The organism is Legionella sp. PATHC039 (assembly GCF_026191275.1).
Classification (GTDB): Bacteria; Pseudomonadota; Gammaproteobacteria; order Legionellales; family Legionellaceae; genus Legionella; species Legionella pneumophila.
In genome coordinates, this window is the sequence record NZ_JAPHOP010000001.1 from 2,435,515 (window position 1) to 2,666,200 (window position 230,686).

Here is a 230,686-nt window from a genome sequence, read left to right on the forward strand (position 1 = left end):
ATTGCAGGTACCAGTACCAAGGAGCTTGAACAAATTTGTCGTCAGTATATTGTCGAGGATTTGAAAGCGATTCCCTCGACGTTAAACCACTATGGGTTTCCCGCATGCATTTGCACTTCGATAAATCACGTGGTATGCCATGGCATCCCCTCCGAGAAAAAACTTAAAAATGGCGACATCATTAATATTGATGTGACTGTACAAAAGGACGGTTATATTGGGGATACCAGCAAAATGTTTCTTGTTGGCAACATAAAGCCATTTGCTAAAAAGTTAGTAGAAGTTACCCAAGAATGCCTATACAAAGCTATTTCAATAGTTCGCCCAGGGGCTCATCTCGGAGACATCGGAAACATAATCCAGACACACGCAGAGCAACATGGATATTCGGTAGTACGAGAGTTTGGTGGGCATGGAATTGGTAAATCCATGTGGGAAGATCCCCACATTATGCACTTCGGCAAACCAAATACCGGATTACGATTACAAGCAGGAATGACTTTCACTATTGAGCCAATGCTCAATTTGGGCCGCAAAGAGGTCAAGACTTTAGGGGATGGTTGGACTGTTGTCACAAAAGACCATAAATTATCTGCACAATGGGAGCATACTGTTTTAGTGACCGATAATGGACATGAAATACTGACCTTAAGAACGGATGAGCATCTATAGAAATCTCTCCTCTTGCTTAGTAACTAATGTTCCCCCAAGCCTCGCGACGGAAAACATATACTATAATCAAACTAAAGGAAACCCAGTCAATCAAGGGAAATAGTATGCCTTGCGAAAAGTGCGATTCAGCGGCAACCTACCATTTATCGGGAACCTACCAGTTACTTATCTTACCCCCACGAGGTCATTGCTATTCAAAATTATTAAAGCATTTAACCGAAAATAATTTTGATATCAATAAAAGAGACAGCGGCATTATCGAATTATTATTTACTGCTGAGAGGGCACAAGACATAGGTCATGCACTGGAGCAATGTTATTCACAAGCGGAGCTTGAGGACAGCAAAGCAGTTTTGTTGCCAATTGATATCGCGGACAGAAACGTAGAGAGAGTACTCAATCATACGCACTCATTAAAAAAAATTGTGGGGCTGTGTTTGTCTCAATGGCTGGTTGGACTCATTGAAAATCAGGGGCTCTCAACCTTCTGCCAGCCTATTTTGCATAATACCACGCTCAAACCCTATGGGTTTGAGTGCCTGCTTAGGGGAAAGCAGGATAATAATATACTGCCTTCCTCTGATTTATTTGGAGCAGCAAAATCGAGCGACATGCTTTTTTTGTTAGATAAGAAAGCTCGTATATGCCACATTGAGAATATGAGCAAAATTGACATCGCTGACAAAAAAATCTTCATTAATTTTAACCCAACTGCCATTTACGATCCCCTTTTTTGCTTGAGAACAACGAACCAATCCTTAAAAAAAACGTCCATCAAACCTGCACAAATTGTATTTGAAGTCACTGAAAGTGATGAAGTAAAAGATAAAAAACACTTGTTAAAAATAATAGATTATTACAGAAATCAAGGTTACTGTGTCGCCCTTGATGATTTGGGCTCTGGTTACAGCTCTTTGAATTTGCTTACCGAGTTACAACCTGATTACGTTAAACTTGATCAAGAATTGATTAGCCAGATTCATGCAAATGAATTCAAACAAATCATATTGGAAAAAATATGTGAGATGGCTACCAAGCTAAAGATAAAAATAATCTGCGAAGGCATAGAAACAGAAGATGAGTTACAGATTATAAAAAATTATGCCATCGATTTTTATCAAGGTTTTTTGTTTGAGAAACCTATGCCTTACGAAAAAATACCCGACTATATCAAAGCAAGCACATAAAAATGGATTGGCTATTGGATGTATAAAAAATGCTTACAAACATTGAAAGAGCAAAACTTCAATTAATTGATGAAACCAGCGATATGGTCATTATAACCAAAGCAGAACCACTTGATGCGCCTAATGGTCCGGAAGTGGTTTGGGTGAATAAAGCCTTTGAAAAAATTTCAAAATATAAAGCCAATGAAATTATTGGCCAAACACCACGCATCCTTCAAGGTAAAGAAACCAATCAAAACACGTTAAAAATGATAAAAGAAGCAATTAAAGCTCAAACGAATATCAATGTGGAGTTATTAAACTATACTAAGGATGGAACAACTTATTGGATTAATTTTTCAATAGTATATTTGAGAGACGGTCAGGGTAATTTATGCTATTTAGGCGCAATAGAAAAAGACATCACCGCAATCAAGAATTTAAATATTCAATTATCTGAAAAAGCAAAGACCGATCCGCTTACCAATGTTTACAATCAGGAAAATTTCTTCATCGCAGGGAATGAAGCCGTTAAAAACTTTCATCAAAACCAGGAAGCCGTTGGATTATTATTTTTCGATGTAGATGATTTTAAAGGAATAAACGATACCCAAGGGCATATCTATGGCGATAAGATACTAAAAAAAGTTGCCCAGGAATCTTTAAAGCTTGTCCGTAAAACGGATAAAGTATTTCGATATGGCGGCGATGAGTTTGCTATTATTTTTTCAAGCATTGATGTGAAAATCCTGGAAAGAAAAGCACAACAGCTACAAAAAAAGTTAGCAGAATCTCACATCTCCGTGAGCATTGGAGGGACTATTTCAAAGCAAAGTGACAAATCGATAAACACCCTCTTGGCGAGAGCGGATGAAGCACTCTATTACGTCAAAGCCAACAAAAAAGGGTTATTTTTTATCAGAGAGTAATCACATTTTGACGCTGCCAAATTGCAAGGAAATTTAACCCAGAGACATTCAATTCAATGATATCGACCTTTAAACAATTCTTTTATGCCATGAAAAAATAATTATTTTCAGTTTTAACCAGGCTTCTCTCAAAAGTCATTTTGCATAATCATATGTTACATCATATTGTTCCTTAAAATTATTGAGGGTGAGTCTGACTAAAAATCTATTGATCAGGACTTACGAAAAACTCTAAGGTCAAGGCAAAAAATGTTGTTAATAAGGGAATTTAGATAAACTAAATGACTGAATTAAAAAAATTTTTAACAAAGAGAGTGGGGGTCGTAAGTCATGTTGATGTTGAATTAGCCTGGTTGGAAATAAAGCTTTTTCAAGACCATTTCAAGAGCCTTGGCACTGGGTGAATCCTGGTCTTCATGGGCGAAATTTGACGCCTTTTCCAATGTTATTGTGGTTTTGTTAAACAAACAATGGCGTCCGGATCGTCCTCCAAAAAAGCCTGGTTGATAATGGGCAAAGAAATGCTTATGAAAAGTTGGGGGAGACAGGAGGCTAAACAAATCCTCCGTAGTATAGCTATCATGAGTGAGGCTCCCGACCAGGAATCCCCCCAGATAGAACATCCAAGGGCTGTTATCCAGTTTTAATACGGCGCGACCTAATGAGTCAGTCGGAAAATTCCACTGCGTTTCCATAGGTTTTCGCCCTACACTATTTAGGTTCGCTTCAATCAACGTGTATTTAAAAAAAGGAGATCGTGACAGTTGCTGGGCAAGGCCACCAGTGATTCCTGCTCGACAAGATTCAAGACTCAATATCTTTGGCGCTTCTTTTAACCCATTAGTAGTTAATCGTCTGATTAGATCATCTGCTGTATCCCCCTGTATATACAGTCCGATATCCTCTGCTGGTGTTGGCGCAAGTGTGGAATGTCCCATGATTGCCAGATGATCTTCGCATGAGACTTTTCCTAATTCCCGATCGTTTAATAAGATATAACCATGATCCTTGGCATTGGTTTGCTGGCCAAGCAAAGTTGCCTTAGCAGAATCTAAAACATAGGATGGATGAAACCAGATGTATCGCTTCATAAAGAAATCTCTTTTATTAAACAAAATGAACTCAAAAAATACAAATTTATTTGTTTTTTGTAAATGCAAAATTTGATATTTGTTGTCTTTTCAAATTTAAAATAATGTCCCCAGCTCAGGAAAATAACTTGTGAAGTCAAGCTTACAAGAAAGGCTTGTCCCTGTTTTTATAGTGGTGGCGTGCAAAAGCTGGGGCTGGCAGCCCCCATTGTTCCGGCTCTTTACAGATACTTCCAAGTTCCTGGATGTCAAAGCGAAACGCCATTATTTTGATGGCTTTTAGTATTCACTTTTTGAGTCGACTGGTCGAAGAGTTTGGCTTGTTGTCCAAGGTTAGGGTGACGATGGTCTCTTGGGTCAGTATGGCACTTCATAAAGAAACCTAGTCGCTCAAGACGATGATTCATGTTCTTTAATTCCATTTTAGAGTAGATCCCTTGTCTATTTTCAACTTGATTTAACGCCGTACTGACAGAACGCAAATGGCCGTAGTTGGCTCTTAGTGTTTTTAGTAAATCGTTGTAGTGCACCCGATTCAAAGACGCTTCCAGCGATGCGAACAAGTCAGCAAAAAATGATTTTGCACTGGGATATGTACGCTGTGGCAACCTGGCCACAGATGGCTTGTCAACTACTGACGACCCTTGCATTAGTTTATTGAATAAACGCACATGACCATTGGAGCTAGCAACACACATTAACATATTGTATCGTTCGCTATAGGGAAGATACCTGTAGTTTGCAACCAAATTCGGGAGCTTTTTATATAAAACCATACATGAACTTAGCGGATATTTCGCAAGCTCGCTATCCAATAAACCACATTGTTTCATTTCGCATAACAAAAAAGCTAATTCTTTGTTGCGAAATAATTCACATCCTATCTCAGTCTTATATTCCAAAAAAATTTCTGTTAATAATTTTTTTTGTGGGGAGCTGTCAAATACGGCAAAATGACATTTCCTTTTCCTCAGGTCGGTGAGCAGACAGGTGGTTTGTTTCTGATTATTCCAGGGATTGATTAAAGTAACCTCATACTCTCCATCGTCTAAAGGCTTAATATTTCCAACACGTAGTGCATGACGCCTGTGCCTGCCCAATCTATCCAACTTCCCAAAGTTCATCCCTACATAAACAGGAATCATGGGGTCTATTGTTTTAAGCTTAACCAGCTTGTGCGAGTCATAGAAAGAAGTGACATGAACTCCCAAAAGCTTTGCTAGAAATGCAGTATCGCTTTGCTTGGCAATAGGATTATTGCGAAATTTTGGGTGTAGCTTATGAGCCAAAAGACTTTCGCCATCCCAGGCAATTTGGTAGTAGTAAGCACTGATATGCTCTAAAATTTTTACTGCGAGCGAATTGGAATTGGATCCTTTTTTACTGTTATCAATTTCTTTTAATTTTTCATTATCGATAAAAATAACATCTTCATCAGTTCTGGGATCATAAGAATAAGTATACTTCCCAGCCATTTTTTTCCACTGCACCTTCATGGTGTTGTCAGTGCGTTTAATTCTAAGAGTAACGCCGGACGTTGTTTGTTTGAATTTTTTCCGTACAACATCGGCCCCTTCTGCTTCACCGTTGAGCAAACAATCCAAGCAAGCCAGGAGAAAGCAAGACCCACTCCTGCCTTGTTTTATGGCTACATGCTGGCCTTTTTGTGGAAATAATAGCTTCATTGATCACAAATATACGAGTTACTTCAGATGCTGGATATGATAACCGAAGACTCAAATTTATCAAAATAATGAGCACTTAGGACATTTGCAATCCATTCTTACCTTAACTTATGTGGACATGTATCCCTTCCATTAAATAACCTCATTTCCGATAAGGTTGTCCGAGAAAATCTTTATTCGAGTAAAGATAAGGGATGTGGGAACTCGCAAAGGCAAAGCGAATAGTGCCCATGTAGTCCTTCAGAATAAATCGCGGGAAGATCCCAGCCCATGTTTAAGGGCATTTTGATAGGCAAAGCTTGCGATACTAATATTTTGAAAAGTAATTTAATTGGCATGTTACACCTGGTAAAAATTAATTAATTCGTCTAGTTTTTCCAGGCCTTTACGCAATAGGCCTTGAGGGCGACCAAATGAAATTCGCAAGGCATGTTTGTCTTCAAAAACTTCAGCTGGCATGATTAAAACGTGATGCTGTGCGAGCAGTTGCTGACAAAATTGGGCGGAATTCCATGTCTTAGGCAAGGTGATATAGGCAAAAGGCGTACCTTGAGGCGAAATCATATCGCATTCGGGCCATCGTGCGACAAACTCCCTTAAAAGGTTCTCGCCTTGTGCGCTCATTGTTTGATAATCAGACACATACTGTTTTCTGTTTTTAAGCACTTCTATCGCCAAAAATTCGCAAAGAGATGAATTTGTCACTGTAGTATAACGCTTGTAATTAACCATATCCTGGATTAAAGAAGGGGTTCCGATAAACCAGCCGACCCTCAATCCGGGATAACCATAAATTTTGGATAAACTACTAACAGCGCCTGTTAACCGTCCGAATTGGACAATGCTTTGCGTGTAGTCGGTTAAATATTCTTCGTCATTCAATAAAAAAATACCCTTTTCGCAACACAGCTCGTATAACTTTTCTAAATCGGCAGGATCACAGTTAATACCTAATGGATTATTAGGGGAGGTTAAAACAATGAGCTTGGTATTTGGTCTTAACGAATCAATAATTTGTGCAATATTGATCTTATAGCCCGTTTCCCGAGTCAATGGGATTTTTGTAACCGTACAGCCAATGTAGTTTGGTACTTCCCAGGATTGTTGCCACCCAGGAGTAAACGTGATGACATGGTCAGCGGATGATAAAAATGATCGGTAAAATAAATACAAAGCCTCCTGGCTGCCATTGGCAACCATTACCCTTGCCAAGTCAACTTCATACATATCCGCAATGCACTGACGCAATTGTTCCTGGCCAATATCCACACTGTAGTTTAGGTCGTAATTTTCAGTAAATGAAAGGTCTTGAATGCGATGTGGATGAATCCCACTCTCTGCCAAATCAATGTCAAACCGACCATTCGCGATGGAAAAAAGCCAATCTTGTATAGTGTAAGTCGCTATTTTTTTCATATTAAATCTCCGGGATATAAATATTACCTTCTAAATACAAATGGCAAGTGCCCATCAAAAGAACGCGATTGCTATTTAATTCGCATAATAATTCGCCCTGGCGTTTTAGCCCTTGCCACGCTCTGATAAGGAGCTGATTCAAACGCGCACACCAAAAAGGCGCTATGACGCTCAGATGCAATGAATTGCATTTGTTCCTTGCTTAACCATTGGTCCAGGACACATACAGCTGCGGGATTACCGCTAAAAATGGAAGAAGCAAACGCATCCATCTGATATATTTTGATTTTTTTTATACTCAACTCATTTGTTCATAAAACATATTTTATGTTAACATAGCTTGCTAATATATAGCAAGCTATGTAATTAGCCAGTCAACTGCCATGCTGTATTGTGAAATTGAAAGTCGGATCAATATCCGGGGACTCAACCCTGGTAATGGGAAGGTTTAAGTGAAAAAATTCACCTTGAATTTATAATCCACAGCTCAGCCAGGGATTTGCCTCGTATTGAGTACTTATTTATCCCCATCTCAGGAGTTCAAATCAGATACACCAAGCCATAATAGTCTATCCTATATGGTATAGGAGTATGTGGGAGATGCCCTTAGGCAATCTCATTATCATATTAAGGGATACGAATTTATGAAACTCACCCTATTTTTAGTATTAGTGTGGATCTGCAATGAGTCTTTTGGGACAACTATTATGGTAAAAGGACTGCCATCTCCTTTAGAGTACAGAAATGATCTTTATTATTGGCCTCCAAATGTTGCTATCAGCCCTGACACCACCAATTTATTCATTACAATGGATGGTATAGACAAGGTGTGTTTCTTGAATACAGGACTCCAAGGGGGGATAGAGCAAATTTCCGAGATTAGTATCATCATCAATGGGGCAAAAAAGGATTGGAACTGTTTTCCATATACCACGACTATTCTTGAGGCACGCCCTTAGAAACACCAAACCACCAATCGAATAGGTGGCTTGCCCGTATCTACTCTTGTTTGGATGAGCTCACATTGTCCCTTTATAACCGTAAATTGTCCTTTTAAACCATGGCTCAATTGATTTTTTAAAGTACAATTATTACATTATTTTTTCATTAAGAATTTTTAGATGACTTTTTGATTTTAATTTGCACCAAAATAACTTTTAACCTGAGGATAGATAATGAAACCTATAAAATACACTCAAGAACAAGAACATATTGCTCCCGAAGCTCAAGACCCCAGATTGAGCTACACTGAGGACGATCGTCGCCCACTAACGAGCACAACATCAGCAAAACATCCTAGTAGTTTGTTCGGCAAATCGGAAGAGCGCTCAGCAAGGGAGAGTTACGATCAATATGGTAACAATGTTAGTACCTATTGGACACAAGGTCCCTGGAATTAATGCACTAACCAATGGCTTGGGTCGTTTCCACTCAGGCCATGCATGCCCCAAACTGTCCTTCCTGTTTAATCCATTAAGATTAAAAATAACTGGTACCTGGGATGGTAATCCCCCTCCGATTTTAATTAGCATCAAAAGTAGAGATTTAAATAGATATACAATTAAATAAGTTGCAAGGGTATATTGAATGTCAATTTTTAAAAAATTCAAAAAATTTTACAGATCCTCATCAGAGAACAGGACACAGATACACCTGTTTCTTGGCTTTGTTATAATTCCAATAATAGGCATGTCTGTTTTATATATTTGCGTAAGAATATTCTGGATGTAGCAAAAAACCTTGATTTTTGAAAAGAGTTTTACAACCAGTTAAGATCCAAATAGAAAAGCTATATTCTTTTCCTTACACAGTCCACAAACCCATCATTTTAAGAATATGATATGTTGAGGTTATAATTTCTTTTTATACAGTACCTCCTTTAATAACGCTCCACCGTCGTAAAACTCCGTAAGTTTTGATTTATCATTTAATTCAAAGCCCATGCCTTCATAAAAGCTACGCGCTTGATGATTATCTGATAAAACCCAAAGCAAAGCTTCCGTATAGCCTAGTTCTTTCAGAGTTTTTAACGCAGCGAGAGACAATTTCTTACCAAATCCTTGATGCCAAAAATTGGGGTGTATATAAATAGCACTAATTTCCCCTTTAGAATTATCCTCAATATCATCACGAAATGTACAAATACTCGCAAACCCTATTATTTGATTGTCAATTTCCAATACAAGTGCTATTACGCCATTATTTAGTAGTTCATTCCATAGCTGGGTGCGCTCAGGAATTGATAAACTACTGAGCACTATTTCTGGAATAAATTGTTGGTAGGCTTTTTTCCAAGAATGAACATGTACTGATGCAATCGCCTCCGCATCCAAAGAAGTAGCCTTTCTAATAGAAACATTAAACATGAACTGATGCCCCTTTATTTAGCTTTGGGTCTCGAATAATTTAATTTGTTTTACCATTTTTATGATAAAAGGGACAGTATACCAACCAATTAATCCCTCTGTAACATGACTCAATCTTAAAACAATACAGAAAAAACTACCGATTAGGAGTTGGAGTGTTATGTGCTTGATAAAATACCTCCTTATTTGGGAAAGACACACGTTAATTTCAAGCTTGCCGCCTTTTATAGATAAAGGCAAAGAGCAAGATCTGACCCTGAACTACTACTAGATGTTATGCTATAGTCTTGTAGTGAAGACCATGGAGCCCAAGCATCAAACTGTTCTTTAGTATAATCTTTAGCATTCACAGTATGTATGGTGTTGTAATAAATTTGGTTTAAAAATTTTGCATCACCCTCTTAATAACGCCGCATTTGAATTTTATTGTTCATAACACTTTACCTACAGGGACATCATTTGGATCAGATTCATGGCCTTCAGGATCACCAAATGGCATGTCTACGTAACTATTTTTGAGATAAAATTTTAAACTGCTTTGCCTAGATTCAGCATGAATACTTTTAACACCTAAATTTTTTAGCCATTTTTCAATTAAGACCAAAAACGTACTTCCAGCATTTTTGCGACGTGTACCTTCATCAATAGCGATAATTCGTATCGCCGCTCGTCTATCAGTCCAAAATTGAATATGGGCGTAACCAATAATTTCTGTACCTTGATATAAAATAAGATGAGTATGCTCGCAGTGATCAAACGTCCATGTGTATGGATCATCTATGCCATGCGGGCCAAAGAAATAGGTATCGCGAAAATGCTTGGCGGAAGCCCATTCTCTTGGTGTGAGTGCTTTTACAACACGCAAGCCATTAAATCCTGTTTTAGAATGGATATTCTTTACAAATGCATCTTTACCGAAAACATACTGGTAAATGTCATTTGGATAACGCAAGGCTAGATCTTGCTTTAGCTTTGCATAATGTTCCCTGTCATCCCTATGCTCTCGCATCCAATTGCGAAATAGCAAGTGTCCATCGATCTCAGCGCTAGTTTGTTCAAATATGTGGACATTGAATCCCTTTTTTTGAAAGTATCTGCGAAAAAGCATTCCATATTCCCCTTTTGCCTCATAGCCAAGAGCTTCCATCACTCTTGTGTTTTGGTCTAAAGCTAAAATATCCCGAACCACCGGTACTATATCTATAATCGGTTTTGCGGCCAATCCTGGCACCGATGTCGAACCAACATGGTGAATAGCAATGCAGTTATTACCCAGTGCTTGTTTAATTTTGGCTGCCTCAGTTTCAAAAATATTTGGCCAATTAGGATCATAGGGCACGACTTCAATAGGATCTGTTTTTTTCATGAAATTTAACTCTGATAAAATATGTTGAATTAATTCAAAGATATCAGCACATTGATTGGGGTTATTTTGAAAATCTGCTCTCTTAAGGCAATCAAGTAAAGACGATAAGTTCAATAAATGTATAGCCGTACGCCAGGTGTGCTCTAATTTAATGCCGTTTTTTTCCAGCGCCTCTATGAATGAACTCTCAAACTCAGGTGGCATTTTATGCGCGTATCTGAGCATGTTAGCGACGTCCCATAAGACAGATCCAGAAAAAGAAAATTCCCAGTCTAAAATACCGCTCACAACCCAAAGACCATTCACTTTTTCCACTAAAATATTGGCAGGATCAAAATCGCCATGGACGAGGTGCTTTCCATTTTCATCGGGAAACAAGTGTCCATATTGCTCGAAAACCTTGAGGATTTCTGAAATCACCTCAGGTGTTAATGCTGCTAATACAGTCTTATAACCCAAGCAATCTTGTGCAAACTTTATGACATCAGAGGATTCATAAGGGATCACATTAAGTTGCTTATCAAAAAAACCTGTCCTTGAAAATTCATGCGCTGCAATTTTTGAAAGAATCGCGCCTAGCTCATGCATAATAGTGCTGAGATAATGTGGAGCATCTCCCAGTAACAGATCTCGAAGCGGCATGCCCGGCATAAACTCTGTAATGGCAAAATGATAATCCTCCAGTTCGCCGATATAATACGTCAACGGTACCGGAATAGTTTGCTTTAATAATGCTGCCAGTTTTTGTTCGCGGTAAGAAGCATCTTTGTCGCGCAAATAAACACGCAAAATCAAAGGATGTTTTTCATCTTCCACCACGATTTTAATGTTGAGGTTAGCGCACCCACCAGTAATCAATTCATGAGAAATGAGTTTTTTATCGGGATAGGCAAGCCGCACCATTTTCTCAACCATGCCCTCTGGTAGTTGGCTGGTGACGCTTGTTTTTTCCCAATCGGCTTTAAACATTACAAGCTCTGCTTTAAAAAGATACATCTGGAATTTTGCGTATAGCCTGCTCTCTCAAAATCCACAACACATCCCAATTTTTCATAGAATGCTTTAGCTCTCTGAAAGCTCATTGTGGCAACTGTTGCCATGGCACACTCATTCTCGCGGCCATAATCATGAACTTGTGCCATCAATTTATGTCCTAGACCTTTACCGCGATGCTCAGGATGTACCCATAATTGATCGGTATAAATACTGCCAAAGATAACACTACCATTGCAGCCTGTTATGATTTGACCTTTCTCATCTCGTACAAAAAAAGCAAAAGAATGTGCCGATCCAAAATCTGGTGTTTCTTGATTGATTCTCTCACTTAGAAAATCGATGTCTGCAGTTGCGGGTGTGCATGAGTGCTCAATGTTCATTTTCTAATGCCAATATAAATATCGAGTATCGCATTGTTATGATCGCTGCTGCGTTCATCATAAACTTCAAAGTCCGCAATATAAGCTCTTTCACCTCCTAAATCAGATGCATTCATTTTCCATATATTTTGCCACATATCGATGCACACTGTGGGCATTGGCCCTGGCTGATTCGTGAATTTTGCGTAATTTTGGACAGGTATTGTAAGTGTCTCAAATTCTTTATCTATGCTATCAAAAGAAATTACTTCTTCACCGATAAAATACGTGTAATCTCCATTTACATCACTTGCATAATTGGAATAAACGCAGAAGGTTGTTCCAGGATTTTTTCTGTCATTGATCTTTTCGGCCAATCCACTATGAAAATATTTCTTAACTGTAGCTGCTATTTTATTAGTCGAAGGATCTGTTTCAAATATTTGGGTATTATTGGTTCTGGTGGTTATTCCTACTAGTTTTAGTTCTGTTAGTATTGCCATTGTTTTTTGCATCATTTATTTATTCCTTAGTACTGAAGCTGTGGGATAGTTTCTGTCTATTTCTTGTCCAAAATTTTGGGGCACAAATTGGGTACTTTCCAACGATTTTTGGGTACATTTTAGGATCATCCGAGGACAGTAAAAGACTACAAAAGACAGTGTGTAAATACAAAAACCCCTTGATTTATAAGGGCTTTTTATGGCTTCAAGTGGTCTTTAATGGTGTTTTAAATTGGTGGAGGCGGCGGGAATCGAACCCGCGTCCGCAAGTCCTCTGCCTTTAGCTCTACATGCATAGCCTAGTCTTTTGAATTTAACTGTGGCTCCTCCGACGGGCAGGATGATACACAGCGATTCCCTGAGTTTCGCGCCATAATCCGGGATAGATTAGGACGTTAGCTTATCTCTTATGACCGTTGATTCGATACCGATAAGCGGGCTCGGTCGAACGGGATACTGGGTTTATTGGCCAGTACACAGTGATGGTTTAACTAAAGTGCTTATTAGGCAGCGATAGCTTCCCCACCAGCAAAGTTTTCATCGTTTGCATTTATATTTAATTGAGTCTTATTTACGAGAGATCTCCTTCTCGGCATGCACTTCCGGTTTTGCAACCCACGTCGAAGCCAGGTCGCCCCCCATTCTGTACACTTTAATTATAACATAAAATGCCGGCATGTAAGCAAAATCCCGCCAGCATAACGAATATATTTTCAGAACTTACGGAAAAACCCAAGTTCAAGGCAAAAAATGTTTTACCTAGAGAGTTGGGAGTGCAAGTCCTGTTTTTATAAAATCCCGTTATGGCGCAGCAAAGCATCAATCGTCGCGGGTCTTCCTCGGAATTCAATAAAAGCATCGGCTGCTTTTCTTGAGCCGCCTACCTCCAAAATGGATTTCAAAAAATCATGTCCGGTTTTGGGGTTGAAAATACCTTCCTCCTCAAAACGTGCAAAAGCATCACTGGATAGTATTTCTGCCCACATGTAACTGTAATAACCCGCGGCGTAGCCACCCCCAAAAATATGCGAGAAACTATGTTGAAAGCGATTATAAGGAACAATGGGTACAACACTGGTTTTAGAACGTACATCCGCCAGAATATTTGCGACATAGGACGCCTTATGTGCCTGATATTCCTGGTGAATACGAAAATCAAACAAGGCGAATTCCATTTGTCTTAACATGGCCATGGCGGATTGAAAATTTTTAGCGGCAATCAAGCGCTCGTACAATGCGGAAGGCAAGGTTTCCCCTGTATCCACGTGCGAAGTCAGTAAAGACAATGCATGCTCATCCCAGCACCAGTTTTCGAAAAATTGGCTGGGTAATTCCACCGCATCCCATTCCACGCCATTAATCCCTGAGCCGCCAAGGTAATCGACTTGAGCCAAAACGTGATGCAGGCAATGACCAAACTCGTGAAACAAAGTCACCACTTCATCGTGCGATAACATAGCCGGTCTTTTTGCAGAAGGCTTGGCAAAATTGCAAGTCAAGGTCGCAATGGGTAATTGAGCTGTGCCATCCTCCAGTTTTCTGCGGCTTTGCATGGAGTCCATCCAGGCACCATTGCGCTTGTGCGGTCTGGCAAACAGATCCGTGTAAATGTACCCGCGCGTTTGATTGGATTCATCGACTATGCAATAGCATTGAACATCCTTGTGCCAAACATCCACGCCCTCAATCTCCTCGATACTCATACCAAAGAGTTTTTTAACAATCGCGAACAAGCCTTGCATCACTTTAGGTTGCGGGAAATAAGGCCGTAATTCCTCTTGAGATAAGGAATACAAATCCTGTCTTCTTTTTTCAGAAAGATAAGCAACGTCCCATGGGTTTACCGGGCTCAAATTCCATTTATCCTGTGCAAACACTTCAAGCTGCCTAAATTCAGCTTTACCCTTGTCAAGAGTTCTGCTGATCAAATCATAGATAAATTCAGTGACTTGGTTGGTCGAGGCAGCCATCTTGGTAGCCAGGGATAACTCGGCAAAATTATTAAACCCCAAAAACTCGGCTTTTTCATGGCGCAGAGACAGAATTTCATCAATCAGCGGAGTATTATCAAAGGTTCCTGCATTAGGACCTTGATCTGACGCTCTGGTGATGTAAGCTCGATACATTTCTTCACGTAAAGCCCTGTCTTCGGCATGAGTAATAACGGCCTGAAAACAAGGGTACTCAAGGGTTAAAACAAAGCCATCCAGTCCTTTCTCACGCGCCAACTCTTTTGCCGTATTTAATGCATGCTCAGGTAATCCCGCCACACGCTCTGCTTCGGTAATATGGATAGTGTAGGCATGGGTTGCATCCAGCACATTGTTTTCGAATTTGCTGGATAATTTGGCCAGTCTCGATTGAATGGCTTCAAAGCGCTTTTTATTCGCCTTGGATAAAGCAACTCCCGATAGCTCAAAATCCTGTATGCTGTCCGCAATGATTTTTTTCTGGGCTGGGTTGAGGGAATGCTGATCTATCGATTTAATCGCCTCATACAAGTCTTGATTATGCCCAATCGCAGCATCATAGGCAGACAGCAATGGCAGACAAGCCTCATAAGATTCACGTATTGCCTCAGAATCCATCACCGCATGCATATGGGCAAAAGGAGACCAAAAACGCTCCAGTTCATCGGCGAGGCTATCTAAAGGATAAATTAAATTATCCCAGGTATAGTGGTGATTTTCCTTAAGCAGCCTGTCAATTTCCTCAAGATGGTTTTTTAATAAAGCATCAAGATGGGATTTGAAATGTTCAATTTCAATATGGCTAAATTGTGGTAATCCAACGGTGGTCGACATGTTATACCTTTCCATCATGTAATTTTTTTGAAAGCATAACATTCAATTGAATTAGTCTCTATACTTTACTGGCGCTGAAATGGCAAAGTACGGCAATGAATTAAAAGACAGGCGTCAGGATTAATTCATCCACTTCATTGTCTTTTTCTGCCTTGGAGGAAGGATGGGGAGTCTCTCTTTTTTCATTTTTGGAGGCAAAAAAGCTTAATTTATTGATAACGTAAGGAGCTGGTTTTTCAATGTTATCGACAGGTCTGTATTCATCTAACTTGTTGTTTAAATAAAATGAAATACCCCACAACGCTAATAAAAGCAGCGCTCCAACCAAGGGAATAACAGGATTTATAATAGCTAAAGCAGGTATCGATAAGGCCATTGCAATCACAACAGCAGCTGCCCCGCCAACCGATAAATAGGAGCGCAAAATCTCAAATTTAATGCGATAACTGATCGAGTCTTGATACTCTTTAATTATCTTTTTCTGGTCTTCATTTTCTTCCTGGTCGAAGAGCTCGCCATATTCCTTTTGCAACTGCTGTAATCGACCAATCTCTATGTAAGCACGAAGACTTGTATTGGCGACATCAAAGACAAACGCAAACAAAGACAAATAAACAGAGAGAGGTGCCAAAGCGCCCGCCATCACGAAGCAATTGAGAATCCCGATTGTAAACCAAACGCTATCATTGGCCAGCTCAAACCACCGTCGTTGCAGGTGGGCATAAAATCGATCAGACCAATCCAGTGATTTTTCTTTTTCGCCCATCCATTCCCCTGGAATGGTGTGCTTTAAAATTAAAAAGAGATTGGTAAATAATCTGGGGGCAAAAAAACACCAACCCAAATAAGCCAAAAATGGATTAGTGTATTTATCAAGCAGCACGACAAAATCACGAAATGCCTTTGAACCAGTGTCTAAATTATCCAAAAGATTAATGACTCGTTTACTTCTGCTGATAAAAATTCTATACCAATTGGATTGAGCAGTTTTCTCACGAATGGCCTGCGTCAACGATAAGCTTGTCTTGAGAGATTGCGGCTCCGGATTATCCGAGGCAAAAGAATACCCGGACAATTCCGTCAATAATTCCCTGTATATGGCTTTATGGCGACGTAAACGCACTACTTCGCGTGGAACAACCAGGTAGTGTTGATAGGTATATTCCAAAAGTTCAGCCAGTTTGAGTGCATCAATCAGCTGTTCCTTGATTTGCTCGGGAGAACTGTAATCAGGCGCGGACAGGTTGTACCTTAAGCGCTGACACAATACGCTGTATTCCATATTGAGAATGGGATGAAGACGCGCTACTTTCGAATAAAAATCAGGGCCCAATTGCTTCAGCTGCGTGTTAAAAGTCCAATTCAAAGAATCAGTTTTAACTTGCGTATTCAGCTCTGGAAATATTTTTAATAAATGACTAATAATCGGTGTCATGATTGTTTGAAATAAATAATCCGCATATCATTGTGTTTTTAATCCAGCTTTGCAAAAATTTTTGCTCCTGTCACCTTATCTGGGCTGCAAAAATTAATCAAACTCCATCATTATGTCAAAAATTAGGAAAAATTTAAACTTAAATCTACATTTTGCTCTAATATTGTCATTATTTTCAACTAAAAATGAATGGTCTTCTTGCCGATTTATGCCTTCTGAGCGACAATAGTGCCTCAGTTAAATGCAAAAGAGTAGGCATGAACAGTTTTACAGAATTAGCTAATGCAGTACGCATCTTAAGCATCGATGCAGTAAACCAGGCTCAATCAGGCCACCCTGGCATGCCCTTGGGTATGGCTGATATTGCCACCGTTTTATGGAAAAAATTTCTAAAATTCAACCCCAAAAACCCGCATTGGTTTAACAGAGACCGTTTTGTATTATCTAATGGCCATGGTTCCATGCTTCTCTATTCGTTACTGCATTTGACCGGATACAATCTGGATATTAACGAGCTTAAAAACTTCCGCCAATTGCACTCAAAAACACCAGGGCATCCGGAACATGGGCACACTCCCGGTGTCGAAACCACAACAGGACCATTAGGTCAAGGTTTGGCCAATTCAGTCGGGATGGCATTGGCAGAGCGTGTACTCGCCAGTCACTTCAACCACGATCACTATAACCTCGTTGATCATTATACTTATACTTTTGCCGGCGATGGATGCCTGATGGAAGGCATTTCTCATGAAGCATGTTCTCTGGCTGGCACTCTTGGTTTGGGAAAACTCATTGTATTTTATGACGACAATGGAATATCTATTGATGGTAAGGTAGAATCCTGGTTTACGGACGATACCACGTCTCGCTTTAAAGCTTACAACTGGCAAGTCATAGGCCCCATCGATGGCCACGACGCAGATCAAATTGAGCAAGCCATATCAGCAGCTCGTGAGAACACGACTCAACCTTCATTAATTATCTGTAAAACCGTCATAGGACTGGGTTCCTCTGTAGCCGGTAGCGAAAAAGCGCACGGCTCTCCATTGAGTGCCCAAGACATAAATAATGTCCGTGAATTTTTTAATTGGAAACATACTCCCTTCGAAATTCCAGATTCAATATACAAGCAATGGGATCATAGAGAACAAGGAGACAAAGAAGAACAGCAATGGCTGCAGCTCCTGCATGAATACCGGCTACAATATCCATCGGAACACGATGAGTTTTTGCGTCGTGCCAATGGCGACCTGCCCGATGATTGGCAAGAAATATCGGCTGGATTCCTAAAACAATGCCTGAACAATGAGAAAGCCATAGCAACGCGTAAAGCATCGCAGCAATGCATAGAGTTTTTCGCGCCAATATTACCGGAAATGTTTGGTGGCTCAGCGGATTTGACTGGTTCCAATAATACCGACTGGTCAGGCAGCAAAGCCATCACGGCCCATAATTTTTCCGGAAATTACCTTTATTATGGAGTGAGGGAATTTGCCATGGCAGCCATCATGAATGGACTTGCTGTGCATGGAGGATTCATTCCCTACGGCGGAACATTCCTTGTTTTCGCAGATTATGCAAGAAATGCCATCCGTTTAAGCGCTTTAATGAAACAAAGAGTGATATACGTATTAACTCATGATTCTATCGGTTTAGGGGAAGATGGCCCGACACACCAACCTATAGAACATATCGCTATGTTAAGAATGACCCCTGGCATGATGGTCTGGCGCCCTGCTGATTTGATGGAAACCGCTGTTGCATGGCAACAATCGTTAGAACATCATAATGGTCCGTCTGCCTTGTTACTCTCACGACAAAATCTGCCCGCTTTAGCCCATGGCACCAATGCGGCTGACTTGATTAAGAAAGGTGGATATATTATCGCAGATTGTGAAGGGAAGCCTGATGCTATCCTGATAGCCACTGGTTCAGAAGTTCAACTGGCTATAACCGCAGCAGAAAAGGCAAAAGCAAGAGGTCTCCAGGTCAGGGTGGTATCCATGCCCTGTGCTGAGCGATTCCTTGCCCAGAGTGATGCTTACAAAAACCAGGTATTACCTGGTCAGGTTCGCACACGTATTGCGATAGAAGCAGCTAGCAGTGTCTATTGGCACCAATTTGTTGGCTTTGACGGCGCTGTCATTGGGCTGGATTGTTTTGGGGTATCAGCTCCTGCTACAGATGCGTTTAATTACCTTGGAATTACAGTAGAAAAAATTATCAATACTCTAGATACATTAACCAAACAAACAATGGTGTAACCCATACCCCTTCTGAAGTTTCAAGAAGGCCTGTATTCAGTATAACTGAGTATGGAGGTTACCCTAACTCGGAGAAGTAGTATGACAATACGAGTCGCGATTAATGGCTATGGCCGCATTGGCCGTTGCATTTTAAGATCGATTTTTGAATACAACAGGCAAAATGAGTTTGAAGTCGTTGCCATTAACGATTTATCTGGCATTGATGTGACCGCTCACCTGACTCGCTACGATTCAACTCATGGTCATTTTCGCTCGGATGTTAGCATAGAAGGAAACATGCTGATTGTTGATGGGCATGGCATTCAAGTGATTGCTGAGCGTGATCCAGCCAAACTGCCATGGAAACAATTGGATATTGATATCGTCTTTGAATGTACCGGTTTCTTTACCAGCGGAGATGCGGCAATGGGTCATATTAATGCCGGCGCCAAAAAAGTATTAATCTCAGCTCCGGCCAAAGGCGTTGATACGACAGTGGTCTATGGAGTTAATCACTCGGCCATCAAAGCGTCTGATGTCGTTGTATCCAACGCTTCCTGTACAACAAACTGCCTGGCACCAGTGGTTAAAGTGTTAAATGATGCCATAGGAATTGAATCAGGATTAGTTAACACTGTCCATGCTTACACAAAAGATCAAATGCTTTTGGATGGAAGCCATAAAGATTTACGACGCGCCCGCTCTGCAACGCAGTCCATCATTCCAACCAAAACCGGCGCTGCCGCAGCAGTTGGATTGGTTTTACCTGAACTGGCAGGAAAATTGGACGGATTTGCGATGCGAGTACCGGTATTAAACGTATCCGTTGTTGATTTAACTTTCCAGGCGAAACGCGCAACTTCTGTGGAAGAAGTCAATGACATCATGCGCAAGGCTAAAAGCCGAATTTTACAAATTAACGAAGATCCTTTAGTTTCTTGTGACTTCAATCACAACCCCGCTTCTGCTATTTTCGACACAACAGAAACCAAAGTGATAGGCAGTTTGGTCAAAGTGGTAGCCTGGTATGACAATGAATGGGGTTTCTCTAACCGCATGATTGATACCGCACACCAAATGATGAATTGCTAAAGGATAACCAATGAACCTGATTAAAATGAGCGACATTGATCTGTCTGGCAAAAGAGTTCTGATTCGTGAGGATTTGAATGTCCCGATCAAAGACGGCATGATTACCAGTGATCAAAGATTGCAAGCGGCTCTACCTACAATCAAATCCGCTTTGGACAATGGCGCAGCAGTAATCGTATTATCCCATCTTGGGCGTCCAGAAGAAGGCAAATACGAAAAAAAATTCTCTTTGGAACCTGTTGCTGATTATTTAAAGAAAAACCTGGAGTATCCTGTTCGCTTCATCAAGGATTACCTGAATGGCCTGGATGTGAAACCCGGGGAGTTAGTTATTTGCGAAAATGTCCGATTTAATCCCGGTGAAAAAGCCAATGACAAAGCTTTGGCAAAAAAACTGGCAAACCTTTGTGATGTCTTTGTCATGGATGCTTTTGGCACGGCACACAGGGCACAAGCTTCTACCTATGGTGTCGCTCAATATGCTCCAATTGCCGTTGCTGGTCCTCTGCTAATCAGAGAACTTGAAGCGTTAAACCAGGTGCTCAAAGCCCCCAAAAAACCAATCGTCGCCATTGTTGGAGGAGCCAAAGTCTCATCCAAACTCAGTTTATTGAAACAATTAGTGGGTATGGTCGATGTTCTCATCCCTGGCGGAGGTATCGCCAATACTTTTCTGAAAGCCCAGGGATTTGAAATTGGTATTTCCCTTTACGAACCTGATTTATTGGATGAGGCTCGACATATCCTTATTCTGGCCAAAGAAAAGGGTTGCCAAATTCCTCTACCCACCGACGTTGTAGTAGGCAAAACATTTAGTGAAACCTGCCCTGCTTTCAACAAGTCTCTGTCTAATGTGGCTGAGGACGATATGATTCTTGATATTGGTCCAGAAACCATAAGAGATTATGTAGATCTCATCCATGAAGCCAATACCATCATCTGGAATGGTCCGGTTGGCGTCTTTGAATTCCCGCAGTTTGCTTATGGAACAAGAGCCATCGCCATAGCGATTGCTGAGAGTGATGCCTTTTCTATTGCTGGTGGTGGTGATACCTTGGCCGCTGTTGACCTTTATGATTTGAATCAACAAATTTCTTATATTTCCACAGGAGGTGGGGCATTTCTGGAATGTCTGGAAGGAAAAACCTTGCCTGCTGTTGCTATTTTGCAGGAGCGCGCAAAACATGTTAAGACGAACTAAGATTGTTGCCACTTTAGGCCCAGCCAGTAAGGAACCTGAAATTCTGCGATCCATGCTGGCTGCTGGAGTCAACGTAGTACGAATTAACTTTTCTCATGCCGATTCCTCCGCGCTGCAATTAATTGCACTGGTCCGTAAAATCGCAGATGAATTAAACCATCCGGTTGCAGTCATGGCTGACTTACAAGGACCTAAAATAAGAGTCGGCCGCTTTCAAAACAAATCCATCACTTTAATTGATGGGCAAAATTTTACATTGGATTGTATGGCTCCAGATACCCTGGGTGATATAAATGGCGTATCAGTCGCTTATCCTAATTTGGCCAATGAACTCAGTATTGGTGATCATCTTCTGATTAATGATGGGTTAATTGAATTGGAGGTCATCGAGATTTCCGGGTCAAAAATTCATTGCAAGGTAGTGGAAGGCGGAATACTCACTGATTTGAAAGGTTTGAATCGAAAAGGTGGCGGGTTAGCAGCCAGGACTTTAACTGAAAAAGATAGAAATGATTTACGTACAGCAATTGAAGCAGAAGTGGATTACATCAGTTTATCTTTTGTAAAAGATGCAGAGGATATCCGGCAAGCAAGAGCGCTAATGAAAGACTATGGGGCCCAAATAACCCCTATTATCGCTAAAATTGAGCGCATGGAAGCCTTGGATCACTTAACTGATATTATTCGCGAAGCAGATGCCATCATGGTGGCCAGAGGAGATTTAGGAGTTGAAGTGGGTGCTGCTGAAGTTCCCGCTATTCAAAAACACATCATAGAACAAACGCGGCTTTTAGATAAAGTGGTGATTACCGCAACACAAATGATGGAATCCATGGTAAGCAATCCTCAACCTACTCGTGCCGAGGTTTCTGATGTAGCCAACGCGATTCTGGACGGAACTGATGCTGTGATGCTTTCGGCAGAAACAGCAAGCGGCATTTTTCCAGTCAAAGTCATTACTATGGTCAATAAAATATGTTTAAGCGCTGAGAAGCATGCCAGCTTTTTTTATCATAGTGATCCGGAAACCTGTCATTACCACCGGGCTGACCAGGCAATTGCTATGGCTACCATGCATACCGCCAATCATTTTCCCATTCAGGCCATTATCACTCTGACCGAATCCGGAGACACGGCTTTATGGGTATCCCGACACCACAGCACCGTTCCTATTTTTGCTATATCAGCCAATAAGAGAACCATTGGTCGTTTAAGCCTTGTAAACAATGTCTTTCCTATCTACATTGATTTTCATCAATTCAACTCTGAAGGATTGAATCAACAAATTTTGCATGAATTAATCAAATCAGGACACCTTGAAAAGAGAGGATATGTTTTATTAACACGTGGAACCCAAATTGGAATGCCTGGCGGGACCAACTGCATGGAAATTATACCTGTTGTCTGAGTTCAAGATATCCTGTTAATTAAAGCAAGATTCTTTCATAAAAGACAAAAATGATTATTTTAATGACATTTAAATCAAATTATCACCTTTATGCTACTATTAAGCATAGAGGTGATCAAAATGCCGGATAAAAAAACATCAGAAACTCTGTTATCGCAGCAAATAAATGAAGTAAGAGGTTTGCTGCTGCAAGCCCTTAAAACTCAGTTAGATGATCTGGTAGCTGAAAAACTCATTCCACAACCAAGTGGCGTTCCTTTTATTGATTTTGAGAAAGATCCACCGCAAATTGCAACTCTAAAAAAAGTCATTAATTGTCTTTATCATGCAGAGGAAGCGTTTAAAAGCTGGGAAAACATTGATGCTAGTACGCTATTGGGTAAAGCCAAAGCAGCGCCAAAATTAATTCGTGCGCTAACCCAGATATACAAATCTTTGGGTTTACTTGATGAGGCAAGCCCTGAAATAAGAGGTGTCATAGCAGACAATTACCATTTACTTGAACCTCTATTTACTCAAGCGTATGCCATCGTGCAAGAGTCTGGCTGGTTATCAGAATTCATGGAAATGGATGTGACCGATAAAGCATCCAAAGTGATCTTCCAAGGGATGGATTTATTAGGTCCCGATATCGATAAATGGCATGATACGCATCCTCTTGTCGACGCATTTTCAAAAATATCAAAACTGGTAGAAACCATAACCATACTACAAGAAAAGGACATGCCAGGAAAAGAAAAAGAACAAGCGGTAGAATTGGTTCGCGCCTTACTTGATAACCTGGACAATAACCCTTTTATCAGCAAATTAAGTATCAGTGATTTTGAAGACTCCAAAGCCATAAAGGATTTATTAGAATGGTTCAAGAACATACAAGACGATGGTTTTGATTTTAGCAAGAAATCCATTAAGCAATATGTTTCCTGGGCAAATCACTATTTACCGACATTAATAGCCTTCGCTGATCAACTGGAACGGCAAAACTATTTAAAACCAGGCAGCTTATCCGCCAATTTATGTTCTCAAATAGAACATTTGGGCAAACAAGTGAATGACATACTGTCTGAGCCTGGTTTTGGTATTACTGAGCGAGTTGTAACAATAGACTCATTGCAAAGGCAAAGAGAGCAAAAAATTCATAATGCTCAGGTCAAAAGTGTGCAAATTATCATGACTACTGAAAAACAACAGGTGGCTACTGCTGATTTTTATCGGATCCTGGAAGCCTATAAGGGCATGAATCTTTCACAAATAACAGAACCAGATCGGAGAGTACTAAGACAATTATATCCCCAAATACAAACAGCGCTGGCGCATGCCAATTTGGATCTTGAAAATCAGTTAACCTCTGTTTTAAATACTACCGGCCCTGAAAAAACCCCAGCCAAGCCCAAATCATGGTGGGAATTAGCCAAAGATGGTTTAGGTTATGTAGCCAGTTATGTGGTCAATTACAACGTAGATAAAACCCTGGGAACCAGGGAATCTGTTGATCGTTTTCTGTCAAGCCAAATTGCGTCCGAGCAATTTAAGATCCTGGTTGCTGAAAAGGCCCGTGAAAAATTAAGAACCGGATCAGATAAAATAAAAGAAACTGCACTGCAATATCAAGCTGAAGCTCGTGTCAATGCAATAAAATCAACACTGAGAAAGCAACCCACTCAGATGGAAGCTCCTCCATCCCAATTTGTTGCAGTAAAACCCTCGAAACTGCTCAATCTTCGTGGAACACTTACAGCCATTCAAGAAATGCAATTATCGACTACAGTAAATGGCTCAAGAACAAGTGTCGATACTCTGATTCATCGCCATTTACCAGAAAAATATCAAGTCTGTTTTTCAACTCTTCCGTATCAAGTCAATGAAAATGATCCTGAATTGGTAAAACAAATTAAAACCGTTGAAAATAATTTGTTTCAATTAGAAAAAGCTCTTAAAGATTTTGAAAAAATCGATTTGAGCTATGGGATTATGATTCGATTGCGTTATTTTATCGCAATCGCTTCTGCAGCCTCCAAACTCAAATCAAGTGTTAAAGAACTTTCCCCTGAGGGTCAAAAAGCGCTAGCCCCACTATTACAACAAATTATGACATTAGGCTTATCCTTCTCAGACACCAATTATACAGCTAATGATTTGTCCGCCTTGCAACAATTAAAAATGGAAGGCCAGCTAAGACCTAAAAGCCCATCCGTAGCATCTCCGGATACAATAGGAACATTACCTGAAGAAACTGTAAAGAGAACTGCAAAAAAACCAAAAGAAAAAACGACTGAATTATTGGATTATGCTGACAAAATCAGTACTGCTCGGACATTGTTATTAAGCAAGTTTAAATCCACCTTATCTCCCACCATAACCGACAGTCTAAACCCACAGGAACATGGCGTTCCATTTGTTCATCTTGATCAAGACCCGCCTCAAACAGCGGCAATAAAAAAAATCATCAACAGTATGTATCATGCAGAGTGTGCTCTTAGGACCTGGCATGGCATAGACACCAGCACTCCATTGGGTAAGATTGCTGCAGCACATCAAGGCGTAGCGGCATTATCGCAAGTATACAAATCATTTACGTTGTTTACTGAGGATTTCTCAGACTTTCACAATTTAATTCGTGAGAATCACGATTTAATAGCGCCGGTGATCATCGAAGCAAACAAGCTGGTTAAAGAGTATGGATGGGCAAGTCAATTCAGTGAACTTAATGTAGCGCAAAAACTAGGAAGCATTTTAGGTCAGGGAATTAATACAGTTCAACCTAAAACGGATGAAATAACACAAACCGCTTCACTAGTTAAATTATTTTCAGAAATTCCAAGGCTACTGAACAATATGTCAAGCTCATTGGATCAAAACACTGAGAAATCAGTTGATGAGTTAAGAATCAACAGCAAAAAAATTGAAGCCATAGGCGCAGTATTTGAATTGTTCTTTGAAGAAAATGCTTACTTGTTGAGTATTTTTAAAGGATTCAGCGCCATCTCCGGTCTTCTTGAATTAAATAAAAAAATTCAACGCGAAGGAAACAACCTGCAAGAAGTCACCATTCGACAATACCAGAAATGGTTAAAAGAAGGTTATCCCAATTTGATGATGATGCTTGATGAAATTGAGACACGTCACTACTTAACCCCAGGCCTTTTGTCAGCACCTATAGCCCTGGAATTAGACCAAATTAACGACAAACTCAATGAAATTATTGAAACCAAGCCTGATTTTAAATTGCAAAAAATTCCTCTTTCATTCTATATGGGCGACAAGCGTATGGAGCGCTTAATGGCTAAAAAAACGGAACACTACTTTGCATTGATCCAAATAGAAGAGCAAAAAAAAGCGGTTAACACTTTTTTCGGGATACTTAAAAACTATGCAGGTCAACCACTCTCCAACATAAAGCCAAATGAGCTCGTTCAATTGCGCCTTGCTTTTGTAAAAATTCAATCCGTAATGGCAAATAGTAATTTGGAATTAAGCAATGATTTTGTTGCTGTTTTAAATCAACTTGAAACGTCCCCACCAGAAGAGATCAATAAAATCAAGGTTACAGTCTCTCAATTGATAAAATTGCAGCCTGCTGTTGAAAACAATTTAAACGAACACAAAAAATCCTGTGAATTAAAAATTGCGGTCATTGATAAAGCCATAGATCACGTTATAGGCAAATCTTTCGAGCTAAAATCTGATGTATCAAAAGAAATCAATATGCTCCAACTGCGCAGAACATTTTTAGAAATCGAAGGCAAGAAACCTGCTGTAGGCCCTGGAGAATTAAAACCAACATCGGTCTCATCTCTTAACACCGTTCGTGGTAATTTAGCTTACATTCAAGAATTAAAATTGTCATCCACTGTGGGTATGATACGAGAGCAATTTTCGGCTCTTACCGGAGATAATTTCTCCACTCGAGTGCAAAAATATTTAATCAAACCTCAAGACAAGCCGTTGCATGTGATAAATGACAACGATCCACTCATGGTAAGGCAAATTAAAGAAGTCGAAAACGGATTATATCACCTGGAAACCGCTTTAAAACAATTCGAGCAAATGAAAAAGAGCGACAGCCTTGTATCGCAAACAAAAGCGTTGGTAGAAATTGCAAACCATGCTCATGAATTAAAAATGGCAGTGGAACGATTTTCACCCGAGTTAAAACAGCATTATGGCCCAGTAGTTCGTGCCGCATTGAGTTTCAGTAATAAAGTTCAATCCATCAATTACAACAAAGAGGATTGGGCTGATCTTCAGTTTATTCTTAATAGAGCTCATAAAGAATTGTTAAAAAGAAAGACACCAAGAGACCATCGTATTGAAAAAGCATTTTTTGAAGCTGGAATTCGTGAAGTACAAATCGATCGGACTGAATCAGTAGGAAAAAAAGCGGCAAAACTGGGTGTAAAATACGCGCACCTTGCTTCTCCCCAGTTAGAGAAAGCAAGAAGCTATTTAAGTTCCAGATACAAAAATGTGTTTGGCCAACAACCTAAGGTTATTCGTTCATTGACTCGAGAACAATTGGCGAATGAAGAATTTATGAGCGCTGAAATTGGCAGATTGAAAGAAGCATTAGAGGAGAAGTATGGTTTTAATCTTACCACGATCAAGGTTATTCTTGATTTGTTAGAACAAATTCAACGGGCAGGGGCTCAGGCCGCTGAGGTAGCTGGTATGGTCAATACTTTGGTTACTTATGACTTCCCCAAGATAAAAGAAAATGCATATAGGGATTTACTTATGAAATTATCTCAAGAAGAAGACTACCTGAATTTAAAACCAGGCACATTAATTAATCCAGCCATGGCTGCAGTCAACCAATTATTCTTATCTGCTGCCTTGGAATTAGACATGCCTTTTAGTAAAAAGTTATCTATTCTGGACGATACCACTTATGTCAATATTCTAATAAGACAAACCGAAAGCGATCTGCAAACATTAAAGAAAAAGCTATCCGAAGATCCCTCGAATCATGAAATAGCATTTGAAATTGAGATTAAGAACGATAAATTAGCTTTTCTTATGCAACAGATGGTGTTGCTTGAAGATAAAAACCCCAATCAAACCAGAAATGTCTTATTGGACATGCAGTTCGAAGTGTCATTACGTAATCACCTTGTCTATACAACGCTTAAAGCACCCATTGCCCAGGAATATGAACAAATTGCCAGAGAATATTACAAAAAAAATAAAAATCGCTTTCTGTATGCCGATGACTGTCCAAAAGAATTGCTGCAAGGATTGAAAGAATTTGAAAAAAAACATTTGCCTGATCATTTGATAGTTTTTGAAGCCTACGACAGGCTTCGCCTATTCAGTGCAAAACTTCCCCCCAAAAATCAGGATGTCAAAGAGTATATTGAGAACATCAATAGAGAATTACAAAATAGAGATATTCCTATAGAGCAACGTGCTATAAAAGTTAAATCATTACCTAATGACTCTGTCTTTATTGAAAAATTAAGTTCAGCTGATAAAGGCACTCATTTCCTAAGAAAATTCATGCAGTTCATTACAATCATTACAGCAAGCATCACCGAAGCAATAAAAACCGGCGGCAGTTTGATTTATATTTATCGCCAAAAACAAATGGAACAATCAATAAAGAATATAGAAAAATCGATAAGCTTTAAAGAGGAACTCCATACCATAAGAGATCCTGATGGCCATTCGCCACGCAAGGGAGAAGGAAAAGAAGGTGAAATCGAATTTACGAAATTGTAAGACTCAATAGGCTATATTGGTAAAAAATGATTCTACACTCTGGACTTACCCCGTGAATAGTGTGTAAACAGGAATGGCAAAAATATTCATGCTAAATGCCTAAGGTTGTTTTAAAATCATAAAGTAAGCATCGACATAATCGGGTAAATCTCGAGTGGCCCTGTACAAAGCGTCCTTTCCTGCAAAGCTTCCTGCCAAATAATCAATTTGATATAAATTATTATTAAAAGCTCCCCCAGTATCAGCCAGGATGCCCATTTTAGTCATTGTACGTCCTGATTTGTCTTGATACTGAATCATTAGTAATTTCCCTAAACCAAACTCAGCCAAATCAGCTGCAAAGGTCACCTTGGGGTTAACCGTAATTTTGTATTCAGCGTCCTTACCATAACCTTTAATTCCATCGACTTCCTTGAAATACCAAAATCGCTCCTGCTGATAGGGAGTTTTAGTTCGATCATAAGCAATATTATTACTACGGTGGACATTAAATATTTTCTTGCCAGCAGTCGGTCCAAAATCCGCGACAACGGTACCTTGCAGTAAAGCCGCCTCCAAATCATCTCGACTTAAATAAGCCAACTCGCTAACCGGTTGATTTTTAAGAGCACCGGATAATATCGCTTGCTTACCATATCTGAAACGGATTAGTCCTGGTTTGGCATTTGCTTCATCCAGAGTCAAATTCTGCTCGTCTTCGGGCAAGGCATACAGAGGATAGGGTTTCGCGGAGATTGGTTTGGTACTGGCGCCAGCCAAATGCACAAAATATTTAGTCATCAATATCTTATCTTTGGGTATATTTTGTAATAATGGTTTATTAGCAGATAATTGTTTGGCTTGACTTAAGTCAGGATACCATCGAATAAATTCGAAATGTTGTTTTACAAAATCCGGGTTATTTAATTTTTTTTGGTTTTGACAAATAAATTCCAAGGTTTTTTTCACTCTGTCTAAAGAAATCTTAATGACTTTTCCATCGTGAATCACTTGGGGATCATAATTTTTGCCTTTATTTAAGTAGGCTAGAGTATGCTTTGCTGTACTGCATAATTCAGTGCCCTTAATGTCATATACTCCATTCAAGGCCGGTTGGGATGGAAAGAGTTTTGGCGCAGCCCATAGTGGAGATATAAACAGTAGTGCTGAAAATAATGTCGCTATTCGCATTTACTCTGTTGTTTCCTTTTTATCTTCTGCTTTTCGGGACAATCCTAATTTTTCTTTTAAACGGGCCACAGCATCCGGATCATATTGCTTTGGTACTTTATGTTTGACTACTACGGATGGTGACTTGGCGGATTGCATTGCCACATTTTGCGAGGCATAGGTAGAGCTTCTGAGAGGATATATTGGCAAAAGAGGCTCGGGATGAGAGTCAAACGAATTCATTGGCTTAACGCTGGAAACTGTACTTGGCTGATTATTTACATGCGAATGATTAGCCGCTTTTGCATTCACTTGTTTGCGAGCATTTTTAACACTCTTTTCCACGCGTTTTTTAATTTTCATGGAAGCATGCTCCGCTTCTTCCTCAGTAACCTCCGCTACTGGATTTCCGTGCAAATCGATACGGACTTCACGAGCTTTCAGGCAAGCCAGATAATCAAGACGACGGGTAAAAAGAACAACAGCTTCCCTTAATTTACTTTTAGAAATTCCAACTTGCTCTGCTTTTTCTGCATGCTGCAATATATCAGACATAATACCAATCTTTAATGGCCGAATACGCAAAGAATTATCGAATGCCTCAGGGAAATTAGCTGCAAGCCATAATAATGCGCCAGATCGCGCGCGCTTGGATTGATTTTTTTGTGCTTTATTGATGACAGCGGTTCGTGGGTGCAGCGCCTGCTTTCTCATTCTGGTACCCTTATTGTGTTTAGTCTATTGGCATGAAAATTATCAAAATCATTTGATTTGCAAAAGTCTGTTGACCTTGAATGTATGATAGTCATATCTTGAAGTCAGATGCTGTAAATTATGCTATTAGTTACTCGAGGAATGAGCGCACAATGTACAATGTTTATTGGTTGTTTGCAAGCCTTCTTTATTATTTCCATTAAGCCGAATGCCTTTTGATTTGTATCCAATTAGCAAAATACATTATGATATGTCTATAATTAACTTAAGTCAGATAGAATAGCGCAGAGGATGCTTGATAGATTGCTAAATAAAGGAACCTTATCGCTCAATAATGTATTAATGGTGATTACAAAATGAGGATATTACTTTCAATTCTTGCTATATTCATACCGTGGTTGGTTTTATTGATTAAAGACAATCCAGGCGGAGCTGTCGTTGCATTGATTATGCAAGCGACACTAATTGGATGGCCTTTTGCTTCAATCTGGGCATGGCGAGCAGTTAACCCACTTACCCCGGCGTCTCAATCCAAACAATAAGTATCCCAATCCTGTTTTTATTCAACATATAATAAATCAGGACTTATGAAAAATGCCAAATCGAGGCAAAAAATTTTTTTATAAAGAGATTGGGATTTTTCGTAAATCATGTAAATAATTCGGAGTGATAAATGCGAACACGTGTCATTGTTAATGGTGCCAATGGAAAAATGGGGATACTAGCCTGTGAAACATTGGAAAACCATGAACAGTTTGAAGTAGTAGCCAAACTAAGCAGACAGGATAATCTTGGGCGAAGTATACTGGACACCAAAGCACAAATAGTTGTTGATTTAACAAGAGCAGACTGTGTCTATGAAAACTCTTTAACCATTATTAATCACGGCGCTCGACCGATTATTGGAACATCGGGGTTGGTTGAAACACAAATCGATGAGCTCACCAAGCTGTGTGAAATAAAACAAATAGGTGGAATTATTGCACCTAATTTTTCTCTCGGCGCCATTTTAATGATGATGCTCGCCACGAAAGCTTCTGAATATTTTTCAGAGGTTGAAATCATTGAAGGCCATCATCAACAAAAATTGGATGCACCATCAGGGACTGCTTTAAAAACTGCAGAAATGATAGCTGCGGCGCGCAAAAAACCCAAAAACAAACTTCCATTAAAAGAATTAACCGCTGGGGCCCGAGGCGGCTCTCATCATGATATTAATATTCATTCCCTTAGACTGCCTGGATTACTTGCTCGGCAAGAAGTCCTCTTTGGCAATATAGGCGAGACACTCTCCATTGCACATAACAGTATAGATCGCCGCTGTTTTATGCCGGGAATTGTGCTGGCCTGTCAAAAAGTATTGAATTTAACTAATCTGGTTTATGGTTTGGAACATTTGCTTTAAATTTCAAAAACCAAGTCGACCCGTATTACTGTCAGGCATACGGGTCTCCTTTTCGCATTTCACCCCTTGATATGGAACGTTTCCCAACTCATTTTTTTAAACATTACATATAAACCAATCCACTGTTTTCTCTTTTGGAACTCTCAAACAAAGAAGACCACTCTAAAATCGCTTCTTCTGCCAGTGTTTGTAAAGTGGTTTCTGATGACAGGGGCTGTAATAATTTCCTAATACGATCATAAACTGAATTGGTTGCTGTAGTTCTTGATGAGTCGCTTTCTGGCCGATTTAAAACGGCTGCAAATATTTTTCCAATACGAAGAACATTATCATTGCCCGAGTTTTCATCATGCATAACTTCACGAATATTGAGTATTCCAGTAGGTGTTAAGCTCACATCTTTATCAGAGAACCAACGTAATTTCCAGGAATCTTTGCTCGATTTTTGAAATCTGCGCTCCTCATTGATTAGAGCGCTTAGCACATCATAAAGCATTGTACACATTTTTTCGCCCAGCTGTTTGGCAATTAACAAGCAATGCAATTCGTTTTCTGGTAGAAAAAAGGAACGCAAATCCTTGCTAATATTCTTCACTTCATTATCAGTAGCTAATCGGTCATCATAGGCTAATGCTTTCTCAGTGCCCAAGCGCTCGTTAATGGCCTCAGCGATATCGTTTGGCCAGTACCAATCAGGCGTTTTGATTCCCTCTGAACCTGGCGCATTTTGCCCTGCAAGCTCATGTTGATGTCTGGAGATATAAAGATCTACGACAATATTAATGAAATTGACTCGTTCTTGTTTTTCTTTGGGAATTCCAAATTTAGGCCAATTTCCATATTTTGCTTTATACACAATCATCGCATCAGTATGCAATAACTCTACTGCTTTTCTGTCTTTACCACTGACACAGGAGCCATAGCTATAGCCGCCCATGTTTAGAATAATCAATTCTTCCAAAGAGCTAAGAAATAATTCCCTGCCATCGTAATCCCAAAATGTTGCAGAGCCTAAAGGCGACTCTAAAACGGCCTTATAATCATCGATTAGCGCTTGCAATCCAGGCTTGGAAGACACATATTTCTGCGCAGCTTTTAATAAAAACTCGCTGTCTGTATCCGTTGCCTGAGTATAATAATAACGCTTGGCAATATTAAAAGGATGATTATGCTGGAATATTTCATGCCTGCGTTTGCTCCGGGTGACCGCTTCTCGGGCAATTTTATACAACTCCAGATCCGGAGGTAATTCCGGTAAAAAGTCTGTAACCACTGTTGGAATATAATCTACTGCATGAATAGGGCTAATTAATGTTTGCAATAACAAAGGTTGTTGAGGTTTGGCAAATTCCATCACCTTAACCAGGTTGGAGTCGACATGACGCTGCTGGACATCCTCAGGAAATTTTAACGAATCACGACTGGCAACATGGCTTGAGCGATACCTCTTGTCATAAAATAAAGTTTCTTTACCCTCATCATCGATTAAATATAAACTGTGCGCACCATAATTGGCTGGAGCAGGCAAAGTTCGGTGCCGGCTTGATAAATAAGATACGACATCCTCAACCTTTTCTGCATTTTTGAGAGCATATTCCAAAAAGTATTGTTGTTTCTCGGATAAAACCCAATACCACTGTGGAAGCTTAGGCACTAGGCTCAAAGTCGATGCGTATTGATCATTCCTGGCCTGCTCAACCATAAATTTTTTAAACTCTTTTAAGCTGGATTTAATCTCATGCGGAGTAGCAGACAAGACGCGAATCATGGCTTGCTGAGCAAGGCTTAATTCATTGAACCAGGAAGGATAAGGCGGTGAGTTGGTATGTATTTGATTTAATTCCGTGGTCAAATTCAGTGACCTTTTTGCAATATCTCCCCAATTGCCAAAAAATGTATTAAAGTGCTGCAGCGCTTTTTTAGGATCAACAGAACTTAAATTCAGATTACAATAATAAGCTTGTTGATAGGGCGGCAGATTTTTAAACCAGGCAGGTGTTTTAGGAAAATTATATTCTTTTAATTGTTTTAATTCAGTTAACCATTGTTCATAAACGGGAGAAAGGGATTCATCATATTGCAAAACATACTTTGTCTCACTGCCCATTTCAATCGGCATTATGGTAGCGATATCGCTACGACCCCGACTCATTAAGACATACTGCTCTGCTTCATTAAGGCTGGCTATCGCCTCTTTGACTGCCTTACCTTTAGGCCATTTCCACGCGATTGCAATAGCCTCAACCAATTTGGCCGTAAATCGTTCGAGCTCAAGATGCAACTCTTCTAATGTCAGTTTTTCCAGGTCACATGAAGCCTTGCATTCTGCGGCATAAGTACTTAAGGTTGCAACCGTCAGCGAAGTATGTTTTGGATCGAGGGGGTAAGCTTTTAAGATAAATGAAAAGGCACCATGAATGCTATCTATCCGGCGAGCGATGCTTTTACGATAATCTGGCTGCTCTTTGAAATACTCTAATTTGTAACCAGGTAGAAGTCGCTCTAGTGTATCAAATACCTGAGGAGATAATATTGTATTTTCCAAAACACGTAAAATTATACCTTTTCCCATAGCTTAATTCCCTTACTGCCTTAATTTCCTCATTATTGTATAAATAATTCAAAGTGACAATCTTTTGAATTAACAATTGAATTATATATTCACCCTAAGATATCAGGAAGTTAATTGCCTTAATAGCATTACTTCATGCTAAACTAGTTTTTTTGGAGGAATAGTAAAAGGATAGCTATGAAAAGTATAGAGGATTTTACAGGTTTTTCAGAATCCGGGATTGATGATGCCATTCAAAATGCTTTAAAAAAAGCAGGTAATCCAACTCATTTTGAAGTCGTTGAAACACTAGGTTCACAAGATAGCCTATCAGATCGACGATATCAGGTAACGCTTAAAACACTGAGTGATTAATCATTAAGTAACGGCAATCATTGGCTAGAAATAAATGACAAAAATTTAATGTCAGTACTCTTTCTATAACTATTATCTAGCTACCGCCTTTCAATACAAGGAGTTTAAAAATGGGATACAATGTGCCTCACTATATTGGTGGACAACTTATTAATGAAACGGATACTGAAGCTCAAGCCATTTATAATCCTGCTCTGGGTGAAATTATTGGCCAAGTCCATTTTGCGTCAAAGGCAACCTGTGACAGAGCTGTGGCTATTGCGAAAGCGGCAGGAAATGAATGGTCGCAAACCCCTGCTATAAAAAGAGCGCGAGTTTTATTCCGATTTAGAGAGTTGCTGGAAAAATACCAAATGGATCTGGCACGAATAGTCACTCGTGAGCACGGCAAAACGCTGGATGATGCGAAAGGATCGGTAGCCAGAGGCATTGAGGTAGTGGAGCTGCACTGCGGGCTCGTCAACGAACTAAAGGGAGATTTTTCTGCTGAAGTGGCCAGCCATATTGATTGCCATACTTTTCGACAACCCTTGGGGGTATGTGCCGGAGTATCTCCATTTAACTTTCCTGTCATGGTACCCATTTGGATGATGATTCCTGCTATTGCTTGTGGAAATACCTTTATTCTTAAACCCTCCGAGCAAGATCCCTCTGCGCCTGTCCGTTTATTGGAACTGTTAAGTGATGCTGGGTTACCTCCGGGCGTTGCCAATTGTATCCAGGGTAATAAAACGACTGTCGAGCATTTATTGGCTCATCCGGATGTAGCTGCCTTTACTGCGGTCGCCTCCACTCCTGTTGCCGAATACATCTATACCACTGCAGCAGCCTATGGAAAGCGGGCACATACTTTTGGCGGAGCTAAAAATCACTGCGTGGTTATGCCTGATGCCGATTTAGACCAGGCAGCTAATGCTATCGTCGGAGCAGCCTATGGTTCGGCAGGAGAACGGTGCATGGCTTTATCTGTCGTTGTAACGGTTGGTCAACATACCGCTGATGCCTTGATCAATAAAATTTCCCCCCTCATTCGAGCCATTCGCGTAGACGCCGGAGATGTTGAAGGCACTAATATGGGTCCTCTTGTCAGCCAGGCTCATCGACAAAGAGTTTTGGCCGCTATTGAAAAAGGGGTTAATGAAGGTGCCCGCTTGATTATCGATGGCAGAACCTTTCAACATCCTCAATACCCACAAGGTTTTTACCTGGGACCCTGCTTGTTTGATGAAGTAACCGAAGAAATGTCTGTCTATCAAAATGAAATTTTTGGACCTGTGCTGGTTATCGTGCGGGTCAACCATTTTGAAGAGGCTCTTGCTTTAGTCAATAAACATCAATACGGAAATGGCACTGCTATTTTCACTCGGGATGGCTTTACAGCACGTGAGTATAGCCAGCGAGTTCAAGCAGGCCTGGTCGGCATTAATATTCCAATACCCGTTCCCATTGCCAACCATCCTTTCGGAGGCTGGAAGCGCTCTGTGTTTGGAGATACCAACATGCACGGAGAAGAAAGTATACATTTCTATACTCGACGCAAAACAGTCACTAGCAAATGGCCAATAACCGAATTAAAGGATAACAGCTTTGCCATGCCCACTCATGATTAATCATGCTTATTACGGAGAAATATATGGCTAATATTGGATTTGTGGGATTAGGTCATATGGGTTTTCCAATGGCCATTAATCTTTTGAAAGCCGGTCATAGTGTCATGGGCTATGATTTGCAACAATCAGCACTTGAACATTTTGCTGAACAAGGAGGAGCTATTGCTCATAACTTGCAGGAATTGGCAAAAGGCAAAGATGTCATTGTTACTATGTTACAAACCGGACAGCAAGTTTTACATGTATGCCTTGGTGTAGATGGTATATTCAGTCAGTTAAATGCTGGCTCATTGTACATCGATTGCTCTACAATTGATGTAAAAAGCTCTCGAGAAACCCATCAAATAGCGAAAGAAAATCATCTTCTAGTCGTCGATGCTCCCGTCTCTGGCGGCGTAGCGGGGGCCGCTGCAGCCACGTTAACATTCATGGTCGGTGGTGAGGCGGAGGCTTATAATGCAGCGCATCCCATTCTCTCTGCCATGGGGAAAAAAATCATCCATACAGGCGGTGCAGGCAGTGGGCAAGCGGCCAAAATTTGCAATAACATGATATTGGGTACCACGATGATCGCCATATCAGAAGCGTTCATTCTGGCGAAAGAACTAGGGCTGTCTGATGGAAAACTATTTGAGGTGGTAAACAATTCATCGGGTCAATGTTGGGCTATGAGCAAATACGTCCCTGTACCAGGAATATTGGAAAATGTTCCTGCAAATAATGATTATAAGCCAGGGTTTGCAGCAAACATGATGTTGAAGGATTTGTTATTGAGTCAAAATACTGCGAAATCAGTACACATTGAAACACCCCTTGGCGCCAAAACAACTGAAATTTATCAACAATTTGTCGATCAGGGACTTGGTGATATCGATTTTTCAGCCATTATTAAACACATTGGCAAAACACAAGAGGTGTAGCATGCTTCCCATTCATCTAAGGCACCCTCATTTAACACCTACAGAAGAATCTTTATCTGAATTTTGGTCTGAAATTGCCGCGCAAACCATTGACTGGATACAACCTTGGAGTATTACCCTGCAGGGAGGATTACACAAAGGCGATGTGAAATGGTTTCAAGGCGGCTTGCTCAATGTTAGCGCTAATTGTCTGGATAGGCATTTACCCCATAAAGCGAATCAAACGGCCATCATTTGGGAAGGTGATGATGAAAACCAAAATAAAACCCTGACTTTTGCGCAGCTTTATTCCGAAGTATGCAAAATGAGTAATATGTTAAAAAGCCTAAATGTTCGCAAAGGGGATAAGGTAGGCATTTATTTGCCCATGATTCCTGAAGCGGCCATTGCCATGCTGGCTTGTGCTCGTATAGGAGCTATCCATACCGTTGTGTTTGCCGGGTTTTCGGCCCATGCATTGCAGCAACGATTAATAGCCTCTTCCTGTAAATGTTTAATCACTGCGGATGCGTTTCAACGCGGTGGAAAAACTATCCCTTTAAAGAAACAGGCTGATGAAGCCAGCGTGGACTTAAATATCACTAAGCTGGTTGTTAAAAATTCAAATGACCCAACAGCACTAAATAAGAACAAAGAACATTGGTGGCATGAGCTAAAACAAACCGTATCGGATCAATGCATGCCGGAACCAATGAACGCCGAAGATCCACTGTTTATTCTCTATACTTCAGGAAGCACGGGGCAGCCGAAAGGGGTGGTACATACCACAGGTGGCTATTTAGTACAGGCTGCTTATACACATCAACTGATATTTGCTTGTCAGGATAATGAAGTATTTTGGTGTACTGCTGATGTCGGTTGGATTACAGGGCATAGTTATGTCGTCTATGGACCCCTCTGCAATGGCACTACCACATTGATGTTTGAAGGAATACCTACGTGGCCTGACTCAGCAAGAAATTGGCGCATCATTGATAAGCACCAAGTGAATGTGTTCTACACAGCTCCCACGGCCATCCGCTCCCTGATGAGAGCTGGCGATCAATGGCTAAACTCAAGCTCAAGAAGTTCTCTTCGTTTACTGGGTTCAGTGGGTGAGCCAATTAACCCGGAAGCATGGAATTGGTATCACCAAAAAGTTGGACAAGGGAAATGCCCGATAGTGGATACATGGTGGCAAACGGAAACTGGAGCCATTATGATTAGTCCCAGAGCCAGTGATGAAGTGATCAAACCAGGCTCTGCTCGTAAACCTATTCCGGGGATCGTACCACTCCTGTTAAATGAGCAAGGACATGAAATTAATGGCGCTGGAGAAGGCTTTTTGGCTATCAAATACCCATGGCCTTCTATGGCAAGAACCATTGCAGGAGATCACCAAAGATACTGTAACACTTATTTATCCAACGGCTATTACATCACTGGTGATGGGGCCAAACGAGATGAGGATGGAGATTATTGGATTACAGGCCGAATTGATGACGTACTTAATGTTTCCGGGCATCGATTGGGTACTGCTGAAATTGAATCAGCATTAGTCAGCCATCCTAAGGTTGCTGAAGCTGGCGTTGTAGGTATTCCTCATGACTTAAAGGGTCAAGGAATATTTGCCTATGTCATTCTGAAGCAGGGAAATAAGCCGGATGCCAAGCTCCAAAATGAATTGATGGAGCGAGTCAAAGATGAAATCAGTGCTATCGCCAAACCAGATGTCATTCAATTTGTAAATGATTTGCCGAAAACCCGTTCAGGTAAAATTATGCGCCGAATACTAAGAAAAATTGCTTGTAAAGAAGTGTCGCACATTGATGAGCTGGGTGATTTAACAACTCTTGCTAACCCTCAGATCGTTGAGGAAATCATGAAAAATATTTTGAAGCGGTAAAAAGAACTGTCGAGCTTCACAAAGTTTATTCTGATAGCAAACAAATAAACTATGTGAAGCCTGACAACCAGTTCAAATAATATCAAATCAATTTCATCAGGCTCTGACAGCGAGCGGTTGCATTGACAATGAAAAATCTTTGACAATTGTTTCAGACTCGGTGGGTACAGGAAATAATCGCCATCTTCCCGCGTATAAATTGGCTCCGCCCAAAGTGCATAAAGTGACTAAAGCACTCGCTAAATCAGCAAACACTTGTTTCCAACCACGATGTACTTCTAAAACAGGTATGACTGCATTAATGGCACGGACGCAATCTTGATGAAAATCCTTGCATTTCACATTCTTGGGCAGCTGAGAGTTTTTGAAGCGCTCTTCGGCCCTTAATAAATTATTGTAAAATGTTCTCGCTATGGGTGCCGCACGTTTATAATTTTCATCGCCAACCGCTTTGGTTTCCAGCGTTTTAACCATACTTTCAATAGTTTTCAAGTGGTCGGAAAATTTAATTTCGGCAAGAATATTCAAGGTTTCTTTTGTTGCAGCGATTTGATCAGTAATACGCTTACTCACTGCATCAGCTTGCCTGTTAACTTCGCAAACTTTATCTCTCAGAGCCATTTTGATATCACTATGATACTCACCAGATAAAAGTTGAAGCTGTTCCTGAGCCTTAAGCAAATCTGGTTTGTTGCCCACCAAATTTCGAACCGATTGAATTAAATCCTGTTTTCTGGCAATCACTTCTTCAACTGTTTGGCATCTGTTAAAACTTATCGGAAATTCCCTGATTTGTTTTTCATAGCTTTTTACTACTTCTTCAGCATTTATTTTAATGATCAATTGATCAGCTGTTTCATTTATTTCTTGTTTTTTCGCTTGCAGTGCTCTTACTATGGATGGTTGCAAGTCATTACAATCCAGAACTTTTTCAGCACCTAACAAAGCTTGATTAGGTTTAACCAGATTATCAAGTTGCTGCAATAAATTATTGCGCTGCCATTCTATTGCGGAAGTAGAACTTATATCATTAAAACGAATTGTAAAATTATTAATTCTTTTCTCAACAGAATCGATAACCTTTTGTGACTCATCAAGAAGCTGTTTTTGCAATAATTCAGCCCGCAAATTAATCTTTTCAACCTGCTCATAATAGACCATTTTTATTTTTGGATTCGCGATTAATTGTTCACCCAAAAGGTCTTCAGCCTTAACCCGTGTGTGAAGTTTTTTATTCAACAAAATGCGTTGGGATTCAATAGCTACTATGGTATCCGCATCATTAAAGTCGATGGGGAAATTTTTTATTTGCCTGACATGCTCATCTATATCCGTTTCATACTTCCTGAGAAAATCTGAACGTCGATTAGCTGCGGCGTCTATCATTCGGAGCTTACGTTCTAAAGCCTTCTGGACTTCCGGATGTCCATCAGCTAAATCCAGTATTTGCAACGCATTTTGCAATTCGTCAGAATAAACTATTTTCTTAATAAGTTGGCCTCTGAACTCTTCTGCATTGAGATTAACGTGTGCTACGGTTTTAAATCCCTCAAAACTAAATGGAAAAGAATTGATTCGTTGAACAATATCTAAAATCACTCTTTTAGCATCGTCGACTCGTTGTTGCCTTAATACATTATCAATTTCTGGAATTTTTATCACAGGTTGTGGCTTGGATAAGGGCTCAAACCATGATTTGAATTCGCCTGAATCTTTTAAAGCGATTTTTTTTGCGTATTCTTCTGAAGATATGCCAAATAGAACACTAATTTTTTGAGATGCGAAAACAAATAAAGTTTTTGCCACTTCTGGATTAATTCGGCTTAATCTGAACAAATTTTCAAAGAATTCATCCGGATCTTTAAACGTTGCGCTGGCAAGAATAACATCAAAAAACTCCTCATCAATTGGGGATGTGTCTTTGCTTTTTAAGTACTCAATCAATAAATCCGGTAAAGTCTTTAGTGTGAGATAGTTAGCAATTGCTTTTGCAAAAAGAGCTTTTGGCGGAAATAATGTCTCTATTGATTTTTTGGAGAAAACATTGGCTATAAACAATGCTCTTAACCCTGATGCTCTTGTTAAATTAGAGGATGCTCCGCCAAAGTAAAAGTTAATTAACCCGGATTCAATTTCTTGTTTCGCTTTTTCAGGCATGTAATCTAGCTGATTGATTTTTTGCTGTATTGCAGACTTCACTATTAAATAGAGAAAAGCCTCGCTATTAAAATTTATGCCTGCTTTGGGACTTAATTTGTTTTCTTCGACTGGGCTTGACAAGGCTAACTCTGTCAAAACCTCGCCTAATAATTCTTGAGATGTTTCTTCACGAAGAACCAGTTCAAGCAAATCCATTGCAGGGATATGGGTTAAAAATAATTTTAGGAATTCTTTTTTAGAACCATCCGCATTGGCTATGCAAGTAGTTAATGTTTTCTTTTCATCCACTGACAGTTTAAGGAAAAGTTTTTCAAGATAAGGGATTTGTTTATGCAAACTAATGCAAGAAGAAATAATTTTGTTGCTGGTTAGAAGATTCATTTCCTCCAAAGATATCAACCTTTTCTGCAGCCCAGAATTAGAAAAAACATACCTCCCCTCATCATTGGAAAGTTTCAATAATTTTTTTGTCAAACTGGCTCTATGGATACTGGTATTAAAAAGGCAAAATCGGCAGTTTCGTTTCTCGAGCTCATTTAGGCTATAAGTTTCTGTTTTAGAATTATTGTGCGGATTGATTAAAACAAAATCATAACTTTCAGAACCTTTAGGAATAATTTTGCCTATTCTTAAAGCATGGCGGGCATGAAATTTCCCATAACTATCGACTTTTCCGTAAGACATACTAATATAAACAGGCTCATCAGGATTCATTAATTTCAATTTGATGATATCGTCAAGCCTGGAGTATGGAATGTCTTCCGCTTGAATACCAAAGAGTTTGCCCAAAAAAGCAGTGGAAGTAAAACCGGCAATTCTATCCGGTATATCATGAGCAATAATGCTTGCCTGAGGATCAGTATTACTCCAATCTCCCACATAATAATAGGAAACTAAGCGTTCCAAAATCTTTATTGCCAGAGAATTACTTTCCACTCCACCATACTGGGTATCAATTTCCTTTAATCTTTCAGGGCTAATCTCAAACACATCTTCATTGTTGAGCTCATCCACATAATGGGTGTATTTCCCAGTCATTTTACTCTTTTGTAAATTATCTTTTAATGCCTCATGACGTTTGATTCTTACAATAACTCGGCCGTCATCTCTTTGAGTAAACAGTGATTTAATTAATTGCTCACCTTCCTGTCCAAGATTTAAAATACAATCCAGGGATGACAAAAGATAGCAACTACCTCCAATACCTTGTCGGATAGTAATAGGGCCTTGAGTTGGGAATAAAAGTGTCATTGTGATCCTCTTGAAATCATATAAGATATAAGTTGCGCATTATATCAAAAAATGAACAGAAAGAGAATATTAGATACTAATTCAGTAAAAAAAATAAACCATATTCCACCGAGCGTCCACACTAAAAAAATTAATTCCATTCATACCAATGGTCTAGCAAAGAAATCAACTCCTCAACACCATCCTTTTTCACAGAAGAAAACGCTTGCACAGAAACCAAATGCTCTGCCAGCTCATAATACTGCCGAACTTTAAGTACGGCATTTTTGACTTCACTACGACTTAACTTATCTGCTTTTGTCAATAAGATATGCACTGGGAGCTCTCTGTGCAAAGCCCAATTCACTAATATTTGATCCAAATCTTTCAATGGGTGCCGTACATCCATCAACAAAATTAATCCTCTCAAACATTGCCTTGCTTCTAGATAGTGGGCTAAATTCTTTTGCCATTCCAATTTTACTTCCATTGCTACCTTGGCATAACCATAACCTGGTAAATCAACAAGGCGCCTATGCTCATCAAGAGAAAAGAGATTGATCAGTTGAGTGCGGCCTGGTGTTTTGCTGGTTCTTGCCAAATTTTTATTATTAGTCAGACAATTTAAGGCACTGGATTTTCCAGCGTTGGAACGGCCAGCAAACGCTACCTCATATCCGGAATCTTCAGGTAATTGATTGACACGGGCTGCACTTTTTAAAAATACTGCTTTAGAATATAAATTGATTGGCATAAGATATCATTTTAGTTTTGGGATTTTGACCCAGGCAGTGTAACATTAATTGACTAAATTATTATGAGAAATCCATGAAAAAATTAGCACTCGTATTAATCCTGTGCTCTTCATCAGTAATTTTTGCCCAGGAAAACCCGCAAGAGGCTGGACAAAATAAGTCAACAGTCTGTACCGCCTGCCATGGTCCGCAAGGTATTAGTACGAATCCCGAATGGCCAAATCTTGCCGGCCAGCATGAGAAATATTTTGTAAAACAATTGAAAGATATAAAAGAAGGTAAGTCGCGCTCTGCACCCACTATGACTGCAATAGTTGCTAATCTGAATGAGCAGGATATGGATGACTTGGCAGCCTATTATGCTAAAATGCCCGTTGCTGAAGGTTCAACCCCTGAAAAATATTTAAAAAGAGGCGAACAACTTTACAGAGGTGGTGATTTAAACAAACACATCGCGGCCTGTATAGCCTGCCATGGTCCTAAAGGAAGTGGAAACGCTCAAGCAGGCTTTCCCCTGCTTTCTGGTCAGCATGCAGCTTATACTATAATGCAACTGCAAGCATTTAAAGACGGGAAGCGAAGGAATGACTTAAATCAAATTATGCAGGATATCAGTAGTAAAATGAGTCCAGAAGATATGGAAGCCGTTGCTTATTATATTCAAGGCTTATATTGAGGAATTGACTATGTTTAAAAAATTAATTGCCCTATTATTTCTTATACCAATGACTGCTTTGGCAACTCAATTTATTGAAGGTAAAGATTATCAAACCGTTGCCAGTGCGCAATTGTCTACTAATAAAGATAAAACACCCCTGATTACCGAATTTTTTAGCTATGGCTGTCCATGGTGTTATAAAATTGACGCCCCACTAAATGATTGGGCAACCAGAATGGGTAAAGGTGCTCATCTTGAGCGCATTCCAGTTGTTTTTAAACCAAACTGGGATTTGTATGCCAAAGCCTATTACACAGCAAAAACCCTGGCTATGTCCGATAAAATGAATGTCATATTGTTTAAAGCAATTCAGGAAGATAAAAATCCACTGGCAACGAAACAATCGATGGTTGATTTTTTTGTTGCTCATGGCGTAGACAGAGAAATTGCCAAGAGCGCTTTTGAAAATTCGCCAACAATCGATATGCGCGTTAACAGCGGTATGTCTTTGATGGCGCATTATCAAATTAACGCCGTACCAGCCTTTGTCGTCAATAACAAATACAAAACTGACTTACAAATGGCAGGAAGCGAAGAGCGTTTATTTGAAATTTTGAATTACCTGTTAAGAAAATCAGCTTAATTAACTCAAGCTATAAAGGATATTCCTAATCAGGTCAGTACCCTCATGTTTCAATATTCTCTAACGGCCGGATTTGGTTGAGATGGGGGCTGATCTCTTACGCATATTCCTCGCCAAGGTAATTGACCACAGGCCAGGTCATTTTGACCTGGCTTTCTTGCTAAGCCCCCTTGCCCGGGTTTTCCAGACTCAAAATACCGGTATTGAAATCATAAGCAAAAATCTCGGCATATCGTCCCCAGTCAATCATTGTTTTCAAAACACGATCTGCTTCTTTCTCGCTTAAATAATCCTCCAGCTTACTCAAAAAGCGCTCTTCCGAGACGCGATGCCCCGCTTTCTCATCCAGTACACGTCTTATATAACGAGCCAGAGGGACTTTTTCCAATAATCTTTGCGCAAACAATTGCTTACGCTCTTGCAAATCAGCTTCTGAAAATTGCTTTCCTAATTCACTTAACTGAATATCTCCCGCAGACACCTTGGCAAAACCAAGTATCTCCAGAGTTTCAAGAATTGGGAACAGATCATCAATATTCATCATGAGCTCGTCTGCCAGCTCAGGTAAATCAATACGTTCTTCAAAGGATTTCATAGTTTCTATCAGACCGGATAATTCCGAGGGCTCGACATCGGGTAAGCGATAGCCTAAACCTATTTGACGCTCCCTTTGCGCTCGCTTGGCTTTTTCTTTGGGTCCAGTAGTCATTAAAGTATAAATCTTATCAACTAAGGCAAGATATTCCGGGCTTTCCGGGTCACGGGGTTGCGGAAGAGTCACTGGTAATTCAGCACGAATATAGCCGGGATCATTACCAAAAATCACTATCCTGTCAGCCAAAGTCGCCGCTTCTTCTATATTGTGTGTTACTAATAAAATACCATTGGTATTCGTTTTCTTTTCTTTCCATAACTCCAATAAATCTGATTTGAGGTTTTCTGCAGTAAGTACATCAAGTGCGGAAAAGGGTTCATCCATTAACAACACATCCGGATTAATAACCAAAGCGCGAGCAAAACCAACCCGTTGTCGCATCCCACCAGATAATTCCTTGGGAAAAGCCGATTCGAAACCATCCAAACCTATAATATCTATCGCTTCAATAGCCCTGTGCCTTCTTTCCTCGCGGCTGATTCCTTGTGCTTCCAAACCAAGCTCCACATTTTCCAAGACTGTAAGCCAGGGCATTAAAGCAAACGACTGAAATACCATAGCAATGCCTTCTACCGGCCTGGTTACAGGTTTACCGCGGTAAGTCACTGTTCCACTGGAAGGAGCGATAAGACCAGCAATAATCCTGAGTAAAGTGGATTTCCCTGAACCAGATTTACCTAACAAAGCAACTATTTCGCCTTCCTGTAATTTGAAATTAACATCTTCAAGTACAAGAAGGTGCTGGGAAGGTGCTTTTTTAAAAGATTTGCTTAAATTTTCTATGTTAATAATTGTTTCCGGCATAGGAGTCTCAATTAAAATTAAATCGTTCTTCGGCTAATCGATAAAGCGGGCGCCAAATAAGATGGTTAAAAGCTAATACATAGACGCACATCATTGCTGTTCCTAATGCAATTTGCGGGAAGTCTCCGGCTGTCGTACTAGCCTGGATATACTCCCCCAGGCCTGTGGCCTTAAGAGTAATATTTCCCCAGCTCACGTATTCAGCAACGATACTGGCATTCCATGCACCGCCTGCTGCTGTAATAGCTCCGGTAATGTAAAAAGGAAAAATACCTGGCAAAGCCAATCTTTTCCACCATATCCAACCCTTTAACCCAAAATTATCAGCTGCCAGATAAAGATCGCGGGGTATACTCGAGGCTCCTGCGATCACATTAAATAAAATATACCACTGTGTGCCCAGGATCATGAGCGGAGTTACCCAGATTTCCACGCTCAAATTAAATTTGACAATGGCAATTACAAATAAAGGATAAAATAGGTTCGCTGGAAACGCTGCCACAAATTGAATAATGGGTTGTATTTTTTGAGCCAGCCTTGGCCTTAATCCTATCCACACGCCAACGGGAATCCATAACATAGAGCTTAGCAAAATTAATATAATGACCCGAGCTCCTGTTGCTGCGCCCAATAAAAAGACATGAAATATATCACTCACCTTCAATTCAGCGAGAATAAATTTCAACAAAAACCACCCGCCAGTAATAACAGCTATCACAACCAACGCTGTCCACAATCGGTCCAAACGCTTTCGCCTTTTAAAATCAATTTCCTTAACAGCCTTCACCTCACCAATCCTCAGCCAACGAGCATTTACAAAACTATTGGTAAAGACCGCGAGCCACTCGGTCACTCTCTTCATCAAACGACTACTACGTATCAAGTCAATTAACCAGGATTGATATTCTGACTCATCGGGAGACTGTTCCATTTTAAATTTTTCAGACCAGGCAATAAGTGGCCTGAAAAGTATTTGATCATACAAAAAAATAACGATAACCATGGTTAGAATGGCATATCCCACAGCATGCAAATCCCTCTGGGCTATCGCCAATGCGATATAAGAGCCTACACCGGGTAATCTGATATTTTGGTGCGCCACCGAGATAGCTTCTGACAAAACCACAAAAAACCAGCTTGCCGACATTGAAACCATCATATTCCATAACAGTCCAGACATGGAAAAAGGAACTTCTACCTTCCAAAAGCGCTGCCAGGCTGACAACCTGAACATGGCAGAGACTTCAATCAAATCATGAGGAACTGTTTTTAAAGATTGATAAAATCCAAAAGTCATATTCCACACTTGGGCGCTAAAAATAGCAAAAATTGAGGCGCATTCTGGACCTAACAAGCTATTGGGAAATAAATGAATAAACCCGGTGACAGTAATAGATAAAAAACTCAGAACAGGAATCGATTGTAAAATATCAATCGCCGGTATAACAATTTGCTCAGCCCTGCGATTTTTGGCAGCTAAAGCACCTACAATAAAAGTAAACAGAATTGAAAAAATCAATGCGATAAACATGCGTAAAACTGTTCGCAACGCATAAAAGGGAAGGTTAGAAGGTTCTAAAGAAATGGGAATTTGATCCCCTAATTGATACGGGGTAGCCATCTGTGAACCGGCCCAACCCAGGAAAAATAACACAGAAAAAGTCAATATAAGCAATAGCAAATCCCATCGATTAATAAATCGACTGAATTTATCAGGATTAGCAAAATAAAACCGACTATTGCCCACTATACCCTCTCTTAAAATTGACGTTACAAGTTTCCCTTAATCTAATCCTTAAATCTAAAAAATATTTATCCGTTCCTGAATCTGGATTTACGAAAAACCCCAAGGTCAAGGCAAAAAAATTTTTAATGAGGGAGTTTAGATAAACTAAACGACTGAATTAAAAACTTTTTTAACAAAGAAATTGGGGTTTTTCGGAAGTCCTGTGAATATAAAATACCATAAATACAACATCATCGATACCAGACAATCCAACACATTCAACCGTATTTACAAATAATTTTGATTAAATTTTGAACTTTTTTGCAATTCATGTGTCTAATATAGTGAGCATTCTCCCCCGAGTGCTCTACCCCGCTTTCCCCCTCTTTATGCGGGGTAGTATCCGGATTGCACCAAATCCGGATATATAATTCTCCCCGGGATCTTAGCCGGGGATTTTTTTGTAATGAAAAAATGACTAAACTGGCAGTATTGATATAATCGATGAGAATTTATTATGAACAAAACAATCACTATTGCCCTGAGTTTACTTCTAAGTATTGCCTCAAAACTAACTTATGCAGCGCCAGATAGAGCACAATTGGCAGTTTGGGCTAATGAAGCGATTATTGCCACTTACACTTTTGATTATAAAAATTACATGCAACAACAAAAGGAAATAGCCAAATATTTTTCAGCTGATGGCTGGATAGCCTATAGCAAAGCGCTTAATCAATCAAAACTGCCTGAAGTAGTACAAAAAAATGCCTATTTCGTCAATGCTGTTGCCACAGAACCACCCAAGCTGATCACCCTGGATCCGACACACTGGCAAGCTATCATGCCCATACTGGTTGTATATAAAAACCCCCAATACGAGCAAAAACAAAATTTAAAAGTTATATTAGGGTTTACCGTTGCATCTCCCGGACAAGGTGTAAGAGGTTTCAGCGTAACCAGCCTGCAATCCACCCCCATCAACCCGCCATGCCAATGTAAAATTGAAGAGACACCTGGGAATACTAAACAAGGAGACGCCAAACAATAATACCAATATGCAGCAAAATTAATGAGCTGATTAGAATTAAAATAAAAGTTAGTTTTTTAGGTATGGTAACATCTAAAGCAGATTGTTCAGGACGATTGGGATTATAGTAGACGTCAATTTCTGAGTTATCTCTGTAAGCTATTGCCACTTTATATGCAATACTTCGGGAATATTTACTGTTGGGTGTATTAAATGTTGTATCCAAAAACAAATATTCCCCTGTCAAATCCTTCTCATAAACTTCATAGATATATTCTATTCTAGGCCAAACACTATGCTCTACTCTTGTCCACTCACAGCGCGTGACATGCCCCTTCGCTTTTAACCAGGATTTTGCTTCAACCAAATCTCTTCTTTTTTTCCAAAAATACCAAAAAAGAATTAAAAGAAAACAAAGCCATCCTAAATCTAGGATCCATCTCCAAATTATCGGCCACACCATATTCTTTCCCATAAATTTATATTATATGCTATTTCCAGGGAGAGGATCATGCAAAAAAATCAAATTGGAAACCTCGCAAAATTAATCCCAACAGGTATAATCACATCCAATAAGTGATAAAAAAAGGAAATGCAATGACTGCTAAAACTCCTCTTCACACTATGCACTTAGCATCTGGTGCCAAAATGGTGGATTTCCATGGTTGGGATATGCCTCTTCATTATGGATCTCAGTTAAACGAGCATCATGCTGTCAGAAACGATGCTGGCATGTTTGATGTCTCACATATGACCATCGTTGATATTTTAGGCGCCGGTGGTCGTCAATTTCTGCGCAAACTGCTAACCAACGATGTCGACCAAATTACTCATAATGGAAAAGCCTTATACAGCTGTATGTGTAATGAACACGGCGGAATTATAGATGACCTTATTGTATATCAACGCGCTTCCGATAATTACCGAGTGGTACTTAATTCGGCAACCAGGCAAAATGATGTGGCCTGGATTCGCACAAAAAGTGAAGGATTTGCTGTTGGCTTACAAGAAAGGCGTGAATTATCAATGCTCGCTGTACAAGGTCCAAATGCCATAGCGAAAACATTGAGTATTCTTGCACCCGCCCATGTAGATGCCGTTTCAACTCTTACCTCTTTCGAATGCGTTGATGTGGATCACTGGTTTTTTGCTCGCACCGGCTATACGGGGGAAGATGGCCTTGAAATCATTGTCCCTAATGAATTTATTACTCAACTCTGGAATGATCTCCTGAATGCTGGAGTAACGCCATGTGGATTAGGGGCCAGAGATACCCTGAGATTAGAGGCAGGAATGCTTCTTTACGGCCAGGATATGGATGAAACAACAACCCCACTGGAATCTGGTTTGGCTTGGACAGTAAAATGGGAGCCGGAAGATAGAGGATTTATCGGAATGGGCGCTTTGGTTTCTCAAAAGCAACAAGGAATTAAACGTAAGATGGTCGGTTTAACCTTGTTGGACAAAGGCATTATGCGTCATGGCCAAAAGGTTATTATTAAAGACTGCCCTGATGGAATTATCACAAGCGGCAGTTATTCTCCTACCCTGGAACAATCTATAGCTTTGGCACGAGTTCCCGTGGAAACAGGTGAACAAGTACTGGTTGACATACGCGGAAAGTTAATCCCGGCAAAAGTAGGGAAGCCTCGCTTTATCAAACAAGGAAAACCTGTTTAAATTTTAGTAATATTAATATTAAGGATATACAAAATGAATGATTTGAAATTCACAACAACCCATGAATGGCTGAGAGAAGATGAGGAAGAGGTCACAGTAGGAATTACAGATCATGCGCAAGAATTATTGGGGGATATGGTATTTGTAGAACTACCCGAAATAGGTGATGAAGTGAGTGCAGGCCAAGAATTAGGTGTGGTGGAGTCAGTGAAAGCAGCTTCTGATTTTTATGCTCCCATTAGTGGTGTTGTAACAGCGGTTAACGAAGCCGTTGGTAAAAACCCTGCCCTGGTAAACCACGATCCCTACCATGAAGGTTGGCTCGTGAAGCTAAAGCCCAGCCATCCTGATGAAATAAAAAGCCTGTTGAGTGATGAGCAATATCAAAATGAGATAGCTGAGGAAAATTAATTATGCCTTATATTCCACACACGCCCAATGATACCAAAGAGATGCTAGCGACAATTGGTGCTCAAGACATTCAGGATTTATTTGATGAAATACCTGCTTCATTGCAATATGTAGGATTTCAAAATATCCCTGCTGGCATTAACGAAATGGAAATGTTGAAAGAAGCCCAGAATCAAGCCCAAAAGAATCGCAACGGTATATGTTTTATTGGTGCTGGATGTTATGAGCATCATATTCCAGCAGCCGTGTGGGATATTGCATCTCGTGGTGAATTTTTAACTGCCTACACACCCTATCAAGCTGAGGCCAGCCAGGGAACTTTGCAATTATTGTATGAATATCAAACCATGATCTGTGAGTTGACCGGCATGGAAGTATCTAATGCGTCAATGTATGACGGAGCAACTGCGTTAGCTGAAGCAGTACTAATGGCAGTCCGCCTTAATAAACACAGTAAGGCCAACAGGGTACTGATTGCAGGCACAGTTCATCCTTTTTATCGCGAAACCATTGAAACGATAGTACGTAATCAGCATATTGAAGTCATCACCCTCCCTTTTGATGAACAGCAAGGAATCACTAATCTTGGCTCTCTCAATCAATACAACGGAGAAGATATTACAGCTTTGGTCATAGCCCAACCGAATTTCTTTGGTTGCCTCGAACAAGTCGATGAAATGACTTCCTGGGCACATCATAACAAAACAATCAGTGTAGCTTGTGTTAACCCGACTTCATTAGCTTTATTAAAACCACCCGGCTTATGGGGAGAACATGGGGTAGACATCGTATGCGGTGAAGGACAACCTTTAGGCTCACCTATGGCATCAGGAGGCCCTTATTTTGGTTTTCTGAGCACCCGTATGGCCCATGTCAGACAAATGCCCGGAAGAATAATTGGCCGCACGGTAGACAAGGATGGAAAAACCGGTTTTAGTTTAACTCTCCAGGCAAGAGAACAGCATATTCGGCGTGCTAAAGCCACTTCAAACATATGCACCAACCAAGGTTTACTTGTAACAGCAGCAACTATCTATATGAGTCTTTTAGGGCCGGAAGGTCTAAGCCAAGTGGCAACTCAATGCCATCAAAACACTCATGAATTGATTACTGCCTTAACACAAATCGAGGGGGTAGAACTAGCATTCAAAGCTCCTTTTTTCCATGAAGCCTTGATTAAACTAAACCAACCAGTCCACTCCGTATTGCAACAACTGGCCGATGCTGGAATTGCTGGAGGTTACGCACCGGAACAACACTACCCTCAGCTAGCCAATACGCTGTTAGTTTGTGCGACAGAGGTGCGCACTGCAGAGGATATCGCGAAATATGCAAAAACATTAAAAACTATAATGTCCAAGCGAGGTGCCTGATGTTTATTGTGCAATTAACCTATTTAGTTCCCATCAATGAAGTAAACAAATATCTGCAGGCACACAGGGAGTTTCTAGATTACCACTACAAACAAGGGCTATTGGTTGCTTCTGGCCCCATGAAACCTCCAACCGGTGGGATTATTATAGCAGCGACAAATGATAGGGCCCATTTAGAGTCAGTTTTTAAACAAGACCCTTATTATTTAGCAGAAATTGCTGAGTATCAATTTATCGAGTTTACTCCAGTAAAACACAGGAATGAACTCAAGGAACTTATTCAAAAAACGGAAGGCAAATTATGTTGATTTTTGAATTATCTAAAGCTGGCCGCCAGGCAAAAGCCCAAATACCCAGAGCAGTAAGCAAAAACTATTCAATACCCGAAGAATTTCAAAGAAAGTCGCCCCCAAGATTACCGGCCTGCTCCGAATTGCAAGTGGTAAGACACTTTACCTGCCTTTCCCAAAAGAATTTTTCCATAGATACTAATTTTTATCCTTTGGGCTCATGTACCATGAAATACAATCCCCGGGGTGTTCATAAAGCCGCTTCGCTTCCCGGCTTTATAAATCGCCATCCGTTAGCCATGGACAATGAAAGCCAGGGATTTCTGGAAACTCTTTATAAATTACAAAATTATATTTCTGAAATTACGGGGATGTCCGGTGTTTCACTAACTCCAATGGCAGGTTCACAGGGAGAATTTGCCGGAGTCGCCATGATTAAAGCCTATCACCAGTCTCGTGGCGACACCGCCCGAGATGAAATTCTCATTCCAGATGCGGCGCATGGAACAAACCCTGCCTCTGCGGTAATGTGTGGCTTCAAAGTAGTAGAAATAGCTACCGCTCCAGACGGTGACATCGATCTTGATGAATTAAAAAGAAAAGTAGGCCCCAGGACTGCTGGAATTATGCTAACTAATCCATCCACTTTGGGATTATTTATGCGTCAGATAAAAGAAATAGCCAGTCTTGTACACCAGGCTGGAGGATTATTATACTACGATGGGGCTAATCTCAATGCTATTTTAGGTAAAGTAAGACCTGGTGATATGGGTTTTGATGTCATGCATCTTAATTTACATAAAACATTTGCTACACCTCACGGGGGTGGCGGTCCTGGCGCTGGCCCTGTTGCTGTTGGCAAACGCCTTATTCCTTACATGCCCTTACCTGTTGTGAAAAAAACCGACTCCGGGTATCACTGGGCAACTCGCCAGGATTATCCACAAAGCATAGGAAGATTATCGTGCTTTATGGGTAATGCCGGCATTTTATTGCGAGCTTATTTTTATATGCTTGTCCTTGGTAAAGAAGGCCTATTGCGCGTATCAGAGTTCGCAACACTTAATGCCAATTATTTACTTAAAGAATTGACTAAAGTGGGCTATACAGCAGCCTATCCTGACAGACGTGCATCGCATGAATTTATTCTTACTTTAAATTCCGAAAAGAAAAATTATGACGTGACTGCCATGGATTTTGCAAAAAGGTTATTGGACTATGGGGTTCATGCCCCCACTACTTATTTCCCTTTACTGGTACCGGAATGCTTGTTAATTGAGCCGCCTGAAACAGAAAGTAAAGAGGAATTGGATGCTTTTGTGTCCGTGATGAAGACCATTCGCGAAGAAGCTATTAAACAACCTGATATACTGAAAGCCGCGCCCCACACTTTACCTGTCAAAAGACTGGATGATGTGAAAGCGGCTCGCGAACTGAATTTAAATTATTTTGCAACGCACGAGTAACTTATACAACAGATTTTTTCGAATTTTAGCGCAGCAGCTTTCTTTTGATGACAGTTGCTGCGTTTTATGACGGCCAATCTTCTATCGCCAAAAATCTGATGCCCTTTTATAACAATTCACAAACTTCTGCATTCCAAGACTCTCAAGCATCGCATTATTAACTTTATAAAATAGTGTTATAATATAATTCTAGTGGATTAAATAAATGGTTGTAGAATTGGATGAACCACCAGTCAAAACGCTGCTAGCACGTCAGGGGATTTATGATAAGAACAGCGCAATCTTTGCCTATGAACTCTTGTATCGTAATAGTGATGCAGAAAGCTCAAAAGTAGATAACCTAAATCCTTCCTCAGGTGAAGCAGCTACCTCATCTGTCCTATTGCAGTTATTTGCAAATCTTGATGTAAATACCATAATAGGCCATAAACAAGCTTTCATTAATTTCACTCACAATCATCTTGTACAAAAAATCCCAATGCTGCTTCCCAAAAATAGAATCGTCATTGAGGTTCTTGAAACGGTCGCGATAGACCAACCATTGCTGCTCAATTTAATAGAATTAAAGAAGCAGGGGTATCAAATTGCCCTCGATGACTTTGTCTTCAGGAATGAATTAGCTCCTCTGGTTGACCTAGCTGACATCATTAAAATCGATGTCCTTCATCTTGATGAGCAGCAAATCGCAGAACAATTATTACCGCTGAAATCTTTTAAAGGTAAGTTACTGGCAGAAAAAATTGAGGATAAACAACAATTCAATAATTGTATCAATCTTGGATTTGATTTTTTTCAAGGTTTTTTTCTAAACAAACCGGATTCCTTAACAGGACAAATCATTACTGAAAATAAAATACAGCTTTTAAGATTATTAACAGAAATAAACAATGAAGAGGTGCCAATCCAACGCATTGAAGAAATTATCCTGCAAATTCCCAAACTAAGCTATCGTATCTTGCGTTTGGCAAATTCTGCTTCTTTGTACATGAGCAAAAAAATAGAATCGTTAATGGATGCCATTTCTCAATTGGGATTAATGCAAATACGCAATTGGTTAAACCTGTTACTCTTGGCAAGTCTCGATGATGTCGCACCTGATTTGTTGGAGCGAACATTAATTCGCGCCAAAATGTGTGAGTCCTTAGCAAAATCAATGGATTATCCTAACTCTCATCAAGCTTATACCGTAGGCATACTTTCTACTTTGGATGGTATTTTAAATGAGCCTATGCCTTCGCTATTAGCAAAAATTCGGTTAAGTGAAGCACTCAATGAAGCGCTACTGAACTATAAAGGGGATTTAGGCAAAATCCTGAAATTTGCTATAGATTATGAACAAGCAAATTTTAATCAATTAGAACGCATTCCTGTAAAAAGCGAAACGCTCTCTCAATCTTATCTTAAGGGAATAGAATACGCCAATCATGTGATAGACATTATTAATAAATAATTGTCGTCACCATTATTATTCATTCTGTATTCAACCTGTTTTACAAAAGACAATGCTAAGGAAATTGTCCATCTCAGATAGTACAAAAGGGATTTTCATACCACGCATAACTCAATAAATTTTATTTAAAATCAAAGAGATATTAAATTGTCCTTATCGATCAAATAATAGCTTGATGTTTCTTCTTGTTTATTTATAATTCATGGAATGTTAAATTTATTCTCATGTTTTAAATTATGATCATACGTGAACTGTTTAATTGGATACACAATGATAGCGCAACCCTTCATCTCAGTGATCAAACGATCGAACGTGATCTTATTGAACAAGAGGAATCACAAGCCAAACAAACTCATCGTGTGCTTCTGGGTAATGTCCGTCTTTTAAAATATAGTGGTTCATCCAATACAGAGGCGATTAAAGAATTAGAGCAGCATTGTCTTTTTATGGATTATCTCCAGTTATATAAACAAGAGTTTGTTAAGGATGGAAAAAACACTGTTTTTTTAATTGCATTAAGAAACCTGTTATCCCACTCTCATGAAGAGCAACTTCGTCTCATGCCTAAAATTAATGAGTTATTCCAAATATTATTACGAGACAACAAAGAAAGTGCTCTCTCTTTTTATGATAAAAATAAGGAATTATTCAGGCACTGTGCAGAAATTCAAGAAAGGGTAACGTTTGAGCTCCTCCAGCAAAAAATGGAGGCTGACAGTAAATTAGTAATGACTCAGCTAGACTATTTCAATGAGCATTTAGCCTACCAGGAAAATCCCTTAGGAATCATTGCGCTATGCAGAAATTGGATTGGTGAAACAGAAAAATTCACTGCTTTAATACTCTGGTTGCTAGAACGCAAAGTAAGCGTTGAAAAAATTCTTCTTACTAATCTGCTGCAGGATTTTCTTAAATATCATTTATTCACTTTGCATTCCAAGGATAATGAAGTTTCTCGCTTATACTCCCTGCTCGGCCATTTCCCTGAAGCTCAGGAACTCGTTATAGCAGCCCAAAAGATAAACTGTGGAGAATTAATGTTCCAGCAATACTCTCTTGACGGCATTTTTCGGGGTAAAAATCTTCCTGTTGTTTCACCAGAAATACCCCCTTTGCAATTTTCCTTAAGCAAAGACAATTTTATCGCATTACACCGAACTTTTGGCCCGGCTTTTTTAACTGCAGGAATTGCTACTGCAACAAACCATGGCGAAGTGGCTTGGCTGGATCTGTTAAGGCATACTCTGAATCAGCCAGAGACACTCAAATTACTGCCCGATATTATCAATATTATTGCCAGAGAATATTCACCGAATGTCTTAAAAACCCTTGCAGAACTCATTGCGGAGTCTACTGCCCATCAACTTCTTACTCTTAACCAAAGCAGTGTTTTTCATTTACTACAACATAAACCAAGATTGCTTCACGATATTACAGAAGAAAATGTTATTGGGTATATCAATCATCTGGTTCGACTGGATACTCATGATCAGGAAATCATTTATCAGCTAATGGCTTTGTTTAGGGTGTTATTGAAGAAAAACCATCCGGCAACCAAAGCAGTATTCGAAGCAATTCTCGATAATCTTGTAAATCATCCGCAACTGCTGGAGGATGAAGAATTTTTAACACAGTTAAAAAAATACCCGGATTGTGAGCTCCTTTTAGAAGAACGTTGTGAAAATATCCTAAAACAGCTTAATTTTTGCATTGCTGAACAAACATCAGGACTACTCTTTGGCAAACATAACTACTACATCATAGAAGATGTTTGGCTTGGAGCCTTAAGAAAATTTGCAGTACTCCAGCAAATCAACCCACAAATGAAGTTTAGCTTTGGGCATAAGTATGCCCTTCAAGCAAGAATTGCCGAAGTTGTCTTTATCCATCAGGGAGACTTGTTTGATTTAGATACCTTTATCGACGCCTTGGATTTGCCCCCCATCACCTCATCAGGAGAAATCAGTCCTTACGAACGGGCTCTTATCGAAATTCTTGCCGCGATTGATAATGATCTCATCAGAAAACAAATTATTCAAAATCTGGAAACAACCCCTTTCAATAGACTTGACTGGCATGAAAGGGAATATGGAAATCAAACTGTTTTCATTAAAGCAGCAAAAAAGGGTAATTTAGGCTTAATCAATTTGCTTGAAGACAAGATGAAACCTTCTGTGCTTAACAAAGCCCTAAGAGCAGCAGCCAAAAACTATCAATGGGAAATATTGGATCATCTTTGTAGTCTTCCTGGCGTTGAGTTAAGACAAGATGAAATGGATGAGCTTGTGGTCTATCTCGCAGAACATGGGCGAATAGAAAGTGTAAAAAAACTCTTGAAATTATATGATTACAAACCATCCACAGAATTAATTGGCACGATTCTTAAAAAAGCAATAGACAATGATAATTTACAGGTCGTCATGTATTTCTGTAAGCTGCCAGTGGAATCACCCAAACAAGCAATGCTCGATCGTCTATTTAAATTGGCAATCCAATTACAGCATTGGGACATTGTTGAGTATCTTGCCAACTCAAAGCATTATTCTCCATCCCAAACGACGCTTGAAAAAGCTTTTCAACAAACTGCACTGGCTATGCAACATGAAGCTGTAGAAATTCTTGGTAATTTGGAAAAGACTCCCGTACGTGCAATAGTTATTGAGCAGGCTTTACTGAAAGCCAGTAAACTGGGGCATACAAAGGTTGTTCAATCGATTTGTGCCTTACCTTCCGAGTCATTAACCAAACAAGCTATTGAAGATGCTCTAGAACAAGCAACGGCCGAGGGACATTTGGAGATTGTCTCCTGCCTCTGTGAGCCAGGAACCCCAACGCTAAGGCAACCAGCGATCAATTCAGGAATGAAAATTGCGGTTCAGGCAGGCAAATTATCTGTGGTTAATTATTTCTGCTCGATGACAGGGAGCAATCAACCAACTCCCCGCTTAATTGATCAGACATTAGTGATGGCGGCTAAAAAGGGACAAACAGCCATTTTTATCGCCATTCATTCAAACCACCAAACTCCTCCTGGAAAACATGCTATTGAGCAATCCTTTCAACTTGCTATCACTGCAGGAAAATTACCAATCCTAGACTATTTGTGCCGTCATGAAGGGCATGGTCTCAATCAGAGCAAGGTAGATCAAGCATTGATTTCAGCAGTCAAATCTAAACAACTCGAAATTGTTAGCTACCTATGTGAATCACTGGAAATTACACCCAGTCGAAAAGCACTAAGAATTGCTGTAAGTAAAGCAATTTCCAGTGATCAAACTGGCTTGGCCGAATACTTGCGAAGCCGATCGACTGACAAATCAAAACTCACAGATACCCTCGTTGATGAGATTGATTCCACATCCAAGGTTGGCAAACAATTAAATGCTAACGGGCTATTTAAGAAGAAGAAAAGGCAAAACGACAGAGAGCCTCAGATACTTTTTAATCCTACTATTTAAAACTATTGGTCAGTAGAGGAGAATATTCTTTCTTTAATTTCGTTTGACCTTTTGTACCTCGTGATTATTTTTGCGCGAAATATTTTTATCATTAGTTGGTATATACAAATAATAACCATATGAGCAGGGAGTCACTAAGCCGTGTGCACTGCGGTTAAATTTGTCTGACTCAATAACTGGTTATAAAGAGAAAATCGCGTGATCGGGAAACCAGATCAGGCAATTGCTCAGCCAATTGCAGGTATAATTTTGTTTAAAACCGTCCGTAAATTTGCGACAGTTTGCACTAAATCTCCCTCATCATACTTCGATATCCAGATCAAACAATGTCAGAGAATCCATCTCACCATCGTAAATTTTCTTAAACCAAGTTGGTATTTTTTTCGTTGATTCAGAAGCATAACGTGAACCTTCATCATACTGTCCTGGAAGATAGCTGTTAAATAATTTTTCTAAAGCGCGATTATCATCAATTAACAGATTTATTTGGTTAACTAGATAATACGTTTCTCGGGGTTTAATTTTTTGTCGGCGACCATATTTATCAAGCCATTTCAATGAAGCCAAACCAATAAATAAAGACCAGGCGCAAAATAAGCGATACGGGCGTCCTTCAATAATTGGGATACTCTTTACATAAGCCAGTGAATGGTGTGCATGAATAACCAAACTCTCGCGCAAGTTATTCTCTGAAGAAATAAAATAACGCCCACTTGTTTCATCATCCACTTTATCTTTCAATAGATTGATTTTTTGTAAAAAGAAACCAAAGTGAAAGGCTTGATTTAACAGACTGGCTGTCCACTTAAAATTAGATAGTAAACCAGTAAATATGTGCGACAATAATTTGCCAACCAATCCTGCAACAAAAAAACAGTATTGATTAGTGGTAACTGATGAAGGAAATACGATTTTGCCATCCATATGATAATGATTAAGGAAATAATGCATTCCATCCACTACTTGCAAAATTGTTTTTATCACAGATTGCTTGATGGATTCAGGTAAATTATCTTTTTCTTCCAACAAAAGAGGGACGGCACATAGAAGTTGTTTCTCCCCTAATGGAAGCTGCGAAGGAAAGCTGGAAAGCCATTTTGTGAATTCGTCGTTTGCTGGTGTTTGAACTAAAAATGATTTAAAAGCAGCAAATGAATCACTTTGTGTTTGAAGATCTTGCCATTTGGCATCTTCAATACTGTCTGCAACACGCAAAAGTAAATAACTCAACGCAACCCATTCTTTTGCTGGAGAAGTTAACTGGCTTATACAAAAACTAAAACTTCTGCTTACATTTTCTAGATGTTGGTAATAAAAAGAAAACGATCGCATAACCATCAGCCAAGTTGATGTTCGCTTTTCGATAATGCCTGTTTGATTCTCTCGTAATTTTCTTCCACTGTTTTTGATAACTCATCATATGAAATATAATTTTTCCATACATGCATTAAAGAAAATAAATACAGAAACCCAAACTCTAGGTCGTTTTCCAATAATGTATTACTGTACTTGATAAAGTTATCTAAATTTGAAAAGGGTTTTGACAGTGGCTTTTTCCTGGATTGCTCCATGTCTTGAAACATTTGATCAAAAGCCTCCTGCATATAACGCGGGAACGGGATATTGCCATCAAAAACTCGGTGATCAACACTCATGCCTACAGGCAAAATATCTTGCACCTCAAATGTGTTATTTGTTTTATTCCAGACTTGTTTTCTTTCGATTTCTGTCAGAGTTATTTTAAACGTTTCATTTGGAAATAAGGGTGAAACCGCTGCTTGATATCCCCAATGACCAATATTGCTCAAAGAAATAGCAGGTCTGGCAAATAAGAAATCACGGTACACTCGCTCATGCCGTGGAGTTAGCAAGCGATCGACTACCTCCATTAAATAGGGATGCTCTTTTTGTAATGATTGTGTTTTTTCATAACAGTACTTCATGATGCGCATGTCATGCTGAATGTGAAGCGCTAATTCAGTCATAGTCATCTCATGGCAATTTTTAAACTCAATCGCTCCTAATTGATCACTACCTGGAATTTTTACCGCAAGCGCTACGTAACTATTGTGCGAGTGGTACAGTTTATGATTGAAAATATAATTTCTCGTCTGCGGATTATCAAAGCAAGCCTTACTCAAGGCTTGTAGCATGAGGCAAGTTACTGTTTCCGGTTTAAATTTCTTTTCAAAAAAACAAACAGCACTAACATTTATATTAAAAATAGCAGACTCAGTTGGTAATTCGGGGTCATTCCAAATCGCTGAAAGTAATTTACGAATATTGGTCGGTTCAACGGCTTTGTCTTTTTCAAAATCATGCGATAAATTCTTCATCAATAAAGGCATGGTATCCATAAACAATTGCCAATGGACTGAAGGCGTTAAGCCAATTTTTTTAAGCATCCAATGGTGTTTATTATTGATATTATTGAGCAGTTTCAGTGCCCCCTCCTTGCCTAATAGAATACCAAGGGTGGTTAAATATTGCTCATGCGCAAATACGGTATTTATCAGCTCATCTTCAAAAATTGCTAATTTTTTCCTTAAATAGTCCTTATTTGGCAACCCTATCTGACGATATAAATCGTACTCGTCCATATGCCGGCTTTCATCTTCAAGAACTGTTTCAAAAATAGTTACTGCGATGTTTTTCTCTTTCATTGCAATGCATAATTCTTCTACCCATCCTTCTCCAACCAAATTGACCAAGGTGATAGAAGTGGCCAGATCCTCTTCACCTTCAAGAGAAGAAATAAAATGATTGATGCTCTTTTGGTGACCAAGTGGTAATGCGTAAGGAGCGGACAACTGAAACGCAATTTTTGCAAAAACAGTGGCATGGAAAATCTCGTCGGTAATTTGTTGACGCATTTGTTGATACAAATCCGTTCCACGGAGTTTTTCCAGTGATTTTATAAGCCCTCTTAGTCCAATTGTTTCTAATTGAGCAAACAAGGTAAATAAATGAATATAGATAAGCTTGTCATGCTCAAGTTGAAAAGGAATTTCGTTGTAAAATATCTTGTCCATTCGGCGTTTGATGGTTTCCTTTTCCTCGTCATTCAATACAGACCAAGCATTATTTAAAGACTGCTCCGCAGCCCAAGTTGGTTTTAACAAATCGCCTAACTGAATCATAAATTAACCCCAATCCATTTGTTATATTGCAAACGCCTACACTCTTCCGGAGCACATACTAATATTTAAGGGGAAGTGTACTATTGAAAGCGTTTTTTGTGGATATTGTCATATACTGATTGTAATTGCTACTGGATTCCAGCCTGAAAATAACCATAGATAAAAAATGCAATGCCCATCAGATAAAAAAAGACTTCTTAAAATTATCTTATCGATAGCGATAAAACCCCTTTGCTCAATGAGTTATTCGCAAATCTCGAGAGCCTGAGATGACTGGTTTTCTGCTCACTCCGAATTCTCAACAGGATCGATAAAGTACAAACTGATATCTCATGCAAAGCAAAGTACGTTAACTGATTGAGGAGTCATTTAAAAATCAAATCTCTATAATAAAATAAGCATCCCAGAACTGTTTGCAATGCAGCAATATAACAAAAGGGATAGATTAGAGAGAGGAGCTATTATATCAATGGAAAATAATTGATTTTAATAGCAAAAATATCTTTGCTATTAAAAAAAAATAAGTTATAACACTCTTAACTACATCAAGGATTGATTAGTGCAAATGTTGGGTCAACATCTCAGTAAATTCATGTTGGGTTGACTGTATAATTTTCATGGAGTGAAAAATGAATAGTAAAGTATTTTCGCAACGTTTTAATCGTGAATTGGCAACTCTGGGATTCCCCGAGGATTTAACAGAAAAAACGAAAGCCGTATCAAAAGTATTTGGCGTCACACGCCATTTGGCTAATGCAATGATATTTGGCCACGTTCTTCCTGATAAAGAACAACTGGATAAAATCGCAGAAATTCTGGAAGTTTGTCCTCAATGGCTAAGTGGAGCAACGGATAGGAAAAAAGCCTACTCAGGCCGTGAGACTGCTGATAGTGTGTAATAAACCTGGAATTTCATGTATACTGCAAGCTAATAGACAGCGTTTGCTAAAATTATTTGCTCTGCAAACGCTTTTTTCATTGTTAGGTTATTAAAATCATGGAATGCTTAAGTTTCTGTGTGGCCAAAACCATAGACTTGACTCGTCTTGATCTTCATCTAAAAAACGTCTCTAAGGAATTTAGTGCTGTAAAAACACGAGATGTAATAAGATTAAATTCTCATAAAAACAAAGATCATACCGTGTTCATTTTTAAAAATGGAACTGTCGTATCTTGGGGTGTAAAAAGATATCAAATCCACGAATACCTGGATATTATTAAACTGCTTGTAGACAAACCTGTAGCACTTTTGGTGCATGATGAATTTCATTATCAAATTGGTGATAAAACAGCCATAGAACCGCATGGTTTTTATGATGTAGATTGCCTGACCATTGAAGAAGACAGTGATGAACTAAAACTCAGTTTGTCTTACGGCTTTTCTCAATCGGTAAAATTACAGTATTTCGAAACCATTATTGACGCATTGATTGAAAAATATAATCCGCTGATTCAGGCCTTATCTCATAAAGGAGAAATGCCTATAAGCAGAAAACAAATTCAACAAGTTATTGGTGAAATTTTAGGTGCCAAGAGTGAGCTGAATTTGATCAGTAATTTCTTATACCACCCTAAATATTTTTGGCAACACCCCACTTTAGAAGAGCATTTTTCCATGCTTGAACGTTATTTACATATACAAAGACGTGTTAATGCTATTAACCATCGTCTGGATACACTTAATGAAATTTTCGACATGTTCAATGGTTATTTGGAAAATCGCCATAGCCATCACTTGGAAATAATTATTATTGTATTAATTACAGTAGAAATTATAATTGCGGTTATGAATTTCCATTTTTAGGGTTTTTCCCTTAATTTATGCCCACTCTAAAATCCTATTTTCTCAAAGACACCTCTTTGCGCACAGAAATACTTGCCGGAGCAACGACCTTCCTTACCATGGTTTATATCGTTTTTGTCAATCCAAAAGTCCTACACGATGCAGGAATGGATCAAGGCGCAGTATTTACCGCCACTTGTTTGATAACCGCTTTCGCCTGCGCATTAACAGGCTTCATAGCCAACACACCGATAGGTGTAGCTCCAAGTGTGGCCTTAAATATTTATTTCTCTTACAGCGTAGTACAAGGGATAGGAGTTGACTGGCAACACGCCTTGGCCATGGTGTTCATTTCCGGCCTGCTTTTCCTGTTTCTTATCCTAACCAAATTAAGACGCCTCCTGATTGAAGCAATCCCTCATAATTTACAGATAGCCATTGTTATAGGTATCAGTTTGCTAATCGCCTTAATTGCTTTAGAAAATAATCAAATCATTATTGGTGACCAGCACAATTTAATGCGCTTAGGGCCTATCATCAGACCAGAAACAGGACTCTTTTTCCTGGGATTTATTCTTATTCTTGCTCTGGATTATCATAAGATTCCAGGTGCCATCATCATTGAGATACTGAGCATCAGTTTCTTAAGCTTGATGTTGGGCTTGACCAGTTGGCAAGGTTTGATTGCTATGCCACCGTCGCTCGAACCTACGTTTTTGCAGCTTGATTTTTCTGGTCTTTCCAGTATCGTGGCTTTAAAAACCATTTTTACCTTTTTTCTGATCACCGTGTTTGATGCGACAGGATCATTAATTGGCTTACTAAGTCCAACCATTTTTAAAAACGAAAAAAATTATTATAAACGTCTAACTCGAAGTTTAACTGCCGATGCAGCCGCATCTTCCCTCGCAGGCCTAATGGGCTCTGCCAGCACCTCACCTTATATTGAGTCAGCAACCGGAATTGAAGCCGGTGGGAGAACCGGGCTAACTGCGTTAGTCATTGCAACTGGATTTATTCTGATGCTGTTTCTTTTTCCACTTGCCAAAATGATTCCAAGCTTTGCGGTTGGACCGGCTTTACTCTACGTAGCGTGTTGCATGATGAAACATATTACTAATATGAAATTACAGGATATCACCGAAACAGCACCATGCATGATCATCATCATGATGGTGCCATTCACCGCTTCGATTGCCGATGGTATAGGTTTGGGAATTATACTTTATACCCTTCTTAAATTATTTACTCGTCAAAAACCCAATCCTTTGATTATTGTTTTAAGCCTTGTTTTTATCGTTTTCTTTTTGATTAACTAAGTGAATGTGATCTTTAAATCCTGGATAAACCAAAAAGCTTCCATAAAAAACTTGTCTACTCTCAAAAACTGCAAACAAAAGTTTCTTTAATTTATTGAATTTAGTAGTATTTAAATAAGTGAATTATGCACAAGATAGGTCGTTATCTTAAATCGTTCGGGCTGAGGATATCAAATGCTTCTTATATAATACTTGTCCATAACTCACATTAGATAGCCAAATAACTGCCATAAGCTCATTGTTGGCCTAAGCGCGATGAATTATTATGCTTGAACAATCATTACGACATTATTATCAGCTTGTCTTGGTAGATCCCATACTACCTGCTTTACGTGGCAGGATAACGCCATTGTCCATTACCTGGTTATCGGGAATATTTGGCATGTTGTTTATTCCTTTTGTCTTATTAGACAAACCTTATATTGCAATTAGCTTTCTCTTGCTTTCTGGATACCTGGATACTCTTGACGGTTCGCTGGCCCGCTTTCAAAACAGAGTCTCTGATTTTGGTTCAGCAATGGATATCGTCATGGATAGAATTGTAGAATTTTCTGCTGTTCTTGCTTTGTATCTTTTTGATCCACAACACCGTGCCACTTTAGCCATTTTAATGTTAGGCAGTATTTTGCTCTGTATTACAAGCTTTCTGGTTGTGGGAATTTTTTCCAACAATAACACTCAAAAAAGTTTTTATTACAGCCCAGGGATAATGGAGCGTGCCGAAGCATTTCTATTCTTTATTTTTATGGCATTATTTTCCAGCTGCTTTAATTTTCTTGCCACTCTCTTTTGTTTTTTAGTCTGTTTAACCGCGTTGATAAGGCTTTTTGAATTTAAAAAAAGCGTACAGGCTCTAGGTTAGCGAAACAATAAGTTTTCCGAAGCCTGATTTAAAATTTTATCTGATTTTATGCTGACTCCAATACAAAATCTTGTATAATTTATAGGAATTCATAAAAGAAGCTTACAATGTTGCGTATCCTTTTGTATTTTCTCTTACTCATTAACACAACATTTTGTCTGGCAAAGACTGAAAAAGCCATTTTTGCAGGTGGATGTTTTTGGTGCATGGAAGCAGACTTTGACCATCTTCCTGGAGTCCTGTCAACCACATCAGGATTTGATGGGGACACTCTTAAAAATCCAACTTATGAACAAGTTTCTGCCGGTAATACCCATTACGCCGAATCGGTAATGGTAGAGTTTCATCCCAATAAATTAAGTTACAAAAAACTGGTTGAGTATTTCTTTATGCATATTGATCCTACCGTCAAAAATGCGCAATTTTGTGATCAGGGCCGCCAATATCGCAGTGCAATTTTTTACCTGAATGATCAACAAAAGAAAATTGCCATGGAATACAAAAAAGAGTTAGAGCAAAAATTCCCCACAATTTACACAGAAATTGTCCCATCAACTTCTTTTTATCCGGCAGAAGAATATCATCAAAATTATTACAAAAAAAATCCTATACGTTATAAGTATTATCGATATCGTTGTGGCCGGGATGCCCGAGTTCAAGAGGTTTGGGGTAATAAAAAACAAGAGAATAATTCTTAATCATGATCCATAGTTTTATCACTTATCAAAAAAGAATAAGCAAATCATGAGAAAACGCGCTAATCTAATAAATAATAATTTTTCAATTTTTTACTAATACAATTATGATTACTCAAGTTAACCAATTAGATGAACTTCAATTAAAAGACTTAAAAGCATTAAGAGCAGAGTGTAAAAAAAGCGATGGCAGCATCCCCAATCTATATATCCATATATTGAAACAACACCGCTCTCTTCCTACAAGCTTCCTTTATTATCATAACGGGACCTTGATTGGGTTCTTGAGTGTTTATTTCTTTTATGATGATGCCGTTGAAGTTGCTGTTCTGGTTAGTCCCCAATATCGCAGGCAAGGGATTGCTAAACAATTAATAAAGGAAGCATTAATTTTAATTAAGTCTCAAAACTACTTTAACTTGATTTTTTCATGCCCCTCACGCCTCAATGATAACTGGTTAACCCAAAAAGGATTTACCTACCTGCATAGCGAATATTTCATGGAACGTGATGATTTAAATCCTATACTCGATTACATGCGCCCATTGTCCTTTCGCATGGCGACTTTAGAGGATATTCCTATATTATGTGGCCTCGATGAAGTGTGTTTTCCTGATAAAAACCAAGACTTGGTTAACCGATTCCAACAAATTCTTAACGAAAGAGAATATGAAATTGTAATAGCCATGCTCAATAATCATCCCATAGGAAAAGCCCATATTCGCTGGCAAACCAAAAGGGCTACCTTGTCTGATATTGCCATATTGCCTAAAGAACAAGGAAAAGGATTTGGTTCTGCCTTGATTGCTCATTGCATCAATATGATTTTGAGCGAAGGCAAATCCCGGGTGGATCTTGACGTTGAAACCCATAATAAAAAAGCATTAAATCTGTATATTCAGCTTGGATTTCATATTCAAAATGCTTGTGATTACTGGTCAATTAATGTGAATCAACTTGCAAAATAAAACTGTTTATTCTTTCGTTACAAATCGCATATTATAAATATGGCTTGACATAATTAAAATCTCACCATTAGTATTGCGAATGGCGATAGAGGAAGGCTTGTTTTATCAAAAATAAGGATAATTAATGAAAAAAAGGGTTGTTATTACTGGTATGGAAATAACGTCATCCATAGGATCGGGAATTGATAAATTTTGGCTTGCTGCATCTCAAGGTCAATGCGGAATTAAACGCATACAATCTTATGATCCATCCCCCTATTCAACCCAAATAGCAGGCGAGATTACAGATTTATCTCTTGACCATCTCCCCGAATTCAACAAAAGCAAACGTTATCCTCGTGCTGCTCAGTACGCATTATTTTGCGCACATCATGCCATTGAGAAAGCAGGGCTTGAGCAAGCTGAGCTCAATGCAGCAGGTACCTTTATAGGCACAAGCATTGGCGGCCAACCTGAACTGGAAGCAGGTTACAAGTTATTCTTTACAGACAGCTGGAAGAAAATCCCCCCTCTTAGCGTAATTAGGGGAATGCCCAATTCAATAGCCAATCATATCGCAATTGCTTTTGGCATAGGTGGACCAAACTCAACCATTTCCAATGCCTGTGTTTCATCCGGGGAAGCGATAGGCATGGCTTACCAACAAATTGCCCATGGCAATTTGACCACAGCTCTTTGCGGAGGAACAGAGTCTTTAGTCTGGGAATCGGTTATGGCTGCCTGGTGTAAGCTTAGAGTAATGTCAACTAACAATGAAAATCCCTCACAAGCGAGCAGACCGTTTGATCTCAATCGGGATGGAATGGTTATGGCAGATGGGGCTGGGATATTAATTCTTGAAGAGCTACAACAAGCAAAAGCAAGGGGAGCACAAATTCTCGGAGAGATCATTGGCTATGGCGCAAGTTGTGATGCATTCCATGTCACAGCACCAAACTCACAAGGACAAGCAAGAGCTATTGTTGCTGCTTTAAATGATGCCAAGTTATCAATTAACGATGTCCATTACATCAACGCACATGGGACAGGAACCCAGCTCAATGACAGCACAGAAACAGAAACGATTAAAATGGTTTTCGGCAAAAGAGCCTATGACATCCCGATTACTGCTCAAAAAGCCATGACAGGACATGCGATTGGGGCAGCAGGGGCAATGGAAATCATTGCAACAGCACTAAGCTTACAAAAAAATACGCTGTTACCAACGATTAACCTGCATACTCCAGACCCAGCCTGTGATCTGGATTATGTGCCTAATGAGGCGCGAGAAAAAACCATTGATATTGGTTTATCCAACCATTTCGCTTTCGGTGGAGCAAATGCCGCTTTAGTTCTACGTAAATACATTAGTTAAGAATATAAATAGCTTACGCTAAACAGCAATTGATTATTATATAAATGGCTCAATCGTGGCCCTTTGGTAATATTAACTCCATCACCACCCAAATAACTTTTCCCTAAGTCTGCAAACTCATATCCTACACCAACCTGCCAGTTACGATTTAACATTTTTTGGACACCGGCCCCCACACTGTAAGCAAAAGCATAAGTGGTGTTTGACGCAAACCATGGTGCAGGAAACAGGAATTGATTGATAGAAAGAGTCCTGTAATCATGGGCATTATTAAATGCTATTCCAAAACTACCGCTCAGATAAGGTTGCACGGGTGTAAATGCACTTCCTATCAGTTTGCCCTTTAGCTCTACTCGCGCGTGATTCACTTTATAGTCATACGTATAGACATTAAGGAGGCCATTCAGGTTGACATCACCAGTAATCTTGGCATCGCTTACTCCCGCTACCCCTAAACCTAATTGACCAATCAATTGGGGATTGATCGCACGCTGCAGCCCAAAGAATATCTCGCCATTGGCTAAAATAGTCGTCGGAGAATCATGGGTAAAATAAAGATAATAATTTGGCGGTAAATTGGGATTGAAATTATTAATATAGATCGGAGACATTGGATAAATATACTGATTTTGTCCAGGTGTTGCCCACGAAGGTCCTCCACTCACTGTAATAATAGAGGACCAAAGTAAGGGAATTTCTTCGTCATAAATCGGTTCAGAAGCGGAAAGATTCATACTAAACAAAGCACATAATCCGGTGAGCAATATTTTTTTCAGCATATCTCATCCTTTTGATTACAAATCAGCGCTCCTGATTCAGGCTCTTTAATGAACTGATTTTAATAGAAGTTATTTGATTTTATACCTTAATTAATCTCATTTTTCTAGGGGGCGTTGACAAATCATCTGGATCACCAGAATAGCAGGATCATGATAAGAAAAATTATTAATCTGAAAGCCATCCGAATCGAGGATAATTAACTCGAAAATGGATAATAAGAGGTATATAATCGCTCTATTTTGCGGAATTGAAAGGTAAACCAATGAATTCTTCTCTTCGTGATATAGCAAACCTTGTTCAAGGTATGGTTATTGGCAATGATGCCATCACTGTTTCCACACTATCACCCATAGATAATATACTTCCCGGATCTTTAGTTTTCGCCGAAGGTGAAGACAATATCAAACTTGCTGAAAACTCTGAAGCAGCAGCTATTCTTATTGGTCAAGGTACTACAGATTCCCCAAAGCCATTAATTCAGGTAAAAAACCCTTTTAAAGCATTTATTGCCTTACTCAACCATTTTTATCCCCCAAGGAGAATATCTCCGGGGGTACACCCCACTGCTGTAATAGGTGCAGAAGTACAATTAGGTGATGAAGTTTATGTTGGGCCATTCGTAGTCATTGAATCAGGAAGTATTATAGGCAACCACTCGGTGCTCAAAAGCCATATTCATATCGGCCATAATGTGGTCATTGGAGATCATACAACCATTCACCCCCAAGTCACTATTTATGATAATTGCCGCATCGGTTCGAATGTCACTATCCATGCCTCTACAGTAATAGGTTCCGATGGCTTTGGGTATACTTTTGTTGATGGCCAACATCTCAAAGTACCTCATTCGGGATATGTGGTCATTGAAAATAATGTCGAAATTGGAGCCAGCACAGCGATAGACAAGGCCACATTAGGCGCTACAGTGATCGGTGAAGGTACAAAAATTGATAATTTGGTACAAATCGCTCACTCAGTCAAATTAGGCAAGCATAATATTATTTGTGCTTTTACTGGCATTGCCGGCAGTACCACTACCGGAAACAATGTCATCTTTGCCGCCAACGTGGGAGTGAGTGACCATGTTCACATCGAGGATGAGGTCATATTAGGCGCACGTACAGGAGTTCCCCCGCACAAACACTTAAAAAAAGGAACAGTATATCTTGGTAATCCGGCAAAACCTAAAGATGTTGCGATTAAGCATGAACTGTCAGTGAATCGTATCCCTTTAATACGAAAAAACATTAAATCACTTACCGAGCAAGTGGCTGTAATTAATAAAAAACTCGATATTAAAGCAAAAGAGGTAGAGTAACTATGCAACCGCCTCTGATTCTAATAGACGGATCTTCCTATTTCTTTAGAGCGTTTCATGCCCTTCCACCATTGACGAACTCCAAAGGCCAGCCTACAGGCGCAATTTATGGAGTTGCCAATATGATTAAAAAAATAATCAAAGATTATCAACCAGAAGAAATAGCCGTTGTCTTTGATGCCAAGGGGAAAACATTCCGAGATGAATGGTATCCAGAATACAAGGCACACAGACCACCAATGCCTCAAGAATTGAGCTCTCAGTTTCAACCACTAATCCAATTACTGCAAGCAATGGGATTGCCCCTGCTTATCATCGATGGCGTCGAAGCAGATGATGTGATTGGCACTTTGGCAAAACAAGCCACAGAGCAAGGCATACCAGTTGTTATATCAACCGGTGATAAAGACATGGCACAATTGGTCAACGAACATGTCTCCCTCATCAATACCATGAGTAATTACAGTATGGGTATTGATGGTGTCAAAGCAAAATTTGGTGTAACACCTGAGCAAATCATTGATTACCTCACCCTCATTGGAGACAGCGTAGATAATATTCCGGGAGTAGAGAAATGCGGCCCCAAAACAGCTGTAAAATGGCTGACAGAGTATCAAACGCTTGATAATTTGCTTGCACACGCCAACGAAATTGGCGGCAAAATTGGTGAATATTTGCGTGCCAGCATCCCTCATTTGCCACTCTCAAAAAAATTGGTCACTATCAAAACTGATTTGGATTTGCCCTTAAATTTAAACCAATTGATGCCCAAGCCGGCTGATAGCGAGCAATTAATTAAATTAACTCGTGAATTAGAATTTAAATCATGGCTTAAAGAGTTACTACAGGAAGAAGAGAATCAAAAATCACCCAAAGAAATGGATGCCAGCAATAATAAATCCTATGAAATAATAAGGACTCATCAACAGTTAAATCATTGGCTTAATAAGCTAGAGCAAAGTCAACAATTTTGCGTCGACACGGAAACAACCAACCTTGATGTCATGCAAGCTGAATTGGTAGGCATCTCTTTAGCAGTTGAGGAAGAAAATGCATCTTATATTCCCCTTGCTCATAATGATGGCAGTACGCAGTTAGTAAAAGAAGAAGTTTTAACTGCTTTAAAGCCTATTTTAGAAAATCCAGCTATAGGAAAAATAGGGCAAAACATTAAATATGATTACAGTGTCCTTAAAAATTATGGCATTACCTTAAAAGGCATTAGGTACGACACCATGCTGGAATCCTATGTGCTCAATAGTGGTGGAGGCAGACATGATATGGATTCTTTAGCTTTAAAATATCTGGGTTATAAAACAATTAGTTATGAGGATGTTACGGGAAAGGGAGCCAAACAACTCCGCTTTGACCAAATTCCAGTAGAGAAAGCCGGAATCTATGCAGCCGAAGACGCTGACATTACTTTGCGATTACATCATAAACTTTACCCCATGCTGGATAAGCCATTGCGTAACGTGTTGCATGATATCGAAATGCCTTTACTCACTGTTCTCGCAGACATGGAAATGCGCGGCGTTCTCATCGATCCAGTCATTCTGGAAAAGCACGGAAGTCGTTTGAAAGAACAAATGAAATCTCTCGAACAGGAAGCAGTTCAACTCGCTGGAAAAGCATTCAATCTCAATTCGCCAAAACAATTACAAGAAATACTATTTGATGAACAAAAACTGCCTGTTGTAGCGAAAACCCCAACGGGACAGCCTTCGACTGCAGAATCTGTTTTACAGGAATTGGCTTTTGATTATCGCCTTCCAGCTGTAATTCTGGAATACCGAAGCTTATCAAAATTGGTCAGTACCTATATTGATGCCTTACCCAAAAGAATCAACCCCAAAACACATAGGGTGCACACATCCTATAATCAAGCGGTAGCAGCAACAGGCCGATTATCATCCAGTGATCCTAACTTACAAAATATCCCTATACGGAGTGAAGAAGGAAGGTTGATTCGAACTGCCTTCATAGCACCAGAAGGAAGTCTTATCATGGCGGCTGATTACTCGCAAATCGAGTTAAGGATAATGGCGCATTTATCTCAAGATGAAAATCTTTTACGAGCTTTTGCTAATGGTTGGGACATCCATGCTGCAACCGCGAGTGAAATTTTTCAAACGAATTTGGAAGCTGTGTCCAAAGAACAACGAAGGCGTGCCAAGGCAGTGAACTTTGGTTTGATATATGGTATGTCTGCCTTTGGACTGGCAAAACAAATTGGTGTGGATCGTCAGGATGCTCAGCAATATATTGATACTTATTTCCGCCGTTATCCTAAAGTACTTGAATACATGGAGCGTACTCGCAAACAAGCGCATCAACTTGGTTATGTTGAAACCTTGTTTGGCCGTCGTCTCTACTTACCTGAAATTAATTCACGCAACCTAATGAGACAAAAAGCAGCTGAGCGCACTGCCATCAACGGACCAATGCAAGGAACCGCAGCTGATATTATAAAAAAAACCATGCTGGCTATTTCCAGTTGGGAGCATTCGCAAAAGACCCCCTCTGCAAAGATGATCATGCAGGTACATGATGAATTGGTTTTTGAAGTCCGAAAGGAAGCGGTTGAAGAATGTCACGCCATTATCCACAAGCTCATGGAACAAACTGTAAAATTATCTGTACCTCTTGTTGTGTCTATTGGCACAGGGCCTAACTGGGATGATGCGCATTGAAGAGCATAAAAGCGTTTAATTTATTGGATTTAATAATAATTAATAGAAGTTTGACTCGCAAAGGAAGGATTTTGACCACCTACAAACTCACCAAAATAATAAGACCACGTTTTATGAATACGTTCCAAACCAATGACTTTGGGCCAAGTATTATACTCATTCAAAAACAGGCCATGACTCTTAAACACTTTAATAAAGTCTTCTCGCATAGCATCGGAATCAGACCAGGCTACAATAGGAAGTTGCGGGTATTTTTGCAATAAAATTCCTGCAAGCTCGGGACCATTGCAGTTCATTTCATCAGGGCTGGCACCCAGATCACCATCAACAATGACGATATCGGGGTAATAGTTATTGACAAAGGATAATGCGGTTTGACTATTATTGACAATAGTCACTGAAATTGATGCAACAACCGACTCCAACAATCGGCGCAAACAAAAGGCATTAAAAGCACTGTCCTCAACAATTAATACACGCATCACTGCTCCCTCTTAACTACGAGAGAAGTATAATGTGCGAACCTTAAGAAAATCTTAAGAAATAGAATTAATCCAGTTAAAAATTACAAATTGAAAAATCAACGAAGTTCCCTATTAAATTTTTTTTACAAATTCTGATTTTAATTTCATGGCGCCTATCCCGTCGATCCTGCAGTCAATAAGCGGATAAATAATGATTTTTTTAATCATTATTTATCCAACGAAATAGAAATGCTATGAATTATTGAGTGGATTAGTCAATGCGTATGCATCTTGGCATTTCTCTTCTTTACCTTTCGTGGGAGTTCTTCTTGATAGAACGCTTGGGAAATGAACAACCGGATGAATATTGTTTGTGCTCAGTAATTGAGAACCGCCCAAACCCCGCATAGCCTCATGGCTGCTTTGCTTAACAGCAGGAACAGGCTCTTCGCTTACGGGCTCTGGTGTAATTTCTGTTCCTTTAGCAACTGCAAATCCAATAGCACTTGATAGTGCAGCAGCACCAGTACCACTTATAGCACCTAAGGTCAAAGCTCCTAAAAGACCAACACCTGAAGGAGCAAAAACTCCGGTAGCAACTAATATAACACCTAAAGCAAAGCCGAAACCAAAACCAATGCCTGCAAAAGCACCCATAATCTTTAGGGTACGAAAATCAGAAGACGGAACCGGGTGATTAGATAAGACATTAGCCGTTTGTTCATGCAGGGATAAATTATCCTCTTGCTCATATGGTAATCGAACCTCTTCAGGAGAGTTCTCTTTAGGCGGGAAAATTTCCCTAACATCTTCCAAATATTGGGACCATTCAAATTCCCCGGGATTCTTACAATACCCACGAATTTCTTCCTCATTGTATCCTTTACCTTTTACTGCACGCAGCATCTCAGCATGGTCTGTAGGGCTATCATCAAGGATATAAACCTGATTAGCTTTCTCTGTTTGGTGATTAAGCCGGGAATTGACATCATTAAATTTATACCCTGACTCTAGCGTTGTTAACTTGCTGATTTCTTCATCAGAAAAACCTTGATATTTGAAAACTGCTTTAATGTATTCAACTCGGTTTTTGGTGACAATATTGACAGTCACATCATCATTTTTTAATACTTCATGGAAAAATGCCACCGCTTCTGGTCTCATCAGGAAATCAACATCCTGCTGGTCATGATCAAAATTTTCGTTGTATTTTCCATATTTTGCTTCGAATAAAGCCTGAGCTTCAATTGGATCTTTCATTGGAGTGTTTTTGTAATCTTGCTCTACATCCTTTTTATAGCCTTGCAACAGTGACTGATAAAACTCGGTAAATACAGTTTCATTACCGCTTCTTCCAGTTACTGTACCATCAAAATCGGTAAAAATAATAACTTTAGGCATTGTATTTCCTTACTATTTCTCTTAGTTTTAAATGACTCGATATTGTACAAAGTTTAAATTAAGAGAATATTAAGTATAGAAAATTACAAAATTATCAGGCCACCTTCCCTGTACAAATTGCAATAGACTTTGCTTATGAGTTTTATCAAATTGTTTTCTGCATAGAATACTTATAATTTATAGTTGCAATTGATTATTTAGACAGCATGAAGGCCTGTGAAAAAGCACCAACCAGTCTGGTTGGCACACTGCCTTATAGCGTATCCAGTATTTTGCGTGGTAAAGATCGTGTTCCCTTGCACATACCACGTCATAGAATAACTTTGCTGGGGATGAATAGCACTCCCCCTCGTCCAATCCCGGTACCTAATTAATAGAAAAATCAAATATCTATATCGTGAGCTAACAATCGCCTGTTGGCACGAAAATAGGTCATTGGAGAATGCTCCAGTAAATCGGATAATTTTTCCATGTAGATACAGGCGAATCTATCGACTTGGTAGGCGAAGTAGCTCTCTTCCGCCCCAGCGCGAAAAACTCTTTCCCACTTGGGATTATAGAAACTGTTTTGTTCTTGTAACAATCTTGAAATTTGTATGTCAACAGTGGATATTTGCAATTGCAAATCATGAATTTCCTGATCATACTGTTGAGAGCTTTCGTCAATACTTCTTGTACAAAGATCAACGTATTTCTGCTCCAACTCTTTTTTAATGGACATGGCTTCAACAATTTTCTTTTCAATTGGCAAAGCCCTTATTTGGGATGAAATTTCTTCACCTAATTCTTCAACAACCAAAGCAGTACGCCAATTACAATCTTTTTTCAATCGTAATATATCACCGTAAATATGATCCCCTATATAGAGAATTTCATCTCCGCCGACCCCGAGATCTTCAGTAAATTTTTTGGCATTACCTCCTTGGTATACGCCAGGAACTATTGGGCCATGGACATTAGTCATCGTCCCGTTTTCAGGATTAACTGATAAAAATCGTAAGTTATCATAAAAGAAACGGGGTTTATTTGCCAAGGTGATAACAAACTCAAATAAACCTTGCCAGTGCTCTCCTTTATCCAGGAATGGGGACAAGGCATAATCCAACAACAATTTAGAATAAGAATATTCTGAATTGGTCAGAATAAATATCTTTTTCCCATAACGAATAAAATGCTTCAACCCTTCAACAACTTCCTTTTCTCTTATCACATATTTTTTCAAATTTTTAATAATTATGTTTTTCAGAGTACCATCCGAGTGAACTTTATCCACACAATATTGCACGTCTTGTGCTATGGCTTGATAGCTTGGCATTTTATCGGGATTAGTATCTTTTAAATCAACCAGCTGACCATACAGAATGCAAAATGCTATAGAAAAAGAAGTATCAATTGCCATGTAATTCGGATCACCCAGGTCAACATAAATACTTCTGTAAATTTTTTTCTGATCGCTAAAACTGATCTGTTTCGTACCATGGTAACTCAATCTAATGGCGCCATACCGGCTTAGTTTTAAAATGTTGCCATTCTTACTGTCAATCACCAAACCACGAATAGCATCATCAAAATTAAATTTGAATTTTTTAATTTCCTCAGGATAGTGAAAGCTTTCTGCCAGCCTTTCCTTGACTAGGTCGTAAACTAAAGATTCAAAATTTTTCGAATTATATCGGATGAGGGTATGATCCATGTCCAAACCAATCAGTTTAATTTTTCTCATATTTATAATTCGATTTACAAAAACCTTGTGAGTATCCATTTTTGAGGAACCTATAAAATTATTGGCAATTAATGTTTTGAGATATGAACGTATGCAAGTCGACTATTTTAAATTATTCACACCACTTGCTGAAGCCACTAACACTTTATCTGCCAAACGTTTGGCAAACACTCCATTTTCAACGACACCCGGGATTACATTAAGACTGTCTTCCAAGGTCATGGGTGTTGAGAAATTCAGATTAAACACATCCAGAATAATATTACCATTATCAGTAACGAAACCTTCTCTGTATTCAGGGTCTCCTCCTAATTTAACAATTTGTCGTGCAACAAAACTACGGGCCATTGGAATGACTTCCACAGCAACGGGAAATTCCTCTAAACGTTTCACAACCTTGGATTCATCGACAATACAAATAAATTGTGTGGCTACATTCGCTACAATTTTCTCCCGAGTCAGAGCTCCTCCGCCCCCCTTTATCATTTCACCGCGTTCATTGACTTCATCAGCGCCATCAACATAGATAGGTAAATCCTGTACTGAATTCAAATCAATTACTGGGATACCTTCTGCCCGAAGCAATGCCTCGGTTGCTTTTGAACTGGCTACACAAGCCTCTATATTATGTTTGATTGCTGCCAGTTCTTTTATAAAAAAATTAACTGTAGAGCCTGTTCCAACACCTATAACCATATCATCTTCAATATAAGCTATAGCTGCTTTGGCTGCTTTGATTTTTAATTCATTCACGAAATTGCCCTCTTTGCCTAATTACTTCATACAATGAAACACCAGTCGCCACTGACACATTTAAACTCTCTACACTTCCCATCATAGGCAAAGAAAACAATCCATCGCAATGCTCGCGAGTCAATCTTCTTAACCCGGTTCCTTCTGCTCCCATTACAAGAGCGATGTTTCCAGAACAATCTATTGCATAAAGTAAATGCTCTGCTTCACCAGCTGCTCCAAAGATCCAGACACCCTCTTGTTTTAAGATGTCCATAGCTCTTGCTAAATTAGTTACTCTCACCAAAGGAATTGATTCAGCAGCGCCGCAAGCCACTTTACTGACCACGGGAGTAATATTCGCACTTTTATCTTTAGGAATCACAACAAAATCAACACCGGTTGCATCAGCCGACCGCAAGCAAGCGCCTAAATTATGGGGATCTGTAATTCCATCCAGAATAAGAATCAGCACAGGCTTTTTACTTCTATCTAATAAAGTAACCAAATCACTTTCACCGTATTCGGGTAATGCCGAAGCGAGTGCAACAACACCCTGATGCGTAAACTCTGAAAACTGCTGATTCATTTTTTGCGAGCTTAGCTTTTCGATGGGGACATGGGCGTTCTCTGCCTTGGCCAAAAACTCATGCAGTCTTTTGTCTATTCTATCTTGATTAACAAAGAGTTTTTTGATCATTCGGTGCGGGTTTGCTAATAATGCAGAAACTGCATGCAACCCGTAAACATACTGCTCATTCATTACAAGCTTCATCCTCGACAGGCTCAAAATCTATTTTACGTTCGTTTAAATCAACACGAGCTACCAACACAGTCATGTTATCTCCCAAACGATAAACTTGACCGCCGCGAGCCCCTATTAAACGATGTTTTGCAGAGTCAAACGTATAATAATCGTTTTTCAAAGAAGTGACATGAACCAAGCCTTCCACATAAATTTCATCAAGCTCCACAAAAATACCAAAGCTGGTCACAGCGGATATTCGACCCTTAAATACCTGTCCCAATTTGTCTTGCATATACTCACACTTTAGCCAGGTAATCACTTCCCGGGTCGCTTCATCAGCGCGGCGCTCTGTCATCGAGGAATGTTTACCCAAACGATTCATATCTTCATGGCTATACTCAAATTCATAAACAGGATGATTATCCAGTAAATGCCCTATTGCTCTGTGAATTAATAGATCAGGAAATCTTCTGATTGGTGATGTAAAATGCGTGTAAGCGGAATAGGCTAAACCAAAATGACCTTCATTCGATTCAACGTACTGAGCCTGTTTTAAAGAACGCAGCATTACCGTTTCAATAAGATGTTTCTCTGGTCGGTCACCAATCATGTTCATGGTACGCTGAAAATCCTTGGGTCCAGGTTTTCTCCCCCCTCCCAATGACAATCCCAGCTCCCCTAAAAACTGCCTCAGTGCAGTAATTTTATCCTCTTCAGGAGCCGCATGAACTCGGTATAAAGTAGGAATTTCAGCCTTTTCTAAAAATCTTGCTGTTGCAACATTCGCTGCCAGCATGCATTCCTCAATTAATTTATGAGCGTCATTACGTATTACAGGCACGATACATTTTATTTTCTTATTTTCATCAAATTCGATACGAGTTTCCGTAGTCTCAAAATCCATAGCACCTCTAAGTCTACGGGTATCGAGCAGAACATGATATAAATCATAAAGAGACTCAAGCATAGGCCACAAGGCTTGATGTTTTTCATCTGCCTTGCCTTGTTCCAACCATGTCCCAACTGACGTGTAGGTCAAACGGGCATGAGAATGAATCACTGCCCGATAAAAGCGGGATCGGGATATTTTTCCTTCTTGGGTAATCGATAACTCAGCCACCATACATAAGCGATCAACATGGGGATTTAATGAGCAAACGCCATTGGATAAGGCTTCTGGTAGCATTGGCACCACTTTACCAGGAAAATAAACTGAATTTCCTCGCCTTGCTGCTTCTTGATCCAAAGCAGAATCCTTCGCCACATAATGACTGACGTCTGCGATAGCGACATACAATTGGAAGCCGCCTTTGGGCTTTTTGTAACAATACACAGCATCATCAAAATCTTTTGCATCTTCCCCGTCAATGGTTACAAAAGGAAGATTACGCAAATCGGTTCGACCCTTTAATTGTTCCTCGGAAATCTGTTGCGGAATTTTACCCACTTCCGCAAGAACATCATCTGGCCATTCGAAAGGAATGCCATGGGCATGGATTGCTACCTGAATTTCCATGCCAGGAGCCATATGCTCACCCAAAATATGGATTACTCTACCTATAGCTTGCGAACGCTTGTTAGGATATGCGATTAACTCAACCAGTACTATTTGGCCATTTTTGGCCTCGCCAATGAATTCTTGGGGAATTGAAATATCCTGAGTCAGACGTTTGCTATCAGGAATGACAAAATTCACGCCATGATCAGTAAAAAATCGACCTACAACCGTGGTATTCGCATGTTCCAGGACTTCGTGGATTTTAGCTTCTGGCCTTCCTCTTCTATCCAATCCAGATTGATAGGCAAGCACCATATCTCCATGCATGACAGCCCTCATTTCTTTAGCAGAGAGCACCATATCCTCAGAACCATCATCCGGGATGAAAAATCCAAAACCATCAGGATGGCCTTGAACCGTTCCACGCAATAAATTAATTTTTTGTAATAAACAAAAGCGTCCACGCCTGTCCTGCATGATTTGGCCATCACGCAGCATAGCCTTCAAGCGAAAACCCAAGGACTCCTGCTGGCTCTCAGAGCTCAAATCCAATTTATCAAACAGTTTACTGCGAGACATTGGCCTACCGTATTCATCCAGGATTTCCATGATGTATTCCCGGCTTGGAATTGGCTCGGCGTATTTTTCGCGTTCCCTCTTATAAAAGGGATCTTTGGATTTTTTACTCACTTTTCACCATTTTCTCTTCAAACCTAATGCTAACTAAAACCTCTTAAGTCCTGTTCTACCATTTATCATTATAACTAGCAAGAATATGCTGCCAACTATCAGAGAATTCTGTAGAAAACGCCTTTTATTCATCTTTTTTCCAATCTTACAAGGCAAGAAGCCCTCATAATAATATGTGGCTTTTTTATATTGCATAATCTCAATCCATTTAGCCCATTATTAAAGTTTTAAGTTATCATAAGTACTCAAGAGTGGGTAGCATGGCAGCTAGCTAAACAATTTGCCAAAGGCTCAAGATAGCCTCATCAGCGGCTATCTTGAATTGTAATGAGAGTTGATATGACTCTTTGCAGCATAGAGTCCATACCCATGCCCCAAGATATTCATTGATAAATTATTTCTCCGGCAATATAAAGCCTCTTCCACCGACTGCGGCATTTAATGCTGCTAATGACAGGTCTTCCGCTACCCAGAAAGTACCTTGATTGCTTGCCGGTATTTTTACTCCTTTCCATTGACATACGGCAATAGCATTTTCACAAGGTATCTGTTGCTCATGCCCTGGCCTTGATTCTATGCAATTTAAAATAAAGGCAGGTTTGTCCACTACCAAAGCTGACCATTTACCCGCTTGCAATCGGCTTGTCCAACCCGCACTGGCCCCAGGATCTGTAACTGGATGAGTAATCCATAGATCTAAGTTGGTAATATTGTGAATAAACACCAACTTATTTTTCTTGGCTTTTAAAGTCACTGATTGACCTTGTACAGGAACAGCCCGACAACCATCAGGAAAAGTAGATTCTGCAAAAAGCCCTGTTGAAAGCAATAAAAGATAGAAAGAGAGCAAAATTCTCATGATTCACCCCATAGTGTTTATGTAACTAAAAATTATTAAATCTTCACTAATAAACCCATCATCAATATCGGCATCGATTTAAGAAAACACTCATATAATATCCCTACTCATATAAGACTTCCATTGATAAGTCATACATCGGGTTGATTAATGCATTCAGAACGCCTTGCTAATAAAACAAAAATATGAGCAAAGGTATAAATGCCCTATAAGGACAATCCTACATTATACTTTCAAAGTTACTTGGTATTGCAGGAGTATTATAGTTAATGGACTTTTGGGGTTGTTCCCCAAAGAATGTTTGAGTATTGTCTGAATAATTGACAACTCGTGTGAAATGCGCCGGACTACTTTTAATAGTAGCTAAAAGACTAATTAACTGCTTGCGTCTTTCAGAAAAGCCTAAATACAAAGAATTGGTTCTGCTTGCTGCAACCGGTGCATTGATAAGATCCGCTGCTTTTTTACGAGTAGGGCCGGGAGTGGGATCATCACAAAACTTTATAATTTTTGATGAACTGTTTTCCGCATTAAAGCCATAATGCCATAATCTTTTAAAAAATTTAATTAGCCCAAAATAAAATGTTTGCACACTGGAGCTCAAATCCTGTTCCACTTCCGCTTCTTTGGCAGCACTAACCAATCTTTTTTTTACTCCTTTATCCTCACAATCCCTGACTAATAGTTCACATCCTCTTTTTACTAAACAATAATGTTTATTCTGCCCCCAATACGTTAATAAATTAATATCCGCCTGGGGGAAACTTGTGTCCTTCCTGGCCAACTGTTTTCCATAATAAAAGGCCATGTCACTTAAAATTTGCCTGTCTAATAACTGAGGTTTTTTTATCATTTCAGCTTCCAGCGCATCATATATGACTGCGGACACATCGCGTTGAGGGAAAAATCTCAATAATTGACTGACTGGCCTGATGTAGTCTGGCATTCCTTGAAAAGAATTAAAATAATCCTGTAATAAATGCGACAATACGCTTTTCTTACCTGTATAACTCAGCAAATAAGAACATATTATGGGTGACTTCTTCTGTTTATCCCTTTTACTCCAGGTTTGCTTAATAAAATGACTCCAGTCCAGCAGAGGATGATGGTCTTTTAATTCCTTTTGCAAGAAGACTTGATCATCAAACCAGGAACCCTTAAAAAACAAAGACTTTCCATAAAGTTCCCTGATTCCTTTAGGCATCCATAATTTATCCACCATCCTGACTAAAAAGGGTTCTGTGATTGACAATCGGGTTATTGCGCGATTCAACGTTTTTTGCTTGTAAAATAAAGACGTTATCCCCGAATTGGCGCACCTGAAAAGAAGCTCGCCTAAAACACGATATCCAATATCATGTTTATTATCGAAAGGACGTTTTTTGGATAAAAGCCTGCTTGTAAAACAGGCCAGTTCTTTTAATTCTTTACCTTGCCAGGCCTGAGGAGAATCGGGGTTCAAATCAGTTTCAGAAAAAAGGCGTCCATGTTGATTAGCCAAAATATGTAAAGCCAATTTATACTGTGCATTTTGCTCCCAATAAGAAGTCTTATTTAACTGTGCAATAAGGGGCACTATATGCCGCCTATCAAAAAATTGGCTTACTTTGCCAATTTCCGGATTATTTACCTTCTGAATGGAGTTATGAGTTCTATCACCAAGAAACTCCTTTAACACTAATGCGGCACATGCTTCAGAATTTATTAAACGATCCAGTACAGCATCACAGATTGTCTCTTGCTTCTTATCTTGAGAAATTTCCTTGGTAATGAAAGTCAAGGCGCTACTTAGAAGATCTGGCTTTTTATATTTTTTACCATGGTAAGCAAATCGTACTAAGACTTCTGAAAACCAGGGTTTATCATAATAATTAACTAAATAATCAGCTAAACAAACATCAGCGCCTTGATGTTCCAAAAATCTTTGAAAATCAGATTCATACAAGCCATTCAGTAAAATAGAACGCCTTGGAACTCGGTTTAAAATATAATGAAAAAGCTCAAGCGCATTATTTTTATTCCTGATGACGCCTAATAATTCAAATACTGCTTCATCCTCAAAATGATCGAGCAATGGATATAAAACAGATGCAGGGATTTCTCCTGGAGCCTCTTGGATTTCTTTTAAAAATTTATTATTCAGCCATATACGCTTATTGGCATCAAGGCAAATGGATTCACATTGGTATAAAACCCTTATCGCGTTCTCGAATAACACATTGTGTAACAGAGACTCCAATCCAAACGAGGAACTTTCCAAATCACTTTTAGACAAACCAGCTAAAACCCAGGCGGCAGCATTTTTATGAATGGCGCTTTCGCTTCTTAAACAACTCCCTTCCGTTAAATACCCAAGAACCAAACCCTCTTGATCATATAAAGGCTCATTGATATCCATAGAGCCCGTTCGAGCTAATAATACAATTTCCTCATTAACAAAAGTCATTGCAACATTAGACTCACCAAGAAATCCAATCTTCTTCCCGGCAGAGTTATATAAAAAAACTTCTTTTTTTCTGCCTAATTCTTTGGGCAACTTATCAATTAGAGGAAAATTTTGTTTTAACCAGTAAAGTAACCCGTTCCGAGCTTCGGTTTCATTATTCCCCTTAGTAAAAAACCGTGAATAAATATGATTTACCACTTTAAGGAATAAATCCGAACGTAAATTAGGATAATTCAAGGCGTAATAATGATATAACACCTCTAATCCCTTATTATTTAGCTCATCTCCTCCTTTGTTCGCCTCCAGTAAACACTCCATTTGATAAAGCAAAGCGCTTTTACTGATCCCAACTCTAAACTGCAATAAGCTGTATTTTTTATCCAGCCAAAATGATTGAGCTTCCAGATGAATAAGCAGATTACGCTCAATCTGAGCCATATGCTCATTGATTTCATCAAAGTATGGAGCATATTCTTTAAAACGCAGGTCTTGCTTGTAGTCCATCTGATTCAAAGTTAAGGTATACAAGCCATATCTTTCAATTAATTGTTTTAAAATCTTAGGCGTACAAACCCCAACAAATTGCGGTATGGATAATAATAAAGCGATTGGAGAACTGGATAAGGGCTCCTTTCCTGAGTTAGATGATTTAGTCATTAAATTGGATGCCAGTTGATATAGCTGAGGGGTATCAAAGAGATAAGGATCCAGCTGGTTAATTTTCGCTCTTATTTTCCCCAAAAAATCCTGGCTTGAAGCAGAAAAAGCAGAACATAGCTTGGTAAGTAAGTTTTTACAGTTCTTTTTCTCTTCCCCGGTCGTTTTGTTATATTCCGCTAAACAATATTCAATGAGTAAAAGAACTGTTTCCTGACTTAACTCCTGAAAAAATTCCTTTTGTTTGTCTAATTCCGAATTTTTTAATAAATCGTGCAGGAACTGCATGACTAAATGGCTTTCAGGAGAAAATAAATCTTTTTTTAATTCATACTGATAAAAATCAAACACAGCCCGCATGGCGTGCAAATCTATTGAAAAAGGATACTGAGCAAGGCAGGCTCTAGCCTCCTTCAGTTTCTCAATCGCTTTCTCAGAAGAAATCAAAGACAACAACAATCGAATCGAGAGAGCATTGATAGATTCATCGATTAATGAATCAAGGAAACGGCTTAACCATCCTGCCAAATCAGGTTGACGTAAAAATTGTACCAAATGGTTTCTATTGACTAAATCCAAATCCTTATTGTTTTTAACTAAAAAGGTTTCAATTAAAACATTTAAATCGGTATCTTTAGCCAGATGAGAAAAAGCTAACAAACTGCGCTCATCTGCTTGCTCCAAGATCTGAATTAAATCCTTGGCTCCTCTTTCTTTCAACGCGATAAGGACAGGTTTTGCATCACTATAATAATTCAATCGCTCCGTGCATCTCTCTGCTAATTGATTATCAACACTGATTTCAGTCTCTTTTATTGAATCTAAGATTGTTAGCAACTGCTCTGATAACTCTCGGGGAAGCAGATTGGGGGCATAAGTCAAAACGATTGCGAGTACAGATAGCGAAGCCGGTAAACCAAATGGGACTGAGTGATTAAGCGAGAATTGATTTTTCTGAGCGGGGATTTGTTGGCAAAAGAGTTCTGTTAAATCGTGAGCATCTTCTTTAAGGTGACTTAACAACAAATGTTTCAGGTCGGGAATAGGGAGCTGTTGAATTTGTCCTTTTATTATACTTATTAACTGCTTCATTACGACACTTCCCTAACATCTTAAAATAATCCTTTCCCCAATAGGGGTTTAAAAGGATAATGCTTTTACTATACCCTTAAGCTATTGATTTGAAAACTTTAGGATACCAAATGACGATCTGGGTTGATGCCGATGCTTGCCCGAAAATGATAAAAGATATCCTCTTTCGCGCGGCCATACGAACCAATACCAACCTTATCCTGGTAGCTAATTCCTACCTTACTTATCCAAATTCACTGTTTATTCGCTCAGTGCTTGTAGAAAAAGGCTATGACCGAGCAGATCATTATATTACGAGTCATATGAAAGCTAAAGATTTGGTGATCACAGCAGATATTCCTTTGGCAGCAGAAGTAATAGTTAAGCAAGGGTTAGCAATGAGCCCAAGAGGAGAACTATTTACTGCAAATAATATCAAACAGCGTCTGACTCTTAGAGATATCAATGAACAGCTGCGTTCAGCCGGGGAGCGTACAGGTGGCCCCTCTGCATTAAGCGCGAGAGAAAAAAACAATTTTGCCAATGCCCTGGATCGTTGGCTTGCAAAAAGCAAATAAAAACATCAATTAAAAAACACATTGGCTTTAATTTGACAAAATCGATCACGCCTCCTAAATTTTAAGTACATCCTAAAAGGACTTAAAACATGAAACGATTCATGTTCATTCTATTGATGTTTTTAAATTTTTACGCCTATGGAAAGCCACTCCTTATTGGTGTTCCAGAGTTTGCACCACCATTTGTATCAAGATCAGGCAGTGGGGAGATCTATTTCGGGTTCAACATCGATTTGATGAATTCCATTTGTAAAATCATTGAGATAGAATGCCAATATGAAGGAATGAGTATTCAAGAGCTATATACTAATCTTAACGAGGGGAAGATTGATATTATGGTGGCACCCACTCCAATCGTATCAACCGCTGACACTAATTATATTTTCAGTCTCCCCTATTTACCGAGCAACGCACAGATTGTAACCCTTAAAGCAAACGACGATATCAATACCATAATGGATCTGAAAGGTAAAAAAGTAGGTACTTTAAAATACACTTTGTATGGCAGCCTCCTTGCAGAACATTTTCAGTTATATTTTGACTTGGTACAATTTGCCAATCTTTCCGATATGGCTCTCGCATTGTCAAACCAAAAAATCGAAGCCATTGTTCTGAATGTAAGTGCAGCAAAATATGCACTGAGCAACTCTTCGATTGAGTTAAAATTAGTGGGCGATAAAATTGCTATAGGTAATGGTTATGGAATATTAGCCCTCAAAAACAATGCTCCACTAATTATGAAAATCAACCAGGCTTTATTACAAATAGAAAAAGACGGAACCTATTTAGAAATATATAATACCTATTTCAGTGATTAGGATATTATCCTGAGCAATTCACTGGGCATTTCAAAAACCCGAAACTAGATCCAACTCCGGAATTCAGGTTAAACTAATACCAATTGAACCTGTAGCTCATAATGTATTGAGCCTCAATGCATGAGATATAGTTCAAAACAGTGGAGTTCAGGATATGGAAATAGGTATATTTTCATAGACTAAACTCATCTTAAAGTACAATCCAAATTAATCTGCAGGATATGACATGCAAGAAAGTTTTGATCCATCAACTATCACTACCCTTCATAAAACGAGCATCATACGCTGGAAAGCCAATGGCATAGAGTATCAACATAAACAATTCCTTCAACTTGTAGAAGAAAATCATGCTTTTAATTTCCAATTATGGCATGCAGAAGACAAGGCGCGCCGGGATGATATGGGCTTTGAATTTGTTTACCAAGCCAAAAGAGAAATAGACGCTTTCAATCAGCAAAGAAACAACCGCATGGAAGCAATGGATGAGTGGCTTTATAAAGCATTACAACCTGAAAACCATAATCATTGCCCAGTCAATTCCGAATCACCTGGGATGATTATTGACAGATTATCTATTTTATCACTGAAATCATATCATATGGATATACAAACCAAACGCCAGGATGTAGGCGTAGAACATAGAATGGCCTGCACACAAAAACTGGAAATCATACAGCAACAATTAAATCAATTGGCTTTGTGTCTTGATGAATTACTTAATGAGGTACGAGCTAAAACACGTACGTTCAGAGTTTACCATCAATTTAAAATGTATAACGATCCTAAGCTAAACCCAGAATTGTACTGTTCTGACTAGGTGTTAATTGATTTAATGCTGATTCGCTTTTCGAATGAGGAATTGATGGAGAGTCGGGTTGATTTCTTTTGGTTTTGGTTTTAGTTTCAAATATACCGAATAAAGACAGAGAATCCGTATGCCCTGGGGAATCAGTCCAAGTTTTTTCAGATTGGATTGATTCCCTTTGTTCTTCGGTTTTCTGCATAACTTCCTTCTTTATCTCAGGGTTAACCGACGCTTCTTTGCTGTCCTCCGTCAGCTTGGCCTGCTGCGCCAAGGGAGTTCGCCCCAATCCTTTGGCTAGAGCTCTTAAGGCCAGAGTAACCCCAAACAATAAGGCACTAAAGGCAGATAAGACATACATAACAGGCGTATCACGATAATGGCCATCCTCGCCCAGTTCCTGTAACGAATTCCCAACAAAGTCAATAAATTTTTGCCCCTTACCAAACCCGGAAAACAAGGAACGTAAAACTTCAAACCATTCTTGAAAGAAAAATTGCGGTGAAGGGTCTAAAGACAATCCATCATTTAGTAATTTATGAAATTCTTTAGGATCCAACAGCTCAGTCTTATTAAATTCGTCATTAAGACAATTATTCCAGTCGATCAATTGCTCATATGGGCGTTGTTTTTGAGTTTCCTGCTTCTTCTGATGCCAATAATTACTCACCAAAGAATGAATAGTGAAACTGAGCACTAATACCAGACCTAAAATAATACAAGCTGTAAGCAAGGCAGGAGGAAAAGAAACACCTGCCATTACTAAAATAGAACCCACTAAAAACAAAACACTTGCAAGGGCACTATAAGCATATAATCCATTTTTCATACCCAACAAAGCAGATGATAAATAAGTGCGGTTCGATTGTTGGGATAATAACTTACGACTATCGTCAAACTGGGTTATCAAATTATGGACTAACCTTTTTAGTCGTTTGAGCTCCTCCTGATCAACTTTCTCAAGATCCATTTTGTCTTGCAATAAGAGTAATTTGGCGTAATTAGTTTCCAGTTCTTTGGTAATTAAAGCCAATTGACATTTGGTTTGCGTCACTAATAATCTCAACTGGAAATCATATTCCTCATAAATACGGGTAATAACACAAGCCACTGTATAAAAGGCACAAATAAGAGCCATTGCCATAAGCAACTGCGGTGACAATACAGCCAGACCCAATACACCAACGTAGAGATATAAACCATCAAGAAGTCCGCCTGCAGCAACAGCCCAGAATGCCAAATTACGAGTTTGCATGGTCTGGTATCTGATTCGCTTGAAATAAGAAAAGCTTTCCTCATGAGATAAAGAAATTAATTTTTTTATTTCCATGAGAAGCGCTATATTCTCACTCATCATTGTTTTACGATCTTCCAGCATGCTACGTATCCAAAACCTGTTGGCTGCAGCAAATACCCCCAAAATCACTCCCATTGGAAGAATAAGAAACTTTGCATCCACTCCTCCAATTAAACTGAATGCAACAACAGCGCTTCTCCAGCCTTTGTAAGCATTTTTCAAGCCCTTCATGACATCACGAAAATATGGCCAGGCATTAGCTATAAATTTTTTATAGGAATCTTCTTTTTCATTCTCAAATTGACAGGCCAAAACAGAAAAGGTAACTAAAAATACTGACTCAACTGCAATAGTAATAAGACCGGTTGGAGAATTTAAGAATTCATGCATTGCATCGTTATCATTAGGAGATGCAAACAGATCAAAAAAATATTTGAACATGCTGTACGAGGAGCTTAGAGAATCCATAACAGCGTAGGCATAATAGATACTGCGACTTTTATCGAGTTTTTGAGCGAGGATTCTACTTTGCGCGTCGATACGACCAGCAATTGCTAAAATGAAGACTAAATCAGTAGGCTTGGAAGCCTGATTTTCATCACTCGCATTAGGCATGTATAGGTATGGGGCTATCAGCTAAGATTGGGCGCTATTGTATGTATAATTAGACTTGATGTCAATTAAACTTTCATCCTGGGTTAAAAAAATACAATAATAACCTCAAACCCTACATAATAACACATCCTATTAGCAAAATTATTAAAAAAAATGAAAAAAATTGCATTAAATTCTCTCTCAGACTGTGACTTATGCCTTAAACCTGCTACGATATTGCACCAAAATGAAACCCAATATGAGGATTAAATGAGATCAAAATTTGTTCTCTTTATGTTAATGTCACTACTGACAGGATCTCTTATGGCAAACAGTGAAGCTCAAATCTATGGCTACGTAGAGAAAGCCACATTAATCGATCAAAACCTCACTTTATCTGCAAAGCTTGATACTGGTGCTAAATCAGCATCATTACATGCCGTGAATATCACAGAAATTGAAAAAAAAGGCATTCCTTATTTACGTTTTACCGTTCCAACCAAAACCGGTGATTACTCATTTGAAGGAGAGTATGTCGGCAAAGTGAAGATTAAAGTAAGGTCAAGTGAGACCAATCCAGGATTATTAAGAACAACTCCCATTAAGCGACCGGTAGTCTTACTTAATATCAAGCTTGGTGATAAAGTCAGAACGATTAAAGTGAATTTAACCAACAGGAAACGATTCCTTTACCCTTTATTGTTGGGAAGAGATGCCATTATTGATTTTAATGGGGCCATTGACCCTGCCCTTACTTTCACAACTAAATCCAAGAGCCCAGTGAACAATGAAAAATAACAAACGTCATGTTTATGGTTTGATCCTCACTCTATTGCTTTTAGGATCAGGTATTTTTTTATATAGACATATCATTCTCGATGTCCCTTTGACCGATACGGAAACGATCAACAGTTGGATGGTTGAATCCAATCTACGCTTTACCGCTGATAGAAATACGCCGATAAAGGCAAGCTTTAATATCCCTTATCTGCCCCCCAATTTTGCCATTCTCGATGAATATTTTGTATCCAGAAATTATGGTGTCACCACCAATTTAAACGGTTCCAATAGAGAAACCGTATGGTCTATAAGGCGTGGTCATGGTCCTCAATCACTTTATTATAGAGCAATCTTCCGCCAAACGGACAGTGATGAGTCTTCTTTGCCTAAACCTTCCATAATTAAATCACAACCTCTGAATGACAGTCAAAAATCGGCCATTGAAACGATTACCAATCAAGTGAGATCAACATCAGCAGACATTCAAACATTTGCCCAAAGCACTATTAAAGAGTTAAACAAAAGAGATGGTAATGCGAAGCTTTTAGTTGGGAACGAATTCAATGATGACAATATTATCAATGCCACCATTTTGATTCTCAATCAATCAAAGATTCCGGCCATTACAGTCCAGGGGATTTATCTAAACCAACAAAAAAAGGCCGATTTAAAATCCCTGCTCGCTGTTTTTAATGGAAAAAACTGGATTTACATTAACCCCAAAACTGGCAGTGCCGGCTTGCCAAAAGAATTTCTGATTTGGCAATATGGGAATGGCCCTCTATTTAACGTTGTTGGGGGTAATAGAGCTCAATTTTCATTAACTGTATCGCCAACACCCATTAATGCCTTAAGTGTGGCCAAATCAAGAGGGCTAGAAGACTCGCAACTCTTGCGCTTCTCCTTACTCCAGCTACCCGTCAATGTACAAGGGATCTATAAAATTTTGTTAACTGTTCCTATTGGAGCATTCATCATTTTAATACTGCGTAATTTTATAGGCATTAAAACTTTTGGTACGTTTATGCCCGTCTTGATTGCCCTGGCCTTTAGAGAGACTCATGTAGCATGGGGCATTACTTTATTTGTCATTATTATTTCTTTCGGATTATTAGCCCGATTTTATCTGGATCAATTAAGGCTACTGTTAGTCCCAAGACTTGCAGCCATTCTCACTGTAGTAATTCTATTAATGATCTTTATCAGTGTTCTATGCCAAAATCTTAGCCTTGACACCGGTATGTCTGTCGCATTATTCCCTATGGTCATCTTAACCATGACTATCGAGCGTATGTGCATCACATGGGATGAAAGAGGAGCTTCCGAAGCAATAAAAGCAGGAATTGGCAGTCTTGCTGCAGCAGTTATTTCATACGGAGCAATGAGTTATGAACCACTACAATATTTGATCTTTGCCTTTCCTGAATTACTTTTGGTGCTTTTGTCCTTGATTTTATGGTTCGGTCAATATCGTGGCTATCGTTTAGTCGAATTAAAACGCTTTAAATCACTTGCGAGTGCGATGAAATGATTAACCTGTTTAGGCGCCTGAAAAATCATGGGGTTTTAAGCATTAACCAGCGGAATACGGATTTTGTATTACGATACAATCCAAGAAAGTTATTTCCTTTGGTTGATGACAAGCTCAAAACCAAAAAACTGGCCTTAAAAGCTGGAATTGCAGTTCCTGCGTTATACGACATCATTGAAACTGAGCAACAAATCAAATCCATAGAAACCCGATTTGCCAGCTATAATGATTTCGTGGTAAAACCGGCCAGAGGTTCTGGTGGTGATGGAATACTCGTATTTAAAGATAAAGTTTACGGTCGATATCGACAAATTAATGGTAAGCTGACTACCGTGCAGGAACTGAGTTACCATTTATCTTGCCTGTTATCCGGGGCCTATAGCCTTGGCGGATCCTCGGATTATGCCATCATTGAAAAACGAGTGGTCGTCGACCCGGTATTTGCTGAAGTCAGTTACGAAGGCATACCCGATATACGTATTATTACCTTATTAGGCTATCCGGCAATGGCCATGGTAAGACTTCCCACCCGTTTATCCGGCGGAAAAGCCAACTTACATCAAGGAGCAATAGGCGTTGGCGTTGATCTTGCAACAGGAAAAACTCTTGGTGGCGTATTTCAAAATGATACCATAGACTACCATCCCGACACGCTAAATCCCATCGTAGGTATCGAAGTGCCCTATTGGAATCAGATTCTTGAAATAGCCTCCAGTTGCTATGAGTTAACTGGTTTGGGTTATCTTGGAGTTGATATTGTACTTGATAAAGAGCATGGTCCATTAATGCTGGAATTAAATGCCAGACCAGGATTAAATATACAAATAGCCAACCGAGAGGGCGGGCTTAAGCGCTATAGAACAATTGAAGCCCGATTTAAGGAAAATGGCAAAGAATCTACTCTGGACAAAGTTAATTTTTGCCGCAAAGAGTTTGCACGCTAAGGCCAAATAAAGTTATGGAAAACGCAGGTTCTTTCTTTATGCATTAATCAAATCCAAGTCTGGCACCTATAGTTTCTCCACTCAGTTCCTGCCTGAAAATTGTAATTTTAATAAGGATAATGAGTTTTTCTGATTTGTTTATATGAAGCCAGTTTGTTTTAAATAACAAATAAGGGCAACCTAAAAAACTTCAGAAATAAAAGTAAGTGATTTAAAACCTCGGAGAGTTTTTTAGGTTAGCAAAAAAATTATACATAACAATTATTAACTAAAAATTAAGCATTATATCTTTTTTGAAAAAAAGCCTTATTTTGGCGAAAAATTACTTATAAACCACTAGCCTGGCGCATAAATAATCGTTTAATTGGGATAAATTCATTGCATGCCCGCAATCCGAGACTGCGTAATGAGGTAACAGGAGATGCGGAGGTTCCAAATAATCTTTTAAATCCCTCCATAAGCAAAATAATTTGCCAAACAGAATGCTTGCGTTCCCTTTGGTATGCCCCTAATACTTTTTTGGATATCAATTCACCTTTACCCATTTCAAGACAGGTTAACCAGCTTTTCACATCAGCCAGGCCAACATTTAACCCAAGACCGGCTAATGGATGTATAGTGTGGGCTGCATCACCAAGCAATAACCAGCGATGCCCTGCATATTGCTTGACATGTCTCATTTGTAAAGGAAATTGATGGCGATTGCTTGCTACCTTTATTTGACCTAGCTGACCTCCAAATGCCTTAGTCAATTCCCGGCTAAATTCATTATCATCAAGTAACTTCAATCTCATCGCATTATCGGCATGAGTTGACCAAACGATAGAACATTGGTTGAGATTAGGTAATGGCAAAAAAGCCAAAGGGCCATCAGGATGAAACACTTGAAAAGCAGTATTCTGATGTGATTTCTCACTATTTACCGTTGCGACCAATGCTTGCTGCTCATAAGACCAGCTGGTTACATCCACCTTAAGCTTATGACGCATAGGAGAGTTAGCTCCGTCAGCTATCATTAATAACTGCCCTTCCCAGGCAGTATTTTGGCTGGAGATCTTGATGCTCCGCTCTAAATGGCACACCTCATCTATTACACTTTGAGGAAATAAATTTATTTTGGACTCTGATGAGATTCGACGCAACAGGGCTTGCTTTAAGATTGATTCTTCAATAATTGCCCCTAAATTTGGCTCAGAAATACTGCGAGAATCAAAGTCAATGTATGCACCACTCACACCATCCCATACATGCATTTTATTATAAGGAGCGACTCGAGCATCATCGAGGTGCTGCCACACTCCTAATTCACTTAATAACATTTTTGATGCCTTATTGATGGCATAAACACGCAAATCACTCTTGTCTGTATTGACCATCAATGTCCCTGCATCAATAACAGCAACAGTATAATGGCGTTGGGCCATGGCTAAAGCTGCAGTCAAGCCAACAATCCCGCCTCCAATGACAAGTACATCAAAATGTTGGCTCATTGAAATTCTCCTGTGCTTAATGCAATTTCACAAACCAAATCAGGAGTAATTCCGCCAAAACCCCGCGCATATCGCGCTAATAAATTTTTTAATGCCGGTATATTATCAAGTGCTAGCAATCCAAGGTTACGCGCTACTCCCATACCGGGTAAACGACTCGTAAATAGATGGATCAAACCGTCTGTTAGCCAGGTAATCATTTGCTGATCATGTGCTCGCAATTTCAAATAATGCTCCAACATCTGTGGATTTAATCCCTTTTGGCTGATGCATTGTGCCAAAGCTGCAATATCCCTTAAACCCAAGTTAAACCCCTGACCCGCAACTGGATGCAAAGTGTGAGCGGCATTACCAACAAAAACAACAGGCCATTTGGTTTGCTGGGGCATTAACACTTGTTTCAGGGTATAAGAGTATCGCTTTCCTACTTTACCAAATCGTCCTAACCTATACCCAAAAGCAGTTTGCAGCTCGCGCAAAAAATCACCATCATTCAACATCACTAACCGTTTTGCTTCTTCAGGCTTTGATGCCCATACCAATGACATTTTGTCATTCATCATAGGCAACAATGCAAGAGGACCATTAGGCGTAAATCTCTCAAAAGCACGATTACCATGAGGTTTTATCAGGCCCACATTGGCGACAATAGCGTCTTGAGCATAATCTTTGATTTTGACTGGCAGATTACAGAGGTGGCGAGTCATTGATTGCGTCCCATCGGCCGCGACAATTAATTGAGCCTGGATAGAAATCATATCGTCGCCATGAGCAACAGTGGCAGTAGAATTGTTAAAATCGATGGATTTTAAAGCCGCTGGAGCTAACAAATGTTCTTTATTGAGTAGAATACTCAAAGCCCTGTTGATGTATTGCATTTCTACCACATAGCCCAAAGGACTATTTTTTTCGCCATGCAAACGAGAAACCCCAAAGCGATGCTGATCAGAAACATGAATCATATGAATTGGTGTTATATATTCTTTGAGAATCTCCCAAACTCCCAGCATTGCCAATATACGTTGACTTGCAGGTGACAACGCCAATGAGCGAGCATCAAAGTCAGGATTTACCTTATCACTGTATGGCCTGGATTCTACTAACGTGACAGAGAAACCTAATCCCTGCAGAGCCAGGGATAAGCTTGCGCCAGTTAAACCACCGCCAATAATCAGTATATCAGTCTCTTTATTCGCCACGCATCAAAGCCTCAATATCATCTACATTAACAGGCAAGTCACCGGTCAATACCTCATATCCCACCCTGGTTACCAGAATATCATCTTCTATACGCACACCGATATCCCACCATCGTTTATCAACGCCTTCCATCCCCGCACTGATATACAGCCCTGGTTCTACTGTTAATACCATTCCAGCCTCTAAAGGACGCCATTCATTATTGATTTTATATCGGCCGACATCATGCACATCCAATCCTAACCAATGTCCTGAATTATGCATATAAAATGGTTTATAGGCTTCATTTTTAATGAGCTCCTCCAAATCGCCCTTTAAAATTCCTATATCACAGAGACCCTCAGTAAGAATTCTGATAATAGTCTGCTGAATATGATTCCAGGGAAGGCCCGGTTCAATCGCTGCTATGCCAGCCTTTTGTGCTCTCAATACCAATTCATAAATGATTTTCTGCTCAGGGCTAAAAGTACCACTGACCGGGAAAGTTCTGGTAATGTCTGCGGCATAACTACCATATTCGCCCCCTGCATCAATGAGCACCAAATCGCCACGGCGCAAAGGTTTGTTATTTTCTGTATAATGAAGAATGCAGGCATTGGCGCCACCACCCACGATAGGGTCATAAGCTACACTACGACAGCCATGACGGCTAAACTCATAGATTAATTCTGCCTCCAGTTGGTACTCATATTCCATTTTCTGACAAACTTGCATCGCTCGTTTATGAGCAGCCACTGAAATACGGGCTGCCTGTCTCATTAACTCTAATTCCGCATCGCTTTTAAGCAAACGCATTTCGCTTAGAATAGGTTCGAGATCGCATAACGACTCAGGTGCCTTAATGCCTCTTCTCACCTGAGCTTTTAGTGAAGATAAAACATGCCTGATTTTTTTTTCCAATGATAAATTACGGCCGAGGTCATAGTATATGGCAGATTTCCCGCTGAATAGTTTAGGAAGCTCTTCTGCAATACTGCTTAATGGGTATGCCGCCTGCATTCCAAGCTCTTGCAAAGCGCCATCCTGACCTAATCGTTTACCTGTCCATTGTTCTTCTGCAGGATTTCTTGGGCGATTAAACAAAATACTTTGGCTATCCTTTCCAGCAATAATGACCAGCAAAGCATCGGGCTCATTAAACCCTGTTAAATAATAAAAATCACTGTCCTGTCGAAATCGATAATGAGTATCTCCACTGCGCAGCACTTCATGTGCTGCAGGTATTACAGCAACACTGTCATCAGGCAATTGCGCAGCTAATTTTTTTCTTCTCGCCTTATATTCTTGTTGGCTTATCATATCAATTTCCCTTTTCACTTTAATAAATAGAACAAATGAGCAATCCTTAAAAAATCAAAGAAACCAATAAATACAAACAACTTTGATACCTTATCAACTTGCTATCAATGGGTTGTTCCAGAATCTCCAAGTTCTCTTTCGTGCAAAACCAAATCACTGTGCAATCGAAGTACTGCCATACGAGTGTATTCACTGACCTCCATCAACGCTCTCTCATCTTCCTCGCCTACCTCCAACGACTCACAATCCAGCTCTGCAAATTCTATAAGGTGCTGAAGAGCATCCTGAGATTCCTCCTCATAAAACTGCTCCATCCCAACTCCTGCAATAGTTAACCCTTGCGTAAATCCTTCACACCACTCACTAAAAGCCTGAGCACGAGTGACTAAAGATTCATCGTCATCGGGCAATAACATTTCAAATTCAAAATCAAAATTATTAATTTGTTGCTGGCTAATTGAAAAGACAGAAAACATGGATAATAACGCATTACGACTTTGCTCATCTTTTTTATTATTTAGCAAAGCGCGTATGTAAGCCTCGCCTTGACTATCAGCCCCTGCACACAGATAACCGCACATGATTCCATGTAATTCGCTTCCGGACATAGTTAATGCTAAAACAGAAATGGATTGCACAAAATCGTCGTACTTAGGTAAGTGCAGCGAATCATTATCTAAAGACATATTTAACCCTATTTAAAAAGATAGCTAATGATACTCCATTTAGAATCAGTGTTCACCTGCTGCACTTTCTCACCACCTATGATTTTCATAATTTGCTGCATTAAGGCAAAATTGCTACTATTTGCTTAGTACCGTGCAAATACAAAGGCGTAATAATGACCAATATTAAACCCTGTAAAATAAAATTATTAAATAAAATCTATGAAATCAAATGCCCTGATGGCGAAGAAGTGAGTTTAATACTCGCAGCAGAAAAACTTAATGAAAAAATGCAAAATAACAAAAATAAATTTAAGCACCTGGATAATTTTCACATCCTTTTACTTGCTGCTCTGGACATTGGCCATGAATTAATTGTATGTAAAAATGAACAGGAGCAACAGCGATTGCAGGTGACCCAATTTATATCTTCTTTGGAAAATAAAATTAATAAAGCAGTAGTTGGCTATGAAATGGATAGCAATCAATAAGCAGATAAATTAAGTGTTCCTTGGCAAACCATCCTATACTATTGATATTAATAGCAAACAATTAAAAGGAATTAGCTATGCGACGTCAATGGTATATCGGATTTGGAGTTATCCTTTTATGTCTATTTGCCCTGTTTGCCATGCTGCAGGATATTGTCTGGTTTTTTGCCTTTTTGATACCTATTGTAATCCTGTGGATTTATGATGTATTGCAAACAAAACACACCATTTTGCGCAATTTTCCAGTACTAGGTCACGTTAGATATTTTTTGGAATTTCTTCGCCCTGAGATTCAACAATATTTCATCGCTACGGATGAAAGCGAGCTTCCTTTTAACAGAGAAACCCGCTCCATGATTTATCAACGCGCAAAAAATGTCAGAGACACCATTCCTTTTGGAACGGAGCGAGACATTCTAAGCGTTGGTTATACTTGGGCACTCCATTCTTTATCACCGAAACACTCTAGCGAAGTGGAACCAAGAATTGATGTGGGTGGGCCTGATTGTAAAAAACCTTATAATGCATCCCGATTGAACGTATCGGCTATGAGCTTTGGTTCTTTATCGGCTAATGCCATAATGGCATTAAACAAAGGAGCAAAACTTGGAGGATTTTACCACAATACAGGGGAAGGAGGGTTAAGCCCATACCATTTGCAAGGTGGTGACATTGTTTTTCAAATTGGCACAGCTTATTTTGGATGCCGTGATGACAAAGGAGACTTTGACGAAAATGAATTTATCAAAGAAGCATCCCGTGATGAAGTAAAAATGATAGAAATTAAATTATCACAAGGCGCGAAGCCATCTCATGGTGGAATTTTGCCTGCTGCCAAATTAACTGAAGAAATCGCAAAAGTAAGAAAAGTACCCATGGGCAAAGATGTTTTATCGCCAATTGCCCATAGCGCTTTTGATAATCCTGTTGGCTTACTTCATTTTGTAAAACGATTACGCGATCTTTCCGGTGGAAAACCCATAGGATTTAAACTCTGCCTTGGGCGCCGACATGAATTTATGGCTATTTGCAAAGCCATGCTGAAAACAAATATTTTACCTGATTTTATTACAATAGATGGTGCCGAAGGAGGGACAGGAGCAGCACCGGTTGAATACACCAACTTTATAGGAACTCCCTTGGAAGCCGGTTTGGTCTTTGTTCATAATGCCCTTGTTGGCACTGGTGTTCGCGATAAAATTCGGGTGATTTGTAGTGGAAAAGTAACCAACGGGTTTGATTTGCTCACTAATATTGCCCTTGGGGCTGATATCTGTAATTCAGCAAGAGCCATGATGATGTCAATAGGATGTATACAATCGAAACAATGCAATGCCAATACCTGCCCGACAGGAGTTGCCACTCAAAAGAAACGTCTTCAGTATGGTCTTGTTGTTGATGAAAAAAAATTTCTTGTTGCTAATTTCCATAATAATACGATAAAAAGCTTTTTGGAAATGGTTGGCGCATTGGGATTAAACAATCCCAGTGATTTAAAACCATCCCATATTATGAGACGAATCGGGGTGGATGAAGTCAAATCGTTTGATCAAATCTATACTTACGTTAAGCCAGGCCAATTTTTACAAGGCGATATTCCTGATGATTATAGAATCCACTGGGAGCATGCCGATCCAGACAAGTTTTAATATCAGTGTGGCCATAGCGTGTCAGCGTTGTGATTCGTATTCCATGTGAATCAAAGCGGGAAAATGAATGGTAAGTGATTTAAAGCCAGATTCATTTCTTTAGCAATGATGTAAATTCAGCGACATTGACCGCTCGAGAAAAATATAATCCCTGACCATACAAGCAGCCTAAGTCTCTTAATTTTTCCAATGCATTTTGATCAGCGATGCCATCTGCCAGGGGTTCCCACCCTAATGTTTGGGCTAGTTTTACTATAGCCTCTACAATTTTGGCCTTCTTTGCGTCTTTTGCAATTTTTAGTACGAATGATTTCTCAATTTTAATGTTTTCGATAGGGAAATTAGTCAAATGAATGAAGGAAGAGCTCTCACTGCAAAAATCATCAATGCATAATTTGATGCCCATGGTTGATAATCGGTCAAACACTTCCTTGGTAACCATCTGCTCAGTTAAACAAGCCCTTTCGGTAAATTCAAGTTTCAAGAATTGCGGGGCAATCTCATAATCATTTAATAATTTCTCTATTAATTCAGGCAACTCATGGTGCACTGACAGATTTACAGAAACAAAAATTTTATGTCCAGCATCATGCCAAGCAGCTAATTGCTTTATGACTTCCTTAAGCATAAGAATTGTCAAATTATGAATTAAATTGGTTCCCTCGATTAAAGGCATGAATTTTTCTGCACTTAATAAACCCAATTCAGGATGTTCAAAACGAGCTGATGACTCGGCACCTACAATTTGACCATTAGCCAGCTCAACTATTGGCTGGTAATGAATTTTCAAATCTTTGTTCTCAATGGAGCGTTGCAGTTCACTCATCACCATCCGATTCTGTATAAGGTCCTCTTCCATTTCAGGGGTGTAAATTGCATAGGATTTGTTTTCCTTTCGTGCCTGGTAAACTGCAATAATGGCATGATTTACTAAAACATCGTCTTCCTCTCCATGTACAGGATAGATAGCAGCACCAACTGTAGATGTCACATTGATACTAATTCCATCCACCATCAGGTTATTATTCAGCAAGCTAAGAAGATGAATTAATAGCTCATTAATATCCAAATCTTTTTTAAGTCTCGGCATCAATATGGCAAATTCATCACTTTGCAATCTTGCAACCATATTAATTCCAAGAGAAGCTTTTAGCATGTAGGGATCAATCAAAATCGATTTTAATTTTTCAGCAAATTGCTTTACGATATTATTGGCATTAAATGAACTGAAATTATAATTAAGATCATTAATTTTTATCACAATAACAGCTAATTCACCCTGTGAACCCAATTGTTCGATGGCGAGCCGTATTTTTTCATTTAACAAGCGGTTGTTAGGCAAATTGGTCAAGCTATCGTGATTACTTTCATATTTAAGCTTTAATTCCAGATTTCCACTGATATTTAAAAGCTCTTTGGTTTTATCAACCAGTAAACTCTCTGCTTTGTTTACCAATCCATAACAAAACGCTTGCCCCCAATACACAAACATAAAAGGTGTTAAATCGAGGATCCAAATTGCCGGGTTAGATCTTTGAGCCTGAATAAACCCACCTAAACTCACAGATCCAGTCAATTGATAGGAAACTATACAACTTGCAATCAAGATACTGCCAACAGAGATCAGCAATCCTAAAAAAGCATATCGATTAACATGACCTTTCAGGATAAAAGAGCTATGTGCCAAATTAGATTTAATATTCATGGATTAACAGTAATTCCCTTATGCCTGTCAACAGGCTAATTTTTAATTCCCCATCCCTTCTACAGCGACTTCAATGCTCTACAAAAAATTGAATAAATGGACTACTTAATGATTAGTATAGCCTAAAGAAAAAACAACAAATGCTCTATCGTATGGAGTTTTTCTGGATGTAAAAACCTGGTTAATGTTATAATCTAATTAACCCGATGGCGAGTGATTTTAGAACCAACACTCACAGCCAGGGAAGCATCCTGTTATCGGCGTTGAGCAAGCCCACCAATAGAGTGGGAAGCCTGAACCGATGCATTCGCTGCCCACTTGAACCTAAGGGTTCAAAATCCGGTACCCATCGGGTTATATCTTCATGAGCTGCTCTTTTAATAGCAGGTATTCATCCCGAATTTTAGCTGCCAATTCAAATTCCATATTTTGAGCATGAGCATACATTTGTTTTTCCAGTGCATTAATCTGTTTTGCCAATTCCTGAGGAGACCAATGGGTATATCGGGGAGCTTGTTCAGCAACCATTGTCTTTCGTTTACCGATATAGGCACCCTCCAAAATATCCTCAACTGATTTATTAATACCCTTGGGAGTAATGCCATGTTTCAAATTGAATGCCTTTTGTTTTTCACGTCGTCTCTCTGTTTCCGTCAATGCTCTTTGCATCGAACCGGTCATGGTATCGGCATACAAAATAGCTCGCCCCTTCACATTACGCGCTGCACGGCCAATCGTTTGAATTAAAGAACGCTCCGATCGTAAAAAACCCTCCTTGTCAGCGTCCAAAATCGCAACAAGAGCAACCTCGGGCATATCAAGACCTTCACGCAATAAATTAATTCCTACCAGAACATCAAACTCACCCAAACGCAAATCCCGAATAATTTCCATGCGCTCAACCGTATCAACGTCGGAATGCAAATAGCGCACCTTGATCCCGTGCTCACTCAGATACTCTGTCAAATCCTCTGCCATGCGTTTGGTTAATGTCGTGACAAGAATACGGCTGCCCTGAGCGATCACCTGTCTGATTTCAGACATAAGATCATCCACCTGAGTTTTCACCGGTCTGATTTCCACCTCAGGATCAATCAATCCGGTCGGTCTTACCACTTGTTCGGCCACATTATCCGAATGTTCCTGTTCATAAGGCCCTGGAGTTGCTGAAATATAAATAGTCTGCGGCGAACGCTCTTCAAATTCTTCAAAACGCAAAGGCCTATTATCCAAGGCAGAAGGCAGGCGAAATCCATAATTAACCAAGGTTTCCTTGCGCGCCCTGTCTCCGCGATACATTCCACCTATTTGAGGAACAGTAACATGCGATTCGTCGATAATTAGCAAGGCATCCGTCGGGAGATAATCAAAAAGAGTGGGCGGTACTTCCCCAGCTTCGCGGTTGGATAAATAACGCGAGTAATTTTCAATACCAGAGCAATAACCCAACTCCAACATCATTTCAATATCAAAACAAGTCCTTTGTTCCAAACGTTGAGCTTCTACTAACTTATTTTGAGCATTCAACTCAGCCAGTCTTTCTTGTAGTTCTACTTTTACTTTTTCTACTGTTTCTAAAATACGCTCTCTGGGAGTGACATAATGAGTTTTAGGAAAAATAGTGACACGGGGCAACCGCTGTAAAATTTCCCCTGTTAAAGGATCAAAGCGGGCAATATTATCAACCTCATCGTCAAAAAGCTCAATTCTTATTGCTTCTTTCTCCGAATCAGCCGGGAAAATATCAATGACATCACCATGTACTCGGAATTGACCGCGCTCAAGGCTGAGATTGGTTCGTGTGTACTGCATTTCTGCAAGACGCTTTAAAATTTTACGCTGATCGGATTGTTCTCCACGGGAGAGATGTAATAACATACGCAGATAGGAATCCGGGTCGCCCAATCCATAAATGGCAGAAACCGTCGCTACAATGATGGCGTCTTTGCGTTCAATCAACGCTTTGGTTGCCGACAAGCGCATCTGCTCTATATGTTCATTAATGGAGGCATCCTTTTCTATAAAAGTATCTGAAGCAGGCACATACGCTTCGGGCTGATAGTAATCGTAGTAGGAAACGAAATATTCTACGGCATTATCAGGAAAGAAGGCTTTAAACTCTCCATAAAGTTGAGCCGCAAGCGTTTTGTTCGGCGCCATGATCAAAGCGGGTCTTTTCATGGCTTGAATAACATGAGCTATAGTAAATGTTTTACCAGAACCAGTAACGCCTAATAATGTTTGTTTGGCTAAACCTGATTCAAGACCATCAATCAAAGAGGCTATGGCTGTAGGTTGATCGCCGGCAGGTTGGTAATTTGAGTAAATTTTAAATAAGTCTTTCATATTTTATATTATATGCTAGTACCCCTATAATTCACAGGAGCAACAGATGGATATTGCATTGGCAAAGCGTGTACAAAAAGTAAAACCTTCACCTACCCTTGCCGTAGCTGCAAAAGCAGCGCAGATGAAAGCCCAGGGGCTTGATATCATTGGCCTTGGAACTGGTGAACCTGATTTTGACACGCCGCAGCATATAAAGCTAGCCGCCATCTCTGCTATTGAAGCAGGTGATACCAAATACACCGCCGTTGATGGGATAGTCGAACTAAAGGAAGCGGTTAAAAACAAATTCAAAAGAGACAATGAACTGGATTATCAACTCAATCAGATATTGGTCTCCGTAGGGGGTAAACAAAGCTGCTATAACCTCTGCCAAGCTTACCTTAACCCTGGCGATGAAGTCATCATCCCAGCTCCTTATTGGGTATCCTATCCTGACATGGTTTTGCTGGCTGATGGCGTTCCTGTCATCATTGAAACTACTCCCGCGCAGCGTTATAAAATCAATGCACAACAACTGGAGCAAGCCATCACTCCAAAAACGCGAATGATTTTCCTAAACAGCCCGTCCAACCCCTCTGGAATAGCCTACACCCAGAACGAGTTAAAGGAATTAGGTGACGTTTTGAAAAAATACCCACAGATACTTATTGCTACTGATGACATGTATGAACATATTATCTGGAGCCAACCCTTCACGAACATCCTCAATGCCTGCCCTGAATTATATGACAGAACCATCGTATTAAATGGCGTGTCCAAAGCTTATGCCATGACAGGCTGGCGGATAGGCTATGCGGCAGGCCCTGCGCCATTAATCAATGCGATGAAAACCATTCAATCCCAATCCACATCCAATCCATGCTCTATAGCACAAAGAGCTGCCGTAGCGGCTTTGAATGGCAGTAATGAAAGCATTGAAGAAATGGTCAACGCCTTCCATCAAAGGCACGACTACGTGGCCGATAGACTGCAAAGCATCGATGGCATAGAAGTCATCCCCGCCGACGGAACTTTCTACATTTTTCCCAGTGTGCAGGCCATTATCGAAAAACGAGGTTACGCCAATGACATCGAATTTTCCGAAAAATTGCTGAATGAAGTAGGTGTGGCACTGGTTCCAGGCTCCGCTTTCGGCACAGAAGGCTGCATCAGAATATCCTTCGCCACCGGTATTGACACCCTCAAAGATGCTTTGAACAGATTACAACGTTTCTGCAGTTAAAAAATATATTAAAAACCTCTTGATTCTCTCGCGGAATCGTTTTAAGATTCCGCCTCAATTCCCCGGTAGCTCAGTCGGTAGAGCGGATGACTGTTAATCATTAGGTCACAAGTTCGAGTCTTGTCCGGGGAGCCAACTCCAGTCTAGGTTTTGGCGAATTCCAAGTTTTCCCTTCCTAAAGCTTGGTACCAGTTTTGGTACCGATTTAAAATTTAGATTACCACATTCTATAATGTATAATGAAGGACTGATAGATAAAGCCGGAAAGCTAATTAAAGCAGGAGTTGATTCCTTCGTTCCAGGAGGAGCTATAGCCACAGAGTTACTTTTCAGTTTAATCAAAATGCCATGCCAAAAACGCTCTGAAGCATGGCAGCAAGAAATAACTGATGCTATTAATAAAATTCAAGATAAGGGAGTTAATATTGAACAATTACAAAATAATGAAGAATTTATTGATATCTTACTTCAATCTATCCCTATCGGGCTCAAACATCATCAAGAAGAGAAAAAACGAGCACTTAAAAATGCAATCATTCATTCTGCTCAAAAAAATGCCCCTGATTTCTCATTACAACAAATTTTTCTCAATTGCATAGATACTTTTACTATTTGGCATATAAAAATCCTGACTTTATTCAATAACCCACAAAAATGGTTTGAAAATAATGAAAATAGCCTTCCAGGCATCGGGGGAATTGGAAGTGTTCGAGGAACATTGGAAAAGGCGTTTCCTGAATTAAGGGATTCAAAGGACTTAGTAGATAATATTTGGACTGATTTATATAATAGAGGATTTGTGAGTGGTGATAAAAATTTATTGCAAACCACCATGACTAGTCAGGGAAGTTTAGAGAAGAGAACGACTAAGCTTGGTGATCAGTTTATTGCATATATTGAAGATGAATAGACATTATAATTTCATTTAACCTTGTTCTTTATTTGATCGATTCGGTTTATCAACGCGTTTAATTTCATCTGTAATAGTTCTAAATTTTTCATGTACTCTTCCAGAGATTTAGGATTTGATAACTTATCTCTTATTGAGTTTTCGCGCTCAATTTCCTCTTCTGTTCGGATAGCCTCTTTGATATCTTCCATAATTTCTTTTAAAAGCAACAGTAAATGATTGTTTCTCATGACTCTTCCTTGGCTGTGCCTTTTACTAATTGTAGACCAATGAATATCCTTAATCTAGAAATGAAATATTAGTAGAAAAACATTGAAGCAGTATAGATAAATATAAATGTCCTAACTGGAATTTTGTTACAAAGTATTTGCCCTGTTCTGAGTTTAGTGTTGGTCGAGCGGCTCACTCAAAGTTGAAACCCAGCAATGCTGCATAGCTCGAAGTTGGGAGCAAATCAACCGTTATATGGCAAACGGTTTCGCCTACAGCTATTTTTTAATTAGTTACCTCCTATATTTTTAAATTGAGCAAACAATTATTAAAAATTGTTACCTTTACTTACCCTACTAAACGTCCAGCCACAAGTTAAGGGTTAAGTGGCTTTGCATAAGACGTCAATGACGTTTCGCCTGTGCGGCTCATCAGTTATGCTTCATTTCAAAATAGCAAATAGATAAGTGCTAAACAATCATTTTGAGATAAGAATTTTGTCCTGACGCCAGACGGGCGCCAGGACAAATTCGCTGGATGCCTTGATTTTACTGAGCAAAAGGTAGGGTATTTTCCTGCGTCACTGCACAGAATTTGCAGTGACGCATATGATTAACAATCTATACTTAAAACAATGAATAAACAATTTCATGGAAGATTTATTAATATGAGAAAATATTTACTGGATAACATTTATCTACATTCTGATTCGAGAGATCCTCTCACGATAAATATAAACAAATATTACATTCATACTCATCCTGTAGTTTCTATGAATAGAAGCAATTATAAAAGGCATAATAAAACAGCATCTATTGAATTTGAAGGATCACAGGAAGACTCAATACTTTATTCTGGGGGACGTTATGGCACTAAATATAAAACAAGAAAAACAAAGTTAATAGAGGATATTCTCATAATTGGATCTATTTTTACAGGCTGGAATTGGGGACTAACTTCAAGAAGAAAATATAATTATTATCCATTGCAACCGATCTCAAATTTATCCCAGCTTCATATTTCTGAAACATGTGAAGTAGAATCTCATTTTAAAAGCGCACTCAATAGGCTTCTCGATAAAAATTGGCAAATTCAATATGAAAATGGCTTTCATCTTCGAATGTTATTTAACCAAGCAAATATAAACCATATGGAATCAAGATTTCTTTCTAATATGATTATTTGGGAATGGTTATATCCACATGAAAAAAATCCTAATGGGGCGACTCCCAAGGATGAATCTCTGGATTTAAAAAAAATAATTAGTTATATTTTAACAAAACATTGGCCTGCACAATATAAAAGGCAAGATAAGAATAACATTTTCCATGCATTACGTAACCAGTTAGCCCACTCAGGTACACTACCAATAAATCGGCCGCATAAATACGTTGATAACTGGATGAAACAAATACCATGGGATGATCCCAATGGAACAGATTTACAAAGCTACTTAAAATTTTTCAATATACTCACTCAAGTGGTTGTGCTTAAAACTATCGATATTAATGCTGATTATTTAATTCAGTCTCAACTCAATAACTACTTATCAAAAGGCTCTATTGATTAAAATGAAAATCCTCTAAGCCAAAAATCACCTACACAATCATCAGACTATTCTTTAAAAATACTGATCCTGGTCGATAGCATTTTCAAACCCGAGAATATCTTCCCAATACTCACCAGCCAACCAATTAGCAGGAAATATACAGCTTGGCTATCATTCTTATCAATTATATCAACAACGAGAACATCCTTGATATAACATAATGGGAAACGATTACCTAACTAAAGCGTTAATTAAAAAATCATTTACCCTGTTTTGATTTTAAGGTTGGGTTCATAGGGATTTATCATGTAAATGATGTCCAATCCCGAGCAGCGTGATCGGACAAAAGGGCTACTGGTCTTGATTTTACTGGCTAAGATTGAATTATTAATTCTGCGTCACTGCTGGAAAATTGCAGTGACGCAGAAAAGCATTCTAATGAATTGAGGACTTGTTGTTAAATAAATTTATGTGTTAGGTTGAGGTACGCAATGGAAAGCGAAGCAACCTATGTCCAACACTCCCCATACCCAAAATGGGCTATTGGCGCGCACCTCCATGGAATATGCACGCCATCGACCCGAGCAAACCTTACTTTATCAAGTGATTGAGGAGTATTATCCTGCATTTTTGTCCCATCTTGCTGAATTAGAAAAGTCAGTACCCCAGTATGTTCAAGATGAATTTGAGTCCTACCTGAAATGTGAGCGACTTGAGCATGGATTTTTACGTGTACAATGCGAATCTTGCCATGTTGAGCAACTGGTTGCATTTAGTTGCAAGCGCCGAGGTTTTTGTCCGAGCTGCGGGGTAAAACGGATGGTGGAGAGCGCTGCTTTGCTAGTGGATGAAGTATTACCAGAAAAGCCAATACGTCAGTGGGTATTGAGTGTGCCTTATCCTCTACGTTGGTTTTTTGCAAGCGAGCCTGAGATGATGAGTAAGGCACTATTAATGGTGACAAGAGCTATCAGTAGCTATTTGATTAAGAAAACCGGATTCACTCACAAGACAGCCAAGACAGGTGCTGTGACTTTGATTCAACGTTTTGGCAGTGCTTTGAATCTGAATATTCACTTTCACATGTTATTTCTGGATGGGGTGTATGGAGTTGATTCAGGAGGCGCCATTGGAGCGTTTCACGGGATTAAACCACCTAGCAGCAAAGAGATGAGTTTATTGCTAGGCAATATTAGTGAGCGTATAGCAAGACTAGTTGAGCAAGCAGGCTATTTAGAGAGGGATGAGGGTGATGGTCTGAAACTGGAAGGTTTTGAAGATGAAATAATGAACCACTTTCAAGGCAGTTCAATTACCTACAAAATTGCGGTGGGTTCCCAGAAAGGACGGAAGGTATTGACGATAAAGACCTTGCCATGCAAGGGTTCAAAAATGAGTTGGGCGATGCGGTTAAAGCGAGTGTTTAACATTGACATAACGGTTTGCGGGCATTGTCAGGGTAGGGTAAGAATCATTGCTTGTATTGAAGAGCAAGTGGTGATTGACCAGATTCTGGCGCATATGAATCAACAGCAACAATCGCGGATATTAGTCCAAGTTTCATCTTGTATCCGGACACCGCCAATTGAGCAGTCAAGTCAAATGACAATGAATTATTAGTGACTTTAGTCAAATCAAAAGAACATGGAATCAGCATGAGGCTTGCTGTCATCTTGGATTTACAAATGAGCATAAATCAAACATCAAAATGAGGTGTTTTCTGGATCTAGTGGGAGCTTGTTCATGAATGCAGCCTGTTTATTAATAAAAATGGGTGGTTTCTTGCTAAGAATTTAAATAGGATACTTTTGAAAAATGGGAAATAGGTGGTTTAAAATTCCTATACCCTAATGCTGCTTTGAGTTAAATGTAGGTTGGTGCTGAGCTTGCGAAGCCCAACAAGGGAGCGTAGCGACCTCCTTTACGTTGGGCTGCACTTCGTTTAGCACCAACCTATTTTTTTGATTTACCTTAGGTTAAAATTAGTCAAGTCCTCTTGAATATCGCGAACAACCGCTTGTGATTTTGTTAAGGGCAAATCATCAAATTCAGTGTCCATCAACAAATTCGCTAAACTAATAATACTGTGCAAAGTACCACCATTCCTATTTCGATTAGCCAATTGCGATCTGCTTGAAGTTTGCGACAATTCTTGGAAAAAAATGCTTACATCCTTGACAGAAGCGAAGGGTTTATTCGCCTTTGTCTTTTTCAACGTTTCATAAACAAGATCACCAAAATGATTACCCCAGTGCCCAGTAAAAAATCGCGCAAACATTGCACTGTAATTAGAATCGCAATCTGAACGGCTGTATTGAGCAAGTAAATTATAAATATAGCGATGGGGTGCAATATTTTGATTGTTAATTCTATCAAAATGTTTCAAAAGCGGAGCCATATCTGGACTTTGAATGTAGTGTTTACCAATCATCTCAGAGAATTGATGTTGCTTATTGCTAAGTAAAACATTTTCATTCGATTTAAATATCCTTTTAATCATAGTAAAATCGGACCCCTGACAAGCTAGGGCGAATAAAGACTGACCTTTGAAAAAAGGATTTTTGCAAACAACATTAAGATCCGCATTATGGTCAAGAAGAATAGATACAAGATCTTCTTTTTTATCGAAAAAAATAGAAATAATAGAAGAGTAAGCGCGCAGTAATGGAGTCTCGCCGTAACAAGACGGTTCATTAATGTTAAATCCTTTCTTGATGAGTGCTTGTAATATAGAGCCTCGGTCTTTTCTACGATCTTCGAGCTTTAAAAATACACCATTACCATTCTTGTCTTTGATATTGGGATTAGCCCCGAGTTCTAATAAAAGCTCTATTGTCTCTAAATTACTATTACTGCAGGCGTAATGTAATGGGCTTAGTCCTGTTTCTTCATGCAGCTTATTTAGGTCAGCTCCCTTATTAAATAGTGCTCTGATCAGTTTCAAATTATTATTAATAATGGCCGCTATAAGAGGACTCCTGCCATAGGAGGCCTCGTTTTCGTTTGGATTGGCTCCTTTTTGGATTAAATAGTCGATGACATTTTCATTGATGATGTAACCAGGCCAGGCCATTGAGTGAAGAATCTCTTGTGCATCTGATGGAGTAATCGGTGCTTTTTGCGAAATTATGTCTATAATTTCGATGTTGCCCCATTGAAATGCACGCCGTAACGGAATTATATGTTCATTATCTTGATTGGATAAATCTAAGTCCAAATTTAACAAAAATTTGATCATTTCGTTTGAGGCTACTCCATAGCGTGGTTTTAAAACCACATTAAGAACATGTTCCATAGATCGGTTCTTTGCATTAGGCTTTGCACCCTTTGTAATTAAAAGTTTTGCAACAGCTAGATGATCTCTTTGGCAAGCTAAAATAAAGGGGGTATTCCCCTCATTATCCTTAGCTTCAATACTTGCTCCTAGGTCTAATAAATGCCTAACTACTTCTAAATGACCATTTTTACAGGCTGCTAAAAGAGATTCATTTAAATCATCAACTTGGAAGTTCTTCAATCTATTCCTCATTTCACATAGATATCGAACCACATCCAAATGTCCACTCGTACTAGCTTCTTTGAGTGCGTTGATAGGAAATGTTATCCATTCAAATTTGTTGATGATGCTTTGGACTGCATCAAGTTGTCCATATCGACAAGCTAACCTTAGTGGTGAGATGTTATTATGGACTATCATATCATCTGATGTACTACACTCTAAAACATCGACAAGATTCAAAATGGCGGCATAATCAAATTTAGAGAAACCATGTTTATCTACTAAGGTGTCAGTAGAGTCGTTTAAACCCCTCGTTAGCAAATCAAAAATGAGTTGCCTAATAGGAAGGGGTTGGCATGCTGCCATGGCAAATAAGGAGAAGTCTAGATAGTAATTTCTATCATTTTGAGATCTTTCATTGGTGGAAAAATAATGAAATGGAATCAAGTCAAAAAGCCTGCGAATCTTTTGTTCATCACCACTTGCTATAGCTAGATGTAAATCCCAAACTAAAACCTTCTTTGTGTCAATAACGCCCAGTGTATCAATATCTTCAAAGCATTCTAATGTATCCAAATCTTGAAAGCTTTCTATAAGCTCTTTAATTAGTTGTTTAGCATCGAGTTGTTCTAAAGGAACATGGAATTTGATAGGTGTAAAATAACGATGGATCAATTTTATAAACAGTTGATTGTTAAACAGTTGATTGATGTTTTTGCTTAGCAGGCGAAGCGCAAAAAATTCATTCACCGGTAATTGTGCAAATAAGTCAACTAAGAAATCCTGGTTAAAAATTGTTGGCAATAAATCGGTATTATCAGTTTTGTTAAGCATTTTCTAATCTCAATAAGTTATTAAATCATGTCCAAAGGACACAAACGAATAATTGGGATTTTTGCTCGACAACTGTGCAAAAAGTGTTTGAATGATAGGAGTTCAAACCTTATTGATAGCTAGTTGTTTTAGAGACAAAAATTAAGAAAAGAAAAAATCTGGAATAATCTTATGACTTGGATATCGAGTAGGCTTGATTTCGCCTAGATTGAGGTTGTGGTAAATGTAATTACTCATTTTAAGTCAATTAATTATGGCAACAGAAACATTATAACAGATTTTATACAAAAGAAAATCACTGTGTTTATTATTTTTACTATTGGTGGGGGAAGGATAATCCTGGTGACGACTTTGGCTACACCAAGGCTACAGGTTATTAACCGGTGTAGCCTTGATGCAGTGAAACGGAATCAAGGTTTTCATTGTACGGCTTTATGCCATATTTAATTGACTGGTATTCAGCGGATCTTGGTATGTGCTGGAATGAGCAGACGAACGGTTCAAAAAGCCATTTGGATTTGTTCCTTGCTGAACGACAGGAGGAGTAAAACTTTTTTTGCTGTCAACAAGTGTTTGGTCGCCCTGGGCTATGGTAATACTGAGGGTTGAGTTTGGATTTATCTCTACTGGGTCTAATGCCACAATTTGACCAGATAGATCGGCTATGAGATGGGTGTTGGTCTCTGTTTTTGGCCCTGTTTCAAGATGGACTGAGTACTTCACTGTAAATAGACCACGCTCAGCCGCATAACTCTTTAACTTTTCAGGATCTTTAATGGCACTCATGAAATCTGCTGATTGAGTATGAATGATTGGTGAGTCAAAAGTTTTAGCAATATCTTTGGTTAGTGCATCTCCATCGGTACCACAAAAGATAACGAAAAATTTGTTTCTTGCTTTCGCTTCTAATAATAAGCCGCTAACCAATTCTGAAAGCTGTCTCATCTCTTGACTATCACGGGCGCTGTCTTCTCCATCAGTAAAGAGCAGCACATTGTTGGCATGGGCTGACATAGCTAAAGATTTTAGTGTATCAAAACTTGTTCCATATAACCGAGTTGACCCCTCGGCCGTAAGCGTTTGAACTTTTGCTTGCAGCGATGAGAAATTTTTGGCTCTACCCCAATTAAGCTGTCTCTTGATCACATCTCCATCAACTCGTTAGCTATCCTAAGCCCTTCTACTCGTTCCTGTAATCGGAACTATCCTTTCCAGATAGTAGACCAAGCTGCTTTCCCAGTTCTTTTGGAATCAGTCCAACCGCCCAACTTGGCTATTGCTTTATAAGCCCAAGCAGCAGTAGGTATTTTTTCAGGTAATGATTTTCTTTCAACACTATTCCATAAGACTTTCCATTCAGCATCAGTGAGCAATTCATCGCAAGAAGTACTGCTATCATTGATAACTAGAGTAGTCGGGTATTCAAAATACTCTTTTAATTGGAGTAATCGAATTGCTACAAATGAGAGAATGACAATCATTTTCTCTAAATTTTCAATTGATTGCATACGCTGCTCTTCAGCACCAACCCCCGATTTCCATGCTTTATGAAAATCCTCAATGCGCCATCTCATTTCATAATATCGCGTTATTTTTCGGGTACACTCTAATGTTGTTGTGGCTTCTGTTGTTAATAGAATCCATTCAAGGCAATCGCTTTCAGATGGATTTTTCTCTTTAGCGATTACTACGTTTAAAGTGATTGGTTTTAATTCACGTGCTTTAGCTCTTCGTTCAGAAGGTGAGAAAGTAACAGATGTTGTTTTTAACTCAAGAGTCACTTGGCGTTTCTTTCTATTTGCTTTTTGAGCCACTTTAATTGTATAAGTACCCAAGTTTACTGCTGAAGGTAACATTTGAAATAAATAACAGTTACTTCCTTCTAGTTTTCGATTATGGCTCGCTCGAACAATAAAACGTTGAGCATGGTCTAACTTGTACTGAATGTATTCAAAAATATCAGCTTCTCTATCGCAAACAGAAATCACATCAGACATTTTAGAACCCAATCGGTTCTCTAATGCCCGAGTATTCTTTTCCCATTTATAGCTTTCTTTCTCTGTATATAACCTTACTCGTCGATGATTTTTTTTGCCCCTTTCTTTGATATCTCGACACCAACGTTCTTGCGCAATTAATCCTATTGTTTTCTCTTGCTCTGCATCCATGAGCATAGTTGTATGAACATGAAAACCTCGATTGCTTTTTTCTTTAGGACCGCCTAAATCACCTAATGATTCTTTTACTTGATGGGTATAGGAGAGCGTGGTTGTATCTTCAATGGCTAAAAGCGTGGGGATTGACTGAGATAACCAGCTTGTTACTTGATAACCACCCTCTGCAATTTGATTCGCTGTGACTCGTTTGTTTCGTAAAAAACGATAACTACCTTCTATAAGCGCATCCTGCCCTCCACAACTTCCTGAAAGAGAACCACCAGGCGTCGATGATAATTGTTTGCCTATTTGAATTAACCGACGAGTAAGTCGTTTATCCCCTAAAGCAACTGAACCAAAAATAGCTTCCGACCATGCTGTAGTATCTTCAACTGCTAAGTCCATACATACCTCAAAAAGAGGTGATTTGATCATGTTTGTTTGGAATAAACAAGATGTGTAGAAGATTCAGGTAATTGGGAAAGAGCCCGTAATTGGGAAAGAGCCGATTTTTGTTGGGCAATTAGACTATTTAATAGAACAAGTTGATTGCTGCTCATACATAAAGCCTTTACGAAAACATGTCTACATTGCGTCTACATGGAAAATTTGAATTTTTTTGATTTTTACGTAACTCATTGATTCTAATGGTGGCCAGAGGCAGAATCGAACTGCCGACACGAGGATTTTCAGTTTTAACGCCTGCAATCGGTCCAACATAGAGTGTTTCACGCAATGATTGATAACTGATTCTGCGCTTAATACCTACGATGCAACTTTGTCTGTCCATATATGGACGAATACCCATCAGGTAAACTAATCTTTGTATATAAGGCAATTCAAGTAACGCCGCTAATTCATGTGCATTGGCAAATAAAAAACTCATGCATCTTATCATCCATTTTAAGCGAATTAATAGTCTTTATGGTTTCATTGTAGGAAGAAAATTGCATCGGTCAATAGCTTTTCAAATGCTGATATTGATTGATATCAAATGATGTTGAATTATTTTGCGTACATTATTTTTATATAAAACGTACGTAATTGGGTTGTGTATGGTAGGGCGTACACAACCAAGCTTGTGTACAGTAAAATCAGAAAAATCGTACGCAAAGTATTTTGTGTATGAGATAGTAAAGATATTTCGGTTTGCCGCCTTAATGCTGCAAATTAACCATATTATCTGCTAAAATTACATCGCCTCATCTACCTCAGTGTAGAAGGAGTACTCAAGGTCGCTACGGCGGCCTTAGCTTTTTAAAATTCTAATTGATAAACCAATATCAGAAGTCATGGCCATGGTTTTTTAATAACCGCGCCACTTCATTCCATGGTAACCGGCTACCGGAGTGTTTCATTTTTAGAAAAGCTATTTTGGCTACGTCAGCAGTTATCAATTGATTATTGATCATTTGTTCCACTAGCCAAATTGTACCGTGCACTTCAACTTGATGAACTTTTGCAACTGCTCTTAACGCTCTATCTCCTGTCAGTAATATGGCTGTTTCATCAACCGCTAAAATTAAAGCCAAGAGATCATTTAAGCTAGGGCGACTATACTGCTGTCTTAAATTATAAGCTTTTGCGATTAACTCACTGCGCATGGACTTTGATATTAAGCCCAAATTTTGAAGGTCTGCATGCCGTTCAGATAACTCTTCCTCAAATAAGGTATCAGGCACCGCAAATTGATAAGGCAAACTGAACATAGAGCTGGTTAACTCGCCTTGTTCAATATCAATTAATACACAGGAGTCACTGATTAACAACAGCATCATGGCACTCCATTGACCGTATAGCTCTTAATTGTTCGACATTCAAGTTTAAAAGCTCCGCGGCTTTGGATTCGCCAAGGTATTCTTCTGCAAGTGCTCGAAAAATCATTTGTTCAAATAAATAGGTTTTTTGTTTTGGATACTGCTCTCCAGGTTCCTTTTTATTCCAACCATTCTCATTAAAGGTACTTCGAATTTTACGATAAACACTATTGGTGATAATGCCAACATCTTTTGCTCTATGAAGAATAGCTAACATGCTAATTCCAAACTCTTGTTTTAAAATACTCAGTTCACGAGGCTCAATAAAAGTTCTTTTTTCACCCATAATTAAAACGAGAGACTCTTTAGGTAATAAAAATGCTCCCGCAAAATGATTACAACATCGTTCTTCATCTAAATCTGGATGCATAAAACCATATAAAACAAGATGCCCTAACTCATGGGCAAGGGTAAATCGCTGTCTATCACCCGGCCAATTACTTCCAATTACAATAATCGGATGATCATTAATGTGTGCGGAAAAACCATCAAATTTAGGGTATAGCTGATTATCAATTTCAAATACTCTTATGCCGTTTTCCTCAAAAGTATCGATTAAATTAGCTATCGGTTCTAAGCCTAAATTCCACTGCCTCCTGACTTCATTGGCGATTTTTTCTATATCGTCATAACTGCGTAACTTTTTTTCACCTAGCCTGAAATTTTGAATAGGAGAAACAGGAAACAGACTTTCAAGCTCAATTCTCCGCTCAATTTGATCCAGAATTTTTGCTTTTATTTCCTCTAATTCATGCTCCGGCATATCAGCATGTTTTCTATATTGAATATTTTGGAGGGTAAATCGCTCTGGTCGAAAAAAATACTCAACCTTGACATCAAGCGCTTTTGCTAATTTGATAAGCATGTCAGACGCAGGAGTCATTTCATTGTTTTCATATTTTTGGATAGCAGTATGACTTAGAGATACCTTTTCAGCCAACTCTCTCAAAGTTAACCGTGCCGCTTTGCGTGCCCGATATATCCGATTACCCAACATTTTAATATCCTCTCAATAGGTTTACAAATTAATTATAGTTTTTAATTTTGTAAACATCAAGTTAGCCGACTTGTTTTCGCAAAAATATCAATTTTTCAGTTATAACATTTTCAATACATACCGCCCAACGCTCCAGAGCCTCTTGTCTCTGAGGTAACATTTCGTTGCGGTTATACGTTACCATAATCCGGGGCATCTTATGACCAAGGCATTTCTCAATTACAACCGGATCTACTTGGAGCGTCTCTCCTAGTTGGGTGTCAAAAGTACGCCGCAGATCATGGGCTGTCCATTCTGGAATACCCAAACGCTCTTGTATGCGTTTAATAGCCCTTGGTATGGCATTTTCTGTCAATGGTTGGCGATAATCCGCACCTGTTAAAACATACTCTGACCGACTAATGGGGTATGACCTCGAATTAATGTACTGTTTGCTTCTTATAAATAACTAGCAAATTTCTGCCAGACCAATTAATCCAGCTTGATTAATACGATCCCAAAATTGTTCCCAACGACCTTTGGTTGAAATCAATGCTCTTAAATGCAGAACCATTGAAATACCCTGATTTTTCCACTTCATTCCAGACTGGCAAAGACGCTGTTTAATAAGAGTCTTGCAAGCTGCTTCGGTAATGCCAGAGCCAATGGGCAAATTGCTCATTTGATAAAAGTTATAATCCATTCGTTGCCTTTGATTTTTAAAATAGGTAATTGCACTTTTTAGTTTGTCAACAAGCCCCTGTTTTTGTCTATTGGGTAGCATGTTGCTCATTTCATTAAGCAACTCAGAGGCTGCATTAAGCTCATGTTTTAATCGGTGACAGGCTAACTCGAGCCAAATTTTCCGAAGTGAAGTATCGATTGGGTGCATGGCATGAGAAGCCTCTGCAAGATATTCAGTTGCATGAAAAAAATCAAGCACTTGATATTGGGTATGGCGCTCTAAAAAATCCCAATTCACTCGTGCACCATCAGCAATACCCACATAGATTGCATTAGGGTATTGTAATTTAATGCGGTACACTTCTCGCTCAAGACGCTCCAAAAAGTTCGCCTTGCCATATTCTGGGGCTGCCCCTAAATAAATAGTATGCAACCGTTCTCCAGTGTTATTGTACAAAGTAATTGTTCCTGTCATGGCTTCTCGCCAACCTTCATTGACCATGAGCACACAAGTGCCATCAAGACTCACAGATACCGTAGTAACGACGTCATCAAGTTTGGGCGTTTCATACATCCAGTCTGCTTCCACAGCTTGAGCAATTGAGCCCACCACATCCACAATATTTTGTAGAAAAGAACGGGCTACTGGACGGCCATGATTGGTTTTAAAATCATCCATGACCTCTTGTGCGCTGAGTTGTGCGTATTTACTAGAAACTTGCTTGGCAAATCGTGGCGTTGAACTGATAATAGTTCGTGCTCGTTCATCTAAAGGACAGTAGGTTTTTCCTCCAGATGAGGTTTGATAAACGTAACGCTCCAAGTGAACAGCACCATAAGGTGTTTCATAACATTTTCGGACTTTTCCTTTACTCGTCATCCGGACATTGCCTATTTGAATAGGTGCCCCAGTTGTATCAAACCGCTTTAACGCCTCTGCTGTTGCAAGACTACCCACTTCATTGACTGCGGATTGAATGGTCTCCTCCATATTCAGCATGGAACCATCAAGTTTAACTCGTACTTGCAACACTAACTCATCACCATTTACAGTAATCACATCAGCCATATCAATTACTACAAATCCGTTTTAAAATGGCGATAATATAAAATCTGGTTTGGCAGTCAAGTTAGAGTGCTCATTATGGGGTATTCGATGCAATACAAACAGATAAATGGATTCCCAGATGAAGCAAGGATACAAATAAATTATGAAACGCTGGGATCTGACTTCAATGCTGGATATAGGCCGGAAACTGTTTGCTAAGATCCATAAACAAAAACACCATGCCCACCACAACCATGACATTCATTTTTTAGCACGAGAATTGGATGATTGGTTAGTTGAAGGAGTTCATGCGCTTATCGATGGCAGTTATACACCACGATTTCTTAAGCGTTGTTATTTTCCAGACGAAATGATTGACCAACTCCATCTTTCGGACCGTATTCTGCAACATGTTTTGCTGCACCAATTAAAACCCACATTTCCTTTTGTCATGAACCCTAATTGTTATCACCTTCATGGTCCAAGCGGGGTAAAGTATGCAACGGAGCAAGTGAAAAAAGTCCTGGAAGAGAAGAGGCCAAAGTACCTTGTTCGCGCGGATATTAAATCGTATTATAAATCTATTTCACATCATCAATTAGTCAAGGATATTCAGGCACATTACCATGATCCTAAACTGAATTTGATGTTGGAACGCATTATAGTCAATCCAATTGAAACACCAAGAGGTTATAAGAATCCAGATACAGGCATTGCGTTACGCGGCCCTTTATCCCAATTTTTTAGTGCACTTTATCTCAAGCCCTTAGATGATGCATTCAATGAAATGGATGTGGCTTACTTTCGGTATCAGGATGATATCCTTATGCTATGCCAAACCAAGCGCAGTCTCAATCGCTGTAAGCAGCGTCTAATGGAGGTATTACAGGAAAGGCGTCTACGCTTGTCAGGAAAAAAGACACGTATCGGGTCAATTGATAAAGGCTTTCATTTTTTAGGCATCCAATATCCACAGACACGACCTTTGGATAACACCACAATGACACAGGCTGCTTTGAATGTTATTAACGCACAAATAGATCGAAATCTACCCAAATCGGGGGGGGTTAGAGACAATTTGGCAACCAGAAGAGCAGCCTCTTTTGCAAACACATTTTGCTCCTCATGCAAGAACGTTACGCAAAGCGCGCGAGCAAGTTAAGTGGATGGTCAAAGATGGGGTTTCTCCCCGACGAATCATCAGTTAATTGCATCGATGGTGTACGTGGTGGGTGAGAACAGCAGCGCACTGGTTATACCAGGATTTGCTTTTATGGTTTTTAGGCTCATGCCGGGATGAGCACGTGGCGGTTTACGCCACCGGGCTTCTTCACCGACATGGTGCTAAATCGGTCACATTTGATAAACTTGGGGTTGATTATCAACCGTCATTTGCTCCTCAAGTAGCGATTTGAGATCGATAAAATCCTTTGTTCTTATTTTACATAATGCCGACATGGCATCCAAATCGCCGCCCAAGGCCACTCCTACGGCGCAAATCGCCGCCGTGCTGTGGCGGGGAGCCTTATATATTGCAAAATCAACCGACAACTTAGAATCAACACTAAACCAACTTTCAAGCTTTTCAGTTATCCAATTATAAAATTGCCTTGATGATTTAGGCTGCAAGGTAAATTTTGGCACAGGATAAAAGGGCTCATTAGAACAGTACTCATCAACACCATGCATAGGCAACAGCATTTGTGCACCACCAACACCTTCTCTCCATTGTTTATCAATGGCATCCCAATTTTTATTTCCTGGTGCGTTTATCGAATTAACTTGCGTTTGTAGCTCTTTAATAATGGTGTTTTCAAAATCAAAATGTTTTTCGGTGATGGGGGCTCCATTCAGCTTATAAGTTACTCCTTTTGTCTCAACATGGTCATATTGAGAGCACAGTTTTGCCCAAACCTTTTTGCTATCTTCATTTTTGGGTATACAATCGAGCATCATGATCCACATATGTTTATCAAGGGCCCAAAGCGCATATTCAAAACCACTAATAAAATGAAAAGTGCGACCAGAGCAATCGGTTACTTGATCCTTTTTAAAAATTAAATTGATGTCTTTCTTTAAGATCTCTTTAACCGCATCATGCTCTCCACGCACTACATGGTGTAAGAATTTTTGTAGCACTTTACGTTCCTCTAATATGGGGGTAAAGAAAGCCCTATGTCCCTTCGATGTCATAGAAAGTCTTATTAAATCAGTGGTGGGTAAATGGGATGCTGTTTCAGTCCCCATGTCTTGGGGTGATTGACCAAGAAATTCAAATTTATTTTCCATACCTTTCACCTTGTTATTACTGTAAGCTTAACTTGGAAAGGAATTATACTTGAATTAATTGAAGAATAAAAGATCAATAAGATATTAAAATGGTCTAATCAGAAGGGAGCATTTCTCTTAGGTATACATTAATGCGAGGTCACACCCGACTAATGGATTTGAGTTGTTGCAATAACTGTTTGGTCAAATCACTAAGATGAACTTTATGAACAATACTAGCCTTGGAATAAATGGCAGGAATAGTCCAAAGTGACTCGTCAAAATTGATTTCACTCCATTGTGCCAAACGCAACTCAGCAGTACGCACACCTGTCAGTAAAATAATCTTAATGGCAATGCGAGTTTGTGGTGCCATGTGAGAGTCATTACTGTCCAGAAATAGCCAGAGAGATTTGATTTCTTCCAGACTTAAAACACGCTCTCTTGGTTTCTCATGACCCCCAATATCTCTTGCGCGAATGTTAGAGGCTGGATTGGTACTCATAGTGCCCCGGCCTTACCGCATAACCAAACATTTGCTTGAGCGAGCTTAAAACGCGGTTTGCGTGCACGCTTGCCCCCCGTTTGACGATTTTATCCAGCACATGAGTGATATGCTTGGTTTCCAGTTCATCCAAAACCCAATCACCCAACAGCATAGTGATATCACCGTCTATTTGCTTTTTAACTGTTAAAGGACATTTTAAATGTTTTTCGACATAATGGGTATAGCTAATTTCATATAAATTGAATATAATCAATTATTTATGACTTATTCCTTAGATTTTAGGCGCCATATATTAAAGATAAAAGCAGAAGAACAGTTAAGTTATGATGAAACCTCATTACGATTTAAAATAAGCAAATCCAGTTTAGTTCGCTGGAATAAGGGACTAGAGCCAAAAAGGACACGTAATAAGCCTGCAACAAAGATCGATATGGATGCCTTAAAAGCGGATGTAAGCATCTACCCTGATAGTTATTATCATGAACGAGCCAAGCGACTTGGAGCCAGTAAGACAGGAATATATTGGGCATTGAAACGTCTAGGTGTCACCTATAAAAAAAACATTGTCCCATCCAAAAGCAGACGCCGAAAAGCGATTATTGTTCCAGAATAAGATTCAAAGATACCAGTTAACTTCCCGTCCACTGGTTTATCTGGATGAAAGTGGATTTGCGCATGATATGCCCAGAACACATGGATACTCTTTCAAAGGAGAGCGTTGTCATGGTACTCAAGATTGGGGAGCTCGTGGACGCACTAATGCTATAGGTGCATTACTTGATAATTCGCTACTCAGTGTGAGTCTTTTTGATGGGACAATAAATAGTGATGTATTTGAAGGATGGGTTGAGCAAGATTTATTACCTAAGCTTCCTCCGCACAGTGTTATCATTATGGATAATGCAGCTTTTCATAAAAAAGCATCAACAAAGCAACTAATCGACAATGCAGGACATACTCTGGAGTTTCTTCCTCCCTATTCTCCAGATCTCAATCCCATAGAGCATAAGTGGGCCCAGGCTAAAGCAATTAGAAGACAGCACCAGTGTTCTATAAATGAACTTTTTCAGAAATATTGTACATGAGCATTTTATATGGAATTAGCTATATACCAACTTAAGGCCAACTTTTTTACAGTGTTGTCAGATTTGGCTTGTTGCTGTTTAGCATATTCTATCGGATTAATGCCTTGTTCTTTTAAATGTTCCGCATCCTGCATTAGCTCACGTGCTTCTTTTAAACCAATCCCCGGGTACTTACCCAAGGTCATCTTGTATCGCTTAAAAAATTCCTTCATAATGAGTAGCGAATTAAATACAGTATAGCAATCGTGTTAATAAAAAATATGTCCAATCCCGATAGGCGGGATCGGACAAAATAGCGGAATACCTTGATTTTACTGGGGAATATTAAAGTGATTTTTCTGCGTCACTGCTGGAAAATTGCAGTGACGCAGAAAATAATAGATCATAGTGACGTTATTCTTCTTTCTCAAAGTGCAGTGCATTAGCAGTTATTGAGCTTCCTCCATCTATGAAGTTAAGTATTATCCAGTCTGCAGTCTTCTTGAATGCCTACCTGTTGATTTTCCAAGTCATGTACAACTGGTAATGATTGCTCAAACACATACGGATCTGTTTGCCAACATTTTTTGGCTAGCCAGTTAGATGGATATTTCCACTTCGGCACCCATTCACTTAACATCACCAGAAGATTGTAACTTTCAATTTGCCCATGTAATCCCGCCATAATCTTTTCAAATAACTTATCATCAGGATTAAGTTCTCTGAATTGATAAAAAGCCGCTTCCCTATCAACGAGATGTGGATAATTTTTCCAAAATTTTTCAAATTTGCTACACATATAAATATAATTATAATCTTCTGACTTCTGAGGTGGGTCGGGATAAAGGTTCGGCTTCGGTACGGCCTTCTTTTGAGCAGGGTTATCCAATTCGGCCTAAATACACTTTACTATCAAGTGCCTTTCAGTGGACTGAATCTCAATAAGTCCAGCACGTTCAAGAGATTTAACAGCTCGTTTCATTTGCTGAAGACTTGGACTGCCAGTTTTAACACCTGCAATCGGGCCAACATAAAGAGTTTCACGCAGTGATTGATAACTGATCCTGCGCTTGATGCCTACGATACAACTTTCTCTGTCCATGTATGGGCGAATACCCATCAAATAAACGACTCTTTGTATGTAGGGTAGCTCCAGTAATGCCGCTAATTCATGGGCATTGGCGAATAAAAAACTCACACTAATCATCCTTAAAACCATGCGGTATGCTCATTTTAGGTGTGTCATCCGGATAGTCAATATGATTAGAAATGGTGTTACTAAATGATATTGTTTGAACCAAAAAATAATTTGAGTTTATAAATATTCCAAATAATCTAGCCATACTAGAATATTTGGAATTTATTTAATCTTGAGAAATGTTATGAATATGAATCAAAAAATTATGAAGCGACTCTCTTTACTGCCATTGAAATATCAAATCCACAAGCATGTGCATATTTCTCTAAAGTATTCCAGCTTGGATTAGTATTTCCTTTTTCCAGTCGAGAAATATTCCCTTTTTTTGTCCCCATTCGCTCAGCCAACTCTTCTTGAGTTAATCCAGCTTTTTGACGCATCGTCAGTAACGCATCGATCAAGGCAAATTCAGATTCCAAAGCATCGTATGCTTCTTTTACTTCAGGATTTTTTAACGCTTTAGCCTTTAATGTTTTAAGTTTCATCATTTTTCTACCTCCCGCTTTCTTTTGAGAGCTAATTGCAAATCTGGCTTTGGAGTTTTTGCACTTTTCTTTACAAATGCATGCAAAACCACAATATGCTTTCCCTTCATATAGCAATAAAGCGAACGCCCGATTCCTTCTTGGGCTTTTGCGCGAATCTCAAATAACCCATCACCCATCGCTTCAGTATGAGGAGGCCCAAGATTAGCGCCATGTGTTTCAATCAATTCCAAAAGTTTAATCATTCGAGCCTGAATTTTTGGCGGCATTGTAAGTATGGCCTCCTCAACAGACTCATTATAAAATTCAACAATCCAAGACATTTATTATTAAATCCTTTGTTATCTTATATGATAACTTATTGTTTTTATTTTTTCCAGTCACTGTCACAAATAAAAATGACAAATTTGTTTTACCAAGATCTTTCATTTTGGAGCAGTTTGTTATTGAATAATATTAACTGTTACTGAAAGTCTTTAAAAAATGGATGTGCCCCATGCGTCCCAAAGTTGAAAAATAAGGTGGGGCGCGTTTAGTTCATTAATTGTACGGGATCCCACGTGTCCCATTTGTCCCGCGCCTCTTTTAACCATTGGCATTAGGGCTACAATGTGTTCCCATGGTAATTGTGACACAGCTTGTGTCGTAATTGATGCATGGCCAGTTGCTTTATCAGTGTAAACTCTGCATATTCAATCATTTTTTACCCTCAAATGCGGGTACAATTGATTTTACCCGCACTTGAGGGTATAGTTAATATTATTGGCGATTAGGGGTAAAAAGAGGAAATCGATGATCATTAGCTCAGCAAAAGATTTAGCATTATATTTAAATGACAAGCGCAAACAACTCAAAATGAGTCAATCTGAAGTTGCCGATTTAGTCGGCTTAAAACAGGATACCATATCAAAATTTGAAAATAGCCCCGACAATAGTCGAATTGATACCCTGTTTAGGATATTGTCCGCCCTAAATTTAAACATTAGTCTTGTTGAAAAAGGGCAGAAAACTCATGAAGAGATAGAATGGTAATGCGTAAATTATACATATTGATGAACAATGAGCTCGTGGGGGAGCTTACCCAGGATAATGCAGGTGGTTTGAATTTTTCCTACGTTGCTGACTGGATTTCTAAGCCGCATTCACGCCCAGTTTCTTTATCGTTACCGTTAATAAATCAAAGGTTTTCAGGAGAAGTTGTTTATAACTTTTTTGATAATTTACTTCCCGATAATCCACAGATAAGAGCGAGAATTCAAGCTCGTTTTCAGGCAAAATCATCGCGACCGTTTGATTTATTGGCGTTAATTGGCAGTGATTGTGTTGGTGCAATACAAATTGTTGAACGTATTCCTCAGACACAGCGTCTAAGCATTGAAAGTCACGTTGTCAGTGAGGCCGAGATAGCTCGTACTTTACGTTCTTACCAAACCTCACCACTGGGAATGGATAAAGAGGATGATGAGTTTAGAATCTCAATAGCCGGTGCTCAGGAAAAAACGGCTTTTCTATATTATCAAAATGAATGGCATAAACCATTTGGACCTACACCAACAACTCACATATTCAAATTACCTATTGGATATTTACCACATCAAGGAATTGATTTAAGTGAGAGTTGTGAAAATGAGCATCTCTGTTTACTACTAGCCAGCAAATTTGGTTTAGAGGTTGCAAAATCAAAAATCTTACAATTCGAAGATGAAAAGGTGCTGGTTGTCGAAAGATTTGATAGAAAATGGAGTCGAGATAACCGTTATATACTCAGGTTACCGCAAGAAGACCTATGCCAAGCGTTGGGTTATTCACCAAATTTAAAATATCAGTCAGATGGTGGCCCCGGTATTAAAGAAATTATGCCGCTACTTAATGGCTCACAGCAGCCTCAAAAAGACAGAGATGAATTTTTCAGAGCACAAGTTGTTTACTGGTGCCTTGGTGCTATTGATGCGCATGCCAAAAACTTCAGTATAAGTATACAACCACAAGGCGGTTACCAACTCACCCCCTTATACGACATCATTTCAGCCTATCCTATCGTGGAACAAAAACAGCTATCCTTTAAGAAATTGAAAATGGCAATGGCTTTATATGGTAAAAATAGTCATTACAAGATTGACGGTATTCAAAAAAGACACTTTATTGAAACAGCAAAATACGTTCAATATTCTAAAATTAAAGCAGCTCAAATTTTTGAACAAGTGATTGACCGTATTGATTCTGCTATCGATGAGGTCTCAACACAATTACCAAACCACTTCCCAGAAAAGATTGCAGATCCAATCTTCAAAGGGATGAGAGCTTTTAAGGAGCGAATGATATCCACATAGTAACTAAATATTACTTAATCAAATAAATCGTTATGAATTTTGATTCCATTTTTCACATTTTACTCCCTGTTGCGGTTGGATTTCTAAAAGGGTTGCCGAAGGTTGAATACCCATACACCTTCATAAAATAATCAGTAATTTGTTGCATGGGTCTTCTTAAACGCTTTAAAGCATAAGCCGAGATATCCAGCCCCTCGGCAATAGTGATAAGAGTTCGTCTTAAATCATGAACCGTAAAACGAATGTCTGAGAGCTTGGTTACATTAGCCATTTGCTTACGTGGTTCAATGATATGACCTGCTGCTCTTGTGCCTGCAAAAACATACTCATTAATCCTCTTTTGATTGCGGAGTCAAAGAGTTAGATTACTACAACCGGGTTATAGTGCCACTACCTTTGGAGTAGAACCGGCTTGCAGCTTAGCTCGTCCGTCTTTTCATCGTTTGGCCTGAGAGCGGTTTTATTCACAGGCTGGAAGAGTTTGGTATAATGTTCTTTATGTTCTTGGTCTTTCGAGAGCGCAGACTCTTGTGAAATCTCATGCGTACAAACCTTCTCTTTTGTTTTTTCCACAGTGCCCATCTCTTCGATGTCATAATGGTTGTCCAGATTCGCATCAACAAGTGATATGTAACTATCATTTGAGAGAACTTCTTTTAAAAGTGCATTGTTTTTATTAACTTTTCTATAAAACTGTATCGCCGACTTTGATAGGCTTACACAGAATACAGCCAAAGATATACCGAGCAATATGGGGCCAATTGGCCAGGCAGCGATTCCCCAAAACAGGCCTAACACCCCAACAATAAGGCTTGTAAGAGAAGTGCCAAGTTCAATAAAGCTCTCCAGACTGTGGGTGTGCTTGCGATGGCATGCGATGTCGTAAAGTTTAGCTAGCCCCTCTTGTTTAGCAAAGGCTAATTTCTTGTCAAGCTGGTAAAGCTTAAAAACTAGCAGCACTCGTGTTTGCTTGTCGTCGAGCCGCGTGTTGAGAAGTTTTTCGTACTGGGCTTGTCGCTTTTCTTTAATACTTTCCACATATTGCTCAGGGTTATCTTTATACTGATTTATGAGTGCATTTTCCTTACGCACGTCCGAATAAAGGTAGTATGACGAATTAAGTACGCCCAGTCCCATCATGCCTATACCAAGATATACCCACATCGCAGGGAATAACGTTCCCAGATAGATTAGTGGTATCGCCCCTGCAGCAGATGCAACGAGAATACCAGCCGACATGACGCGACTTAATTTAGAGGCTGTTGGATCAAGTATTCTTGCAATGTTACTGCTTACAAAACCAATGACTGAAAAGAGCGCTCCCAGAATGCCCAGGGCAATGCCCGCGCTTTCCGTAAGTACAATGATGCGCGTCATGTACTGCAGAATGCTCGATAGAGAGTTTGTGGCGAGCCCCGTACTGCGCAAGTAGACAAAGGCTGAATTATTGTTCTGTAGGTTCTTCTTGATTTCTTTACTCATCTGGCAGAACTGGAATAAATATAAAAAAAGTTCATTATACAAGGTTTATCTTAAGAGAACTTTAACAACCCTGGATATCGATAGCTCGATGATCAACTTTCTATATTTTGACAGTGTATAGCTAGTGTAGCCCTGAAGCAAGCGCAGTCATACTCCCAGATTTCGTTCCACTTCATCAGGGCTACGCTTGCTAGTTGAATGACATAATCAACATGAATAAAGCCATTCCTATCATCATTAAATTTTCAGTGAGAGAAATAAATCCTAAAGGTACGTTGCTATCACCACCCACACAGGCACATTTAAGCTCGCGCTTGTCGATATAAACCGCTTTAAAAACAGAAAGAGCACCTACAGTTCCAATAAATAAGGCAATTGGTATAGAAAGCCAATTTAACACTCCTGCAATCATTAATATCCCTGCTAAAGCTTCAGCAAATGGGTAAATATAGCTGTAAGGAACCCAACGTTTGGCCAGGAGGTCATAGTTTAAAAACATGGTTGAAAAGCTTTCGATATTCTGAAGCTTTAATAAAGCAAGAACTGCCATGCTAAATGCAATAAACCAGCTTAAAACATGTGGTGTAAAAGGGTTAGCAAAGCGAGCATAACTCACTGCCATCGCCATTAAAGCAGTAATCGCAAACAGCACTAGGACGGGGCGATAACTTTTTTCTTTTGCATCTCTTACTTTCTTTCCAAGGTAACGCCGTAAATCATCATAACCCCCTATACGCTCATCGTTGATAAAAATTTGAGGTGTGGTTTTTACATTGTGTTTATCCTTAAACGCATCGACCTGTTCACGGGTTGTTAGCCAATTATCTTCTACCTCATAGCCTTGACGTTTTAACAAATCTCTGGCTTTGAGACCATAAGGGCAAAGATGGTGCTCTATCACCATGCGATACAAAACTGCTTTTTTAGTTGAGGTATGGTTCATTTCTATCCCCTATGATTAATGGCCTATAAATAGTAATATAGACTCCGTACTATAGTACGGGGTCAAGTAATGAATAATAAAAAAATTGGTGAATTTGCTAAATTATGTGGAGTTGGCATTGAAACCGTGCGTTATTATCAACGCCAAGGACTGCTTCATGTTCCTGTGCTTGACAAAGAACTTGGGGCTGAAAAAATAAGGCGTTATGGTGACGATGATATAAGTCGCTTAAGGTTTATCCTTTTAGCCAAAAAAGCTGGCTTTACTTTAAAAGAAATAAAAGAACTATTGGAGTTTGATGCTACAAATGATCGAGAGCGAGTAAGAGATATGGCTGAAAGGCGTATTGAAAAACTTAATTTAAAAATTAATGAATTAACCGAGGCTCGGAATAGACTTTCACTCTTAGTAACAAAATGTATAGAAACCAGCTCTTCGCCTTGCCCCATTCTTATGACCTTTGAGAAAAGTTAAACCCATAAAAATAGAAAGCAATCAAATTGTTGATAACTAGTTATTAAGCTCATCAATGCTTGCAATTCCCTTTTCTGGCAAGCCAAGCGCCCAAACTCGATCAACATCTAAAACACGTAAATGCCTATACCAAAGAAGCTGTATCCATCCTAATTCATCGGGCTGAAACCGAACTGGAAGAGAAAATACTGTTCCCAAATTGTGGAATGTTTGGGTGATATTATTCTTTAACTGGATTTTATCAATGAGCTTACCTTATCGACATAACAATAGCAGAGCATGGGAAAAGGGTTACTTGCTTTAACTTGATTTCGGGGTATAGCCCATAGGATTAGAAGAAAGAAAACTAATTTTATCAGGATCATAATCCTTTTGAGGGTGTGCTTTTATGTATTTATCTGACATGACTAAATAGTTATTAACAAATCCTTCATAGACCGATTGCCCTCCCAGCATTTCCAATTCACAAAGATCGGCAAAATGGGCATTAACCTCACCGCAGCGGTCCACACCAAATTTAGCAGCTAACCGTTCTTTTGCAGAATCTCTAACTCTGACAAAACAATTCTCATCAAGAAGGTCACGATATGGCTTGTATTCCTCAGGGCATTTATCAATAACAGGATCTCTTGAGCGGGATGTGGTTCTCCCCGTTCTTATTTCTTCCTTGTATTTAGCGACCTTGGAGGATAAAGTCGCGGTAGTTAAGGTTTGATCCCCCTCATGCTGAATATAACACTGGTAGGGATCTGAATGGATATACTTTTGCCCAGGGGCAACGTTCCATCCGGTAAATTCCAGCAAATTTTTAACAATGGATTTTGATACCGAAGGAATTAAAGGAGATCTGCCAATTAAGTCAGAAACAGCTGCTTTAAACGATTTAAATGCATTATTCATTATCAATCGTACCTTTATATCCGCTTGCTTCTCAATCTCATTTTTTACCTCCAGTGCAACGGATGCTCCAAAACAATCGCCTTGCAAAACAATATCATCTGGCTTGACACCCTGATTTAATAAAGACAGGACCACTGCAATACCGGCGTTGGTTAAATCATTAGCCTCCACAACTTCTCCAGTACTCATCCCGATGCCTGGGTAATTGAGCGCGTGTACCGTTGCTCCGGTTTCTTTTGCCGCAGCGCTGATATCTCGAAAGCAAGCTTGATAGTAGGTATTTGCGCCAGGAAAATACACAATGTGTTTACCAGTGCCCGTTTTTTGAGGATAATCTGCTTCTGGTTCGCATGTCAGAACTTCCAATTCACACGAATCCCCTGAAACCAATTGAGAGGGTACTCGGTTTAATGTTAATTTAAGATTCTGGAATGCGTTATAATAAGTGGCTTCAGGGTTGGTTTTTTGTTGCTTAAGAAAATCAGCAAATGGTGCCAAGAAATCCTTATCCGTGTCTTGAGCTCCATAACCCTTTTTTTTATACCAATCTCCCACTCCCTCTGAGAACAATAATTTGGCAACAGAGAGCTTCAAATGATTCTGAAAGAATGAACTATTTTCTGTCTTTGACTCTTTACTTCTGTTCATTGTAATGCCAAATTGATAATATAAAGAACATATCAATTTAAGTATAGTTCGTCGATTTTGAACAAATCAAATTCAGACACAATTGAAGATCTTAGTCACTACGCATTGGTCAAATCCTTTGCATAGCCCATTCTTATAAACTTCAGTCAACGCCATATATATTCGAATCCCTTGTACCGGGTAAGTCATAATCATTTATTTGGTTTTAGCTGCATAGCAATAGCCATTCGTAAATGGTAACTGAAAAGAGGAAGTGTATGAAACTCATGGTTTTCACTACCAAGCATGGGTTTGTAGTACACGTTTAAAAATAAAAACTCATCTACGCGTATTTCGGCTCAATAATTAATAAATTACCATCGCGCGTCACTACTCCCAACATAATTGCGTTAATTAATCTATGGATGGATACGGTGTAATAATTATCACCTGAAACCGGATTCTTTTTGTAAGGATCAGCGACCACCACTAAACGATGCTTTTGATTGTATCCGCATAGAACAACAAAATGTCCACAAGGAAGGCCGCGAATAGGATCACTCCTCGATTTGCCCTCATTGTTGAATAATTCGCGACTGCAGTTATATAGATAGGTTGAACTAAGCCCTGTCAATATGGGAATCTGCCTGGCAAAATATTCCTTTAAAATTTCTGCAGTCAGGCATCGAAAATAGATAGCACCCCCCAAAGTCAGAAAATCAAGTGCTGCATGTGTTCCGCGGGCAAAGTACTGGTTACGCTTATACCTCATTTGTTGCATGAGCATTTCTCTCAGAACGTTGGTATTTGATGAACCATCGCTATTAAACCAGGTCGGGTCATACAATTGTAAATTATTGACATAAAGGGTCACTTTAAATCCCAATTGCAAGGCATGTTTACCAAGCATGGGCGCTATTGTTCCACCAGATAAAAAACTCTCTACCTGACTTGCCACCTCTTCATAACTGATATCCAAGCCATAATGTTGATATATGGCATGTAAACAGGTTGGCCCGCAAGATTCATCATCAGGTTGGGAATTTATTTTAAAATCAATCATTATAATATCCAATTTGAGATCAATTTTATGTCTTTTTGATTTAAATTTAGGCTTATCTTGGTTTTATGTCAATGAATCACCTCCTGTTTTTCAAATATTCGGTCCACCAAACTGCTTGAATTAGCAAGCAAACACAAAAATTGGTTATTTCAAATCGGGAGATACTGTGTCATCAGCATAACTTTTTAGTGATTGCGAAGCATAATTGGAGACCATGCCATGCTCTTGATTATTTAACTGCACAGCATAAATATCCATAGTAACGGCCACATAATCCCTAGTATTTAACTGAACCTTGGAATATATATTGAGCCAAATGTTTGGGTTATTCATGATTTGTAGTTGATTTTTGCCATCTCTCGTTATGATACCAGGCAAACAAGCTTGTCTTTGGTACATGATCTATAAGCTTTTCAAGCTTTGGATGTCGTTTGCTGTGCATTTCCAGAAATTTGAAAAAATATCCAAAAGAACGTAAAAATCAAATAAACCAGACTTACGAAAAACCCCAAGATCAAAGCAAAAAATGTTTTTAATGAGGGAGTTTAGATAAACTAAATGACCGAATTAAAAACTTTTTTTAACAAAGAGATTGGGATTTTTCGTAAGTCCTGATAAATTCTCATCTTAGGCAAAACAAGGAAACCAAATGTCAAATTTTCGATACAGCCAGGGAAAAAAACTACAGGAAGCTTTAATGAAAGAAAAACCATTGCAAGTTGTAGGAACAATTAATGCCTATACCGCTTTGCAAGCCAAAAGAGCAGGATTTCATGCAATTTATCTTTCAGGAGCAGGAGTAGCTAATGCCTCTTACGGCTTACCAGACCTGGGTATTACCACATTAAATGATGTACTCGAAGATGTACGGCGCATTATGAGTGCCGTTGATTTGCCCCTCCTGGTCGATATTGATACAGGATGGGGTGGAGCCTTTAGCATCGCACGGACTATCAAAGAAATGATTAAAGCTGGGGCAGCAGCGGTACATATTGAAGATCAAGTTCAAGCGAAACGATGTGGTCATCGCCCGGGTAAGGCATTGGTTGAAAAGGAAGAAATGATAGATCGTATTAAGGCCGCCGTGGATGCGAAAACTGATCCTGATTTTGTTATTATGGCAAGAACTGATGCCCTGGCGAATGAAGGTTTAAATAAGGCACTGGAGCGAATTAGTGCTTATATTGAAGCCGGAGCAGATATGATTTTCTTCGAAGGAGTACGTAAACTTGAGGAATATCAGGCACTAACTGAGCAATCTAATGTTCCGGTATTGGCGAACATCACTGAATTTGGAGTCACTCCATTATTTACGCTGGAAGAATTAAAAGAAGCAGGAGTTAGCCTGGCTCTTTATCCTTTAAGTGCATTTCGGGCAATGAGTGCCGCTGCAGAAAAGGTTTACGACACAATCCGCAAAAACGGCAGCCAAAAAGATATTCTCGCAGAGATGCAAACTCGCGAAGAGTTGTATCAGGTATTAAATTATCATTTTTACGAAGATAAGCTTAATGAACTCTTTATGAAAGAAAAAACGACGTGAATATCAATTAATTATCAGAACTAATTTGAGAAAATAAGGTTTTATGTGCCTGGATAGAGAATTATCTGCCGAAATTGATGTATATATTAACTCTCTATCCAGACAAGCATTCAAAAGCAATCAATTTAAAATTTGATAAAGTTATTGCAAAAGAAAAGCAATTCTATTTATAGTTTTAGGATAAGAGATTTGTTGAAACAGATATGTGGCTTGACTACCTCCATAAGATTAATTCCGATCCAAACCTTTTATATCTTTTTATAAGAACTTTTATTATCTATGTTTTCGCAATTTTTATCATCCGTGTTGGCAATACCCGATACAATTTTGAAACAACATTTGATTATATTTTTCTATTTGTCATTGGAGCCGTGTTAAGTCGTGCAATTAATGGCAACTCTACTTTAATATCTGCAATGGCTGGGAGTAGTTTACTTATTTTTTTACATTGGGTCTTTGCTATTTGCTCCTTTTATTCCCACGGATTTGGAAAACTGGTTAAAGGGAAATCGGTACTATTAATACAAGATGGACAGCTCATTTGGAGTGCTTTGAAAAGACATCAAGTGACTGAAGAAGATTTGAGGCAAGTTTTCAGAGAAAAATTAAATGCAAGCGATTTGACAACAGTGAAAGAAGCTCGTTTGGAGCGAACGGGGCGTATCAGTTTTATTACCTACAAATAATTTTGTAATAAGAGCAAATTCTTGCGATTACTTTTTTCGTAAATTCTGGCTTTTTCATTGGATAGAAATTGTATCTTGAAAATTAAGAATACTCTTCTATTCTTTATGTAAAGAATTCTTTTTATGAAAATTAAATAAAAATACAAACGTAATTATTTGATTTTTATATGACTCGTTTAAAGACCTGCGTGCTTCCGCTTATCCAAGACATGCAACGGCAAGTAAAAAACGGGCATTTAAAATTCAAGTGAATCATAAGCATAAAGGAGGAGTTATGTTTAACTTAAAAAGGAATTTAATCAAGTTAGGGACTCTCAGTATCAGCATTGCTCTATTAGCAGCATGCCACACTGTCAAGGGGACTGTAACAGGAGCTAAACAAGATATTAAAGCAACTGGAAAAGCAATATCAAGAACCATGCAATAAGACGAAAACAATGTTGGATTATTTTAGTCCAACATTGTTCGATGTTGAACACACCCTGGTTATCTTTTCAATAGAACCAAAGGCCGCCATTAAAACAATTATCAATAAATGCCAGATACAGCACCAGTAAAATACTCCTAATCCTAACAATCATTGCTGTTCCTTTTCTCTGACATTCTTGTTTATTTTGGATGAATATGTCTATATTTTCTCCCTTTATAAAAAACGATTGGCAATAACTTTCCAAAGAAGTCCCAGGACAAGTAAACTGATTCCCGTTATCCATACTCCAGTTGGAACCCAAAACGCCAGGAAAAGGCAGGACAGTAAGCCTCCGATAGCAAACAGAGGTGGATACAATTGCTCCTCTTTAGGCAAATGCAAGGCAGCGAGGTTAGTAATTGCATAATAGATTAAAACTGTAAACGCACTGAATGTCCATGTTGTTTCAACACTACCAGTCAATACCAGAGCAATAATTACAACTCCAACTCCAATGACAGCGGAAACAGGAACATGTCTTATTTCTGATACATAGCAAAAAATCTTCGGTAAATCTCCTTTTCTACCCATAGCTAAAGCCACACGAGATAACCCAAGTATTAAATTGAGTAATACCCCTAACATGGCCGTGCAAGCCCCAATGGAGACCAGAACACTCAACCCGGGGATACCAATGGCTTGTGCCGCACTCTCTAGAGGAGTTGCGTTTGTTTCAGTCACTTGAGCCAGTTTTTCAACCCCTACAGCTCCAATAGCAACAAGACCCACCAGAATATAAAGTACGGCGCTCACCATCAGAGTGATAATAATCGCTGCAGGAATAAATTTTCCTGGGTTTTTAACCTCTTCCGCTAATGTTGCAATTCTCCCATAACCGGTATATGCCACAAACATTAAAGCAGTGGCATAAAAAAAATGACTTAATCCTCCTTGTTTTGGAACAGGAAATAAGGGCCTCAGATTAGCAGTTCCCCTTTGCATGACATCAGGTAATCCGCTTATTATAAAAACGGTTAAGGTTATCAATGTAATCATTACAATAATAATATTCACTGTATTTGTTCTTCTGAGCCCACTTAAGACTAAAAGTATTAGCGTGATAGACACTGCTAAAGCGATAGGTATGACAGGCACCGTCTCTAAACCTGACAAGTGAATAAAATAACCGGCAAAGCCAAGCGCTGCCGTTGCAGCGGAGGCGCTCTTCGCACATAAAAACATCCAACCGGCAGTAAAGCCAAAAGCAGGATGTAAATAACGATATCCATATTCATAAGTACCTCCACTAACAGCATGATTTGCAGCAAGTTGAGCGCTGGAGAATGCATTACAGGTAGCAACAAGTGCTGCCAAAGCAATAGCAAGAATGACGGATGGTCCTGTGACACCCGCCGCCACTCCGATGCTGACAAAAACACCCGTCCCGACAATAGAGCCAAGCCCCATCATCGTGGCGCCAAATAGACTGAGTTCACGCTTTAAAGGCTTATGTTTAATATCCATATCCATCTTTTTATTTCCTATCAATAAATACTTTTACTGTTTTAACAGGTATTCACAATTAACGTGTTAAGAGTATTGGTTTTTTTAATATGGCCAATCGATAATTGCCTACTTTATTAAAACCTATTGCCTGGTATGCTCGTACGGCAGCTTGATTATTAGTAAATAATACCGCTCGGCTCACTCCAATTTTTTGGGCTGCACTAAGACTAAGCGCAACAACTGTTCAAGCATATCCTCGCCCCCGCAACGTAACTGGTGTCCATACCGGTCCAATTTGGACAATATCCGGTAGTCTTGCGTTAAAACCGCATAGCGAGACAGGGATGCCGTTCTCTTCTAAAACCCAACGGTCATTGCCTGCGAGAGTATTTTTCACTTCACTCTCTACTTGCTCTCTTAAAATTGAGCTGCCCTCTTCAGCACCTAAGGCTTCGATTTGATAAGCTCTAAGCCATTCATATAATAAACATTTATCACAGTCTTTGGCGAATTTCAGTTGATATTTGTCTTGATTATCAGGCATTACCAGATTCTGTAAATTAAGTGCATATAACCCATCCGGGTAATTCACAGCATAATCTACATGCTCCAGCTGGAGTTCTTTCATGACAACATCGCCTTGCTGATCTTCGCCGAGAATACCTGCAATTTCTCGGGTAGCCGTTTTTTGAAAAGCGCCCACTAGTGCTGTTAAAACATTGAAATCAGGGCACTGCACAATAACATTGCCGTTCCAATAATGAGCTAATACACCGCTAATCTTTTTGGTGTTATCAAATGAAGCAAAATAATCCCCATGAAAAGGCTTATCATGATAAGACAACCCGGAGTGATAGAGATTGCTGCGTAAAAACATGCTCTCATCAGCATGAGATTTTAAAAAAGTTTCCAAGGTGGATTCATCACCTAATCTTAATTTCCTGATATTTATCATTTGCTTTCTATGGTATGGTTTTGATCATAGCTCCTGCTGGCCTGCTCTAATTTATCTATATTATTGCTGCAAATATAGTCTTTTAATAAGTTAAATTTGGCTTCGCCCCAGGAATAAATATCTAAGGCCAGAATTCGTTCAATCACGTTTTCTGCAAATCTTTTTTTGACTGGTTTCGCAGGATTTCCAGCAACAATGCTATAGGGCTCCACATCTTTGGTTACAATACTGCTTGCAGCCACTATTGCTTCTTCGCCAATAGTAACGCCTGGCATAATAACAGCACGCATGCCAAGCCAGACACCACCCTTAATAATAGTATGGCCTTTGCCTTGATAAGCCTCTACATATTTATCTGCAAATGGATACAAACAAAACCAATCTGCTCGGTGATTATGGTTTCCACCTAACAAAATTATCACTTCAGCAGCAATACAGACATAATCACCAATATATAATTGATCAATCGGCCATTGTGGTTGCCAGGTTTTTAAACTGTATTCATCTCCATAAAGATACCGGACAACGGTTTGCTCGAAACTACCAGTCCAGGCATCGCTATAATAGCTATGTTTACCCTTGATATGTATGTTTGGATTTTTTACGCTTTGGTGTAGATATTCGATTTTAGACCAGTGTTTTTTATCAGTAGGTTTCATGCCTTGCTCATTTAGGAATTTAAATGAGCTCATTGTATATTATTATGATCACAACTTTCTAATGTTTGATTGCGTGTGGGCTCTATGCAATCAATAAGATGAGAGAAATCATTTGAATATCCATTGCACATCATTTGCGAAACTGAGCCAGCAAAATCTTCCATTATTAAGAACAAGGATCTGCTTTCAATCTCTTCATTAACTCATTGAGAAAGAAGAAGACTTGATATATCGCCAGCTTTCGCTGTTTCTAATAGGAATCATTTGATGGTTCTGGAGGAAAGTATTAACATCCTTGATGGCCGCATCACCTTGGTCGATGGTAATTCCAGGAATTTTTGCAAGTTGATTAAGCAAATAATCTGCCGGATATTCTTGGGTTGTCCCTGCCAGTCTTGAAGTCCAAATTGCGAGATTATGTTCTGGATAGTAATACCAAACAAAAGGATGGGTGTCACAAAAGATATCTGTAAAACAAATTTCCTTTACCGTTGTTTTATTTATAGAAGTACCTACAGGAAATACGCTTAATGTTTTTTCCGCTTTTTCTTCGTTATTTTTTTTATTTTTTTTTGCAAAGAAAGGAAAACAGTTCATTATCTATTCCTTGTTCTGGCATCTCGATTCCTGTCAGTCAGATAACCATAACACATCTGGGACAACTACTACAATTGATCACCTGTCTGAACTATAATCACCAAGCCATGAGCAATAAAACGGTTCATTTGTAAACAAACCGGAACTCTCTTTCCTGGTTTGAACGATACTTAAAATTCAATCTATTTTCTTAATCAAGGATAAGATTTATGAAATCAACAAATAACATGCAAAAAAAAGAGACTGAGAAACCAACTTCGGCACAAGCACAAAAGATGGAAGTGAGAAGAAATAATGCCCCCGATTTTATTCCTGGTGCATCACCTTATTATAATCTTTATTGTTTTTTTTATAAACTTTGCCATGGAGAAGAAACATCGAAGCAACATCAACCAAACACTACTATTAAGCACGGGAGATAAATTTCTTTTTGACATAACTAGAGGCTACCAAGATTTGATAACAATTTATGTATAGGGAATCATTAGTTATGGCTCCCTAAAATAAGTTTTTAAAAAAATGGCTATATTTTTAATTAAAGCCTACATGCTATGGTAATTAATAAAATTCAACTATTCCAAAAATTACTGTAACTCCTATCGTAATTAGTGGCAATTTGAAATAGACAAATTGCGGTTTGCCAAAAAAATGGATTAATTTATTTATTAATAAGAGATTTTTGAATTCAGGCCAATTTGTTTTTGTTTGGACTCCGAGGGTTAATTTATTGATATCATCTTTATTCCAAAGGGGTTCTGTTTGAGTATGAAATAAATAGTCCCATAGTGTTAGTCCTGCAGCATAATTTCTTCTACATTCATCTTGCGTATGATGCATCACATGATATCTCGGAGTAATAATTATTCGAGATAGTGCTTGCTCAAGTTTAGCATTCAGGGCAATGTTGCTGTGTCCCCAGAATACAAGAATGGCTTGAATAAAGTCGGAGACAAATATGACAAAGAAATAAGGACCCAAAAGGATAATCAAAACTATTTTTAAGGCATTGAATAAAATATATTCAATAGGATGAAATCTAAAACTCGTCGTTACGTTAAGTGATTTATCGGAATGATGTATTTTATGAAAATGCCATAAAAAAGTCGCATGACTTAGGCGATGAAATAAGTACACATACAAATCATACATTATAAACCATAAAATAAAGACAAGCCCAAAAGGTACCTTTAGCAAGTTAAATAATCCTATTTGGTAATACTCACAATAGGCCGCTGTAGTTAAGGTGCTTAATGGAAGGGCAACTATAATGTTAACGATACCCAAATACCAATTGCTGATTCTTCGCCTTCTAAACCCTGCTTTACCCAAACGATGAAAACTAAAGAAATATTCAAGAAATACTATAAAACCAATTAGCGAAAAAAATAAAAGAGCTCTGGTAATGGCATAAAAATCTAAATCTAGAGAATCCATAACAAAACCTTAATAAATCTAGTTAAACACAAACAAAAAGAAGCCACCCCCTTGGTGCTTATTCCTTAGCTTATTAAGTTATGTTAATTATCTTGACTAGAATAGTGTTTTTTTTACCCACTATGATGATGATTATAGTACAAAAAGCCGATAATATTGAGGTGAAGAAAGCCAAGAAAGTGAAAATAGTAAATTTTTAATACTATCTGTACTTGTTTAACTATCTACATTACAATCTCGGACTCAGGCTATTCTGAAATAGCCTGAGTAACGCCAGTTTTATGTATGTCATGCAGTTGTATTTTTATAAGGATAATAATCTATGAAACGAGTACATCATCACCCTGCAACACACTCTCACCCATCAAATGCTACTGTTCAAGTCAGCAATGGACAACACACTGTAGTTGTTAATCCAAACCCGTCTTATCTTCCAGGCCAACCGCCCATGTACCACCCCAATAGTTTTTTTACAACTCATCATCATTCACCCTATCACGCTTCTCAGAATCAACATTATCACCAGCAACCAACTCCCAATACTCATCAACACCCATAAATGGTGGTAACTGTTAACAAACAGACTATTACTCTTTAAGAATTTAGACTGAACAATAAGTAATAACTGGCTTCTCTGGTTATTACTTGTTTTGCTCTCACGTTTTTTTGACAAGGCCCTTTATAGAAAGATCGCTTTCTATTATTCTGGAAAACAAAACAATCAAATGAACTGCCATGATTAGCTATTTATTTTCAGAAGTACATTTCACTCATGCTCTGAAGAAAGTACTTGGAATTAGTGTTTTGGTTGGTGTTTACAGCGCCATTATTTATTTTTGGTTTGAACAAGATAACTTGCATTCCAGTAACTGGTTATCCTATTCGCAAAGCGTATTTGGCATCATTTTAGGTTTGCTTTTGGTTTTTAGAAGCAATCGGGCTTATGAACGTTGGTGGGAAGCGAGAACCCTGTGGGGTCAATTAGTCAATGCCAGTCGTAATTTAGCAATAAAAATCAGGATATTGTTATCACCCAATGCCGATGAGGCTAAAAAATTCTCTGAACTCATCAATACGTTTTGTGAAGTATTGGCCATTCATTTGAGACAAAAAAGTAGCCGGGATGATTTTAAAAAATTTTTAACAAGGGCGAGTCTTCTCAGTCATGTGCCCTCTTATGTTGCACAAGAACTGTATCGTGAACTGTCTGAGAAGACTAAAGCATCGAAAAGATTGAATCTATGGTTATTGGATAACGAATTTAGCAAATTTATGGATATTTGCGGCGGTTGTGAACGTATTAAAAATACATTTATCTCGATTTCATTTCGAGTTTTTGTCAAGCATGTATTCATTATTTTTATCCTTTTTTTACCTTGCAGCCTAATCGATACACTTGGCATTTGGGCGATACCTGCTACCATTATTATCACCTATCTAATTATTGCCATAGAGGGAATTGCTCGCAATTTAGAAGAACCATTTGGTTTAACAGAAGATCACTTAAACCTTGGTTCAATAACAGAAAGTATTAGAGAAAGTGTCAATGAAGTCTTGCTAGGACAGAAATCTAACGAAGAATCCAATTCAATTTAGTATGGATTATAATTAATAAAAGTTTTTCTACTTAAATAAAAGGGAGTCATTATAATGGAATGTAAATGCAATCAATGTGGTATGGGCGTAAAAAATTTAACCTGCAGTAAATGTGACGCATTGTTGGTTAGTGGCACCATAGTCAAAAATGATGGGAATAAAGTTCAAGTAGCAAAATGCCCCAACGGATGCGGTCAAATCAAATCACCTGTTTGCTGCGGCCACGATATGGCGTGCTCAGTTTGATTATTTAAAATCAGTTAAGGATAGGAAACCTCAAATAACTGCAATTGAGGTCTTATCCATAACTGAGATTAAGTGTCTTTTGAGATTTCATCTGAAGGATGTACTTTAAAGCCTATTAGCACTGTGTTTACGTTTGGCTTATAGCTCCCTCTCAACGTATCTTCCGATAAAGGTTCCATTTGAACCCCGGCAATACTGTTATATTGTGTGAATTGATAGGTTAAAAGTAAGTCTATATTGCGAGTTAGCTTCGTTATCGAACCCGCCTTAATACTTATCCCGGTTAGCCATTCATTCAAACTATCACTGGCCCCTACGTTTCCAGCAGTATTATAAAAGCAATATTCAATCAACCCGATGACACGCCTGGACCTACAAAAAATTGAACCATGTCATTAAATTCAATTAAAATTGAAAAAAATTACTTTTATTTTTTAAAATAATATCTATAAAAATTCTTTTGCAATATATAATACTCATTTTTTCAATGAAATAAAGCTAGGGCTTTCTCTGAAAAAGTGCGTTTTCATTGTACAAACGGCTCGTTAAATAAAAAATGGATCCTATAACTCACGGTGCTTTAGGTGCCGCTTGTGCACAAGCGGCTTTAGGAAAATATGACAAGAGAATTCCCTGGCAAGCAGGTGCCTTAGCAGGGATGGCCCCGGATTTGGATGTTTTCATTCGTTTTAGCCAAGAGCCATTGAGCCTTGAGCAATGGCACCGTTACCTTACGCATTCTTTAATGTTTATCCCAATTGGAGGACTGATAGTTGCACTATTTCTATTGTGTTTTTCACAATATAGAAAATATTGGAAAGTAACCATTGGAGCCTCTATCGTTGGTTATGCAACTCATTGTTTATTAGATTCCTTGACTTCTTACGGCACTGTTTTATTTTGGCCCTGGAGCGATAGTCGTATTAGTTGGGATATTATTTCTATTATTGATCCCGTATTTACCTTACCTCTATTGTTAGGAACAGCCTGGTCAGTCATCTATCAAAATCAAAAGGCAGTAACTGCAAGCCTGTTTTTCTGCATTTTATTCCTGATTTTTAATACGATATTACATAATCGCGCTGTAGATGGCATTCATCAGTACGCCAGGACTAATAACTTCAAAATAAACCATCCTCGTGCAATGCCTAAATTGGCCAGCTCTACTTATTGGCGCATCATAGCTAAGCAACAAGATTGTTTAATTATCGCGGAAGCGAAAACCTCTCTTTTCTATCCAACCACAATCAGACTGATTCGGCAGGCTTTAAGCTTTAATGAATCAATGATTCCTTTTGGTTTGTCATCCGGACAAAAAAGTGATTTGGCTACATTTCACTGGTTTACCGATGGATTTCTAATTATTGCCAATAAAAATCCCTTAATCCTCGCAGATGCGAGATATACGATAGATGACAACCCCATATTCTCACTATGGGGAATAGAGATATTGCCAGGGCAAGAACATATTAATAAATTAAGCTTGCCTAAAATCAATGAATATTGTAAATCCCCAGATAGCGAACGCTATAAGGAGGATGGACTAAACTAGAAACAACTACAATTAATAAGCTTATTTTTTATTTTTTCCAAAAACAACATAAGAATCATAAATAAATAAAGATTTAAATTTATCCCAAAATTGTTTCCCGCAAATAAAAAAGCTTAAAGCAAACATCATTGTCCAAATAATTTCCACCCAATAATAATAACTTCCATAGGCTAAGGTAATTTCTTCTACAAACACTTCCAGCAACCCTATAACAAGTGGAAAAGCAAAGAATACCAAACCCAGGCGATAACGGGCTGTTGATACTTTTTCCTTAAAAAGGATATTTTTAATTTTTTGCTCGAGAAGGCCATACACTTCTTTTCCAAGTAAAGTGATAGCTAAGACAATCAAAACTTCCGGAAGACCGAATACTAATATTGAAGATAGAAATCCCTTTATTAGCACAGAGAAGTTGGATTGCACAATTAACGGGATCAGCAAAGGGCAAACTATCGCCAAAATTAAAAGAATAATACCCAGATAAAAACGGAACCGAAATTTCAAGATGGCCACTCACGCTATTTACCTTACTTATCAATAGTAATCCAAAAGAAGATTGAATATCTCCAAAATGAACCATTAATTCCTGCAATTATTAAATATAGCCTCGCTCATCTGGTTTTTTCCTATAAACGCCGGATGCCATGAAACTGAACTCAATGACCTTAAAGATCTTTTATCATATTTATTTTATTAAATGTCATTTTTTTGTTATCAAAACAATACTTTTTGTTTATAATATTGACAATTTATTTAAGGAATGATTATGGTCGCTACAATTTCCCATATTGAAACAATCACATTTACCGACTGGTTCCTCGCAATAATTGACACTCCAGGCATTCCCATCGATGAAATTGAAACAAGGGTGGCCGAAGGCTTTAAGAGAAAATTGACAGAACGACAATTTCAACAATTAACTCAATTAATCCATTTAATCAGTTTCATTAAGCACAGGCGTTTCTCCAATCCTACCCTGGCTCTACGCATCTATGTTGATGAAAATACGAGCTCTCTATCAAGAACTGCTTTGGTTGAAGCAATCAGGATGCTTCCACCTAAAGATAACAAAACCTATGAGTTGGTAGCCTACTTGGCTCAAAAAAACAAACTGGAACGATATACTAACATAACGAAAGTACCTCCTCTGCAAATTTACCAGCAGAATGGCGTATTTGAGCAATGTGATGAATGGATTTTACTTTTTGAATTGTTCGAGCTAACCAGGGCAACGCCCAATGATTTAATCCCAGTAATTGCCGATTTATTAATTAGCAGGGATCTTGGTATCCCTGATCTTCGGGCACTTTCAAAATTTATGAAAACCATGGATAAATTAGGTATATTAAGCCTAAGTTTTATGCAAAAAATTACTCCTAATTTGTGTAATGGGCAAATTATAGAAAAATACGAGTCGTTCTTACTTAAATTACAAATTAACGATTTGTTAACCAAGGAAATTCTGGAAGTCATCTATCCGCTCCTCAATCAACCAGATGCTCTTGACGCTTTTTTTTCACTGTACCATGAAGAGCTATCGCACGACAGCGCTATGTCTTTCCTGAGAGAAAATTTGCCATCCTTTTGTGCAATGAGCCGCCCCAGTAAAGAAAGTTATGACGATGAGATATCAACAAATACGCCTTTGCATCTGGCTGTAATTGAGAGTGATAAAGCGAATCTGGAACGAACCTTAGCCTTTGCCAATCGCAATTTACTGATAAAATCCTCTAATGAAAATACAGCACTTTTATTGGCTTGCAAACTTGCTGATAAAAAGTCAGCGCGATTGATTTTAGCGAAAATGCAAGAATTAGGTTGTGATGTCAATCAAAGAGATCATCATGGTATGACCGCCTTGCATTGGGCTAATTTTTATCATTTTGATGAGCTAATCCGGGAACTGGAGCTTGCTGGGGCGGATCCCCAATTAAAAGCAGCCAATGGAAAAACCTGCGAGTATTTCTATCAGCATCAATTCACCATGAACGATTTAAAATTAAATGGCAAAGAAATCATTGATGGTGAATTCAAGTTATGTGATTGTGCGCTAACGGATATTGCTTTCCATATGGATAAAATAGCCTTAAATTTAAAATTAACAACACCATCCGAGATTGCAGATCTGTATGCAAGGGATGAAATAGCACAAATTCGTTCAAGCAACCGGTTCTATTTGTTTTTTAAATTATTCCGGCCAAAATTAATCAATTGGTTAGGGGAGCAAAATAACCTGAAACCCCAAGTGATTTATCGTTTATCAGGGCAAAGTGCTTCCGATTGATATCATTAACTTCACAAACCCTATACAACTGGCAATTTACTTGCTTTGTTCTATACAAGGTAAAGCATCCTGATTTATGGAAAAATATAAATCCAACCGTTCTTTTATTTTTCAAAAATAAGGCTAAAATAATAAATAACTATATGAAAAGGATATTTAAATGGTTCGCCTCAGGATTTATTTATGTTCTTTGCTGCTGGTTATTCCCTTTTATAAACCGTATGCACTGAGTTTGGTCATAGGTACCTTATCTTACAATCCTCCGTTTGAAACTCAAGTCAACGACTCTTCCAAGAAAAATGAGTTTTATGGTTTTGAAATTGAACTCATGGATGAGATTTGCGAGCGCATCAATGCAAAATGCCAATACGAGCCATTGTTATTTGAACAAATTTTAGCTGAAATTAATTCTGGTGCAATCAATTTAGGCATTGGTAGCATTAATATTACGCCTGAAAGAAGCGAACGATTTTTATTCAGTCTTCCCTACAAATCCAGCTATCACCAGTTTCTTATACCATCTAACTCGAATATAAAAAAAATTGACGATCTCAAAGGAAAAACGATAGGAATTCATTTAGGTGCGCCTACTGTCGATTATTTAAAGGTCTATTTTAACAATAATATTCAATTTAAATATTACGAAACATTTATGGATTTACTTAATGGGCTGACTGATCCGCAAGTTAGCGCAATAGTGACTAATAGCGATCAAGCTCAATACTGGGTATCCAATACACCGGACTGTAAGTTATTAGGCGACAGTTTTCCTTTTGGCATAGGACTTGGAATTGTCGCGAGGTTAGATCAAACAGAACTGATTGAAAAAATCAACCAGGCATTAATTGAGATTGAAAATGATGGGACTTACCTTAAAATATATAATCTCTTCTTTCAACCTTAAGTATTATTTCGACCGACAAAAGACTCTAGTGCCTAATAAATCTATTGATTTTTGTCTATAATCTGAGAAAGAATAAAAGGTTAACATGATTCTATCAATACTATAAAAAATGACTCTCAGCTATTTTATAAAAAAATTGAACAATAAAATAAACAATATTGACGATAGTTTCTCAAACCTGCTGCGCAATAACTTTTTAAGTCTTTTTAAACAATGAATTATCAATATTCCCCCAACCTAAAGAAAAAATTCCTGCTCGCATTTACTATTTTATTTATTGTACAAATGTTCTATTTTGCCTCTGTTAGAGCATCGACAAGGGATACTCAATTATGGACACTTATGAATGTGATAGGACCAATCAATAAACAACATCGCAAAATAAGATATTGGCTTGAGATACAAGATAGAGTTGGTGAAAATATTTCGCAATTGTCTCAACTGCTATTACGTCCTGGACTAGGATATGAACTCTTGCCTACAACAACCATCTGGCTCGGATATGATAGAATTTATACGGCGCAACCATTTGCCAATCCACCTGTAGATGAAAATCGAATTTGGCAACAATTATTGTGGGGCAAGGAGTATACTCGATTCAGACTGACGGCTCGTTCACGTTTGGAAGAGCGCTTTATCCAAAGAGCTATTCATACCGCCTGGCGGTATAGACAATTATTTAAAACTAGTATTTTTATTCCCAAGCACCCTAAATACGCAGCCGTGATTAGTGATGAAGCTTTTTTTCATCTGAATGACTTCAATCTTCAACGTAATCAAGGCTTTGATCAAAACCGTTTATTTGTTGGCCTAGGTTATAGAACCAGTAAAAACAGCACGATAGAGATTGGGTATCTCAATCAAATGATTAAACGCGTAAATAACCCTGACTACCGTGGAGATTATTTATCCATGGCTCTATTATTAACAGAATAAACAAGCGGACTCAGATCTCATGGATAAATTGATTTAATTGGTTTGCAATTTTTTCTTTTTTAGCAAAAGAAGAATCATACGTTGTTACTAAAGGAATAGGTGGTTTATCCTTTAGAGCGATGGCAAGTCTATAAGTTTTCGCACCTCTGCTCCCAAGCGAATCTTCGACTATTATTTTATCTACATCAGAAAACGATAATTTGGTTTCCTCTGTCTTAAACAATCCTTTTCTTTTGATTACAATTGTTTTTAATATTCTGTCAAAATCAGTAATTGCCCCTCTAACAGTAAGCAACAGAGCGCCTGCCAATAGAAAAAAAACGGATAAGCCATACATCCACCACGAGGCCGGATAACTCACTTTAAAAGTCGTTTCCAAGCTATTGCTTATGTAGTTATTGATGCTGTTGGCAGCAATTTCTTTATCGTCACGCCCGCTGGAACTGCTCCCCGTCAGATTGACCGAACCTTGATCTGTTAACAAATCCACATAATAAAGCGTATTTCCTTTACTTGAGCGACTGCTTCTGACTACTGCTGCTTTTAAATCCCCTAACTCGGTGCTGGAGTGATATAAATTATAAATTTTGCTGTGTAAAACACATTCCTTAGCCAAATGGTATTGTTTGTTTTTGCAAACGAGGGTGTATTCCATCATTAAAATAAGCATTGTAAAAAAACTTGCTACAAGAAACAAAACTGCGAATAGATATATAGGCCACATGCTGATGATGAGGCGTATCTTGTTTGTGCTGATGGAGTGTAGTTTCATTTCATATTATTGCTAATAACTTATTTTAAATATAGCAACAACTTTCGATTATATGTAATGGTTGATACTACTAGACAACGTGAAACCCATTCCATAATGTCCAAAAAAAAACCCATAAGGGAGCTATTTTTCTACTAAATGCCATTTTTTGCCACAAATAAATCTGGCTTTTAAAAAAAATATGTTATTCTTTCCATCATTACTGATTCGTACTTAATCAAAGCGACGAATTTATTTTTTATCATTTAACAAAAGATTTTAAATATGGGATGGACTGATCGATTTTGGAATGCGTATCGCGTGGTTACTAATACCGTAATCGAAGGCGCAGCAAACTCTTTAAATGCAGCTGGATCACTAGCTTGCCTGCTCGGAGGCACTGGGCTCTCTCTCTCTTACTCCATGTCTGAAACAATAAAAGCAGGGTACTTCGGATCAGTTGGAGTAGCAGGCACAGTTAATTTGGATATCACTGCAGTAGAATTTAATTATGGATTTAATCAAACCATTCCTTTTCGCAGAGATTTGCTGGAAAAATCCGGCGGTGGCAGCTATGCATTGAATGATTTTGCCAATCCAGGTACTATTTTTATGATTAGTTCTCTGGCTATTCTTTCCGGAACCACTTTAAGAACTTTTGGGGCTAATATTAAAAAATGGCAACAAAACAGAGAAGACAAATACCACTTTATTGCCAAGTACAGCACTGATCTGGAACCCCCTTCTTACAAAGAATATCTGTATGTCAACGCAGAATCCTTCTTCAATTCTTTGGCAATAGCCTCATTCAGCAGTCTTTTGACAAAAAATGTTCTGGATTTTTCGATTAAGGATTTATCAAAATATCATTTGACTTATCCTTTTAATGGAACAAATATAACTGGCTCAGTGCAAACGCCTGATTATACTGGGCCAGTTACATCAAAATTTTTCCCCCTTGACTTTTTTGTATCTCAAAATACAACCATCCATACAGATTATATCAACCTGGTAGTCAATGAAAAAGTGAAGGCCAATGCAATGACCAATGTCACTTATGGTGGAGGAGTACATTTAGAGCCCAGCCACCAATCAAGCGCCCCCCTTCTGGCTGCTTCTGCAACCATTGGTATCGGTACCTATTTGGCAGGCACTTTTTTTGGCAAGAAAATTCTGCGAGAACGTGATGAAAGACTTCAACGTTCAAGATCATCGAGCTATTCCATAGTTTCAGGCACTTTTTGGGATAATAAACATGACATAGAGGCGAAAGGTGATACAAAACTCGAACATGCCCATTCATTACAGTAAAGAATAGCCTAAGTCTCCTCCATGTAATATATTACAATGAAAAAATAAAACGGAGTTTTTCATGGTATTTAAATCAAGGTTTGTTGGCATTGTTTTATTGTGCTTTTCAAGTGTTACCGGATGGTGTCTTTCTCAGTCCCATGAGGAGGATAGAATTATTGTTTCAAACTGCCTGTATGAGCAATTAAAAGACAAAGCCAGGTTAATTGCGCAATCGGCTCACTTTAGCTTCATTGCCATTACGATTGATGAAAGTATTGCCAACACTCTACAAAAAATGAGACCAGTTTGTGGAAATTATCTTGATGCTGAGCCATATATCCAGCAAACCTACAATCGTTTTCTAGATTCGCAAAAATTATTAGATAAACTGACCCGCTACCAACCCATCTCCACCGAAAACCCATACCCGATTAATCATGAAGCACAAGTCCATGGTTTGTTCGAACAAATTGATCCGGCCAAAATATGGCAAACCAATCAGCATTTAACCAGTTATATCAACCGCTCTGCAAAATCCAGAACGGGAGTAGAGTCTGCACAATGGTTTAAACAGCAATTTGATACCTTAGCCCAAGATTATGGAAGAAAAGATGTAGAGAGCTACTTTGTCAAAACCGGAAATAAATTTATACAACCCTCAGTCGTCACTGTAATTGGAAAAAATAAACCGGGAGAGGCCATTGTTATAGGGGCACATATTGACACACTGGACGGCAATATGCCTGGTGCTGATGATGACTCTAGTGGAATATCCGTTGAACTTGAAATGGCAAGAGTGCTCTTTTCATCGAACTTTGAGCTCAATAGGCCAGTTTATTTTATAGCTTATGCTGCTGAAGAAAGAGGACTTATCGGCTCTGGATATGTGGTACAAGATTTTTTACAGAAAAACATTCCAGTGAAAGCAGTAATGCAGTTAGACCAGGCAGGATACAGAGCTAACGCCAAAGACCAAACGATTTGGCTGTTAAAGGATTATGTAGATAAGGGTTTAACTGAATTTACAGCAGAATTATTAACTCGCTATGTCAAAATTCCTGTTGGCTATACTAAGTGCGGTTATGCATGCAGTGATCATGTAAATTGGACCAATGAAGGCTTTAAAACCACCTATCCGTCTGCAACTACTTTGGACGATGATAATCCTTATGTCCATACCTCCAATGATATTTTGGATATTCTGAATCTGGAACATATGGTTAATTTCACTAAATTAGGCCTGGCCTTTATAGTGGAGCTTGGTTTAAATTAGCGATGAAAGCAATAGAGCTCGTGCCAATTTAATGATGCTCTGCAATTGGAGTTTATTAATGAAAACAGAAGCCTTACTTAGCTGGCTAAACGTAGAAAGCAATGAATCCTATGATTCTATCAAAATAAAGTATCAACTAAGACTTGAAGCCTTAGAGAAAGAGGAACGCATTAAAAAAATGGGGGGTATCAATCCTTTCGCGCCTAAAATACCCCTTAACAACACCGGGATAATCACCTCCAAAGAAATACAAGAGGCATGGGCCGCTATTGATTCTCTCAGCAAGTACAAACAATTCAAAGGACTAGTGGCTCAAGAAGAAAATTTATCCACTATCCCTAGCAAAAAAATGGATAGCAAGAGAGAGGAAACAAAATTAATCCATTTTGTAAGAGAACGTGCACAAGGCCCCCGGGGAAGACGCTTGCCCGCCCATTTACAAGCTAAAATTAAGAGAGTCTCTTTGGACAAACCTCACAGTAAGCTAATTACAGAAGGGGGCGAACAACAAATTAACGCAATTTTAGACAAAACCACCTTGTCAGTCATTGACTTGCAATCTGCTGTTTACACCGCAGTCCAGAATTATACGAATTATCACATGAAATCCGAAAATAAAAATAATCCCAAATACAACAGAGGACAAGGCGATGGTTTTTTCAGTTTTTTTCGCCATGGAAGCTTTGGAATCACTACAGCGAATAAGCTATATACTTCCATCAATGCAAAAAATGCTACTTTAGATGAAACCATAGAGAAATTAAAAGATTTTTTAGGCGATTCCTCCAGAGCATATCATCATCATTCTTTCACATCTTACCTGGCTGATGCAATTGCTGAGAAGGGACTATTAACATCCCATCCTGCCAGCCGGTATAAACAAGAAGACGTAGTGAATCAGCTTGACCAATGGATAGCACAAAACTCAACTGTTAATCTTTTAAAATAATAATGGCAATGATAGTCTGTTTTTTACTCCTGAAGTAAAAACAAATAAGTCAGGACTTACGAAAAACCCCAATCTCTATGTTAAAAAATGCTTTTAATTCGGTCATTTAGTTTATCTAAACTCCCTCACTAAAAACATTTTTTGCCTTGATCTCGAGGTTTTTCTTAAGTCCTGTAAGTTAGAATTCCCACCGACATCGGCGCCAAATCTTTAAATTAGGCACGGCAGCTGGTACATTTTTACTTATTCATTAAATAAAACAAAAATTTATCCCCGCTCAAAGGCTTGGAAAAATACCATCCTTGTACCATATCGCAGTTCATTGAGCGCATTAACTCCAGCTGTTCTGCTGTTTCTATTCCTTCAGCAATAACTGATAATTTCAGACTGCGCGCCATAGTTATAATACTATTAATCAAACTTAACTCATTATGACTTGTATTTACACCCTGGATAAAAACCCGATCAATTTTTAAATTTTTGAACGGATAGGACTTAATATACTGCAGGAAAGAATAACCCACCCCAAAATCATCCAAAGAAAAATGAATGCCCATGTCACTTAATTTGTTTAATTGAGATAAAATGAATTTTGAATCATCAATAAATGCCGATTCTGTAACTTCAAAAATTAGGGAATCTGTAGATAATTTTGTCCTTTTCAAAATGAGTTGTACCTTATGAATAAAATCCTTTTGCTTTAATTGTAAAGCAGAGATATTCACCGCTACTTTTATCTTGCTGCCGGTAATAAATTCCCACTCTTTCGCTTGTGCGCACACCTTATCCAAAATCCAATAACCCAATGGAATAATCATACCGGTCTCCTCGGCCAAGGGAATAATCTGATCAGGATTAATTTGACCTAAGGTTGTATTCTGCCAACGTAGCAAGGCCTCCGCAGCGACGACCTTATTTTCCTTCAGATCAATGATCGGTTGGTAGCAAATATATAACTCATTACGGGTAAACGCCTGATGTAATTCCGTCTTAATACGGATATGGTTATTTGCCCCCTCAATCATGGTATTTTGAAATGCCGTCCAATTATTTTTGCCCCGTATCTTACTCTGATACATGGCTGCATCTGCATTACGCATTAACGTTTTGGCGTCCTTGCCATGATCAGGATATATTGCAATTCCTATACTTGTAGAGACGAATAGCTCTTGAGATTCAATAACAAAAGGCTGAGAACAAATTTCCCGGCATTTTTTTGCGATGCTTTCAGCGTCTTTATCCTGCATGATGTTTTCTAGAATCATCATGAATTCATCACCACCTAAGCGTGCAATAGTATCGGTTTGCCGTATCATAGATAGAAAGCGCTCCGATAACGCTTTTAATAATAAATCTCCAACCGCATGCCCCAAGGAATCATTAATCTGTTTAAATTCATCCAAATCTAAAAACAGCACCGCTAATTTTTGATTGTTGATTTGGGACGTTGAAATAGCTCGTTCCAATTTATTAACCGCATAGAGACGATTGGGAAGGTTGGTTAAATTATCAAATGTTGCCTGGTATTTTAACATTTCCTCGTAGCTTTTCTTCTGAGTCACATCCTCCATAACAGCCAGATAATGAGTTATCTCTTCATTCTCATTACGAATTGGAGAAATAATTGCTGATACCCAAAAATGCTCTCCGGATTTGTTTTTATTCAGCAACTCACCATGCCACTCTTCCCCATTGGCTAAGTGTTCCCACATGGTTTTATAAATTTCATGAGGAGTTTGGCCTGACCGTAAAATTCTTGTATTTCCACCAACCAATTCTTCTTTGCGATAACCTGTTTGCTCTATCACTTTTGCATTGACATACTCAATGGTTCCCGTTTTATCAGTTATTATGACTAAAATAGGGCTTTGCTCTAATGCTCGTGTTAATTTTCTTATAGTTGCTTCAGAGCGTTTTTGAAGTGAAATATCCCGTACGATAGCTAAAACCAATTTCTCCCCAGTCGCATTAAAAAGTGCCAAACGAACGTCAACAGGAAAAATTGTGCCATCTTTTCTGCGGTGCATGCCTTCTGTATTAATGGGGCCCTTTTGAACATTTTCCCACAACTGATTTAAACTTTTCTGAGAAAATCCCACTTCAATATCCCAAACATAGGAGTTAATTAATTCTTCCCTGCTATAATTCAAAGACAAACAAGCTGCTTCATTAACCTCTAAAAATGCTCCCTGCAAATTATGGATAAAAATACCATCCGATACAGCATTCATCAGATTTCGATATCGTTCTTCACTGATTTTTAGTTGATTGAATCGGTGTACTTGTTCCGTAATGTCTTGTTTAATTGCTATATGTTGGGTAATTCTCCCCAATTCATCATCCATCACAGGAACGATGATGGCTTGAGCGATCCAATAGCTGCCATCCTTTTTTCTTGAGCGTATTTGCCCCTTCCATGTATTCCCTGATTTAAGGGTTTGGTTTATTTCTTCAAACAACTGAGCGTCTTCGACCGGTGAGCGCAATAAGGACGCCACTGTTTTATTCATTGCTTCACAAGCATTATACAAAGTGATGTTCTCAAAAGCGGGATTAACATATTGAATGACTGCCTCTTCATTCGTTATTTCGACCGAGTCGCCAGCTTTTTCCAAAATAGTGGTCAGCAGCTTTTCCCTTTTTTTATTCATCAATTTGGCTAATGACAGGTTTAATATACCCAGAATATCTTTAAAAAAAGGCATTAGTATTTCAAAGTTACAGTCAATAGAATCAAACCAAAAACTAATAAAAAATAAATTCCCTTGATATTTATCAAGGCAAATATCGACACGCTGCTTTGGTTTTTCTTCAGAATACTTCTTGATTTTTGTCTTATATATTTTTAAAAAATGCCAATCTGAGACTACAGCTAAAAATTTCTCCAATTCCTTTGGCGCATCAAATTTTAATCCATTAGATGCCAGAATATTAATATGGCTGCCATCATAATACCAAACTGCAGTGATTGTATCTTTTAATAAGGGATGCTTGCCAAGTAATTTCAACCCACTTAAGCTTAAAGTATGTAGAGTATTTTGATCATAACTCAATTCAATCAATTGGCTTATTAAGCTTCGTTCTAACAGGTTAAGATGGTTGAAATTATCTCCTGAAGCAATATGATTTAATGGATGTGGCTTTTTACTCTTCCTCATTTTATCTATCATGTGCCAATTTAGACCTACACCTATCATTTCTGTATAATAAAGCTTAGGATCTTATTGTGTAATAATCAAAATAGATGTGTAAAATTTACCCCATAAACAACTCCATCTTAAATCGCAGCCACCGATATTAAATAGCCTTATAAAATTTAATTGACTAATGACTTCAAACTACACACTAATCAAGTTAACATAGAGATCTTACACTTTATTTTTAAAGTATCCATGCGAACATCAAGCTTCCTCGATAGGTTAATAGTTGAAGTCGATAGTGCGCTTCGAACCATCATTTTGCCACAAAAACGTATTACAACGCGCCAATCTCCCGCTGAAAATCTGGCTGATACTGTGCTTTCCACTCAGGAAAAAAAACATATTTCAGGGTTAATGAGAGTAAATCATGCTGGAGAAGTATGTGCTCAAGCGCTTTATCAAGGACAAGCTTTAACAGCACGACTTACTCACATCAAAGAGCAAATGGCTAGTGCCGCGGCTGAAGAAGTGGATCATTTGGCCTGGTGCGAAGAACGTTTGTATGAATTAGGCAGCAAACCCAGCCTTTTAAACCCCATCTGGTATTGTGGTTCGGTTCTATTAGGCGCCATGGCTGGATTGGCTGGCGATAAAATCAGCTTGGGATTTGTTGCTGAAACAGAGCGCCAAGTAACCGCTCATTTACAAAGGCATCTGCATTATCTCCCGGAAAAGGATAAAAAAACTATAGCCATATTAAAAAGAATGCAAGAAGACGAGGAACATCATGCGCATACAGCCATGGAAGCTGGAGCAGTTGAACTTCCCTATATTATTAAGCAATTGATGAATGCTGTATCAAAATTAATGACTCAGAGCAGTTATTATATTTAACAGGATATGATTACATATGGACTACAATACGATATTCATTCTATTCGTCATATTTATTGCGTTCGTATTTGATTTTATCAACGGATTTCATGATGCCGCCAATTCGATTGCAACCATAGTCACTACAGGTGTTTTGACGCCAAGACAAGCTGTACTTTGGGCTGCTTTTTTTAACTTCATTGCTTTTCTGATTTTCAATTTAACCGTAGCCCAAACAATAGGCTACGGACTAATCGATACAGATCTGGTGGATACTTATTTTATTTTAGCAGCCCTGATAGGAGCGATATTCTGGAATTTGGTGACTTGGTATTATGGACTGCCATCAAGCTCCTCTCATGCCTTAATTGGCGGATTAGCTGGTGCGGCAATAGCCAAGGGAGGCCTGTCTTCACTCAAGATTACAGGTTTTGCCAAAGTAGCGGCAGGGATATTTATATCTCCTGTTCTAGGATTATTGATTGGCTTATTATTTACTCATATTTTCTCTTTGTTTCTCAGACATAAGAACGAAGAGGAACTGAATACATTATTTAAAAGTTTTCAACTGATATCTTCAGCATTATTGAGTATCACGCATGGAGGAAATGACGCACAGAAAACGATGGGTATCATTGCGGTATTACTTTTTTCCGCATCTTGGCTTGATGGTGTATTTTATGTGCCATTTTGGGTCGTCATTTCATGTCATGGGGTAATTAGTCTGGGGACTTTGGCTGGTGGCTGGAGGATTGTACATACCATGGGAACTAAAATTACCAAACTTAACACCCTGAAGGGTTGTGCTGCTGAAACAGGAGCAGCCATTACCATTTTCGCTGCAACAGAATTTGGGGTCCCTGTCTCAACCACCCATACGGTCACTGGCTCCATTGCGGGAGTTGGGCTAATCAGTGGCATAGGTGGCGCCCACTGGAAAGTTTTACGCAGGATATTCTACTCTTGGTTGCTTACCATTCCAGCAGCAGCATTAGTTGCTGCCGCTATTATGACCATCTCACCAACTGCCTAGATTATGGTGTCACTCGGCAGCACAATCTCCCTCAACACTTAAGGCACTATTTGTCCTGCTAAATGCAAAATAGACCGCTATACCAACTAGCATCCAAATTATAAAACGCAATATCGTTACCCATGGCAAATTCAAAATTAAATAAAAACAGCTTATTATGCCTAATATAGGAACATAAGGAGTAAAAGGTGTTTTGAATGGCCTTTCCATATCAGGATGAGTTCGCCTTAAATATAAAACACCTCCACATACAATAATAAAGGCAAACAAGGTTCCAATATTAACCAGCTCAGCCAAGGTACCAATTGGAGTTACTGAAGCGAGAGATGCCATTAATATGCCACATAGCAATATAATTCGAATTGGTGTTTTAGTGTGTTCGTTCGTTTTGGATAAGAACCTTGGCAATAAGCCATCCCTTGACATTGCTAAAAATACTCTGGTTAATCCATAGAACAGAACCAACATAACTGTGGTTAAACCAGCAATTGCGCCTACACCAACTAGTCCGGCTGCTGTTTTATAACCCAAGACAAGCAGCACATGGCTGATTGGTGATGAAACATTAAGAGTAGTGTAATGAGCAATCCCGGTTAATAAACCTGAAACCAGAATATAGATCACTGTACAAATAGCCAGAGAAGCGATTATCCCTATGGGTAAGTCCCGTTGAGGATTAATTGCTTCTTCAGCAGCAGTAGAAACAGCATCAAACCCCACGTAGGCAAAAAAGATGATTGAAGCACCTTTCATAACACCAGCCCAACCATAGGGCATGAAAGAAGACCAATTTTCAACCTTCACTTCACCAAATGCGATAGCTATGAAAATAAAAATAACCAAAAGCTTAACAAGCACCATGATATTATTAAATCGAGAACTGGATTTCACACCAACAATTAATAATGTAGTTAAAACAGCTATGATCAAAATGGCTAAAATATTGAGATCCCCACCGTCAGCAGGACCATGTAATAAATTAGCCGGAATAAATATTTTCAGAGCCATTAAAAAATCATTGGCATAACCACTCCACCCGATAGAAACAGCCGATACAGCAATAGAATATTCCAATAACAAATCCCATCCGACGATCCACGCGATTAATTCACCAAATCCTGCGTAAGCATATCCATAAGCACTGCCACAACCTCCTATGCTGGCAGCCAACTCAGCATAGGATAAGGCAGCAAAAGCGCAGGCAAATCCGGCAACAACATAGGAGAATATCACGGCTGGTCCACTTATAGTGGCAGCTACTATTCCTGTAAGAACGAAAATACCAGCACCTATAATCGCGCCCACTCCCAAAAAAGTAAGGTCAAAAACACTAAGGCATTTAGCTAAATGTGATTCATTGTCTAGCGACCCTTTTATATCTTTTTTACGAAACAAGTCCATGATAGTATGCTCTCAGGTTTATTTTTTATTGTTTATTTCCAAAATTTAAGTTATCAATAAACATAAACTCCGGTTATCTTCCATCTAACAAAACCTTACACAATTAAACTCTACCATTAAATTATAGCTAGGAGAAACCCTGCAAAGGTTAAAAATTGAATGAAAAGATTAGTTTCCTGCTTAACCATTATTTGCGCTTTAAATGCGTCCGCTGCAGCGGAAACGACATCCAGTCCTTGCTCTCGCTGGATAACTTTCCTCAAGCCCGTCTGTCAACGCATCCACCAAACATGGATAGAAGGCCATGATGATATGTATTTTTCAGGCTATGCCTGGCATAACCGCTATGTTTACAGTAATGAAAAAATTAAGTCCTACAATGAAACCGCATGGGGTGGTGGATTAGGTAAAAGTCTTTTTGATGAAAAGGGAAACTGGCATGGGCTTTACGCGATTGCCTTCCTGGATTCCCATGGCCATTTAGAGCCCGCCGTTGGTTACGCCTATCTCAAAACGGCTTCAGTTAATAAAGATTTAAAAGCAGGCCTTGGATACTCGGTATTAGTTACCTCTCGGGTTGATTATGATAATGTCCCCATCCCCGGAGCATTGCCGTGGGCTGCTCTTTTTTATAAAAGAATAACGGTTGCGGCAACCTATATCCCTGGGTCCAGTCGTGAAGGGCATGAAAATGGGAATGTATTGTATATCCTTGGAAAAATATCCTTATAAAGATGGATTAACTTTTGCTTGCTGCAAAAGGTCATGTAAAACAAACCCTGATTAGATCCCTTTAAAACGGTTGCAACTGAAAATTCAACTTGTTAGTCTTTTGAAGATTTTTAACTGCTAAGTAACAAGGAGAAGTAACATGATGTTGAAAACCCAGTTGACTGCTTGTATCGGTGCTGTAATTTTGGCTGGCTCTTCTTTAGCAAATCCAATAAAACCTGAAGTATGCCCCAGTGTACCCTCTATTCAATCGGAAGGGATGTCCATGTCTTCTGAAATTTTGGAGAGCATGTACATCACCTATAATTTAAGTCATTACAATACCAGTTCAAGCTGGGTGTTTATTGTAGGTCCAATCACAGCTGAAAACGATGATATGGCATTGGCAGAAAGCAATAAATTACTTTCAACCATGTCAGGATCTCCCCATCCGGAAGATGATGGAGAAGGCAATTGGATATGTCAGTATACGACCAAATCCAAAGACATTATTGCATTTGCTATAGAAGCAGATGATATGCTTTCCCCATTGAAAATGATGAGATATCTCAGAACAATCCACTGATAAGTGGATAGCAACTGCACAGATACGGAAGCATGACTTGCTTCCGTGATTTAACGAATAGTTAAGAACTCCTCCTCTCTTTTTGGTACTTCTTTATTTTATGTGCTATGTTTTCTTCATGACCCTAACTTCAGGACGAAAAGAAAATGAAATCGTTTATTGAGCAAGCTCAATTCTATGCAACCTACCACCAAAACCCAGCGACGCGTTACACGCATATGGCAGGAGTCCCGTTAATCATGCTTTCTATCATGATTTTTCTGGGATTTGTTAAAATAATTATTCCAGGTGTTTATGCAACCGATCTTGCTTGTTTGGCTACGCTTGCCGCTCTCATTTATTACTTACTTTTAAACTGGCAACTTGCCTTGGCATTAACTCCCATTTTGATCTTTTTGTTATGGCTGGCCAGTTGGTTTAACTATGATGGCCCAACGAAACTCGGACTTTGGGTATTTATTATTACTTTTGTTGTAGGCTGGGGATTACAATTTTATGGTCATTTTATTGAAGGAAAAAAACCTGCCTTTATGGTTAATTTTACCCAAGCCCTTATTGCACCATTGTATTTAACAGCCGAATTGTTTTTTATGGCAGGGCTTATGACTTCTCTAAAAGAACAAATTTATGGTAACGAAGAAGTAAACATAAATACGGAAAAAGAAGGCAAGACCAAAACGAAATCCAAACTTTAAGAGATACCGGGTTTCATGCTTGAAAAAAAGAACCTCAAAAATTGCAATATGAGTAAAGCGGAAGAAGCAACACAGTGGAAAAGCACACGTTTCTTACGCATTTTTTTAATTGCTTTGTAGCATAGCAAGAGCAGTGCGAACTCATAAAAGCAAATGATACACCTCTGGAACTACTTCATTTCTGGAGCCTGCACTATTAAAAGCAGCGATAGAAGGGATGAGTTGCATATTCTAAAAGCTCTCGATCTCCTCGACTGTCACCATAAGCATAAATTACTGCCTTGACACTAAAAAAAGGCGCCAATTTTTTTATTTTTTGTTCCCCATAACAGCTCTTGCCTAACAATTTTCCAGTAAATACTTGCCCATTAGTTTCAAATTCGGTAGAAACCACACCATCAAATCGCTCAATTTCAGCCCAGTGGTTTATGTATACAGCATAAGCCGAGGTCGCAAGGAGGCATTTATCACCTCGATTTTGGTGCAACCGAAGTTTTTGAATAGCCTCTTTTCGCAAAAACTTGCTCAATTTTTGTTGAGCAAACACTTTTCCTAATGATTGGATTTCAGAAACTGTTTTATTTTTAAAAAATAGCCAGCAAAGATAATAATTGAGGGTATCAACGCTGATTAACTTGCAAAAATAAGCGATTAGTACCGGATATATCAGAAGAAAGAACAAATAAAATCGGAGTGGAGAAACAAACTTTAAAAATGGAAGTGTTGTACTCTTGTACGTTAGTGTTCCATCAAAATCAAATACTGCAATAACCAACCCCTCTTTGTTGTCAGGATCTTTAGTCCGGGGCATTTTTTTCATCTCCTTTGCTTAAAAAATTAAGCTCTCTTTTACCTATGATAAGTTCCATATAATCTAAAGCCAAACTAGCATGATAGCGATAATGTAAAATTCTATAGGGGTGTTTTAATGTTTTTGACAGACAAAAATAAAACCAGAATAACCATTTTAGCAAAACTACGTACACTGCATCTCTTAGTATTCGAGGTTCAATAAAATACTCTTTTTGAAAAGCCAAAACTTTGGATAAGTTAATATCAAGAATTTTATTTTTTGCTTCAACAGACCAGGCTAAAAGAGTATCTAGATAATCCACTTTATGATCAAAATCGGAAGCAGCCTCCCAATCAATTATCCAGAATAATTCAGGAGTGGTCCATAACACATTTTTAGGTTTTAAATCATTATGGCATACCGTCTCACAAGACATGTTTTTAACGGCTTGCTGAAATCGAGATTGATTATCATTAAAAAAAGTCAGGATACGGTTAAGTCGCTTGAGCAATGGAATGATGTTTAAGATGGTATGAATTTTCTTGAGATGAGGATGTTGTAATGCTGAGAGTCCAATTTCCTTATAAAGTCGGAACTTTTTTTCAGAAAATTCTTTATCATAAATTTGAGGACAATGATGTAATTGATATAGTTTTTTTGCAATCAAACTTACCATATTGCAAGTAATATTTTCGTTTTCGAGAATCTTTCCCTCAATAAATGGATAAAGAATGTAAGCGGCGTCTTTAAGAATTAGAAACGGATCTCCCAAAACTTCTACCGCAGTTGAAACATTGCCTTGAATACTTAAATTCCTGCATATAGACTCTATGAAATAAAGGGAGGAAACAATATCATCTAAGCTCGCTTGGTATTCTTTAGCATAAACATTTAGTTGAATTTTCTTAAGTACAAAACTTTCTTGAGCCGTTCGGATTTTGTATGCTACATTAACGTCTCCACCTCCAAGTGATGATATGCTGGCGTGGCTCAAATCAACCTTATAGTGAGCAGAAATTTTTCTTTGTACGGCTTTTGAAAGCATGCTAAAAAAACCATTCATCTCTTTTTTTTTGAATTATGGGAATTATCACGCATAAAGTCAAATCGAAATGTATAAAAAAAATATGCATTGAAAATAATTTTCTCATGTACTAGCCTTTATTTACTAAGCAGTAATAATCTGGAGTTAGGTATGAGAGATAGTAATTATTTATTACTTATTGAACGGCTTATAGTTAATAGCAAAAAAAAACCCCAGAAAGTAGCATTAAAGTTTCTTAATCCTGAAAGTAACACTTACCAACAACTGACGTATCACGAACTACTTATCAAAATCAAGCGAGTAGCGTTTTTTTTACACTCTAGATTAGAGAACAAACCGGTCCTTCTGCTTTTTGATGCAGGAATCGACTATATTGTTTCTTTTTTGGCCACTCTAATGGCGGGAGGTATTGCGGTAACAGCCTACCCTCCGAGAAAAACAAGACATCAACAGCGTTTGATTCGAATTATTGAAGATTCAAGAATTTCATTAATTCTGACTAAATCATCAATTCAACACTTTTGCGAAGTGAATCAATTTACTTTTCCTGCCAAAACAGAAATATTTGCAGTAGATGCACTTCATTTTGAGAATTCAGATTTTACACCACCAGAGATTAAGAGAAGTGATATCGCTTTTTTACAATATACCTCGGGTTCCACAGGAAATCCCAAAGGGGTGATGGTTACCCATGCTAACATTGCAGCGAACTTGAATGTTCTTTTTGATCTTTTAGGACCAGAGAGTCTTGAAACCTGTGTTTCCTGGTTGCCCATCTTCCATGATATGGGTCTGATCGGGTGCACTTTACTTCCATTGTATTATGGCGGAACGACAGTCTTTATGTCACCAGTAAGTTTTCTTAAGAATCCTTTTTTTTGGCTAAAAGCAATGAGTGAACACAAGGCTACCTATACCATGGCTCCCAATTTTGCTTATGAGCTAATGCTAAGGCATATTCCGGAAAATTGTAACATCGACTTATCGAATATTCATCATTTGATCAATGGTGCGGAACCAGTTAAAATTTCAACTATCAAACAGGTTGAATCTATTTTGTCTAAATTTGGCCTGAAAGCTGGTGCCATAAAACCTGGGTATGGCATGGCGGAGACAACGCTTGCTATAACCGCCAATACGTGCCCTGTCAAAATCGTTAAAGCATCAAAAAAATTTCTTGAAAAAGGAGTTTTAGCACCCCCCTCTCAAGTAGAGGACACCAATGAACTAGTGCATTGCGGTAAGGTGGCTCCCCACCATTACAAGCTTAGAATAGTCTGTCCTGAAACAAAAGTCGTATTGGAAAATGGCCAAATCGGGGAGATCTGGATACAAGGAGAATCGGTCACTAATGGTTACTACCACAATGAAGAGAAAACTCAAGAATATTTTAAAGCCTTCCTTGCCGATGGTAGTGATGGGCCATTTTTAAGAACCGGCGATTTGGGAGTAATTGATGGAAAAGGCAACCTTATAATCTGCGGTCGTCTCAAAGATATTATTATTATTCAAGGACGTAACCTCTATCCACAGGATATTGAGAAAGCGTGTTATTCTTCACATAAGAATTTGATAGAAAACGCCTGTGCAGCGTTCTCAATTCAGGTAGATAATGAGGAGAATATAGTTGTCGTTGCAGAGGCAACCCGGCATTTATCGCAAGAAGATTATAGTGAACTGTTACACGGGATTAAACGAGCTATTTTTGATGAAACAAATTGTATTCCGCACGACATTGTATTAATTCCAACCAAAACGCTACCTAAAACGACAAGCGGAAAAATTCAAAGACAAGCATGCATGGAGCTTTACTTAAAATCTGAATTAGACACCTTAGCTTCTTTAAAATCAGAGCAAAACAACCAAAAGGAACAAATTGCTAAGGAGTTAAACCAAGATGAAGCCCTATCTACGTGGATGAAAAATTGGATTGCAAAATATAATCTAATCTCAGTTACAACTGTTACCGATGAAAGTCCGTTTGCAGATTATAATCTTGATTCTGTAGCTCAAGTGCAATTTATCCATGATTTAGAGAATTTTCTTGGAAAAAAAATAGAGACATGGCTCCTATGGCAGTATCCAAATATAAAGGCGTTAAGTCATTACTTGTTACATGATTCAGCAACAGAATCCATTAGTATCAAGAAGGATTATGAATCTATTGCAATTGTAGGGATTGGTTGTCGTTTTCCCGGTCCCGATGGTCAGGATATTCAGGATGTAGAGAGTTTTTGGAATTTTCTTTTGGAAGAGAAAGATGCCATAGCTCAGATTCCACTTGAACGCTGGGATAATCGACTATATTTCTCTAAAGAAGTAAATAATCCGGGCAAAACTTATGCCAGTGAAGGTGGTTTTTTGCATCAAATCAAACGCTTTGATGCTGCTTTTTTCAATATTTCACCTCGTGAAGCAGAGTTATTAGACCCGCAACAACGTCTTTGTTTAGAAGTTACTTGGCATGCCTTAGAGGACGCAAATATTACTCCATCCTCACTGAAAAATACGAATACCGCAATTTACCTTGGGATTAGTACCCATGACTATGATATTTTAATCCAAAAACATACTGATTTGGTTGCTTTGGGTACTTATCAAGCGACTGGAACTAGCTTTGCAACCGCCGCAGGAAGATTAGCCTATTTTCTGGGTACACAAGGTCCTTGCATGGCAATAGACACCGCTTGCTCATCTTCTTTGGTGACAGTCCATCAGGCAGCAAGAGCTTTACAAGAACATGAATCCGATTTGGCAATTGCAGGCGGTGTCAATCTTATTCTATCTCCAGAAGGGAATATTATTTTTTCTAAAAGCGGCATGTTATCTAAAACCAATCGCTGCCATACGTTTGATAAAAATGCTGATGGCTATGTTCGCGGTGAAGGCTGTGGCATGGTTGTCTTAAAAAGACTTGATGATGCGTTAAGAGATAAAAATAAAATTTATGCAGTTATCCATGGTAGTTGTGTAAATCAAGACGGCGCGAGCAATGGATTAACTGCTCCAAATTTGAATGCACAGATAAAGGTGATGAAAACAGCGTTATCATTAGCCAGCCTTTCTCCAGAAAAAATTTCCCATATTGAAGCACATGGGACTGGTACCCCTCTTGGAGATCCTGTAGAGTGGGAGGGTATTCGACAAGTATTTGCACAGAATCGTAATACTCCTTTTTACATCACTTCTCTCAAAACAAGAATAGGTCATCTTGAAGCCGCCGCAGGTATCGCTGCTTTAATAAAGACAGCTCTTGCACTGAAATATCAAACCATACCTGCTCATCTGAATTTTACAGCCCTCAATCCTGAAATAACACCCCATAAAAATATGGTCATCCCTGTACACAAGCAAGAGAATATCGACGAGCTACAATATGCTGGGGTAAGCTCATTTGGTTTTAGCGGAACAAACACCCATGTTATACTAGGGAGAGCCCCTGAGACCAATGATAAAGAGGTTCTCGCAGCAAATACTTACAACCTATGGGTTCTCAGTGCTAAGGAAGAATCCACGCTAATTAATTACTTTAAGCAATATCGAAAATGGGCTGAAAAGAAGCGTTTTTTAGATTTTGAAGCGATGAGCTACTATACGCAAATTGGAAGAGAACATTTTAGCCATAGATGTTTCATAGTAGCAAAAGACAAAGAAGAATGGTTAAAATCGATCGATAAATGCCCAAGCATTAAAATCGCATCTACTCCACCATCTGTTGCCTGGATGTTTACCGGTCAGGGTTCTCTGGTCCCAAATGTTGCAGCAGATCTCTATAATAATTCTCCTTATTTTGCCACAATACTAGATGAGTGTTGCAAACGGTCTGAACCATTACTACCCTATTCGTTAAAAAATTTATTGCTGGAAACTCCACAATATATTGACATTAATAATACTTTTTTTGCGCAACCTGTTTTATATGTTTTTGAATACGTTTTAGCACAATGGTGGCTGGCCTTGGGGTTAAAGCCATCAGTACTCATTGGGCATAGTATTGGAGAATATGTAGCGGCCGCAATAGCAGGGGTTTTCTCCTTTGCAGAAGGTTTATCGTTGGTTTGTGCCCGAGCTAGACTAATGTCTGAAATTAAGACTCAAGGAGAAATGTTAGCTATTTTCTGCGAAGTAGAGGAAGCAAAAGCAATTCAATCGGAATGGAATGATATTGATATTGCTGCATATAACAACTCTGGGCAGGTAGTATTTTCAGGCCCGCAAAAGAGGATAAGAGAGCTTTCTTCTTACTGTGAATCAAAAGGACATGTTACTCGCTTACTGCAAACATCAAATGCTTTTCATTCGCGCTTGATGGAGCCGATGATTTCTGAATTCAGAGCCATTTCCGCACAGTTAACTTATCGTTCGCCCCATATTCCAATTATAAGCAACATCAGTGGCGAACTTTGTCAAGGAGACACTTTCACAAGTGAATACTGGTGCCAACAAATACTAAATCCTGTGAAATTTTTACAAGGTCTCAGTACCTTAGCTTCCCTTTCTATTCCTTGTGTCATTGAAATAGGACCCAGCTCTGTTCTCGCTCATTTTGCGGAACAATTTGGTAAATTTAGAGTAATCCCGAGCATTCAAAATCCATGTCATGGTTTTAAAGATTTTCTAACATCTGTAGGTTCTCTTTACCTTGAAGGATACAATTTTAACTGGCAACTTTTGCATAAAAGAACAATTTTTTCAGATCTGGGTTTACTATTGTATCCGTTTAAAGGTAAAAGTTATTGGCTAACCATACATCAAAAGAAAATCAATGCTAAGTATCAGGATGAGTTAATATTTCAAACGGCTTTTGAGAGAGCCTATCCTGAAAGTGAAGGAGGTTTTCTTGCCCCAAAATCTTATTGTATTATAACTCGGCAAACTCATTTGAGAGATTTGGACAAATTAACACCATTTTTTGATGAAGCAAGGCTCGTTCCCTATAAAATCATACTAAAACCAGATTTACTAAATAATCCTGCTGCAAATCAGGACATGCTTATCTATATTTCCCAATCCAGCATAGATGAATTTTCAGAAGAAACTCTATTCTTTTATGATGTAATCCATGATCAAACTTTACAGAATAGATTAAAGCCCATGGTCTTTGTAATAGAAACATCCTCTGTAATCGGGCAAGGGTTAGTTGCCGCTTTAAAAGCTATTCACAAAGAACATAATGAATGGCCAATTAAAGTTATTTTAGCCGATACACTTGAGAATCCTTTAGTTTGGCATACAGTAAAGGAAAGTCATTCCTATACTGATTGGCAATTGAGAGTCACGCAAACCGAAGTTTTGCAGGAAAAACTGACTCCATATCTTTTTAATGAGATTAAAATCCAAAATAGAATTCCGCTTGCTAAGAAAGTGTATCTGATTACGGGAGCTACTGGATATTTGGGCCAGTATTTAGTAGAACAATTGTTAAAAGAGGGAGCTCGCACCATTATTGCGCTTGGCAGAAGCTCCACAGCTCCGGCATGGAGTGAAACTATTCAAAAATATTTGCGAGATAAAAAAGTTTGTTTGGACTATTACAGCACTGATACTCAAAATAGAGAGGCTTTAAAAGATTTTCTTAAACTTTGCCAAAACAAATACCCTCCAATTACCAGCATTATCCACATGGCAGGAGAAACGAGAGATAAACCATGGGCAGATACTAGTGCTCAAGATTTATTGGAGCTGGCTAAGGGCAAAGCAATGGGAGCCTGGCACCTCCATGAACTAACGCAAAATTTGGAATTGGAAGATTTTGTACTTTTCTCTTCGATTGCCGCCGTATTTGGAAGCGAAGGACAATCAGCTTATGCGCTGGCCAATGGCTGTTTATTAGCTCTATGTTCCCTGAGAAATAATCAAGGCCTCCCTGCTCTATGTCTAGCATTAGGGCCTGTTAAAGGATCTCCCATGGTATTGCAAAGCAGAAAAGGCCTTCTTGATAAAATGCAATTATGGGGATTGAACATGCTTGAGAGAGAAAAAATTTGGCCTTTACTTTCCTCTCTTACTGATGGAGTTTTTATTTGTGCTGCACTAGATCTGGAAAAATATAATTCAGCCAAAACAGACCAGGAGATTAGGCTAGCGTCCCAAAATCCTATTTTACCAAAAGCTGGTGCTCCAGACGCTGAAATGATCAAAGAGTTGGCAAGTCAGGTTTTGAAAATAAATTTGGGCAAATTACAAAATAAAAAAAATTGGTTTGAGTTAGGCATGGATTCTATCATGTCAGGGCAACTCGCTTTCGCCATCAACAAATTTTACCCCAATGCTGGACTTACTGCTAAAGAAATTTTTCAGTTTCCGGATGCTGATACTCTAAGCCAATATCTTAAAAATAAAATGCAAGAGCAAACGCCTGCCAAAATCACATCCCAAAACGGACTTTTCTGCCATAATCATTCTATTCCGCTTTCCTTACAACAACAAGAAATTTGGAATTATCTTAAAACATGCACAAATCCCGAAGCTTATTACATTCCGATGCAAATTGAACTAGAGGGCTTTATAAATCCGGAGCAATTTTTAGATAGCATCAAAAGTGTTACCAGACAACATGATGTTTTCTTTTATAGTTTTCATGAGGTTCTTGGACAAGTATCCATCCACATTTCGGATGAGCCAAAAATCGAAATTAAATATACCGAGCAATTTACAGAATCATTGTTTTCAGATTTTTTCCTTAGACCATTTAATATTGAAGAGGGTATTTTATCGCGATTCTTATTGATAAAAAAAACTTCTGAATGCTATATATGGTTATGTTTGTTTCATCATTTGATTACTGATGGGCAATCCATCAAGCGAATTATTGATGAGGTATTCCATCATTATTCCGGAATAATACCAAAAAAACCTTCATTAACGTATGCAGATTATATCTCATGGCAGCATCAAAATTATTTTCATAATCAAGCCCATGACTTATTGAGGATTTGGAGTAGGCGTTTAAAAGAATTTCCAGTGGACACTCCTATTGTCGAAAATACAGAGTTACCTATGGAAGCAGGGCTTATTCATTTTGAAGTTCCCCATGAAAACTACCGCGACTTAAAGGAAATACTATCCTCAGAACAGCTAACTATAAACAATGCTATCTTGCAGGCTCTTTCACACACTTTGTTAACTCTTTTTAAACGATCTAAACAATCCCTGGTAATTTTCTTTTCAGGCAGAGAGATTAATGATTTTAGCGATGTCATCGGAGATTTGTCCAATGACGTTATAGTCTGTCTTGACGCTACTACTACAAACTCCACACTCCATGCCATGAAACTTCAGCAGCAGCAATTATTTGATTTGATCGATAACCAGTATTTTAGAATTCAGCTGTTAAAACTCGCAGGATTGCTCCCAGAAATTTCATATGACTTCCAGGCAGCAGAGAAGAAACTGTTTACCAGCAAGACGCTGAATGCAGTTGCAACTAATTATTGGAATGTACAGCCCTATTTATGGGGAAATGAACCAAGAACGCTATCATTTAAAGTATTACAAACAGAAAATAGCCTGCGTTTTTCGCTTAAGTACCGTAAAGATAGAATTTCTGAGGCCAAAGCTAAAAATATTTTGTCAGCGTGGGTTAATAATGTGAACCAACTTCAGCAAAAGTTAAAGTTAAATAAAAATACAGACCACGAGGAAATATTTGAGGCCAAAGCATCTATACTCCAACAAAATCTTTGGTCTTTGCTTTCTGGATGGACAGATAGCCAAAATAGCCCCTATCGTATTCCAGTGTTACGCTTTTTGGCAAAAAACTACGATACCGCACGATTAAATAATGCTTTGTCATTTTGTGTAACTCATAATCCACCATTAAGAACCTCTTTTAAAGAAAGAGATAAAACTCTTTATTTAAACATTCAATCGGATACAAAGCTTAACCTTAACATTATTAATACTGATAATCTTGCAGATACAATTTCTCATATTTTTTCTCAACCACTATCCAATGCCCCCTCTCCTTTAGTTAGCATCTGGATTATTAAAAATAATAATTACCCCGACTTGTTACTCATCATGATAAATCATTTGATTATGGATGGACTATCTGGCGAGTACTTTTTGCAAAAAATTGAAGATGCTTATTATAATACGCATGACAATAAAACTCATTCTGCATTGGAGCTCCATGAATCAAACTTCTATGTTGGCAGTAGAGAAGAAAATCAGTACGCCCAGATCTTCACAACAAACAGCAAATACTATCGCAGCCTGACTAGCAAGGTCTTTTATCCTGCACATATTCAGGGTTCCCAGATATCTATGTATGGGGGGTTGTGCTTTGACATAATTGGTCATAACGAGCAACTTAATTTTAATCGTTTCTGCCAAAGGAACAAATGTAGCGCTTACGCTGCTTATTTACAGATATTTTCTGATGTCGTTTGCAGGCACTTTAATTTGCTGAGTTTATACGTAAGCATGGTAAAATCCAATCGAGCTACTCTTAAGGATACCAATTCATTAGGATATTTTGCTGACAATGCACCTGTTTCAATAGAAGCAAGCAAGGGACCTCATGACCTCTTAAACAGGATAAGTCTTACACAAGAAACTGTTTTAGAAGTGATGCACCTACTGAACCAACCCTTGCTCATTGAGGATTTGGAGGACTCTGGCTATCGACAACCCGATTTCATTTTTAATCACTATCAGATTTTTCCCAATTCGCTCCTTTTTCGCTCGGCTGAACACGTACTTCAAGAGATAGCAAGAACTATAAAATCTGTTCCATTATGGAATTACCGAAAACCTGAGTTATTAAATTTTTCTATTCGCAGTATTGAAGATGGAGATTGTCTGAGCATGATTTTTGACACTGCAAGAATAGATGCGGATACAGTAAGTTTGCTACTTCATGAAATCATAAATACAATAAAAACGTATAGCCAATAATTTAATTAAAATTGAGAGGTTTTAGATAATAATATCTAATTTTCTTTGGCTATAAAATCGCTAATTTTTTATCAGGGACTTTTAAATTATTACAGTCACTTAATCCCAGGATGCACGTTCATGTTGAAACAAGGAACGACAAAAATTTTGCTCCCTCATTTGATGCTTTTCTTGGTAAGTTTAAACTCCAGCATTATTCCTCCCCTCATTGGCCCTTTATTTATTGAGGCACAAGGACTATTCCCTAATACCCCTCAATCCTTTCGTATAAATATGTATAGCCAGGTAATGGGGGTATATTTTATTGGGGTCATTGTCGGTTCATACCTTTGTGGAAAATTAGCTGATAGGATAGGGAACAAAAAAACCCTTTTACTGTGTTTGTTTGGAGCCTTGCTTGGCAACATACTATGTTTATGGTCTTTATGGGTCATTAGTTTTATATTATTTTTTGCAGGCAGGATAATCGATGGCTTAATGGCAGGGAGAAGAGCAGTTATATTATCAATGATCTCCTATACTACTCCTGACAAATTGCAATCTTTCAGGTATTCCGAGACAACGAATGCAGCAGGGCTTTTGGTCGGTCCTGCACTCTGTGGTTTTTTAATCAATTACCATGCTCCGGTTCCTCTATATTATTATTCCTGGCCTTTTTTAATCATGTTTGCCCTTGGCGTTTTTAATCTAATAGTATTACCTAAAATCAGTAATAAGCCACAAAACTCGACAGCCAAGCAAAGCTCCTTTAATTTGGTAATGAGTTTAAGGAATCCAGTGATCTTGACCCATGCGATGCTTAGCTTTGTTTGGGGCCTTTATTATATTAGTATTTTACCTTTTGGTGTTGTCAAACATCAACTGGGAGTCGCCACGGTGGGTATTTTATTTACGGCAATGGTTCTATTCTACATTGCTTTTCTTACTATCACCCAATATTTGACAGTCAGAGGATATAAGTTATTTCAAAATAACAATTTTGCAATTTTGCTATTGATTATTGGTCTATTTAGTTTAGCCACTTTTGGAATATACTGGCAGCTTTTCTTATTTTCCAATCTTCTTATTGTTCTTTCTTTTTCTTTAATAAACCCCGCCTATCTTAACTTGATTGTGAATATATCAGAAGATAACAACAGAGGAACTTTCATCGGATTGCATAATGGTATAACCGGATTAGCAATAGCAGTTGCAGCACTTATTTCAGGAGTACTCTTCAATTTATCGCTTAGCCTTCCTTTTTTTGTTGCTGCCGGCATTGCCTTTCTTGTTGTTCCGCTCAGTACGGGCAGACTATAAAGGAAACATTTTTTTGAGGTTATAATCTAAAAAAAGCCTTTACGCTTAAATTACTTGCCTGCAAAATGCAACATTACAATTTTAAAGCAATGATGAATTTTGCTATTTCGTTTAAAATCCTGATCGATGGTCTGCAGTGTGATGTCTTGTACTGCATATTTCTCTTTTAGCATTGGCTCTAACTTAAATTGGCGCAGATTAGTTGAGAAATATAAAACACCATTAGGATTTAACAACCGCATTGCCATGTTAATCAAAGAAACATGATCTCTTTGAATGTCTAAAATATCGCTCATACGCTTTGAGTTTGAAAAGCTGGGGGGATCTAAGAAAATAACATCAAATTTATCCCTGGTAATTTTCATCCATTCCTTGCAGTCATATTGCAAAAATTGATGCTGGGACAAATTAATATCATTTAACCTGAAATTATCTTCCGCCCAAAGTAAATACGTTTTGGATAGATCAACATTCGTGGTTAATGCACCAGCTAGGGCAGCATGGACACTTGCGCTGGCGGTATAACAAAAACAGTTCAAAAATCGAGTTCCCGGCTCTAATTGAGCAAATTTCAAGCGCATAAGTCTATGATCCAGAAAGAGTCCTGTATCAAGATAATCATACAAATTCACTATCAATTTCGCCTTGCCTTCTGTCACTATCAATCTTTGGCTGGTTTTACCTATTTTTTGATATTGTTCTGAGCCCTTTTGCTGCTTTCTTTGTTTAACTATTAATTTTTCAGGGTGAATACCTAAGGCCCGTGGAACGACTTGCAACATCTCAAGACTGCGTTTTTCTGCCTTGTGTACTGGAATGCTGGCTGGTGGCGCATATTCTTGCAGTACAGCATAGTCATTATATATATCTATGGCATAGGCATATTCGGGTAAATCCGCATCGTAAATTCGATAACAGGCGATTTGATTTTTTCTTGCCCATTTCTGTAAATGATTTCTGTTTTTTTCCAATCGGTTAAATAGCATTTGTGCATTATCAGAAAGCGGGGCATCTGGGGTATTTTTTAGTTTATTTGCAGCAGAAAGAGTCAAACAATAGAGTTTGCACTCTAATGGGCCATTATATAAAGTATATTGCTTATCAGCTCGTAATCCTAATGCTTTAGCCAAAACTGGGCTGGAAGTTAAAATAGCCGCTTGCCAACCTTGATAACAAGTATGTAATGTAGTGCCCAATTGTTGATATAAAGGAACAAGTTGAGTTACCTCCCCCAATCGCTCACCGTAAGGTGGATTACAAACAACTAATCCTCTTTTTGTTCCTGGCCTACAAGCATTTAGCGGTAATGTATTAAATTCAACCAAAGGTAATACGCCTGCTCTCTCAGCATTGGAACGCGCAAGAGTAATTATTTTGCCATCAGTGTCAGTACCAACCAGCTTAACTGCCAGCGGTTTCACTTGCTGTAATGCCTGAGTTCGCAATTTTTCCCACAAAGAACTCTGATGCCGAGCCCAATATTGTAAGGATTGATCTTGTCGTAATAAACCTGGGGCAATATGAGCTGCCATCATGGCTGCTTCTATAACTAATGTTCCAGAGCCACAAAACGGATCATGTAAGCCATATCCCTGTGCGGCTAGCTCTGGCCACTTGGCCCTTAATAACATGGCTGCTGCAACGTTCTCCTTTAAAGGAGCCTTGCCTGCTTTTTTACGATATCCTCTTTGATGCAGGCTATATCCAACCAAATCAAAACTCACCGTTAAAATATCATTTTTCAAATGAGCGTGAATTAAAATTTGCGGTTTTTCTTTGTCGACAGAAGGCCTTGAACCATTCAAGCGGCGAAAATGATCCACTATTCCATCTTTGACTATCTGAGCGCCAAACATGGTATTACGAATTTGCTCAGAGGCACCATGAAATTCAATGGCTATGGTTTTATCATGGGTAAAAACAGTTTGCCAATGAAAATCGGTACATAACTGATGTACTGCTTGCTCTTTTGCGGCATGGCCACTAAATAAAATAAGCTGTATTCTGTTAGCAAGTCTTGACCATAAACATAAATTATAAATTACAGGCAGGCTAGCCTCACCATAGACACCTTGAGGACTCACTTGAGTCACATGAAGCCCCAATCCCTTGAGTTCGTCTTCCAGCAAATACTCCAACCCTTTTGAACAACTAATGAATAGAGAGTAATTCATTTTATTAAAGACCTTAAATAACGAAACAGTGCTTTAGCAGCACCCGTATTTTTCTCTTTCATCTGATCATCTAATGCCTTTTTAATCAGTTGCCTTAATTGTTGCACGTCCTCAGGTTGATAAGCATCGATAAACTCTGTCAAAGCGTCTTTCCCATCTTGTAATAACCTGTCGCGCCATAGCTCTATCTCATGAAAAGAGGCCGTAATTGAACTCTCTTCTTCAAGGATTTTCTCATAGGCAGCAAGAATGGCTTCAAAATCGGCTGCACGCATTAACTTGCCTATTAATTGCGCTTGTCGCCTTTTAGCCCCATGGCTTTTGATTGACCTGGCGTCAATAATTGCTTGACGTAAATTATCGGGAAGGGGCAAAGAATCCAGTTTGGATGCGCTTAAATCAATAAATTTAATGCCTATATCTTGTAAATAATGAGCATCTCTTTTTTTCTGTGATTTACTGATTTGTTCATCCATAGGGCGATATATTTATTAAAATAACGTTAATTATACTATATAAGTACCTATCCAGATAGGATAGACTCTAATCAATTTTGAATAAAAACAAGCAAATACCAACATCAACCTGCATCCTCCTATTAGTTAGCCATAGCTTTAAAAGCCCTGTTCCCGAAAAACAATAAAGAAAACTTATAAACTGAGAGACTCAATCCGCTGCCGCAAGTTTAACAGATGATTGGACGTATTGTTTGACAGGTCTTGATCGTAAATAAGTATGACCAATTGCTAAAAAATTATAGATAAGGATAAATAACAGTAAAAAATGCAGCCAGGTTATTGTTAATTTTGTAAAAATTGGAATGGTGATCATAACACCCAGACATCCTGAAAAGCTTAAAATCAAAGTCTTTTTTAACGGGATTTTATTTTTTTGTAAAAAAACTAATGTGGTCAGCGGCTGTTGCATGGCTCCTGCAGTGGTCATGATAGGAAAAGCTACAACTGGTGAAACATTCATTAAAAATAAAACACCTTGCACCATGACAAAAAGCCCTACTCCGACAGAGGTAAGAGAGCCACACACTACCATAGCAAAAAAGCCAATAACCAGCTTCCAGGAATGCAACTCTGTCAAATCACCACCTACTGGCAATAGACGCAATTGATGAGCGATTAAAAGAACAATGATTAGGGCAAATGAACAAATCATTGCCAGTCTAATGGCTTGTTTGCTTAACTGACTTACTACAAAACCACCTACTAACCCACCAATACAGGTTCCGGTAACTAAAGTAAGTAGCGTAGTTAAATCAACATCCACCATGTGGATGAAAAATAAAGATTCGATAGCGCCAGGGAGGACTTGAGCGCCATTATTTACGGCAGGTAATTCATCATCACGAAAGGTGCCTAATAATTTTGCCAAGGCTACATTAACAGCGAAACTGCCGACCCCCACTGTATCTGCAATAAAAGCAATAACTCCGCTACACATTAATTTAACATATTGGGAGAAGGATAGAGGCGAGGAAGGCTGCTGAATAAATTTTAAAACCATTACGGCCAGGCAGAAAAAACTCAATATTAGTATGCAAAGCGTGATTAAAAAAAATGCCATTCTGTTCCTAATACGAAAGTAATATATAATCCCAATGATTTTAAAATCAAAGCTTAAGGTTTCTATTCCAAAGAAATCTAAAAGAAAGATCCTGTTTGATTATATACTAATTTCTATGCCCAGCAAACAACACTGCGAGCAAAAATAGCTCGCGATGAATCACAAGAGATCACCGCAGTTTGTTGGAGGAAAAACTTGCCGGAAGCTTTTGCTCCCCCTAAATAACACACCCTGCCGTATCAATACCTACTTGACCAAAAGCGGACTTAACCTTATTGATATCGGTATTTAAATCCCTGGCAGCATAAATGACTCCGCAAGCTCCATTTTTAAAGTCTGTCGTAGGAGTCCAATATTTTGTGTTAGCAACAACCATGATGTGATAAGCGTTTTTAATACCCATATCCTTAGACATTAGGTAAAAAGCCTTATTGAACACACCACTGGCTGTATGAACTATGAAGCTCTGGCGTTCTTGAGGAAGTGCGATATGTGTATTGGCATAGGCTACTACCTCATCATAACTGATAGCACAATAGCTGCCATTGTTTTGAGCAATACCTTTGTCTAAACAATCTGCAGAGCTTCCATCAGAGGATGGGTAATCCATAAATCGCAAAGCTTTGCCATAAGAATCACGAACTATTGTTTCTCCAATACCCCATGTGACTTCATTGGGCTGTAAGTAAGCTTTGTTATACAACTGAGGATTTTTTTCCAAAAGATAAGCTCTTGACGCTTGTCCTGCCATATCAGATAGGGACTCATTAAGTGCACCTGATTGATCATGATACTCAAGACCAGAATGCTGCTCTGTAAAACCATGAGTCACTTCATGACCGGCTACATCTAAAGAAACCAATGGGTAAAAATCCAACCCATCTCCAAATGACATGGCTTGTCCATCCCAAAAAGCATTATCATAGTTTTGCCCAAAATGAACTCGCATAACCAATTGCATTGGAGCACCATTAGAATGTTGTAGGGCATTAAGTCCATACCAGTCTTTGTACATACCAACAATAACGTGTCCGAAATAATACGCATCATTGCCAGGAGAAAACCCTCCATTAATATTCTCTTCTATATTATTGTTACAAACGTATTCAAAAGGAGTATTTATCGTGTTTTCCCAATCCCATTGAGAATGGAGATTAACCAACTTGACTTTTGAGTTTTCCATGACGCATTGGCTGCCATTTTGAGTCACATCCAAAGCAGGTAATCCATCTTTACCATACCAATATTCCTGAACTTTCTCATTACCTCCAGGCCCTGTATCCAAATAATTTTTGATATTGTTCCATTGCTTAATCAAAGCCCCTGTTTGAGCATCAATAACAAAAAAAGGCCAGTCTGGTTTGCCATCCTGCTGCACGCTTTTAAATGAAACCAAATAAACCAGCTTTAATTGATTATTATGGTCTGGCCGAATCTGTAATTCAGCTGTTTCCTGTTGTATGCTAGATTGGGGGCTAAATTGAAAATAGGATTTTTTTGCATATTCCTTCGCTTGTTGCGCACTAATAGCCGGTTTCGTATTAAGTTCTATATTATCCAATAAATGGCCGTTCACCTCTGCATTGTCATTGGACTGCACTCCTGAGTCTGTTCCTTTAGTAATCATCACTTGGGCGCCAATAACAGGTATTCCTTTATACAGTTGCTGATAACGAACAATCATTTGATTGTCTTCTTTTGTTTGATTTAATTTTTGCAATGAATTATCAATAACAGCAGAAGAACTCTTTAAAATAATCGCATTCTTTGGTGTTTGTAGTATAGGGTATTTATTGATGCTATTGAGAGGGGCTTGATATAAATCTACATCGTCAGCAGCAAAAATACTTGAAGTAGATATCGACAAAATAAAAAACATTGTTTTTTTTAACATACACAACTCTCACAGAATACACAATGGCGCAAATAATGTCACAAAATTAAACATTATGCAATATTTATTTGCATATCTTGCCTTGATATGTGCGTATCCATACTCACCATGTATTAAAAATAACCACAAAGACTGAATCAGGGAGGCATTGTAGAAGAAGATAAGCTGGGTACTATGAAAAATGAAATACGCCCCTATTCGTAATTAATAATTTATAACAGAGTTCTGTTTGCTCAGACTGAAGACTTTATTTCAGACTCTAATTTGGCGCGATAACCTCCAGCCAGTTCTTGATATAAACGTACAATGCTTAGTAGCTCTTGCAATTTATCCTGATTTAAACTGATGTTGATTTTATCGAGCGAAATTTTGCTATTTAAGGTTTCTATATAACTTTGAATACCTGTCTGATATAACCTGTCGTTCAAATTATACGCTTTTGCCAAATGTTTTTGAGCCGACGCAGTTTGTTTGAGCTTATTGGTTAAACGCTCATTTTCTGATAAGGCATTGGTCGTATCTCTTAATGCTTTTTGTAAAGTATCAATATAATTATAATAAGAAACCTTATTTACGCCTTTAGCCTTGGCTACTGCACCTAAAACAGGCATATCAATAATGGGGGCTTTCAACAATTGATCATTAAATTTCACCGTTTTTTTCGGTAATGCGTAGCGGCTATCTCCAGCAGCCAAACCACCAATATAATCTAATTGTATAGTAGGTAAAAGATTACTTTCCGCAACGCCAATTCCTTCATGTGAAGCACGCAAACGGTTTTCAGCTACTTGCATATCAGGCCGATTTTCAAGAACTGTTAACGGTAAAGAACCAGGTATTAAATTATGATTTTTAAGTTGTAATAATTTTTTGACTGTTTTTATTTCGCCTGGATTTTGGTTTAGTAAATACCGGAGAGCATTGCGACTTATAACGATATTACGCTCTGTTACCTCGAGTTCGCCTTGTATCAAATTGACCTGGCTATACAACTCTTCCTGCTCAATTTCAGAACTTAATCCTCCTTGGTAAACTTTACTGGCAACCTTTGCCAACTGAGTTAGATCATTGGCTAATGTCTGTAAAAATTCTTTGCGTTCTATTTCTGCAAGATAGGTGAAATAACTTGCTGCTATTTGAGAAATAATTGTTAGTTTGAGAGCATCGTCTTCTGCTTTTACCTGTGCAAGAGTATATTTTGCCCTTTTTTGCTCTCTTATTTGATTGATGATATTTATTGTATAGTTAGGAATAAAAACAATCAAAACGCCGGGAAAACCAGTTGCCGGATTTCTTGAATAACCAGTCATAAGATCGAGGGTAGGCACCCACTGATAACGAATTTTTTTAAGCTCTCCCTCTGCCGCTTCAATGCTTCCTCTTGACATGCCAAGGCTTGTATTGGAAATCAATCCTCTTTCAATCAACTGGTTGAGAACGGGGTCTTTAAAATCACGCCACCAGGCTATGTAAGGAATATTCTTGCTATCGATATTTTTAACATTCTTGTCTTTTACCGACCATTTATTAATCACTTCAACATGGGGTCTGTGATAAGGCTCACTATAACATCCGACTAAAAAGACTGATAATAAAATGATTTTAACCGGACGTAGCATGCTTTACTCCCTCATTAAGATCAATTGTTTGCTCCCCTGCAACAAAATCTTTTAAGTGCACCAAATCTTTTTGAACCTGTTGAAATAGTTGATAATAATCAAACGTATGATAATGTTTAGTATAATAAGCCACATATAAGGCTTTCAGGCCAATGAAAATACGATTAGCCAATTCTACAAACTGATTAAATCCGTCCCCGACAGCATGTTCTGAACTGGTTAAAAACTGAGAATTTGTTATGAGCTTATTGACCTCAAACAAGCTGTCAGTCAACTTGATACAAGCTTGGAACCATTCTGTTTTTTTTATTTTACCCTGATTTAACAAACGAACCAGCCTGTATAGATCATCAATCACTTCAGCCTGAGTACTTTTGATAAATCGTTGCATCAATCCATAATGCCTAAACCAAAAATATTCAAAACCTAGAATAATAGTAAAGGCGATCAACGTGCAAAGAGTATAATCGAAAATAAAATAGGTGACTGGAAGGGTATCTTCCGTACTAAAGTAACCGGAACCAATTACTGACACATTGACCGTAAATACAGTGGGAACACTGTAGGCTCTCCCTACTAGAAAAAACGCGAAAAAAACCATTAAAGGCATAATCAGAATTAAGGTTCGATAATCCAGATGACCTATAAACCACAATAAATAGCCGCTAAATAAACCTAAAAGCACTCCTAAAAAACGATGATATGTCCTGAATATGGTTGTTCCATTGTCAAAACCGGCATAAATCATCATGACAGCAAAGCCCGTCCACCCGGCCCGCGGATAACGCAACCATTCCTGGACAAAAATAGTAAACGCAAAGACCGTACTGATCTGAATAGAGCGCAGCTCAAGATAAGAAAAGGCCTGTACTCTTAACCATCGGCGCATAAGTAATTCCAACTTAAAATTAATTGATACAAAACTTCCAACTCATGCGTTTCTTTAAATGCAGGCAGCTCCTGGTCAGAGAGTATCAGTGGTTGCTTCGCTTTACAGGATTGACAAAGACGTTCAAGATAATGATGTAAAACAATAACGTATTCCTTACGCAGTTGCTTTTGAAAAGACAGCAAGTACGACATGGTCAAGATTAGCTCAAAAGATAAAATGGTTATCTTTAATATACTGTAGCACTTAATATTTCTTGGCAGCATTTTGGAATAACGCTCCATCACAATAATGCCCGAAAAAATAGCGATAGTTTTAACTTCTCCCGTACAAATTTTTGCAGATAGAGATTCCAGGCCGGTAATGACTTCGAGAAAGGCACACTCCCAAATATCAAAATAATACTTTTTGGGAAAAATAAATAATCCAGCGAAGATTATCGCCATGGCTGCCAATGTGTATAAAGCATTATTAATGGCAATATAAAAATTGCTATCTGCTTCCACGCCATAAATCAGGGAATAGGATGCCAAACTTAGCATCAATGGAACAATAACAAGCATTTTTTTAAAATGGTGAAGCACGAGGAAATAAAGAGCCAAGGTATAGAAAAAAACGAAAAAAATAAAAAACACATTGTATACGGAAATTATGCCGAATAAGAATATAGAGAGTATGCTCCCTAAAAGGGTATAGAGTAAAAGCAAGTACTTCTCTTTTAGGGTTGTTCCCGCCGCCTCCACAGTAAAACATGTGATTGGGGCATAAAAATAATAGAAATACGGATTGTCAATGGAAGAAAAAAAGTAAAATATAATCATCAGTTCCAAAACAAATACTGCTTTTAGTCCATTAATACGATGTTCTTTATACCTATCGTAGGATGCGAGCTTATCTTTTAGTTGAGATATAAACATAAGCACTGGCACCAGGATTTAAAGGATAGTCAGGGTCGGGATCCAATATCTTGATTTGTAATGGAAATCGCTGAGGGAGCAACAGCCATTCATTTTGATTTGTAACAACCTGAATTTGGCTCTTTGGAGCAGTGCTTTGTCGTTCAGCAGCCCATAACGAGTTGACAACAACCCCATGAAATATTTTGTCAAAATAATACATGCGTAAAATGATATATGCTTTATCACCTTGACGTACATTGCGTAAGTCCGTTTCATTAAAATTAGCCTGGATATAATAATTTGCAGTATCTATAAAAGAAAACACCGGTTTATGGATCTCGATAGGGGTATTTGGAGAGACATACATATTATCTATCACTCCATCACCAGGAGCTCTGACAATGGTTAAATCAAGATTAACCTTCGCATTATCCATTTTTGCCTTAAGGCTGGCGACGGTATGTCTTTGTTGTTCAATTTTGGCTTGCAAAACCGCCACTTCCTGTTGCAGAGCATTTCTTTTATTACTTAAAGTAGAAACATCATAACCAAGATTTTTTAATTCAAGAACAGATACTGCTTCGGCCACGTTCTTATTTTTTTTTAGGCCAAGAGCAAACTGCGCTTTTTCAAGCTCAGCGTCCGTTGCTTTAATCAAAGCAACCGTTCTTTCAATCTGCTTTTGAAACACGTCTATTTTCTTTAATCCTTCCTTGTAATCAGCCATTGCTTGCTGATAAGCCAACTCATAAGGAACCCTGTAAACGCTAAATATAGGATCGTTCTTCTTTACTTTTTGGCCATTCTTTACATAGATTTCAGTAATAAAACCAGATACATCAGCAGCTACAGGAGTAACATTAGTAACAACAAACGCATTGTCAGTGAAAGGGATCAAATAGGAAAATAAATGAAAAAGACCAATAATAAGAGCCAAGCCAACGACAATGATGGGAAGATTAATGTAATTTTTGACCTTTTTAAAAAACATAGGGATAGAATAACTAAAGAAAAACCGGATATGTTTAGTTACTATTTTATACCATGTGGCAAACTTCTCTTTCACAATGCAGCGCCTCTTTGATGATGACTCTATAATACAACATCAGTTTATCTCTCAAAGAGAGAAACCCCAGGACAAGGCTCTCCCTTTTTCGGCATTAAAACTAAAATACCTCTTTTTTCCGTTTTCGAAACAATCGAGAAAGATTGTTAGGTGACTCATATAATCTGCTTTTTCCATCCTTGGGTAAATAACCCCATTGAGATTCTTCTGCCAGCACAGCCTTGGCATCTGAATACCCAGATTCCATTCGCTTCTTAATAACTACTCGGCCAAAGTTGTAGTCCTTCGAAGCCGCTTTTACTATTCTTGAACTGTAAGCCAAATGAACCAAGGTACAATGATGAGGGCTTCCAATATCTAACAAATGAGCGCTCTCCCTCTTTTGTTGATCCGTTAAAATACGGCTTAATTCCATCATTGAGTTTCGCATTTTTTGTCTCTGCAAATAATTGTAAATAGTACGTTGAGCATGAGTTCCATATGAAATGTCTTTTCTTCTCTCTTCAATTTCACTCATGCTTTTGGGAATAAACGATCGCCCACCAAAACAATCAATTAGAAAACACAAGGTGTTTTCTGCAGGAATGGCCTCCAGAATAACTTCTAATGGGGTGTTAGAGTGCACACCACCATCCCAATACAATTCTCCATCGATATTAACTGCAGGAAAGCCCGGAGGTAAAGCAGCACTTGCCATAATGTGCTCCACTTCTATACGATAATTGATATTATTAAAATAGATTAAATGGCCATTGCTGATTTGAACAGCACCAAGACTTAAGCGAATGGGGCAGGAATTTAGCAATTCAAAATCAATAAGATCGAGCAATGTCTTGCGAAGAGGAGTCGTATCATAATAGCTCAGAGTCGTTGGATCACCCCATAAAGGAATTGTTCCAGTGCACCATTTTGGAAAAAAAAACTCAGGCTGGCCAAATAATAAAGCACAAGCGGCACTTAACTTATTATAAAAATCTAAAGTGATATCAGATTCACCTAAAAAATCGAAAAAATTACCCGGGGCAATTTCATCCCAAAATCTTTCGAGTTTTTCAATACGCTTTTCTGGAGGATTTCCTACAATAATCGCCGCTTGTATGGCACCAATAGAGGTTGCTGCAATCCAGTCCGGTTCATACCCTGCTTCAAGAAGCCCTTTAACCACACCAAATTGATAGGCTCCCAAAGATCCACCGCCTTGAAGCACATAAGCCACACGAGGGAAACGTCCCTGAGCCTTGAGGGGTAAGTTATCAAACCGATTAGCATAAGGATTATTACCGTGCGGTTTAGACTCCACTTCCAAACTCATAAAAACTCCTTTTTCACTTTAGTTAACCATCGCATCCTGGCTGAAGTGTTGGGAATACTTGATGCCGGTTAATGACACTGTTCAAAATCAGATTGATAAATACATCGTTATTAAATAACGTGGGTTATGGATAAGGATTATATAAGAAGCTGTCAATATCCCGGGTTCGTTCGGGCTGAGGAGATGCGTAAGCATCGTCTCGAAGCCTTGGCACGAAACATTAAATTCCATACAAGGCTTCGAGACGGCATAAATGCCTCCTCAGCCCGAACGATTCAAGATAACGTATCCATAATTCACGTTAAATAAGTTTCGCAGAAATCATATGTGTTTAATCATTCACATTGTACTCATAATCCTTTGAGCAACCAAGATAATATATGAAGATCATTCTGAATAGTTTTAATTATCCGGTTAAAATCAACACAATAAGCAACTAAAAATGTCCTGTACGAAAATCATGTATTGCCTGCATAATTTCTTCTTGAGTATTCATTACAAAAGGACCATAGCGAACAATAGGCTCATGAAGTTTAGCTGCAGCTATCAGTAAACAATGATTTCTATTTTCATTGCCTTTGCCTTCTATTTGTATTCTTTCACCGTTTGTCAGGCTGGCTAAATTCCCTGCGGTAATTTGCTGTCCTCCTATATTCACAGCACCTTCAATGACAAAAAGAACAGCCTGATAATCATCAGGAATCGTTTGTTGAATAGTTGCATTTGCAGTGAGGGTGATGTCTAGAAACAAAGGCCGGGTCGCGATTTCAACAATGGGTGAACTTAATCCTTGATCAATTCTTCCTGCTATTACTTTGATGGTTGCACCTGATTCCATGACTTCAATAGGTAGTTGATCCGATGATTTTTCCTGATAACGAGGTTCTCGCCATTTTTCTGCAGCAGGCAAATTTAACCACAACTGCAAACCATGCAACCGGCCCGTTGAAGACGAAGGCATTTCCGAATGAATAATCCCTTTTCCTGCAGTCATCCACTGCACACCACCTGCGTTTATTACTCCTTTGTTACCTTTATTGTCTTCATGGGTAATGCTTCCCTCCATCAGATAGGTAATTGTTTCAAATCCGCGATGCGGATGAGGCGGAAACCCGGCTAGATAATCCAATGGATCTGAGCTGTCAAAATAATCAAAAAGCAGTATAGGTTCAAAGTGATTGGTTTTATCAGCTCCTATATAGCGACGTAATTTAACTCCTCCACCTTCGCGTATTAATGTTCCCTGGATTAACTGCTCTACTTCTATTGCTTTCATCTTAATTACTCATTAATTACTGTCTTATATTAAGATAGTTCAAAATAGTATGGTTTCCTAATTGAATTAGTATTATTTAAACTATTGGCACGTTCAGTTATCAAGGATATGATGAAAATAGACTCTAAGGATAGGAGCAGAATTTATGAACACAACGGAACATACAGAGCTGGGCAATGGTTTGCTCATGGATAAAATCGACGGCAATCCATATTTACGAATAGATGCGTTTGGCGTGCTCCATCTGCGGCTTCAACGATTCGGTGAAAATAACCTACCTGAACCAATGGAGTTGGAAATGTCCGCTGGCGAAATTATTGCCATGGCGGGTGACTACTTTACGCAGGCTAATTGGACTATGGATTTGGATCTACCCAAATGCGGGCTCTTTAACTCCCCGGCAGAATTGGGAAAACACCTCATTCGCAAACCTATAGATCCTAAAGAAGAGAATGCTTTAATTACAGCTTACAATAACCTGGCTGCTCCTGATGTTACTCGAAAAGAAATTGATCGCATTTATTCCATTAATAATGCTAACTATGTGCCCTTTTCGCCTACGTTGAATTTATATGCTCAACAACTGATGTATTATTTTCGCGTTAAAGACTATGGGGAAATGCTTGTTCGGAACCAAACTCATTTTACGCCATGGTCTATTCGAGTTTATATCTTGGGTCACGCTATCGCATTGAGATATGCACATTTATCCTACGAATTAAAACAATTGGCTAGCGACAGAAATTATCAATCAGATAACCCTGATTTGAGTGCTTTAAAAATCTCCTTACAAAATAAAAATGAAACTCTTTCAAGCAATACCCTGCTTGATTTGGCGAATCGCTATCACGCCCAAGCTTATTCTATAGAGCTATTTACTTTTCACTACTATTCTGATCATTTTGCTACAGGACATATGTCCATGATTGGCGATTTACGTGTCGTATTAAAAGAGCGATTCGGAGTATGGGGCAATATCCTGGCTAATAATCTTCATGATGAAGTAAATCGTGTTGGACTTTATACAGTCAGACCCTATGATCCAACCCCTAATACAACAGAGGCTCCATCTCGAGCGCGTGGGGATGGGAAATTTGATACCTGCCTTAATCAATTTAACCGTTTAGCTTGCCTAAACGGTATGACCGCATCATTAAAAGACATCAATCAAGTATTATCAGGAAGTGTAATACCGGAGCAAAAAGATTTCGGTGGTTTGGTGCATATGCCCGACGTTGATTTTAACTCAAGACAACATCAACCATTGCTGGTTTTAAGTAAAGGAAAAGTATATTACCGCAACAATCTCAGTCAAATTCACATAATTTCTCCTTCTGAATACGAAGCACTCAGAGAAAACCCTGAAAAATATGGGTATAAAGAGCTAACCAGTAAATGGGCTGCCTTTAAATTAGTTACCAAATTACGCCTCTTTCCTTATCTCTATGACGGCTCGGTTATGCCTGTTTCCGATGAAAAGCTCGCCGAAATTATCGCAGATGAAAAACGCAGAAATCCGCAACGAGCCCCCATCCCCACACCATCATGCCTTCCGGAAAGCGAACCAACTGTATTCGATTGGCGAACAAAAACGAGCTGGCGTAATAGTAAAGACTCACTGGATATTTTGGATGGGTTAAAGAAACACAGTATTTTGGGAGCAAAACAAACCCATTCGGCCATTCAAGAGGAAGAAGAGGTCCGGTTGAATTTGGGAGTCTGATTGTTTCCTGATAAACTAGTGGCCTATTGTTACTATTTAATTTTTAATAACCCATTTCATCTGTCTTAAAGTTAGTAAATTGGACATAAGCAAATACATGCATTTTCTTATGTCCAATTTGGCTAACGATAATAACCGTAAACAATTTTGACTATTCAAGAGGTGATCATGAAGCGCTTAATATCTACATTCATATACCTGCTGGTTTTAGCAATTGCTCCCTTCTCTACTCATGCAGAAGCCCTTTTAAAAGACACCTTTGGCCACAATATTCCTTTTTCATCACTTAAAGGAAAATGGGTTTTTATCAACTATTGGGCAAGCTGGTGTGAAACCTGTGTCGATGAAATCCCTGAATTTAATCGCTTTTACAAAAACCATAAAAATGAGGCAGTAGCCCTATACGCAGTCAATTACGATGCTCTTCCCTTACCAGAGCAAAAATTACTAATTAAAAAATTTAATATTAACTACCCTAATTTGTTAAAGGATCCGGCTCAGGATTTACAATTAGGAGACATTACAGGAGTGCCTGTAACTTTTGTATTTAACCCAAAGGGGCAATTGATTAAAAAATTATACGGGGGACAAACGGCAAAAACATTAGAAAAAGTCATTACAGAGAATAGGACCTCCTAAGAGAATAAATAAAAATTATATTTTTGGTCAATAAGTTAAAGATTTTCTTGTGAATTTATCAAGTCTGGAATAGATTCTATCGCCCCGTGGCCTGACTTGATTATTCATGAAAGCAATCGTCGTTTTTGATCAGCCGTTATTCTAATTTTCATTAACCAATCGCCGTTTTCATCTACAGACTCTTTAAGTACAGCGCCTAATTGGTATAATTGGGCTCGTAATTTTGCCTGTTCAGGCTTAATTACAATATCCTCAATTAAAATCATACCATGCAATTGAGTTGCTATTGCCTCTTTTAGAAGATCCAGACCAGCGCCGGTTGTTGCTGATAACCAGACCTTGCAAGAATCCTCAGTATAATCAATTTTTGGTTGCCAACCTTCCTGCAAATCAATTTTATTAAACACTTGAATTACCGGGATATTACTAACCTTTAATTCATCTAACACCTTTTGTACTTCAAAAACCGTCTCTCGCCAATTCGGGTCAGAAATATCAATGACATGCAGTAATAGATCAGCTTGTTGGGTTTCCTCTAAAGTAGCACGGAATGCCTCTACCAATTGATGGGGAAGATCTCGAATAAACCCTACTGTATCTGCTAAAATTGCTGCTGAGGACCCTGGCAATTCCAATTTACGCATCGTCGGATCCAAGGTTGCAAACAATTGATCAGCCACATAAGTGTGTTCCCCTGTTAAAACATTGAATAAAGTGGATTTTCCGGCATTGGTGTACCCCACTAGAGAAACAGTAGGCATGGACGCCTTCCGCCTGGCCTGCCTGTTTTGATCACGGCTGCAGCGTACTTTTTCCAATCGCTTATTGATATAACGAATGCGCTCTCTTAACAAACGCCGGTCCGTTTCCAATTGGGTTTCTCCTGGGCCTCTTAAACCAATCCCTCCTTTTTGCCTTTCCAAATGGGTCCATCCACGAATAAGCCTTGTTGATAAATGCTGCAATTGGGCTAACTCAACTTGAAGTTTACCCTCAAAAGTACGAGCTCTCTGAGCAAAAATATCAAGAATCAAGCCACTTCTATCGACAACTCGACATCCAAATAATCGCTCGAGATTCCGCTCTTGAGAAGGCGATAGCTCATGATTGACTAACACTAAATCCGCATCGAGCATGTTTACCAAATGAGCTATTTCTTCAGCCTTACCTTTCCCAACATAATATTTGGCATCGGGAGTAGCTCGGGCACCTAATACACAATCCAACACCTCAGCCTTCGCCGAAAGAGCTAACTCTTCAAACTCAGCCAATGCCTTATCAGCATCAACCCCGGGAAGACCTAACTGCACCAAAACAGCTCGCTCACCGCCTTGTGGACGTTCAAACACTACCAAATCCCCAAACAAGAAATTGATTAGTCTGCCACAGTTCCTTCTTCCTCACCAGAGCTTTCCTCAGCAGGAATTTTGACCATTCGAGAAGGAACAACTGTTGAAATGGCGTGTTTATAAACCATTTGGGTAATGGAGTTTTTAAGCATCACAACATATTGATCAAAAGAATCGATTATCCCATGCAATTTAATACCATTGACCAGGAACACTGAAACAGGTACCTTTTCCTTGCGCAATTCATTTAGGAAAGGGTCTTGTAGCAAATGATTTTTAGACATTGCCTACTCCTTGTTGTTATTGTAATTTTTAAAGGCAAAAACGGGTATCTAACTATTTATTCGACACCCTATAATAAAACTTTAGTATATTTTCATGACAGCGTGGTTTGAATTCGTTAATATAGTCAATCAAAATATTTTTGCACATCTAGAATCAGGCTACTGATGAGTTAATAAGGAGATTTTAATGACGTTTACTTGCGATGAATTAAAAGGATTAGAGCACCCCTACGAAGTACTTGGCAATGGTGACGCACTGGCGGAAAACCGCGAAGAGCTAAACAAATTAACCAATGATGAAAAATTAGTTTTAGCCAGCCGCCTGGTTTTGGAGTGTCCCGTTAATGAATTAAAAGATTTTGCTCATGCCATTGAAGCAGCAAGAATGCCACAAGATGATAGCGATACCTTTCATTCCTTTTTATTCCAGGCTTATCAGGTAAAAAAAAGAATCATTTCCTTGCTCGATCCGCGCAATAAAAACCCTCATTCCATGATATTGGAGAAGGAATTTGATGGTGAGCTATTTAATAATTTTAATAAATTGGCTATCGATGTATTAACTAACAATGAAATCGCAATTGCATTGAGACTGGCTGAAACAACTCCTGCTCAAGATCGTTCCCGAGTATCTCAAAATATCAACAATATTTTCCCACAGTCTCTGTTTGCCGCTAAAGTCGGCCACGCTTTTGCCGTTCGCAGAGACATAGAGCGACTATTGCTAGGTGAAAGGCCTGATCAATTCTTCTCAAGCCGTGAATTCAAGATCGATTCTTGCATCGAATTTGCAAGTTTATTCAATGTAATTAATGATAAAGAATCTTCCATTGCTGGAAAACTTGCACTGAGAACCCCTGCTGAAAATCGCACTGATGTAGTAATGAAAATTAAAGGTTTTTGTGCCGAGGATAGTGAACTTGCGATAAAAGTCCAATCTGCTTTTGCATTAATAAGGGATATAGAGCGCAATCTATTAGGTGATAATCCAGAACAATTTTTCAGTAGCCGAGATTTTAGCGTTGATTTATGCCTTGAGTTTGCAATTTTATTCCCGGAATTATTAAAAGGCCATGAACAAGCTATCGGAGAAAAATTAGCTAAGCTGGATGCTAAAGTACGCTCAGATATCAGTAGAAAACTGGAAATGATCAATGGAGCAGCTCACGAGCAATCAAGCCCTTTCAGAATAATAGCCAGTGCCATGGTGCCTAAAGAAGAGACTTGCCTGACAAAGCCCACTCCCGTTGTCTTGCCATCTACTGAAGAAATTATACCAAAGCAAGAATCACCAACCAGTTTACGCAACAGAAACGTTTTATTTAAAGAACAAACAGGAGAACACAAGAAGAAAAACTCTCAGATGGAACCCATTGTCTCAGATTCTGAAGAAGAAGACGAGAAACAGAATTGCTGGACTAGTTTTTGTGGGTTATTTGGCAAGTAAAACAGCCATAACTTTTGCCCTTACTTGGTTAAGGGCAACTTTACACTTTTTTACCCATTCTTTACACATCATGTAGCAATAATTCATGTTAATATTTCTCATAAATTCATTGACTTATTGCAATCTGCTCGAGTTAAAGCCATAAATTAAGAATTGAACGCCGCTTTAAACTTAATAAATGATTCGGACAGAAAAACTATTGAACAAGTTTACTTTTTTAGCTTTAAAACAATACAAGCCCCTTACCTCACAAAAAATCAAGGAAAAACGAAATGTGCTGTCCTAAATGAAAGGAAGGATTCGCTTTTAATCGATAATCGCGAGCCTTCACCACGTTCAGAATAGCTGCCATTCTGAAAATTCATTAGTAATTGGTAACAGCCAAAATGAGCAGTGAATTGAAATTAATGCTAGTACAAAGAGAGCTTTTTTTGATAACATAGCCGGATTTTTAATCTGGGTCGATGATTTAACTTAAACAATAGTAAGCCATTCGAATTCGAGATAAAAATTACTTAACATCATTTATTGGGAACTCTAATGAAAGAAAACAAACTAACGGTCGCACTGGTTCAGGAACAATGGTATGAAAATCCTAAAGAGCATCAAGATAAACTGGCTTCTGGAATATTTTCAGCCACCCAGCAAGGAGCAAAACTCGTTTGTTTACAAGAGCTTACCTTAAGTCCTTATTTCTGCACACGTAGTGACGTCGATCCCTCCCCTTATATGGAGGATATCGCCACTGGTCCCACTGCTCAATTTGTTAGCCAAATGGCGAAGTCGAATCAAATTCATATTACTGCATCGCTTTTTGAAAAAGCTGGTTACAATACCGCAGTCGCTTTTAATCCCCAAGGAGAATTGATTGCTGTTACCAGAAAGCAACATATCCCCAGTGGTGAAAAATATCATGAAAACTTTTACTTCAAGCCAGGCGATTCCAATTACCCTGTCCATACCATTGCTGGTCACCACTTGGGATTACCAACATGCTATGACCAATGGTTCCCGGAATTATCAAGAATTTATGGACTAAAAGGAGCTGAAATTTTGGTCTATCCCACAGCGATTGGAGGGGAACCGACTGCGCCAGGATTTGATAGCCAACCCATGTGGCAAAAAGTTATGGTAGCACAAGGAATAATGAGCAACACCTTCATTATTGCGGTCAACCGGATTGGGTGTGAAGATGGTTTAAGTTTTTACGGAAGCAGCTTTATCAGTACCCCTATGGGCGAAATTTTAGTTCAGGCACCGCGTAATGAACCTGCCGTATTGGTTGCTGAACTGGATTTTAGCCAACGTGAATTGTGGGGGCGATTATTCCCATTTCCCCAACAACGAGAGCCTGAAACTTATCATGAATTAGTCAAATCCCGTTAATCCTCTTTGGAACGTTAGAATGAACAATAATACTCTATCAGATGACAATCTTTACAACATAGAAAATTGGGGCGAGGGATACTTCCGAATTAACTCCAAGGGAAATATTGAAATCAGTAAAAAACCCGGCAAACCGGGTGTTGAACTGCAAACTATCGTTGATGCAGCTGACCGTGCTGGCTTGCATTTGCCTTTATTGATCCGTTGTAGTGATATTCTTCATGATAGAGTCCATAGAATATATCAGGCGTTCACCCAAGCTCGAGAAGACACTTATTATGCCGGTAATTATCAGCTGGTTTATCCAATTAAAGTAAACCAGGAACAAAGTGTGGTACGGGAATTGTTAAAATCGCCTGATAATCAGATAGGTCTGGAGGCTGGCAGCAAACCTGAATTGATGGCGGTTATAGGTATGCTGGGTGACCATCAGAGTACTATAGTTTGCAACGGCTATAAAGACACAAGTTATATTCGTACAGCGCTTATTGCTCAACAAATGGGTCATAAGGTTTTTATTGTTATTGAAAAAAAATCTGAGCTGGACATTATTTTAAAGGAATCTGCCCGCCTTCAAATCAAACCGACATTAGGTGTGCGAATTCGGCTGGTCAGCAAGAGTGCTGGCAAGTGGGAAAATACTGGCGGTGTTAAATCAAAGTTTGGACTAAATGCCAAACAGGTACTTGAACTGATTTTACAATTAAAAGCCAATGATATGCTGGATTGTTTGCAGCTAATGCACTGCCATTTAGGTTCACAAATTGCCAACATCCATGACATACGACATTGCATGCAAGAAGTGGCGAGATACTATATTGAGCTACGTCAACTCAATGCTCCGATAAGTACCATCGATGTGGGTGGAGGTCTGAGTGTCGATTATGAGGGGACTCGATCCAATAAAGGATGCTCAATGAACTACAGTCTTGTCGAATATGCCACTCACATCATGTTGGCTTTAAAACACTTATGTCAAGAAGCTGAGATACCAGAGCCTGATCTTATCTCCGAATCAGGACGAGCATTAACAGCTCATCATGCTGTATTAGTTTCTAATATTACGGATGTAGAGATCATCAATAAAGCGCCTGTTCTTCCTAAAATATCGGAAGATGATTCGCATGTCATTCGAGATATTTACGATACTTATCAAGCCATAACAGACAGCTCGCCCACTGAAATATATAATTACGCAGCTCATTCGCTTAATGAAGCGCATTCTCTTTTCAAGCATGGGGTAATTAGCCTACAGGAAAAGGCCAAGGTAGAAGCTTTTTATACTAATATTTGTATGGAAATAAAAGATAAACTGGATGAAGAAAATCCAAGTGAAAAAGCTTTGCTAATGAGAATCAATGAATGCATGGCTGCCAAGATATTTTGTAATATCTCTTTTTTCCAATCTATTCCTGATGCTTGGGCTATTGGTCAGATTTTCCCGGTAGCCCCTATCTCTCAGCTTAATAGAACACTTAGTATGCATAGTATCCTACAGGATTTAACCTGCGATTCAGATGGAACAATTAAGCAATACCCTGGAAGCTCCTGCGTTACAACCACATTGATGCTCCCTTCATACGATATCAATAACCCTTATAACATCGGATTTTTCCTGGTTGGTGCTTATCAGGAAATATTGGGTAATCTGCATAACTTGTTTGGAGATACCAATTCTTTAGATGTAAAGCTTTCTGATGATGGACAATTTGAGCTGGATGATTTAGTCAGCGGCGACACCGTAACAAACGTGTTGAATTTAGCCCATTTTGATACCAAAAAGTTAATTCAATCTTATGAAAAGCAATTAATAAAATCTGAACTTCCTAAGGAGAAGGCACTTTCTTACTTAAATGAATTAAGAAGTATTTTTTCTCAATTAACTTACCTTGATGGAAATATAGCACAGTGAATCTGAATACAACACCCAAACAATATGGTTTTTATATGCCCGCTGAATGGTATCCTCATGAACGATGCTGGATGGCATGGCCCTGTCACCATGACACCTGGTCCAAAATAGGGCTAGACAAGGCTAAAATGGCCTATGCACGTGTTGCAAAAGCTATAGCTCAATTTGAGCCCGTTACTTTATTAGTAAATCCAGGCGATGAAGATTCCGCTGAGAATTTATGCAAAGGCCATAATATTGAAATTATCTCTTTGCCAATTAACGATTCATGGACCCGCGATACCGGCGCTACCTTTTTAATTAATAATGAAAGACAGCTTGCCGGAGTTGACTGGATACATAATGCTTGGGGTGGAAATTATGCTGACTGTTCTTTAGATAATTTAATTGCTTCTCATCTAATAAAATGCACTGAAGCTCAATACTTCCATGCACCATTGGTCATGGAAGGAGGTTCCTTTCATGTAGATGGTGAGGGGACTATTTTGACAAGTAAAGAGTGCTTGTTAAATTCCAATCGAAATCCACATTTATCTCAACAGGAAATCGAACAATACCTTATTAATTTTCTGGGTGCTGAGCGTATTATTTGGCTGAACATGGGATTGATAGGTGATGAAACAGATGGTCATGTTGACGAAATAGCAACATTTGTTGCTCCTGGAAAGGTGTTATGCCTTATTACCAAGGATAAGCAAGATCCTAACTACCATCGTTTGCAGGAAAATTTCGAAATTCTCAAATCATCTAAGGATGCCAGAGGACGAACATTTGAGGTCTATACTGTTGAGCAACCACCTCCAACTTACCATAATGGAGAAAGGCTTACACTCTCGTACATCAATTTTTACATGGCTAATCAAGGTATTGTGATGCCCGCTTTTGGATATGAGTCTTTTGACAAATTAGCTTATCAGTTATTCGTACAAATTTTTCCAGGGTATCAAATTAAACAAATTGATGCGCTCGATGTATTTTCTGGTGGTGGGGGTATCCACTGTATTACACAACAACAGCCTAAATCTTATAAATTAGGAGAGTAATGACGAAGACAATGCCACTTCTTAATTGAGAAATTTCTTACATATTACTGCTCATTATACTCGATGACTTATACTGCCAATTGGTTATACTAAAAACATATAGGGATGACATGGATATGTCTGACAGGAAGTCAACTAAGGGACCAGTACAAAGGATGTACTTCGCTGCAAGGATGCAGCACTTATTCTCTAATTTACATCAGTATACCTCTTTCAATTTATTCTTTTAAGCAATAAAAAGGCATTTTTTGAACACATCATCATAGTAGGAAAGTAAGTTAAGTCATTGGGTGAATCAGCTATAAGCTAGAAAAGAGTTTGCCACTAGCGGGGCAAACGTCACTCCAGTTTATTATTACTATTTGTTTATATATCAATGTTTTCAGCATCTAAGGCATTGGTTTCAATAAAATCTCTTCTTGGTTCTACATTGTCGCCCATTAAGGTAGTAAAGATTTCATCTGCAGCTACAGCATCTTCAATACTCACTTGCAACATTCGTCTAACCTCGGGATCCATGGTTGTTTCCCATAACTGCTCGGGATTCATTTCCCCAAGACCTTTATAGCGCTGAATTGTTTGTCCTTTTTTTGCTTCATCCATTAGCCAATTAAGTACTTGCTCAAAATTTTCCACAGGCAAGGATTTATCTCCACGCTGAATATAGGCGCCTTCCTCTATCAAATTGGATAATTTATGTCCTAAATCAGCCATTTCTTTGTAATCTTTAGACAAGAAAAATTCAACTTGCATTGAAATATCATTTTCCAAGCCATGCTGGTACACAGTAATTTTTGGGGTGTATTGATTACCTTCTGTAAGTTTTTGGATATCTACTTTGTATTGTTCTGTTTTACTGTCTACTTGTTGTAAGCTTAGGTGTAATTGTTTGCACCAGTTTTCAATTTTTGGCAGATTGTTAAAATCTTCCTGGTGCAGCATTGGCATATAAGCTACTCTTTTTAGTATATCGCTGGGGTATCTTCTCTTGTACCGCTTTATAATCTTCTCAACACGTCTGAAATGTTGAACCAATTCTTCCAGCGATTTAGCAGATATGGGAGGAGCCTCTTTGGCGGGATAAAATGTCGCCCCATCCAACGCGCACTGTGTTAGATAATCAAATAACGCTTCATCATCTTTAACATATTGCTCCTGTTTTCCACGCTTTACTTTATATAAAGGTGGTTGTGCAATATAAATATATCTTCGTTCCAATAGCTCTCTGGTTTGTCTATAGAAAAAGGTAAGAAGTAAAGTTCTTATGTGAGACCCATCCACATCAGCATCTGTCATAATGATGATTCTATGATACCGTACTTTATCTGGATCATATTCATCAGGACCAATTCCACAACCTAATGCAGTAATCAAAGTGGCTACTTCTTGAGAAGAAAGCATCTTGTCAAACCGGGCTTTTTCAACATTAAGAATCTTGCCTTTAAGAGGTAAAATAGCCTGGAATTTTCTGTCTCGCGCTTGTTTTGCTGAACCTCCTGCAGAGTCACCCTCAACTAAATACAACTCGGAAAGCGATGGTTCTTTTTCTTGGCAATCAGCTAATTTGCCTGGTAAACCAGCAATATCCAAAGCCCCTTTACGTCGAGTCATTTCACGAGCACGCCGCGCTGCCTCTCTAGCTCTTGCTGCATCAATAATTTTTGCTACGATGGATTTTGCTGCGGTAGGGTTTTCTAAAAGAAAATCGTTAAATTTTTCAGCAACACAGGATTCTACTGCTGGTTTTACTTCAGATGAAACCAGTTTATCTTTCGTTTGCGATGAAAACTTGGGATCAGGGACTTTTACTGAAAGAACAGCTGTTAATCCTTCGCGGGCATCATCACCTGTTGGAGATACTTTTGCCTTTTTAGCATACCCTTCGTTTTCTATGTAATTATTTAATGTGCGAGTTAATGCTGCTCTAAAGCCGGCCATATGTGTTCCACCATCCCTTTGCGGGATGTTGTTAGTAAAGCAAAATATGGTTTCTTGATAGCCATCATTCCATTGCATTGCCAGTTCAATGACGATGCCGTCTTTTTCCGATGTCATTGAGAAAACAACGGGGTGGACTGGTGTTTTATTTTTATTTAAGTGTTCAACAAAGGCTTTGATACCGCCTTCGTAGTGAAACGTGTCTTTTTTCTGTGTTCTTTCATCAAATAAGTGAATACAAACACCTGAATTCAGGTATGACAATTCACGTAATCTTTTAGCTAGAATGTCGTAATGGAACTCAATATTAGAAAAGGTTTCAGCGCTTGGTTTAAACCATATTTGTGTACCAGTAGAGTTGGCCTCTCCAGTTTCAGTAATAGGAGATTCAGGAACACCATGCCTGTAGTGTTGCTCATACACTTTTCCATGTCTACGCACTAGCAAATGCAACTCTTCAGAAAGGGCATTCACCACAGATACTCCTACTCCATGTAGACCGCCTGATACCTTGTAAGAGTTATCATCAAATTTACCTCCGGCATGCAGGACTGTCATAATGACTTCAGCAGCTGATTTTCCTTCTTCTTTATGAATATCGACAGGAATACCACGACCATCATCCTTAACGGTAATTGATTCATCGATATGAATGGTAACGAAAATTTCCTTGCAATAACCTGCCAGGGATTCATCTATTGAATTATCTACAACCTCAAAAACCATATGATGCAAACCGGTTCCATCATCTGTATCCCCAATATACATGCCCGGTCTTTTTCTTACTGCGTCTAAACCTTTTAGGACTTTAATATTATTTGAATCATAACTGGCGTCTACGCTCATCAGCTGCCCTCTTGCCGTATTATGGTATTAACAATGAGTCTATTATATCATCTTTTGTATCTGGTTTATATCTTAAGTAGAGAACTTTACGCTTGTGTATTCTGAATTACTGACGTTGATTTTTTTGAATATCATTTTGTTTATTTGATTTTCATGCCATGACATTTGATGAGCCATTTGTAGAATGGCATATGTTTACCTTTATAGTTTTATATTGCATTTACATTATGGTGATATTGTTTAATAACGAGAACTTTTCATTCCATTAATTTGTGTTCCACGTGAAACATTCTATGCTATAAAATTTTAATTGCGCCAAAGTTCACTTCAAATAAACCTGAATCAATTGGCAGGATATCGTAATTATTGTTGTTAATTAAATTCGTTACAACAAACTGCCCCTTTTGCTGTGTCAGATACTTAATTAAATTTCGCTGGTGATAATCATCTAACTCAGCGGCCAAATCATCAATAAGGTATAAGCAATCCTTATCTAATAGCTGACCTTGAGCCAGTTTGAGTGCGATTAGAATTATTTTTTGTTGTCCACGAGAGAGTGTATGCTTTACTCTGTATTGTTCAGTGCTAATTATCAAATCAGCTTGATGGGGTCCATATTGTGTATATAGCTTATTTCTATCACTATCAAATGATTTCAGAAGCAGTTCCTCCATGTTCTGCCCTGCATTTTTTCTATCCCACCCTTTGTAATACTCAACTGTGCAGGATATATTGGTTAGATCACTTAAGACTTGGTAAAATTTAGGTTGCCATTGCAAAAAATAGTCATTTCTAGCTTTATCCAGTTGATTTGCTAATTGACTTAGTTGTTGGTCCCAAGGAATAAAATATTCATAAGTAGCCCTGGATTTTAATAAGGCATTTCGTTGGCTAAGTATGCGCTTGTAATCCTTCCAAATTTTCAAATAATCATGTTTCACGTGAAACAAACCCCAATCAAGCAAGCTTCTCCTTACCGACGGGCCAGCATCAATAATTTGAAAAACATCAGAGTAAATAACCTGGCAAGGAAGCGCATAGGCTAGTTGACTTGTAGTACAACAAAACTGGTTATTCAATTTAATTTGTGTGCCATCTGTTATAGATTTCTGAACACTAATAGTGCTTTCGTCGTAAGCGTGGGCAAAAACATTAAGTTGGTTTTGACCATAAGAAATAATTGGAGCTACTTCACGAGACCGAAAAGAATGGGCGCAGCTCAACATGTAAAGAGCCTCTAATAACGAGGTTTTACCACTGCCATTAGGTCCTGTAATACAATTAAAATTGGGATTTAGGATTAAACTAGTCGAAGCGATATTCCGAAAATTATGAATTCTAACTTCAGATAAAATCATATTTTCATAGGCATAATAATGTATTGATAATTATCGTTGACTAATGACTCAATTAAAATACTGCTTTCAGTATTAGACATTGATAACCTGATTTGACCTTCAGAAAAGTGAGTTAAAACATCCAGCAAATAGGTTGCATTAAGTCCGATTTTGAGTTCATCACCTTGTGTTTCGGCACTCAATGTTTCAACTGCCTCTTCTTGCTCATTATTATTGGCAATTAAAGTTAACTGACCTGGTTGTAAATGTAACAAAACAGCCTTTGACTTTTCATGAGCTAAAATGACAATACGAGATAATGCACGCTTGAGCGTAGCGCAATCAATAACAATATATTTATCCTGCTCTCTTGGTATAGCTTTAGTATAAGGTGGAAAGCGTGCTTCGATTAATTTAGACAAAAATACAAATTGATTGGTAATCAACTTAATATGAGATTTTCCCGCAGCCAACAAAACATGTTCATCATTAATACAATTCAATAGTCTTAATAATTCTTGCACCCCTTTTTTGGGTATAAGTAATTTTGCTTGAGCAATATTATTACAGGAATATCGCGATATAGCCATTCTGTGCCCATCAGTAGCAACTGCTGAAATAATATTACTGTCAAACTCCAGCAATAATCCATTCAAAAATATACGAACATCCTGCTGAGACATAGCAAAATGAGTAGATTGCAATAACTGCAACAAAACCAAACGCGGGATAGTCAACTCGACATCATTGCATTCATCTTCACTACTGGGATAATTCTCAGCAGGCAAAGTTGCCAGTTTAAATGTACTTCGGTTTTGTTTTATCGTCACTAAAGCTTTATCAAAAACGATAGATGGCGAAGCGTTTTCATCCAATGACCGGATAATATCAATGAATTTCTTGGCTGGTACTGTAATAGAACCACTAGTATTATTGGAATCACATGCCACTTGTGCAGACATTTCAATTTCCAAATCTGTAGCCGTAATATATAAAAGTCCATCCGACAATTTTAATAAAAAATGGGACAAAATAGCCAATGACTGCTTCTTATCTACGGCTCCGGAAACAGTAAGCAATGGAGTAAGCAGATCTTCTTTTTTAATGGTTAGCTCAAACAAGATAGACTCCGTATCAAGAAGATAATATTCGCATTAAATTTTTATAATCTTCAGCAAAATCGCTATCATCCTGGATTAACTCTTTAACCTTCCGACAAGCATGTATGACTGTCGTATGATCCTTACCACCGAAATGATCACCGATTTCAGGTAAACTATGATTAGTCAGCTCTTTACTCAAAGCCATTGCCATTTGCCTTGGTCTCGCAATAGACCTGCTTCTGCGTTTTGAAAGTAAATCAGCGACTTTTACTTTATAATATTCAGCTACCGTTTTTTGGATATTTTCTATAGTAACTAACTTATCTTGCAAAGCAAGAAGATCACGCAATGCTTCATGTACAAATTCAATAGTGATCGGCTTACCAGTAAAGTGAGCATTCGCTATAACTCGACGCAAGGCACCTTCGAGTTCTCTGACATTCGAACGTATTCGTTTGGCTATAAAAAAGGCTACTTCATAAGGCAATTCAATATTAGATTGCTCAGCTTTACTAATTAATATTGCCACGCGCGTTTCTAACTCTGGAGGCTCCACTGCTACAGTCAATCCCCAACCAAATCGAGATTTTAAACGCTCTTCCATCCCTTCTATTTCCTTAGGATATCTATCACTAGTCAAAATGATTTGTTGTTGCCCTTCCAATAAGGCATTAAAAGTATGAAAAAATTCCTCTTGCGACCTGTCCTTTCCCGCAAAAAACTGAATATCATCAATAAGTAAAGCATTTAAGGAACGATAAAAACGTTTAAATTCATTAATAGAATTTGTTTGCAATGCTTTAACCATATCTGCAACAAAACGTTCTGAATGCAAATACAATACTTTAGCCTCAGGATTATTCTTTAAAATACTATTACCAATGGCATGCATGAGATGAGTTTTACCTAAGCCCACCCCCCCATAAATAAATAAGGGATTATAAGCATCCCCAGGGCGCTCAGCTACCTGCATGGACGCAGCTCTCGCCAGTTGATTTGAATTTCCTTCGACAAAGCTATCAAAAACAAATTTTTTATTTAAGTGACTACTTTTGTAGTCAATTGCTTTTTTAGGAGCGGATTTTAGAGGTGCTGTACTAGATGAAGCAACAATTGTTTCAGCAGGTGTATCAACAGCTTCGACAGGCTTACTACCTACTTCAATAGAAATAGCTTTGATGTCATCGCCGGAGAACTGTTTGATCAACTCTTCAATGCGAGAAAAAAAATGTTTTCTAACCCAATCAACAACGAAACGATTAGGCGCTAATAAGATTAAACGCTGCTCGTCCATGTAAGCTTGTAACGGGCGCAACCAAGTATTAAATTGCTGAGCAGAAAATTCATCTTGCAACAAACCTAAACATTTTTGCCAAGCAGTAGTTGACACAAAATAACTCCTAATTTAAACAAGGGTGGTAAAAGAATACTTAAAACTATCTATCCACAGTATTAAATATTGCCATTGAAAGTACCCGATCAGCAAGACAATTAATAAAGATTAATAACAAGAATTTATCAATTGGTAATTTTTTTAAAAATCTAAAAAGATTTCAATCTATATGTTATCTGAGTAATCAATAAATTATACCCGGGTTTAAAGAAAAGGCAAAGTTATCCACAAAGCCGTCATAAGGTCTACATTTAAATATACGTACAAATAATTTAGGTAAATTAATTAAGTTCAGACCTTTTTAGATAAATAGAAATATACTCAAAAATCGATTAACTAAAATTATTTCCTAATCAATTACCAGCATAAAAAGAGAATTCTAAACACAATAAGAATAAAAAAAAATCAATTTGAATTTGTTTTTCTATGGATAAGTACAGTTCAAATACGTGAAAAAGGAGAAAATAACGTATGTGTAATATTAGCAAGATAAACAGATAACAAATAAATCACAATAATACAAAGGAGTTACAAACAATGTTTAAATTAATATAAGTTTTTAAAAAATAATAGTTTTTTAAAATTATCCACAAGAAACGATTTGTATATAATAAAAATAAATTTTAAAAATATATAAAGTTAATATTATTACGACCTGAAAATAAAAAATTACACAAAAAATAATCAGTTATTCAAATTGACAGTTGAAAAAAAGTTATCTATCATTGCCAACCTCATAAATTTAGAAGCAGGGTTATCATGAAACGCACTTTTCAACCTAGTAATTTAAAACGTAAACGCGATCATGGTTTTCGTTTAAGAATGTCTACACGAGCTGGTAGATTAGTTATAAAAAGACGTCGTGCTAAAGGTCGTAAGCGTTTATCTGCCTAAGTGTTTGCATTTAAAAAAGCGCAACGACTATTAAAAAAAAATGATTTTGATTTCGTGTTTGAAAGCGCGAAAAAAATAACTACAGATGACTTTATTTTCCTTTTCAGAGAGAATAAGTTAGGCTATGCACGCCTTGGTTTAGCATTGTCAAAAAAAATGATAGCTAAGGCTCATGACAGAAATCGTATTAAACGGCTACTTAGAGAAAGTTTTCGTCATACTAACTTGCCTGCTGTAGATATAATCATTTTGGCAAGACCAGGTCTAGCAAAGAAAACCAATTTAGGTATAAATACTAAATTAAATAAAACATGGGAAAAATTAGCCTCATGCTACGGCAAATAGTTTGCTTACCAATAAAAATGTATCAGTATTTTATTAGCCCTTTGATAACACCATGTTGTCGCTATTATCCAAGTTGTTCAGAGTATGCTGACAGTGCGATCAAACATTATGGCGTAATTAAAGGTTTATTGATGGCACTTAACAGATTGTCTCGTTGCCATCCATGGTCAAAAGGTGGCTATGATCCTTTATTTCCTAACGATAAGAATTGAGAATATTTAATGGATATACGACGTATAGTTTTATATATGGCGCTTGCGCTTATTGGTTTATCACTTTGGAACGCTTGGCAAATTGATTATCCAGCCAAACAACCAGTTGAAGAGAAGACAGCAAGCCAATTAACATCAGATGGGCATTTGTTACCACAAATAATACCTTCTAATGCAGAGCAACCCATAACTTTGAAAGCGGAGGAAAAAGCAAGCAGCAGTAAACAATTGATTCAGGTTAAAACAGATGTTTTGGATGTCGACATTGATTTAAAAAATGGGGATATTGTTAAAGGTTTATTGCTTGATTATCCACTAAGTGTTGAAGATAAAAATAAACCATTCCCTCTCTTGCAAAATCAAGCCAGCCAGAGATATGTAGCGAACAGTAGCCTTTTTGTTTTAGATGGCCAGACACCACAATCATTGGATTTTGATTTTACATCAGAAAAAGAATATTACGAATTGAAACCTGATCAAAACCAGCTGATAGTCACTCTAAATGGTAAAAGCGAAGACGGTTTGGATGTGAAAAAAGAATTTATTTTTACAAAAGGAAGTTATTTAATCGAAGTCAATTACAAGATAGCCAATACCGGTAATTCATTATGGAAAGGGTATTTTAATACCCAGTTATTACGCAGTTCTCCTAAAGAAGACAAATCGAGCATTTTTCATATTGGCTCGTATACAGGTGCTTCCTTTTCAAATCCTGGAAAAAATCGTTACCAAAAAGTTAGTTTCAGTGACATGAGCAAATCTAACCTGGATGTGGATGCAAAAGGTGGTTGGATTGCTATGCAACAACACTATTTTTTGAGTGCTTGGGTTCCCAATGCGGATAGTGAAAACAAGTTTTATACATTAGCTACGGATAAAGATTATACTATTGGAGCGGTAAGCCAGCCTATTACGGTCAAACCAAAAGAAGATAAAATTGTAGGATCCAAATTATACATAGGGCCAGAAATTACCAGTGTTTTAAAAGGCATATCCCCATCTCTGGATTTAACGGTGGACTATGGTATTTTGTGGTTCTTGTCTTCGTTATTATTTTCTTTAATGAAAGCAATTTATACTGTTGTTGGGAATTGGGGCTGGTCAATTGTTCTTGTGACTGTCCTAATTAAATTGGCATTTTATCGATTATCAGCTACAAGCTATAAATCCATGGCTAGTATGCGGAAGTTGCAGCCTAAGTTGCAAGCTTTGCGTGAGCGATATGGTGATGATAAAGCTAAAATAAGCCAAGCTACCATGGAACTTTATAAGCAAGAAAAAGTAAATCCTTTAGGTGGTTGTTTACCTATATTAATTCAAATTCCAGTTTTTATAGCGCTCTATTGGGTTTTACTAGAAAGTGTTGAGCTAAGACAAGCTCCATTTATATTTTGGATAAATGATTTGGCTTCAGCGGATCCTTACCATGTTCTTCCATTAATCATGGGAGCAACCATGTTGATTCAGCAAAAGCTCAACCCAGCACCAGCTGATCCAATGCAAGCGAAGGTAATGATGTTTTTACCCATATTATTTACCGGACTGTTCTGGAATTTTCCTTCTGGTCTGGTTTTGTACTGGATTGTGAATAATACTTTATCAATATTACAGCAATGGTACATTACCAGAAAATACTCAGATGAAAAGCCAGCTAAAAAGGTTATTGCCACAGCAAAATAAATGTCAATAGATACCATTGTTGCTATCGCTACCCCGCCAGGACGAGGCGGGGTAGGAATCGTAAGAATATCAGGTCCAAATGCTTATGCTATAGCCCTTTGCCTAAATGGGAACAAAGCATTGCAACCACGTTTAGCTACTTTTTGCTCTTTATATAAAGGAAATAATGAAGTCCTTGATCAAGGATTGGTTCTTTATTTTAAAGGACCTCATTCTTTTACAGGCGAGGATGTTATTGAAATTCAAGCGCATGGCTCACCTGTAGTTTTGGATTTATTAATTAAGGAATCCATAACAGCAGGGGCAAGGCTAGCCAGGCCGGGTGAGTTTTCTGAAAGAGCATTTCTTAATGATAAAATCGATTTAATTCAAGCAGAAGCCATAGCTGATTTAATTCAAGCCAGTTCAGATACTGCGGCTCGTATGGCTTTAAAATCACTGCAAGGTGATTTTTCTAAAAAAATAAATCAATTGAATGAAGAGCTAATTTACTTACGCATGTATGTTGAAGCCGCTATCGATTTTCCTGAAGAGGAAATTGATTTTCTTAATGATGGAAATGTCAGTCAATTATTACAAAGAATTATTGGACGATTAGAAGAGATACGTTCACAAGCGAATCAAGGAGTTTTGTTGCGTGAAGGGTTATCCTTGGTTATTGCTGGCAGGCCTAATGCAGGAAAATCAACCTTAATTAATAACCTGGCAGGGCGAGATGTTGCGATTGTTACTGAAATTGCTGGTACTACGCGAGATATTATGCGAGAACATATCCTATTGGATGATATCCCTCTACACATTATCGATACGGCAGGATTAAGAGACAGCGATGATCTGGTGGAGAAAGAGGGAATAAAACGTGCTTGGCAAGAGTTGAAGCGAGCTGATTGTGTGCTTCTTGTAGTAGATGTTAACAATCCGGATCAACAAAATTCTCTGCTTAATGAATTGAGATTAACATTACCCAATAAAATACCCATAATCACGGTATACAATAAAATTGATACTACTAAACTTACAGCAAAATGTGATGAGCATACGGTTTATTTGTCTGCAAAAACTGGTGAAGGACTGGATGAGCTAAAAAAAGTGATCAAACAAGTGGTTGGATATCAACCAACAGAAGGCCAATTTTTAGCTCGCAGACGACATCTACAAGCGTTGGATGAAGCAAAAGCTTTGTTACTAACTGGGCAATCGCAGCTAACAACTCATAAAGCTGGAGAATTGTTGGCAGAAGATTTACGGTTAGCTCATCAGACTTTATGTGAAATTACTGGTGAGTTCACTTCAGACGATTTATTAGGAAAAATTTTTTCCAGTTTTTGTATTGGAAAATAACTATGATGCAAGGCAGTCATCATGTGAATTTTCAATTTTTCTTCTTTTGAATACAGCAAAATTATTATTAAATATTCTGTGGTGATGTGCTTTAATGGGTCAATAAATTTATTCTTTTAGTTTCAACACATGTCAAATGAACCGGCTTTTATCTTGATTCAATTTTATGCAAAAATCAATCTGAATCGCAAAAATCAATGTGTAAAATATTAATACAAAAAAGCTTGTCAAAATACATATCAAATGGTAACGTATTATTGTAAAACTTCCTGTGTAATTTTTGTGAGTTCTTAATATGGTCTACTCAAAACAAAGTGCTGCATTTCGTAGGGATAAACAACAATTTTTCGCCCAAATTTCGAAGAATAGTAAACTGGACACAAAAATTGTAACAATTGATGATCGAGTAAACACTATAGATTACACTTTTTTACTACACCACAAACAGGATTTAGAAGCTGAATTTACTCAAATGTTTACTGTGTTACAGCAGCAAGACAATGAAAATAAAGAAATTTTCTGGCTGTATTGCTACTATTGTGCGTCCTTGCTGGAAGCTTTCCACAAAGCTTATTCACAAAACAGTAAACAAGCCGAATACGCTAAAATAAAACATAAAATAAAAGACCATTTAAATAAGGTCAATGTTCAAGACGAAGAACCTGGTTTTATTCAATCCTTGTACGATTCCTTTCTTGGAGGTTTTCGCAATTTAATCAGCTCTCCATTGCATGCTTCCAAAATCAGAGATTATGTTGCCTACTCTAACTTGTGTCGTATCTATTGGACGTTTTGTCGTTTGACTTTAACTAATGGACTGAGCGTAGCTCGAAACCTAAAAATTATTGAGAAGTTGGATGCTATTTTAGGAACTCATACTGATGTCGATAAGATTATTTCGACTCTTCAAGCACCCACCGGGGTTATAACTTACTTTAGTGTTGGCTTCTTTTTGATGCGCTTAATAATTGATGGTGGTATGCTATTAAGACATACTTTTTTCCCTACTGAATTGGAAAAAGGTGCAGAAAATGGTTGTGAAATCAATCAAATGGATTATTTGCCAGGCCCAGCCAGTCTCGAAGCATATAGAAATAGTTATATTATTGTTCATGAAGACAATCAAGAAGTATCACTCTATTACATTCCTAGAAGTGGTAAAGCAGAAAAATTAAGCATTAAAGAAAATAACAAACTGAAAGATGCTTTATTGAAAAAAATGGATAAGGACACATCATCCCTTCGTTTGAACTCAACTGAAGTAGAAGAGATAATCACTCATCAAACAGGACATGTACCTGAAGTGACTTCGGCATGGGATAGATTTAAACATGAGCTCTATAAGCGACACTGTAATTTTGCCAATGACTTTGTTTGGGCTACGATCAATCTGCTCACCAATTTTAATCATCTTTTCAATATTCCTGGCCCTGTAGCAGGGATGATCACATCTGTTTTTCTAGGTTTCGACGTATGTATGGCTTTATATAAGTGCAACTTAGCCAAACAAGAGTATTTGATTAAGAAAGCTCAATATTTGCAGGAAATAGAAGACTACAATAATCCGGAAAAATTCAAAAAAATGACTCCTGAACAGCGATTATTGCATATAGAGATGCTCAATAAGCAACTTAGAGAGCTTGAAATTAATTATAAAACCCAGGAGGCTACTTTCTACTTTGTTGCCGCTGCTGCCGCCTTGTTGATGATGGGATTTACTGCATCGATGCTGGTTAGCCCACCTGTATTAGTCGTTGGTTGTTTTTTTGCCTGCACTCTTGCTGTTGCAATGTATCTGTCTACGGGAGCTTATTCGAAATACGAGGAAAAAAGTTTGTATTTGGAAGAGGCTCAATTGACAGGTAAAAACCTTCCAGTTGCTCTTAAAGAATATGAAGCAGCTCGGAATGATTTTATTTTTACCATGGTAAAAAATACGGTCATGCCTATAGTTTTAATTACAACATTTGCAATTTGCTGGCCTGCTGCAATTGTTTTAACAGCTATGTACATTGGTTATGAAATTTTCCATGCTTATGACCAACACTCTGAAGCGAAAGCGGCCAAACAGTTGGCTTTAGCCGCTCCTTCAGAGGAAAAGGATGGATATATGGCCTTAGCCACTCCCAATTAGGCTTCAGGGTACATTGCTTTGACGGCAGCGATATCTTTTTCACTTAAATGAGTTCGCTGCCCTATTTCAACTCCATCAACTAGAGGTATGATGGTTGGCTGACCATTCTTGGAAAAAGCAAATCGACCATAATGCATAATGGATCCGTAGTCGTATTCACCGAAATCTTTCCCATCAGTTAAATGTTGGTCAAAATTAAATTTATGCTCCTCATCAATATTTTCCCAGACAATACGAATATATTGATTTCTGTCTGATCGGGATTGTTCATGCCACATTCCCAAGGCATGTCCTATTTCATGTACCGTATTCATGGTAGTACATCTTGGTGCCAAATTGATCTCTTGCTTCCCTCCCTGGCGTCCAACATAGGAAGAGCAGGTTGTGCCTTCTGCTGGGATAAAAGAAATGTAATCACGATAGTCATAGCGATTTTTAGAAGTTAATTCAACAAATTCTATATTCGTGTTTTTCTGCCAATGATCTATTGCTTGTAAAATGGCAAGCTTGTTTATAAAAGGTAAATTTTCAGCAACTTCATAAGGGATAATACCATTTGGCCAGCGTGAACCTCCTACTTTTGGTGTAATAACAGCACCTTGGTTTTTAAGATTCGCCGCTTTACCAATCAAAATATCACCTTCCACTACTGCAAACTCTCCAACTTGTTCATAGGTAATGGTACGACTGCCCATTACCGGATCAGCTACTGTGATTTGATTGAGATTAATCGCATAAGAAGAAGAGAAACATAATGAGGAATAAAACAAACTTACAATCCATGATTTAGTTTTCATATATAGTCCTTAAGTCTAAAAAACTAAGGACAGTTTAGGGGAAAGAGGAAGTAGATTTCCAGAACTTTTTATATAGTTTGTTGACTCTTGATAACCTTAAAGCGAGGGCGCTTTTACAAAACGCTCTTAATTGATAATTATGTGCGATTACATGAATAAATAGCTATAAGAATATAGCGATGCGATAATACATAAGGTTAAGTTTAAATATTTTTGCAAGGCGTTGGTGTAATGCTGTTAATCTGAGCACTATCTCCATTTTCATTAAAGAACTTTAAATGTTTATCTGGTTATTCGAATAATTATTAATATCCTTAATTTCATGATCAATAGCTTGTGAAGCAATATACATGCTAAGAGAAAATTATGCAGAATCCATTAATGAATGGAGGCTGCTATTTTAATTCCATTAGAAATGTGAAAAACTGGATTTTTCTCTTGTTTAGTAAAATAATCCTTTAGTTTTGAAATGAATGAGTGAGAGGTAGGATGACTCGAAGTCAATTGATTTTGGCTATTTTAGCAGGCTTGGTCATAAGTATTGACAATATGATTAGTATTGTTGCATTTTCTTCACTTATTTATCAAGGTGCATTAGAGATTTATATTCCGCTTGTCATTAATATATTGGCAATTTCAGTAATTATTATCAGCGCCAGCTATTTGTTCATGTCTTCCCCTCCTTATGCAATCGCTCAGTTGCAAGATGAAGCAGCAATTTTGTATTCAGCCATGGCTTTAGTGATAATTAAATCGATGCCATCAAGTTCTACAAATGAAGCCATCTTTATTACGCTTCTCTTTATGCTTGGAGTCACTACCTGTTTAACGGGGTTATCATTCTACTTCGTTGGAAAATTTAGGTTTGGAAATATTATCCGTTATCTGCCATATCCTGTGATTTGTGGTTTTATGGCAGCGACAGGCTGGCTAGTTTTATCAGGAACATTTGCATTGTTAACTGGTAAAGCTCTGCATCAGAATTGGCTTATCTTTTTTCATAAAGAGGAAATATTATTATGGGCGCCAGGTTTTATTGCGGGAATAGTTGTTTATATTTTTAAAGAAAAATTAGGTTATCGATACGCGCTTCAATTAATGTTTATTTCTCTTGTAATTCTATTCTATGTTCTTTTTTATATTTTTAATTTGGAGTTTTTGGTCGATCCAACCGAAGGGTACGTCTTGGGACCTTTCAATCAAAGCCATATTGATTCGCTCCTGAAACCTGAAATATGGCAAATGATTCATTACCCCTTCTCAATGACCCTATTGAATTACATAGGGTTAGTTATACTGGTAAGTTTTATTGCCTTGTTATTAAACGCAAGCAGTTATGAATTGATAGTTAATAAGCAATTGGATTTAAACAAGGAACTTCGTATAGCAGGTATTGGTAATGTATTCAGTGGATTACTTGGAGGAATGGTTGGCTATTTGTCTTTGTCAGCGTCCACTGTTGCAAAAGAGTATGGCGGCTCTCGTATTATCGGGGTGATGGCTTTCGTTCCGATGTTGCTTATTTTGTGCTTTGGTGCCGTGGTCGTTGAATGTTTCCCGAAAATGGCTATCGGTTGTTATTTGTTTTATATCGCTTTTTGCTTTCTATCTGAATGGTTGATCAATACCTGGCGCTTATTAAATTTAAGCGAATATTTAATCGTTTTGCTAATATTGGTTATTGCTATTGTCTTTAATATGATTACGGCGGTTGCTATAGGAACGGTTATTTCAATTTTTATCTTCGCTTTTCGCTACAGCAAAATAAATCCAGTTAAGTATTTATTTTCCGGATCAGATTATAATTCCTCCTTTGAGAGAAATCCGATATCTCAATCCATTTTATCGACACAGGGAGATGAAATTCAGTTTTTGAAGTTGCAAGGATTTCTTTTTTTTGGATCTATTTACAGGCTACTTCAGTTAATAAAAAATATACAGAAAGCTCGATATATCATTTTAGACTTTGAGCTTGTCTACAATATTGACTCATCCCGCATTATTTTAATGAAAAACTTAAAGCTCCATGCGGAAAAAAATAATATTTCCTTTGCAATTTGTTCATTAAAGCCAATTGTTTATCATGAATTAATGAAAACCAATTTATTACAATCTGAAACCAATTGGATTAAAGTCTTTTCTGATCAAGAATCAGCTTTAGAGTGGTGTGAAGATCAAGTTATAGAAAAATATACAGAAAATATAAATATTGAAGAAGTAACACTTGAGAAACAGCTACTCTATTTAGGTTTTTCCTCTGAACTGGTAGCATGGATTAGTGAAAAGGCTTCTATAAAACCTTATAACCCTGATGATATCATTTGTCATGAACGAGAAGAGTCAAACAGTGTTTACTTTATTCATCGGGGAAAGGTTACAGCATTTGTCGGTGATAAACGTGTACTTGTTGTGGGTTCAGGTAATGTGCTTGGTGAAATAGCCATGTATACTCATAAGAAGCGCACAGCAACATTAAAAACCAATGAAAAAACCATCGTTTATGAAATTGATTTGAAATCAATCCAGGAGCTTTCTAAAAATAAACCCCTACTCTTGGTTCAATTTCATGTGTGTATGGCTAAAATTTTGGCAAATCGTCTCTCGGTACTAAATAAACGAATAAAAGTTTTTGATTCCACCGCCATATTGCAATAAAAGTTAATAAAATACTCTTTTACTGTGAAATAATAATAAGGAACAACGTTTTAAAGTTGTTCCAATTGTCTTAACTCATTTCGATGGGCAACAACTCTCTTGTCCATGATGTGATGCCAGAGTGGTGGAATTAAAGCTATGATAATCATTCCGAGGTACCCTGAGGGAAGTTTAGGGCTGTTTTCCATATGACGTAAAATTTGATAGGGTCGTGCACCATGGGCATGGTGATCTGAATGGCGTTGTAAATGAATTAGCAGCTGGTTACTTAGCCAATGATTAGCATTCCATGAATGATTTGGATTTACCTTTTCATATTGGCCGTTACTCAGCATTTTCCTTTCCAGTCCATAGTGCTCAATATAATTAACAATTTCTAATGTCAGGATGGCAATGAATGATTGTAATAAGAAAAATGACAGAGCGATTAATCCCCCAAAAATGAAACAGACTATACAAATGATGAAAGGAACAGTAAGGATCCACCAAAAATTATTATGTATACTCCAGATGGGATAATTTTTATGCGATAAACGCTTTTCTTCCAAAAGTAAGGCAGATTGAAACGAACCTAATAATGTTTTTGGTAAAAATTGATATAAATTTTCGCCTAATCGTGCTGTGGCAGGATCGTCAGGCGTTGCTACTTTAACATGATGGCCTTTGACATGCTCGATAAAAAAATGACCATAGCAAACTGTAACTAATAAAATTTTACTCATTAGTTGTTGCAATTTACTGTTTTTATGCATCATTTCATGAGCAAAATTGATGCCTACTCCACCTGAGATAAGTCCTAGTGACATGGTAAATCCTAACCATTCATTCCAAACCAAATTTTGAGTACTAACTATATAGACTCCATAAGAAATAATAGTTATTTGTATAGGCACATAAGCACAAGTAATATATTTAAAGAACTTATCTTTTAGGAGTTCCTGTTCCTGCTCCTTTGTTGGATTTACCGAATCATGAAGAAAGGCATCAATTAATGGAATAAAAGCAAAAACAATTAAAAAGGGTAGAAAACTGTACCAGCCTCCAAGATATAAAGAGACAAAGGGTAATGGGATAAGTAAATAGACCAGTAAAAAACTATATTTTTTTAAATCATCCATTTTATAATTCCAAGCATAGCCTAATATAGAAATAATATAGCTTAAAAGGCGATATCTTTGCTTGGCCTTAGAGGACAAAAAAAGGTCATATACGGACAATGTTATGGAAATAAGCGATCAATATTCTTTTTAGCTCTCTTTTAATTTCAATGCTTCTTCATAAAGCTGATTTTTATTGGCATTAGTCAATCTGCATGCGATAGCCACAGCCTGCTTTAAAGGCAACTCTTCCAACAATATCTTGAGTAGTTCTTCATGCGAATTGAGGTCTTTATTTGTTGGACGAGGTGGAAAAATCAAAACAAATTCACCTTTGATATGACCGGGTTCACTGAGTAGCCAGTCTTTAATTTCTTTTATTTTTCCAGATACAAATCGTTCAAAGGTTTTGGTTATTTCTTTTGCTAAAACAAGTTCATAATCTTGACCATAGATCTCTGCAATATCGTTAAGACAGTCTATGATTCTATGAGTTGATTCATAGAATACTATGGTATAAGGCACTGACCGCGATGATTCCAGGGCATGTTTTCTGGCACTTTGTTTGACCGGAAGAAAACCTAAAAAGGCAAAAGAATCGCAGGGTACCCCAGCAGCGCTTAACGCAGCAATTAAAGCGCATGCGCCAGGAACAGGCACAACAGGGATATGGTGCTGGCGAGCCTGTTTCACTAAAGGAAATCCAGGATCGCTAATCAAGGGCGTGCCTGCATCACTGATTAGTGCGATTGATTTTCCATGGAGCAGCAGCTCAATTATCTCATTGCTTTTGTTCGCTTCATTGTGGGCGTGCAATGAAGTTAAATTATTTTTTATTCCTAGTGAAGTCAATAATTGCATGGAATGGCGTGTGTCTTCAGCAAGTATTAAATCAACGCTTTTCAAGGTATTAAGAGCCCTGAAAGAAATATCTTCGCGATTTCCTATTGGGGTAGCAACTATATAGAGAGTTCCTAAACCTGTTGCTAGAGTGTTTGTCATAGTTTATCCTCTTGCGAAAAGCAAATTTGGCGAATTAACATGTTAATTAAACAATTAAAACTTCGCATGTTCTTAGTATTGGTATCTCTTTTTTTGCTTTGCCAATGCACAAAAACAGTTAACTCAACCGAGCCTGTAGTAACAGTTAATAAAAAATTAAAAACCCCATATTCATTACCTACTGCAGCATACTTGGCTATGGCTAAGAGTCAACAAGGCCATGAAAAGCAAAGCGCATTGATTTCCGCGGCTGGCCGTTTAATTACTGACGGGCAATGGAAGCAAGGAACTGCCATTTTAGCACAAACTGGAGAATTAACAGTTGAGCAGGCTGATGAAAAGAATCTTTTACTGGCAAAAGTCGACTTTATGCGTGATAGGCCCAGAGATGCCTTAGCCAAGTTAGCTAGAATTAAAGAACCTGAAAGACTCTCATTATATAATCAAATCCAATTTCACGAACAATTGGCGAAGTCATTTCGGTCCATTGATAGTTACTCTGAATCAGTTAGTGAGCGTATCAAGTTAGAATCATTGCTCCCTGATGAGGAAAGTCAGGTCAATAATCGGCGGGCTTTGTGGTTGACCTTAACCAGTTTACCTCAAGAGGAGCTGAATACGATGGCTCTGGAGGCTGCGAACAAATCAGAAATGCAAGGTTGGTTCCAGCTGGCTGTTATTTCCCGCAAGTATAGAAATAACTCAAAGTCGTTATTGGCTGCCTTGGATCAATGGCAGATGCATTTTAGTAATCATCCAGCAAATCAGATTTTGCCTAATCCCTTAGACAGAATATCAGATAAATTATTAGCCCCACCTAAACAGGTCGCTTTGTTATTGCCTTTAAGTGGTCCATTATCCGGGCCGGGTAATGCTATACGGGAAGGCTTTATGGCAGCCTATAAGGCCAACAGGGGAGATGAATCAACAAAAATTAAAGTTTATGATACAAGCAAAGGCGATATAACGAACACATATCGCCAAGCTATTTCTGATGGTGCCGAATATGTTGTTGGCCCTTTAACGAAAACTCAAGTCGCTACCATTGCACCAATGGAGCATCCGGTTCCTACCCTATTGCTAAACGATACGGATACCAGCACACAAAATAATTCTTATTCCTTAGGCTTATCCCCTGTTAATGAAGCGATTCAGGTTGCAATAAAAGCAAGAAGCAAAGGATATAAAAAAGCGCTGATTATTGCTCCCAATAATGCCTGGGGTAATGAAGTAACGAAAGCTTTTATCAATCAGTGGAATGAAGATGGGGGCCATATTGTTGACTCTCTTCGCTACGAAGCCAAACAAGATTTGAATAAGAGCATGAAAGATTTTTTACAAATCACCAATAGCCAGGAACGCGAGAAAAAACTAAAGCAGGTATTAGGCTATAATTTCCAATCGACTACGAGCCGAAGACAGGATTTTGATATGATATTTTTATTGGCTTATCCTTCCAAGGCCCGCCAAATTATGCCTTTATTAAAATATTATTATGCCGGAGATGCTCCTGTGTACGCTACTTCAAGTGTTTATGGCGGTAGCGCCAATGCTTTGAAGGATAAGGATTTGGATGGGATCATTTTCTGCGATATGCCTTGGGTATTCTCTCATCAGATGGGAACGAAAAACTGGCCTGAACAATTCAATAGCTATAACAGGCTTTATGCTTTAGGTGTGGACAGTTATACCTTGGCCACCCAATTAAACCAACTGATATTATTTCCAGCCGATGGCTCTAACGATTCAACAGGTATTTTATATTTAAAGCCGACTCAACAAGTAGCCAGGGTTCTTGAATGGGGGCAATTTAAAAAGGGTTTAGCCCATTCACTAGGGGATACTGTTTAGTTTTGAAGTGAGCCAAGAATAATGACCCAAGAAAAAGGAAAGTTTGCTGAACAATTGGCTTTAAATTACTTAAAGGAAAATGGTCTTGCATTAGTAATGCAAAACTATCATTGCCGTTTAGGAGAAATTGATTTAATTATGCGTGAAGGATCTTATCTGGTTTTTGTTGAGGTCCGTTCGCGTTCAAATATGAACTTTGGTGGGGGGCTTGCCAGCATTACTTACGAAAAGAAACAAAAAATAATAAAAGCAACTTCTCATTATATGATTAAGTATCGCATACAAGATAAATTTCCTATACGGTTTGATGTGATTAGTATAGATGGAAAATCAAACAAGATTACCTGGTTAAAGAACGCATTTGATGCAGCATGCTAGGAAGATAATGAATAGAAGGTTTTGAAATGATTCAGTTAGAAGAAAGAGTAAGGCATTTATTTGGTGTCACAATAGAAGCAAAAATATCAGCAGCTGATGTGTTGTCGGGTTCAATAGCTAAAGCAGGGAAGTTGTTGGTTAACTGTTTATTGAATGATGGAAAAATATTCATTTGCGCCAGTGGGGGATCTAGTGCTAATTGCATGCATTTTTCCAGTTCCATGCTAAATCATTTTGAAGTGGAAAGACCTTCTTTACCGGTCATTAATTTATGCGCTGATGCGTCCTGTTTGAGTTCATTTGCCGATGAGCATCACTTTGGTCAAGTGTTTGCAAGGCAAATTCAAGCCTTGGGCCAAGAGCAAGATGTATTACTATTGCTAACTACATCAGGTAATTCTGATAGCATGCTGCAAGCTCTTCACGCAGCAAGTGAACGTGGTATGGATACCATTGCACTAAGTGGCCGAGATGGAGGTGTTTTGGCGAATCATATGGGGCCAGAAGATATAGAGATAAGAGTAGCATCTGACAGTACTGCATTGATAAGAGAGCTGCACTTGTTCATATTGCATTGTTTTTGTGATTTAATCGAACAATCTTTATTTGGCCAAGTTTTAGGATAAAAAATGAAAATGAATCTAAAATTTAAATCCATCATAGTGATGATGATTGGTGCTTTACTGACTGGTTGCGTTGCTGTGGTTGTTGCAGGTGCTGCAGCAGGAATGGTTTATGATAGAAGAAGCGTAACTACCATGGAGGCCGACGCCCGATTATTTCATGTGATTCATAAAGCCATCATCAAGGACCCTCGATTTAGGCACTCCAGAATTCTTGTTTCCAGTTTTAACCGAGTGGTATTGCTGGTTGGACAAACTCCCGCTGCATCATTACGCGTTTTAGCCGAGCGGATTGCCCAAAATACCCCTGGAGTCAAAAGAGTGTATGATGAAATAACTGTTGATAATCCCATTCCCTTGACTCAACGCACAAAAGACAGTTGGATTACAAGTCAGGTTAGAAGTAACATGTTGACTAAAAAAGGACTTGAATCGGGTTCAATACGGATAGTCACTGAAAATGGAGTAGTCTATCTGATGGGAATTGTTTCTGACGAGCAAGCATTGCTAGCTGTTGATGTGGCAAGACGTGTTGCAGGAGTGAGAAAAGTCGTGAAAATATTCCAATATATACGTTAGCATGTTTAAACACGGATGTTTCATACTAATAGTCTTGTTTTTAGCCAGCTGCTTATCAGGCTGTCTGGGGGTTCTATGGACTGGGGCAACTCTAGCCTATGACAGGCACAATGTATATAAAAAATTAGATGATTATAATTTAATAAAAGCTCTTAATGATGTTTTAGCTGTCAACCGGACATTTAAAAATTCAGAGACAGTACTGGATATTGCTGTGTTCAATAGAGATATTTTAATAGCAGGGCATGTTCCAACCCAGGAGTTGTACGATGAATTACAACTACGTCTAAGCAAAGTTAAAGGATACAGGCGGTTATTCAATCGCGTAATTATCAATAAAATGCCATCCAACTCGATCCAGGACAGCTGGATTACCACGAAAATCCGTAGCCAAATTTTTGCAGACTCTTCAATCGATCCTAACGCTTTCAAAGTGGTTACTTCTGATCGTGTTGTCTATTTGATGGGAGATGTTCAGACAGAACAAGCTGAAAAAGTGATTAAAATTGCAAGATACACTGATGGTGTACAGAAAGTAATAAAACTTATGCGGTATTACACTTATCAAACCATTAGGAATATGGCCTGATTAGAATCAGGCCAATAGCTGCACGTCCAATCCAGGAAGTGGCTAACCTGGGAGGATAAGTATACTGTATCAATGGATTCGACCTTTATCCAGTCGTTTTCGTATTTTTCTCAAATTAAACTCGCGTAACAGCCCTGTAGAGCCATTTACAAAATTTTCTTCGTCTTTATTGTTCGTTTGATTGCATGGATGAGATCTGCAATGTTGTCGATATGAAAGGTGATTTTTATTATGCTTATGTGAAAGCCCATCGCTATAACGATTGCTCATTTTTTCTTGCAGCCTGGCTGCTGTATGCTGAATTTTCTCTGACATTTTTTAATCCTTAGGCGAGGTTAAATAGTAAATCGCTTAACATATGATTAATGCTAAACCCTACATTACAATTATAGCTCGTAATTTGAATATCAACGTTGATTATTACAATTGTTTAATTTATAATTCGCGCCGTGAAAGTTAGGTGAATATGTGAACAAACAGCTGAATAAGCGCGGAATCACGCGATTGTGGCTGGCGCAGTTGGGAGTTACTGTAATCCTTGCTGGCCTTTGCGCAATTTTATTTGGTGTCAATGCAGCCAGTTCTGCATTGCTTGGTGGACTGGTTTGTATTATACCAAATGCTTACTTTGCTATTAAACTGTTTAAACATCAAGGCGCGAGAGCTGCAAGGCAAATAGTTAATAGTTTTTATAAGGGTGAAGCGCTAAAAATAATATTGTCCATGTTACTGTTTGCATTAGTATTTTTATTATGTAGGATCACACCGGCAGCGTTTTTTGCATCATACATTTTGGTTCTTATGACGCATTGGTTTGCCCCATGGATTATTGTCAATAAACAGAATAGGCCAAAAAGTGACTGAAATGGTATCTAGCACAAACTATATTAAGCATCATTTAACGTACCTTACCTATAACGTAAATGATATGACATTCGGTTCAAGTGGTGGTTTTTGGACCTTGAACCTGGATACAATCTTCTTTTCTATAGCCTTAGGTCTAATTGCACTGGCAATTATGTATTTAGCGGCAAGGAAAGTAACCACTGGTATTCCTGGAAAGTTACAAAATTTTGCTGAGCTTATGCTCGAGTTTGCTGATAATCAGGTTAAAGATTGTTTTCATGGAAAAAATAACCTAATAGGCCCATTGGCATTAACTATCTTCATGTGGGTATTCCTGATGAATTTTATGGATATCGTGCCAGTAGATATCCTTCCTGTACTTGCGCAACTAGTCGGTATACACTACCTGAAAGTTGTACCAACTAATGACTTGAATTTAACATTTGGATTGTCACTTTCCGTATTTTTTCTAATAGTTTTTTACAGTTTAAAAATAAAAGGCGTTAAAGGTTTTGTTAAAGAGCTCACCCTGCAGCCTTTCAATCACCCACTATTCATTCCATTTAATTTATTGTTGGAGTTGGTTGGACTGATAGCTAAACCCATTTCCTTGGCATTACGACTTTTTGGTAACTTATACGCTGGCGAATTAATATTTATTTTGATAGCCTTACTAACCTTAAATGCAACAACGTCATCATTAATTAGTACTATGACACTGGGTACGGCGCAATTTATTCTTGCACTCGCCTGGTCCATTTTCCATATATTAGTGATAACCTTACAAGCATTTATTTTTATGGTACTGACTATAGTTTATTTGAGTTTGGCCCATGAAGATCATTAACCGATTTAATTATCATCATCCATTGTAAAGGGGATAAAATATGCAAGCTGCTGAATTAATAGCACAAGTTCAAAGTATGACCGTCATTGCGGTTGCCTTGTTGATAGGTTTAGGTGCGTTAGGCACAGCCATAGGTTTCGGATTGCTAGGCGGTAAATTTCTCGAAGGCTCAGCTCGTCAACCAGAAATGGTACCTATGTTACAAGTTAAAATGTTTATTGTAGCTGGTTTGCTTGATGCGGTAACCATGATTGGGGTAGGTATTGCATTATTCTTTACCTTTGCTAACCCTTTCCTAAGCAGCCTGGGTTCTTGATAACACACAAATAGGGCGCTATGCGCCCTCACTGTTACAGGAGAATATACTTTGGATATTAATTTGACATTAATAGTTCAAATGTTGGTTTTTGCCGCGTTTGTACTGTTCACTATGAAATTAGTTTGGCCTCCACTAGCAAAAGCACTTGAAGAAAGGCAAGATAAAATTGCTGATGGATTGGCTGCTGCTGAAAGAGGGCGTAAAGAGTTGGAGTTGGCTCAGCATCGTGTAAAAGATGAGTTAAAACAAGCCAAGGCTCACTCTGCTGATATTATTGATAAAGCGAATAAACGAGCATCAGAAATTATTGAAGCAGCAAAAGAGGCCGCAAAACGCGAAGCTCAAATTCAAGCAAAACTCGCGCAAGAACAAATTGCTCAACAAGTAAATCACGCCAAAGAAGAACTGAGAAAACAAGTTGCAAAGCTGGCTATTACCGGGGCAGAGAAAATTTTAATGCGAGAGGTAGATGCAAAAGCGAATAGCGAACTGTTAGATAACCTAATAGAAGAGATTTAAAATGTCTGATAGTACCACTATAGCCAGACCCTATGCAAAAGCGATATTTGAACATGCTTTAGCAGAAAAAAAACTGAGTGAATGGTCAGAATATCTTACATTATTGGCTCAAGTTGTTTTAACTCCTCAAGCTACTCAGTTTATCGCTAATCCTGCATCAACAGATGAACAACAAATTGAACTTCTTATTGAAATATGTGGTTCAACGTTTAAGAAAAATGATGCACTAAATAATTTAATCAAGCTATTAACAACCAATAAAAGATTGATGTTGTTGCCAGAAATTAAAGCTCTTTATGAAGTATATAGAGCAGAGCAAGAAAAAATACTGGAAGTTGATGTAGTCAGCTATTCCGAATTGACTCCTGCGCAACAACAGCGTTTGAGCGAATCCTTAAGTCAAAGATTATCACGTAAGGTTTCTTTAAAAATAAGTATTGATCCCTCCTTGCTTGGCGGAGCGCTAATTCGAGCAGGCGATTTAGTTATCGATGGTTCAGTTCGGGGCAAGCTTAATATGCTTGGCACCAGCTTGGCCGCTTAATTTAGAGGATAGTTTCCATGTCAGAACAAGTAGCGTTAAATCCTTCTGAAATCAGTGAATTAATCAGAAAGAAAATAGATAAATTTAGTGTGGTTTCTGAAGCACGAAATGAAGGTACTATCGTTAGTCTGAAAGACGGTATTGTACGACTGCATGGTCTTGCCGATGTTATGGCAGGTGAAATGATAGAGTTTCCAGGAGGGGTCTATGGATTGGCTCTTAACCTGGAGAGAGATTCTGTTGGTGCTGTAATATTAGGCGACTCATCCACATTAGCTGAAGGGCAAAAAGGTAAATGTACAGGTCGTATTCTGGAAGTCCCAGTTGGAAAAGGTCTTTTGGGACGTGTCGTTGATGCTTTAGGAAATCCTATAGACGGGAAAGGCCCGATAGAGTCATCTGGTATGTCTCCAATAGAAAAAGTGGCTCCTGGTGTAATTACACGTAAATCAGTAGATCAACCTGTTCAGACAGGATTAAAAGCAATCGATGCGATGATCCCGGTTGGAAGAGGTCAGCGAGAACTTATTATTGGTGACCGCCAAACTGGTAAAACTGCCATTGCTATTGATGCGATTATCAACCAAAAAGGTACCGGCGTTAAATGCGTATATGTAGCCATTGGCCAAAAGGCTTCATCCGTTGCATCGATTGTTAGGAAATTGGAAGAGCATGGCGCTCTTGAGCATACTATTGTTGTGGTAGCGGGAGCCTCTGATTCAGCAGCACTCCAATATATAGCACCTTACGCAGGTTGTACCATGGGTGAGTATTTCATGGAGCGTGGGGAAGATGCATTGATTGTTTACGATGATTTAACTAAACAAGCATGGGCATATAGACAGATCTCCTTGTTATTACGTCGGCCACCAGGTCGCGAAGCTTATCCTGGTGATATTTTCTATTTGCATTCTCGCTTGTTGGAAAGAGCGGCAAGAATTAATGCCGATGAAGTAGAAAAATTAACTAATGGGGAAGTGAAAGGTAAAACAGGATCACTGACTGCATTACCGATTATCGAAACACAAGCGGGAGATGTGTCAGCCTTCGTACCAACAAACGTAATCTCTATTACCGATGGGCAAATATTCCTTGATGTTGACTTATTTAACTCAGGTGTTAGACCAGCAATCAATTCCGGACTGTCCGTTTCACGGGTTGGTGGTGCTGCACAAACGAAAATCATGAAAAAGCTTGGTGGTGGTACTCGGCTTGCTCTGGCACAATTCCGTGAGTTAGAAGCATTCTCCCAATTCGCATCTGATCTTGATGATGCAACACGCAAGCAGCTGGAGCGTGGACAACGCATTACAGAGCTGATGAAACAAAAACAATACTCCCCACTTACAGTGGCTGAAATGGGAGTAAGCTTGTTTGTGGTAGAAAAGGGATACTTGGACGATGTACCTGTAAATGAAATCAGCTCGTTTGAAGCTTCCTTGCACGATTACATGCGCAGCACCCATGCCGCTTTATTACATGCAATTAATGAAGCCGGTGCTTATGATAATGAAATCGAAGCCAAACTGAAAAAAGCAGTAGAAGAGTTCAAGAACACAGGCAGTTGGTAAGGTATGGCCTCAAAGAGTTAGCTCTTTGAGGCACAAAGGCCATTATTTGAAAGTAATGGCCTCTAAAACTAATTAAGGCGAATTGAAAGATGGCTGGAGCAAAAGAAATACGTTCAAAAATTTCGAGTATTAATAAAACTCGAAAAATTACTCGAGCTATGGAAATGGTGGCTGCAAGCAAAATGCGCAAAACGCAAGAAAGAATGCGCGCTTCTAAACCTTATGCGAATAAAATCTATGAAGTTATAAAGCATATTGCTCGAGCAGCATCTGAGTACAGACACCCATTTATGAGTGAGCGCGAAATCAAGCGTATAGGTATTATTGTTGTTACCACAGATAGAGGTCTTTGTGGTGGTTTAAACTCGAATCTATTTCGTGAAACAATTCGTACTATTCGTAATTGGCAAGAACATGGCAAGGAAGTTGATATCGCTGTTGTCGGAAGAAAGGGGCAGGCTTTTTTTAGGCGTGTGGGTGGTAACATATTAGGTTCCATAGATCATCTGGGTGATACACCGAGTATCAATGATTTCATTGGTGTTGTAAAAATAATGCTTGATGCTTATTACAATGGCACTATTGATTCTTTGCACATTGTATACAATGAGTTCATTAATACAATGACGCAAAAACCTTTTGTAAAACAATTATTGCCGTTACCAAAATCAGAAGAAGATAAAAAAACATTGGGTCATCATTGGGACTATATTTACGAGCCCGAAGCTAAAGAATTATTAGATGAAATTTTAGAGCGATATATTGAATTACAAGTGTATCAAGCTGTTGTAGAAAACATTGCTTGTGAGCAAGCTGCAAAGATGATAGCAATGAAAAGTGCAACGGATAATGCTGGTGATTTGATTAAAGAATTTCAATTGGCTTATAACAAAGCACGACAAGCAGCCATTACTCAAGAGTTGGCAGAAATTGTCGGTGGCGCAGCCGCTTTATAAAGAGGGTATATAATGAGCTTAGGAACTGTGGTAGAAGTAATTGGTGCGGTAGTTGACGTAGAATTTCCTCGTGATAGCGTGCCTAAAGTCAATGATGCGTTAAAGCTTGTTGATAGTGATCTGGTTTTTGAAGTGCAGCAGCAACTTGGAGACGGAGTTGTGCGTACTATTGCCATGGGAACAACCGATGGTTTAAAGCGAGGATTAAAAGCAGAAAATACAGGCCATCCTATTCAAGTGCCAGTAGGTAAGAAAACCTTAGGACGCATCATGGATGTTCTTGGGCGTCCTGTAGATGATGCTGGGCCTATCGATGCTGAAGAGACTTGGGCTATTCATCGCAAAGCACCAAGTTATGAAGAGCAAGCTGGCAGCCAGGAATTATTAGAAACTGGTATTAAAGTAATTGATTTGCTTTGCCCTTTTGCCAAGGGAGGTAAAGTAGGTCTATTCGGTGGTGCCGGTGTAGGTAAAACCGTTAACATGATGGAATTAATACGAAACATTGCAATTGAGCATAGCGGTTATTCAGTGTTTGCAGGGGTTGGTGAACGTACCCGTGAAGGAAACGACTTCTATCATGAGATGAAAGACTCTAATGTATTGGATAAAGTATCGCTTGTTTATGGTCAGATGAATGAGCCGCCAGGAAACCGTTTACGTGTTGCTCTAACCGGTTTGACCATGGCTGAAAAATTCCGGGATGAAGGGCGAGACGTTCTTTTGTTTATCGATAATATTTATCGTTATACCTTGGCTGGGGTTGAAGTATCTGCGCTGTTAGGCCGTATGCCTTCTGCAGTAGGATATCAACCGACATTAGCAGAGGAAATGGGTATGCTGCAGGAGCGCATTACCTCCACAAAAACAGGTTCTATTACTTCCATACAAGCAGTATATGTACCTGCAGACGACTTGACTGACCCATCACCAGCTACAACCTTTGCACACTTGGATGCCACTGTAGTATTATCTCGTCAAATTGCCGAGTTAGGTATTTATCCTGCGGTTGATCCGCTTGATTCTACATCACGTCAGCTGGATCCACTGATTGTAGGTCAAGAGCATTATGACACCGCACGTCGTGTACAGCAAACCTTGCAACGATATAAAGAATTAAAAGATATTATTGCAATTTTGGGTATGGATGAACTGTCTGAGGAAGACAAACGAGTTGTAACTCGAGCTCGTAAAATCCAAAGATTCTTATCTCAGCCATTTTTCGTTGCGGAAGTGTTTACAGGTTCTCCTGGTAAATACGTATCACTTAAAGATACTATAAAAGGTTTCCAAGGCATTCTTGCTGGTGAATATGATGATTTGCCTGAACAGGCATTTTATATGGTTGGAAGCATCGAGGAAGCTGTTGCAAAAGCTAAAACCTTATGAGGCAAGATAATATGAGTATTACAACGCACTTGGATATTGTTAGTGCAGAGCATGAAATTTTCTCTGGTGTGGTAGAAATGGTAGTTGCAACTGGAGAATTGGGTGAAATTGGAATTACTCCTGGACATGCTCCGTTACTCACTGTGCTAAGGCCGGGTGAAGTTAGAATTACTTTGCAAGGTGGCACACAGGACATATATTATGTGCAGGGTGGAATGCTTGAGGTTCAGCCTCATTGCGTAACAATTCTTGCTGATGTCGCAGAACGAGCCGAGCACTTGGATGAAGCTGCTGCATTGGCAGCTAAAGCGAAAGCTGAAGCCGCTATAGCCAGTAAAGGAGGCGATATTGATTACTCTGTTGCTGCAGCAGAATTGGCCAGAGCTGTCGCTCAAATAAGAGCAATTCAAAAGACCAGGAAAAAAATGAAGTAAGAGTTTCCTTTTTGTGGATACTGCTTTGCTATGAATACCTTATACCTCTCTACAAAACGGGTTTCTTCCCCATAGGAAAAACCCGTGTTTTACTCTCTTAGTAAATAGAATTTTGTCGTCGTATCTTTCTCTTTAATACACCAAGAAAATAGTGTGACAACTCTAATCCTTAGCATTGCTCTATTATTTGAGGGAATTCAAGTTATCTGTATATGGATAGATATGGTATCCAATATACACATTGCCATTATGGTTGAAAGGCAATACAAGAGACAATTGGTAATTTAAAAGTCAAGTGGTAACAACTGAAATTTAAAAATTTGTTTATAGTGGAGAGATCAATTTACGACTTATAAGAAATTCTTGGTAATTAACAACAAGTTATCTTATTTATTCCATATTCATTCACATAGTTATCCACAGGACACAAAGATATAAAATTAAAAGAAATTAGTAAATGTTAATATAAATCAATAATTTAAATTTAATCCATATAGATGAAGCAAAAGGAATATAAAGTTATACACAGATAATGCTATGATTATAATTCTAACAGCATGAATATTCTGTTAAAATTGTTTTGCATTGTCTTATATGATTCACTAGGATGATGGATAGCAATTAATATATGAAGAAAATACCCAATATGAATGAAGTAACTGAAAAAAAACCGCTTACTGAGTTTACAGAAAAAGCTTATCTTGATTATTCAATGTATGTCATTTTGGACAGAGCATTACCAAGCATCGCAGATGGACTTAAGCCTGTTCAGCGCAGAATTGTTTATGCTATGTCTGAGTTGGGTCTGAAAGCAACAGCAAAATATAAAAAATCAGCGCGTACAGTAGGGGATGTTCTTGGTAAATTCCATCCTCATGGTGATAGTGCGTGCTATGAAGCTATGGTTTTAATGGCTCAACCCTTTTCATATCGCTATCCATTTGTTGATGGACAAGGAAATTGGGGATCCCCGGATGATCCCAAATCATTTGCTGCAATGAGGTATACAGAAGCAAGATTATCTCTTTATGCTGATGTGTTACTCGGAGAACTGCTACAAGGAACAGTGGATTGGGTAGATAATTTTGATGGTACTTTGCAAGAGCCCGCTCTTTTACCCGCTCGTTTGCCTAATATTTTATTGAATGGTGCAACAGGTATAGCTGTTGGTATGGCTTCAGATATTCTTCCGCACAATTTGACTGAAGTTGCTGATGCGTGTATTCATCTGCTGGATAACCCCCAAGCCGATATTAAGACTATTTGTGAATATATTAAAGGCCCTGATTTTCCAACAGAAGCAGAAATCATTAGCCCAAGTGAAACAATTAGAGCCATGTACGAGTCCGGTAATGGCTCAATTAAAATGCGAGCAATTTATAATCAAGAAAAACAAAATATTGTCATAACAGCTTTGCCTTATCAAGTATCCGGAGCCAGGGTAATGGAGCAAATCGCGTTGCAGATGCAACAGAAAAAATTACCGATGGTTGAGGATTTACGTGATGAATCAGATCACGAGCATCCAACACGGTTGGTTATTATCCCTCGCTCTAATCGAGTAGATATAGACAGTTTAATGTCGCATTTATTTGCTACCACGGATTTGGAGCGTAGCTATCGAGTTAATTTTAATATGATTGGTCTTGATGGCAAGCCAAGGGTTAAAGGACTGTTAGCAATCTTGACTGAATGGTTGGAGTTTAGGCTTGCCACAGTAAAAAGACGTCTTCAATTCAGATTGGAAAAGGTACTGGAGCGTATTCATATTCTTGAAGGACTGCTTATTGCCTATCTTAATATAGATGAAGTCATTGCAATCATCAGAGAACATGAGCAACCAAAGCAAGGATTAATTTCACGCTTTAATTTAACCGAACGACAAGCTGAAGCAATATTGGAAATGAAACTACGGCATTTAGCCAAATTGGAAGAGATTAAATTGCGTGGTGAACTGGATGAGCTGTCTGATGAACGTGATACTCTACAAAAAACGCTGGCTAGTCATTTTCTCTTAAAAGAACTGGTAAAAGAAGAGATAATGAAAGATCGAGATGAATTTGGTGACCCACGCCGTTCACCCATTATTACAAGGGAAGACTCTCAGGCATTAAAAGAAGAGGATATTTTGCCTAATGAGCCTATTACGGTTGTATTGTCTAAAAATGGATGGGTCAGAGCGGCCAAGGGGCATGATGTCGATGGTAAGGAACTCAGCTATAAAGCTGGAGATGAATTCAAAGCCCAAACGTTAGCTCGTACTAATCAGCAAGTTTTATTTTTTGATGGAGAGGGAAAGGTCTATTCGCTTCCAGGACATGCATTGCCATCGGCACGCGGTCAAGGCGAGCCTTTGACCGGTAAATTAAACCCTGCTGAAGGAGTATTGTTTGAAGCAATTGTTGGCGGAGAGCCTGAGCAAAAGGTGTTATTGGCTACCGATTCCGGGTATGGATTTATCGCTAAAATTGAAGATTTATATGTAAAAAATCGTAATGGAAAGGCATGCATCAAATTAAGTGAAAACAGTCACATATTGTCGCCAAGGCTAATACCAAATCGAGAGAAATTATTTGTTGCTTGTGCGACTAATGTAGGGCGTTTACTGATTTTTTCTCTTGAGGAGTTGCCCGAATTATCTCGAGGAAAGGGGAATAAATTGATCAGTATCCCTGTCGCTAAAGCGGTCTCACGAGAAGAGTATATAGTTGATATGCAAGTTTTAACAACGAATGATTCGCTGACGGTTCATGCCGGTAAGCGGCATTTTACTCTGAAAGGTGAGGATTTGACTCACTATAAGGGTGAAAGGGGCAGGAGAGGAAACCGGTTGCCAAGAGGTTTACAAAATGTTTCTCAATTGCATGTTACTCAATCTGAGTAACATGGCCGTGAGGGACTGTATGTTTCCCGTGAAACACCTTTATGTGATGATTTGAAATCAAACAGAATAATGCACAGAGCTGGCTTATTATTCAATAACTGCAACGTTATTCTTTCTCAAGAGTTTTTCTTAAGGTTTCTTTTCTATCTAATGATAAATCTAACAAAGGCAGGGTAGCTAGCGCCATGCTTTTATATAGTCTCTTGATTTCGCTATTATCTATCGCTTCGAGATGCAAGGAAATGGTTTGCATATCTCCTCTAGTCAAAGGTCCGGTTAAAGCACTTTTTGCACTATCTACCTGATTCAAGTTAAGGATATTGCTGTACATCAGATCACATATCATTTTTCTTGATTGTGCTTGCTGTATTCCCGCTTTTAAAAGTAACTCTTCGCTATATGAAGCTAAAGTCACTAAATAATTAGAAGCAATCGTTGCCGCAGTATGATAAATGACCTTCATTTCAGGTTGAATTGCGATAATGCTGGCTTCCAGCTTCTCAAAAGCAAACCTAAGCCAACGACATGCCTCATAATCTCCCTCTATCACGCAATGGACTTGCTTAAACGCATTGGAATCTAAAGAATTAGTGCGGAATGCTTTCAAAGGATGCACGCTTGCAATATGACAACCCTGTTTTTTCAGAGGAAGAAGTACACTTGAATTAAGAGCCCCGCTGCAGTGGATTACCAAGCTGCCTTTTTTTAATATCTCAATATTGTCCAATATCGATACTACATCCAAAATGGAGTCGTCCCTACAGGTTATCCACGTAATATCTGCTTCAGAAAGATCAGATATTTTACCAACCGCATTGCCAAATCCGATTTCATTGCAGGCTATCCTGGCACTTGCTAAATTTGAGTTACAAATAGAATTTAAAGAGGCAATCTGATGAACAGACATTGCAATGCCTAAATTCTTACCCAGACGCCCAGCGCCAATAATATTGAAATTCATAGTGAAACCAATGTCTGTCTCAGTACATTTTCTTATTATAATGGAAAATAATTTATTGTCTTGCTAAATTATCAGTCTGAATTAAGCGGACATTAGCAGAGTCTGAGGGAATCGTTTGTGATAAGAAGTTGAGTATAAATTGTCATTCTAGATATAAAAAAATAAAATTATGTCGTAATTTGTGTCTTCTGATTGTTTTTTCTCGAATTTGTAGCAGCATGAAGTTTCCACAAAAAATCAGGATGATATTATGAAAAAACGGATTGTTTCATTATTTGTCATTTCAACAGCTATTTCATCTGTAAATGCTGCAAACCAAGCAATCGTATGGGGTGAGTCAACGAAAGCATTACCCCAATTTGTGCAAGTACATCCTTTTAAGAAACAAGGATTATTGCAAACTATGAAAAATCTGCAAAGTGATTATAAACTGGAGTTACAAAATAATTCTAACCAGGCAAACAGGCATGCTCTTTATCAAATAACCTACAAAGAGGTTCCGGTTTGGGGTTATCAAGTCATTTTTTATTCCAAAGATGGCGCCAAAGAAACTTTAACAGGTATGAATATTACCGGAATTGAACAGGATATTAATTCTACTGAGGGAAAATTGAGCCCGAATGATATAGAACAAAAGTTTCTTGGAAAGGTAGCTGAACCGGTTAAATTTAAACATTAAAAAGGTTATTCATATAGATAAGGGAAATAAAGTCATTTGGCTTATCATTTGTCTTGCTATTCCAATAGTGAAAAAAAACACTTCAATTCTCAAAGCGTTTGCGCTTTGCCTAAAACCAAATTATCAGGTTTGCAAGAGATTTAATAAGGTCTGGCTTGGAACCACTAGAGGATAGGTAGCAAGGGCTCAGCCACATCCGAGTCAAGATTTCTCTAGGTTAAGGAGGTTATTCCTCAAAAACAGAGAGCGAATAAAACTCAATTTATTTTAAAAAAAAATCCCCATTTGTTGCAAAATTGGTTATAATATTTACATTTTGTAGTTTTGATACTATTTATGTATCGTTCAAAATAAGCAAATTTTGATCCAAAAAATAATCTTTATTACCCTATGTCCATGAAATAGGGTTAATTAGTAAATGAACAAGAGGTTAACTTCCAATGAGTATTACAGCCCAGGAGTTGGTAAAACAATACAAGCTTCGTTTGACTTCCGCCATGGAAAACGATTTATTGTCGGAAGAAAGCAGATTAAAAAAGGAGCTTGAAGCGGTTCCTTTTAACTCTGAGGAAACTCTGTATAAAAGTATTTTGCAAATGATTATTGTATTTTATGAAGAAAATACTTTGGAAGAAAATCGTTCTTTATTGCAAGAGCATGAGTTAATAAAGCAATTAAGCGCATTGATGTGGGATGACATCCAAATCAAGTTAATTCCTTTTCTAATTAAGAAAAATTTCACTTTAAGTGAGATTAAAGAGCTCTTATTTGACGAAGCGTATTATCGTTCGCTTCATGTCCTTGTTGATTTTGGTTTAACTCAAGATATCCCTGAATTATTAGCCCATCAGGAAAAGAGAGAGCAACTAAAATTCATTAATACTTTAGCAAATGATCATTGCAGAAAACTATGTC

197 protein-coding genes, 1 tRNA gene, 2 other RNA genes and 2 pseudogenes (2 of these 202 running past the window's edge) are annotated in these 230,686 nt (G+C 38.5%); 106 read left to right on the forward strand and 96 right to left on the reverse strand.

Annotated features, from left to right (window positions below; all coding sequences use genetic code 11):
- The 3 genes from map to OQI99_RS11120 form a co-directional block, all read left to right on the forward strand.
- On the forward strand, positions 1–672 hold the 3' portion of the coding sequence (map, locus tag OQI99_RS11110; protein WP_265731979.1) for a type I methionyl aminopeptidase. Its footprint begins 90 nt before the window's first position; 672 of the gene's 762 nt are visible here — the last part of the coding sequence; its start codon lies beyond the left edge, outside the window; its stop codon occupies positions 670–672.
- A gap of 104 nt (positions 673–776) precedes the next feature.
- On the forward strand, positions 777–1,859 hold the full coding sequence (locus OQI99_RS11115) for an EAL domain-containing protein (RefSeq protein WP_265731980.1): 1,083 nt from the start codon (positions 777–779) through the stop codon (positions 1,857–1,859).
- A 29-nt stretch (positions 1,860–1,888) separates the two neighbouring features.
- Positions 1,889–2,767: a GGDEF domain-containing protein gene (locus OQI99_RS11120; RefSeq protein WP_265731981.1), complete on the forward strand. Its 879-nt coding sequence runs from the start codon at positions 1,889–1,891 to the stop codon at positions 2,765–2,767.
- Between the two features lie 344 nt (positions 2,768–3,111).
- Here the strand turns inward: OQI99_RS11120 and OQI99_RS11125 are convergent, their stop codons facing one another.
- The 4 genes from OQI99_RS11125 to OQI99_RS11140 form a co-directional block, all read right to left on the reverse strand.
- A complete protein-coding gene (locus tag OQI99_RS11125; protein ID WP_265731982.1) occupies positions 3,112–3,858 on the reverse strand; it encodes a hypothetical protein in 747 nt (248 codons plus the stop codon).
- Between the two features lie 248 nt (positions 3,859–4,106).
- The gene (locus OQI99_RS11130; RefSeq protein WP_265731983.1) at positions 4,107–5,543 is read right to left on the reverse strand and encodes a hypothetical protein; all 1,437 of its coding nucleotides are present in this window, start codon (positions 5,541–5,543) and stop codon (positions 4,107–4,109) included.
- A gap of 339 nt (positions 5,544–5,882) precedes the next feature.
- Entirely contained in the window at positions 5,883–6,959 is a 1,077-nt protein-coding gene (locus OQI99_RS11135) for a pyridoxal phosphate-dependent aminotransferase (protein WP_061513399.1), read from the reverse strand.
- 71 nt (positions 6,960–7,030) lie between these two features.
- Positions 7,031–7,231 carry a PhzF family phenazine biosynthesis protein gene (locus tag OQI99_RS11140; RefSeq protein ID WP_061513400.1) on the reverse strand — a complete coding sequence of 67 codons (201 nt, stop codon included), beginning with the start codon at positions 7,229–7,231 and terminating at the stop codon, positions 7,031–7,033.
- A 372-nt stretch (positions 7,232–7,603) separates the two neighbouring features.
- On the opposite strand from OQI99_RS11140, the gene OQI99_RS11145 reads away from it, so the two are divergent.
- Both OQI99_RS11145 and OQI99_RS11150 read left to right on the forward strand, forming a co-directional pair.
- On the forward strand, positions 7,604–7,918 hold the full coding sequence (locus OQI99_RS11145; protein ID WP_061513419.1) for a hypothetical protein: 315 nt from the start codon (positions 7,604–7,606) through the stop codon (positions 7,916–7,918).
- 394 nt (positions 7,919–8,312) lie between these two features.
- A complete protein-coding gene (locus tag OQI99_RS11150) occupies positions 8,313–8,528 on the forward strand; it encodes a hypothetical protein (RefSeq protein WP_265731984.1) in 216 nt (71 codons plus the stop codon).
- A gap of 281 nt (positions 8,529–8,809) precedes the next feature.
- Here OQI99_RS11150 and OQI99_RS11155 read toward each other — a convergent pair whose 3' ends face one another.
- The 7 genes from OQI99_RS11155 to OQI99_RS11185 all read right to left on the reverse strand — a co-directional run bounded on the left by OQI99_RS11155 (position 8,810) and on the right by OQI99_RS11185 (position 16,788).
- Positions 8,810–9,325, reverse strand: a complete 516-nt coding sequence (locus OQI99_RS11155; protein WP_061513402.1) for a GNAT family N-acetyltransferase — start codon at positions 9,323–9,325, stop codon at positions 8,810–8,812.
- Between the two features lie 430 nt (positions 9,326–9,755).
- The gene (locus OQI99_RS11160; protein ID WP_154694783.1) at positions 9,756–11,687 is read right to left on the reverse strand and encodes a GNAT family N-acetyltransferase; all 1,932 of its coding nucleotides are present in this window, start codon (positions 11,685–11,687) and stop codon (positions 9,756–9,758) included.
- Positions 11,660–12,067 carry a GNAT family N-acetyltransferase gene (locus OQI99_RS11165; protein ID WP_061513403.1) on the reverse strand — a complete coding sequence of 136 codons (408 nt, stop codon included), beginning with the start codon at positions 12,065–12,067 and terminating at the stop codon, positions 11,660–11,662. The genes OQI99_RS11160 and OQI99_RS11165 overlap by 28 nt, the downstream gene beginning before the upstream one ends.
- On the reverse strand, positions 12,064–12,564 hold the full coding sequence (locus OQI99_RS11170; RefSeq protein WP_241495189.1) for a GyrI-like domain-containing protein: 501 nt from the start codon (positions 12,562–12,564) through the stop codon (positions 12,064–12,066). Before OQI99_RS11170 ends, OQI99_RS11165 begins: the two co-directional genes overlap by 4 nt.
- A 218-nt stretch (positions 12,565–12,782) precedes the next feature.
- Positions 12,783–13,188, reverse strand: a transfer-messenger RNA (tmRNA) gene (ssrA, locus tag OQI99_RS11175).
- 149 nt (positions 13,189–13,337) lie between these two features.
- Entirely contained in the window at positions 13,338–15,353 is a 2,016-nt protein-coding gene (locus OQI99_RS11180) for a M3 family metallopeptidase (protein ID WP_265731985.1), read from the reverse strand.
- Between the two features lie 100 nt (positions 15,354–15,453).
- Positions 15,454–16,788: a hypothetical protein gene (locus OQI99_RS11185; protein WP_061513405.1), complete on the reverse strand. Its 1,335-nt coding sequence runs from the start codon at positions 16,786–16,788 to the stop codon at positions 15,454–15,456.
- A 185-nt stretch (positions 16,789–16,973) separates the two neighbouring features.
- Between OQI99_RS11185 and tkt the strand changes: the two genes are divergently transcribed.
- The 5 genes from tkt to OQI99_RS11210 all read left to right on the forward strand — a co-directional run bounded on the left by tkt (position 16,974) and on the right by OQI99_RS11210 (position 28,453).
- A complete protein-coding gene (gene tkt / locus OQI99_RS11190) occupies positions 16,974–19,052 on the forward strand; it encodes a transketolase (RefSeq protein WP_080447332.1) in 2,079 nt (692 codons plus the stop codon).
- A gap of 81 nt (positions 19,053–19,133) precedes the next feature.
- Positions 19,134–20,126 carry a type I glyceraldehyde-3-phosphate dehydrogenase gene (gap, locus tag OQI99_RS11195; RefSeq protein ID WP_061513407.1) on the forward strand — a complete coding sequence of 331 codons (993 nt, stop codon included), beginning with the start codon at positions 19,134–19,136 and terminating at the stop codon, positions 20,124–20,126.
- A gap of 10 nt (positions 20,127–20,136) precedes the next feature.
- On the forward strand, positions 20,137–21,327 hold the full coding sequence (locus OQI99_RS11200) for a phosphoglycerate kinase (RefSeq protein WP_265731986.1): 1,191 nt from the start codon (positions 20,137–20,139) through the stop codon (positions 21,325–21,327).
- Positions 21,311–22,735: a pyruvate kinase gene (pyk, locus tag OQI99_RS11205; RefSeq protein WP_061513409.1), complete on the forward strand. Its 1,425-nt coding sequence runs from the start codon at positions 21,311–21,313 to the stop codon at positions 22,733–22,735. The genes OQI99_RS11200 and pyk overlap by 17 nt, the downstream gene beginning before the upstream one ends.
- Positions 22,736–22,825: 90 nt before the next feature.
- Positions 22,826–28,453: an SdhB gene (locus OQI99_RS11210; protein ID WP_265731987.1), complete on the forward strand. Its 5,628-nt coding sequence runs from the start codon at positions 22,826–22,828 to the stop codon at positions 28,451–28,453.
- A gap of 99 nt (positions 28,454–28,552) precedes the next feature.
- On the opposite strand, the gene OQI99_RS11215 is transcribed toward OQI99_RS11210, so the two are convergent.
- On the reverse strand, positions 28,553–29,623 hold the full coding sequence (locus OQI99_RS11215) for a hypothetical protein (protein WP_265731988.1): 1,071 nt from the start codon (positions 29,621–29,623) through the stop codon (positions 28,553–28,555).
- The gene (locus OQI99_RS11220) at positions 29,624–30,316 is read right to left on the reverse strand and encodes a ProQ/FinO family protein (RefSeq protein ID WP_265731989.1); all 693 of its coding nucleotides are present in this window, start codon (positions 30,314–30,316) and stop codon (positions 29,624–29,626) included.
- Positions 30,317–30,672: 356 nt separating this feature from the next.
- Here OQI99_RS11220 and OQI99_RS11225 point away from each other — a divergent pair, with 356 nt between their 5' ends.
- Together OQI99_RS11225 and dapB are read left to right on the forward strand one after the other, a co-directional pair.
- Positions 30,673–30,858 carry a hypothetical protein gene (locus OQI99_RS11225; RefSeq protein WP_265731990.1) on the forward strand — a complete coding sequence of 62 codons (186 nt, stop codon included), beginning with the start codon at positions 30,673–30,675 and terminating at the stop codon, positions 30,856–30,858.
- A 131-nt stretch (positions 30,859–30,989) separates the two neighbouring features.
- Positions 30,990–31,721, forward strand: a complete 732-nt coding sequence (gene dapB, locus OQI99_RS11230; RefSeq protein WP_265731991.1) for a 4-hydroxy-tetrahydrodipicolinate reductase — start codon at positions 30,990–30,992, stop codon at positions 31,719–31,721.
- Positions 31,722–31,824: 103 nt separating this feature from the next.
- Here dapB and OQI99_RS11235 read toward each other — a convergent pair whose 3' ends face one another.
- Complete coding sequence (locus OQI99_RS11235; protein WP_265731992.1) at positions 31,825–34,293, reverse strand: oxidoreductase; 2,469 nt, start codon at positions 34,291–34,293, stop codon at positions 31,825–31,827.
- Positions 34,294–34,470: 177 nt separating this feature from the next.
- Between OQI99_RS11235 and OQI99_RS11240 the strand changes: the two genes are divergently transcribed.
- From OQI99_RS11240 to acs, 4 genes are all read left to right on the forward strand, one after another.
- Complete coding sequence (locus OQI99_RS11240) at positions 34,471–34,647, forward strand: dodecin domain-containing protein (RefSeq protein ID WP_265731993.1); 177 nt, start codon at positions 34,471–34,473, stop codon at positions 34,645–34,647.
- A 110-nt stretch (positions 34,648–34,757) separates the two neighbouring features.
- Positions 34,758–36,257 (forward strand): CoA-acylating methylmalonate-semialdehyde dehydrogenase, encoded by a 1,500-nt coding sequence (locus tag OQI99_RS11245; RefSeq protein ID WP_265731994.1) that lies wholly within the window; start codon positions 34,758–34,760, stop codon positions 36,255–36,257.
- 23 nt (positions 36,258–36,280) lie between these two features.
- A complete protein-coding gene (gene mmsB, locus OQI99_RS11250; protein ID WP_014843071.1) occupies positions 36,281–37,177 on the forward strand; it encodes a 3-hydroxyisobutyrate dehydrogenase in 897 nt (298 codons plus the stop codon).
- Position 37,178: 1 nt separating this feature from the next.
- Positions 37,179–39,062 carry an acetate--CoA ligase gene (gene acs, locus OQI99_RS11255; protein WP_265731995.1) on the forward strand — a complete coding sequence of 628 codons (1,884 nt, stop codon included), beginning with the start codon at positions 37,179–37,181 and terminating at the stop codon, positions 39,060–39,062.
- 96 nt (positions 39,063–39,158) lie between these two features.
- Here acs and OQI99_RS11260 read toward each other — a convergent pair whose 3' ends face one another.
- Both OQI99_RS11260 and yihA read right to left on the reverse strand, forming a co-directional pair.
- Positions 39,159–42,473, reverse strand: coding sequence for a Dot/Icm secretion system substrate (locus OQI99_RS11260; protein ID WP_265731996.1), 3,315 nt, complete (start codon positions 42,471–42,473; stop codon positions 39,159–39,161).
- 130 nt (positions 42,474–42,603) lie between these two features.
- Positions 42,604–43,206 carry a ribosome biogenesis GTP-binding protein YihA/YsxC gene (gene yihA / locus OQI99_RS11265; RefSeq protein ID WP_265731997.1) on the reverse strand — a complete coding sequence of 201 codons (603 nt, stop codon included), beginning with the start codon at positions 43,204–43,206 and terminating at the stop codon, positions 42,604–42,606.
- 74 nt (positions 43,207–43,280) lie between these two features.
- Between yihA and OQI99_RS11270 the strand changes: the two genes are divergently transcribed.
- Positions 43,281–43,883: a c-type cytochrome gene (locus OQI99_RS11270; protein WP_265731998.1), complete on the forward strand. Its 603-nt coding sequence runs from the start codon at positions 43,281–43,283 to the stop codon at positions 43,881–43,883.
- Positions 43,884–43,893: 10 nt separating this feature from the next.
- On the forward strand, positions 43,894–44,508 hold the full coding sequence (locus OQI99_RS11275) for a thiol:disulfide interchange protein DsbA/DsbL (RefSeq protein WP_265731999.1): 615 nt from the start codon (positions 43,894–43,896) through the stop codon (positions 44,506–44,508).
- Between the two features lie 160 nt (positions 44,509–44,668).
- Here the strand turns inward: OQI99_RS11275 and OQI99_RS11280 are convergent, their stop codons facing one another.
- Both OQI99_RS11280 and OQI99_RS11285 read right to left on the reverse strand, forming a co-directional pair.
- Complete coding sequence (locus tag OQI99_RS11280) at positions 44,669–45,967, reverse strand: AAA-associated domain-containing protein (protein ID WP_010945883.1); 1,299 nt, start codon at positions 45,965–45,967, stop codon at positions 44,669–44,671.
- A 7-nt stretch (positions 45,968–45,974) separates the two neighbouring features.
- The gene (locus OQI99_RS11285) at positions 45,975–47,714 is read right to left on the reverse strand and encodes an ABC transporter permease (protein ID WP_265732000.1); all 1,740 of its coding nucleotides are present in this window, start codon (positions 47,712–47,714) and stop codon (positions 45,975–45,977) included.
- A 496-nt stretch (positions 47,715–48,210) separates the two neighbouring features.
- Between OQI99_RS11285 and OQI99_RS11290 the strand changes: the two genes are divergently transcribed.
- On the forward strand, positions 48,211–48,741 hold the full coding sequence (locus tag OQI99_RS11290) for a DotI/IcmL family type IV secretion protein (RefSeq protein ID WP_265732001.1): 531 nt from the start codon (positions 48,211–48,213) through the stop codon (positions 48,739–48,741).
- On the opposite strand, the gene OQI99_RS11295 is transcribed toward OQI99_RS11290, so the two are convergent.
- A complete protein-coding gene (locus tag OQI99_RS11295; RefSeq protein WP_265732002.1) occupies positions 48,716–49,183 on the reverse strand; it encodes a DUF3592 domain-containing protein in 468 nt (155 codons plus the stop codon). The genes OQI99_RS11290 and OQI99_RS11295 overlap by 26 nt on opposite strands.
- A gap of 134 nt (positions 49,184–49,317) precedes the next feature.
- Here OQI99_RS11295 and gcvT point away from each other — a divergent pair, with 134 nt between their 5' ends.
- The 7 genes from gcvT (at position 49,318) to OQI99_RS11330 (ending at position 58,848) form a co-directional block, all read left to right on the forward strand.
- Positions 49,318–50,400: a glycine cleavage system aminomethyltransferase GcvT gene (gcvT, locus tag OQI99_RS11300; protein ID WP_265732003.1), complete on the forward strand. Its 1,083-nt coding sequence runs from the start codon at positions 49,318–49,320 to the stop codon at positions 50,398–50,400.
- Positions 50,401–50,433: 33 nt separating this feature from the next.
- Positions 50,434–50,811, forward strand: coding sequence for a glycine cleavage system protein GcvH (gene gcvH / locus OQI99_RS11305; RefSeq protein ID WP_010945878.1), 378 nt, complete (start codon positions 50,434–50,436; stop codon positions 50,809–50,811).
- Positions 50,812–50,813: 2 nt separating this feature from the next.
- Positions 50,814–52,184, forward strand: coding sequence for an aminomethyl-transferring glycine dehydrogenase subunit GcvPA (gene gcvPA, locus OQI99_RS11310; RefSeq protein WP_265732004.1), 1,371 nt, complete (start codon positions 50,814–50,816; stop codon positions 52,182–52,184).
- Entirely contained in the window at positions 52,184–52,492 is a 309-nt protein-coding gene (locus OQI99_RS11315) for a YciI family protein (protein WP_010945876.1), read from the forward strand. Before gcvPA ends, OQI99_RS11315 begins: the two co-directional genes overlap by 1 nt.
- The gene (gcvPB, locus tag OQI99_RS11320; protein ID WP_265732005.1) at positions 52,486–53,940 is read left to right on the forward strand and encodes an aminomethyl-transferring glycine dehydrogenase subunit GcvPB; all 1,455 of its coding nucleotides are present in this window, start codon (positions 52,486–52,488) and stop codon (positions 53,938–53,940) included. Before OQI99_RS11315 ends, gcvPB begins: the two co-directional genes overlap by 7 nt.
- Positions 53,941–54,145: 205 nt before the next feature.
- On the forward strand, positions 54,146–55,390 hold the full coding sequence (locus OQI99_RS11325) for an EAL and HDOD domain-containing protein (RefSeq protein WP_265732006.1): 1,245 nt from the start codon (positions 54,146–54,148) through the stop codon (positions 55,388–55,390).
- A 236-nt stretch (positions 55,391–55,626) separates the two neighbouring features.
- On the forward strand, positions 55,627–58,848 hold the full coding sequence (locus tag OQI99_RS11330) for a hypothetical protein (RefSeq protein WP_265732007.1): 3,222 nt from the start codon (positions 55,627–55,629) through the stop codon (positions 58,846–58,848).
- A gap of 300 nt (positions 58,849–59,148) precedes the next feature.
- Here the strand turns inward: OQI99_RS11330 and OQI99_RS11335 are convergent, their stop codons facing one another.
- Positions 59,149–60,186 (reverse strand): squalene/phytoene synthase family protein, encoded by a 1,038-nt coding sequence (locus OQI99_RS11335; protein WP_322783703.1) that lies wholly within the window; start codon positions 60,184–60,186, stop codon positions 59,149–59,151.
- On the reverse strand, positions 60,186–61,988 hold the full coding sequence (locus OQI99_RS11340) for a 2-oxo acid dehydrogenase subunit E2 (protein ID WP_265732009.1): 1,803 nt from the start codon (positions 61,986–61,988) through the stop codon (positions 60,186–60,188). Before OQI99_RS11340 ends, OQI99_RS11335 begins: the two co-directional genes overlap by 1 nt.
- Before the next feature lie 629 nt (positions 61,989–62,617).
- Here OQI99_RS11340 and OQI99_RS11345 point away from each other — a divergent pair.
- The 7 genes from OQI99_RS11345 to OQI99_RS11375 all read left to right on the forward strand — a co-directional run bounded on the left by OQI99_RS11345 (position 62,618) and on the right by OQI99_RS11375 (position 68,969).
- Positions 62,618–62,887 (forward strand): hypothetical protein, encoded by a 270-nt coding sequence (locus tag OQI99_RS11345; protein WP_010945870.1) that lies wholly within the window; start codon positions 62,618–62,620, stop codon positions 62,885–62,887.
- 98 nt (positions 62,888–62,985) lie between these two features.
- Complete coding sequence (locus tag OQI99_RS11350) at positions 62,986–63,792, forward strand: RMD1 family protein (protein ID WP_061513415.1); 807 nt, start codon at positions 62,986–62,988, stop codon at positions 63,790–63,792.
- 17 nt (positions 63,793–63,809) lie between these two features.
- On the forward strand, positions 63,810–65,090 hold the full coding sequence (locus OQI99_RS11355; protein ID WP_265732010.1) for an NCS2 family permease: 1,281 nt from the start codon (positions 63,810–63,812) through the stop codon (positions 65,088–65,090).
- Positions 65,091–65,355: 265 nt separating this feature from the next.
- On the forward strand, positions 65,356–65,952 hold the full coding sequence (locus OQI99_RS11360; RefSeq protein WP_265732011.1) for a CDP-alcohol phosphatidyltransferase family protein: 597 nt from the start codon (positions 65,356–65,358) through the stop codon (positions 65,950–65,952).
- 107 nt (positions 65,953–66,059) lie between these two features.
- Positions 66,060–66,650 carry a peptide-methionine (S)-S-oxide reductase MsrA gene (msrA, locus tag OQI99_RS11365; RefSeq protein ID WP_265732012.1) on the forward strand — a complete coding sequence of 197 codons (591 nt, stop codon included), beginning with the start codon at positions 66,060–66,062 and terminating at the stop codon, positions 66,648–66,650.
- 104 nt (positions 66,651–66,754) lie between these two features.
- Positions 66,755–67,615, forward strand: a complete 861-nt coding sequence (gene vipF, locus OQI99_RS11370; protein WP_265732013.1) for a Dot/Icm T4SS effector N-acetyltransferase VipF — start codon at positions 66,755–66,757, stop codon at positions 67,613–67,615.
- 124 nt (positions 67,616–67,739) lie between these two features.
- Positions 67,740–68,969 (forward strand): beta-ketoacyl-[acyl-carrier-protein] synthase family protein, encoded by a 1,230-nt coding sequence (locus OQI99_RS11375; protein ID WP_265732014.1) that lies wholly within the window; start codon positions 67,740–67,742, stop codon positions 68,967–68,969.
- Here the strand turns inward: OQI99_RS11375 and OQI99_RS11380 are convergent.
- Positions 68,966–69,748, reverse strand: coding sequence for an outer membrane protein (locus tag OQI99_RS11380; RefSeq protein WP_265732015.1), 783 nt, complete (start codon positions 69,746–69,748; stop codon positions 68,966–68,968). The two genes, OQI99_RS11375 and OQI99_RS11380, sit on opposite strands and share 4 nt — an antisense overlap.
- Before the next feature lie 263 nt (positions 69,749–70,011).
- Between OQI99_RS11380 and lpxD the strand changes: the two genes are divergently transcribed.
- Together lpxD and polA are read left to right on the forward strand one after the other, a co-directional pair.
- Complete coding sequence (lpxD, locus tag OQI99_RS11385; RefSeq protein ID WP_265732016.1) at positions 70,012–71,067, forward strand: UDP-3-O-(3-hydroxymyristoyl)glucosamine N-acyltransferase; 1,056 nt, start codon at positions 70,012–70,014, stop codon at positions 71,065–71,067.
- A gap of 2 nt (positions 71,068–71,069) precedes the next feature.
- Positions 71,070–73,760 (forward strand): DNA polymerase I, encoded by a 2,691-nt coding sequence (gene polA, locus OQI99_RS11390; protein WP_265732017.1) that lies wholly within the window; start codon positions 71,070–71,072, stop codon positions 73,758–73,760.
- Between the two features lie 29 nt (positions 73,761–73,789).
- On the opposite strand, the gene lerC is transcribed toward polA, so the two are convergent.
- The 3 genes from lerC to OQI99_RS11405 all read right to left on the reverse strand — a co-directional run bounded on the left by lerC (position 73,790) and on the right by OQI99_RS11405 (position 75,625).
- Positions 73,790–74,242 (reverse strand): response regulator LerC, encoded by a 453-nt coding sequence (gene lerC, locus OQI99_RS11395; RefSeq protein ID WP_265732018.1) that lies wholly within the window; start codon positions 74,240–74,242, stop codon positions 73,790–73,792.
- A 114-nt stretch (positions 74,243–74,356) separates the two neighbouring features.
- On the reverse strand, positions 74,357–74,452 hold the full coding sequence (locus OQI99_RS11400; RefSeq protein WP_241495191.1) for a PhnA domain-containing protein: 96 nt from the start codon (positions 74,450–74,452) through the stop codon (positions 74,357–74,359).
- Positions 74,453–74,476: 24 nt separating this feature from the next.
- Complete coding sequence (locus OQI99_RS11405; RefSeq protein ID WP_265732019.1) at positions 74,477–75,625, reverse strand: haloacid dehalogenase-like hydrolase; 1,149 nt, start codon at positions 75,623–75,625, stop codon at positions 74,477–74,479.
- 206 nt (positions 75,626–75,831) lie between these two features.
- Between OQI99_RS11405 and OQI99_RS11410 the strand changes: the two genes are divergently transcribed.
- Positions 75,832–75,999 (forward strand): hypothetical protein, encoded by a 168-nt coding sequence (locus OQI99_RS11410; RefSeq protein ID WP_265732020.1) that lies wholly within the window; start codon positions 75,832–75,834, stop codon positions 75,997–75,999.
- An 8-nt stretch (positions 76,000–76,007) separates the two neighbouring features.
- Here the strand turns inward: OQI99_RS11410 and OQI99_RS11415 are convergent, their stop codons facing one another.
- From OQI99_RS11415 to lem1, 6 genes are all read right to left on the reverse strand, one after another.
- A complete protein-coding gene (locus tag OQI99_RS11415) occupies positions 76,008–77,387 on the reverse strand; it encodes an HAD-IG family 5'-nucleotidase (protein ID WP_265732021.1) in 1,380 nt (459 codons plus the stop codon).
- 63 nt (positions 77,388–77,450) lie between these two features.
- Positions 77,451–78,101, reverse strand: a complete 651-nt coding sequence (gene rpiA / locus OQI99_RS11420) for a ribose-5-phosphate isomerase RpiA (protein ID WP_265732022.1) — start codon at positions 78,099–78,101, stop codon at positions 77,451–77,453.
- Positions 78,094–78,843 carry a 23S rRNA (guanosine(2251)-2'-O)-methyltransferase RlmB gene (gene rlmB, locus OQI99_RS11425; protein ID WP_265732023.1) on the reverse strand — a complete coding sequence of 250 codons (750 nt, stop codon included), beginning with the start codon at positions 78,841–78,843 and terminating at the stop codon, positions 78,094–78,096. Before rlmB ends, rpiA begins: the two co-directional genes overlap by 8 nt.
- Complete coding sequence (rnr, locus tag OQI99_RS11430; RefSeq protein ID WP_265732024.1) at positions 78,836–81,016, reverse strand: ribonuclease R; 2,181 nt, start codon at positions 81,014–81,016, stop codon at positions 78,836–78,838. The genes rlmB and rnr overlap by 8 nt, the downstream gene beginning before the upstream one ends.
- A 394-nt stretch (positions 81,017–81,410) precedes the next feature.
- Positions 81,411–81,875 carry a hypothetical protein gene (locus OQI99_RS11435; RefSeq protein ID WP_061514559.1) on the reverse strand — a complete coding sequence of 155 codons (465 nt, stop codon included), beginning with the start codon at positions 81,873–81,875 and terminating at the stop codon, positions 81,411–81,413.
- A gap of 220 nt (positions 81,876–82,095) precedes the next feature.
- Positions 82,096–86,070: a Dot/Icm T4SS effector Lem1 gene (lem1, locus tag OQI99_RS11440; protein WP_265732025.1), complete on the reverse strand. Its 3,975-nt coding sequence runs from the start codon at positions 86,068–86,070 to the stop codon at positions 82,096–82,098.
- A 110-nt stretch (positions 86,071–86,180) separates the two neighbouring features.
- Between lem1 and OQI99_RS11445 the strand changes: the two genes are divergently transcribed.
- The 3 genes from OQI99_RS11445 (at position 86,181) to OQI99_RS11455 (ending at position 88,262) form a co-directional block, all read left to right on the forward strand.
- Positions 86,181–86,627, forward strand: a complete 447-nt coding sequence (locus OQI99_RS11445) for a YaiI/YqxD family protein (protein WP_061514561.1) — start codon at positions 86,181–86,183, stop codon at positions 86,625–86,627.
- 89 nt (positions 86,628–86,716) lie between these two features.
- On the forward strand, positions 86,717–87,445 hold the full coding sequence (locus tag OQI99_RS11450; protein WP_061514562.1) for a transporter substrate-binding domain-containing protein: 729 nt from the start codon (positions 86,717–86,719) through the stop codon (positions 87,443–87,445).
- 226 nt (positions 87,446–87,671) lie between these two features.
- On the forward strand, positions 87,672–88,262 hold the full coding sequence (locus OQI99_RS11455) for a DUF4254 domain-containing protein (RefSeq protein ID WP_061514563.1): 591 nt from the start codon (positions 87,672–87,674) through the stop codon (positions 88,260–88,262).
- On the opposite strand, the gene OQI99_RS11460 is transcribed toward OQI99_RS11455, so the two are convergent.
- Positions 88,228–90,159, reverse strand: a complete 1,932-nt coding sequence (locus tag OQI99_RS11460) for a hypothetical protein (protein ID WP_061514564.1) — start codon at positions 90,157–90,159, stop codon at positions 88,228–88,230. The two genes, OQI99_RS11455 and OQI99_RS11460, sit on opposite strands and share 35 nt — an antisense overlap.
- Before the next feature lie 249 nt (positions 90,160–90,408).
- On the opposite strand from OQI99_RS11460, the gene OQI99_RS11465 reads away from it, so the two are divergent.
- From OQI99_RS11465 to OQI99_RS11475, 3 genes are read left to right on the forward strand one after another with little or no spacing between them, the layout of a single operon-like run.
- Positions 90,409–90,936, forward strand: a complete 528-nt coding sequence (locus tag OQI99_RS11465) for a RimK/LysX family protein (protein WP_061514565.1) — start codon at positions 90,409–90,411, stop codon at positions 90,934–90,936.
- On the forward strand, positions 90,926–92,449 hold the full coding sequence (locus OQI99_RS11470) for an inactive transglutaminase family protein (protein ID WP_061514566.1): 1,524 nt from the start codon (positions 90,926–90,928) through the stop codon (positions 92,447–92,449). Before OQI99_RS11465 ends, OQI99_RS11470 begins: the two co-directional genes overlap by 11 nt.
- Positions 92,446–93,393, forward strand: coding sequence for an alpha-L-glutamate ligase-like protein (locus OQI99_RS11475; protein ID WP_011212739.1), 948 nt, complete (start codon positions 92,446–92,448; stop codon positions 93,391–93,393). The genes OQI99_RS11470 and OQI99_RS11475 overlap by 4 nt, the downstream gene beginning before the upstream one ends.
- Positions 93,394–93,719: 326 nt before the next feature.
- On the opposite strand, the gene OQI99_RS11480 is transcribed toward OQI99_RS11475, so the two are convergent.
- The 4 genes from OQI99_RS11480 to OQI99_RS11495 form a co-directional block, all read right to left on the reverse strand.
- Positions 93,720–94,883, reverse strand: coding sequence for a UbiH/UbiF/VisC/COQ6 family ubiquinone biosynthesis hydroxylase (locus OQI99_RS11480; protein ID WP_061514567.1), 1,164 nt, complete (start codon positions 94,881–94,883; stop codon positions 93,720–93,722).
- Positions 94,880–96,082: a 2-octaprenyl-6-methoxyphenyl hydroxylase gene (gene ubiH / locus OQI99_RS11485; RefSeq protein WP_061514568.1), complete on the reverse strand. Its 1,203-nt coding sequence runs from the start codon at positions 96,080–96,082 to the stop codon at positions 94,880–94,882. Before ubiH ends, OQI99_RS11480 begins: the two co-directional genes overlap by 4 nt.
- Positions 96,072–97,382, reverse strand: a complete 1,311-nt coding sequence (gene pepP / locus OQI99_RS11490) for a Xaa-Pro aminopeptidase (protein WP_265732026.1) — start codon at positions 97,380–97,382, stop codon at positions 96,072–96,074. The genes ubiH and pepP overlap by 11 nt, the downstream gene beginning before the upstream one ends.
- Positions 97,383–97,486: 104 nt before the next feature.
- Positions 97,487–98,068: a UPF0149 family protein gene (locus tag OQI99_RS11495; RefSeq protein WP_011212732.1), complete on the reverse strand. Its 582-nt coding sequence runs from the start codon at positions 98,066–98,068 to the stop codon at positions 97,487–97,489.
- A gap of 155 nt (positions 98,069–98,223) precedes the next feature.
- On the opposite strand from OQI99_RS11495, the gene OQI99_RS11500 reads away from it, so the two are divergent.
- The gene (locus tag OQI99_RS11500; protein WP_061514570.1) at positions 98,224–98,538 is read left to right on the forward strand and encodes a cell division protein ZapA; all 315 of its coding nucleotides are present in this window, start codon (positions 98,224–98,226) and stop codon (positions 98,536–98,538) included.
- Between the two features lie 77 nt (positions 98,539–98,615).
- Entirely contained in the window at positions 98,616–100,187 is a 1,572-nt protein-coding gene (locus tag OQI99_RS11505; RefSeq protein WP_061514571.1) for an FMN-binding glutamate synthase family protein, read from the forward strand.
- A 91-nt stretch (positions 100,188–100,278) separates the two neighbouring features.
- On the opposite strand, the gene OQI99_RS11510 is transcribed toward OQI99_RS11505, so the two are convergent.
- On the reverse strand, positions 100,279–101,892 hold the full coding sequence (locus OQI99_RS11510) for a putative bifunctional diguanylate cyclase/phosphodiesterase (RefSeq protein WP_265732027.1): 1,614 nt from the start codon (positions 101,890–101,892) through the stop codon (positions 100,279–100,281).
- Positions 101,893–102,089: 197 nt separating this feature from the next.
- Between OQI99_RS11510 and ssrS the strand changes: the two genes are divergently transcribed.
- Positions 102,090–102,252, forward strand: a non-coding RNA gene (ssrS, locus tag OQI99_RS11515) — 6S RNA.
- Here the strand turns inward: ssrS and uvrB are convergent.
- Complete coding sequence (uvrB, locus tag OQI99_RS11520) at positions 102,247–104,238, reverse strand: excinuclease ABC subunit UvrB (RefSeq protein WP_265732028.1); 1,992 nt, start codon at positions 104,236–104,238, stop codon at positions 102,247–102,249. The two genes, ssrS and uvrB, sit on opposite strands and share 6 nt — an antisense overlap.
- 46 nt (positions 104,239–104,284) lie before the next feature.
- On the opposite strand from uvrB, the gene OQI99_RS11525 reads away from it, so the two are divergent.
- From OQI99_RS11525 to OQI99_RS11535, 3 genes are all read left to right on the forward strand, one after another.
- Positions 104,285–105,463 (forward strand): pyridoxal phosphate-dependent aminotransferase, encoded by a 1,179-nt coding sequence (locus OQI99_RS11525; protein WP_061514574.1) that lies wholly within the window; start codon positions 104,285–104,287, stop codon positions 105,461–105,463.
- A gap of 59 nt (positions 105,464–105,522) precedes the next feature.
- Positions 105,523–105,598, forward strand: a tRNA-Asn gene (locus OQI99_RS11530).
- 97 nt (positions 105,599–105,695) lie between these two features.
- On the forward strand, positions 105,696–106,373 hold the full coding sequence (locus OQI99_RS11535) for a hypothetical protein (RefSeq protein WP_061514575.1): 678 nt from the start codon (positions 105,696–105,698) through the stop codon (positions 106,371–106,373).
- A gap of 11 nt (positions 106,374–106,384) precedes the next feature.
- Here OQI99_RS11535 and OQI99_RS11540 read toward each other — a convergent pair whose 3' ends face one another.
- The gene (locus OQI99_RS11540; RefSeq protein WP_061514576.1) at positions 106,385–106,603 is read right to left on the reverse strand and encodes a hypothetical protein; all 219 of its coding nucleotides are present in this window, start codon (positions 106,601–106,603) and stop codon (positions 106,385–106,387) included.
- 614 nt (positions 106,604–107,217) lie between these two features.
- Between OQI99_RS11540 and OQI99_RS11545 the strand changes: the two genes are divergently transcribed.
- Together OQI99_RS11545 and OQI99_RS11550 are read left to right on the forward strand one after the other, a co-directional pair.
- Complete coding sequence (locus OQI99_RS11545) at positions 107,218–108,153, forward strand: hypothetical protein (protein ID WP_265732029.1); 936 nt, start codon at positions 107,218–107,220, stop codon at positions 108,151–108,153.
- Between the two features lie 489 nt (positions 108,154–108,642).
- Positions 108,643–109,752 carry a transposase zinc-binding domain-containing protein gene (locus OQI99_RS11550; protein WP_416209982.1) on the forward strand — a complete coding sequence of 370 codons (1,110 nt, stop codon included), beginning with the start codon at positions 108,643–108,645 and terminating at the stop codon, positions 109,750–109,752.
- 346 nt (positions 109,753–110,098) lie between these two features.
- On the opposite strand, the gene OQI99_RS11555 is transcribed toward OQI99_RS11550, so the two are convergent.
- From OQI99_RS11555 to OQI99_RS11595, 9 genes are all read right to left on the reverse strand, one after another.
- Positions 110,099–112,465, reverse strand: a complete 2,367-nt coding sequence (locus OQI99_RS11555; RefSeq protein WP_011214181.1) for an ankyrin repeat domain-containing protein — start codon at positions 112,463–112,465, stop codon at positions 110,099–110,101.
- Positions 112,466–112,897: 432 nt separating this feature from the next.
- Positions 112,898–113,611, reverse strand: coding sequence for a hypothetical protein (locus OQI99_RS11560; RefSeq protein WP_042236425.1), 714 nt, complete (start codon positions 113,609–113,611; stop codon positions 112,898–112,900).
- A 56-nt stretch (positions 113,612–113,667) separates the two neighbouring features.
- Complete coding sequence (locus OQI99_RS11565) at positions 113,668–115,026, reverse strand: IS4 family transposase (RefSeq protein WP_265731393.1); 1,359 nt, start codon at positions 115,024–115,026, stop codon at positions 113,668–113,670.
- 26 nt (positions 115,027–115,052) lie between these two features.
- Positions 115,053–115,181, reverse strand: a complete 129-nt coding sequence (locus OQI99_RS11570; protein WP_265732030.1) for a hypothetical protein — start codon at positions 115,179–115,181, stop codon at positions 115,053–115,055.
- A gap of 11 nt (positions 115,182–115,192) precedes the next feature.
- The gene (locus OQI99_RS16260; RefSeq protein WP_416209983.1) at positions 115,193–115,519 is read right to left on the reverse strand and encodes a protein LvrA; all 327 of its coding nucleotides are present in this window, start codon (positions 115,517–115,519) and stop codon (positions 115,193–115,195) included.
- Positions 115,520–115,904: 385 nt separating this feature from the next.
- Positions 115,905–116,399 carry a DUF3368 domain-containing protein gene (locus tag OQI99_RS11580; protein ID WP_206597288.1) on the reverse strand — a complete coding sequence of 165 codons (495 nt, stop codon included), beginning with the start codon at positions 116,397–116,399 and terminating at the stop codon, positions 115,905–115,907.
- Positions 116,377–117,435, reverse strand: a complete 1,059-nt coding sequence (locus OQI99_RS11585; protein WP_061514550.1) for a helix-turn-helix domain-containing protein — start codon at positions 117,433–117,435, stop codon at positions 116,377–116,379. Before OQI99_RS11585 ends, OQI99_RS11580 begins: the two co-directional genes overlap by 23 nt.
- A 61-nt stretch (positions 117,436–117,496) precedes the next feature.
- Positions 117,497–117,877 (reverse strand): tyrosine-type recombinase/integrase, encoded by a 381-nt coding sequence (locus OQI99_RS11590; RefSeq protein ID WP_265732369.1) that lies wholly within the window; start codon positions 117,875–117,877, stop codon positions 117,497–117,499.
- A gap of 6 nt (positions 117,878–117,883) precedes the next feature.
- A complete protein-coding gene (locus OQI99_RS11595) occupies positions 117,884–119,167 on the reverse strand; it encodes an ISKra4 family transposase (RefSeq protein WP_265732031.1) in 1,284 nt (427 codons plus the stop codon).
- Between the two features lie 142 nt (positions 119,168–119,309).
- On the opposite strand from OQI99_RS11595, the gene OQI99_RS11600 reads away from it, so the two are divergent.
- Positions 119,310–120,308: a reverse transcriptase domain-containing protein gene (locus tag OQI99_RS11600; protein ID WP_265732032.1), complete on the forward strand. Its 999-nt coding sequence runs from the start codon at positions 119,310–119,312 to the stop codon at positions 120,306–120,308.
- 191 nt (positions 120,309–120,499) lie between these two features.
- Here OQI99_RS11600 and OQI99_RS11605 read toward each other — a convergent pair whose 3' ends face one another.
- From OQI99_RS11605 to OQI99_RS11615, 3 genes are all read right to left on the reverse strand, one after another.
- Positions 120,500–121,435, reverse strand: coding sequence for an F-box protein (locus OQI99_RS11605; protein ID WP_265732033.1), 936 nt, complete (start codon positions 121,433–121,435; stop codon positions 120,500–120,502).
- Between the two features lie 139 nt (positions 121,436–121,574).
- Positions 121,575–121,919 (reverse strand): tyrosine-type recombinase/integrase, encoded by a 345-nt coding sequence (locus tag OQI99_RS11610; RefSeq protein WP_265732034.1) that lies wholly within the window; start codon positions 121,917–121,919, stop codon positions 121,575–121,577.
- Positions 121,897–122,175 carry a phage integrase central domain-containing protein gene (locus OQI99_RS11615; RefSeq protein ID WP_265732035.1) on the reverse strand — a complete coding sequence of 93 codons (279 nt, stop codon included), beginning with the start codon at positions 122,173–122,175 and terminating at the stop codon, positions 121,897–121,899. Before OQI99_RS11615 ends, OQI99_RS11610 begins: the two co-directional genes overlap by 23 nt.
- Before the next feature lie 6 nt (positions 122,176–122,181).
- Here OQI99_RS11615 and OQI99_RS11620 point away from each other — a divergent pair, with 6 nt between their 5' ends.
- Complete coding sequence (locus OQI99_RS11620) at positions 122,182–122,535, forward strand: IS630 transposase-related protein (RefSeq protein ID WP_061512513.1); 354 nt, start codon at positions 122,182–122,184, stop codon at positions 122,533–122,535.
- Complete coding sequence (locus OQI99_RS11625) at positions 122,486–123,007, forward strand: IS630 family transposase (protein WP_265731315.1); 522 nt, start codon at positions 122,486–122,488, stop codon at positions 123,005–123,007. The genes OQI99_RS11620 and OQI99_RS11625 overlap by 50 nt, the downstream gene beginning before the upstream one ends.
- Positions 123,008–123,012: 5 nt before the next feature.
- Here the strand turns inward: OQI99_RS11625 and OQI99_RS11630 are convergent, their stop codons facing one another.
- The 5 genes from OQI99_RS11630 to OQI99_RS11650 all read right to left on the reverse strand — a co-directional run bounded on the left by OQI99_RS11630 (position 123,013) and on the right by OQI99_RS11650 (position 124,992).
- Positions 123,013–123,219 (reverse strand): integrase arm-type DNA-binding domain-containing protein, encoded by a 207-nt coding sequence (locus OQI99_RS11630; RefSeq protein WP_265732036.1) that lies wholly within the window; start codon positions 123,217–123,219, stop codon positions 123,013–123,015.
- Positions 123,220–123,461: 242 nt separating this feature from the next.
- Positions 123,462–123,785, reverse strand: a complete 324-nt coding sequence (locus OQI99_RS11635; protein WP_265732037.1) for a hypothetical protein — start codon at positions 123,783–123,785, stop codon at positions 123,462–123,464.
- Between the two features lie 96 nt (positions 123,786–123,881).
- A complete protein-coding gene (locus tag OQI99_RS11640; RefSeq protein ID WP_265732038.1) occupies positions 123,882–124,184 on the reverse strand; it encodes a protein LvrA in 303 nt (100 codons plus the stop codon).
- 203 nt (positions 124,185–124,387) lie between these two features.
- The gene (locus tag OQI99_RS11645) at positions 124,388–124,672 is read right to left on the reverse strand and encodes a helix-turn-helix domain-containing protein (protein ID WP_265732039.1); all 285 of its coding nucleotides are present in this window, start codon (positions 124,670–124,672) and stop codon (positions 124,388–124,390) included.
- Positions 124,669–124,992, reverse strand: a complete 324-nt coding sequence (locus tag OQI99_RS11650; protein ID WP_011212715.1) for a type II toxin-antitoxin system RelE/ParE family toxin — start codon at positions 124,990–124,992, stop codon at positions 124,669–124,671. Before OQI99_RS11650 ends, OQI99_RS11645 begins: the two co-directional genes overlap by 4 nt.
- Before the next feature lie 469 nt (positions 124,993–125,461).
- Here OQI99_RS11650 and OQI99_RS11655 point away from each other — a divergent pair, with 469 nt between their 5' ends.
- Positions 125,462–125,701: a helix-turn-helix domain-containing protein gene (locus tag OQI99_RS11655; RefSeq protein ID WP_265732040.1), complete on the forward strand. Its 240-nt coding sequence runs from the start codon at positions 125,462–125,464 to the stop codon at positions 125,699–125,701.
- Entirely contained in the window at positions 125,701–126,999 is a 1,299-nt protein-coding gene (locus OQI99_RS11660) for a type II toxin-antitoxin system HipA family toxin (RefSeq protein WP_322783704.1), read from the forward strand. Before OQI99_RS11655 ends, OQI99_RS11660 begins: the two co-directional genes overlap by 1 nt.
- A gap of 30 nt (positions 127,000–127,029) precedes the next feature.
- Here OQI99_RS11660 and OQI99_RS11665 read toward each other — a convergent pair.
- The 3 genes and pseudogenes from OQI99_RS11665 to OQI99_RS11675 form a co-directional block, all read right to left on the reverse strand.
- Positions 127,030–127,348, reverse strand: a pseudogene (locus OQI99_RS11665) (integrase); the annotation flags it as partial.
- 41 nt (positions 127,349–127,389) lie between these two features.
- Positions 127,390–128,481 carry a lpg0059 family Dot/Icm T4SS effector gene (gene ceg2, locus OQI99_RS11670; RefSeq protein ID WP_265732042.1) on the reverse strand — a complete coding sequence of 364 codons (1,092 nt, stop codon included), beginning with the start codon at positions 128,479–128,481 and terminating at the stop codon, positions 127,390–127,392.
- 190 nt (positions 128,482–128,671) lie between these two features.
- Positions 128,672–129,424 carry a glutaredoxin family protein gene (locus OQI99_RS11675; protein ID WP_265732043.1) on the reverse strand — a complete coding sequence of 251 codons (753 nt, stop codon included), beginning with the start codon at positions 129,422–129,424 and terminating at the stop codon, positions 128,672–128,674.
- A 69-nt stretch (positions 129,425–129,493) separates the two neighbouring features.
- Here OQI99_RS11675 and OQI99_RS11680 point away from each other — a divergent pair, with 69 nt between their 5' ends.
- Complete coding sequence (locus tag OQI99_RS11680) at positions 129,494–129,898, forward strand: MerR family transcriptional regulator (protein ID WP_265732044.1); 405 nt, start codon at positions 129,494–129,496, stop codon at positions 129,896–129,898.
- A gap of 36 nt (positions 129,899–129,934) precedes the next feature.
- On the opposite strand, the gene OQI99_RS11685 is transcribed toward OQI99_RS11680, so the two are convergent.
- The 4 genes from OQI99_RS11685 to OQI99_RS11700 all read right to left on the reverse strand — a co-directional run bounded on the left by OQI99_RS11685 (position 129,935) and on the right by OQI99_RS11700 (position 132,887).
- Positions 129,935–130,096, reverse strand: coding sequence for a hypothetical protein (locus OQI99_RS11685; RefSeq protein WP_154694792.1), 162 nt, complete (start codon positions 130,094–130,096; stop codon positions 129,935–129,937).
- Positions 130,097–130,198: 102 nt separating this feature from the next.
- The gene (gene sdbB / locus OQI99_RS11690) at positions 130,199–131,446 is read right to left on the reverse strand and encodes a Dot/Icm T4SS effector alpha/beta hydrolase (RefSeq protein WP_265732045.1); all 1,248 of its coding nucleotides are present in this window, start codon (positions 131,444–131,446) and stop codon (positions 130,199–130,201) included.
- 322 nt (positions 131,447–131,768) lie between these two features.
- Entirely contained in the window at positions 131,769–132,488 is a 720-nt protein-coding gene (locus OQI99_RS11695) for a cysteine peptidase family C39 domain-containing protein (protein ID WP_265732046.1), read from the reverse strand.
- Positions 132,489–132,632: 144 nt separating this feature from the next.
- Positions 132,633–132,887 (reverse strand): hypothetical protein, encoded by a 255-nt coding sequence (locus OQI99_RS11700; RefSeq protein WP_265732047.1) that lies wholly within the window; start codon positions 132,885–132,887, stop codon positions 132,633–132,635.
- 250 nt (positions 132,888–133,137) lie between these two features.
- Between OQI99_RS11700 and prpB the strand changes: the two genes are divergently transcribed.
- The 3 genes from prpB to OQI99_RS11715 all read left to right on the forward strand — a co-directional run bounded on the left by prpB (position 133,138) and on the right by OQI99_RS11715 (position 135,144).
- Entirely contained in the window at positions 133,138–134,031 is an 894-nt protein-coding gene (gene prpB, locus OQI99_RS11705; RefSeq protein ID WP_265732048.1) for a methylisocitrate lyase, read from the forward strand.
- Positions 134,032–134,234: 203 nt separating this feature from the next.
- Positions 134,235–134,717, forward strand: a complete 483-nt coding sequence (locus tag OQI99_RS11710) for a DUF421 domain-containing protein (protein ID WP_265732049.1) — start codon at positions 134,235–134,237, stop codon at positions 134,715–134,717.
- 274 nt (positions 134,718–134,991) lie between these two features.
- Complete coding sequence (locus tag OQI99_RS11715) at positions 134,992–135,144, forward strand: hypothetical protein (protein ID WP_011214339.1); 153 nt, start codon at positions 134,992–134,994, stop codon at positions 135,142–135,144.
- Between the two features lie 216 nt (positions 135,145–135,360).
- Here the strand turns inward: OQI99_RS11715 and OQI99_RS11720 are convergent, their stop codons facing one another.
- The 4 genes and pseudogenes from OQI99_RS11720 to OQI99_RS11735 form a co-directional block, all read right to left on the reverse strand.
- Positions 135,361–136,656 carry an APC family permease gene (locus tag OQI99_RS11720; RefSeq protein WP_265732050.1) on the reverse strand — a complete coding sequence of 432 codons (1,296 nt, stop codon included), beginning with the start codon at positions 136,654–136,656 and terminating at the stop codon, positions 135,361–135,363.
- 52 nt (positions 136,657–136,708) lie between these two features.
- Positions 136,709–137,587: pseudogene (locus tag OQI99_RS11725) on the reverse strand (GNAT family N-acetyltransferase).
- Positions 137,584–138,246 (reverse strand): CatB-related O-acetyltransferase, encoded by a 663-nt coding sequence (locus tag OQI99_RS11730; RefSeq protein ID WP_265732052.1) that lies wholly within the window; start codon positions 138,244–138,246, stop codon positions 137,584–137,586. Before OQI99_RS11730 ends, OQI99_RS11725 begins: the two are co-directional and overlap by 4 nt.
- A 198-nt stretch (positions 138,247–138,444) precedes the next feature.
- On the reverse strand, positions 138,445–138,843 hold the full coding sequence (locus tag OQI99_RS11735; RefSeq protein WP_265732053.1) for a hypothetical protein: 399 nt from the start codon (positions 138,841–138,843) through the stop codon (positions 138,445–138,447).
- Between the two features lie 209 nt (positions 138,844–139,052).
- On the opposite strand from OQI99_RS11735, the gene OQI99_RS11740 reads away from it, so the two are divergent.
- The gene (locus tag OQI99_RS11740) at positions 139,053–139,265 is read left to right on the forward strand and encodes a hypothetical protein (protein WP_061514527.1); all 213 of its coding nucleotides are present in this window, start codon (positions 139,053–139,055) and stop codon (positions 139,263–139,265) included.
- A gap of 136 nt (positions 139,266–139,401) precedes the next feature.
- On the opposite strand, the gene OQI99_RS11745 is transcribed toward OQI99_RS11740, so the two are convergent.
- On the reverse strand, positions 139,402–140,277 hold the full coding sequence (locus OQI99_RS11745) for a sterol desaturase family protein (RefSeq protein ID WP_265732054.1): 876 nt from the start codon (positions 140,275–140,277) through the stop codon (positions 139,402–139,404).
- 322 nt (positions 140,278–140,599) lie between these two features.
- On the opposite strand from OQI99_RS11745, the gene OQI99_RS11750 reads away from it, so the two are divergent.
- Together OQI99_RS11750 and OQI99_RS11755 are read left to right on the forward strand one after the other, a co-directional pair.
- Positions 140,600–140,836, forward strand: coding sequence for a hypothetical protein (locus OQI99_RS11750; protein WP_265732055.1), 237 nt, complete (start codon positions 140,600–140,602; stop codon positions 140,834–140,836).
- Positions 140,837–141,012: 176 nt separating this feature from the next.
- Positions 141,013–141,873, forward strand: a complete 861-nt coding sequence (locus OQI99_RS11755; protein ID WP_265732056.1) for a bestrophin family protein — start codon at positions 141,013–141,015, stop codon at positions 141,871–141,873.
- A gap of 314 nt (positions 141,874–142,187) precedes the next feature.
- Here OQI99_RS11755 and OQI99_RS11760 read toward each other — a convergent pair whose 3' ends face one another.
- Positions 142,188–142,472, reverse strand: a complete 285-nt coding sequence (locus OQI99_RS11760) for a hypothetical protein (RefSeq protein ID WP_265732057.1) — start codon at positions 142,470–142,472, stop codon at positions 142,188–142,190.
- A gap of 203 nt (positions 142,473–142,675) precedes the next feature.
- Here OQI99_RS11760 and OQI99_RS11765 point away from each other — a divergent pair, with 203 nt between their 5' ends.
- Positions 142,676–143,671, forward strand: a complete 996-nt coding sequence (locus OQI99_RS11765) for a metal-dependent hydrolase (RefSeq protein WP_265732058.1) — start codon at positions 142,676–142,678, stop codon at positions 143,669–143,671.
- A 21-nt stretch (positions 143,672–143,692) separates the two neighbouring features.
- Here OQI99_RS11765 and OQI99_RS11770 read toward each other — a convergent pair whose 3' ends face one another.
- Entirely contained in the window at positions 143,693–144,184 is a 492-nt protein-coding gene (locus tag OQI99_RS11770; protein ID WP_265732059.1) for a transporter suffix domain-containing protein, read from the reverse strand.
- Between the two features lie 247 nt (positions 144,185–144,431).
- On the opposite strand from OQI99_RS11770, the gene ankQ reads away from it, so the two are divergent.
- The 3 genes from ankQ to OQI99_RS11785 all read left to right on the forward strand — a co-directional run bounded on the left by ankQ (position 144,432) and on the right by OQI99_RS11785 (position 147,795).
- Positions 144,432–145,955, forward strand: coding sequence for a Dot/Icm T4SS effector AnkQ/LegA10 (ankQ, locus tag OQI99_RS11775; protein WP_265732060.1), 1,524 nt, complete (start codon positions 144,432–144,434; stop codon positions 145,953–145,955).
- 160 nt (positions 145,956–146,115) lie between these two features.
- The gene (locus tag OQI99_RS11780) at positions 146,116–146,859 is read left to right on the forward strand and encodes a transporter substrate-binding domain-containing protein (protein WP_061513962.1); all 744 of its coding nucleotides are present in this window, start codon (positions 146,116–146,118) and stop codon (positions 146,857–146,859) included.
- Positions 146,860–147,072: 213 nt separating this feature from the next.
- Complete coding sequence (locus tag OQI99_RS11785; RefSeq protein WP_265732061.1) at positions 147,073–147,795, forward strand: DUF2490 domain-containing protein; 723 nt, start codon at positions 147,073–147,075, stop codon at positions 147,793–147,795.
- Between the two features lie 10 nt (positions 147,796–147,805).
- Here OQI99_RS11785 and OQI99_RS11790 read toward each other — a convergent pair whose 3' ends face one another.
- Entirely contained in the window at positions 147,806–148,567 is a 762-nt protein-coding gene (locus tag OQI99_RS11790; RefSeq protein WP_265732062.1) for a hypothetical protein, read from the reverse strand.
- Positions 148,568–148,831: 264 nt separating this feature from the next.
- Between OQI99_RS11790 and OQI99_RS11795 the strand changes: the two genes are divergently transcribed.
- From OQI99_RS11795 to OQI99_RS11805, 3 genes are all read left to right on the forward strand, one after another.
- Positions 148,832–149,857: a hypothetical protein gene (locus OQI99_RS11795; RefSeq protein ID WP_265732063.1), complete on the forward strand. Its 1,026-nt coding sequence runs from the start codon at positions 148,832–148,834 to the stop codon at positions 149,855–149,857.
- A 61-nt stretch (positions 149,858–149,918) separates the two neighbouring features.
- Positions 149,919–151,112, forward strand: coding sequence for an aminopeptidase LapB (gene lapB / locus OQI99_RS11800; protein ID WP_265732064.1), 1,194 nt, complete (start codon positions 149,919–149,921; stop codon positions 151,110–151,112).
- A 58-nt stretch (positions 151,113–151,170) separates the two neighbouring features.
- Complete coding sequence (locus OQI99_RS11805; protein ID WP_265732065.1) at positions 151,171–152,061, forward strand: hypothetical protein; 891 nt, start codon at positions 151,171–151,173, stop codon at positions 152,059–152,061.
- Between the two features lie 239 nt (positions 152,062–152,300).
- Here OQI99_RS11805 and OQI99_RS11810 read toward each other — a convergent pair whose 3' ends face one another.
- Positions 152,301–155,231: an EAL and GGDEF domain-containing protein gene (locus OQI99_RS11810; protein WP_322783705.1), complete on the reverse strand. Its 2,931-nt coding sequence runs from the start codon at positions 155,229–155,231 to the stop codon at positions 152,301–152,303.
- Positions 155,232–155,453: 222 nt separating this feature from the next.
- Here OQI99_RS11810 and coq7 point away from each other — a divergent pair, with 222 nt between their 5' ends.
- Positions 155,454–156,095 (forward strand): 2-polyprenyl-3-methyl-6-methoxy-1,4-benzoquinone monooxygenase, encoded by a 642-nt coding sequence (gene coq7, locus OQI99_RS11815; protein ID WP_265732067.1) that lies wholly within the window; start codon positions 155,454–155,456, stop codon positions 156,093–156,095.
- A gap of 16 nt (positions 156,096–156,111) precedes the next feature.
- Positions 156,112–157,107, forward strand: a complete 996-nt coding sequence (locus OQI99_RS11820; RefSeq protein ID WP_061513969.1) for an inorganic phosphate transporter — start codon at positions 156,112–156,114, stop codon at positions 157,105–157,107.
- A 9-nt stretch (positions 157,108–157,116) separates the two neighbouring features.
- Here OQI99_RS11820 and OQI99_RS11825 read toward each other — a convergent pair whose 3' ends face one another.
- Complete coding sequence (locus OQI99_RS11825; protein ID WP_061513970.1) at positions 157,117–158,508, reverse strand: amino acid permease; 1,392 nt, start codon at positions 158,506–158,508, stop codon at positions 157,117–157,119.
- A 159-nt stretch (positions 158,509–158,667) separates the two neighbouring features.
- On the opposite strand from OQI99_RS11825, the gene pagP reads away from it, so the two are divergent.
- The 3 genes from pagP (at position 158,668) to OQI99_RS11840 (ending at position 160,500) form a co-directional block, all read left to right on the forward strand.
- Complete coding sequence (pagP, locus tag OQI99_RS11830; RefSeq protein WP_061513971.1) at positions 158,668–159,240, forward strand: lipid IV(A) palmitoyltransferase PagP; 573 nt, start codon at positions 158,668–158,670, stop codon at positions 159,238–159,240.
- A 139-nt stretch (positions 159,241–159,379) separates the two neighbouring features.
- Positions 159,380–159,805, forward strand: a complete 426-nt coding sequence (locus OQI99_RS11835) for a DUF4949 domain-containing protein (protein ID WP_265732068.1) — start codon at positions 159,380–159,382, stop codon at positions 159,803–159,805.
- 146 nt (positions 159,806–159,951) lie between these two features.
- Positions 159,952–160,500 (forward strand): DUF962 domain-containing protein, encoded by a 549-nt coding sequence (locus tag OQI99_RS11840; protein ID WP_265732069.1) that lies wholly within the window; start codon positions 159,952–159,954, stop codon positions 160,498–160,500.
- Positions 160,501–160,696: 196 nt separating this feature from the next.
- Here OQI99_RS11840 and OQI99_RS11845 read toward each other — a convergent pair whose 3' ends face one another.
- Positions 160,697–161,311: an HAD-IB family hydrolase gene (locus OQI99_RS11845; protein WP_265732070.1), complete on the reverse strand. Its 615-nt coding sequence runs from the start codon at positions 161,309–161,311 to the stop codon at positions 160,697–160,699.
- On the reverse strand, positions 161,298–162,356 hold the full coding sequence (locus tag OQI99_RS11850; protein WP_061513975.1) for a phosphotransferase: 1,059 nt from the start codon (positions 162,354–162,356) through the stop codon (positions 161,298–161,300). Before OQI99_RS11850 ends, OQI99_RS11845 begins: the two co-directional genes overlap by 14 nt.
- A gap of 132 nt (positions 162,357–162,488) precedes the next feature.
- Here OQI99_RS11850 and OQI99_RS11855 point away from each other — a divergent pair, with 132 nt between their 5' ends.
- Together OQI99_RS11855 and OQI99_RS11860 are read left to right on the forward strand one after the other, a co-directional pair.
- On the forward strand, positions 162,489–171,239 hold the full coding sequence (locus tag OQI99_RS11855; protein ID WP_265732071.1) for a type I polyketide synthase: 8,751 nt from the start codon (positions 162,489–162,491) through the stop codon (positions 171,237–171,239).
- Positions 171,240–171,359: 120 nt separating this feature from the next.
- Complete coding sequence (locus OQI99_RS11860) at positions 171,360–172,538, forward strand: MFS transporter (protein WP_265732072.1); 1,179 nt, start codon at positions 171,360–171,362, stop codon at positions 172,536–172,538.
- Positions 172,539–172,588: 50 nt separating this feature from the next.
- Here the strand turns inward: OQI99_RS11860 and rlmKL are convergent, their stop codons facing one another.
- From rlmKL to OQI99_RS11910, 10 genes are all read right to left on the reverse strand, one after another.
- Complete coding sequence (gene rlmKL, locus OQI99_RS11865) at positions 172,589–174,712, reverse strand: bifunctional 23S rRNA (guanine(2069)-N(7))-methyltransferase RlmK/23S rRNA (guanine(2445)-N(2))-methyltransferase RlmL (RefSeq protein ID WP_265732073.1); 2,124 nt, start codon at positions 174,710–174,712, stop codon at positions 172,589–172,591.
- The gene (gene yjgA / locus OQI99_RS11870) at positions 174,709–175,188 is read right to left on the reverse strand and encodes a ribosome biogenesis factor YjgA (RefSeq protein WP_011945213.1); all 480 of its coding nucleotides are present in this window, start codon (positions 175,186–175,188) and stop codon (positions 174,709–174,711) included. Before yjgA ends, rlmKL begins: the two co-directional genes overlap by 4 nt.
- 190 nt (positions 175,189–175,378) lie before the next feature.
- Positions 175,379–176,290, reverse strand: a complete 912-nt coding sequence (locus OQI99_RS11875; RefSeq protein ID WP_265732074.1) for a sulfite exporter TauE/SafE family protein — start codon at positions 176,288–176,290, stop codon at positions 175,379–175,381.
- 217 nt (positions 176,291–176,507) lie between these two features.
- A complete protein-coding gene (locus tag OQI99_RS11880) occupies positions 176,508–178,184 on the reverse strand; it encodes a M4 family metallopeptidase (RefSeq protein ID WP_265732075.1) in 1,677 nt (558 codons plus the stop codon).
- Between the two features lie 233 nt (positions 178,185–178,417).
- Complete coding sequence (locus OQI99_RS11885; protein ID WP_265732076.1) at positions 178,418–179,803, reverse strand: TolC family protein; 1,386 nt, start codon at positions 179,801–179,803, stop codon at positions 178,418–178,420.
- Positions 179,787–180,692: an FUSC family protein gene (locus OQI99_RS11890; protein WP_265732077.1), complete on the reverse strand. Its 906-nt coding sequence runs from the start codon at positions 180,690–180,692 to the stop codon at positions 179,787–179,789. Before OQI99_RS11890 ends, OQI99_RS11885 begins: the two co-directional genes overlap by 17 nt.
- On the reverse strand, positions 180,677–181,609 hold the full coding sequence (locus tag OQI99_RS11895) for an FUSC family protein (RefSeq protein WP_265732078.1): 933 nt from the start codon (positions 181,607–181,609) through the stop codon (positions 180,677–180,679). Before OQI99_RS11895 ends, OQI99_RS11890 begins: the two co-directional genes overlap by 16 nt.
- A complete protein-coding gene (locus OQI99_RS11900) occupies positions 181,584–182,657 on the reverse strand; it encodes an HlyD family secretion protein (protein WP_265732079.1) in 1,074 nt (357 codons plus the stop codon). The genes OQI99_RS11895 and OQI99_RS11900 overlap by 26 nt, the downstream gene beginning before the upstream one ends.
- Before the next feature lie 100 nt (positions 182,658–182,757).
- Positions 182,758–183,969, reverse strand: a complete 1,212-nt coding sequence (locus tag OQI99_RS11905) for a patatin-like phospholipase family protein (RefSeq protein ID WP_265732080.1) — start codon at positions 183,967–183,969, stop codon at positions 182,758–182,760.
- A gap of 436 nt (positions 183,970–184,405) precedes the next feature.
- Positions 184,406–185,245: a pirin family protein gene (locus OQI99_RS11910; protein WP_265732081.1), complete on the reverse strand. Its 840-nt coding sequence runs from the start codon at positions 185,243–185,245 to the stop codon at positions 184,406–184,408.
- A gap of 145 nt (positions 185,246–185,390) precedes the next feature.
- Between OQI99_RS11910 and cegC1 the strand changes: the two genes are divergently transcribed.
- Positions 185,391–186,968, forward strand: coding sequence for a Dot/Icm T4SS effector CegC1 (cegC1, locus tag OQI99_RS11915; protein WP_265732082.1), 1,578 nt, complete (start codon positions 185,391–185,393; stop codon positions 186,966–186,968).
- 168 nt (positions 186,969–187,136) lie between these two features.
- The gene (locus OQI99_RS11920; protein ID WP_265732083.1) at positions 187,137–187,607 is read left to right on the forward strand and encodes a TlpA disulfide reductase family protein; all 471 of its coding nucleotides are present in this window, start codon (positions 187,137–187,139) and stop codon (positions 187,605–187,607) included.
- Positions 187,608–187,711: 104 nt separating this feature from the next.
- Here the strand turns inward: OQI99_RS11920 and hflX are convergent, their stop codons facing one another.
- Together hflX and hfq are read right to left on the reverse strand one after the other, a co-directional pair.
- Positions 187,712–188,956 carry a ribosome rescue GTPase HflX gene (hflX, locus tag OQI99_RS11925; protein WP_265732084.1) on the reverse strand — a complete coding sequence of 415 codons (1,245 nt, stop codon included), beginning with the start codon at positions 188,954–188,956 and terminating at the stop codon, positions 187,712–187,714.
- 26 nt (positions 188,957–188,982) lie between these two features.
- Positions 188,983–189,240, reverse strand: coding sequence for an RNA chaperone Hfq (gene hfq, locus OQI99_RS11930; protein ID WP_010945771.1), 258 nt, complete (start codon positions 189,238–189,240; stop codon positions 188,983–188,985).
- 187 nt (positions 189,241–189,427) lie between these two features.
- Between hfq and OQI99_RS11935 the strand changes: the two genes are divergently transcribed.
- The 4 genes from OQI99_RS11935 to OQI99_RS11950 all read left to right on the forward strand — a co-directional run bounded on the left by OQI99_RS11935 (position 189,428) and on the right by OQI99_RS11950 (position 195,028).
- Positions 189,428–190,687, forward strand: a complete 1,260-nt coding sequence (locus OQI99_RS11935; RefSeq protein ID WP_265732085.1) for a lpg0008 family Dot/Icm T4SS effector — start codon at positions 189,428–189,430, stop codon at positions 190,685–190,687.
- 540 nt (positions 190,688–191,227) lie between these two features.
- Positions 191,228–192,073, forward strand: a complete 846-nt coding sequence (locus tag OQI99_RS11940; protein WP_265732086.1) for a carbon-nitrogen hydrolase — start codon at positions 191,228–191,230, stop codon at positions 192,071–192,073.
- A gap of 19 nt (positions 192,074–192,092) precedes the next feature.
- The gene (gene speA, locus OQI99_RS11945) at positions 192,093–193,985 is read left to right on the forward strand and encodes a biosynthetic arginine decarboxylase (protein ID WP_061513992.1); all 1,893 of its coding nucleotides are present in this window, start codon (positions 192,093–192,095) and stop codon (positions 193,983–193,985) included.
- Complete coding sequence (locus tag OQI99_RS11950) at positions 193,982–195,028, forward strand: agmatine deiminase family protein (protein WP_265732087.1); 1,047 nt, start codon at positions 193,982–193,984, stop codon at positions 195,026–195,028. Before speA ends, OQI99_RS11950 begins: the two co-directional genes overlap by 4 nt.
- Before the next feature lie 366 nt (positions 195,029–195,394).
- On the opposite strand, the gene gyrB is transcribed toward OQI99_RS11950, so the two are convergent.
- From gyrB to dnaA, 4 genes are all read right to left on the reverse strand, one after another.
- Positions 195,395–197,812: a DNA topoisomerase (ATP-hydrolyzing) subunit B gene (gyrB, locus tag OQI99_RS11955; RefSeq protein WP_265732088.1), complete on the reverse strand. Its 2,418-nt coding sequence runs from the start codon at positions 197,810–197,812 to the stop codon at positions 195,395–195,397.
- 296 nt (positions 197,813–198,108) lie between these two features.
- Positions 198,109–199,170 carry a DNA replication/repair protein RecF gene (gene recF / locus OQI99_RS11960; RefSeq protein WP_265732089.1) on the reverse strand — a complete coding sequence of 354 codons (1,062 nt, stop codon included), beginning with the start codon at positions 199,168–199,170 and terminating at the stop codon, positions 198,109–198,111.
- On the reverse strand, positions 199,167–200,270 hold the full coding sequence (gene dnaN / locus OQI99_RS11965) for a DNA polymerase III subunit beta (protein ID WP_265732090.1): 1,104 nt from the start codon (positions 200,268–200,270) through the stop codon (positions 199,167–199,169). Before dnaN ends, recF begins: the two co-directional genes overlap by 4 nt.
- Positions 200,271–200,283: 13 nt before the next feature.
- On the reverse strand, positions 200,284–201,642 hold the full coding sequence (gene dnaA, locus OQI99_RS11970) for a chromosomal replication initiator protein DnaA (protein WP_265732091.1): 1,359 nt from the start codon (positions 201,640–201,642) through the stop codon (positions 200,284–200,286).
- A gap of 762 nt (positions 201,643–202,404) precedes the next feature.
- Between dnaA and rpmH the strand changes: the two genes are divergently transcribed.
- The 6 genes from rpmH (at position 202,405) to OQI99_RS12000 (ending at position 208,251) form a co-directional block, all read left to right on the forward strand.
- Entirely contained in the window at positions 202,405–202,539 is a 135-nt protein-coding gene (gene rpmH, locus OQI99_RS11975; RefSeq protein WP_010948689.1) for a 50S ribosomal protein L34, read from the forward strand.
- Positions 202,540–202,884 (forward strand): ribonuclease P protein component, encoded by a 345-nt coding sequence (gene rnpA / locus OQI99_RS11980; RefSeq protein WP_011947894.1) that lies wholly within the window; start codon positions 202,540–202,542, stop codon positions 202,882–202,884.
- The gene (gene yidD, locus OQI99_RS11985) at positions 202,851–203,096 is read left to right on the forward strand and encodes a membrane protein insertion efficiency factor YidD (RefSeq protein ID WP_010948687.1); all 246 of its coding nucleotides are present in this window, start codon (positions 202,851–202,853) and stop codon (positions 203,094–203,096) included. The genes rnpA and yidD overlap by 34 nt, the downstream gene beginning before the upstream one ends.
- A gap of 9 nt (positions 203,097–203,105) precedes the next feature.
- Positions 203,106–204,776 carry a membrane protein insertase YidC gene (gene yidC / locus OQI99_RS11990; protein WP_265732092.1) on the forward strand — a complete coding sequence of 557 codons (1,671 nt, stop codon included), beginning with the start codon at positions 203,106–203,108 and terminating at the stop codon, positions 204,774–204,776.
- Positions 204,777–206,117, forward strand: a complete 1,341-nt coding sequence (mnmE, locus tag OQI99_RS11995) for a tRNA uridine-5-carboxymethylaminomethyl(34) synthesis GTPase MnmE (RefSeq protein ID WP_265732093.1) — start codon at positions 204,777–204,779, stop codon at positions 206,115–206,117.
- 295 nt (positions 206,118–206,412) lie between these two features.
- Positions 206,413–208,251 carry a lpg3000 family Dot/Icm T4SS effector gene (locus OQI99_RS12000; RefSeq protein ID WP_265732094.1) on the forward strand — a complete coding sequence of 613 codons (1,839 nt, stop codon included), beginning with the start codon at positions 206,413–206,415 and terminating at the stop codon, positions 208,249–208,251.
- On the opposite strand, the gene legP is transcribed toward OQI99_RS12000, so the two are convergent.
- Positions 208,248–209,048, reverse strand: a complete 801-nt coding sequence (gene legP / locus OQI99_RS12005; protein ID WP_061514002.1) for a Dot/Icm T4SS effector LegP — start codon at positions 209,046–209,048, stop codon at positions 208,248–208,250. The genes OQI99_RS12000 and legP overlap by 4 nt on opposite strands.
- Before the next feature lie 489 nt (positions 209,049–209,537).
- On the opposite strand from legP, the gene OQI99_RS12010 reads away from it, so the two are divergent.
- A complete protein-coding gene (locus OQI99_RS12010; protein WP_265732095.1) occupies positions 209,538–211,703 on the forward strand; it encodes a SulP family inorganic anion transporter in 2,166 nt (721 codons plus the stop codon).
- Positions 211,704–211,753: 50 nt separating this feature from the next.
- On the opposite strand, the gene OQI99_RS12015 is transcribed toward OQI99_RS12010, so the two are convergent.
- Together OQI99_RS12015 and rsmI are read right to left on the reverse strand one after the other, a co-directional pair.
- Positions 211,754–212,821 (reverse strand): alkane 1-monooxygenase, encoded by a 1,068-nt coding sequence (locus tag OQI99_RS12015; protein ID WP_061514004.1) that lies wholly within the window; start codon positions 212,819–212,821, stop codon positions 211,754–211,756.
- Between the two features lie 129 nt (positions 212,822–212,950).
- Complete coding sequence (gene rsmI / locus OQI99_RS12020; RefSeq protein WP_061514005.1) at positions 212,951–213,802, reverse strand: 16S rRNA (cytidine(1402)-2'-O)-methyltransferase; 852 nt, start codon at positions 213,800–213,802, stop codon at positions 212,951–212,953.
- Between the two features lie 39 nt (positions 213,803–213,841).
- Here rsmI and OQI99_RS12025 point away from each other — a divergent pair, with 39 nt between their 5' ends.
- Genes OQI99_RS12025 through OQI99_RS12045 form a run of 5 tightly spaced genes read left to right on the forward strand, consistent with a single transcriptional unit; the run spans position 213,842 to position 217,822 of the window.
- On the forward strand, positions 213,842–215,653 hold the full coding sequence (locus tag OQI99_RS12025) for a penicillin-binding protein activator (RefSeq protein ID WP_061514006.1): 1,812 nt from the start codon (positions 213,842–213,844) through the stop codon (positions 215,651–215,653).
- Positions 215,654–215,674: 21 nt separating this feature from the next.
- Positions 215,675–216,031 (forward strand): YraN family protein, encoded by a 357-nt coding sequence (locus OQI99_RS12030; RefSeq protein ID WP_061514007.1) that lies wholly within the window; start codon positions 215,675–215,677, stop codon positions 216,029–216,031.
- 29 nt (positions 216,032–216,060) lie between these two features.
- The gene (locus OQI99_RS12035; RefSeq protein WP_197535494.1) at positions 216,061–216,657 is read left to right on the forward strand and encodes an SIS domain-containing protein; all 597 of its coding nucleotides are present in this window, start codon (positions 216,061–216,063) and stop codon (positions 216,655–216,657) included.
- A gap of 3 nt (positions 216,658–216,660) precedes the next feature.
- Positions 216,661–217,233, forward strand: coding sequence for a BON domain-containing protein (locus OQI99_RS12040; protein ID WP_080447456.1), 573 nt, complete (start codon positions 216,661–216,663; stop codon positions 217,231–217,233).
- Between the two features lies 1 nt (position 217,234).
- Positions 217,235–217,822, forward strand: coding sequence for a BON domain-containing protein (locus OQI99_RS12045; RefSeq protein ID WP_265732096.1), 588 nt, complete (start codon positions 217,235–217,237; stop codon positions 217,820–217,822).
- A gap of 69 nt (positions 217,823–217,891) precedes the next feature.
- On the opposite strand, the gene OQI99_RS12050 is transcribed toward OQI99_RS12045, so the two are convergent.
- On the reverse strand, positions 217,892–218,137 hold the full coding sequence (locus tag OQI99_RS12050) for a hypothetical protein (protein WP_061514009.1): 246 nt from the start codon (positions 218,135–218,137) through the stop codon (positions 217,892–217,894).
- Between the two features lie 153 nt (positions 218,138–218,290).
- Here OQI99_RS12050 and OQI99_RS12055 point away from each other — a divergent pair, with 153 nt between their 5' ends.
- The 10 genes from OQI99_RS12055 to parC all read left to right on the forward strand — a co-directional run bounded on the left by OQI99_RS12055 (position 218,291) and on the right by parC (position 228,131).
- Entirely contained in the window at positions 218,291–218,686 is a 396-nt protein-coding gene (locus OQI99_RS12055) for a F0F1 ATP synthase subunit I (RefSeq protein WP_061514010.1), read from the forward strand.
- Position 218,687: 1 nt separating this feature from the next.
- Positions 218,688–219,515 carry a F0F1 ATP synthase subunit A gene (atpB, locus tag OQI99_RS12060; protein WP_195911928.1) on the forward strand — a complete coding sequence of 276 codons (828 nt, stop codon included), beginning with the start codon at positions 218,688–218,690 and terminating at the stop codon, positions 219,513–219,515.
- A 40-nt stretch (positions 219,516–219,555) separates the two neighbouring features.
- Complete coding sequence (gene atpE, locus OQI99_RS12065) at positions 219,556–219,831, forward strand: F0F1 ATP synthase subunit C (protein ID WP_010948671.1); 276 nt, start codon at positions 219,556–219,558, stop codon at positions 219,829–219,831.
- Positions 219,832–219,882: 51 nt separating this feature from the next.
- Positions 219,883–220,353 carry a F0F1 ATP synthase subunit B gene (locus OQI99_RS12070; RefSeq protein WP_010948670.1) on the forward strand — a complete coding sequence of 157 codons (471 nt, stop codon included), beginning with the start codon at positions 219,883–219,885 and terminating at the stop codon, positions 220,351–220,353.
- 1 nt (position 220,354) lies between these two features.
- Positions 220,355–220,897 (forward strand): F0F1 ATP synthase subunit delta, encoded by a 543-nt coding sequence (locus OQI99_RS12075; protein WP_265732097.1) that lies wholly within the window; start codon positions 220,355–220,357, stop codon positions 220,895–220,897.
- A 17-nt stretch (positions 220,898–220,914) separates the two neighbouring features.
- Positions 220,915–222,468, forward strand: a complete 1,554-nt coding sequence (gene atpA / locus OQI99_RS12080; protein ID WP_265732098.1) for a F0F1 ATP synthase subunit alpha — start codon at positions 220,915–220,917, stop codon at positions 222,466–222,468.
- An 89-nt stretch (positions 222,469–222,557) separates the two neighbouring features.
- Positions 222,558–223,424 (forward strand): F0F1 ATP synthase subunit gamma, encoded by an 867-nt coding sequence (atpG, locus tag OQI99_RS12085; RefSeq protein ID WP_061514012.1) that lies wholly within the window; start codon positions 222,558–222,560, stop codon positions 223,422–223,424.
- 12 nt (positions 223,425–223,436) lie between these two features.
- The gene (gene atpD / locus OQI99_RS12090; RefSeq protein WP_010948666.1) at positions 223,437–224,813 is read left to right on the forward strand and encodes a F0F1 ATP synthase subunit beta; all 1,377 of its coding nucleotides are present in this window, start codon (positions 223,437–223,439) and stop codon (positions 224,811–224,813) included.
- Positions 224,814–224,824: 11 nt separating this feature from the next.
- A complete protein-coding gene (locus tag OQI99_RS12095) occupies positions 224,825–225,247 on the forward strand; it encodes a F0F1 ATP synthase subunit epsilon (RefSeq protein WP_010948665.1) in 423 nt (140 codons plus the stop codon).
- Positions 225,248–225,875: 628 nt separating this feature from the next.
- On the forward strand, positions 225,876–228,131 hold the full coding sequence (parC, locus tag OQI99_RS12100; protein WP_265732099.1) for a DNA topoisomerase IV subunit A: 2,256 nt from the start codon (positions 225,876–225,878) through the stop codon (positions 228,129–228,131).
- Positions 228,132–228,237: 106 nt separating this feature from the next.
- Here parC and OQI99_RS12105 read toward each other — a convergent pair whose 3' ends face one another.
- The gene (locus tag OQI99_RS12105; protein ID WP_265732100.1) at positions 228,238–229,092 is read right to left on the reverse strand and encodes a Rossmann-like and DUF2520 domain-containing protein; all 855 of its coding nucleotides are present in this window, start codon (positions 229,090–229,092) and stop codon (positions 228,238–228,240) included.
- A 250-nt stretch (positions 229,093–229,342) separates the two neighbouring features.
- Here OQI99_RS12105 and OQI99_RS12110 point away from each other — a divergent pair, with 250 nt between their 5' ends.
- Both OQI99_RS12110 and OQI99_RS12115 read left to right on the forward strand, forming a co-directional pair.
- Positions 229,343–229,771 carry a hypothetical protein gene (locus tag OQI99_RS12110; protein ID WP_265732101.1) on the forward strand — a complete coding sequence of 143 codons (429 nt, stop codon included), beginning with the start codon at positions 229,343–229,345 and terminating at the stop codon, positions 229,769–229,771.
- A gap of 440 nt (positions 229,772–230,211) precedes the next feature.
- Positions 230,212–230,686, forward strand: partial view of a hypothetical protein gene (locus OQI99_RS12115; RefSeq protein WP_265732102.1) — the start only. Its footprint extends 1,055 nt past the window's final position; 475 of the gene's 1,530 nt are visible here — the first part of the coding sequence; the start codon lies at positions 230,212–230,214; the stop codon falls past the right edge of the window.

What these genes read in the sequence shown, in the direction of transcription:
- OQI99_RS11460 (WP_061514564.1), bottom strand. Translation starts at nt 90,159, where the DNA reads ATGCCTAATGCGAGTGATGAAAATCAGGCTTCCAAGCCTACTGATTTA.
- OQI99_RS12040 (WP_080447456.1), top strand. Translation starts at nt 216,661, where the DNA reads ATGAAAATGAATCTAAAATTTAAATCCATCATAGTGATGATGATTGGT.
- OQI99_RS11115 (WP_265731980.1), top strand. Translation starts at nt 777, where the DNA reads ATGCCTTGCGAAAAGTGCGATTCAGCGGCAACCTACCATTTATCGGGA.
- OQI99_RS11935 (WP_265732085.1), top strand. Translation starts at nt 189,428, where the DNA reads ATGACGTTTACTTGCGATGAATTAAAAGGATTAGAGCACCCCTACGAA.
- OQI99_RS11565 (WP_265731393.1), bottom strand. Translation starts at nt 115,026, where the DNA reads ATGGACTTAGCAGTTGAAGATACTACAGCATGGTCGGAAGCTATTTTT.
- OQI99_RS11470 (WP_061514566.1), top strand. Translation starts at nt 90,926, where the DNA reads ATGAAAAATAACAAACGTCATGTTTATGGTTTGATCCTCACTCTATTG.
- OQI99_RS11130 (WP_265731983.1), bottom strand. Translation starts at nt 5,543, where the DNA reads ATGAAGCTATTATTTCCACAAAAAGGCCAGCATGTAGCCATAAAACAA.
- OQI99_RS11150 (WP_265731984.1), top strand. Translation starts at nt 8,313, where the DNA reads ATGGTAACAATGTTAGTACCTATTGGACACAAGGTCCCTGGAATTAAT.
- lpxD (WP_265732016.1), top strand. Translation starts at nt 70,012, where the DNA reads ATGAATTCTTCTCTTCGTGATATAGCAAACCTTGTTCAAGGTATGGTT.
- OQI99_RS11750 (WP_265732055.1), top strand. Translation starts at nt 140,600, where the DNA reads ATGAAACGAGTACATCATCACCCTGCAACACACTCTCACCCATCAAAT.
- gcvH (WP_010945878.1), top strand. Translation starts at nt 50,434, where the DNA reads ATGAATGATTTGAAATTCACAACAACCCATGAATGGCTGAGAGAAGAT.
- rlmKL (WP_265732073.1), bottom strand. Translation starts at nt 174,712, where the DNA reads ATGAATTACTCTCTATTCATTAGTTGTTCAAAAGGGTTGGAGTATTTG.
- OQI99_RS11645 (WP_265732039.1), bottom strand. Translation starts at nt 124,672, where the DNA reads ATGATGAAACTTAAAACATTAAAGGCTAAAGCGTTAAAAAATCCTGAA.
- OQI99_RS11710 (WP_265732049.1), top strand. Translation starts at nt 134,235, where the DNA reads ATGTGGCTTGACTACCTCCATAAGATTAATTCCGATCCAAACCTTTTA.
- pagP (WP_061513971.1), top strand. Translation starts at nt 158,668, where the DNA reads ATGAAAAGATTAGTTTCCTGCTTAACCATTATTTGCGCTTTAAATGCG.
- OQI99_RS11275 (WP_265731999.1), top strand. Translation starts at nt 43,894, where the DNA reads ATGTTTAAAAAATTAATTGCCCTATTATTTCTTATACCAATGACTGCT.
- OQI99_RS11540 (WP_061514576.1), bottom strand. Translation starts at nt 106,603, where the DNA reads ATGAGAAACAATCATTTACTGTTGCTTTTAAAAGAAATTATGGAAGAT.
- OQI99_RS11500 (WP_061514570.1), top strand. Translation starts at nt 98,224, where the DNA reads ATGACCAATATTAAACCCTGTAAAATAAAATTATTAAATAAAATCTAT.
- OQI99_RS11855 (WP_265732071.1), top strand. Translation starts at nt 162,489, where the DNA reads ATGAGAGATAGTAATTATTTATTACTTATTGAACGGCTTATAGTTAAT.
- OQI99_RS11595 (WP_265732031.1), bottom strand. Translation starts at nt 119,167, where the DNA reads ATGGCTGATGTGATTACTGTAAATGGTGATGAGTTAGTGTTGCAAGTA.
- OQI99_RS11920 (WP_265732083.1), top strand. Translation starts at nt 187,137, where the DNA reads ATGAAGCGCTTAATATCTACATTCATATACCTGCTGGTTTTAGCAATT.
- OQI99_RS11335 (WP_322783703.1), bottom strand. Translation starts at nt 60,186, where the DNA reads ATGGTTATGCGATCGTTTTCTTTTTATTACCAACATCTAGAAAATGTA.
- OQI99_RS11225 (WP_265731990.1), top strand. Translation starts at nt 30,673, where the DNA reads ATGAGGATATTACTTTCAATTCTTGCTATATTCATACCGTGGTTGGTT.
- OQI99_RS11735 (WP_265732053.1), bottom strand. Translation starts at nt 138,843, where the DNA reads ATGAACTGTTTTCCTTTCTTTGCAAAAAAAAATAAAAAAAATAACGAA.
- OQI99_RS11260 (WP_265731996.1), bottom strand. Translation starts at nt 42,473, where the DNA reads ATGACACTTTTATTCCCAACTCAAGGCCCTATTACTATCCGACAAGGT.
- OQI99_RS11140 (WP_061513400.1), bottom strand. Translation starts at nt 7,231, where the DNA reads ATGGATGCGTTTGCTTCTTCCATTTTTAGCGGTAATCCCGCAGCTGTA.
- OQI99_RS11355 (WP_265732010.1), top strand. Translation starts at nt 63,810, where the DNA reads ATGCCCACTCTAAAATCCTATTTTCTCAAAGACACCTCTTTGCGCACA.
- OQI99_RS11610 (WP_265732034.1), bottom strand. Translation starts at nt 121,919, where the DNA reads ATGAGTACCAATCCAGCCTCTAACATTCGCGCAAGAGATATTGGGGGT.
- OQI99_RS12010 (WP_265732095.1), top strand. Translation starts at nt 209,538, where the DNA reads ATGACTCGAAGTCAATTGATTTTGGCTATTTTAGCAGGCTTGGTCATA.
- OQI99_RS12095 (WP_010948665.1), top strand. Translation starts at nt 224,825, where the DNA reads ATGAGTATTACAACGCACTTGGATATTGTTAGTGCAGAGCATGAAATT.
- OQI99_RS11455 (WP_061514563.1), top strand. Translation starts at nt 87,672, where the DNA reads ATGCAAGAAAGTTTTGATCCATCAACTATCACTACCCTTCATAAAACG.
- speA (WP_061513992.1), top strand. Translation starts at nt 192,093, where the DNA reads ATGAACAATAATACTCTATCAGATGACAATCTTTACAACATAGAAAAT.
- OQI99_RS11885 (WP_265732076.1), bottom strand. Translation starts at nt 179,803, where the DNA reads ATGCTACGTCCGGTTAAAATCATTTTATTATCAGTCTTTTTAGTCGGA.
- OQI99_RS11820 (WP_061513969.1), top strand. Translation starts at nt 156,112, where the DNA reads ATGGACTACAATACGATATTCATTCTATTCGTCATATTTATTGCGTTC.
- OQI99_RS11280 (WP_010945883.1), bottom strand. Translation starts at nt 45,967, where the DNA reads ATGCCGGAAACAATTATTAACATAGAAAATTTAAGCAAATCTTTTAAA.
- OQI99_RS11345 (WP_010945870.1), top strand. Translation starts at nt 62,618, where the DNA reads ATGAATAGTAAAGTATTTTCGCAACGTTTTAATCGTGAATTGGCAACT.
- yidD (WP_010948687.1), top strand. Translation starts at nt 202,851, where the DNA reads ATGGGAAAAATTAGCCTCATGCTACGGCAAATAGTTTGCTTACCAATA.
- OQI99_RS11435 (WP_061514559.1), bottom strand. Translation starts at nt 81,875, where the DNA reads ATGAGAATTTTGCTCTCTTTCTATCTTTTATTGCTTTCAACAGGGCTT.
- OQI99_RS11245 (WP_265731994.1), top strand. Translation starts at nt 34,758, where the DNA reads ATGGGATACAATGTGCCTCACTATATTGGTGGACAACTTATTAATGAA.
- OQI99_RS11585 (WP_061514550.1), bottom strand. Translation starts at nt 117,435, where the DNA reads ATGTTGGGTAATCGGATATATCGGGCACGCAAAGCGGCACGGTTAACT.
- recF (WP_265732089.1), bottom strand. Translation starts at nt 199,170, where the DNA reads ATGATTTTATCTGAAGTTAGAATTCATAATTTTCGGAATATCGCTTCG.
- msrA (WP_265732012.1), top strand. Translation starts at nt 66,060, where the DNA reads ATGTTGCGTATCCTTTTGTATTTTCTCTTACTCATTAACACAACATTT.
- OQI99_RS11660 (WP_322783704.1), top strand. Translation starts at nt 125,701, where the DNA reads ATGCGTAAATTATACATATTGATGAACAATGAGCTCGTGGGGGAGCTT.
- OQI99_RS11220 (WP_265731989.1), bottom strand. Translation starts at nt 30,316, where the DNA reads ATGAGAAAGCAGGCGCTGCACCCACGAACCGCTGTCATCAATAAAGCA.
- rpmH (WP_010948689.1), top strand. Translation starts at nt 202,405, where the DNA reads ATGAAACGCACTTTTCAACCTAGTAATTTAAAACGTAAACGCGATCAT.
- OQI99_RS11475 (WP_011212739.1), top strand. Translation starts at nt 92,446, where the DNA reads ATGATTAACCTGTTTAGGCGCCTGAAAAATCATGGGGTTTTAAGCATT.
- OQI99_RS11340 (WP_265732009.1), bottom strand. Translation starts at nt 61,988, where the DNA reads ATGATTCAGTTAGGCGATTTGTTAAAACCAACTTGGGCTGCGGAGCAG.
- OQI99_RS11655 (WP_265732040.1), top strand. Translation starts at nt 125,462, where the DNA reads ATGATCATTAGCTCAGCAAAAGATTTAGCATTATATTTAAATGACAAG.
- gcvPA (WP_265732004.1), top strand. Translation starts at nt 50,814, where the DNA reads ATGCCTTATATTCCACACACGCCCAATGATACCAAAGAGATGCTAGCG.
- rlmB (WP_265732023.1), bottom strand. Translation starts at nt 78,843, where the DNA reads ATGAATGAGCAGTATGTTTACGGGTTGCATGCAGTTTCTGCATTATTA.
- OQI99_RS11765 (WP_265732058.1), top strand. Translation starts at nt 142,676, where the DNA reads ATGGATCCTATAACTCACGGTGCTTTAGGTGCCGCTTGTGCACAAGCG.
- OQI99_RS11850 (WP_061513975.1), bottom strand. Translation starts at nt 162,356, where the DNA reads ATGAATGGTTTTTTTAGCATGCTTTCAAAAGCCGTACAAAGAAAAATT.
- OQI99_RS12075 (WP_265732097.1), top strand. Translation starts at nt 220,355, where the DNA reads ATGTCTGATAGTACCACTATAGCCAGACCCTATGCAAAAGCGATATTT.
- OQI99_RS12110 (WP_265732101.1), top strand. Translation starts at nt 229,343, where the DNA reads ATGAAAAAACGGATTGTTTCATTATTTGTCATTTCAACAGCTATTTCA.
- atpG (WP_061514012.1), top strand. Translation starts at nt 222,558, where the DNA reads ATGGCTGGAGCAAAAGAAATACGTTCAAAAATTTCGAGTATTAATAAA.
- OQI99_RS11545 (WP_265732029.1), top strand. Translation starts at nt 107,218, where the DNA reads ATGAATAAACAATTTCATGGAAGATTTATTAATATGAGAAAATATTTA.
- OQI99_RS11445 (WP_061514561.1), top strand. Translation starts at nt 86,181, where the DNA reads ATGACGATCTGGGTTGATGCCGATGCTTGCCCGAAAATGATAAAAGAT.
- OQI99_RS11825 (WP_061513970.1), bottom strand. Translation starts at nt 158,508, where the DNA reads ATGGACTTGTTTCGTAAAAAAGATATAAAAGGGTCGCTAGACAATGAA.
- OQI99_RS11510 (WP_265732027.1), bottom strand. Translation starts at nt 101,892, where the DNA reads ATGAATATTAAATCTAATTTGGCACATAGCTCTTTTATCCTGAAAGGT.
- OQI99_RS11700 (WP_265732047.1), bottom strand. Translation starts at nt 132,887, where the DNA reads ATGTACCAAAGACAAGCTTGTTTGCCTGGTATCATAACGAGAGATGGC.
- lapB (WP_265732064.1), top strand. Translation starts at nt 149,919, where the DNA reads ATGGTATTTAAATCAAGGTTTGTTGGCATTGTTTTATTGTGCTTTTCA.
- hfq (WP_010945771.1), bottom strand. Translation starts at nt 189,240, where the DNA reads ATGTCTAAAAATCATTTGCTACAAGACCCTTTCCTAAATGAATTGCGC.
- OQI99_RS11890 (WP_265732077.1), bottom strand. Translation starts at nt 180,692, where the DNA reads ATGCGCCGATGGTTAAGAGTACAGGCCTTTTCTTATCTTGAGCTGCGC.
- OQI99_RS11555 (WP_011214181.1), bottom strand. Translation starts at nt 112,465, where the DNA reads ATGCTTAACAAAACTGATAATACCGATTTATTGCCAACAATTTTTAAC.
- OQI99_RS12030 (WP_061514007.1), top strand. Translation starts at nt 215,675, where the DNA reads ATGACCCAAGAAAAAGGAAAGTTTGCTGAACAATTGGCTTTAAATTAC.
- prpB (WP_265732048.1), top strand. Translation starts at nt 133,138, where the DNA reads ATGTCAAATTTTCGATACAGCCAGGGAAAAAAACTACAGGAAGCTTTA.
- OQI99_RS16260 (WP_416209983.1), bottom strand. Translation starts at nt 115,519, where the DNA reads ATGATAAGATGCATGAGTTTTTTATTTGCCAATGCACATGAATTAGCG.
- atpB (WP_195911928.1), top strand. Translation starts at nt 218,688, where the DNA reads ATGGTATCTAGCACAAACTATATTAAGCATCATTTAACGTACCTTACC.
- OQI99_RS11860 (WP_265732072.1), top strand. Translation starts at nt 171,360, where the DNA reads ATGTTGAAACAAGGAACGACAAAAATTTTGCTCCCTCATTTGATGCTT.
- OQI99_RS11795 (WP_265732063.1), top strand. Translation starts at nt 148,832, where the DNA reads ATGGGATGGACTGATCGATTTTGGAATGCGTATCGCGTGGTTACTAAT.
- cegC1 (WP_265732082.1), top strand. Translation starts at nt 185,391, where the DNA reads ATGAACACAACGGAACATACAGAGCTGGGCAATGGTTTGCTCATGGAT.
- OQI99_RS11180 (WP_265731985.1), bottom strand. Translation starts at nt 15,353, where the DNA reads ATGTCGACCACCGTTGGATTACCACAATTTAGCCATATTGAAATTGAA.
- OQI99_RS11570 (WP_265732030.1), bottom strand. Translation starts at nt 115,181, where the DNA reads ATGAGCAGCAATCAACTTGTTCTATTAAATAGTCTAATTGCCCAACAA.
- OQI99_RS11755 (WP_265732056.1), top strand. Translation starts at nt 141,013, where the DNA reads ATGATTAGCTATTTATTTTCAGAAGTACATTTCACTCATGCTCTGAAG.
- OQI99_RS12025 (WP_061514006.1), top strand. Translation starts at nt 213,842, where the DNA reads ATGTTAATTAAACAATTAAAACTTCGCATGTTCTTAGTATTGGTATCT.
- OQI99_RS11165 (WP_061513403.1), bottom strand. Translation starts at nt 12,067, where the DNA reads ATGAACATTGAGCACTCATGCACACCCGCAACTGCAGACATCGATTTT.
- OQI99_RS12045 (WP_265732096.1), top strand. Translation starts at nt 217,235, where the DNA reads ATGTTTAAACACGGATGTTTCATACTAATAGTCTTGTTTTTAGCCAGC.
- OQI99_RS11785 (WP_265732061.1), top strand. Translation starts at nt 147,073, where the DNA reads ATGAATTATCAATATTCCCCCAACCTAAAGAAAAAATTCCTGCTCGCA.
- gap (WP_061513407.1), top strand. Translation starts at nt 19,134, where the DNA reads ATGACAATACGAGTCGCGATTAATGGCTATGGCCGCATTGGCCGTTGC.
- OQI99_RS11790 (WP_265732062.1), bottom strand. Translation starts at nt 148,567, where the DNA reads ATGAAACTACACTCCATCAGCACAAACAAGATACGCCTCATCATCAGC.
- atpE (WP_010948671.1), top strand. Translation starts at nt 219,556, where the DNA reads ATGCAAGCTGCTGAATTAATAGCACAAGTTCAAAGTATGACCGTCATT.
- OQI99_RS11330 (WP_265732007.1), top strand. Translation starts at nt 55,627, where the DNA reads ATGATCATACGTGAACTGTTTAATTGGATACACAATGATAGCGCAACC.
- tkt (WP_080447332.1), top strand. Translation starts at nt 16,974, where the DNA reads ATGAATGGTCTTCTTGCCGATTTATGCCTTCTGAGCGACAATAGTGCC.
- OQI99_RS11805 (WP_265732065.1), top strand. Translation starts at nt 151,171, where the DNA reads ATGAAAACAGAAGCCTTACTTAGCTGGCTAAACGTAGAAAGCAATGAA.
- pepP (WP_265732026.1), bottom strand. Translation starts at nt 97,382, where the DNA reads ATGATAAGCCAACAAGAATATAAGGCGAGAAGAAAAAAATTAGCTGCG.
- parC (WP_265732099.1), top strand. Translation starts at nt 225,876, where the DNA reads ATGAAGAAAATACCCAATATGAATGAAGTAACTGAAAAAAAACCGCTT.
- OQI99_RS11235 (WP_265731992.1), bottom strand. Translation starts at nt 34,293, where the DNA reads ATGGGAAAAGGTATAATTTTACGTGTTTTGGAAAATACAATATTATCT.
- OQI99_RS11895 (WP_265732078.1), bottom strand. Translation starts at nt 181,609, where the DNA reads ATGTTTATATCTCAACTAAAAGATAAGCTCGCATCCTACGATAGGTAT.
- OQI99_RS11380 (WP_265732015.1), bottom strand. Translation starts at nt 69,748, where the DNA reads ATGCTGAAAAAAATATTGCTCACCGGATTATGTGCTTTGTTTAGTATG.
- atpA (WP_265732098.1), top strand. Translation starts at nt 220,915, where the DNA reads ATGTCAGAACAAGTAGCGTTAAATCCTTCTGAAATCAGTGAATTAATC.
- mnmE (WP_265732093.1), top strand. Translation starts at nt 204,777, where the DNA reads ATGTCAATAGATACCATTGTTGCTATCGCTACCCCGCCAGGACGAGGC.
- OQI99_RS11170 (WP_241495189.1), bottom strand. Translation starts at nt 12,564, where the DNA reads ATGATGCAAAAAACAATGGCAATACTAACAGAACTAAAACTAGTAGGA.
- sdbB (WP_265732045.1), bottom strand. Translation starts at nt 131,446, where the DNA reads ATGAACAGAAGTAAAGAGTCAAAGACAGAAAATAGTTCATTCTTTCAG.
- OQI99_RS11680 (WP_265732044.1), top strand. Translation starts at nt 129,494, where the DNA reads ATGAATAATAAAAAAATTGGTGAATTTGCTAAATTATGTGGAGTTGGC.
- vipF (WP_265732013.1), top strand. Translation starts at nt 66,755, where the DNA reads ATGATTACTCAAGTTAACCAATTAGATGAACTTCAATTAAAAGACTTA.
- OQI99_RS11350 (WP_061513415.1), top strand. Translation starts at nt 62,986, where the DNA reads ATGGAATGCTTAAGTTTCTGTGTGGCCAAAACCATAGACTTGACTCGT.
- atpD (WP_010948666.1), top strand. Translation starts at nt 223,437, where the DNA reads ATGAGCTTAGGAACTGTGGTAGAAGTAATTGGTGCGGTAGTTGACGTA.
- OQI99_RS11905 (WP_265732080.1), bottom strand. Translation starts at nt 183,969, where the DNA reads ATGAGTTTGGAAGTGGAGTCTAAACCGCACGGTAATAATCCTTATGCT.
- OQI99_RS11270 (WP_265731998.1), top strand. Translation starts at nt 43,281, where the DNA reads ATGAAAAAATTAGCACTCGTATTAATCCTGTGCTCTTCATCAGTAATT.
- OQI99_RS11145 (WP_061513419.1), top strand. Translation starts at nt 7,604, where the DNA reads ATGAAACTCACCCTATTTTTAGTATTAGTGTGGATCTGCAATGAGTCT.
- OQI99_RS11730 (WP_265732052.1), bottom strand. Translation starts at nt 138,246, where the DNA reads ATGAAACCTACTGATAAAAAACACTGGTCTAAAATCGAATATCTACAC.
- OQI99_RS11480 (WP_061514567.1), bottom strand. Translation starts at nt 94,883, where the DNA reads ATGAGCCAACATTTTGATGTACTTGTCATTGGAGGCGGGATTGTTGGC.
- OQI99_RS11835 (WP_265732068.1), top strand. Translation starts at nt 159,380, where the DNA reads ATGATGTTGAAAACCCAGTTGACTGCTTGTATCGGTGCTGTAATTTTG.
- OQI99_RS11360 (WP_265732011.1), top strand. Translation starts at nt 65,356, where the DNA reads ATGCTTGAACAATCATTACGACATTATTATCAGCTTGTCTTGGTAGAT.
- OQI99_RS11880 (WP_265732075.1), bottom strand. Translation starts at nt 178,184, where the DNA reads ATGTTAAAAAAAACAATGTTTTTTATTTTGTCGATATCTACTTCAAGT.
- OQI99_RS11695 (WP_265732046.1), bottom strand. Translation starts at nt 132,488, where the DNA reads ATGATTGATTTTAAAATAAATTCCCAACCTGATGATGAATCTTGCGGG.
- OQI99_RS11740 (WP_061514527.1), top strand. Translation starts at nt 139,053, where the DNA reads ATGAAATCAACAAATAACATGCAAAAAAAAGAGACTGAGAAACCAACT.
- OQI99_RS11405 (WP_265732019.1), bottom strand. Translation starts at nt 75,625, where the DNA reads ATGCCTAAAGTTATTATTTTTACCGATTTTGATGGTACAGTAACTGGA.
- OQI99_RS11675 (WP_265732043.1), bottom strand. Translation starts at nt 129,424, where the DNA reads ATGAACCATACCTCAACTAAAAAAGCAGTTTTGTATCGCATGGTGATA.
- OQI99_RS11135 (WP_061513399.1), bottom strand. Translation starts at nt 6,959, where the DNA reads ATGAAAAAAATAGCGACTTACACTATACAAGATTGGCTTTTTTCCATC.
- OQI99_RS11290 (WP_265732001.1), top strand. Translation starts at nt 48,211, where the DNA reads ATGAACAAAACAATCACTATTGCCCTGAGTTTACTTCTAAGTATTGCC.
- OQI99_RS11780 (WP_061513962.1), top strand. Translation starts at nt 146,116, where the DNA reads ATGGTTCGCCTCAGGATTTATTTATGTTCTTTGCTGCTGGTTATTCCC.
- OQI99_RS11840 (WP_265732069.1), top strand. Translation starts at nt 159,952, where the DNA reads ATGAAATCGTTTATTGAGCAAGCTCAATTCTATGCAACCTACCACCAA.
- ceg2 (WP_265732042.1), bottom strand. Translation starts at nt 128,481, where the DNA reads ATGAGTAAAGAAATCAAGAAGAACCTACAGAACAATAATTCAGCCTTT.
- OQI99_RS11605 (WP_265732033.1), bottom strand. Translation starts at nt 121,435, where the DNA reads ATGGAAAATAAATTTGAATTTCTTGGTCAATCACCCCAAGACATGGGG.
- OQI99_RS11200 (WP_265731986.1), top strand. Translation starts at nt 20,137, where the DNA reads ATGAACCTGATTAAAATGAGCGACATTGATCTGTCTGGCAAAAGAGTT.
- lem1 (WP_265732025.1), bottom strand. Translation starts at nt 86,070, where the DNA reads ATGAAGCAGTTAATAAGTATAATAAAAGGACAAATTCAACAGCTCCCT.
- OQI99_RS11375 (WP_265732014.1), top strand. Translation starts at nt 67,740, where the DNA reads ATGAAAAAAAGGGTTGTTATTACTGGTATGGAAATAACGTCATCCATA.
- OQI99_RS11940 (WP_265732086.1), top strand. Translation starts at nt 191,228, where the DNA reads ATGAAAGAAAACAAACTAACGGTCGCACTGGTTCAGGAACAATGGTAT.
- OQI99_RS11315 (WP_010945876.1), top strand. Translation starts at nt 52,184, where the DNA reads ATGTTTATTGTGCAATTAACCTATTTAGTTCCCATCAATGAAGTAAAC.
- uvrB (WP_265732028.1), bottom strand. Translation starts at nt 104,238, where the DNA reads ATGAAAGACTTATTTAAAATTTACTCAAATTACCAACCTGCCGGCGAT.
- OQI99_RS12015 (WP_061514004.1), bottom strand. Translation starts at nt 212,821, where the DNA reads ATGGATGATTTAAAAAAATATAGTTTTTTACTGGTCTATTTACTTATC.
- OQI99_RS11465 (WP_061514565.1), top strand. Translation starts at nt 90,409, where the DNA reads ATGAGATCAAAATTTGTTCTCTTTATGTTAATGTCACTACTGACAGGA.
- yidC (WP_265732092.1), top strand. Translation starts at nt 203,106, where the DNA reads ATGGATATACGACGTATAGTTTTATATATGGCGCTTGCGCTTATTGGT.
- OQI99_RS11620 (WP_061512513.1), top strand. Translation starts at nt 122,182, where the DNA reads ATGACTTATTCCTTAGATTTTAGGCGCCATATATTAAAGATAAAAGCA.
- OQI99_RS11295 (WP_265732002.1), bottom strand. Translation starts at nt 49,183, where the DNA reads ATGGTGTGGCCGATAATTTGGAGATGGATCCTAGATTTAGGATGGCTT.
- OQI99_RS11125 (WP_265731982.1), bottom strand. Translation starts at nt 3,858, where the DNA reads ATGAAGCGATACATCTGGTTTCATCCATCCTATGTTTTAGATTCTGCT.
- OQI99_RS11650 (WP_011212715.1), bottom strand. Translation starts at nt 124,992, where the DNA reads ATGTCTTGGATTGTTGAATTTTATAATGAGTCTGTTGAGGAGGCCATA.
- OQI99_RS11505 (WP_061514571.1), top strand. Translation starts at nt 98,616, where the DNA reads ATGCGACGTCAATGGTATATCGGATTTGGAGTTATCCTTTTATGTCTA.
- polA (WP_265732017.1), top strand. Translation starts at nt 71,070, where the DNA reads ATGCAACCGCCTCTGATTCTAATAGACGGATCTTCCTATTTCTTTAGA.
- OQI99_RS11185 (WP_061513405.1), bottom strand. Translation starts at nt 16,788, where the DNA reads ATGACACCGATTATTAGTCATTTATTAAAAATATTTCCAGAGCTGAAT.
- mmsB (WP_014843071.1), top strand. Translation starts at nt 36,281, where the DNA reads ATGGCTAATATTGGATTTGTGGGATTAGGTCATATGGGTTTTCCAATG.
- OQI99_RS11410 (WP_265732020.1), top strand. Translation starts at nt 75,832, where the DNA reads ATGAAGGCCTGTGAAAAAGCACCAACCAGTCTGGTTGGCACACTGCCT.
- OQI99_RS11810 (WP_322783705.1), bottom strand. Translation starts at nt 155,231, where the DNA reads ATGATAGATAAAATGAGGAAGAGTAAAAAGCCACATCCATTAAATCAT.
- gyrB (WP_265732088.1), bottom strand. Translation starts at nt 197,812, where the DNA reads ATGAGCGTAGACGCCAGTTATGATTCAAATAATATTAAAGTCCTAAAA.
- rsmI (WP_061514005.1), bottom strand. Translation starts at nt 213,802, where the DNA reads ATGACAAACACTCTAGCAACAGGTTTAGGAACTCTCTATATAGTTGCT.
- OQI99_RS11210 (WP_265731987.1), top strand. Translation starts at nt 22,826, where the DNA reads ATGCTACTATTAAGCATAGAGGTGATCAAAATGCCGGATAAAAAAACA.
- OQI99_RS11635 (WP_265732037.1), bottom strand. Translation starts at nt 123,785, where the DNA reads ATGTGTAGCAAATTTGAAAAATTTTGGAAAAATTATCCACATCTCGTT.
- OQI99_RS11910 (WP_265732081.1), bottom strand. Translation starts at nt 185,245, where the DNA reads ATGAAAGCAATAGAAGTAGAGCAGTTAATCCAGGGAACATTAATACGC.
- coq7 (WP_265732067.1), top strand. Translation starts at nt 155,454, where the DNA reads ATGCGAACATCAAGCTTCCTCGATAGGTTAATAGTTGAAGTCGATAGT.
- OQI99_RS11525 (WP_061514574.1), top strand. Translation starts at nt 104,285, where the DNA reads ATGGATATTGCATTGGCAAAGCGTGTACAAAAAGTAAAACCTTCACCT.
- gcvT (WP_265732003.1), top strand. Translation starts at nt 49,318, where the DNA reads ATGACTGCTAAAACTCCTCTTCACACTATGCACTTAGCATCTGGTGCC.
- dapB (WP_265731991.1), top strand. Translation starts at nt 30,990, where the DNA reads ATGCGAACACGTGTCATTGTTAATGGTGCCAATGGAAAAATGGGGATA.
- ankQ (WP_265732060.1), top strand. Translation starts at nt 144,432, where the DNA reads ATGATTATGGTCGCTACAATTTCCCATATTGAAACAATCACATTTACC.
- OQI99_RS11495 (WP_011212732.1), bottom strand. Translation starts at nt 98,068, where the DNA reads ATGTCTTTAGATAATGATTCGCTGCACTTACCTAAGTACGACGATTTT.
- legP (WP_061514002.1), bottom strand. Translation starts at nt 209,048, where the DNA reads ATGAAAACTAAATCATGGATTGTAAGTTTGTTTTATTCCTCATTATGT.
- yjgA (WP_011945213.1), bottom strand. Translation starts at nt 175,188, where the DNA reads ATGGATGAACAAATCAGTAAATCACAGAAAAAAAGAGATGCTCATTAT.
- OQI99_RS11155 (WP_061513402.1), bottom strand. Translation starts at nt 9,325, where the DNA reads ATGTTTAATGTTTCTATTAGAAAGGCTACTTCTTTGGATGCGGAGGCG.
- OQI99_RS12050 (WP_061514009.1), bottom strand. Translation starts at nt 218,137, where the DNA reads ATGTCAGAGAAAATTCAGCATACAGCAGCCAGGCTGCAAGAAAAAATG.
- OQI99_RS11875 (WP_265732074.1), bottom strand. Translation starts at nt 176,290, where the DNA reads ATGGCATTTTTTTTAATCACGCTTTGCATACTAATATTGAGTTTTTTC.
- OQI99_RS12000 (WP_265732094.1), top strand. Translation starts at nt 206,413, where the DNA reads ATGGTCTACTCAAAACAAAGTGCTGCATTTCGTAGGGATAAACAACAA.
- OQI99_RS11325 (WP_265732006.1), top strand. Translation starts at nt 54,146, where the DNA reads ATGGTTGTAGAATTGGATGAACCACCAGTCAAAACGCTGCTAGCACGT.
- OQI99_RS11240 (WP_265731993.1), top strand. Translation starts at nt 34,471, where the DNA reads ATGAAAAGTATAGAGGATTTTACAGGTTTTTCAGAATCCGGGATTGAT.
- lerC (WP_265732018.1), bottom strand. Translation starts at nt 74,242, where the DNA reads ATGCGTGTATTAATTGTTGAGGACAGTGCTTTTAATGCCTTTTGTTTG.
- OQI99_RS11450 (WP_061514562.1), top strand. Translation starts at nt 86,717, where the DNA reads ATGAAACGATTCATGTTCATTCTATTGATGTTTTTAAATTTTTACGCC.
- gcvPB (WP_265732005.1), top strand. Translation starts at nt 52,486, where the DNA reads ATGTTGATTTTTGAATTATCTAAAGCTGGCCGCCAGGCAAAAGCCCAA.
- OQI99_RS11535 (WP_061514575.1), top strand. Translation starts at nt 105,696, where the DNA reads ATGTATAATGAAGGACTGATAGATAAAGCCGGAAAGCTAATTAAAGCA.
- OQI99_RS11720 (WP_265732050.1), bottom strand. Translation starts at nt 136,656, where the DNA reads ATGGATATGGATATTAAACATAAGCCTTTAAAGCGTGAACTCAGTCTA.
- OQI99_RS11630 (WP_265732036.1), bottom strand. Translation starts at nt 123,219, where the DNA reads ATGAAGGAATTTTTTAAGCGATACAAGATGACCTTGGGTAAGTACCCG.
- pyk (WP_061513409.1), top strand. Translation starts at nt 21,311, where the DNA reads ATGTTAAGACGAACTAAGATTGTTGCCACTTTAGGCCCAGCCAGTAAG.
- OQI99_RS11160 (WP_154694783.1), bottom strand. Translation starts at nt 11,687, where the DNA reads ATGTATCTTTTTAAAGCAGAGCTTGTAATGTTTAAAGCCGATTGGGAA.
- OQI99_RS11580 (WP_206597288.1), bottom strand. Translation starts at nt 116,399, where the DNA reads ATGATGCTGTTGTTAATCAGTGACTCCTGTGTATTAATTGATATTGAA.
- yihA (WP_265731997.1), bottom strand. Translation starts at nt 43,206, where the DNA reads ATGCCAATCAATTTATATTCTAAAGCAGTATTTTTAAAAAGTGCAGCC.
- OQI99_RS11600 (WP_265732032.1), top strand. Translation starts at nt 119,310, where the DNA reads ATGAAACGCTGGGATCTGACTTCAATGCTGGATATAGGCCGGAAACTG.
- OQI99_RS12105 (WP_265732100.1), bottom strand. Translation starts at nt 229,092, where the DNA reads ATGAATTTCAATATTATTGGCGCTGGGCGTCTGGGTAAGAATTTAGGC.
- OQI99_RS11715 (WP_011214339.1), top strand. Translation starts at nt 134,992, where the DNA reads ATGTTTAACTTAAAAAGGAATTTAATCAAGTTAGGGACTCTCAGTATC.
- OQI99_RS11120 (WP_265731981.1), top strand. Translation starts at nt 1,889, where the DNA reads ATGCTTACAAACATTGAAAGAGCAAAACTTCAATTAATTGATGAAACC.
- OQI99_RS11400 (WP_241495191.1), bottom strand. Translation starts at nt 74,452, where the DNA reads ATGATTAAAAAAATCATTATTTATCCGCTTATTGACTGCAGGATCGAC.
- OQI99_RS11215 (WP_265731988.1), bottom strand. Translation starts at nt 29,623, where the DNA reads ATGCGAATAGCGACATTATTTTCAGCACTACTGTTTATATCTCCACTA.
- OQI99_RS11845 (WP_265732070.1), bottom strand. Translation starts at nt 161,311, where the DNA reads ATGCCCCGGACTAAAGATCCTGACAACAAAGAGGGGTTGGTTATTGCA.
- OQI99_RS11745 (WP_265732054.1), bottom strand. Translation starts at nt 140,277, where the DNA reads ATGGATTCTCTAGATTTAGATTTTTATGCCATTACCAGAGCTCTTTTA.
- acs (WP_265731995.1), top strand. Translation starts at nt 37,179, where the DNA reads ATGCTTCCCATTCATCTAAGGCACCCTCATTTAACACCTACAGAAGAA.
- OQI99_RS11415 (WP_265732021.1), bottom strand. Translation starts at nt 77,387, where the DNA reads ATGGATACTCACAAGGTTTTTGTAAATCGAATTATAAATATGAGAAAA.
- OQI99_RS11550 (WP_416209982.1), top strand. Translation starts at nt 108,643, where the DNA reads ATGTCCAACACTCCCCATACCCAAAATGGGCTATTGGCGCGCACCTCC.